At 45.9% G+C, this 230,686-nt stretch carries 200 protein-coding genes, 10 tRNA genes and 1 pseudogene (1 of these 211 cut by a window edge); 81 read left to right on the plus strand and 130 right to left on the minus strand.

Features of this window, described 5'->3' with window-relative positions; all coding sequences use genetic code 11:
* Window positions 1–260 precede the first annotated feature (260 nt).
* Window positions 261–2,468 (minus strand): GTP diphosphokinase, encoded by a 2,208-nt coding sequence (gene relA / locus ACHA99_RS13585; RefSeq protein WP_393943275.1) that lies wholly within the window; start codon window positions 2,466–2,468, stop codon window positions 261–263.
* A gap of 152 nt (window positions 2,469–2,620) precedes the next feature.
* Window positions 2,621–3,973, minus strand: a complete 1,353-nt coding sequence (rlmD, locus tag ACHA99_RS13590; protein ID WP_393943277.1) for a 23S rRNA (uracil(1939)-C(5))-methyltransferase RlmD — start codon at window positions 3,971–3,973, stop codon at window positions 2,621–2,623.
* 100 nt (window positions 3,974–4,073) lie between these two features.
* Between rlmD and barA the strand changes: the two genes are divergently transcribed.
* The 3 genes from barA (at window position 4,074) to ACHA99_RS13605 (ending at window position 7,826) form a co-directional block, all read left to right on the plus strand.
* Window positions 4,074–6,875, plus strand: coding sequence for a two-component sensor histidine kinase BarA (gene barA, locus ACHA99_RS13595; RefSeq protein ID WP_105251754.1), 2,802 nt, complete (start codon window positions 4,074–4,076; stop codon window positions 6,873–6,875).
* A complete protein-coding gene (locus ACHA99_RS13600) occupies window positions 6,850–7,449 on the plus strand; it encodes a YjaG family protein (protein WP_028761381.1) in 600 nt (199 codons plus the stop codon). Before barA ends, ACHA99_RS13600 begins: the two co-directional genes overlap by 26 nt.
* A gap of 143 nt (window positions 7,450–7,592) precedes the next feature.
* Entirely contained in the window at window positions 7,593–7,826 is a 234-nt protein-coding gene (locus tag ACHA99_RS13605) for a DUF3319 domain-containing protein (RefSeq protein WP_393943279.1), read from the plus strand.
* Window positions 7,827–7,848: 22 nt separating this feature from the next.
* Here the strand turns inward: ACHA99_RS13605 and ACHA99_RS13610 are convergent, their stop codons facing one another.
* Window positions 7,849–8,748 (minus strand): LysR family transcriptional regulator, encoded by a 900-nt coding sequence (locus tag ACHA99_RS13610; protein ID WP_071938345.1) that lies wholly within the window; start codon window positions 8,746–8,748, stop codon window positions 7,849–7,851.
* Window positions 8,749–9,038: 290 nt separating this feature from the next.
* On the opposite strand from ACHA99_RS13610, the gene ACHA99_RS13615 reads away from it, so the two are divergent.
* Window positions 9,039–10,001, plus strand: coding sequence for an AEC family transporter (locus ACHA99_RS13615; protein ID WP_212599289.1), 963 nt, complete (start codon window positions 9,039–9,041; stop codon window positions 9,999–10,001).
* A gap of 128 nt (window positions 10,002–10,129) precedes the next feature.
* On the plus strand, window positions 10,130–11,788 hold the full coding sequence (gene recN, locus ACHA99_RS13620) for a DNA repair protein RecN (protein WP_393943282.1): 1,659 nt from the start codon (window positions 10,130–10,132) through the stop codon (window positions 11,786–11,788).
* A gap of 153 nt (window positions 11,789–11,941) precedes the next feature.
* On the opposite strand, the gene ACHA99_RS13625 is transcribed toward recN, so the two are convergent.
* From ACHA99_RS13625 to glyA, 9 genes are all read right to left on the minus strand, one after another.
* A complete protein-coding gene (locus ACHA99_RS13625) occupies window positions 11,942–12,436 on the minus strand; it encodes a phosphatidylglycerophosphatase A (RefSeq protein WP_393943284.1) in 495 nt (164 codons plus the stop codon).
* Between the two features lie 15 nt (window positions 12,437–12,451).
* Window positions 12,452–13,408, minus strand: a complete 957-nt coding sequence (gene thiL / locus ACHA99_RS13630) for a thiamine-phosphate kinase (RefSeq protein WP_037392620.1) — start codon at window positions 13,406–13,408, stop codon at window positions 12,452–12,454.
* Between the two features lie 78 nt (window positions 13,409–13,486).
* Complete coding sequence (gene nusB, locus ACHA99_RS13635; RefSeq protein ID WP_006082638.1) at window positions 13,487–13,891, minus strand: transcription antitermination factor NusB; 405 nt, start codon at window positions 13,889–13,891, stop codon at window positions 13,487–13,489.
* 11 nt (window positions 13,892–13,902) lie between these two features.
* Complete coding sequence (ribE, locus tag ACHA99_RS13640; RefSeq protein ID WP_006082639.1) at window positions 13,903–14,382, minus strand: 6,7-dimethyl-8-ribityllumazine synthase; 480 nt, start codon at window positions 14,380–14,382, stop codon at window positions 13,903–13,905.
* A gap of 130 nt (window positions 14,383–14,512) precedes the next feature.
* Window positions 14,513–15,616 (minus strand): bifunctional 3,4-dihydroxy-2-butanone-4-phosphate synthase/GTP cyclohydrolase II, encoded by a 1,104-nt coding sequence (gene ribBA, locus ACHA99_RS13645; RefSeq protein WP_028761388.1) that lies wholly within the window; start codon window positions 15,614–15,616, stop codon window positions 14,513–14,515.
* Window positions 15,617–15,711: 95 nt separating this feature from the next.
* Window positions 15,712–16,368: a riboflavin synthase gene (locus ACHA99_RS13650; protein ID WP_393943287.1), complete on the minus strand. Its 657-nt coding sequence runs from the start codon at window positions 16,366–16,368 to the stop codon at window positions 15,712–15,714.
* Between the two features lie 50 nt (window positions 16,369–16,418).
* Window positions 16,419–17,597 carry a bifunctional diaminohydroxyphosphoribosylaminopyrimidine deaminase/5-amino-6-(5-phosphoribosylamino)uracil reductase RibD gene (gene ribD, locus ACHA99_RS13655; RefSeq protein ID WP_393943289.1) on the minus strand — a complete coding sequence of 393 codons (1,179 nt, stop codon included), beginning with the start codon at window positions 17,595–17,597 and terminating at the stop codon, window positions 16,419–16,421.
* A 119-nt stretch (window positions 17,598–17,716) separates the two neighbouring features.
* Window positions 17,717–18,166 carry a transcriptional regulator NrdR gene (gene nrdR / locus ACHA99_RS13660; protein WP_006082643.1) on the minus strand — a complete coding sequence of 150 codons (450 nt, stop codon included), beginning with the start codon at window positions 18,164–18,166 and terminating at the stop codon, window positions 17,717–17,719.
* 288 nt (window positions 18,167–18,454) lie between these two features.
* Complete coding sequence (gene glyA, locus ACHA99_RS13665; RefSeq protein WP_105251747.1) at window positions 18,455–19,708, minus strand: serine hydroxymethyltransferase; 1,254 nt, start codon at window positions 19,706–19,708, stop codon at window positions 18,455–18,457.
* Between the two features lie 189 nt (window positions 19,709–19,897).
* Between glyA and ettA the strand changes: the two genes are divergently transcribed.
* A complete protein-coding gene (gene ettA / locus ACHA99_RS13670; protein ID WP_259561090.1) occupies window positions 19,898–21,565 on the plus strand; it encodes an energy-dependent translational throttle protein EttA in 1,668 nt (555 codons plus the stop codon).
* A gap of 138 nt (window positions 21,566–21,703) precedes the next feature.
* On the opposite strand, the gene ACHA99_RS13675 is transcribed toward ettA, so the two are convergent.
* Window positions 21,704–22,645, minus strand: coding sequence for a LysR family transcriptional regulator (locus tag ACHA99_RS13675; RefSeq protein ID WP_393943293.1), 942 nt, complete (start codon window positions 22,643–22,645; stop codon window positions 21,704–21,706).
* 274 nt (window positions 22,646–22,919) lie between these two features.
* Between ACHA99_RS13675 and ACHA99_RS13680 the strand changes: the two genes are divergently transcribed.
* The 7 genes from ACHA99_RS13680 to ACHA99_RS13710 all read left to right on the plus strand — a co-directional run bounded on the left by ACHA99_RS13680 (window position 22,920) and on the right by ACHA99_RS13710 (window position 32,233).
* A complete protein-coding gene (locus ACHA99_RS13680) occupies window positions 22,920–23,843 on the plus strand; it encodes an MBL fold metallo-hydrolase (RefSeq protein ID WP_168822909.1) in 924 nt (307 codons plus the stop codon).
* A gap of 220 nt (window positions 23,844–24,063) precedes the next feature.
* Complete coding sequence (locus tag ACHA99_RS13685) at window positions 24,064–24,756, plus strand: DsbA family protein (protein WP_393943295.1); 693 nt, start codon at window positions 24,064–24,066, stop codon at window positions 24,754–24,756.
* 2 nt (window positions 24,757–24,758) lie between these two features.
* Window positions 24,759–25,229 carry a nuclear transport factor 2 family protein gene (locus ACHA99_RS13690; RefSeq protein ID WP_393943297.1) on the plus strand — a complete coding sequence of 157 codons (471 nt, stop codon included), beginning with the start codon at window positions 24,759–24,761 and terminating at the stop codon, window positions 25,227–25,229.
* A gap of 295 nt (window positions 25,230–25,524) precedes the next feature.
* On the plus strand, window positions 25,525–26,727 hold the full coding sequence (locus ACHA99_RS13695; RefSeq protein WP_168822905.1) for a metallophosphoesterase: 1,203 nt from the start codon (window positions 25,525–25,527) through the stop codon (window positions 26,725–26,727).
* A gap of 247 nt (window positions 26,728–26,974) precedes the next feature.
* Window positions 26,975–27,769 carry a substrate-binding periplasmic protein gene (locus tag ACHA99_RS13700; protein WP_393943299.1) on the plus strand — a complete coding sequence of 265 codons (795 nt, stop codon included), beginning with the start codon at window positions 26,975–26,977 and terminating at the stop codon, window positions 27,767–27,769.
* A gap of 211 nt (window positions 27,770–27,980) precedes the next feature.
* Entirely contained in the window at window positions 27,981–29,090 is a 1,110-nt protein-coding gene (locus ACHA99_RS13705) for an efflux RND transporter periplasmic adaptor subunit (RefSeq protein WP_393943301.1), read from the plus strand.
* On the plus strand, window positions 29,090–32,233 hold the full coding sequence (locus tag ACHA99_RS13710; RefSeq protein WP_393943303.1) for a multidrug efflux RND transporter permease subunit: 3,144 nt from the start codon (window positions 29,090–29,092) through the stop codon (window positions 32,231–32,233). The genes ACHA99_RS13705 and ACHA99_RS13710 overlap by 1 nt, the downstream gene beginning before the upstream one ends.
* Before the next feature lie 77 nt (window positions 32,234–32,310).
* Here ACHA99_RS13710 and ACHA99_RS13715 read toward each other — a convergent pair whose 3' ends face one another.
* The gene (locus ACHA99_RS13715; RefSeq protein ID WP_393943305.1) at window positions 32,311–33,234 is read right to left on the minus strand and encodes a DMT family transporter; all 924 of its coding nucleotides are present in this window, start codon (window positions 33,232–33,234) and stop codon (window positions 32,311–32,313) included.
* Between the two features lie 193 nt (window positions 33,235–33,427).
* Here ACHA99_RS13715 and ACHA99_RS13720 point away from each other — a divergent pair.
* Together ACHA99_RS13720 and ACHA99_RS13725 are read left to right on the plus strand one after the other, a co-directional pair.
* A pseudogene (locus tag ACHA99_RS13720) lies at window positions 33,428–34,288 on the plus strand (helix-turn-helix transcriptional regulator).
* Window positions 34,289–34,403: 115 nt separating this feature from the next.
* Entirely contained in the window at window positions 34,404–34,877 is a 474-nt protein-coding gene (locus tag ACHA99_RS13725; RefSeq protein ID WP_006082658.1) for an NYN domain-containing protein, read from the plus strand.
* 113 nt (window positions 34,878–34,990) lie between these two features.
* Here ACHA99_RS13725 and ACHA99_RS13730 read toward each other — a convergent pair whose 3' ends face one another.
* From ACHA99_RS13730 to ACHA99_RS13755, 6 genes are all read right to left on the minus strand, one after another.
* Window positions 34,991–35,467, minus strand: coding sequence for a group 1 truncated hemoglobin (locus ACHA99_RS13730; protein WP_393943308.1), 477 nt, complete (start codon window positions 35,465–35,467; stop codon window positions 34,991–34,993).
* On the minus strand, window positions 35,464–36,345 hold the full coding sequence (locus ACHA99_RS13735) for a DUF3034 family protein (protein ID WP_393943310.1): 882 nt from the start codon (window positions 36,343–36,345) through the stop codon (window positions 35,464–35,466). Before ACHA99_RS13735 ends, ACHA99_RS13730 begins: the two co-directional genes overlap by 4 nt.
* A 76-nt stretch (window positions 36,346–36,421) precedes the next feature.
* The gene (locus tag ACHA99_RS13740) at window positions 36,422–38,728 is read right to left on the minus strand and encodes a GGDEF domain-containing phosphodiesterase (RefSeq protein WP_287481225.1); all 2,307 of its coding nucleotides are present in this window, start codon (window positions 38,726–38,728) and stop codon (window positions 36,422–36,424) included.
* Window positions 38,718–39,395 carry a methylamine utilization protein gene (locus tag ACHA99_RS13745; protein ID WP_393943312.1) on the minus strand — a complete coding sequence of 226 codons (678 nt, stop codon included), beginning with the start codon at window positions 39,393–39,395 and terminating at the stop codon, window positions 38,718–38,720. The genes ACHA99_RS13740 and ACHA99_RS13745 overlap by 11 nt, the downstream gene beginning before the upstream one ends.
* Window positions 39,396–39,837: 442 nt before the next feature.
* Window positions 39,838–42,996 (minus strand): efflux RND transporter permease subunit, encoded by a 3,159-nt coding sequence (locus tag ACHA99_RS13750; RefSeq protein ID WP_393943314.1) that lies wholly within the window; start codon window positions 42,994–42,996, stop codon window positions 39,838–39,840.
* Window positions 42,997–43,009: 13 nt separating this feature from the next.
* Window positions 43,010–44,248, minus strand: a complete 1,239-nt coding sequence (locus ACHA99_RS13755) for an efflux RND transporter periplasmic adaptor subunit (protein WP_393943316.1) — start codon at window positions 44,246–44,248, stop codon at window positions 43,010–43,012.
* Window positions 44,249–44,661: 413 nt separating this feature from the next.
* Here ACHA99_RS13755 and ACHA99_RS13760 point away from each other — a divergent pair, with 413 nt between their 5' ends.
* Entirely contained in the window at window positions 44,662–45,279 is a 618-nt protein-coding gene (locus tag ACHA99_RS13760; protein WP_198572928.1) for a TetR/AcrR family transcriptional regulator, read from the plus strand.
* Between the two features lie 99 nt (window positions 45,280–45,378).
* On the opposite strand, the gene ACHA99_RS13765 is transcribed toward ACHA99_RS13760, so the two are convergent.
* Window positions 45,379–46,266: a LysR family transcriptional regulator gene (locus ACHA99_RS13765; RefSeq protein WP_393943318.1), complete on the minus strand. Its 888-nt coding sequence runs from the start codon at window positions 46,264–46,266 to the stop codon at window positions 45,379–45,381.
* A 90-nt stretch (window positions 46,267–46,356) separates the two neighbouring features.
* Here ACHA99_RS13765 and ACHA99_RS13770 point away from each other — a divergent pair, with 90 nt between their 5' ends.
* Together ACHA99_RS13770 and ACHA99_RS13775 are read left to right on the plus strand one after the other, a co-directional pair.
* The gene (locus ACHA99_RS13770) at window positions 46,357–46,791 is read left to right on the plus strand and encodes a PACE efflux transporter (RefSeq protein ID WP_393943320.1); all 435 of its coding nucleotides are present in this window, start codon (window positions 46,357–46,359) and stop codon (window positions 46,789–46,791) included.
* A gap of 593 nt (window positions 46,792–47,384) precedes the next feature.
* The gene (locus tag ACHA99_RS13775; protein WP_393943322.1) at window positions 47,385–48,209 is read left to right on the plus strand and encodes a substrate-binding periplasmic protein; all 825 of its coding nucleotides are present in this window, start codon (window positions 47,385–47,387) and stop codon (window positions 48,207–48,209) included.
* Between the two features lie 28 nt (window positions 48,210–48,237).
* Here ACHA99_RS13775 and ACHA99_RS13780 read toward each other — a convergent pair whose 3' ends face one another.
* Entirely contained in the window at window positions 48,238–49,128 is an 891-nt protein-coding gene (locus tag ACHA99_RS13780) for a LysR family transcriptional regulator (RefSeq protein WP_028761417.1), read from the minus strand.
* Window positions 49,129–49,268: 140 nt separating this feature from the next.
* Here ACHA99_RS13780 and ACHA99_RS13785 point away from each other — a divergent pair, with 140 nt between their 5' ends.
* Entirely contained in the window at window positions 49,269–50,525 is a 1,257-nt protein-coding gene (locus ACHA99_RS13785; RefSeq protein WP_173497522.1) for an adenylosuccinate synthase, read from the plus strand.
* Window positions 50,526–50,677: 152 nt separating this feature from the next.
* Here ACHA99_RS13785 and ACHA99_RS13790 read toward each other — a convergent pair whose 3' ends face one another.
* Window positions 50,678–51,658: a chemotaxis protein gene (locus ACHA99_RS13790; protein WP_105251730.1), complete on the minus strand. Its 981-nt coding sequence runs from the start codon at window positions 51,656–51,658 to the stop codon at window positions 50,678–50,680.
* Between the two features lie 352 nt (window positions 51,659–52,010).
* Here ACHA99_RS13790 and ACHA99_RS13795 point away from each other — a divergent pair, with 352 nt between their 5' ends.
* Complete coding sequence (locus ACHA99_RS13795; RefSeq protein ID WP_105251729.1) at window positions 52,011–52,442, plus strand: thioesterase family protein; 432 nt, start codon at window positions 52,011–52,013, stop codon at window positions 52,440–52,442.
* Between the two features lie 208 nt (window positions 52,443–52,650).
* Here the strand turns inward: ACHA99_RS13795 and ACHA99_RS13800 are convergent, their stop codons facing one another.
* Window positions 52,651–54,144, minus strand: a complete 1,494-nt coding sequence (locus ACHA99_RS13800; protein ID WP_393943497.1) for a putative bifunctional diguanylate cyclase/phosphodiesterase — start codon at window positions 54,142–54,144, stop codon at window positions 52,651–52,653.
* 90 nt (window positions 54,145–54,234) lie between these two features.
* Window positions 54,235–55,077 (minus strand): HDOD domain-containing protein, encoded by an 843-nt coding sequence (locus ACHA99_RS13805; protein WP_028761421.1) that lies wholly within the window; start codon window positions 55,075–55,077, stop codon window positions 54,235–54,237.
* Between the two features lie 328 nt (window positions 55,078–55,405).
* Here ACHA99_RS13805 and yegQ point away from each other — a divergent pair, with 328 nt between their 5' ends.
* The 3 genes from yegQ (at window position 55,406) to ACHA99_RS13820 (ending at window position 59,440) form a co-directional block, all read left to right on the plus strand.
* Window positions 55,406–56,773 (plus strand): tRNA 5-hydroxyuridine modification protein YegQ, encoded by a 1,368-nt coding sequence (gene yegQ, locus ACHA99_RS13810; RefSeq protein ID WP_105251727.1) that lies wholly within the window; start codon window positions 55,406–55,408, stop codon window positions 56,771–56,773.
* Between the two features lie 4 nt (window positions 56,774–56,777).
* Window positions 56,778–57,029, plus strand: coding sequence for a YfhL family 4Fe-4S dicluster ferredoxin (locus tag ACHA99_RS13815; protein WP_006082676.1), 252 nt, complete (start codon window positions 56,778–56,780; stop codon window positions 57,027–57,029).
* Between the two features lie 521 nt (window positions 57,030–57,550).
* On the plus strand, window positions 57,551–59,440 hold the full coding sequence (locus ACHA99_RS13820; protein WP_393943326.1) for a S8 family peptidase: 1,890 nt from the start codon (window positions 57,551–57,553) through the stop codon (window positions 59,438–59,440).
* A gap of 109 nt (window positions 59,441–59,549) precedes the next feature.
* Here the strand turns inward: ACHA99_RS13820 and ACHA99_RS13825 are convergent, their stop codons facing one another.
* A complete protein-coding gene (locus tag ACHA99_RS13825; protein WP_393943328.1) occupies window positions 59,550–60,083 on the minus strand; it encodes an SCP2 domain-containing protein in 534 nt (177 codons plus the stop codon).
* 138 nt (window positions 60,084–60,221) lie between these two features.
* On the opposite strand from ACHA99_RS13825, the gene ACHA99_RS13830 reads away from it, so the two are divergent.
* Window positions 60,222–61,232 (plus strand): peptidase U32 family protein, encoded by a 1,011-nt coding sequence (locus ACHA99_RS13830; RefSeq protein ID WP_393943330.1) that lies wholly within the window; start codon window positions 60,222–60,224, stop codon window positions 61,230–61,232.
* A gap of 37 nt (window positions 61,233–61,269) precedes the next feature.
* Entirely contained in the window at window positions 61,270–62,157 is an 888-nt protein-coding gene (locus ACHA99_RS13835) for a U32 family peptidase (RefSeq protein WP_259523928.1), read from the plus strand.
* A 36-nt stretch (window positions 62,158–62,193) separates the two neighbouring features.
* Here the strand turns inward: ACHA99_RS13835 and ACHA99_RS13840 are convergent, their stop codons facing one another.
* Window positions 62,194–62,907 (minus strand): hypothetical protein, encoded by a 714-nt coding sequence (locus ACHA99_RS13840; protein ID WP_028761881.1) that lies wholly within the window; start codon window positions 62,905–62,907, stop codon window positions 62,194–62,196.
* A gap of 706 nt (window positions 62,908–63,613) precedes the next feature.
* Here ACHA99_RS13840 and ACHA99_RS13845 point away from each other — a divergent pair.
* The gene (locus ACHA99_RS13845) at window positions 63,614–64,972 is read left to right on the plus strand and encodes a YjiH family protein (protein ID WP_173243401.1); all 1,359 of its coding nucleotides are present in this window, start codon (window positions 63,614–63,616) and stop codon (window positions 64,970–64,972) included.
* 540 nt (window positions 64,973–65,512) lie between these two features.
* On the opposite strand, the gene ACHA99_RS13850 is transcribed toward ACHA99_RS13845, so the two are convergent.
* Window positions 65,513–66,106, minus strand: coding sequence for a YkgJ family cysteine cluster protein (locus ACHA99_RS13850; RefSeq protein WP_393943331.1), 594 nt, complete (start codon window positions 66,104–66,106; stop codon window positions 65,513–65,515).
* A gap of 106 nt (window positions 66,107–66,212) precedes the next feature.
* Complete coding sequence (locus ACHA99_RS13855; protein WP_393943333.1) at window positions 66,213–66,845, minus strand: hypothetical protein; 633 nt, start codon at window positions 66,843–66,845, stop codon at window positions 66,213–66,215.
* Between the two features lie 737 nt (window positions 66,846–67,582).
* Between ACHA99_RS13855 and ACHA99_RS13860 the strand changes: the two genes are divergently transcribed.
* The 3 genes from ACHA99_RS13860 (at window position 67,583) to ACHA99_RS13870 (ending at window position 71,097) form a co-directional block, all read left to right on the plus strand.
* Window positions 67,583–68,674: a UDP-2,3-diacylglucosamine diphosphatase gene (locus ACHA99_RS13860; RefSeq protein WP_263266727.1), complete on the plus strand. Its 1,092-nt coding sequence runs from the start codon at window positions 67,583–67,585 to the stop codon at window positions 68,672–68,674.
* On the plus strand, window positions 68,664–70,550 hold the full coding sequence (locus tag ACHA99_RS13865; protein WP_393943336.1) for a GNAT family N-acyltransferase: 1,887 nt from the start codon (window positions 68,664–68,666) through the stop codon (window positions 70,548–70,550). The genes ACHA99_RS13860 and ACHA99_RS13865 overlap by 11 nt, the downstream gene beginning before the upstream one ends.
* A gap of 115 nt (window positions 70,551–70,665) precedes the next feature.
* Window positions 70,666–71,097: a CBS domain-containing protein gene (locus ACHA99_RS13870; RefSeq protein ID WP_393943338.1), complete on the plus strand. Its 432-nt coding sequence runs from the start codon at window positions 70,666–70,668 to the stop codon at window positions 71,095–71,097.
* A gap of 62 nt (window positions 71,098–71,159) precedes the next feature.
* Here the strand turns inward: ACHA99_RS13870 and ACHA99_RS13875 are convergent, their stop codons facing one another.
* Entirely contained in the window at window positions 71,160–72,512 is a 1,353-nt protein-coding gene (locus tag ACHA99_RS13875) for an NCS2 family permease (protein WP_105251716.1), read from the minus strand.
* 680 nt (window positions 72,513–73,192) lie between these two features.
* On the opposite strand from ACHA99_RS13875, the gene ACHA99_RS13880 reads away from it, so the two are divergent.
* A complete protein-coding gene (locus tag ACHA99_RS13880; RefSeq protein WP_173243387.1) occupies window positions 73,193–73,564 on the plus strand; it encodes a PilZ domain-containing protein in 372 nt (123 codons plus the stop codon).
* A gap of 81 nt (window positions 73,565–73,645) precedes the next feature.
* Here the strand turns inward: ACHA99_RS13880 and radA are convergent, their stop codons facing one another.
* Window positions 73,646–75,010: a DNA repair protein RadA gene (gene radA, locus ACHA99_RS13885; RefSeq protein ID WP_006082696.1), complete on the minus strand. Its 1,365-nt coding sequence runs from the start codon at window positions 75,008–75,010 to the stop codon at window positions 73,646–73,648.
* A gap of 100 nt (window positions 75,011–75,110) precedes the next feature.
* Here radA and ACHA99_RS13890 point away from each other — a divergent pair, with 100 nt between their 5' ends.
* Window positions 75,111–77,492: a PilZ domain-containing protein gene (locus ACHA99_RS13890; RefSeq protein WP_393943341.1), complete on the plus strand. Its 2,382-nt coding sequence runs from the start codon at window positions 75,111–75,113 to the stop codon at window positions 77,490–77,492.
* Here ACHA99_RS13890 and ACHA99_RS13895 read toward each other — a convergent pair.
* Window positions 77,489–78,475, minus strand: a complete 987-nt coding sequence (locus ACHA99_RS13895; RefSeq protein ID WP_263176279.1) for an alpha/beta fold hydrolase — start codon at window positions 78,473–78,475, stop codon at window positions 77,489–77,491. The genes ACHA99_RS13890 and ACHA99_RS13895 overlap by 4 nt on opposite strands.
* A gap of 115 nt (window positions 78,476–78,590) precedes the next feature.
* Window positions 78,591–79,571 carry a phosphoserine phosphatase SerB gene (gene serB, locus ACHA99_RS13900; RefSeq protein ID WP_393943343.1) on the minus strand — a complete coding sequence of 327 codons (981 nt, stop codon included), beginning with the start codon at window positions 79,569–79,571 and terminating at the stop codon, window positions 78,591–78,593.
* A 79-nt stretch (window positions 79,572–79,650) separates the two neighbouring features.
* Between serB and ACHA99_RS13905 the strand changes: the two genes are divergently transcribed.
* Window positions 79,651–80,685 (plus strand): YtjB family periplasmic protein, encoded by a 1,035-nt coding sequence (locus ACHA99_RS13905; RefSeq protein WP_393943499.1) that lies wholly within the window; start codon window positions 79,651–79,653, stop codon window positions 80,683–80,685.
* Between the two features lie 190 nt (window positions 80,686–80,875).
* Here the strand turns inward: ACHA99_RS13905 and deoD are convergent, their stop codons facing one another.
* The 11 genes from deoD to pnp all read right to left on the minus strand — a co-directional run bounded on the left by deoD (window position 80,876) and on the right by pnp (window position 94,285).
* On the minus strand, window positions 80,876–81,586 hold the full coding sequence (deoD, locus tag ACHA99_RS13910) for a purine-nucleoside phosphorylase (protein WP_006086929.1): 711 nt from the start codon (window positions 81,584–81,586) through the stop codon (window positions 80,876–80,878).
* 91 nt (window positions 81,587–81,677) lie between these two features.
* Window positions 81,678–82,892, minus strand: coding sequence for a phosphopentomutase (locus tag ACHA99_RS13915; RefSeq protein WP_105251710.1), 1,215 nt, complete (start codon window positions 82,890–82,892; stop codon window positions 81,678–81,680).
* Window positions 82,893–82,901: 9 nt separating this feature from the next.
* Window positions 82,902–84,233 carry a thymidine phosphorylase gene (deoA, locus tag ACHA99_RS13920; protein ID WP_393943346.1) on the minus strand — a complete coding sequence of 444 codons (1,332 nt, stop codon included), beginning with the start codon at window positions 84,231–84,233 and terminating at the stop codon, window positions 82,902–82,904.
* 184 nt (window positions 84,234–84,417) lie between these two features.
* Window positions 84,418–85,188: a deoxyribose-phosphate aldolase gene (gene deoC / locus ACHA99_RS13925; protein ID WP_219234627.1), complete on the minus strand. Its 771-nt coding sequence runs from the start codon at window positions 85,186–85,188 to the stop codon at window positions 84,418–84,420.
* A 424-nt stretch (window positions 85,189–85,612) separates the two neighbouring features.
* A complete protein-coding gene (locus ACHA99_RS13930; protein ID WP_106651300.1) occupies window positions 85,613–86,521 on the minus strand; it encodes an outer membrane protein OmpK in 909 nt (302 codons plus the stop codon).
* A gap of 347 nt (window positions 86,522–86,868) precedes the next feature.
* Window positions 86,869–88,164: a NupC/NupG family nucleoside CNT transporter gene (locus ACHA99_RS13935; RefSeq protein WP_113939306.1), complete on the minus strand. Its 1,296-nt coding sequence runs from the start codon at window positions 88,162–88,164 to the stop codon at window positions 86,869–86,871.
* A gap of 176 nt (window positions 88,165–88,340) precedes the next feature.
* Window positions 88,341–89,105, minus strand: coding sequence for a TatD family hydrolase (locus ACHA99_RS13940; protein ID WP_393943349.1), 765 nt, complete (start codon window positions 89,103–89,105; stop codon window positions 88,341–88,343).
* Between the two features lie 10 nt (window positions 89,106–89,115).
* Complete coding sequence (locus tag ACHA99_RS13945; protein WP_105251705.1) at window positions 89,116–89,319, minus strand: hypothetical protein; 204 nt, start codon at window positions 89,317–89,319, stop codon at window positions 89,116–89,118.
* Between the two features lie 91 nt (window positions 89,320–89,410).
* Entirely contained in the window at window positions 89,411–90,991 is a 1,581-nt protein-coding gene (gene prfC, locus ACHA99_RS13950; protein WP_393943351.1) for a peptide chain release factor 3, read from the minus strand.
* Between the two features lie 99 nt (window positions 90,992–91,090).
* The gene (gene nlpI, locus ACHA99_RS13955; RefSeq protein ID WP_168822816.1) at window positions 91,091–91,993 is read right to left on the minus strand and encodes a lipoprotein NlpI; all 903 of its coding nucleotides are present in this window, start codon (window positions 91,991–91,993) and stop codon (window positions 91,091–91,093) included.
* A gap of 192 nt (window positions 91,994–92,185) precedes the next feature.
* The gene (gene pnp / locus ACHA99_RS13960; RefSeq protein ID WP_105251702.1) at window positions 92,186–94,285 is read right to left on the minus strand and encodes a polyribonucleotide nucleotidyltransferase; all 2,100 of its coding nucleotides are present in this window, start codon (window positions 94,283–94,285) and stop codon (window positions 92,186–92,188) included.
* Window positions 94,286–94,480: 195 nt separating this feature from the next.
* Between pnp and ACHA99_RS13965 the strand changes: the two genes are divergently transcribed.
* Window positions 94,481–96,535 carry a bifunctional diguanylate cyclase/phosphodiesterase gene (locus ACHA99_RS13965; RefSeq protein WP_168822815.1) on the plus strand — a complete coding sequence of 685 codons (2,055 nt, stop codon included), beginning with the start codon at window positions 94,481–94,483 and terminating at the stop codon, window positions 96,533–96,535.
* A gap of 191 nt (window positions 96,536–96,726) precedes the next feature.
* Here the strand turns inward: ACHA99_RS13965 and rpsO are convergent, their stop codons facing one another.
* From rpsO to rlmE, 14 genes are all read right to left on the minus strand, one after another.
* The gene (rpsO, locus tag ACHA99_RS13970; RefSeq protein WP_028761447.1) at window positions 96,727–96,996 is read right to left on the minus strand and encodes a 30S ribosomal protein S15; all 270 of its coding nucleotides are present in this window, start codon (window positions 96,994–96,996) and stop codon (window positions 96,727–96,729) included.
* A gap of 148 nt (window positions 96,997–97,144) precedes the next feature.
* A complete protein-coding gene (gene truB / locus ACHA99_RS13975; protein WP_263178963.1) occupies window positions 97,145–98,110 on the minus strand; it encodes a tRNA pseudouridine(55) synthase TruB in 966 nt (321 codons plus the stop codon).
* Entirely contained in the window at window positions 98,110–98,568 is a 459-nt protein-coding gene (rbfA, locus tag ACHA99_RS13980) for a 30S ribosome-binding factor RbfA (RefSeq protein ID WP_105251700.1), read from the minus strand. The genes truB and rbfA overlap by 1 nt, the downstream gene beginning before the upstream one ends.
* A 57-nt stretch (window positions 98,569–98,625) precedes the next feature.
* Window positions 98,626–101,268: a translation initiation factor IF-2 gene (gene infB / locus ACHA99_RS13985; protein ID WP_105251699.1), complete on the minus strand. Its 2,643-nt coding sequence runs from the start codon at window positions 101,266–101,268 to the stop codon at window positions 98,626–98,628.
* A gap of 25 nt (window positions 101,269–101,293) precedes the next feature.
* The gene (gene nusA / locus ACHA99_RS13990) at window positions 101,294–102,793 is read right to left on the minus strand and encodes a transcription termination factor NusA (protein ID WP_028761452.1); all 1,500 of its coding nucleotides are present in this window, start codon (window positions 102,791–102,793) and stop codon (window positions 101,294–101,296) included.
* 29 nt (window positions 102,794–102,822) lie between these two features.
* Window positions 102,823–103,278: a ribosome maturation factor RimP gene (rimP, locus tag ACHA99_RS13995; protein WP_006082718.1), complete on the minus strand. Its 456-nt coding sequence runs from the start codon at window positions 103,276–103,278 to the stop codon at window positions 102,823–102,825.
* Window positions 103,279–103,451: 173 nt separating this feature from the next.
* Window positions 103,452–103,528: transfer RNA gene (locus ACHA99_RS14000), tRNA-Met, on the minus strand.
* Window positions 103,529–103,610: 82 nt separating this feature from the next.
* Window positions 103,611–103,697, minus strand: a tRNA-Leu gene (locus ACHA99_RS14005).
* 11 nt (window positions 103,698–103,708) lie between these two features.
* Entirely contained in the window at window positions 103,709–104,044 is a 336-nt protein-coding gene (gene secG / locus ACHA99_RS14010) for a preprotein translocase subunit SecG (protein WP_028761453.1), read from the minus strand.
* Between the two features lies 1 nt (window position 104,045).
* A complete protein-coding gene (gene tpiA / locus ACHA99_RS14015; protein WP_393943357.1) occupies window positions 104,046–104,828 on the minus strand; it encodes a triose-phosphate isomerase in 783 nt (260 codons plus the stop codon).
* Window positions 104,829–105,022: 194 nt separating this feature from the next.
* The gene (glmM, locus tag ACHA99_RS14020; protein ID WP_393943359.1) at window positions 105,023–106,360 is read right to left on the minus strand and encodes a phosphoglucosamine mutase; all 1,338 of its coding nucleotides are present in this window, start codon (window positions 106,358–106,360) and stop codon (window positions 105,023–105,025) included.
* 80 nt (window positions 106,361–106,440) lie between these two features.
* Window positions 106,441–107,274, minus strand: a complete 834-nt coding sequence (gene folP, locus ACHA99_RS14025; protein ID WP_393943360.1) for a dihydropteroate synthase — start codon at window positions 107,272–107,274, stop codon at window positions 106,441–106,443.
* A gap of 211 nt (window positions 107,275–107,485) precedes the next feature.
* Window positions 107,486–109,456: an ATP-dependent zinc metalloprotease FtsH gene (gene ftsH, locus ACHA99_RS14030; protein WP_173913187.1), complete on the minus strand. Its 1,971-nt coding sequence runs from the start codon at window positions 109,454–109,456 to the stop codon at window positions 107,486–107,488.
* 29 nt (window positions 109,457–109,485) lie between these two features.
* Complete coding sequence (gene rlmE / locus ACHA99_RS14035; RefSeq protein WP_006082724.1) at window positions 109,486–110,115, minus strand: 23S rRNA (uridine(2552)-2'-O)-methyltransferase RlmE; 630 nt, start codon at window positions 110,113–110,115, stop codon at window positions 109,486–109,488.
* Between the two features lie 90 nt (window positions 110,116–110,205).
* Here rlmE and yhbY point away from each other — a divergent pair, with 90 nt between their 5' ends.
* Window positions 110,206–110,505 (plus strand): ribosome assembly RNA-binding protein YhbY, encoded by a 300-nt coding sequence (gene yhbY / locus ACHA99_RS14040; RefSeq protein WP_006082725.1) that lies wholly within the window; start codon window positions 110,206–110,208, stop codon window positions 110,503–110,505.
* Between the two features lie 89 nt (window positions 110,506–110,594).
* Here the strand turns inward: yhbY and secF are convergent, their stop codons facing one another.
* The 7 genes from secF to ACHA99_RS14075 all read right to left on the minus strand — a co-directional run bounded on the left by secF (window position 110,595) and on the right by ACHA99_RS14075 (window position 117,307).
* Window positions 110,595–111,497 carry a protein translocase subunit SecF gene (gene secF, locus ACHA99_RS14045; protein ID WP_028761458.1) on the minus strand — a complete coding sequence of 301 codons (903 nt, stop codon included), beginning with the start codon at window positions 111,495–111,497 and terminating at the stop codon, window positions 110,595–110,597.
* A 2-nt stretch (window positions 111,498–111,499) separates the two neighbouring features.
* Window positions 111,500–113,314, minus strand: a complete 1,815-nt coding sequence (gene secD / locus ACHA99_RS14050; protein ID WP_105251696.1) for a protein translocase subunit SecD — start codon at window positions 113,312–113,314, stop codon at window positions 111,500–111,502.
* A 226-nt stretch (window positions 113,315–113,540) separates the two neighbouring features.
* Window positions 113,541–114,134: a hypothetical protein gene (locus tag ACHA99_RS14055; protein WP_393943501.1), complete on the minus strand. Its 594-nt coding sequence runs from the start codon at window positions 114,132–114,134 to the stop codon at window positions 113,541–113,543.
* Window positions 114,135–114,532: 398 nt separating this feature from the next.
* The gene (gene greA / locus ACHA99_RS14060; protein WP_028761461.1) at window positions 114,533–115,009 is read right to left on the minus strand and encodes a transcription elongation factor GreA; all 477 of its coding nucleotides are present in this window, start codon (window positions 115,007–115,009) and stop codon (window positions 114,533–114,535) included.
* Window positions 115,010–115,307: 298 nt separating this feature from the next.
* Window positions 115,308–116,126, minus strand: a complete 819-nt coding sequence (locus tag ACHA99_RS14065; protein ID WP_212599330.1) for a DUF4198 domain-containing protein — start codon at window positions 116,124–116,126, stop codon at window positions 115,308–115,310.
* A gap of 55 nt (window positions 116,127–116,181) precedes the next feature.
* Window positions 116,182–116,694 carry a DUF2271 domain-containing protein gene (locus ACHA99_RS14070; RefSeq protein ID WP_105251693.1) on the minus strand — a complete coding sequence of 171 codons (513 nt, stop codon included), beginning with the start codon at window positions 116,692–116,694 and terminating at the stop codon, window positions 116,182–116,184.
* 16 nt (window positions 116,695–116,710) lie between these two features.
* Window positions 116,711–117,307 carry a PepSY-associated TM helix domain-containing protein gene (locus ACHA99_RS14075; RefSeq protein ID WP_263172665.1) on the minus strand — a complete coding sequence of 199 codons (597 nt, stop codon included), beginning with the start codon at window positions 117,305–117,307 and terminating at the stop codon, window positions 116,711–116,713.
* A gap of 446 nt (window positions 117,308–117,753) precedes the next feature.
* On the opposite strand from ACHA99_RS14075, the gene ACHA99_RS14080 reads away from it, so the two are divergent.
* Complete coding sequence (locus ACHA99_RS14080) at window positions 117,754–118,530, plus strand: hypothetical protein (RefSeq protein WP_263172667.1); 777 nt, start codon at window positions 117,754–117,756, stop codon at window positions 118,528–118,530.
* Between the two features lie 206 nt (window positions 118,531–118,736).
* On the opposite strand, the gene ACHA99_RS14085 is transcribed toward ACHA99_RS14080, so the two are convergent.
* The 10 genes from ACHA99_RS14085 to ACHA99_RS14130 all read right to left on the minus strand — a co-directional run bounded on the left by ACHA99_RS14085 (window position 118,737) and on the right by ACHA99_RS14130 (window position 123,033).
* Window positions 118,737–118,811, minus strand: a tRNA-Gln gene (locus ACHA99_RS14085).
* Between the two features lie 39 nt (window positions 118,812–118,850).
* A tRNA-Leu gene (locus ACHA99_RS14090) sits at window positions 118,851–118,935 on the minus strand.
* Window positions 118,936–119,010: 75 nt separating this feature from the next.
* Window positions 119,011–119,087, minus strand: a tRNA-Met gene (locus ACHA99_RS14095).
* 2 nt (window positions 119,088–119,089) lie between these two features.
* A tRNA-Gln gene (locus ACHA99_RS14100) sits at window positions 119,090–119,164 on the minus strand.
* 24 nt (window positions 119,165–119,188) lie between these two features.
* A tRNA-Gln gene (locus tag ACHA99_RS14105) sits at window positions 119,189–119,263 on the minus strand.
* A gap of 59 nt (window positions 119,264–119,322) precedes the next feature.
* Window positions 119,323–119,407 (minus strand) — tRNA-Leu (locus tag ACHA99_RS14110).
* A gap of 94 nt (window positions 119,408–119,501) precedes the next feature.
* Window positions 119,502–119,578, minus strand: a tRNA-Met gene (locus ACHA99_RS14115).
* A gap of 208 nt (window positions 119,579–119,786) precedes the next feature.
* On the minus strand, window positions 119,787–120,878 hold the full coding sequence (ychF, locus tag ACHA99_RS14120; RefSeq protein ID WP_219251197.1) for a redox-regulated ATPase YchF: 1,092 nt from the start codon (window positions 120,876–120,878) through the stop codon (window positions 119,787–119,789).
* 139 nt (window positions 120,879–121,017) lie between these two features.
* Window positions 121,018–121,605: an aminoacyl-tRNA hydrolase gene (gene pth / locus ACHA99_RS14125; RefSeq protein WP_028761467.1), complete on the minus strand. Its 588-nt coding sequence runs from the start codon at window positions 121,603–121,605 to the stop codon at window positions 121,018–121,020.
* A gap of 165 nt (window positions 121,606–121,770) precedes the next feature.
* Window positions 121,771–123,033, minus strand: a complete 1,263-nt coding sequence (locus ACHA99_RS14130; RefSeq protein WP_393943366.1) for an FAD-dependent monooxygenase — start codon at window positions 123,031–123,033, stop codon at window positions 121,771–121,773.
* A 376-nt stretch (window positions 123,034–123,409) separates the two neighbouring features.
* Between ACHA99_RS14130 and miaB the strand changes: the two genes are divergently transcribed.
* The 7 genes from miaB (at window position 123,410) to ACHA99_RS14165 (ending at window position 130,400) form a co-directional block, all read left to right on the plus strand.
* A complete protein-coding gene (gene miaB, locus ACHA99_RS14135) occupies window positions 123,410–124,834 on the plus strand; it encodes a tRNA (N6-isopentenyl adenosine(37)-C2)-methylthiotransferase MiaB (protein WP_006082739.1) in 1,425 nt (474 codons plus the stop codon).
* 207 nt (window positions 124,835–125,041) lie between these two features.
* A complete protein-coding gene (locus ACHA99_RS14140) occupies window positions 125,042–126,091 on the plus strand; it encodes a PhoH family protein (RefSeq protein ID WP_028761469.1) in 1,050 nt (349 codons plus the stop codon).
* A complete protein-coding gene (gene ybeY / locus ACHA99_RS14145) occupies window positions 126,081–126,542 on the plus strand; it encodes an rRNA maturation RNase YbeY (RefSeq protein ID WP_105251690.1) in 462 nt (153 codons plus the stop codon). The genes ACHA99_RS14140 and ybeY overlap by 11 nt, the downstream gene beginning before the upstream one ends.
* Before the next feature lie 40 nt (window positions 126,543–126,582).
* Window positions 126,583–127,458 carry a CNNM family magnesium/cobalt transport protein CorC gene (corC, locus tag ACHA99_RS14150; protein WP_006082742.1) on the plus strand — a complete coding sequence of 292 codons (876 nt, stop codon included), beginning with the start codon at window positions 126,583–126,585 and terminating at the stop codon, window positions 127,456–127,458.
* A gap of 6 nt (window positions 127,459–127,464) precedes the next feature.
* A complete protein-coding gene (gene lnt, locus ACHA99_RS14155; RefSeq protein ID WP_263256238.1) occupies window positions 127,465–129,039 on the plus strand; it encodes an apolipoprotein N-acyltransferase in 1,575 nt (524 codons plus the stop codon).
* A gap of 10 nt (window positions 129,040–129,049) precedes the next feature.
* Window positions 129,050–129,553 carry a Tfp pilus assembly protein FimT/FimU gene (locus ACHA99_RS14160; protein WP_393943370.1) on the plus strand — a complete coding sequence of 168 codons (504 nt, stop codon included), beginning with the start codon at window positions 129,050–129,052 and terminating at the stop codon, window positions 129,551–129,553.
* Between the two features lie 187 nt (window positions 129,554–129,740).
* Window positions 129,741–130,400 carry a class I SAM-dependent methyltransferase gene (locus tag ACHA99_RS14165; RefSeq protein WP_393943372.1) on the plus strand — a complete coding sequence of 220 codons (660 nt, stop codon included), beginning with the start codon at window positions 129,741–129,743 and terminating at the stop codon, window positions 130,398–130,400.
* 100 nt (window positions 130,401–130,500) lie between these two features.
* On the opposite strand, the gene ACHA99_RS14170 is transcribed toward ACHA99_RS14165, so the two are convergent.
* Entirely contained in the window at window positions 130,501–131,001 is a 501-nt protein-coding gene (locus ACHA99_RS14170) for a zinc ribbon-containing protein (protein WP_028761474.1), read from the minus strand.
* 121 nt (window positions 131,002–131,122) lie between these two features.
* On the opposite strand from ACHA99_RS14170, the gene leuS reads away from it, so the two are divergent.
* From leuS to lipA, 14 genes are all read left to right on the plus strand, one after another.
* A complete protein-coding gene (gene leuS, locus ACHA99_RS14175) occupies window positions 131,123–133,702 on the plus strand; it encodes a leucine--tRNA ligase (RefSeq protein WP_393943374.1) in 2,580 nt (859 codons plus the stop codon).
* Between the two features lie 100 nt (window positions 133,703–133,802).
* Window positions 133,803–134,297, plus strand: coding sequence for an LPS assembly lipoprotein LptE (gene lptE / locus ACHA99_RS14180; protein WP_012089938.1), 495 nt, complete (start codon window positions 133,803–133,805; stop codon window positions 134,295–134,297).
* A gap of 17 nt (window positions 134,298–134,314) precedes the next feature.
* Complete coding sequence (holA, locus tag ACHA99_RS14185; protein ID WP_028761477.1) at window positions 134,315–135,346, plus strand: DNA polymerase III subunit delta; 1,032 nt, start codon at window positions 134,315–134,317, stop codon at window positions 135,344–135,346.
* Between the two features lie 24 nt (window positions 135,347–135,370).
* Window positions 135,371–136,033 carry a nicotinate-nucleotide adenylyltransferase gene (gene nadD, locus ACHA99_RS14190; protein WP_393943377.1) on the plus strand — a complete coding sequence of 221 codons (663 nt, stop codon included), beginning with the start codon at window positions 135,371–135,373 and terminating at the stop codon, window positions 136,031–136,033.
* Window positions 136,034–136,128: 95 nt separating this feature from the next.
* Window positions 136,129–136,458, plus strand: a complete 330-nt coding sequence (gene rsfS, locus ACHA99_RS14195; RefSeq protein ID WP_006082751.1) for a ribosome silencing factor — start codon at window positions 136,129–136,131, stop codon at window positions 136,456–136,458.
* On the plus strand, window positions 136,458–136,928 hold the full coding sequence (gene rlmH / locus ACHA99_RS14200; protein WP_006082752.1) for a 23S rRNA (pseudouridine(1915)-N(3))-methyltransferase RlmH: 471 nt from the start codon (window positions 136,458–136,460) through the stop codon (window positions 136,926–136,928). Before rsfS ends, rlmH begins: the two co-directional genes overlap by 1 nt.
* 61 nt (window positions 136,929–136,989) lie before the next feature.
* The gene (gene mrdA / locus ACHA99_RS14205) at window positions 136,990–138,846 is read left to right on the plus strand and encodes a penicillin-binding protein 2 (protein ID WP_168822786.1); all 1,857 of its coding nucleotides are present in this window, start codon (window positions 136,990–136,992) and stop codon (window positions 138,844–138,846) included.
* The gene (rodA, locus tag ACHA99_RS14210; RefSeq protein WP_028761480.1) at window positions 138,843–139,949 is read left to right on the plus strand and encodes a rod shape-determining protein RodA; all 1,107 of its coding nucleotides are present in this window, start codon (window positions 138,843–138,845) and stop codon (window positions 139,947–139,949) included. The genes mrdA and rodA overlap by 4 nt, the downstream gene beginning before the upstream one ends.
* 16 nt (window positions 139,950–139,965) lie before the next feature.
* Window positions 139,966–141,042: a lytic murein transglycosylase B gene (gene mltB, locus ACHA99_RS14215; RefSeq protein WP_219234621.1), complete on the plus strand. Its 1,077-nt coding sequence runs from the start codon at window positions 139,966–139,968 to the stop codon at window positions 141,040–141,042.
* Window positions 141,026–141,871, plus strand: a complete 846-nt coding sequence (locus ACHA99_RS14220; protein ID WP_393943380.1) for a septal ring lytic transglycosylase RlpA family protein — start codon at window positions 141,026–141,028, stop codon at window positions 141,869–141,871. Before mltB ends, ACHA99_RS14220 begins: the two co-directional genes overlap by 17 nt.
* A gap of 141 nt (window positions 141,872–142,012) precedes the next feature.
* Window positions 142,013–143,188, plus strand: a complete 1,176-nt coding sequence (locus tag ACHA99_RS14225; RefSeq protein ID WP_028761483.1) for a serine hydrolase — start codon at window positions 142,013–142,015, stop codon at window positions 143,186–143,188.
* Window positions 143,189–143,309: 121 nt separating this feature from the next.
* Window positions 143,310–143,576, plus strand: a complete 267-nt coding sequence (gene ybeD / locus ACHA99_RS14230) for a DUF493 family protein YbeD (RefSeq protein ID WP_006082758.1) — start codon at window positions 143,310–143,312, stop codon at window positions 143,574–143,576.
* A 93-nt stretch (window positions 143,577–143,669) separates the two neighbouring features.
* Window positions 143,670–144,323 carry a lipoyl(octanoyl) transferase LipB gene (gene lipB, locus ACHA99_RS14235; protein ID WP_028761484.1) on the plus strand — a complete coding sequence of 218 codons (654 nt, stop codon included), beginning with the start codon at window positions 143,670–143,672 and terminating at the stop codon, window positions 144,321–144,323.
* Window positions 144,320–145,285, plus strand: a complete 966-nt coding sequence (lipA, locus tag ACHA99_RS14240) for a lipoyl synthase (RefSeq protein ID WP_028761485.1) — start codon at window positions 144,320–144,322, stop codon at window positions 145,283–145,285. Before lipB ends, lipA begins: the two co-directional genes overlap by 4 nt.
* 194 nt (window positions 145,286–145,479) lie before the next feature.
* Here the strand turns inward: lipA and ACHA99_RS14245 are convergent, their stop codons facing one another.
* Both ACHA99_RS14245 and ACHA99_RS14250 read right to left on the minus strand, forming a co-directional pair.
* Entirely contained in the window at window positions 145,480–146,067 is a 588-nt protein-coding gene (locus ACHA99_RS14245) for a GNAT family N-acetyltransferase (protein ID WP_393943384.1), read from the minus strand.
* Window positions 146,068–146,114: 47 nt separating this feature from the next.
* The gene (locus ACHA99_RS14250; RefSeq protein WP_028761487.1) at window positions 146,115–146,480 is read right to left on the minus strand and encodes a hypothetical protein; all 366 of its coding nucleotides are present in this window, start codon (window positions 146,478–146,480) and stop codon (window positions 146,115–146,117) included.
* 243 nt (window positions 146,481–146,723) lie between these two features.
* Between ACHA99_RS14250 and dpsA the strand changes: the two genes are divergently transcribed.
* Entirely contained in the window at window positions 146,724–147,191 is a 468-nt protein-coding gene (gene dpsA / locus ACHA99_RS14255) for a DNA starvation/stationary phase protection protein DpsA (protein WP_028761488.1), read from the plus strand.
* Window positions 147,192–147,285: 94 nt separating this feature from the next.
* Here the strand turns inward: dpsA and ACHA99_RS14260 are convergent, their stop codons facing one another.
* The 9 genes from ACHA99_RS14260 to ACHA99_RS14300 form a co-directional block, all read right to left on the minus strand.
* Window positions 147,286–148,542, minus strand: coding sequence for a DUF1624 domain-containing protein (locus ACHA99_RS14260; protein WP_393943387.1), 1,257 nt, complete (start codon window positions 148,540–148,542; stop codon window positions 147,286–147,288).
* On the minus strand, window positions 148,532–150,703 hold the full coding sequence (locus ACHA99_RS14265; RefSeq protein ID WP_393943389.1) for a TonB-dependent siderophore receptor: 2,172 nt from the start codon (window positions 150,701–150,703) through the stop codon (window positions 148,532–148,534). The genes ACHA99_RS14260 and ACHA99_RS14265 overlap by 11 nt, the downstream gene beginning before the upstream one ends.
* Before the next feature lie 85 nt (window positions 150,704–150,788).
* Window positions 150,789–151,079: a DUF2607 family protein gene (locus ACHA99_RS14270; RefSeq protein ID WP_028761491.1), complete on the minus strand. Its 291-nt coding sequence runs from the start codon at window positions 151,077–151,079 to the stop codon at window positions 150,789–150,791.
* Between the two features lie 154 nt (window positions 151,080–151,233).
* Window positions 151,234–152,235 (minus strand): siderophore ABC transporter substrate-binding protein, encoded by a 1,002-nt coding sequence (locus ACHA99_RS14275; RefSeq protein WP_393943391.1) that lies wholly within the window; start codon window positions 152,233–152,235, stop codon window positions 151,234–151,236.
* Entirely contained in the window at window positions 152,232–153,014 is a 783-nt protein-coding gene (locus tag ACHA99_RS14280) for an ABC transporter ATP-binding protein (RefSeq protein ID WP_011791040.1), read from the minus strand. Before ACHA99_RS14280 ends, ACHA99_RS14275 begins: the two co-directional genes overlap by 4 nt.
* Window positions 153,011–153,961, minus strand: coding sequence for an iron chelate uptake ABC transporter family permease subunit (locus ACHA99_RS14285; RefSeq protein ID WP_393943393.1), 951 nt, complete (start codon window positions 153,959–153,961; stop codon window positions 153,011–153,013). The genes ACHA99_RS14280 and ACHA99_RS14285 overlap by 4 nt, the downstream gene beginning before the upstream one ends.
* Window positions 153,958–154,899: an iron chelate uptake ABC transporter family permease subunit gene (locus tag ACHA99_RS14290; RefSeq protein ID WP_315942860.1), complete on the minus strand. Its 942-nt coding sequence runs from the start codon at window positions 154,897–154,899 to the stop codon at window positions 153,958–153,960. Before ACHA99_RS14290 ends, ACHA99_RS14285 begins: the two co-directional genes overlap by 4 nt.
* Window positions 154,900–154,971: 72 nt before the next feature.
* Window positions 154,972–155,682, minus strand: a complete 711-nt coding sequence (locus ACHA99_RS14295) for a TetR/AcrR family transcriptional regulator (RefSeq protein WP_115016893.1) — start codon at window positions 155,680–155,682, stop codon at window positions 154,972–154,974.
* Window positions 155,683–155,774: 92 nt separating this feature from the next.
* Window positions 155,775–157,892 carry a TonB-dependent receptor gene (locus ACHA99_RS14300; RefSeq protein ID WP_393943396.1) on the minus strand — a complete coding sequence of 706 codons (2,118 nt, stop codon included), beginning with the start codon at window positions 157,890–157,892 and terminating at the stop codon, window positions 155,775–155,777.
* A gap of 319 nt (window positions 157,893–158,211) precedes the next feature.
* On the opposite strand from ACHA99_RS14300, the gene ACHA99_RS14305 reads away from it, so the two are divergent.
* Window positions 158,212–159,813, plus strand: coding sequence for an ATP-binding cassette domain-containing protein (locus ACHA99_RS14305; RefSeq protein ID WP_393943398.1), 1,602 nt, complete (start codon window positions 158,212–158,214; stop codon window positions 159,811–159,813).
* A complete protein-coding gene (locus ACHA99_RS14310; RefSeq protein WP_393943400.1) occupies window positions 159,810–161,387 on the plus strand; it encodes an ATP-binding cassette domain-containing protein in 1,578 nt (525 codons plus the stop codon). Before ACHA99_RS14305 ends, ACHA99_RS14310 begins: the two co-directional genes overlap by 4 nt.
* A gap of 284 nt (window positions 161,388–161,671) precedes the next feature.
* Here ACHA99_RS14310 and ACHA99_RS14315 read toward each other — a convergent pair whose 3' ends face one another.
* The 3 genes from ACHA99_RS14315 to ACHA99_RS14325 form a co-directional block, all read right to left on the minus strand.
* A complete protein-coding gene (locus ACHA99_RS14315) occupies window positions 161,672–163,081 on the minus strand; it encodes an ammonia-forming cytochrome c nitrite reductase subunit c552 (RefSeq protein ID WP_393943402.1) in 1,410 nt (469 codons plus the stop codon).
* On the minus strand, window positions 163,065–164,276 hold the full coding sequence (locus tag ACHA99_RS14320; protein WP_393943404.1) for an NnrS family protein: 1,212 nt from the start codon (window positions 164,274–164,276) through the stop codon (window positions 163,065–163,067). The genes ACHA99_RS14315 and ACHA99_RS14320 overlap by 17 nt, the downstream gene beginning before the upstream one ends.
* Window positions 164,277–164,947: 671 nt before the next feature.
* A tRNA-Trp gene (locus tag ACHA99_RS14325) sits at window positions 164,948–165,024 on the minus strand.
* A 381-nt stretch (window positions 165,025–165,405) separates the two neighbouring features.
* Between ACHA99_RS14325 and ACHA99_RS14330 the strand changes: the two genes are divergently transcribed.
* The gene (locus tag ACHA99_RS14330) at window positions 165,406–165,744 is read left to right on the plus strand and encodes a PBPRA1643 family SWIM/SEC-C metal-binding motif protein (RefSeq protein WP_263197305.1); all 339 of its coding nucleotides are present in this window, start codon (window positions 165,406–165,408) and stop codon (window positions 165,742–165,744) included.
* 96 nt (window positions 165,745–165,840) lie between these two features.
* On the opposite strand, the gene ACHA99_RS14335 is transcribed toward ACHA99_RS14330, so the two are convergent.
* The 4 genes from ACHA99_RS14335 to ACHA99_RS14350 are packed head-to-tail and all read right to left on the minus strand — an operon-like array spanning window position 165,841 to window position 168,881.
* Window positions 165,841–166,785, minus strand: coding sequence for a hypothetical protein (locus ACHA99_RS14335; RefSeq protein ID WP_393943406.1), 945 nt, complete (start codon window positions 166,783–166,785; stop codon window positions 165,841–165,843).
* Between the two features lie 40 nt (window positions 166,786–166,825).
* Window positions 166,826–166,984, minus strand: a complete 159-nt coding sequence (locus ACHA99_RS14340; protein WP_168822757.1) for a hypothetical protein — start codon at window positions 166,982–166,984, stop codon at window positions 166,826–166,828.
* Window positions 166,981–167,913 (minus strand): 3'-5' exonuclease, encoded by a 933-nt coding sequence (locus ACHA99_RS14345; RefSeq protein ID WP_393943408.1) that lies wholly within the window; start codon window positions 167,911–167,913, stop codon window positions 166,981–166,983. The genes ACHA99_RS14340 and ACHA99_RS14345 overlap by 4 nt, the downstream gene beginning before the upstream one ends.
* Before the next feature lie 35 nt (window positions 167,914–167,948).
* Window positions 167,949–168,881 carry a DUF808 domain-containing protein gene (locus tag ACHA99_RS14350; protein WP_105251669.1) on the minus strand — a complete coding sequence of 311 codons (933 nt, stop codon included), beginning with the start codon at window positions 168,879–168,881 and terminating at the stop codon, window positions 167,949–167,951.
* Window positions 168,882–169,132: 251 nt separating this feature from the next.
* On the opposite strand from ACHA99_RS14350, the gene rpiA reads away from it, so the two are divergent.
* Window positions 169,133–169,795: a ribose-5-phosphate isomerase RpiA gene (rpiA, locus tag ACHA99_RS14355; protein WP_028761507.1), complete on the plus strand. Its 663-nt coding sequence runs from the start codon at window positions 169,133–169,135 to the stop codon at window positions 169,793–169,795.
* 182 nt (window positions 169,796–169,977) lie between these two features.
* On the opposite strand, the gene ACHA99_RS14360 is transcribed toward rpiA, so the two are convergent.
* Both ACHA99_RS14360 and ACHA99_RS14365 read right to left on the minus strand, forming a co-directional pair.
* Window positions 169,978–171,168, minus strand: coding sequence for a class I SAM-dependent rRNA methyltransferase (locus tag ACHA99_RS14360; RefSeq protein WP_012090004.1), 1,191 nt, complete (start codon window positions 171,166–171,168; stop codon window positions 169,978–169,980).
* 301 nt (window positions 171,169–171,469) lie between these two features.
* Complete coding sequence (locus ACHA99_RS14365; RefSeq protein WP_393943411.1) at window positions 171,470–172,660, minus strand: endonuclease/exonuclease/phosphatase family protein; 1,191 nt, start codon at window positions 172,658–172,660, stop codon at window positions 171,470–171,472.
* Between the two features lie 804 nt (window positions 172,661–173,464).
* Between ACHA99_RS14365 and ACHA99_RS14370 the strand changes: the two genes are divergently transcribed.
* The 4 genes from ACHA99_RS14370 to ACHA99_RS14385 all read left to right on the plus strand — a co-directional run bounded on the left by ACHA99_RS14370 (window position 173,465) and on the right by ACHA99_RS14385 (window position 177,909).
* The gene (locus ACHA99_RS14370; protein ID WP_330148164.1) at window positions 173,465–174,172 is read left to right on the plus strand and encodes a hypothetical protein; all 708 of its coding nucleotides are present in this window, start codon (window positions 173,465–173,467) and stop codon (window positions 174,170–174,172) included.
* A 19-nt stretch (window positions 174,173–174,191) separates the two neighbouring features.
* The gene (mgtE, locus tag ACHA99_RS14375) at window positions 174,192–175,565 is read left to right on the plus strand and encodes a magnesium transporter (protein WP_105251666.1); all 1,374 of its coding nucleotides are present in this window, start codon (window positions 174,192–174,194) and stop codon (window positions 175,563–175,565) included.
* A 265-nt stretch (window positions 175,566–175,830) separates the two neighbouring features.
* Window positions 175,831–176,919: a methyl-accepting chemotaxis protein gene (locus ACHA99_RS14380; protein ID WP_263140021.1), complete on the plus strand. Its 1,089-nt coding sequence runs from the start codon at window positions 175,831–175,833 to the stop codon at window positions 176,917–176,919.
* A 216-nt stretch (window positions 176,920–177,135) separates the two neighbouring features.
* Window positions 177,136–177,909: a substrate-binding periplasmic protein gene (locus ACHA99_RS14385; RefSeq protein WP_393943414.1), complete on the plus strand. Its 774-nt coding sequence runs from the start codon at window positions 177,136–177,138 to the stop codon at window positions 177,907–177,909.
* Window positions 177,910–177,982: 73 nt separating this feature from the next.
* On the opposite strand, the gene ACHA99_RS14390 is transcribed toward ACHA99_RS14385, so the two are convergent.
* The 8 genes from ACHA99_RS14390 to ACHA99_RS14425 all read right to left on the minus strand — a co-directional run bounded on the left by ACHA99_RS14390 (window position 177,983) and on the right by ACHA99_RS14425 (window position 188,149).
* On the minus strand, window positions 177,983–178,714 hold the full coding sequence (locus ACHA99_RS14390; RefSeq protein WP_393943416.1) for an RluA family pseudouridine synthase: 732 nt from the start codon (window positions 178,712–178,714) through the stop codon (window positions 177,983–177,985).
* Window positions 178,715–178,834: 120 nt separating this feature from the next.
* Complete coding sequence (gene carB, locus ACHA99_RS14395) at window positions 178,835–182,059, minus strand: carbamoyl-phosphate synthase large subunit (protein ID WP_105251663.1); 3,225 nt, start codon at window positions 182,057–182,059, stop codon at window positions 178,835–178,837.
* 27 nt (window positions 182,060–182,086) lie between these two features.
* Window positions 182,087–183,247, minus strand: a complete 1,161-nt coding sequence (gene carA / locus ACHA99_RS14400) for a glutamine-hydrolyzing carbamoyl-phosphate synthase small subunit (protein ID WP_263186845.1) — start codon at window positions 183,245–183,247, stop codon at window positions 182,087–182,089.
* A 168-nt stretch (window positions 183,248–183,415) separates the two neighbouring features.
* Entirely contained in the window at window positions 183,416–184,228 is an 813-nt protein-coding gene (gene dapB, locus ACHA99_RS14405) for a 4-hydroxy-tetrahydrodipicolinate reductase (protein WP_105251661.1), read from the minus strand.
* Window positions 184,229–184,299: 71 nt separating this feature from the next.
* On the minus strand, window positions 184,300–184,917 hold the full coding sequence (locus tag ACHA99_RS14410) for an FKBP-type peptidyl-prolyl cis-trans isomerase (RefSeq protein WP_006083907.1): 618 nt from the start codon (window positions 184,915–184,917) through the stop codon (window positions 184,300–184,302).
* Between the two features lie 219 nt (window positions 184,918–185,136).
* Window positions 185,137–185,946, minus strand: coding sequence for a M48 family metallopeptidase (locus ACHA99_RS14415; protein WP_028759303.1), 810 nt, complete (start codon window positions 185,944–185,946; stop codon window positions 185,137–185,139).
* Window positions 185,947–186,095: 149 nt separating this feature from the next.
* A complete protein-coding gene (locus tag ACHA99_RS14420) occupies window positions 186,096–186,680 on the minus strand; it encodes a GNAT family N-acetyltransferase (protein ID WP_393943419.1) in 585 nt (194 codons plus the stop codon).
* A 137-nt stretch (window positions 186,681–186,817) separates the two neighbouring features.
* Window positions 186,818–188,149, minus strand: a complete 1,332-nt coding sequence (locus ACHA99_RS14425; RefSeq protein ID WP_393943421.1) for a DEAD/DEAH box helicase — start codon at window positions 188,147–188,149, stop codon at window positions 186,818–186,820.
* A 544-nt stretch (window positions 188,150–188,693) separates the two neighbouring features.
* Here ACHA99_RS14425 and ACHA99_RS14430 point away from each other — a divergent pair.
* The gene (locus tag ACHA99_RS14430; protein WP_006082790.1) at window positions 188,694–188,972 is read left to right on the plus strand and encodes a hypothetical protein; all 279 of its coding nucleotides are present in this window, start codon (window positions 188,694–188,696) and stop codon (window positions 188,970–188,972) included.
* 377 nt (window positions 188,973–189,349) lie between these two features.
* On the opposite strand, the gene ACHA99_RS14435 is transcribed toward ACHA99_RS14430, so the two are convergent.
* From ACHA99_RS14435 to ACHA99_RS14445, 3 genes are read right to left on the minus strand one after another with little or no spacing between them, the layout of a single operon-like run.
* Window positions 189,350–189,799 carry a hypothetical protein gene (locus ACHA99_RS14435; protein ID WP_393943423.1) on the minus strand — a complete coding sequence of 150 codons (450 nt, stop codon included), beginning with the start codon at window positions 189,797–189,799 and terminating at the stop codon, window positions 189,350–189,352.
* 4 nt (window positions 189,800–189,803) lie between these two features.
* On the minus strand, window positions 189,804–190,157 hold the full coding sequence (locus ACHA99_RS14440) for an STAS-like domain-containing protein (protein ID WP_393943425.1): 354 nt from the start codon (window positions 190,155–190,157) through the stop codon (window positions 189,804–189,806).
* Window positions 190,154–191,098: a hypothetical protein gene (locus ACHA99_RS14445; protein ID WP_393943427.1), complete on the minus strand. Its 945-nt coding sequence runs from the start codon at window positions 191,096–191,098 to the stop codon at window positions 190,154–190,156. Before ACHA99_RS14445 ends, ACHA99_RS14440 begins: the two co-directional genes overlap by 4 nt.
* Window positions 191,099–191,318: 220 nt before the next feature.
* Here ACHA99_RS14445 and ACHA99_RS14450 point away from each other — a divergent pair, with 220 nt between their 5' ends.
* Window positions 191,319–191,468, plus strand: a complete 150-nt coding sequence (locus ACHA99_RS14450; RefSeq protein WP_393943429.1) for a hypothetical protein — start codon at window positions 191,319–191,321, stop codon at window positions 191,466–191,468.
* A gap of 64 nt (window positions 191,469–191,532) precedes the next feature.
* Here ACHA99_RS14450 and dnaJ read toward each other — a convergent pair whose 3' ends face one another.
* Window positions 191,533–192,669, minus strand: a complete 1,137-nt coding sequence (dnaJ, locus tag ACHA99_RS14455; protein ID WP_393943430.1) for a molecular chaperone DnaJ — start codon at window positions 192,667–192,669, stop codon at window positions 191,533–191,535.
* A gap of 110 nt (window positions 192,670–192,779) precedes the next feature.
* A complete protein-coding gene (dnaK, locus tag ACHA99_RS14460) occupies window positions 192,780–194,699 on the minus strand; it encodes a molecular chaperone DnaK (protein ID WP_105251655.1) in 1,920 nt (639 codons plus the stop codon).
* Window positions 194,700–194,987: 288 nt separating this feature from the next.
* Between dnaK and ACHA99_RS14465 the strand changes: the two genes are divergently transcribed.
* From ACHA99_RS14465 to ACHA99_RS14475, 3 genes are all read left to right on the plus strand, one after another.
* The gene (locus ACHA99_RS14465; protein ID WP_173243168.1) at window positions 194,988–195,908 is read left to right on the plus strand and encodes a DMT family transporter; all 921 of its coding nucleotides are present in this window, start codon (window positions 194,988–194,990) and stop codon (window positions 195,906–195,908) included.
* A gap of 119 nt (window positions 195,909–196,027) precedes the next feature.
* Complete coding sequence (gene ybaK / locus ACHA99_RS14470) at window positions 196,028–196,504, plus strand: Cys-tRNA(Pro) deacylase (RefSeq protein ID WP_028759489.1); 477 nt, start codon at window positions 196,028–196,030, stop codon at window positions 196,502–196,504.
* Window positions 196,505–196,726: 222 nt separating this feature from the next.
* Window positions 196,727–197,035 carry a hypothetical protein gene (locus ACHA99_RS14475; RefSeq protein WP_105251653.1) on the plus strand — a complete coding sequence of 103 codons (309 nt, stop codon included), beginning with the start codon at window positions 196,727–196,729 and terminating at the stop codon, window positions 197,033–197,035.
* A 104-nt stretch (window positions 197,036–197,139) separates the two neighbouring features.
* On the opposite strand, the gene ACHA99_RS14480 is transcribed toward ACHA99_RS14475, so the two are convergent.
* The 5 genes from ACHA99_RS14480 to ACHA99_RS14500 form a co-directional block, all read right to left on the minus strand.
* Window positions 197,140–198,417 (minus strand): glutamate-5-semialdehyde dehydrogenase, encoded by a 1,278-nt coding sequence (locus ACHA99_RS14480; protein WP_173497472.1) that lies wholly within the window; start codon window positions 198,415–198,417, stop codon window positions 197,140–197,142.
* A 12-nt stretch (window positions 198,418–198,429) separates the two neighbouring features.
* The gene (gene proB, locus ACHA99_RS14485; RefSeq protein ID WP_105251651.1) at window positions 198,430–199,548 is read right to left on the minus strand and encodes a glutamate 5-kinase; all 1,119 of its coding nucleotides are present in this window, start codon (window positions 199,546–199,548) and stop codon (window positions 198,430–198,432) included.
* A gap of 202 nt (window positions 199,549–199,750) precedes the next feature.
* Window positions 199,751–201,037: an NCS2 family permease gene (locus tag ACHA99_RS14490; protein ID WP_393943435.1), complete on the minus strand. Its 1,287-nt coding sequence runs from the start codon at window positions 201,035–201,037 to the stop codon at window positions 199,751–199,753.
* A 241-nt stretch (window positions 201,038–201,278) separates the two neighbouring features.
* Window positions 201,279–201,617: a carbon starvation protein CstA gene (locus ACHA99_RS14495; RefSeq protein WP_173497471.1), complete on the minus strand. Its 339-nt coding sequence runs from the start codon at window positions 201,615–201,617 to the stop codon at window positions 201,279–201,281.
* A 25-nt stretch (window positions 201,618–201,642) separates the two neighbouring features.
* A complete protein-coding gene (locus tag ACHA99_RS14500; protein WP_028761704.1) occupies window positions 201,643–201,969 on the minus strand; it encodes a winged helix-turn-helix domain-containing protein in 327 nt (108 codons plus the stop codon).
* Window positions 201,970–202,176: 207 nt separating this feature from the next.
* On the opposite strand from ACHA99_RS14500, the gene ACHA99_RS14505 reads away from it, so the two are divergent.
* A complete protein-coding gene (locus ACHA99_RS14505; RefSeq protein WP_173243159.1) occupies window positions 202,177–202,728 on the plus strand; it encodes a DUF924 family protein in 552 nt (183 codons plus the stop codon).
* A gap of 151 nt (window positions 202,729–202,879) precedes the next feature.
* Window positions 202,880–203,737, plus strand: a complete 858-nt coding sequence (locus tag ACHA99_RS14510; RefSeq protein ID WP_173497470.1) for an ABC transporter substrate-binding protein — start codon at window positions 202,880–202,882, stop codon at window positions 203,735–203,737.
* Between the two features lie 15 nt (window positions 203,738–203,752).
* Here ACHA99_RS14510 and ACHA99_RS14515 read toward each other — a convergent pair whose 3' ends face one another.
* From ACHA99_RS14515 to ACHA99_RS14525, 3 genes are all read right to left on the minus strand, one after another.
* On the minus strand, window positions 203,753–204,190 hold the full coding sequence (locus tag ACHA99_RS14515) for a universal stress protein (RefSeq protein WP_028761701.1): 438 nt from the start codon (window positions 204,188–204,190) through the stop codon (window positions 203,753–203,755).
* Window positions 204,191–204,361: 171 nt separating this feature from the next.
* Complete coding sequence (locus tag ACHA99_RS14520) at window positions 204,362–204,793, minus strand: universal stress protein (RefSeq protein WP_028761700.1); 432 nt, start codon at window positions 204,791–204,793, stop codon at window positions 204,362–204,364.
* Between the two features lie 108 nt (window positions 204,794–204,901).
* Entirely contained in the window at window positions 204,902–205,285 is a 384-nt protein-coding gene (locus tag ACHA99_RS14525) for an STAS/SEC14 domain-containing protein (RefSeq protein ID WP_028761699.1), read from the minus strand.
* Window positions 205,286–205,512: 227 nt separating this feature from the next.
* Here ACHA99_RS14525 and ACHA99_RS14530 point away from each other — a divergent pair, with 227 nt between their 5' ends.
* The gene (locus ACHA99_RS14530; RefSeq protein WP_393943439.1) at window positions 205,513–206,937 is read left to right on the plus strand and encodes a coniferyl aldehyde dehydrogenase; all 1,425 of its coding nucleotides are present in this window, start codon (window positions 205,513–205,515) and stop codon (window positions 206,935–206,937) included.
* 17 nt (window positions 206,938–206,954) lie between these two features.
* Complete coding sequence (locus ACHA99_RS14535) at window positions 206,955–207,560, plus strand: TetR/AcrR family transcriptional regulator (protein WP_393943441.1); 606 nt, start codon at window positions 206,955–206,957, stop codon at window positions 207,558–207,560.
* Between the two features lie 147 nt (window positions 207,561–207,707).
* Here the strand turns inward: ACHA99_RS14535 and ACHA99_RS14540 are convergent, their stop codons facing one another.
* The 10 genes from ACHA99_RS14540 to ACHA99_RS14585 form a co-directional block, all read right to left on the minus strand.
* The gene (locus ACHA99_RS14540; RefSeq protein ID WP_393943443.1) at window positions 207,708–208,514 is read right to left on the minus strand and encodes a CsgG/HfaB family protein; all 807 of its coding nucleotides are present in this window, start codon (window positions 208,512–208,514) and stop codon (window positions 207,708–207,710) included.
* A complete protein-coding gene (locus ACHA99_RS14545; protein ID WP_393943446.1) occupies window positions 208,514–208,909 on the minus strand; it encodes a curli assembly protein CsgF in 396 nt (131 codons plus the stop codon). The genes ACHA99_RS14540 and ACHA99_RS14545 overlap by 1 nt, the downstream gene beginning before the upstream one ends.
* Before the next feature lie 10 nt (window positions 208,910–208,919).
* Window positions 208,920–209,330, minus strand: coding sequence for a curli production assembly/transport protein CsgE (locus ACHA99_RS14550; RefSeq protein ID WP_131523186.1), 411 nt, complete (start codon window positions 209,328–209,330; stop codon window positions 208,920–208,922).
* Between the two features lie 298 nt (window positions 209,331–209,628).
* Complete coding sequence (locus ACHA99_RS14555; protein ID WP_393943448.1) at window positions 209,629–211,317, minus strand: ATP-binding protein; 1,689 nt, start codon at window positions 211,315–211,317, stop codon at window positions 209,629–209,631.
* A 46-nt stretch (window positions 211,318–211,363) separates the two neighbouring features.
* Complete coding sequence (locus ACHA99_RS14560) at window positions 211,364–212,842, minus strand: sigma-54-dependent transcriptional regulator (protein WP_393943450.1); 1,479 nt, start codon at window positions 212,840–212,842, stop codon at window positions 211,364–211,366.
* A gap of 123 nt (window positions 212,843–212,965) precedes the next feature.
* Window positions 212,966–214,165: an FtsX-like permease family protein gene (locus ACHA99_RS14565; protein ID WP_286991573.1), complete on the minus strand. Its 1,200-nt coding sequence runs from the start codon at window positions 214,163–214,165 to the stop codon at window positions 212,966–212,968.
* A gap of 10 nt (window positions 214,166–214,175) precedes the next feature.
* A complete protein-coding gene (locus tag ACHA99_RS14570) occupies window positions 214,176–215,486 on the minus strand; it encodes an ABC transporter permease (protein WP_393943452.1) in 1,311 nt (436 codons plus the stop codon).
* Between the two features lie 11 nt (window positions 215,487–215,497).
* The gene (locus ACHA99_RS14575) at window positions 215,498–216,247 is read right to left on the minus strand and encodes an ABC transporter ATP-binding protein (protein WP_028761691.1); all 750 of its coding nucleotides are present in this window, start codon (window positions 216,245–216,247) and stop codon (window positions 215,498–215,500) included.
* 98 nt (window positions 216,248–216,345) lie between these two features.
* Complete coding sequence (locus tag ACHA99_RS14580) at window positions 216,346–216,609, minus strand: hypothetical protein (protein WP_105251637.1); 264 nt, start codon at window positions 216,607–216,609, stop codon at window positions 216,346–216,348.
* Window positions 216,610–216,718: 109 nt separating this feature from the next.
* Complete coding sequence (locus ACHA99_RS14585; protein ID WP_113941198.1) at window positions 216,719–217,981, minus strand: efflux RND transporter periplasmic adaptor subunit; 1,263 nt, start codon at window positions 217,979–217,981, stop codon at window positions 216,719–216,721.
* Window positions 217,982–218,358: 377 nt separating this feature from the next.
* Here ACHA99_RS14585 and pyrC point away from each other — a divergent pair, with 377 nt between their 5' ends.
* The 5 genes from pyrC (at window position 218,359) to ACHA99_RS14610 (ending at window position 225,708) form a co-directional block, all read left to right on the plus strand.
* Window positions 218,359–219,390 (plus strand): dihydroorotase, encoded by a 1,032-nt coding sequence (gene pyrC / locus ACHA99_RS14590; RefSeq protein WP_263172748.1) that lies wholly within the window; start codon window positions 218,359–218,361, stop codon window positions 219,388–219,390.
* A 131-nt stretch (window positions 219,391–219,521) separates the two neighbouring features.
* Window positions 219,522–220,568 carry a hypothetical protein gene (locus ACHA99_RS14595; protein WP_393943456.1) on the plus strand — a complete coding sequence of 349 codons (1,047 nt, stop codon included), beginning with the start codon at window positions 219,522–219,524 and terminating at the stop codon, window positions 220,566–220,568.
* 300 nt (window positions 220,569–220,868) lie between these two features.
* Window positions 220,869–221,711, plus strand: a complete 843-nt coding sequence (locus ACHA99_RS14600) for a toxin-antitoxin system YwqK family antitoxin (protein ID WP_393943458.1) — start codon at window positions 220,869–220,871, stop codon at window positions 221,709–221,711.
* Window positions 221,712–222,600: 889 nt separating this feature from the next.
* The gene (gene murI / locus ACHA99_RS14605; RefSeq protein ID WP_393943460.1) at window positions 222,601–223,413 is read left to right on the plus strand and encodes a glutamate racemase; all 813 of its coding nucleotides are present in this window, start codon (window positions 222,601–222,603) and stop codon (window positions 223,411–223,413) included.
* Window positions 223,414–223,653: 240 nt separating this feature from the next.
* Complete coding sequence (locus ACHA99_RS14610) at window positions 223,654–225,708, plus strand: hypothetical protein (RefSeq protein ID WP_393943462.1); 2,055 nt, start codon at window positions 223,654–223,656, stop codon at window positions 225,706–225,708.
* Between the two features lie 203 nt (window positions 225,709–225,911).
* Here ACHA99_RS14610 and ACHA99_RS14615 read toward each other — a convergent pair whose 3' ends face one another.
* Both ACHA99_RS14615 and ACHA99_RS14620 read right to left on the minus strand, forming a co-directional pair.
* A complete protein-coding gene (locus tag ACHA99_RS14615; protein WP_393943464.1) occupies window positions 225,912–227,054 on the minus strand; it encodes a glucosaminidase domain-containing protein in 1,143 nt (380 codons plus the stop codon).
* A gap of 263 nt (window positions 227,055–227,317) precedes the next feature.
* Window positions 227,318–228,232: a LysR substrate-binding domain-containing protein gene (locus tag ACHA99_RS14620; protein ID WP_393943466.1), complete on the minus strand. Its 915-nt coding sequence runs from the start codon at window positions 228,230–228,232 to the stop codon at window positions 227,318–227,320.
* A gap of 96 nt (window positions 228,233–228,328) precedes the next feature.
* Here ACHA99_RS14620 and ACHA99_RS14625 point away from each other — a divergent pair, with 96 nt between their 5' ends.
* Window positions 228,329–229,396, plus strand: a complete 1,068-nt coding sequence (locus ACHA99_RS14625; RefSeq protein ID WP_393943468.1) for a tartrate dehydrogenase — start codon at window positions 228,329–228,331, stop codon at window positions 229,394–229,396.
* Between the two features lie 128 nt (window positions 229,397–229,524).
* Here ACHA99_RS14625 and ACHA99_RS14630 read toward each other — a convergent pair whose 3' ends face one another.
* Window positions 229,525–229,983, minus strand: a complete 459-nt coding sequence (locus ACHA99_RS14630) for a GNAT family N-acetyltransferase (protein ID WP_393943470.1) — start codon at window positions 229,981–229,983, stop codon at window positions 229,525–229,527.
* A gap of 117 nt (window positions 229,984–230,100) precedes the next feature.
* On the opposite strand from ACHA99_RS14630, the gene ACHA99_RS14635 reads away from it, so the two are divergent.
* Window positions 230,101–230,686: the 5' portion of a PLP-dependent aminotransferase family protein gene (locus ACHA99_RS14635; protein WP_393943472.1), read on the plus strand. It continues 878 nt past the right edge of the window; 586 of the gene's 1,464 nt are visible here — the first part of the coding sequence; it begins with the start codon at window positions 230,101–230,103; its stop codon lies beyond the right edge, outside the window.

The raw sequence follows: 230,686 nt of genomic DNA on the forward strand, positions 1-230,686 counted from the left end.
GGACTTGCTGCGCGTCGGGGAGCAAATGCCATGGCAAGCCATTATGAATGGCTTGCAGCAACAGCTAAGCATACAAAGACTAAATTAACTGCTCATCCCACTCAATTTTCATAAAAAAAATAAATAAAAAAGGCGGCAGGTGAAATTCACCCTGCCGCCCTAATCCTTGATTACTTTTTTCTAGCTTCTAGATGGCTTCTCAAAGTCTTCTATATTGCTAGAGATTTCAAGGCTATTCACTTCGAAAGGCATAACTAAACTTAAAGTCGTCTTGCCTCAATCACGCTATCGACTTGGGTCAGTTTAGATAACACCCGCGATAAACCATCGAGGTTATAAAGCTCCAGTTCCAACTCAATCGCGGCGGTCTGGTTTTTAGTATCCGATGACGAGCTCATGGCTAATACATTGGATTTTTCGGCAGCCAACACTGAGGTTAAGTCACGCAATAAACCGCTGCGATCGTGGGCTAATACCCGCAGACGCATGCGATAACCGCCGGAGTAATTTTCGCCCCAGACCACATCGACACCGCGCTCTGGGTGAACCCGCATTAACTCTTTAACTTGTTCACAATCAGCGCGATGTACAGAAATGCCACGGCCCTTAGTGATAAAACCTAAGATCTCATCACCGGGAACTGGCTGACAACAACGGGCAATATGGTTAAGCAAGTTACCCACACCGTTGACTTCAACCTGACCACGGCCACTGGATGTCGGTTTGTGTTGGCCTTTCTTAACTAATTCTTCGACCGCATCTTCTTCTGACACTTCGTCGAGTCGCAGACGGCTTTGAATATGGTTAACCACTTGATGCAGACGCACATCACCGCCGCCAATGGCCGCCAGTAAGTCATCCATGCTCGCCATATTAAAGCGCTCGACTGCAATGGCCGCGTCTTTAATTTTAAGGCTCACCCGCGCCAATTCGGATTCAAGCATTTCTTTGCCAGCGACAATATTCTTGTCTCTGTCCTGCTGCTTAAACCAATGCTGGATTTTCGAACGCGCACGCGAGGTGCGGATATAACCTAAGTTAGGGTTAAGCCAGTCGCGCTTAGGATTAGGCTGTTTCGAGGTGATGATCTCGATACGCTCGCCCGTTTCAACCTGATAGGTAAACGGTACAATACGGCCATCGACCTTAGCACCAATACATTTATGCCCTACTTGGGAGTGAATGTAATAGGCAAAGTCGAGCACGGTTGAGCCCAGTGGCAAGTCGACGACTTCACCGCTTGGGGTGAACACATAAACTCTATCTTCAAACACTTGGCTGCGCACTTCTTCAACCAAGTTGCCACTTTCGACCACGTCTTCCTGCCATTGCAGAATTTTACGCAGCCAGTTAATTTTTTCTTCGTAGCCGCTTTGCTTACCGGAATGATTGCCTTCTTTGTATTTCCAGTGCGCGGCCACACCCAGCTCTGCATCTTCATGCATGTCTTGGGTACGAATTTGAATTTCAACGGTTTTGCCCTCAGGCCCCACCACCACGGTATGAATCGATTGATATCCGTTAGGCTTAGGGTTAGCGACATAGTCGTCAAATTCCCGTGGAATATGGTGCCAAAGCGTATGCACCACACCTAATGCACCATAACAATCCTGCAAACGCTCAGTCACGATACGCACGGCGCGCACGTCAAACAACTCATCAAATTTAAGGTGCTTGCCCTTCATCTTGCGCCAAATACTGTAGATATGTTTCGGCCGGCCGTAGACCTTAGCGCGAATTTGATCTTCATCTAATCTTTGTTGCAACTGGCTGACAAACTTATCGATAAAGACTTCACGATCCAGTCGTTTGCCATCTAATTGCTTAGCAATGTCTTTATAGGTATCAGGATGCAGATAGCGAAAAGAAATATCTTCCAGCTCCCACTTTAATTGACCAATACCCAAACGGTTAGCCAGCGGCGCGTAAATATCGGCAATTTCACGGGCCAGCAGCACGCGAGTTTCTTCGTCGGAATTTTTCACCGCCCGTAGCAAACACACACGCTCAGCAAGCTTGATCACCACGGCGCGCACATCTTCAACCATAGCCAATAACATGCGGCGGATATTGTCGATTTGCGGCTCGGTTGAACGACTATTAGGATTGATTTTCAAGGCGCCGATGGCGTTCATGGTCACGACACTCGCGACTAAACGCGCCAGCGGTTCACCAAATTTTTCTTGGATGGCTTCTTCGGTCAGTAACCCTGCATCGAGCACCACAAACAAAATTGCCGCCTGCAGGGTTTCAATATCCATGTTTAGCGGTGCGAGGATTTCAATCATCTCTCGAGCACGTTCGAGCAGTTCTCTCTTCGCCGCAGGACTCTTGGCGGGTAAGGCGTCAATCTGCCCTATCAAAGAGAGCAGCATCTGCGCTTCATCGGCATGACCAACATAGCGAGCTACCCAATCTTCTAAGTGAAAATCGGGATCATTAAAGTGCGCTTCGCGAACAGAGACCATCTAATTTATTTCCTTATCCGTGCTCAGAGAGAAAGTGGGCACCACTTCAGCTCTCCTATCTTCAGCATTGGCGCGAACTTGTCAAACCCAACCGACGTAATAATCACATTTTTTACGTTATTCAAACGCTTTGCTTACTTTGCCAGCGCAAATTACTTGGTTAATTCAAACAGTGCCATGGCTTCGATATGGTGTGTTTGTGGGAACATGTCGATAAGTCCCAATTGCTGTAATCGGTAACCGCGCTCTAACAGTACAGCGCTATCGCGAGCCAAGCTCGCAGGATTACAAGAAACATACACGACTTTGCGCGGCTTCATTTTCTTCAGCCATTGCAAGCTTTCAAATGCCCCCGCACGAGCGGGATCGAGCAGTAATTTATCAATCTTGCCCATCCAAGGCTCAAGGGATAAATCCGCACTTAAATCGCCGTGGTAAAAGGTCAGTTTATCCAGATTGTTAGCTTTCGCGTTCACCCGTGCCTGAGTCACCATTTCGGCAACCCCTTCGACGCCAATCACATCCGCGCCCATTTTCGCTAAGGGCAAACTGAAATTACCCATGCCGCAGAACAAATCCAAAATGCGCTCATCTGGCGCTGGCGCTAACCAATCCATCGCTTGAGCGACCATGGCCTTGTTAATCTGTCCGTTCACTTGCACAAAGTTACCTGGGGTGAAACTTAAGCTCACCGCATCCGACTGCGCATTTTCATCTAACAGTTGATAAACAGGTAACACTAACTCGGCGCCGACGCCTTGGAATTGGCCTTCGTTATCCTGCAGACAAATATGGATCTGATGCAGCTCAGCAAAGACTGACAACTTAGCGAGATCTTTATCGTTTAGCGCCTTAGTGATACGCAGCACGGCAAAGTGACCATTATCGGCGGCAATCAACTCAAGATGACCTAAGCTGGCTTTAGCCGACAATTGGTTCAGCAACTTAGCAAAGGGGACAATCAAATCCGATAACGGCTTAGCTAACACCTGACACTGGCTGATAGGCACCACATTGCTGCTACTGGCGGCGCGAAAGCCTAAACTTAAGTGCTTGGTATTTTTATCAAATAAAGTTGCAAGACGGGCACGGCGACGATAATGCCAACCTTCCCCCGTGAGTGCGGGCGATAAAGCACCGCCTTCAGTGCCAGCAAACTTAGCCATAATATCCAGCAACGCGGCTTCTTTATGCTCACGCTGACCCGATAATGACATATGCTGTAAGTCGCAGCCGCCGCAGGTGTGGTAGTGTGGACACTCGGGCTCGACGCGCTCAGGACTTGATGAATCGACTTTAATCAACTTGGCACGGGCATAATTTTTCTTTTGCTCGGTGAGCTGTACCGTCACGGTTTCATCGGGCAAAGCGCCAGGGATAAACACGACTTTACCTTGATGTTGTGCTATACCAGCACCTAAGTGATCGAGCTGTTCTACGCTCAGCGATAACTTAGCCGACAACTGTTTGAAACTATTTGGTTTTGCTTTAAAAAATTGCGCCATTTCGGCCTCTAAATCAATAAAATACTGGCAAAGACCGCCCTCTTTCTGGCAGTCTTATAAAATTATCTTAGTCTCTGTCACAGGAAACACCGCCGCTGCTATGAACCCTGTCAACAACATGACCAAATACAGCCTACGTTCTTGGGTTCTTGTGCTGGCGCTCGCGCCAACAATCTTGGTCGGTATCCTTCTGGGCAGCTACTTTACCATAAACCGTTTTTATGAGCTCGAAGATACGCTCGTCGAACAGGGCAGCAATATTATAGAGCCCCTGTCGATTGCCAGTGAAATCGGCTTAGTGGCGAATGATCGCGAGGCGACCAAACGCTTACTCGCGGCGGCACAGCTCAACAAATCCACCTTAGTAAAATCCATCGCGATTTTCGATGCCAATAATCAACTCTTTGTGACCTCCCACTATCACAAAGACTTTGAGATTATGCGCTACAAAGAAGCCCTCAACACGCTGCATAAAACCGAAATTGAACATGTGGACGACAGCCTTATTTTACGGACGCCCATTTTTGCCACAGGCCCCATTGCTGCTCCCGCTAATTACGATATCCAGACAGACGATGGTCATCTTTTAGGTTATATCTCGATAATAATCAATAAAGAACGCGCCTTGTTAGAGCAACATAGAGCCGCAGTCGCCGCCTTTATTATCGTGTTGATCGGCGTGCAGTTAAACCTGCTATTTACTTTCCGGCTGGTGAAAAACGTCACTCAGCCCATTACTGAAATGGTGCGCGTCGTCGCAAAAATCCGTGAAGGTAAATTGGACGCCCGCTTAGATGGCAACTTGATTGGTGAGCTGGACTTACTCAAACGCGGCATCAATGCCATGGCAGGTTCGTTGTCGGAATATCATGATGAGATGCAGCAAAATATCGACCAAGCCACGTCGGATCTGCGGGAAACCTTAGAGCAGATTGAAATCCAAAACGTCGAGCTGGATTTAGCTAAAAAACGCGCCCTAGAAGCCAGCCGAATTAAATCTGAATTCTTAGCGAATATGTCCCACGAGTTACGTACGCCACTCAATGGTGTTATCGGTTTTGCTCGGCAATTAGTCAAAACACCATTGCATTCGAGCCAAGTCGATTACATCAAGACCATAGAACGCAGCGCCACTAACCTGCTGGGTATCATCAACGACATTCTCGACTTTTCTAAACTCGAAGCCGGTAAAATGGTGTTAGAAAACATGCCCTTCGGCCTTAGGGAAACCATAAGCGATACGATTACCTTGATCTCCGGCAGCGCCCAGGCCAAAGGCCTAGAACTCGTCGTCGATATCGCCCCCAACGTGCCCGACAATGTCAATGGCGATGCTATGCGCGTATGCCAAATCATCAATAACTTGGTTGGTAACGCGATTAAATTCACTGACTCTGGCAGCGTGATGGTCAAAATCGAACTGCAGAGCCAATCGGATGAACAAGTGGTACTGCGCTGTGATGTGGTCGACACAGGTATCGGCATCGATGAAAGCCAGCAGGACTTTTTATTCCAAGCCTTTGGCCAAGCAGACTCGTCGATTTCGCGTCGCTTTGGTGGCACCGGCTTAGGTTTAGTGATCACTAAGCGTTTAGTGAATCAAATGGGCGGCCAAATCGGCTTTACTTCATCCCCAGAAAAAGGCTCAAACTTCTGGTTCAGTTTGCCGCTCGGCTTAGGTCAATTCCAAATCGGTGACTCACTGCCGCTCGAAAAACTCAAAGACAAAACTATACTGTTTTACGAACCGCGAGTGCTGACTCATGCTGTCTTGAGCCGCCAATTGAATCAATGGGATACAAAAGTCACCCATCATCAGCATATCCCAAGCTTGTTGACTACGCTCACCACGGCTGAAGCGCCATACGACTATGTTCTCTTGAGTTGCCATGGGTTTAGCGATTCAGCACAACTGGTAAGTACACTAAACTTAGCGAAGACCAAAACAGATTGCCTTATAGTGCTATACGATTGCCAAGAACAGGATGCCTTAACCCAATTTATTCGCCCGAATGCCGATGTGGTGTTGTCTCTGCCAGTCAGTGAGCATCAGCTTGCGCGCAACTTACTCTATCCACCGATGGAGTACGACATCATAGCCCCTGCGACAATATCCACACCGGTAGCTCGCCAATCCTTAACCGTGCTCGCGGTAGATGATAACTTTGCCAACTTAAAACTGATTGATACTTTACTCAGCGAATTAGTGACGACTGTGGTTGCCGTCAACAGTGGTGATGAGGCAGTTAAACAGGCGAAGACTCGCACCTTCGACTTGATCTTTATGGATATTCAAATGCCTGGAACAGATGGCATTAGCGCCACGAAGCAAATTCGCCAAGGCTCGATGAACCGCAACACGCCGATAATTGCCGTGACAGCCCATGCCATTGCCGAAGAACGCGAACTGATTTTAGGCAGTGGTATGGACGGATATTTGCCTAAACCTATTGATGAAGCGGCGCTCAAAGATATTATTCATCGCTGGATCACTCGACCTAAGTTCACCCATTTTGACCTGCATACGCTGAACTGGGATTTATGCTTAACCCAAGCCAATCACAAGGCCGATCTCGCCTTAGATATGCTCAGAATGTTACTCGACTCATTGCCGCAAACCGTGGCGACGATTCAAACGGCGCTAAGTCAAAACGATCACCCAGTCATGCTCAGTACTATCCATAAGCTGCATGGTGCGAGCTGCTACTGCGGCGTGCCAACAACCCAAAGATTATGCCAAGAAATTGAATCGGCACTAAAACGTGAAACATCGGTTGAAGATCTCGAACCCGAAATACTAGAGTTACTTGATGAGTTAACTAAGGTAGAATCTGCGGCAAATCAAGTGATATCACAGCTATCAGCGGAAATAACAGATGACCAAAAAAACGGGCTTCTTTAAACGTCTCAAGGCGTTAACACTGCCACAAAAACAACTCTTTGCCACTGCACTTTGCCAACGTATGTTGCCCAACTATCAACTGTTTTCCGAAGTCTGTGAGTTTGGCGATCCTACTGTGTTGAGTACCGCATTAGAACTATTGTGGCAATCCCAGTACGACTCCAAGCTCAAATTCAATGTCGATGTGCATCTGCAACGCTTGGAAGATAACACCCCAGATCCTGCTGATTTTGAAGCCTATGGCGTCTATCCTGCCATGGATGCTGTGGTCGCCATATCGACCTTACTGGGTGCGATTCAAGGCAAAATTGAAGAAGACATAGTCAATATCAGCAAATTATCATCCAGCACAGTGGCTAACTACATCGAAGCGATCAGCGATGTCGATTTGGTGGATGAAGCATTAGATGATTTCGTTTTCGCCCATGAAGTCATGGAAGAAGAGAAAGAATTACAAAATTCTCTGCTGGAAATTATTGAAGAAAATCCGAAGATCACCGCAGAACTGGTCAAAGGTTTACGCAAAGACATTATCGAAGCTGGCGTATCAAATATCGGTATCAGCGTCGCTTAATTGATGGGGGTGCTTGGGGTTACTCAAGCACCTATTATCCATGCAGAATAAGGAAGGGATCATCGTTTTACACCCTCACCAACGAATCCCGTCAAAGATATCCAGTTGCTATAAATAGCATCAATAAAGATTGAGTTATTCCAATGAGAAAGATTGTTTATCAAGGATTTATCTTAACCAATAGCGAAGGACGAACCGACAGTTGGAAACTAATCATCAAAGATCAACAGCGTATCGGTTCTTTATTTGAACTGCGGCGTTTAGTGGGATACTTCTTAGAACTCGGCATACTGCCCGCGACACGCTCCAGCCTGCAAGACGCAAAACAAACGCAAAACACCATGAGCAAAAACACTGTAAAACCTAAAAGACATTAAAAATCAGTTCCCCCTCGTTAAATCAACGCATAGAGAATAACTCTGGCGCCTTTGACTGCATAAACTCAATAAAGACTCTTACCTTTAACGGCTGCTGGCTGCGCTGATGATATAAAATCGAAATCCGCCTCTGCTCGCCAATCCATTCTGGTAATAATACTTTAAGTTTCCCTTCTTTAATCTGCTGTTTTACAAATAGTTCGGGACCATACAAGATCCCGCCATGGCCTAAGGTCGCCTGAATCGCACCGTGTAAATCCGTGAGGGTCAACTTAGTTGGGCCATTAAAATAGAAAGACTCACCGCTCGGATGCTTTAAATGCCAATTAAACAGCGGCCAGACTTTTATCAGTTGATGGGCTTCGAGATCATCGGGATGCTCAAGTTTAGGTGCCTGAGCCAAGTATTCTGGCGTGGCAAACAGGCAATAATCCAGCTCGCCTAAGGTACTCGACACCCAAGAAGAATCAGGCTGAGCTCCGCCAACAATCGCCACATCTATGCCTTTGTCGATCAAATCCACTAACTCATTGCTCTGGGAAATGTGTAAACGGATATCGGGATACAGGCGGCCAAATTCATTCAATGCTTGAATAAACACGATGGAAATAATCGAAATCGGCGCGGCGATGCGCAAGGTGCCCTCGGGTTTATCGCTGCCCGCACCACTCAGTTCATCAAATTGGGCAACCACACTCTGGTAGCGTTGAAAGAGCGCCAGTCCTTCCTCCGTCAGTCGCAACTTGCGGGTGCTGCGCATAAAGAGCTGTTTATCGAGCTTGTCTTCCAACTTCGCTAACTTGCGGCTCACTGTGGCAATGGGCATATCAAGCTCCTTCGCCGCCTGTGAAAAACTGCCCGCATTGACTAAATGCACAAAAAGATAGACAAGTTGTAGTTCAGCGCCTAAATCATCACTCATTGCATATCCTAATTTCACATATTGGGTATTGACGTTAAAACGCTAAATTCACTAAGTGATTGTGTTTTAAACATTGAATTATTCACTTATACGACCATAGCGCAATAGCCTTAGATTGAAATGGTATGTTATTTTGTGGCGAGTTTTACTGCGCTGGCGCTAAATCTGGCTCTAAAGTGACATAAAAAGAATCAAATGCTGTAACTCTGCCCACCAAAAATCATAGCGACAGTAAAATGACGAGGGTGGGCGAGTTTATTCAAATTTAATCGTAAGGATGAGTGAGGGAAATGACCATTTTAACCCCTCTGTTTGCCGTCTTCGGGATCATGTTGCTCGGTACACTAGTGCAAAAACTAAAACTCTTGCCCGTCGATACGGATCAAGTGCTAAACCAATATGTCTACTATATTGCGTTCCCTGCAATCATGCTTATCGCCCTCGCCCAGCAGCCGATTGACGAGATTTTGCAATGGGGATTTATGGCGGGCTACAGCACAGCTATGGTAATCACTTATCTTGTCTGCCTTGGGCTATCGCTGATCGCTAACCCTAAACAGCATGCGGTTGCCGCTATTCGAGCCCTCAATGCCACCTTTGGTAATACAGCATTTATTGGTATTCCACTGCTTATCATCTTATTCCCGCAGCAGCAAAGTGCCTTAGTTGCCGCCGCGATTGCCAGCTTATTATCCGTGCTGATGTTTGCCGTCGCCTTAGTCTCGATGGAACTGGCCACTAACACCCAAAGACAACACCACGCCTTAATCATAATGGCGATGGCGGTCGGTAAAAACCCTATCGTTATTGGTAGCTTAATTGGTGTCGGCATTTCGGCGCTAGAGATAAAACTGCCGTCAGGGCTGGCGCTAATGATCCAGCAAATAGGCAATACATCAAGCCCCTGCGCCCTATTTGCTATCGGCATGGTACTCGCCAAAGCGATGCGCTACCAGAAAGATAGCAGCGTATTTAGCCCCAAGAATTTTATCGAACTGAGCCTTATCAACCTCTTCAAGCTGGCTATCCAACCGGCACTCGTCTACTTTATGCTTAACCGTTTTGGAGTCAGTGGCGACTACCTGATCATGGGCGTGATCTTGAGCGCACTGCCCACCGCGGCTAGCGTGTACTTACTCGCCCAGCGTTATAACACTCAGGCTTCAACCAGTGCTCAGGGCATTCTATTTGGCACCTTAGTCACTTTCTTCAGTTTACCTATCTTAGAAAGCTTAGTAAGAACCCATGCATAATCAGTTAATTAAAAATATTTACTGTCGATAATGCTGATTATTTACCCAAGCCACTTTACTGTATATAAAATCAGTATATACTGTTTATCAATACAGTGGTTTGGTATGTTTTTCGACAGGAATTCACTATGCTTTGCCAACTCAGCATTAATAACTTCGCTATCGTCCGTTTTTTAGAACTGGATTTTCGCCCCGGTATGACCAGCATAACAGGTGAAACCGGTGCGGGTAAATCGATTGCCATCGATGCGCTAGGCCTATGCCTAGGCAATCGCGCCGATGCCAGCAGTGTTCGTCCCGGAGCCAATAAAACCGAGGTCAGCGCCCGCTTTTCCTTGGATGATATTCCACTGGCAAAACGTTGGTTAGAAGATAACGATCTTGAACTCGATGATGAGTGCATTCTACGTCGGACTATTGGTAGCGATGGCCGTTCACGCGCCTACATCAATGGTAATCCAGTGCCGCTGACGCAGCTAAAATTACTGGGTCAGTTACTTATCGGTATTCACGGTCAACATGCGCACCATGCAATGTTAAAAAGTGAACATCAACTCACCCTGCTCGACAGTTATGCCAACCACAGATTACTTATCGATACGGTTGCCGCCAGTTTTCAACGCTGCAAGCAAATTGAGGCTGACCTAAAACAACTCGAAGCCTCACAGCATGAACGTATTGCCCGTAAGCAATTAGTGCAATATCAAGTAGAAGAACTTGATGAGTTTGATCTTAAAGTCGATGAGTTCGATGAAATTGAGCAAGAGCACAAACGTCTTGCCAATGGCACTGAGTTGATTGATACCTGTCAGGCGAGCTTAGATATACTCACTGAAGGCGAAGAGAACAATATAGAATCGCTGCTTAATCGAGTCGTTTACCTCGCCGAAGATCTGCAAAGCTACGATCCTGCATTAAGCAATGTCAGCACTATGTTGAATGATGCCTTAATCCAAGTACAAGAAAGTGCAGGCGAATTACAGCACTATTTGAGTAAGCTTGAACTCGATCCGACCCATTTCGCCTATTTAGAAGAACGGCTATCAAAAGCCATGCAACTAGCGCGTAAGCATCATGTTAGCCCGAATAAACTGGCCGAGCATCATTTGGCATTAAAGGCAGAGCTGAGCACCTTAGACAGTGACGAAAGCAAGCTCGAAGAAATTCAACTACAGGTCGATGCCAGTAGAGCCGCTTACCTTAGCAATGCGCAAAAGCTCAGCCAAAGCCGTGCCCGCTATGCTAAAGAACTCGACAAACTGGTGACTCAGTCAATCCACGAACTGAATATGCCTAAGGGTAAATTTACGATCGAAGTCAATTTCCACCCCGAGCAAATGTCAGCCAATGGCAGTGACAATATCGAATTTATGGTAACCACTAACCCTGGCCAACCTTTACAACCGATTTCGAAAGTCGCGTCTGGCGGTGAGCTCTCACGGATAGGGCTAGGGATCCAAGTGATTACCGCGAAGAAAGTTGCCACACCGACATTAATTTTCGATGAGGTGGATGTCGGGATTTCCGGCCCCACCGCCGCAGTGGTTGGCCGCATGTTACGCAGCTTAGGGGAATCGACCCAAGTACTGTGCGTGACTCACTTGCCGCAAGTTGCGGGCAATGGTCATCAACACATGTTCGTCGATAAATTTAATAAGGCAGGCAGTACTGAGACCACAATGAAATCGCTCGATCGTGAGCAGCGTATCCAAGAGCTTGCAAGACTGTTAGGTGGCGATACTATCACCAGCAATACCCTCGCGAACGCAAGGGAACTGCTGCAATAGTAGCATGGATCAGATAACGAATAAGGTCGCTAAACGCTTGAATCTACACACTCTATATCACAAGCTAAGGGGCTATATCAAAAACTAAGGGTTAGTTGTTGGTCATGCTAACTAACATGTCAGGTTAACTATCATGTTAGGCTAGCGATAATGTTAGCTAACACACCAGACTAGCCCTTGCAGACAAATAAACGAAAACACGCCCGCTAAGACATCGTCAATCATAATGCCAAAGCCACCATGAACTTTGGCATCGAGCCATCGAATAGGCCAAGGTTTGATGATGTCGAAAAAGCGAAATAGACCAAAGCCGACTAACAACCAACCCCAACCTGCTGGTGCCGCTATCATAGTGATCAGTAGCCCAACCACTTCATCCCACACAATCGCACCGTGATCGTGTACCCCCATATCTTGAGCGGCTTTACCGCAGATATAAAATCCCGCAAATGCGCTCAATAAGGTTAAGCCGATATACCAAGTGAGCGGTAATGGCGCCATCAATAAATAGAGGGGAATGGCTGCTAAGGTACCGAAAGTACCAGGTGCTTTAGCGGCGAGTCCGCTACCAAAACCGAGTGCCAAAAAGTGGACAGGATTTCTTAATGACAGGTGCGTTAGCACCTGATCCTTTGACAACCATTTCATTAACATGCTCTTCGCTTAAAAGTGCTCGAAACCGTGATACGGCGGTGTAAACGGCTCACCATTGAGTTGCAACTTGAGCTTACTGCCTGCACAAATTTGTCCAACGCGAACAAACTTTGCTCCTGCATGGCTTAATGCCGTCTCAAGCGCGCCTTTTTGCGCCTCAGGAACAGTGAACAGCAATTCGTAATCTTCGCCGCCCGTCAGTGCATAACCTAAGGCATGCTCCTCGCTGACGGTATCTTGCATCGCACGCGAAAGCGGGATGCAATTAACATCTACAACCGCACCAACTGCCGAAGCCTTAAGGACATGACCGATATCCGAGATAAACCCGTCGGAAAGGTCGATAGCACTGGAGGCTAGCGAACGCAAAGCTTGGCCCGCTAAGACTCTTGGTGTTGGACGATAATGGCGATTAATCAGGAATTCTTTGTGCTCAGCTCTGGCCTGTTGCGCGCCGCGAATGATATCCAGACCTAAGGCCGAATCTCCGAGCGTGCCCGTGACATAAATCCAATCACCAGCTTTAGCACCATGACGCGTGAGTGCCTTACCCTGTGGGACTTGGCCGTGCACTGTGATATTAATCGCCCGTGGGCCACGAGTCGTATCGCCGCCAATTAAGGCGATGCCATAGTAATCGGCCGCTTCAAATAAACCTTCGCTAAAACCACTGAGCCAAGTTTCATCGACTTCGGGTAGCGTCAAGGCAAGCGTCATCCACGCGGGCTCAGCGCCCATGGCAGCCAGATCAGATAAATTTACCGCTAAGGCTTTGTAACCTAAGGCAGCAGGAGGCATATCGGGGAAGAAATGGACATTTTCGACTAAGGTGTCGCAGGAGATAGCAATCGACTTGTTTTCTGCGGGTTGCACTAAAGCGCAATCGTCACCGATGCCAAGCTTCACATCACGGCGAGTGGGGCCGCGGTTGCTAAAATAACATTCAATTAATTGGAATTCTTTCACTGTACAGTTTGGCACGACTTACATCGGCCACCTTTGTTAGCAATGAAAAACGGTATCCTAAGATACCGTTTGTCTTTATTACTTGCGTGCAACCAGTTTGTCGAGCAGTCCGTTCACAAACTTATGACTCTCGTCCGCACCAAAAGCTTTTGCCAACTCAATCGCTTCGTTAATCGCGACCTTGTATGGCACATCTTTACGGAAAGTCAGCTCATAGGTCGCTAAACGAACTATGGCTTTCTCTACTGGAGACACTTCATCAATCGGGCGTTCCAGATGCGGGATGATCAACTCATCCAATTGGGTTTTCTTCGTTGCAACGCCTGAAAATAGCTCACGAAAATAAGCTACATCAACACCGTCGAGACTTTGTTCAGTTAAAAACTCATGCTCGACATCGGCAATATTATTCCCGCTTAGTTGCCATGAATAGATGGCTTGAACGGCTAAACGGCGGGCCTTGCGGCGCTCAGAAGGCTTCATTATTTTTCCTACTATAACAACTGTTGTTCAAGTTCTTGCAGAACATTGACCATTTCAAGCAGGCTTAGAGCAGCTTCGCCGCCTTTGTTACCCGCTTTGGTACCTGAACGTTCAATCGCTTGTTCAATGGTATCAGTGGTCAAAACACCGAAAGCAACAGGCAGATCAAATTCTAAAGCAACTTGAGCTAGACCTTTATTACATTCGCCTGCAACAAAATCAAAATGAGGAGTACCACCACGGATCACCGCACCTAATGCGATAATACCGTCGAATTTACCACTGGCAGCTACGCGACGCGCAGCTAGTGGCAACTCAACCGCACCTGGTACACGGACAACAGTGATATTGTCGTCGCTGACTTGGCCAAAACGTTTCAGCGTGTCAAGTGCACCTTCAAGCAAGCTCTCAACTAAAAAGCTGTTGAAACGCGAAATTACAATCGCAACTTTGGCATTTTTCGCTTCGATATTACCTTGAACTACGTTCATTATCTTACCTAATTTAGCTAAAGCACCCAGCTCGGGGCGAAAAGTGGCGACATGATATCACAGCCAATTGCCCAGAGCCCTATGCAAATTATCAGAAATTGTTAATTTTACTTCAGTGTAACTTTGGGTTTCAGTCCGCCACATACTCAGTCACTTCAAGGCCAAAGCCTGAAAGTGAGTGGTAGCGTTTAGGCGAGCTGAGCAGGCGCATCTTAGTCACACCAAGGCTGGCGAGAATTTGCGAGCCAACACCCACACGGCGCGACGTCCCTTGCCATTTTGCAGAAGCAGGCGCTTGGCCTTGATCTTCGGCTTCAAAGGCTTTCACCTTAGAGAGGATTTCACAGGGATGTTCTTGATTCCCGAGTAAAACCAATACACCACCTTCTGCAGAAATACGCTCCATCGCCTTTTCGAGTGGCCAACTGCGTTGCTGATCGCGCTCTGAGTGGAGTAAATCGTTGAAGGTATTTTGCAAATGCACGCGCACCAAACAATCTTCTTTCACCTCACCTTTGACTAAGGCAAAGTGCAGTTGATTGTCGATAGTGTCTCTGAAGGTCACCATGTCGAACTCACCAAAACGGGTCGGTAATTTGCATTTAGCTTCACGCACAACCGTGGTTTCTTTGGTATTGCGATACTCGATTAAAGCCGCGATAGTGCCGATTTTGATGCCATGCAACTCGGAGAAAATCTCCAAATCTGGGCGACGTGCCATAGTGCCGTCTTCGTTCAAAATCTCAACGATAACGCCCGATGGCTCAAGTCCCGCAAGACGGGCTAAATCACAGCCAGCTTCAGTGTGGCCTGCGCGGGTTAATACGCCGCCGTCCTGTGCCATTAGCGGGAAGATGTGCCCTGGTTGCACTAAATCAGACGCTTTAGCCTCTTTAGCCACAGCCGCTTTCACCGTTACAGCGCGATCGTGGGCCGAAATACCGGTAGTCACACCCTCCGCCGCTTCAATAGAAACCGTAAAGTTAGTCGAGAACTGGGCGTTATTATTCGTCACCATTAAAGGCAGGTTTAACTGCTGGCAACGGGCTTTAGTCATGGTCTGGCAAATGAGCCCACGGCCATATTTCGCCATAAAGTTAATCGCTTCTGGCGTGACCATTTCGGCCGCCATGATCAAATCACCTTCGTTTTCTCTGTCTTCGTCATCCATCAAAATAACCATTTTGCCTTGACGAATATCTTCGATGATCTCTTCTATACTGTGCAGCGCCATTGTAGGACCTTATGATTTTGCTGTTATTATGAAATTCTATACCTAAATAACCTAAGCTGCCGATAAGCTTAAGTTAAATAATCTGCTCCTGTGCACTAACGCACAAAGCCGGCACGGGCTAACATTTCCATGGTGACGCCACCGCTCTTGCTGTCTTTGCCATCATAATTCATCAAGCGTTCAAGATAACGGGCGATTAAATCCACTTCGATATTCACCTTATCGCCCGCTTGCAGGTCGATTAACGTGGTTTCACCTGCGGTATGCGGCACTATGGTCAAGCGGAATCGACTGCCGTCCACTTCGTTAACCGTCAAACTCACGCCATCAATGGTGATGGAACCTTTATGGGCAATGTAACGCCCAAGCTCTACGGGTGCGGCTAACCAAAATTCAATGGCTTGACCACGCACTAAGCGTTGCTCAACCGTTGCAATACCGTCAACATGGCCGCTAACCATATGGCCGCCTAGGCGTGTGGTTGGGGTAACGGCCTTTTCAAGATTCACCTTAGTGCCCACTTTATAGTTGGCAAACCCGGTTAGACTCACTGTTTCGGCTGAAACATCAGCCACATAACCGTCTGCTAATTGCTGCACAACCGTTAAGCACACACCGTTGGTAGCAATACTGTCGCCTAAACGCACATCGTTTAAATCCAGTTTGCCGCTCGCCACGGTAAGACGAATATCATCGCCTTTACGCTCCAGTTTGCGCAGGGTGCCAACGGCTTCAATAATCCCAGTAAACATGGTTAACTCACTTAATTAAATAAAGAAGTAATAAGGCATAAGACTCAAGGTTAAACGGTTATCTTGCTCCAATTCGATTTAAATAAAGAGGTATCAAGCTTAACGCTCAAGGTTAAACGGGTATCTGGCCCTAATTTGCGCTCATCGACCAAAGTGAGTGCAGGAATGTGTGCCATGGTTTGATAATCGGGCAATTGCAGCAAATTACGCCCATGCCCACCGAGGATTTTCATCGCTTGGTATAGCACTAACTCATCGGCCAGCCCCTGCGCTAAAAATGCGCCCGCTAAGGTTGCACCCGCTTCCACCAGCACGTGATTACAGCTTTGGCCTAAATAGCTTAATAGTTCAGGCAATGAGACGCGACCTGCAATTGCAGGTAACACGAGGCAACTCACATGGGAGGGCAATTGTGCTTGAAACTCTGTGGGATAAGCCACGGTCGAGACCAAGAGTATGGGCGATACGATAGCCAAGCAGGCGGCCGATAACGGCAAACGGGCGCGACTGTCGAGTATCACTCTTAATGGCTGCAGTAATTGCGCCTCGGTTACACTGTCTTTTAAGCTGCCAAGTTCCTGATAACGCACATTAAGTAAAGGAGCGTCTGCCAGTATGGTTTCGATCCCCGTAACTAGCGCGCAGGAACGTAAGCGTAATCGCTGCACGTCGCGGCGAGATTCTGGACCAGTTATCCATTTAGACACACCGTTAGACAGCGCAGTTTTACCATCGAGACTCGCAGCCAATTTGACTGTAACTCTGGGTAAACCCGATTCCATGCGCTTCATAAAGCCTAAATTCAAGGCATAGGCTTCATCGCGATGTAATCCCACATCCACTTCAATACCGGCATCGCGCAGCATTTGAATGCCACGACCACCTACTTGCGGATTAGGATCTTCAACCGCCACCACCACGCGTTTAACGCCAATATTGATCAGCGCCAAGGCACAGGGTGGCGTGCGGCCATAATGACTGCAGGGCTCTAGGGTGACATAGGCTGTTGCGCCGCGGGCGCGTTCGCCAGCCATACGTAGCGCATGCACTTCGGCGTGGGGTTCACCCGCTTTTTGATGATAACCTTCACCAATGATTTGGTTATCTTTAACGATAACGCAGCCCACACTGGGATTGGGTCTTGTGGTGTAAAAGCCTTTGCGCGCCAATTGAATCGCGCGGCTCATCATTTGGGTATCGAGTACGGACCAACTTATGTTCAAGCTCATGTTCAGCCCTGTTGTTAAAGGTTTCGGCATTCACCAGTCTTACAAACCTGTCTTTTAAATTTGTGCTTTCACGCCAATCGCTCGTACACGTCTGCCTTGTCGGCGACAAAACTCGATGACTACTTTTGCAGTTTGGCGATGGCTTCGCCAAATTCAGACACGTCTTCGAAGGCGCGGTACACAGAAGCGAAACGTATGTAGGCGACTTTATCTAGGCTCATCAATTGCTCCATCATTAAGTTACCCACCATTTCTGACGGCACTTCCCGCTCGCCAGTGGCGCGCAGAGTAGACTTGATTTTGCTGAGTGCTTGCTCGATTTCATCCATAGATACGGGGCGTTTTTCAACGGCGCGTAACATGCCACCTTGGAGTTTTTCTTCATCGAAGGGTTGGCGTGAACCATCGCGCTTAATCACCCTAGGCATGACTAATTCGGCGCCTTCGAAGGTGGTAAATCTTTCATGACATTCGGTGCATTCTCGGCGACGGCGCACTTGGTGGCCTTCTGCCACTAATCGGGAATCGATGACTTTAGTATCTGTCGCGCTACAAAATGGACAATGCATTGAGCCTCCTGCCAGTGAATGGTCGTAAAGCGTTAATGGGTTTACCTGTTAAATCTCAGTCAAACGCAATGGATTTAAGCCTAAGATTTTACCAATAAAAATGGCCGCAAGATGCGGCCATGGGATTTTATCCTATTTATGGGCTGAGGTTAACTACCTGAGCTTAACAACCTAATGTTAACTACTTGATGTTAAGTGCCTGATGCTAAATACCTGATGTGATAAGTATCAAGTCAGTCGGCGGTCAATCTCGGCCATTCATCTACTAAACGTAGATGCATAGGCAAATTAGCCGTAAACAGGGAAACGTGCGCAAAGTGCCAATACTTGGCCTTTAACACGCTCAATCACAGCAGGATTGCTTGCATCATCAAGGATGTCACAAATCCAGCCAGTCAGCTCTTTCGATTCCGCTTCTTTAAAGCCGCGGCGCGTAATGGCTGGCGTACCGATACGCACACCTGAGGTCACAAAGGGTGAACGTGGGTCGTTTGGCACTGAGTTTTTGTTCACAGTAATGTTAGCGCTACCTAAGGCGGCATCGGCTTCTTTACCCGTTAAGTCACGACCAATCAGGTCAACTAGCATTAAGTGGTTGCTGGTTCCGCCAGAGACGATTTTGTAACCGCGCTCAAGGAACACTTCAACCATAGCTTTAGCGTTGTTAACCACTTGCTGTTGGTAAACTTTAAATTCTGGCTCTAGGGCTTCTTTGAACGCCACCGCTTTACCGGCGATAACGTGCATCAATGGACCACCTTGACCACCAGGGAATACCGCAGAGTTCAACTTCTTATACAAGTCTTCATCGTCAGCAGCTGACAGGATCACGCCACCACGAGGACCCGCTAAGGTTTTGTGGGTCGTAGATGTCACAACATGTGCGTGTGGAACTGGGTTTGGATAAACGCCCGCAGCAATAAGACCGGCAACGTGTGCCATATCGACAAATAAATAAGCACCGATTTTGTCTGCGATTTCACGCATTTTTGCCCAATCAACGATACCTGAGTAGGCAGAGAAACCGCCGATCATCATCTTAGGCTTGTGTTCTAAGGCAATACGTTCCATCTCGTCGTAGTCAATTTTGCCAGACTCGTCGATACCATAAGGAATGATGTTGTACAGTTTGCCAGAGAAGTTAACCGGTGAACCGTGGGTCAAGTGACCACCATGAGCTAAGTTCATGCCCAGTACGGTATCGCCAGGCTTTAACAATGCCATGTAAACCGCGCTGTTTGCCTGTGAACCTGAATGAGGTTGTACGTTAGCGTAAGTTGCGCCAAACAGTTGTTTAGCACGTTCAATCGCTAAGGTTTCAACTACGTCCACATACTCACAACCACCGTAGTAACGCTTGCCTGGATAGCCTTCAGCGTACTTATTGGTTAACTGTGAACCTTGCGCTTCCATCACGCGTGGACTGGTGTAGTTTTCAGAAGCAATCAGCTCAATATGCTCTTCTTGACGCAGAGTTTCATTCTGAATTGCGTTAAACAGTTCCGGATCATAATCTGCGATATTCATATCTTTTTTCAGCATTGCTTACTCCAGCTGCCAATTCTTATAGGTAGGGTTGCGCGGTATTCTACTCGGAACGCGGTCACAATCCCAGTATTTGAAACATGAAATTCCTGCAGAGAGTGCTTGAACTTGGCTCATTGTCGAGTTGAGTTCGGCGCGCAATCGAGTAGAATTAGCCGCATCATTAGTCACTTAAGATAGAGAAAAATGGCTCAGTTTGTTTACAGCATGCTGCGGGTGGGTAAAATTGTTCCGCCTAAGAAGCAGATCCTTAAAGATATTTCTTTAAGCTTTTTCCCCGGCGCCAAAATTGGCGTACTCGGCCTCAACGGTTCAGGTAAGTCGACACTACTGCGCATTATGGCGGGTATCGACACCGAAATTGAAGGTGAAGCGCGCCCAATGCCGGGATTGAAAATCGGTTACCTGCCGCAGGAACCTAAACTCGATCCGAATCAAACCGTGCGTGAAGCGATTGAAGAAGCGGTAGCAGAGGCAAAAAATGCCCTGACTCGCCTCGATGCCGTTTACGCAGCCTACGCCGAGCCGGATGCCGATTTCGACGCCCTTGCAAAAGAGCAAGGCGAACTCGAAGCCATTATTCAAGCCCAAGATGCCCATAACTTAGAGTACGTCCTTGAGCGCGCCGCCAACGCACTGCGTCTGCCAGATTGGGATGAAAAAATCGAAGTGTTATCGGGTGGTGAACGTCGCCGCGTAGCGATTTGTCGCTTGCTGCTTGAAAAACCAGAAATGCTGTTACTGGACGAACCCACTAACCACTTGGATGCTGAATCTGTGGCGTGGCTTGAGCACTTCTTGCAGGAATATGCCGGTACTGTGGTCGCGATTACCCATGACAGATACTTCCTCGACAATGCCGCTGGCTGGATTTTAGAACTCGACCGCGGTGAAGGTATTCCGTGGGAAGGTAACTATTCTTCATGGCTTGAGCAGAAAGATGCCCGTCTGAAGCAAGAATCGGCCACCGAAAGCGCCCGTCAAAAAACCATTGCAAAGGAATTGGAATGGGTACGCCAAGGTGCGAAAGGCCGTCAGTCTAAGGGCAAAGCCCGTATGGCGCGCTTTGAAGAGCTGAACACTAACGATTACCAAAAACGTAACGAAACCAACGAGCTGTTTATTCCGCCCGGACCACGTTTAGGCGACAAGGTTATTGAAGTGAATAACCTGACCAAATCTTACGGTGACCGCGTTTTGATCGACAACCTGTCGTTCTCTGTGCCTAAGGGCGCGATCGTCGGCATTATCGGTGCCAACGGCGCGGGTAAATCGACCCTGTTCCGCATGTTATCCGGCGCAGAAAAGCCAGACAGCGGCAGCATTGAGCTGGGTGATACTGTGCAACTGGCCTCGGTTGAGCAGTTCCGCGATTCGATGAATGATAAGAACACCATTTGGGAAGAAATCTCCGGTGGTCAAGACATCATGCGTATCAACAACATGGAAATCCCGAGCCGCGCCTATGTAGGCCGCTTCAACTTCCGTGGTGGCGATCAGCAAAAAATCATCGGCACTCTGTCGGGTGGTGAACGTAACCGCGTGCATTTAGCCAAACTGCTGCAAGCGGGCGGTAACGTATTACTCCTCGACGAACCCACCAACGACTTAGACGTTGAAACCCTGCGCGCACTGGAAGAAGCGATTCTGGAATTCCCAGGTTGCGCTATGGTGATTTCGCATGACCGTTGGTTCCTCGACCGTATCGCGACCCACATTCTGGATTACCGTGACGAGGGTCAAGTGAACTTCTACGAAGGTAACTACACAGAATACTCGGCATGGTTGAAGAACACCTATGGCGCCGATGTGGTTGAGCCACACCGCTTGAAATACAAGCGGATGATTAAGTAAATCTAGAATCTAGACAAGTGTAAATCTGAGGAGTTTAGCTCGAAAGGGTTAAGCTCCTTTTTTATGGCATCCAGTTACGCTATGAGTGCCGTAGACTTTGGTGCTATTTCAAAGGTGCTATTTCAAACTAACACTATTTCAATTCAAGCTGGCAAAGTAGACCACCAGCATGTCCATCATCACCCTAAGTGCAGGCTGCATGTGTTTGCGGGATTGATACACGCCATACACACCGAGGGACTGAGGCTTAAACTCAGTTAATAAAGGCACTAGCTGACCCGAATCTAAATAGGGTTTCGCCGCCCAAACGGGCTGCATGGCAATCCCCTCACCTGCCAGCGTGGCATTGAGCACCACCATTGAATCATTGGCGCTGAAATTCCCATTCACAGGCACATTAAAAGCTTGACCTTGGTTTGACTTAGGATCAGCGTTCAGCGCCTGAGCCTGTTTCGCAACCACATCGGTTTGATAAAACCGCCACATCACATCGCCAAAATAGGAATAGGTTAAACAGTTATGCTGAGTTAAATCCTCGGGATGCAGCACGGCGGCGCGCGCGGCAAGATAACTCGGTGCGGCGCATACCACAGACTCACACTCCCCTAAGCGTCTCGCGATAAGATTGGGATCGAGTTCATTGGTGATGCGAATAGCCAGATCAATCCGCTCGGCGACTAAATCAACGGTTTGGCTGCTCACGTGGAAATTCACGCTCGCCTGCGGATAAATGGCTAAATATTGCTGTACCACGGGCGCTAAAATCTGATGCGCCAAAAACTGGGAGCAACTAATACGTAGTAATCCCCGCGGAATCGCCACAGCGGCATGGCTTACCGCCGGCACTTCATTAGCCAATTCGAGCAGTCGATGGCAATAGTCCAGCACTTGCTCACCCGCGGGCGTTAAGCTGAGGCTACGCGTCGAGCGATGCAACAACCTAGCACCAGACCATTCTTCCATTTCGCTCAAGTAACGGGTCACCATAGAACGCGACATATCTAAGGCATTGGCGGCGCTTACCATGCTGCCGCGCTCAACAATAGTCACAAACACCTTAGCCGCTTCGAGTCTATCCATGATTTATCTCCACTCGCGTTAAATCAATAACGTTTAATCACTCACTTTCAAATCACTCGAAGGTTCACTCACATACTCACGTCACCACATGAATAATAACTAAGAGTACATACGGCTATTCGTCCGATTAATGCAACAAATATGGGCAGATACTCGCATTTATCTATTGATTATTGCAACCTATACTTAACTCACTTTTTGCAGCAGCTACAAATCAATGAATGCTAAATCGAACCTTTTACTCTTTCACCCTGTGACTATAAGTGAGCCCCAAATGAACACATCGACCTATGCAATACGTAACACAGTTAACGCCACATTGAAGGCCTCGTCTAAAATCAGCCTAGCTGCCACCTTGTTGCTGGCAGGGCTTAGCGCGGTCAATGCTGCGCCATTACAAGTGAGCCATTTTAATCCGGGCGAAAACAGCATCTTTGCCGTGTCATCGAGCTTTATCAGCGGCGAACACGAAATAATGCTAGTCGATGCACAATTTCAAAATAACGATGCCCAAAAATTGGTCGACACCATCAAAGCCAGCGGTAAAAAGCTGACTCAGGTGTATATCAGCCATAGCGATCCTGATTTCTATTTCGGCTTAGCCGTGATTAAAAAGAATTTCCCCGATGCACAAATCGTCGCGACTCAAACCACAGTCGATGCGATTAAAGCCTCAATGGAAGGCAAACTCGCCTACTGGGGGCCGATTTTAAAAGATAATGCGCCAAGCGAATTAGTGTTACCTAAAGCGATTCACAGTGACACTTTTACTATCGACGGTGAGCAAGTGATTATCAAAGGTTTTAATGATAAACACCCTAAACACACTTTCCTGTGGGTACCATCGGCAAAAACCATTACAGGTGGCGTAGAAGTATTTGATAACACGCATGTTTGGATGGCTGACACTCAAACTGCCTCTGAGCGTCAGGAATGGTTAACCCATTTAGATGCAATGGAAAAACTGCTGCCGACCACAGTGATCCCAGGGCACTATTTAGGCGAAGCGCGATTTAATACCCACGCCATCGGTTTTACCCGTGAATATGTAAAAGCCTTTGAAATCGCGGCAAAAGCCTCGAAAGATTCAGCCGAATTAATCCAAAAGATGCTGGCGCTATACCCACAAATGCCAGCCGATGCAGGGCTTGAGATCAGCGCCAAAGTTTACATGGGCGAAATGACCTGGCCTATGTAAGCCCAGCCATATCTATCTAGGCGATTAGGTACAGCTAGTTAGGTGTAAAAGATAGTTAAGTGCAAACAGTTAAAGACAGGCACGTATTCGATTGCGTGCCACTTTTTTAGCTTAATGACTTCACCTAAATAACTGTACCAAACTAACGATTTTAATCGATGATTTCAAAGGGCTTAAGTCGCTAATGTAACGACGAACTTAAGCCAAAAGGTTTAATACTATGACTCACCCAACAACTCATTCTGCTAGCACGGCCAACAGCACACCAGCGGCCAAAGTGCGCACTCTGCACGCCATTATCGACCCTTTATGTGGTTGGTGTTATGCCGCAGCGCCATTACTCGATGCTGCAGCCAAAGCTGGCTTTAGCATTAAGCTCCACGGCGGCGGTATGCTCACAGGCCCAAGACGCAAACAAATCGATGCCAACTGGCGCGACTATGTTATGCCCCACGATCTGCGCATTGCCGAGTTAACCGGACAGCCTTTTGGTGAAAACTACTTTGATGGTCTGCTGCGCGATACCACAGTCGTACTCGACTCAGCGCCCCCCATTAAAGCCATGCTCGCAGTCGATGCGATGGGCGGCGATAGTTTGGCCTATCTACACTCAGTACAACTGGCCCATTACCGCGATGGTCACAGCGCCAGTGATGGAGGTAATCTCGCAAGATTAGCCGCTGAACTTGGGCTCGACCCTATGAGCTTTGCGCAGCATTATGCCCAAGGTGAAGACAAGCTGTATGAGCATATCGTTGAGTCCAGAGCATTATTGAATCTGATAGGTGCCCAAGGTTTCCCTTCAATGGCTATAGAGGATGATGACGGCAACATCACCGCCATTAATATCAACCGCTTCTACGGCCAACCCGCCCAGTGGTTAAGCCATCTTGAAGCGCAATTTGAGTCATAATCATGCCAATGCTTAATGGTGTTTCAACAGGCTCATTAGTGAGTGAGCCTGCTCAGTTAAATCTTATCGAAACAGCAAGGCAAACTGATGCGAATCTTGCACTTGTCAAAAGTACTTACGCAGGACACAGCTCTGCCGAAAATGCCAAAAATCTTGAGCATGCACTGGCAAATGACGCACGCTGGACAGAGGCGGTAGGGTTTCCCTATGCGGGCACTTACATAGGTTTTAGCGCGATAGCCGCCAATGTGTTCGCCCGCCTCGAAAAAGAATGGAATAACTATCGTGTCGATATCGAAGACTATGTGGCGCAGGGTGATAAGGTTTTTGCCTTCGGCACTTATTCAGGAACCTATGTCAAAACGGGCAAGTATTTTAGCGCCCGAGTCGCCCATTTATGGAAAATACACAGCGGAAAAATCGTCAGTTTCGAGCAGTTTGTTGATAGTTATACCGTCGTCAATGCCATGTAACTGCCAATACTATGTAAAGACAGTCATGCACAATAGAAATGCAATGATGGAATAACTGAATAATGAGGCGGGCAAGTTTAATTTAGCCCGCCTCACGACTTGCCGATGATAAGCCTTATCCGTATGATTTAGTATTTTCAATAGGTTGAGCACTTGACATTAAGTACTTAAGATTAAGCACTTGCGATTAAGCGCTTGAAATTGAATTCGTCAAGCTGCACGTTCGAAGACTCATCAACTCAAGTGTCTAAAATGACAAAATGAATAACTAAAACAAGAACAAGGATGCGGTCTAATGCAAATCAATTCGATGCCAGTCGGGGCTCACCCAATCACGCTATCTATGACGCGACTTAGCCGAGCCAGCCAATGGATACTCAAGCAACAGAGAAAATTCACGCCCCTGTTATGGCTTGTCACCGCACTCCCCTTTACCTCACTGGCGTTGACCTCATTAGCGGCCAATGCAAGTGAAGCCGAGCCAGAACTAAACATTCAAGAAAGCAGCGTCACCGATGGCCCTTATGTGTTTTTAGATGACACTCAAAAGGACACTGCCTATTGGATTTGCCAAAGCGAGCTAAAACAAACAAGGATTGCGAAGGCGCAGTTAACTCGCCCTACCAATTGCGGTGAATTACCCCAACCGCACCTTCATACACAAGCTGTCACGGTTGAGCCAGATACCTTCACCCAGGTCAGAAAAATTGTCGCCCTTAGCGATGTACACGGCCAGTTTGATGTAATGATTAACTTGCTAAAAGCCCATCAGATTATCAACAAAGATAACCACTGGGCCTTTGGTGACGGCCATATGGTGATGACGGGCGACATGTTTGACCGTGGTCATCAAGTCAATGAAGTATTGTGGTTTTTATATTCCTTAGACCAAGAAGCCCAAGCTGCGGGCGGACGCTTACATCTACTCATGGGCAATCACGAGCAAATGGTGTTTCGCGGCGACTTACGCTACGTCAACGAACGCTACCAAGTCGCGGCCGATTTACTCAAACGCAGCTACGATGCGCTCTACAACAAAGACACCGAAATCGGCCAATGGCTTCGCAGCAAACATACCTTAGTCAAAATCAATAATATCTTGTTTATGCACGGCGGCATCAGCCCTGAATGGGTCGAGCGTAAATTACATATCAGCGATGCTAACCAATTATTTCGTCAGCATTTAGATGATAAAAAAGCCGATTTGAAGCAAGACGATTTACTCAACTTTTTGTTTTTTACCAATGGTCCAACTTGGTATCGTGGCTACTTTAAAGATGAACTGAAAGAGTCGGATATCGATAGCATACTGAGCTATTTCAAGGTCGATCATATCGTCGTAGGGCACACATCGCAGGAACAAGTACTTGGGCTTTATCATAATAAAATCATTGCGATAGATAGCAGTATTAAGAATGGTAAATCCGGTGAGCTGTTACTTATCGACGCCGGCAAACTCCGCCGAGGTTTGTATCAGGGTGAGCAGGTTTCGCTATAACCTGCCTCACTAATATCTTTTGCCCCAATACGTGCATGAGCTAGCGCCTTAATCCACGAATGCGCTGGGGCAATAAGGCATGAATAAGCAAGGGTAAAACGGGCGCCCGCCATGGTACTCAATCGGCATAACACTCAATCGTATGGCTCTCAACATTCACCCATCTTAATATCCATAAGTTCGCCTGTTCTAATTAACTCTGACTATACTCAAGCCAAGTGCGACTCACCTAAGTGCTGGAGTAGAAATGGGGAAGAAATTACTCACATTATCTAGCTTTTGCTTGTTTCTATTCAGCTTCTATCCCCCAGCATTTGCGGGGCGAGAACTCCATTTAGTCGCCACTAACTATCCTCCTTTTTATGCCGATGCTTTACCTGAACAGGGCGGCGTTGCGCAAGTCGTCAAAGAAGCTTTTAAACGCAAAGGTTACACTGCCAGCCTCAAGTTTTATCCCTTCGCCCGCGCGGCTTTACTCGTTAAAACTGGCCAAGCTGATGGCATCATTGGGCTCTGGTATCGTAAAGAGCGCGAGCAATGGGCCCAATATTCTGCGCCTATCCAACCCGTACAAATTGTGTTTTATAAACGTAAAGATTCACCGCTGAGTTTCAGTCAACTTTCAGATCTTAAACCTTTCACTATCGGTATAGGTCGCGGTTACGCTAATCCACCAGAAATCTTCGCCGCGGGGCTCACCACAGAGGAAGGAAATTCGGATGAGATGAATCTCAAAAAGCTGTTTTTAAAGCGTATTGACTTAGTCTTGATTGGCCATAACTTAGCGAGGTATTTAATTAAAAAAGGACCAAGTGAATATGAGGGTGCCTTTGAGCAAGTCGGCCCACCCATAGCGACTGAGGTATTTCATTTAGGGATCTCTTTGGCTGTAGCGGATCATCCGCAGTTAGTGACGGATTTTAATCAAGGTTTAGAGAGTATGCGCCGCGATGGACGATTAGCGGCAATTTTAAGCCAATATCCTCAGATTGAAACGACTCAAGCGCCGATTAAAAAAACGCGAACTGAAATCCATCCCTAAAGTCCGTCCAGCTTTTAAAAAGCAATAACAGCACAAAAAAACAGCAAAACCCTCGTTGATATTGTGCTCAATGCTCAAAAAACACAATTTCTTTCATTTTCGTTCGCTTACCTTTACAAACTTTTACCCAACTGGCGTACGTTATTCACTAGAATAGCGCCATTAGAGCGATTACCTTTTTAAACTGCCTTTGCGCGAGATAATAATTACAATGAAAAAAACCATTATTGCCATTGCCCTGCTTGCGATTATCGCCACAGCGGTGAGTTTTAGTGATGTCCTTCAAGCGGCTAAACCCGAGAACGCGCCACATCTTATGCGTACCGTTCCTGTGGTCACGGGTGAAGTGATTGAATATCCATTAGCGCAATCTATCTCTCTTATCGGCAAACTCGCGGCTGAACGTGCAGTGATCATTGCACCGCAAGTCACAGGTAAGATTAAACAAGTCGCAGTGACCTCAAACCAAGCGGTGAAAAAAGGCCAGTTACTGATCGAACTCGATGATATGAAAGCCCAAGCCGCCGTCGCCGAGGCCAATGCTTTCCTCAATGATGAAAAACGTAAACTCAAAGAATTTGAAAAACTGATCAGCCGTAACGCCATTACCCAAACCGAGATTGACGCACAAAAAGCCAGTGTTGATATCGCCCAAGCACGCTTATCTTCCGCCCAAGCAGATTTACATTACCACTCGCTGATAGCGCCTTTTGCGGGTAATACTGGCCTGATTAATTTCAGCGAAGGCAAGATGGTCAGCATGGGCACTGAGTTGATGTCGCTAGATGATTTGTCCAGCATGCGCCTCGACTTACAAGTGCCTGAGCATTTCCTATCGCAACTGAGTATTGGCATGCAAGTATCAGCCACCAGTCGCGCTTGGCCGAATGAAATCTTTACTGGCAAAATGGTAGCTATCGATCCCCGCGTCAATGAGGAAACCTTAAACCTAAAAGTACGAGTGCTATTCGATAATCCGAAGAAACGCTTAAAACCGGGCATGATGATGTCGTCAACCATCACCTTCCCAGCGATTTCAGCACCTATGGTGCCAGTACAAGCTCTTGAGTATTCAGGAACTAAACGTTACGTATACGTAGTTAACGCCGACCACATTGCCCACCGCACAGAAGTGACACTCGGGGCACGTATCGATAACCAAGTCTTAATCGAAAGCGGTTTAAACATAGGTGACAAAGTCGTGGTACAGGGCTTAGTCAATATGCGCGATGGCCTGCAAATCAATGAAGTCACGCTCGATGATAAAGCCTCAGCCCGTGCGACAGAGCTTTCAGGTCCTAAAGCAACGGAGACGAAATAATGTGGTTATCCGATGTTTCGGTTAAACGCCCTGTCGTTGCCATCGTTTTAAGCTTACTGCTGTGTGTATTCGGCATAGTGTCATTCACTAAACTGTCGATACGGGAAATGCCCGACGTCGAAAGCCCTGTGGTCACCATCAGCACCAGTTACTCGGGTGCATCGGCGGCGATTATGGAAAGCCAGATCACTAAGACTTTAGAAGATGAGCTAACAGGGATCAGTGGTATTGACGAAATCACCTCGACCACACGTAACGGTAGCTCGCGTATCACAGTTAAATTCCTCCTCGGTTGGAACTTAACCGAAGGGGTCAGCGATGTGCGTGATGCTGTGGCCCGCGCCCAACGCAGGCTCCCAGAAGATGCAAAAGACCCCGTCGTCTCAAAAGACAACGGCTCCGGCGAACCCTCAGTCTATGTGAACTTAAGCTCGAGTGTGATGGACCGTACTCAATTAACGGACTACGCCCAGCGAGTACTCGAGGACAAATTCAGCTTAATCAGCGGCGTGAGTTCTATCAGCATTTCCGGCGGCTTGTATAAGGTCATGTACGTCAAGCTCAGACCCGAACAAATGGCAGGACGTAATGTTACCGCAACGGATATTATCAACGCCCTGCGTAAAGAGAACATCGAAACGCCCGGCGGCCAAGTGCGCAACGACACCACAGTGATGTCGGTACGTACCAAACGCTTGTACTACACGCCGAAGGATTTCGACTATCTTGTGGTGCGTACCGCCAGCGATGGCACGGCTATCTACTTAAAAGATGTCGCCGATGTGGCTGTTGGAGCACAAAACGAAAACTCGACCTTCAAAAGCGACGGCATAGTTAACATCAGTTTAGGCATTATTGCCCAGTCCGATGCCAACCCTCTGCTCGTTGCCAAAGAAGTACATAAAGAAGTTGATCGCGTACAAGACTTCCTGCCCGAAGGCACTAGCCTAGTGGTCGACTTCGACTCGACCGTATTTATCGACCGCTCAATTAACGAAGTGTATAGCACACTTTATGTCACGGGCGCCTTGGTCGTACTCGTGCTGTATATCTTCATTGGACAAGCGCGAGCAACGTTAATCCCAGCGGTGACGGTTCCAGTATCTTTGATCTCGGCATTTATCGCCGCCAACATGCTAGGTTATTCGATTAATCTACTGACATTGATGGCATTAATCCTCTCCATCGGTCTAGTGGTCGATGATGCGATTGTGGTGGTCGAGAACATTTTCCACCATATCGAAAAAGGTGAAGAGCCCTTACTCGCCGCCTATAAAGGTACTCGCGAAGTGGGCTTTGCCGTTATCGCCACTACGGCGGTACTGGTGATGGTATTCCTCCCAATTTCATTTATGGAGGGCATGGTCGGGCTACTATTTACCGAGTTCTCCGTGATGCTGGCGGTGTCAGTGCTGTTCTCCTCCTTAGTGGCACTCACACTTACGCCTGTACTGAGCAGTAAATTACTTAAAGCCAACGTCAAACCGAATCGCTTTAATCGTTGGGTCGACAGCGGCTTTGCTCGCATGGAAAGCGTTTATCGCGTCGCCGTGACTCGAGCGATTAAACTCCGTTTACTCGCGCCCTTAGTTATCCTCGCTTGTATCGGCGGCAGCGCTTGGTTAATGCAACAAGTACCGTCACAGCTTGCGCCGCAGGAAGACCGCGGCGTGTTGTTCGCCTTTATTAAAGGCGCCGAAGGCACCAGTTATAACCGTATGACAGCCAACATGGACATAGTCGAAGACAGACTCATGCCCTTGCTCGGTAAAGGTGTGCTGCGATCCTTCAGCGTACAAGCTCCCGCCTTTGGTGGCCGTGCTGGCGATCAAACTGGCTTTGTCATCATGCAGCTAGAAGATTGGGAACACCGAGATGTGACTGCGCAACAAGCCCTTGGAATTATTAGCAATGCCTTAAAGGATATCCCAGATGTAATGGTTCGCCCTATGATGCCAGGCTTTAGGGGGCAATCGAGCGAGCCCGTGCAATTTGTACTTGGTGGTTCGGACTATGCCGAACTGTTTAAGTGGGCGCAGATATTGAAAGAAGAGGCTAACGCTAGCCCTATGATGGAAGGGGCTGACTTAGACTACGCAGAAACAACGCCAGAACTCATTGTTACTGTCGATAAAGAGCGCGCCGCAGAACTGGGGATCAGTGTCGACCAAGTATCGGAAACCTTAGAAGTCATGCTGGGTGGCCGCACCGAAACGACCTTTGTTGATCGAGGCGAAGAATACGATGTGTATTTACGCGGTGATGAAAACAGTTTCAACAATGTCGGTGACCTGAGCCAAATCTACATGCGGTCAGCTAAGGGCGAATTGGTCACTCTCGATACTGTCACCCATATAGAAGAAATTGCCTCGGCACAAAGATTAAGCCACACCAATAAGCAAAAATCGATCACCCTCAAGGCTAACGTCAGTGAAGGTTACACCTTAGGTGAAGGCTTAAAGTTCCTTGACGCTAAAGCCATTGAATTATTACCTAAGGATATTTCGATTGGTTACACGGGCGAATCCAAAGACTTTAAAGAAAACCAAAGCAGTATCTTTATCGTATTTGGTTTAGCTTTACTGGTTGCCTACTTAGTATTAGCCGCACAGTTTGAGAGCTTTATCAACCCATTAGTGGTGATGTTTACTGTGCCTATGGGCGTATTCGGTGGTTTCTTAGGACTACTGATCACCAGCCAAGGGATCAACATCTACAGCCAGATAGGCATGATCATGTTAATTGGTATGGTGACTAAAAACGGTATCCTCATCGTCGAATTTGCCAACCAATTGCGCGACCGCGGCTTTGAACTCGATAAAGCCATTATCGATGCGTCATCCCGTCGTTTACGGCCAATCCTAATGACAGCCTTCACCACCTTAGTGGGCGCTGTACCGCTAATTTTCTCGACGGGTGCAGGCTCAGAAAGCCGTATCGCTGTAGGTACTGTAGTGTTCTTCGGAATGGCGTTTGCTACCTTTGTGACCTTACTGGTGATCCCCGCCATGTATCGATTAATCTCGGCAGCGACCCATTCTCCGGGTTATGTTGAAGCTAAGCTCAAAGCAGCGATTAAAGCACAAGAGTTAGCGGCACAAGAGTTAGCGGCAAAACAGCAGGAACTCGCACCTAAAGCCTAGCGCTAATAATAACTGCAGAAGATCACATAACAAAAAGCCAAGATACTCAGTGTCTTGGCTTTTCTCTCATTAACGTTTTAAACGTTTTTTGCTTTATTGGCTAAGCCTAAAAGTAAACCGAGACCAGCACCAAGCTGTTTTTGACGGCGGGTTAACATGTTACCGAGCGCGACTAGCAAGAGTCCCACGCTTGAATACCAAGTCCACTGATAATCCTCAAACACACTCGATACACTTAACGCCACCACAGGGGTAATCACCAACAGATACGCAGCGGCATTAGCGCCAATTCGCTCAACCAAGATCAAATAAGCGGTAAAGCCAATCACAGAGGCGATAACGGCTAAGTAGAACAAGCTACCAAGATAGCTGGTTGTCAGCGGTAAACTAAAGCTTAAATCTTTAAACCAAATGATGAGCAACAACGCCGCACTGCCATAGCACATGGCATACGCTGTAGAGGTAAAGGGCGACACATTATCGCGCGAGTTGCGCATACTGATCATGTTACCAATCGAGAAAAACCACGTACCTAACAGCGAAAACAATAAGCCCCACACTAAATTTTGTGACCACTGAGTCGCGAGCAAATCGGCACCAAAGAGTAAGCTAATGCCACCCAGACCGACACACACTCCTAACCAAAAATTGCGACTGGTGGGAGTACCGTAAAAAATGCGGCCATGTATCGCATTAAAAATGGGGGCAGTGGCCATAATTACTGCCGTTAAACCGCTGGCGATATAATGTGTTGCGGTATAAAACGCGATAAAGTTCAAACAAAATAGACACACGCCTTGTAACGCAAACCAAGGATGCTGCCTAAGCTTTACCGCTTGCAGCTTGTTAAAGGCAAAGCCAATGGCGAACATCAAGAGACTCGCAATCGCAAACCGATAGAAAATCGAGACTTCCGTCGCCACCTCACCGTGCTGCCACTTAATGGCAATCCACGAAAAACCCCACACAAAAATCATCAGCAAATACATCACAGCAGCCATAATGAGCCCCCTACACCTTCATAAAATGCTTAATGAGGCAAACTATACAGCGATGGCTTTCGTCCTTATGTCACCATCTTGTTGGCCATAACACGATATTGCGGTTTTAATCGCGAGCGGACGTTGAGCCACGCCCATAAGTGCGATAATTTGGAAAGACAAAATGCTTAGCCAGTGAGATCACTAGGAACCCATGGAGCCCAAATACATCAGTTTTGATAAATCCGCCAAAACCTGTATGCGTAAGCAAGCGATTACGGAGGATTTATCTTGGGCCCATTATCAAAATGCGGGCGAGCGTCTGTATTACCAAAACGATGCACAACATACGCTGAGCATGTATCTGGATGGCGGCTACGAAACCCACAGAACCGATATCAAGGCCGACTATGGAGCGCCCAGTAAATTTTGCCTTATGCCCCAAGGCTGCCAAAGCCATTGGCAACTGGGACAACCGCAGCAGTTTATGCATTTGTATTTTAGCGATGAACATCTTAAAAAATTGGCGGTGCGAGTCTTTGATAAAGATCCACGCCAAGTGCGTTTACCTGAGTTGACCTTTGTCGATAATCCGAGATAAGAGGCGCTGTTTCGGCACCAAGTTGCCGAGCTCGATTGGCAGACGAGGGATCACCATCTGATGATGGAACAAGTAACCGACACTGTGCTGGTGACTTTGCTGCAAAGCTCAGGCTTTAATTTGTCGGTGGGGCCAATTAAGGGTGGGCTCGCACCTAAAGTGGCTAAAGCGATCAAAGAGTTTATTCATTGCCATTCCCATCGACAAATTTACTTGTCTGAGTTGGCCGAGCTTGCCCAACTGAGCGAGTACCATTTTTGTCGCATGTTTAAATCCCAATTTGCGATGACGCCGCAGGAGTATTTGCTGCAAGTGCGCATTGAAAAGGTCAAACAAAGCTTGAGTCATTCAACGCAATCATTGACCGATATCGCCCTCAGTAATGGCTTTGCCAATCAAAGTCATATGGGGCGTTACTTTAAAAAACTCAGTGGCATGTCACCGGGCGAATATCAAAAATACCATAGAAGCTAACATACGCTTTGGGTTCACAATCTCGACGGCTGAACCCAACACTCTAACATCCTTGAAAACCCTATTGCCTCGATATGCTATAGTGCCCTTACTCCCCTAGCCGCTGGAAAACGCCTTGAAAAAAATCGCTTTATTTGTCGATGTACAAAACATCTATTACACCTGCCGCGAAGCCTATGGCCGCCAATTTAATTATCGTAAACTGTGGCAGCACTTAGGCTACGAGGGAGACATAGCGTTGGCCGTGGCTTATGCCATCCATAAAGGCGACGATGGGCAATTGAAATTCCAAGACGCACTAAAGCACATAGGTTTTGAGGTGAAGTTAAAACCGTTTATTCAGCGCAGCGATGGCTCAGCCAAAGGCGATTGGGACGTGGGGATCACCATAGATATTATGGAAGCGGCGAGTGAAGTGGATACAGTGATCTTATTGTCTGGTGATGGCGATTTCGATTTATTGCTGCAAAAAATCCATCAAAAATATGGCGTTGAAACCCAAGTGTATGGCGTCCCTACCCTGACGGCTAAATCCTTAAGGGATGCAGCCTCTCAATTTCATCCCATAGATGAGGCGTTATTGCTCTAGTCACTAGACAAAAAATGCGCCTATCCATCACGCTACCGTATCTGACTCATTCACTCTTTCGCCCCTCAATGTAGAGACGCTATGTTGAGCTTCTACTTTAAAGATGAAGCAAATCACTGATAGGTAATGTCCGTATACATAGGGGCGAGACGTTTTAGAAAGGCATTACGGGTCGATAGCGGAATATGTTGCTCTTTCATCGATTCAATCAAATGACCGACTAAGGCATCAAAATCCGCTTGAGTAATATTCAATCCTCTATGACTGTGCTGCATACTTTCACCGTGATACACGCAGCCGCCATCGGCAACCAGACAAAAATGTTCAATGGCACGCTCACGAAATAACGCAATATCTGTCTCTTGAAAGTGATGCACTATGCGTGGATCTGTGGCAATACGTGCCAGCAAACCATCGACTATCGCCGATACGCCTGCGTTACCTCCTAAATCTTGGTATAAGGTTTGATGGCTTGCGGTTTGATGACTAGAGTGAGTTTGTGATGCAGAGGTTTCGGTCGTTTGCACCCCACAGCCAGTGAAAAAAAACACTACGACGAAAGGTATTAACTTCACCCGTAAACGCCTCATAACGCCCCCTCCACCGATAGGTACCAACCCCGCTGCTCTTCAAACCCTGCAATACTGCCCAAATTCGCATAGGCCGTCACCACGGAAAGATGCTTATTGATAAACCACGCTAAAAACACATCTTGCCAATCATCCTCACGGGCAAAAGCTAACTCATTGGGTTTCTGGCGATATTCGATACCCAGTGCCACATTATCCGTCAGCAATACCGCGGCAGAGGCTTCGAGCACAAACTGGTAATCATGATTGGCTTGAGTACCAAAACCCAATAAACCCGTTTGATTCGCCTTGGTCGCGCGCACGGTCCCATTGAGTAATACATTTCGTCCCGCTATCGCATCAAAAAATACTTTGCTGGCAGCAACATACACATCTAAACCCCAATCATCCCGCGCCCCAACCGCCTGAGGAATCGTAAAGTCATCGACTCTTTTATACTGGGCACCTAAGGTAATTTGCGGCATAGCCGTATAAAGCAGCTCTCCGGCAAGCTTGTATTTTACGCCGAATATATCTTGGCCTAACTCGCCGCCCATAGTATCTAAATCAAAAGTTTGCCGCGCAACGCTCAGCTCGAATCGATTATCAAAACTCAAAGAAGCACCGATCACTTTCAGCGTAAAATCATCGACATAGACACCCGTCGCCATCGCCGTTGCCGACCATTCACCGCTACTACCATAACCGTTGATCACAGCCCATGGCACTATGCCACCGCCAGCACTGCCTTCAATCATCGTCCCGCCGCCAGTCGCAACCACACGGCTACCTTCAGCAAACGTAGGAACAGTGCCCAATAGTAAAAATAGGCAAAACAAAGCCTTAACATAATTCCAAGTTAATGAATTCAACTTCAATGCATTTATGGAAATGTTCACTTGATGCTCCGCTCTAATTCTGTCGACGATGAATCGTTAGTCTAGCGTCTTTGCATATTGACTTGAGTAAACGCGCTTATGCATCAGCGGTATTTGGATGGTTAAACGCCTCGAACCACAGATCAAATTCAGCCGTTTTTAAGGGTTTCGAAAACACATAACCTTGAATGATATCGCAATCAAGATTACGCAATATCTCAACACCTTCTTGTTCTTCAACGCCTTCGGCTACTACGGTAAAACCTAAGCCGTGGATCAATTTAATACTCGTATCGACTATCATCACATCTTGGCTATCCGTGAGCATGTCTTTGATAAAGCTGCGATCAATTTTCACCTCATTAACGGGTAAAATTTTCAAATAGGCTAATGATGAATGACCTGTGCCAAAATCATCAATGGCAACAGACACACCCATGTCACGGAATCGCTGTAATACACTCACCACAGTCTGTGCATCTTTCATCACGGCGCCTTCAGTGACTTCGATACAGAGTGCACCGCTTGGCAGATTATTATCTTTCAGTAAAATGGCGATTTGATTCGGTAAGCGAGTATCGACTAAATCATGGGCCGACAGGTTAATAGCCAGTTTTAGCACTATACCCCGCCGCTGCCATGTCACTAATTGCTGAATTGCCTGCTTCAATACCCACTGGCTAACAATATCAATGTTGCCTGAATTTTCAGCCAGTTGGATAAATTCATCGGGAGGAATAAACCCTAGCGTAGGATGTTGCCAGCGGATCAATGCCTCGGCGCCAGTGCACTGGTTTAGGCGTAAATCCACTTTAGGTTGGAACACTAAATACAATTGGTTTTGCGCCAAACCTATAGGCAAATCACGGATAATCGTCAGCTCACGCTGATACTTTTCATCGGCGCCTTGACGATAACTGACAATACGTTGCTCTTCGAGACAGGCTTGATTGAGGGCAATTTCGGCGCGGCGCACTAACACATCGATATCAGCACCATTACCATCGATTTCGAGTAATCCCGCCCGCACGGTAAGAGAAATATTTGAGCCTTGGATTGGAAAGGGTGACTCCAACATATCCAATGATTTCAGCAAGTGCTCGGGGCGAATCCCTTGACTGTAAAGGAGTAAAAATGAGTCACCATCTAAACGCGCCAGTAAATCCGGTGTCGGTGCTAATTGCTCTAGGCGACGAGCAAAAAGCAGTAACAAAGTATCGGCGTTGGCAAAACCAATAATATCGTTGATATGGCGGAAATGTTTAATATCTAACAACACCATAGCACCGGATAATTTATCGTTAAGATCCGCCAAATGCTGTTTTGCGGCAAAACGATTGAGTAAACCTGTCAAGCTATCGTGGCGAGATTGGTAGACTAAATCCTTTTCCCGCGCTTCAATATCATCGCGCATTAAGGATAAACTCTTAGCCAACACCCTCAGCTCTGCTGGCGCACCTTGAATATTGGCAGGCTGCTTACCTTGACCGATTTTACGGGCATAATTCACAAGTTGATGCACGGGTTCAGTCAAACTGCCCGACAACCAAATCGCAATCGCAATCGCCAGTGCTAAGGTCAAAGCAAAAATCAGCAGCATATTATTGCGTAGTTGCTGATAACTTTGCTGCCACTTAAGGTTTGATTGATGTAGTAGCGCTAATTGGCTGCCGTTGTGATCATAAAGTTTGATGCCCATAGACAGATGATCTACGGGAATACTTTCACTAGGCATTTTCAGCAAGCTAGGCAATAAGCTCGCCTGCTCAATTACGCTTAACTTTTCATTATCTGATAAGGTTGAAGCGATTTCAGTGCGGCCCGTTGCCTGATTGACAAAACTCACATCGATGCCCGTAATGGCTTTAGCTTGTTGGGCGACCTTCTCATCTAATAGAAACCCCATGCCAACCCAAGCGATTAAGGTCGGCGCCTTCACCGGCTGCAGCACAAACTGATAGCTAGCATGATCAAAATTAAGGATAGCTAAAGCATTATGATTGCTGGTGGTCATATTAAATAAGGATTGAATATCATCCTGAGTGAGTCCGGGCAAACTCGAGGTCAAGAGCTCCCCTTTAGGTGATAGCAATACAGCGGCGTCGGCACCAATACGAGAGCCGTGATTAGATAACACTGACTCAATGGTTTCTTGCTCACCAGTTGCAATCGCGCGCTTAAAACCAAAATCAGCACTGAGTACGGACAAACTTTGACTGAGCTGAATACCGCGATTCGATAACACTTCGAGAAACACATTCGCGCCAATATCGAGGCTTTTCTGTTGCTGTAAAAAGTTATCTTTTTCGGTCGCTGTCAACACGGAAAATGCCGTGGCAAATTGCACTAACGTCAGCACAATAAAGAAAACTAAAATCAGCCGAGCGCGAAAACTATTTAGCATGTAATGGCTTACCTTCAGAATCGTAGTGACCAAATCCCGACGGCGGCGACGACGGTTTAGCTTGACGCTCAATGTCTAAGGACAGACTGAGTTGATTAGGACCATTAACTATCAGTAAATCCGTTGGCTCTGATGCCGCCTTCTGCCATGGATGCCAGCGCTTAACTTTATATTGACCGGCGATAAGTCCCTTAAACTGGATCTCACCTTTTTCGTCCGTCACCGCGACAATAGGGCTATCCGCCACATAGATAAATGCTTGCATATAATCGTGAATATTACAGCCAAGCGCGACCAAACCGGGTTTATCGAACTGAATCGGCGCTTCGGCTTGACCCACATACAATTTAAGTTCGAAAGGTTTAGCTTCTGAAAAAGAATACACATGGTGGCGAGTACGATCTAAGTTGGGGAAATCCACCTTTGCACCTTTAGGCACCGCCAGCACAAAGGGAATAAAGGTTCGATTTTTTTGCGACATTTCATAATGCTCGACAGGTATCGCATTATCGGGCATCACTACAGGGATCAGCTCCACAACAGTATCGGCAATGGCCTGTTGTTGCAGATCTACTACATTAATATTGAGTTCAGCAGCCATGACTTGAGGCGTGAAATAGATCAAAACGCAAAGTACTAACGCATATAAAACGCGATATAGGATCATCCGTTACCTCGGGCATAGTGATGCAAGGTCAACAAGTACCTTAGCTGAGTTCTGCGTAAAAAAACGATCTAGATTCATCTAGCATTGTACATTACTAATGTATTGAATAATCATCAAATTATATAGAAAAGTCGTAAAACAGTAACCATTCTAATCATACTGTGATAATGACGCGCTCAAGTGGCAATAAGTTATAAGCTAACAGAATGGTCTGGTAATAGTTATTCATTGTTTCTTATTGATGATCCAGAAAATACCAACGATATTCCTCATTTCTGGTTTTAGTTTTAATCTGGCGAGCAATACCATCACTAAACATCAATTGACCTAATGTTAATTAACCCCAGCTAAAGATAGTCAAATCTAATCGCTCTCGCCGTGAATAAACAAAAAAGGCCTACTCAAAGTAGACCTTTCATGTGTTTTCAACTAGAAAACAAGCTTAACCGACGGTTATCTCTTTATGCTCATCGGCTTTTTTACCGCCTCTCTTTGCTAAGGCATAGTAAAACAGCGGCGTTAGGATAAGACCAAATACAGTCACCCCTATCATACCGGCGAATACTGCCCCCCCCATGGCTTGGCGCATCTCAGCGCCCGCGCCAGTGGAGAACACCATAGGCACCACTCCCATGATAAAGGCGATAGATGTCATCAAGATAGGACGTAAACGTAATCTTGCTGCCTCTAATATCGCCTCCATAGGTGCCATACCATGGTCTTGTTTCTCTTTGGCAAACTCAACAATCAAGATAGCGTTCTTAGTCGCCAGCCCCACCAGCACTATCAGGCCAATTTGGGTAAAGATATTATTATCGCCACCGTAAATCAGCACACCACTAAGCGCCGAGAGTAAGGTCATTGGAATGATTAAGATAATCGCCAATGGCAAGCTTAAGCTCTCGTACTGGGCGGCTAGCACCATAAACACTAAGATGATCACCAGCGGGAAAACCAAAAGACCCGTATTGCCCGCGAGAATTTGCTGATAGGTCAGCTCGGTCCACTCATAAGTCATACCATTAGGTAAGGTTTCAGCCAAAATTTTCTCAATCGCCGCCTGCGCTTGGCCTGTACTCACACCTGCAGCTGGACCACCGTTGATTTCAGCGGTCGTGAAACCGTTATAGTGCATCACTCTGTCTGGGCCTGAACTTTGGCTGACGTTGATGAACGAACCTAGCGGGATCATGTCACCATTCAGATTCGGCACCTTTAGCTGACTAATCTGCTGCGGACTTTGACGGAACGCCTCGTCGGCTTGCATATTCACCTGATAGGTTCGACCGAAACGATTGAAGTCGTTGACATAGGTCGAGCCCATATAGGTTTGTAATGTCTGGAAGATTTGATCGAGCGACACTGCCTGCTGTTTCGCTTTAGTCCGATCGATATCCAGTTCAAGTTGCGGTACGTTCACCTGATAGCTAGAGAAAATCCCGGCTAACTGAGGATCGGCCCACGCCTTGTACATCACTTGTTGGGTCACCTGATACAAGGCCTCATAACCAAGGTTGGCTCTGTCTTGAATTTGCAGACGGAACCCTCCTATAGTGCCGAGGCCTTGCACAGGTGGCGGCGGGAAGATGGCAATAAACGCGTCTTGAATAGCAGCAAATTGCTGATTCAATTGTCCGGCAATGGCATTCGCCGACAGTTCAGGACTGGTACGCGAGTCAAAATCATCGAGCGCAACAAACACCACGCCTGAGTTAGGACTATTGGTAAAACCGTTGATGCTAAGGCCTGGGAAGGCAATCGAGTGCGCGACTCCGGGGTGATTTAGCGCAATCTCGGACATCTTCTTGATCACACTATCCGTACGTTCAAGGGATGCCGCATCGGGCAACTGAGCAAAGGCCACTAAATACTGTTTATCTTGGCCGGGCACATAACCCGTTGGTGTATTGGCAAATTGCACACCCGTTAACGCCACCATGCCTAAATACACTAGACCGATAATGCCGCCAAAACGGATAACCTTACGCACTAACCAGCCATAACCATCGGATGCACGGTTAAATAAGCGATTAAAAGGCACAAATAACCAAGCACCAAACAACTTATCCATTAGACGCGTTAAGCCGTCCTTAGGTGCATCATGGCTCTTGAGTAACAACGCCGATAATGCCGGACTCAAAGTGAGTGAGTTAATCGCCGAGATAAAGGTCGAGATAGTAATAGTCAAGGCAAACTGTTTATAGAACTGCCCGGTTAAACCGCTCATAAAGGCCGTTGGAATAAACACCGCCGCCAGCACTAAGGTAGTTGCCACAATCGGGCCAGTCACTTCCTTCATCGCCTTTTGTGTTGCCGCAACTGGGCTTAATCCTGCGGCAATATTACGCTCGACGTTTTCGACCACGACGATGGCATCGTCAACCACGATACCGATGGCGAGCACCAGCCCGAATAGCGACAGGGCGTTTAACGAGAACCCGAGCAGATGCATAAAGGCAAAGGTACCGACCAAAGACACAGGCACGGCCACCAGCGGAATAATCGATGCGCGCCAAGTTTGCAGGAATAGCACCACCACTAACACCACCAGCAACACGGCTTCGAGCAAGGTTTTTACCACAGCTTCAATCGAGCCACGCACGAACACTGTTGGGTCGTAAACGATTTCGTACTCGAGTCCTTCTGGGAAGGATTTCGATAACTCCGCCATTTTGGCGCGCACATCGTCGGAAATCTGAATCGCATTCGAGCCCGATGCTTGGAATACAGGAATCGCCACCGCATCCTTATTATCCAGCAGTGAGCGCAGCGCATAACTCGTTGCCCCGAGTTCCACCCGCGCGACATCCTTAAGGCGGATCACCTCAGCATTCTGACCAACTTTGATGATGATATCTTCAAATTCAGACAGTTCAGTTAAACGGCCTTTCACGTTGATCAAGAGTTGAAAGTCGGCATTGCCACTGGGCTGGGCACCTAAACTGCCCGCTGCGGCTTGCTGATTTTGCTCTCGCACGGCGGCAATAATGTCCGCGGGTGATAAACCCAGCGCCGAGACTTTATTGGGGTCGAGCCAAATCCGCAGGCTATATTCGCCGGCGCCAAACAAGCGTACCGCGCCCACACCGTTAATCCGCGCTAACTCGTCTTTGACGTTCAGCGCCGCATAGTTAGACAAATACAGCATGTCGTAACGGTTATCCGGGGAGAGTAAATGCACCACCATGGTGAGATCCGGCGATGATTTTTCGGTGACTATCCCTAGGCGTTGTACTTCCTGCGGCAGACGCGGCATAGCCCTATCCACTCGGCTCTGCACTTGGGTTTGTGCCCTGTCCACATCCGTGCCAATGGCAAAGGTGATGGTCAAGGTCATGCGTCCATCGGACGTCGCCTGGGATGACATATACAACATGTCTTCAACGCCGTTGATTTCCTGCTCCAGCGGCGAAGCCACGGTTTCGGCAATCACTTTTGGGTTCGCGCCTGGGTAGTTAGCGGTCACGACCACAGTCGGCGGTACAACTTCAGGATATTCGGTAATAGGCAACTGCCAAACGGCAATCGCCCCAGTGATGAAAAACAGCAGTGACAATACGGCTGCAAATATCGGTCTTTTAATGAAAAACTGCGACAACATAATGTGTTATTCCTTAACCGCGGCTCGCCGTTTCAACCGCTTGCGCCGTCAAATGATCTTGGTTTTTATCGAGCATTAACTGAGCTTGGCGCAATGCTTCTAGCTTGTCGCTGTCGACCATGTCCACTATGTTTGGCTCAATTTGCATCTTAGGGCGTACGCGCTGCATACCGTTGACCACGATCTTATCTTCGGCTTCTAAACCTTGGGTCACTATGCGAAGTCCTTGCACTTTCTCACCTAAGGTCACGCCGCGATATTCGACCGTGCCATCATGAGCGACGACCAGCACAAACTTATTATTCAGATCTGTGCCAACGGCTTTATCGTCTATCAAGATACTTTCATAGGCGCCGCTACCTGCGGTGCGAAGCCTGGCAAACAATCCTGGCAATAAGCTATTGTCTTCATTGTCAAAAGTGGCCCTCACTCGAATAGTACCCGTCTGCTTATCCATGGCATTATCGACAAAGTCGACCATACCAACACGTTGATAATCACGCTCATTGGCTAAGGCCATATACACAGGATTATCGCCAGCGCGGGGATCATTACGTTTTTTCTCTGCGGTTAACTTCACGTATTTAAGGTAGGTTTGCTCATCCACATCGAAATAGGCATACATGCTAGCGGTAGAGACTAAGCTGGTCAGCACACTCTGCCCTGCCGTCACATAGTTACCCGCGGTGACATTGGCGTAGGACACGCGGCCATCAATCGGCGCCCGCACTTGGGTATAATCCAAATCGAGTTCGGCCCGTAGCAATGCCGCTTTAACCGAAGCCACAGCCGCAGTCGTTTGGCGTTTATTCGACTCACGGGTGTCGAGTAATTCTGCCGAGACGGCTTTTTGGGCAAATAACTTACGGGCACGTTCTAGGTCGTTAGTGGCCAGTTGCTCGGCAGAGAGTGCGCTAGCAAGATCTGCTTTTAACCGGGCCACTTCCGCTGCAAACACGCTGGGATCAATACGGAATAACACCTCGCCTTTTTTCACTAAGGCGCCTTCTTTAAAATTTACTGAGTCGATATAACCCGACACCCGCGGGATAAGGGTGACACTTTCTGGCGCCTGTAAACGACCGGTAAACTCATCCCATTCGGTGACTCGCTCATGTAATACCTGAGCGACATCCACCTTAGGCGCACTCGGTGCAGGTCCCTGCTGCGCTGTTTGCTCACCACAAGCTGAAAGGACGAAAGCAGCCACAGCCGTTAACATCATTATTCGTAAAGGTTTGTTACTCATCATATTACTATCCTCAAAGTGGCGGGCATTTCACGCTGTTCGAACCACACACATGCAGTTGTGTTACAAACCAATTAAATACCGACTGGTAAAAAATATTCTGTACTGGACGGTAATATATAGCGTAAAATGATGCTGTCAACAAATTTATGTACCGAACGGTATTTAATTAGAAGTGTGCACTTACCCTAGGCATACAATGCGTCCAGAGGCAAAAGGCTACGAGTTTGAACTGCAAAGCATTTTGATGAATATTGAAGCAGACACTGACTAACGCAGATACCATGCTGAACTTAGGTGACACCTTGAATGACTAAGTAGACATATCCCCCTAAGTCCGTCATAGGTGGCAAGTGTGGCTGGACAGGGACTAAACCCATGTCTATCCTAGGGGCAATTGAGAATTGAGGAGCCTAATGATGTCAACCGTCACCCAGACGCCCTGTGTTGGTCGCCCACGAGCTTTTGACACTGACGATGCATTAGCAAAAGCCTTAGAAGTCTTCTGGCTCAAAGGTTTTGAAGGTACATCGTTAACCGATCTCACCCAAGCTATGGGCATTAATAAACCTAGCCTTTATGCCGCTTTCGGTAATAAAGAACAGTTATTTCTCAAAGCGATAGAATTATATGAACAGCGCCCCTGTGCGTTTTTCTACCCGGCACTGGAACAAAAAACCGCCTATCAGGTTATCGAGTCAATGCTACTCGGTGCGGCAAGCTCTTTGGTGGATAAAAGCCATCCACAGGGATGTTTGATTGTTCAAGGGGCACTAACCTGCAGTGAAGCAGGGCAAGCGATTAAAGACACTTTGATTAATCGTCGCCGCGACGGTGAAATAGCCCTGTGCGAACGACTGCAACGCGCCAAAGATGAAGGTGATTTGCCCGCTGACGCCGATCCCCTGCTGCTTGCCCGTTATATAGGCACTGTATTGCAAGGTATGGCCGTACAAGCGACCAGTGGAATTTGCCCGAATGAACTGCGCAAAGTGGCCGAACTAGTGCTGGCTAACTTTCCGCGTAATAATTAATCCTGATTCACTAATCCTGATCCACAAAAACTAAACCCCAGTAGAGTACTCACTTAACTGGGGTTTTATTTATGCTTTGCTTTATTTCTGTCCAACCATTTACTTCTGTCCAACCAAGAGTTCTCTAAACAGTTGTCTGAGTCGTTTCAATAATGGCAGGCTGCTTTTATCTTGATGCTGGATCACATCGACGTTTGCATGCCAGCCTATCTGCTCAAATTCTATGGGGACGCGAGTTAAGTTACCCGATGAAACTAAATTGGACGCCATATGCTCGGGCAATAGACACCAACCATGGCCCTGTAATGCGAGCTCCAATAACACGTAATAGTTATCGGCATACCAAACATCAGGACTGAACACCTGCTGAAAACTACTGGTTTTAGTATTCCGTGAGCGGATAAGTAATTGTCGATACAGTCGCAATGAGTCCATGTTCGGTGCAACTGATTTTGCTAAGGGATGCGAACTCGCCACATAAAGATCGAATTGAATCACCCCAATACTCTCAAAATCTATACTACTTGGCATAGATAATTCACTAAAAATCAATCCTGTAGATGCTCTTCCCGAATGCACCATGTCGATAATATCTATGCTTGAGGCACTGAGAAACTCGAGTTCGATATTAGGGAAATCACCTTCTAACAACCGAATAATTTCAGATATTCTCTGTATCGGAATGCCTTCATCCATCGCAAGGCACACTTCTGAAGATTGACTACTGAAGAGCGATAAGGCGGTATGTTTGAGCCTACGATGTTGAAGAATCGTCGCTCTTGCGTAGGGCAGTAATTTACTACCTTCGGCCGTTAATACCGGATAACGACCCGAACGGTCAAATAACTCAACCCCACAGTCAATTTCAAGATTCATCACATGCTGGCTAATCACGGATTGTGCTTTCTTAAGTTGTCTTGCAGCATTCGAAAATGAACCCGATTCTACGGTTTCCATAAAGGCTTCGAGTTGTTCGAGACTAAACATATCGCTTTTACCGATACTATCTAACTATAACTTATCCCTATAATAGATAAAATTATGGCCATAGTCACATTAAATGAATGGGAAATAGCCATGAAAACGACAGAACGTATCTTTAACGCCTTACTCTTTGAAGCGATTGCACTCGCTATTATTATCCCCGTTTCTGCCCTTATATCAGGCAAGGGAACCAGTGAACTTGTCATAGTTGGTATCGCTTTGAGTCTTTATACCGTGGTATGGAACTACTTCTACAACCTAGGATTCGACAGGGTATTTGGGGCAAATCGAGAGCAACGCACTTTGAAAACCAGAATACTGCATACCTTTGGATTTGAAGGGGGACTTATTTTCATTAGCATACCGACCATCGCCTGGTTTCTACAGATAGGTTGGTTGGCAGCCATGGGCTTAGAGGCGGTTTTTTTGATCTTTTTCTTCTTCTACAGCACCCTATTCCATTGGTGCTATGACAAGTATCAGCCCTATAAGACTTGGTTTACGATGCTAGCCACTAAGGTCAAATAGCGCAGCTAAGATCAACACACATCACCATCAAACGAACCTCACTAAACAATTTAGTGATTCGTTTGATGGCAGCATTGAAACTTATCCATTTCAATTTCTTCTACTTATACCAATCACATTAAATATCTAATCAGTTCAGAGCCTCACAGGCATCTCAATCCAAGGCGCATTGACGCAGAAATGGTTATTCCCTTTTAAGTCAATGCAACACGGGAGTGGGATGCCTGTGAGGCTCCCGAAGAGCGGGTTTTAACGCGCTTTATACTGCGTTCAAGGCTTTCGACAGAGCACCACTATGCCTTCAAGCCTTCGCCTTGTCTAAAGCGCGTTGAACTCCCGCTGAATGAACAGATATTTAGTACGATTGGTATTAGCAAGAAAGCTAAGCCAGTTCATGTGTTGCCCAGCGTAAAATTCCCCTTAAACACAGTACATAAAAATAATAAACCCGCACACGGTAAACTGAGGTTGTTGAAATATCCTATAAACATCACAAAAGGACTAACTATCAGTAATTAATATTCAAATCATTAGTCTAGATATAATTCTTTATGCTATAAAAGCCATATATTAAGCGGGGAGATGGAAGCAAAATGCGTGCAGGGAACAGAATGAGGCTCAGGATGCAGCAGGCATTAAATTTGCCGTCAGCATTGATACTTAGCATCGTTTTATTGCTCGTATCCATTATTTGTAACATGGCACTCGCTAAAGAAAGCAATGCAATACCAGCAGAATCGCAACCTCAAGCCATAACCTTAGCTGCAGAAGACAGTTGGCCACCTTTCGCCAATCAGTTTGGTCAAGGTATTTCCCATCGTTTAATCCAAGCCGCATTTAAACAGTCGCATATTGAAGTAAATAGCTTAGTTGTACCCTACTCCCGTGCCTTAATGATGGCGGAAAAAGGTGCAGTTGATGGGGTGTTTAACGTCACCCGCGAGAACAGTACTGAGCAACGCTTCATCTTTGGAAGCACCCCATTATTTATCGCCACGGCATCTTTTTATCAAAAGAAACAAAAACCTATTCTGGCAGACAATAAATGGGCGCTACCTAAAGGCACCGTTATCGGCGTGATTAAAAGCTATGAATATGGCGATGAGTTTCCCACATTAGTTAAACAGCAACAGCTCAATATCGTCACCGTCGCCAACCAACAACAGCTGATCAATTTATTGTTGATTGGTCGCATAGATGCCGCCTTGATGTTCGACTTAGTCGCCAAGGAAAACCTGAAAAAAATGGGGGTAGATGATGAGATTATTCCTGCATTTGCTAACCACAGCAGCGATATTTTTTTGGCCTTCTCGAAAGGAAATCCGCAAGCACAAACCTTAGCGACCCAACTCGACGCTGGCTTATCACAGCTAAAAGCCACAGGCCAATACGACAAACTGCTCTTAGTCGCTGACTAATCGCCTATTACTACGAGCGAATGATAGATTACCGCTGCGAGCGAATGATCTCTTGATTCACCCAATATAACAGCTGCTTAATAGCCTTCGATAGGATCTGATTCTGGCGCACAATATAACCTAAACTCGTAGTAGGGAATTGCGGTAGAGGAGTGACTTTAGTGGTGAGATTCGCCTTAGTGTAAACCGAAAACTCCGGTACGATCGCCACACCAAATCCCGCCTCAGCCCAATCGATTTGCGCGTCAACACTGCCGACTTCCATTATTCTGTAATTCGATAAGTTCAGCGACGGCAATGCGGGATCTAACAATTCGCGGGTTCGCGTATCGTGTCCTAATAAAATCAACGTCGGTTGCTCGGCTAAGGGCGTATCCACAGAGGGTTTTGCCTGCTGCCATTGCTGTAAGTTATCTCCGATTGCACACCATTTAATCTGTTGTAGCTCAGTAAAATGCAGTGGCTGACTTTCCTTCTGCGCAATAACAAACCCTAAATCGGCCTCGGCATTTTTTACCAATTCAGAGGCTTGTGATGAGGTTGTGTTGAGCAGCGAGAAATCTATTCCCGGAAACTCCGCCTTAAAGAGCTGAAACGGCTGGATTAACAATAACCGCGAGATAATATCGCTGGCGGCAATGGTCAAGGTGCCTTGGCTAAGGTCATTAATCGCATTGAGATCCGCCTGACAAATTTGTAGCTCCATTAACGTCTTCTGACTGCTCTCTAACAGGCGAAATCCCGCTTGTGTTAATCGAAAGGGATTACGGTCAATCAACTTGACTCGAGTGCTTTGCTCTAACTGCTTAATATGCAAGCTAACATTGGGCTGCGTCATGTGCAGCGCTGTGGCCGCTTTCCCAAAATGCTTGTATTCAGCCAAAGTCACGAAGGTCTTTAACCAATGGATATCGAGCATCACGTCACCTTTTGCAAAGTATTAGAGTTAATGATAGCCAATGATATATGAAATTCTTATTGGGATGATAACCATAATTAATTTCTCTTATTCAAATGACGGGTCTAGCATAGCGTCTTAATCAATGAGGAGATGTTGTTATGCCGTCGATCGTGGTTGTGGGTGCAAATTGGGGTGATGAAGGCAAAGGCCGCATCGTAGATTATTTAGCCGCGGATGCCGCTGCCAGTATTCGCTTTCAAGGTGGTAACAACGCTGGCCATACCGTCGTCAACGACTATGGCACCTTTAAATTACACCAATTACCAAGTGGCATTTTCAACCCTAACTGCGTTGCAGTTTTAGGCCCTGGCATGGTGATCAGCCCTGAAAAACTCAGTGTAGAAATTGCTGAAGTGCAAGCGGCTGGCATTGAAGTCAAATTATGCATTTCTGACCGTGCTACCTTGTGCTTACCTCTACATGCATTAGAAGATACCTTAGAAGAACAACGTCTTGGCGACCTCGCCTATGGTTCAACCCGTCAAGGGATTGCACCAGCCTATGGCGATCGCGTGATGAAAAAAGGCATTTTAGTCGGCTGGTTAAACCAACCTGAAGTGCTGCAAGAGCGTATTCAATTTATGCTCGACTGGAAATTGCCACAGTTAAAAGCACTTTATCCAAGTTGCGATTTTAATCAAACCGCCGCCGAAATGACCGCATGGTTATTAGAAGTGACGGCACCTTGGCGTCCGTTTATTTGTAACGTGACAGAGCCATTAAAAGCATTACAAAAACAAGATGCGAGCTTACTGTTTGAAGCGCAATTAGGTGCTGGCCGCGACTTAGTCTACGGCGAATATCCTTATACCACATCTTCAAACGTGACTGCGGCTTACGCGGGTATCGGCAGCGGTTTACCAGCTCTGCGTCCAGAGCGCGTAATTGCTGTCGCGAAAGCCTTTAGCTCATCAGTCGGCACAGGTACGTTAGTGACCGCAATGGAAGAGCAAGACGCCTTCCGCGAAAATGCCAACGAGTTTGGTGCAACGACAGGCCGTCCACGTGACATGGGTTACTTCGACGCTGTTGCCACCCGTAATGGTGTTGAGCTACAAGCAGCAACCGAAATTGCCCTGACTAAGATTGATTGTCTTTCTGGCATGAAAGATCTGAAAATCTGTGTTGCCTATGCTGGTGAACACACTGAGAACCCAATTTGGCCACAAACTGCTGCGTTAAGCCCAGTGTATGAGCAAATGCCAAGCTGGAGCGAAGATATTACTGGTTGTCGCACCTTCGAAAGCCTGCCTGTCGCCGCACAACAATATGTTGAACGTATTGAAGCCCTAATGGGTGTACGCGTTAGCATGGTTTCTGTTGGACCAGAGCGCGATCAAATGATCATTCGCTAGTAAACAACGTTTACCCTACAAAAAAGCCATATTCGCCTCGGTGAATATGGCTTTTTACTTTGATATGGTTTGTCATTGAAGAATCACTCAAGACGTTGATAGCAATGACTCGAATACCCCATATTCAAATATCGCCGCTAAGTGAAATAGCATTACTCTTCGAATACGTATTTATCTATCATACCGACCATACGACCAATTTCTGGTTTAGTAATGGTATCGTTAGCACCTAATGCCATCGCCTTTGTGCGGTTATCTTCACTCATTAAAGAGGAAAACATCACAATTGGCATTTGTCGATACGCCTTGGATTCTCTTAAGCGTTTCACCAAATGCATGCCATCCATGCGAGGCATCTCAACATCCGTAATAATGGCGCTGACAAAATCAGAAATAGAAGCATTATCTTGGTCAGCAAGATTCTCAAATTCCATCAGCATTTCAAGGGCATCACCACCATCTTTGGCTGTTATAATGTTGTAACCTGCGCTGCGAAGGGTATTTTCGATCATCTTACGAATAAAAGCGGAATCATCGACAATTAAAATCGTTTTCGCTTCACGTTTCGCCAGCATTTTATCATTGATCAGTACACTTCTATCGAGCGTGACATCGTACTTATCCATACTCAGTTCAGGATTGATATCGGCAATAATCTTCTCAAAATCCAATATCATAATGAGCATGCCATCACGGCGCACTACGGCAACGACACAATCATTTTCACCCGCTTCTAAAAATTGACTCGGCGATTCAACTTGCTCCCAAGACACTCTATGAATGCTACGAACACTATCGATTAAAAACCCATTAATCATCTTATTAAAATCAGTCACTATGACCACTTTGTGGGTTAAATCCTCTGGTGTCGATATTCCGAGCCAACCAGCAAGATCGACCAAAGGGATCAACTTTTCTCGCAGCGAGAACACCCCAACCATGTGCCGCTGGGCATTGGGATAATCTGACGTTTCTGGCACCCTAATGACTTCTCTCACTTTGGCGACATTAATACCGTAATGGCACACTTTATGGCCACCATTGGGAAGTGTCTTATGTAGATGAAACTCAATAATTTCGAGTTCATTTGTGCCACTCTCTGTCAATATTTCTGATTTTTTAATTTCGCTCATATAAAGCTCTCAGCCTAGCAAATCAACGTAAGAAAGGGATTGCAGTTATCAGTATAGGAAGGGATTAATGAATTAGGCACGATAGTGTGATTTTACTGCCTGATTAGCGTGATATTTTTTTGGTAACAAGCATTTTATCTATAAGCAGAAAAACTTCACATAATTGAATCTAATGACGATTTCAGTCGTCACATTGTCAATCATGTCCAGATTAAGCATCGCCGTTGCCGACCTAAAGTAGTCTGCACATTTCCCTTAACAGCGCTTTTGCCTCTCCGCATTAGAGGTTTTGTTTTAAGAGATAAGCCGCTAAACTAGCGCGCAATAAAACTATCTAGCATAGCCGTAGCCCATGCCGCAATTTAGCCCGACCTTTTCTTTCCCAGTGCAAATCTACTATGAAGATACTGATTTTTCTGGCGTGGTGTATCACCCCAACTTTTTGAAATACTTCGAGCGAGCCCGTGAGCATGTGATTGGTGCTGAGCGTTTAAGTGCATTATGGCAACAAAACCAACTGGGTTTTGCTGTGTATCGTAGCGATATGCTATGTCATGAGGGGGTGGAATTTGCCGATATTATCGATGTACGGACTAAATTTTACTTTGAGAGCAAGTATCGCACTGTGTGGCAGCAGGAGATTTGGCGCCCGCAGGGCAAAAAGCCTGCTGTCACTGCAACCATTGAAATGGTGTGTATGAATCAAGCCCGTCAATTAGCGCCTATGCCGGCAGAGTTAATCGCCATATTAAGTCTTGGTTTCACATCAAGCGAACAAAGCTAATACTCTTACATACAAGTACGCGCGCGATTTCCTGAGCTTATTTCGACATAAGCAAGGGCAACAAAAATCACTCAAAGAAGTACAACTCAAATAGCGATAACTGGACAGTATTAAGGCTCGGTTGCAAGCCTTAATACTCTTGATTTGACGAGAATTTGATTTAACGAGCATTTCATTTAACGAGCGCTTACTTTAATGAGCACAAGGTTTAGATTGTATTATGTAGTTGGGCCCAGTTCATTTCGAGTTCGGCGGCACTCATGGGCTTCGCGTAATACATACCTTGTATAGTATCAACCCCCATAGCCACTAACCTATCTCTAATCTCAAGCGTTTCAATTCCTTCAACAGTTACCTCATAACCGAGTTTTTTGGCAATATTAATACTGGCTTCGAGGATGTATTCCGATGGTTTATCCTGCTCCAGATCCTTTAAAAAGGCTTTATCAATTTTGACTTCATTAACGGGTAAATGCTTTAAATAAGCTAAGGAAGAATGACCCGTACCAAAATCATCAATTGCAAGTCTAACCCCTAAGGCACGTATCTTTCCTAACGTCTCAACCGCCTTAGTTAAATCCGCCATTAAAGTGCTTTCAGTAATTTCGATCATCAAAGATTCGGGTGGGAGCTGGTAATAGGCTAATCTTGCAGCAATTTCTTGGGGTAAGGTTTCACTGTCAAGGTCCCGTGTCGACAGGTTAACTGCAACACACAATTGTATCCCCGCCGCGCGCCATTTTGCCTGCTGTGCTAAAACCTGATCGAGTGCCCATTGGCTGACTAAATCAATCATGCCAGCATATTCAGCTAAGGGAATAAATTCTCCCGGAGAAATAATCCCGAGTTCGTCATGCTCCCAACGCATCAAGGCTTCAACCTGAAAACATCGACCCGTAGTAATATCCTGTTTAGCTTGATACACCATATATACTTGATTACGTTGCAAACCTTTAGGCAAACTATCGATAATTTTCAGTTCCCTTAACTGACGAATATCATCATTTTGGGCATAGTAAGCAATCGCGCTACGAGAATGGCGGGCTTTCTTCAGCGCCAAATCGACTCGACGTAGCATCTGACTCGTGTCGGCGTGGTGTTCTTGTAAATGCAGACAACCGATTTGAAGCTTAACGCTGACGGGTGTGTTCTTAATGCTAAAAGGCACTTGCAACCGCCCTCTTAAGTGGACTAATTGCTCCTCAGTCAACGCTTGCTCGTAATACAAACAAAATTCATCACCATTGAGCCGTGCGATTAATCTCGGGGATAAACTTAAGCTGTTTAGGCGTTCGGCAAATTGCTTCAGCAGGATATCGCCAAACACAAAACCAAAGAGATCATTCACATAACGAAATCGATAAATATCAATTAGCACTAATGTCCCTTGAGTCAGCGGCATCATGCCGGTAAGAGTACGTTTCAAGCCGACACGATTAACAAGTCCTGTTAGCTTATCCTTACCCACACTTGCCGGTAACGCCTTTAATAATTCATTTAAAGTATGGTAGAGAGGAACAAACGCTTGGGGGACGATGCCAATGTCTAAAGCTTGGCGTTCAACCTTTTGCAGCTCTAGCTGGGTACAAAGCTGTGCTAAGAATTTTTGCTGCGACCGTAAAGATCTGTACTTTGACTGCAGGATATACAATGAAAATATCAATAAAGCGAGAGAAGCGACAACTAACCCGATTACGAACATACCTTGGCCTCTGCCATACCACGTAAGCTTATTCTCAAATGACACGATAAAAGATATCAGCGCCATTTGAATTCCATTTAGGCCTAACGATTATTGGTAACTTTCTCTAATTGAATGGAATTTTTCCATAAACTCATCACTGGCTAAATCATCGGTCGTCACAGGTAATCCACGGGCGACAAATACACCGAGACGTTGCTCTAGTTCAGTGCCCGCTCGCAATTCACCGGTATAAAAGGCCGCTGCACGAATAAAGTCGAGATAGGTGACATGATCGGGTAGATAAGGTAAATCAGCCCAACGCTCAACCACTTCCATCACTTCGGTAGAGAAATCCCAACTTTTCAAAACAGCACGACCCAAAGGCCCTTGCATTTTACGTACGAGCGCGCGTAATTGATCAATGCTAGTGAATAAATGGGGATGCGCCTCCGCTTCTGTTAATACAGGTAAGGCGCCAATGTTATGCACGAGTCCAGCTAAGGTTAAGGTATCAAAATTTAACCGACTGGTTGAATGGCGCTTATTGTACATCTGCAGCATGGCACAAGACGCAGCGGTTACATCGATTGAGGTACGCCACACTTCGTCCATGACTTCCCACACCATTTCATTGGTGGAAATGAACAATTGCTCCATCGCCACCGAAGTGGCGATGCTTTTAATCTGGATTAAACCAATACGAGAAACCGCACTATTAATGCTTTCAGCGGGGACGCCTCGGCTATATAGCGCGCTGTTGGCGACCTTAATAATACGCGCAGAAATCGCTGCATCTTGGCCGATCACTTCTGCCACTTGTTTAAGGCTCGCATCGGAGCGTCCAACCACTTCTTGCACCCGCATCGCCACTTCAGGCAAGGTCGGTAGTACTAAGGCATCGTCTTTTAGTTTTTTTAATAAACTGACTAACAGTAGATGTTCGGTAGACATCTTAACTCCCATCAATCTGTAAACATCAACATTGGATTGTTGGAGTATATCAGTTGGCTGTCATTAGATGCGTAGAAAAAACTGCAGACGTTAATAATTTGTATGATTGCGTTATCAATTTTGCCTTACTTATCTGTCTGGATCATCGACCTCAATCATCACTCAAGTTGAAATATTCCGCTCCAGTTGATCTAAGCCAAACTCACTATATTCGTAAAATGTGAAGTACTGCTAAAGTTAACTAAGGCAATTTGCATACCCCTACTTTCATTGTGTAAAATGCCGCCCCCGCGCACCGCGTCATTTATTAACCCATTTGAGAGTGATTATGTTTAAACCTGAGCTGCTGTCTCCAGCTGGAACCTTAAAGAACATGCGCTACGCCTTTGCCTATGGCGCAGATGCAGTGTATGCCGGTCAGCCAAGATATAGTCTAAGGGTACGTAACAATGACTTTAAAATGGAAAACCTTGCTACTGGGATTGAAGAAGCCCATGCACTCGGTAAAAAGCTGTATGTGGTGAGCAATATCGCGCCCCACAATGCTAAGCTAAAAACCTATATCAAGGACATGGAACCCGTAGTGGCGATGAAACCTGACGCACTGATCATGTCCGATCCAGGTTTAATCATGATGGTGCGTGAAGCGTTTCCTGATCAAGTGGTGCATTTATCCGTGCAAGCGAATGCCATCAACTGGGCCTCGGTAAAGTTTTGGCAAACCCAAGGCATCAAACGCGTGATCCTGTCACGCGAATTGTCTTTAGATGAAATCGAAGAAATTCGTCAGCGCTGCCCCGATATTGAGCTTGAAGTGTTTGTGCATGGCGCCCTGTGTATGGCGTATTCAGGCCGTTGTTTACTCTCGGGTTATATCAACAAACGCGATCCTAACCAAGGCACCTGCACTAATGCTTGTCGCTGGAAATACGATGTACACGAAGCGCAGCAAAATGACAGCGGTGACATCATTGCCATGCCAAATGCGGTGCAAATTGAAACGCCAACGACCTTAGGCGCAGGCGCCCCCACAGATCAAATTTACCTACTACAGGAAGCCAATCGCCCCGGCGAATACATGCCCGCCTTCGAAGATGAGCACGGCACTTATATCATGAACTCTAAAGACTTACGGGCCATTCAGCATGTTGAGCGCCTGACTAAAATGGGCATAGACTCGCTCAAAATTGAAGGCCGCACTAAGTCCTTCTATTACGTTGCCCGTACCGCACAACTGTATCGCCGCGCGATTGAAGATGCTTCATCGGGTAAAGATTTCGACCGCAGTCTAATGAATCAATTAGAAGGCCTAGCCCACCGTGGTTATACCGAAGGCTTTTTACGTCGCCATGTGCATGATGAATATCAAAATTATGACTATGGCTACTCAGTTAGTGACACCCAACAATTTGTAGGTGAACTGACGGGCAAACGTAATCTTGCAGGATTGGCCGAAATTGAAGTAAAAAACAAGTTCTCCGTTGGCGACAGTGTTGAACTGATGACGCCGCAAGGCAATATCAGTTTGACGATTGAACAACTCGAAAATCGCAAAGCTGAAGCGGTTGAAGCCGGTTTAGGTTCGGGGCACACTGTATATCTGCCCGTGCCGAAAGAAGTCGATTTGAGCCACGGTATTTTGCTGCGTAACTTGCCCCAAGGTCAGGATACTCGCAACCCACATGAACTAGGTTAAGATCATGGCACTACTGATCGACGATAGCTGCATCAATTGCGACATGTGTGAACCTGAATGTCCTAATCAGGCCATCACTATGGGCGAAGAGATCTATGAAATCGATCCAGACCGTTGCACCGAATGTGTGGGTCACTACGACAAACCGACTTGCGTGTCTGTCTGCCCCATTGATTGCATCGACCCAGATCCAAACCGTGTCGAATCTAACGACGAATTGTTAGTGAAATTTGCCGTGTTAACGCAAAAAGCTTAATCACGTCACCTGACCGAGTGGCTATAATGCCTCTCGGTCAAATCTGCTCTAATACCTGCCATAACCTGCGCAAAACAATCCGCATAAAAAATCACAATAAAGATGCATTTAACGGTATGGAAAGCCTTTAAATCGCTTAAATCCAAGCCTTTATTTCAGTATTAGTCAAAACACTACTTTAGACTGACTTCTTTTCAGCGGTGAATGTCAAAAAAGTAGCAGACGGAATTTATCGCTGCTTCACAGTTTGTGATTCGGACAAAATGTCGCTTGATAAATCACCACTTTTATAGACTAGGTTGTTTTAATAGACTAATAGTTATTATTTTGACGCTTATTTGTACACCTCACTCTTTAGCTAAGTAAAAAGTCACTTGCGGTCAAATTGTAAATCAAGTGTTACATTTTAACCTTGTAAATTAGATATACCTTAAGCATCGAACTGGGCAGGTTGAAAATACCTTCTACATTGAATTATGTCTCGAAGTCCGTGGAGACATAAAAAGAAAATGGAGTTCAACATGCATAAGAAACATTTAATTGCAGTCGCGGTCGCAACTGGACTTGCTTACTTCCCTGTTAACGCTAATGAATACCAAGCGAGTATGGTAAGTGTCCCACAATCTAAAGCCATCAAAGATACTTACATTGTTGTATTCAATACCCCAAGCGTTCTTAATCTAAGTAATAACAACACCATAGCTGAATTCGCGACGAAACAAGCCGAGAGTTTAGTCAACCAATATGATGTCACTGTGATGAAAAACTTTGGCAATGTGCTCAATGGTGTACTCATCAAGGCCAGCGCCCAACAGATTAAAGCACTGCGTAAAGATCCAAATGTGAAATACATAGAACAAGATCAAATCATGTCAGTAACGCCTATGGTTGAAGCCAATGCCAATCAACCGAGTCCGACTTGGGGCATAGACAGAATCGATCAACGAAACTTGCCATTGGATAGTAACTATCACACGGATTTCGACGGCTCTGGTGTAACCGCCTTTGTGATCGATACTGGCGTGCTTAATACTCACAATGAGTTTGGTGGTCGCGCCAGCAGTGGCTATGATTTTGTGGATAATGATTACGATGCGACTGACTGTAACGGCCATGGTACCCATGTGGCAGGAACTGTTGGTGGCGCTACCTACGGTGTGGCTAAAAATGTCAATCTTGTGGGAGTCAGAGTACTCAACTGTTCAGGTTCAGGTAGTAACTCTGGCGTGATTGCAGGGATAAACTGGGTGAAAAACAATGCTTCCGGCCCCGCCGTCGCAAACATGAGTTTAGGAGGAGGAGCCTCCCAAGCAACTGATGATGCAGTCAATGCCGCAGTTGCCGCAGGGGTCACTTTCGTAGTGGCGGCGGGTAACGACAACAGCAGCGCTTGTAACTACTCACCCGCACGGGCGGTAAATGCCATCACGGTTGGTTCAACCACCAGTAACGATTCCCGCTCGAGTTTTTCTAACTTCGGGACTTGCCTTGATATCTATGCGCCTGGTTCGAGCATTACGTCCGCTTGGTATAACTCGAATTCAGCGACTAATACCATAAGTGGTACCTCAATGGCTGCCCCACATGTGGCAGGCGTTGCCGCATTATACTTAGATGAAAATCCAAATCTCTCTCCCGCACAGGTGACAAACTTACTCACGACGCGCGCCACGTCAAATAAAGTTACAGACGCGAAAACAGGTTCACCCAATAAATTACTCTTTTCACTCGCAGGCGATGATGGTGGCTGTGGCAATAATTGCCCCGTCGATGAAACACCGCTGCAAAATAATGTGGGTGTCGCAATCAGTGGTGCCACAGGTTCTGCGACGTATTACTACATCGATGTCCCAGTCAATGCGGCAAGTTTAGGGATCAATCTAGCGGGTGGTTCTGGTGATGCGGATATTTATGTCAGCCAAGGGCAAAAACCGACGACAACAAGCTACCAATGCCGCCCCTATCAAAATGGCAACAACGAGAGCTGTAACTTCACCACACCTACGGCAGGTCGGTGGTATGTAATGGTGCAAGGCTATAATAATTACGCCAATGCCCAACTGACAGCCAGCTATAACCTGAATGGCGGCGGAAGCTGCACCGATGCAAACTGCTTAACCAATGGCGTACCTGTCACGAATTTAAGCGGGGCAACGGCAACAGAGAAACTGTATAAGATAGTGGTTCCTGCCAATAGCCAACTCAACATTGCCACCAGTGGCGGAACTGGAGATGTAGACCTGTATGTTAAAGCAGGCACTACCCCAACGATCACCAGCTATGATTGCCGTCCCTATAAAAATGGGAACAATGAAAGCTGTTCGATTACCGTGACTCAAGCGGGAACTTACCATGTGATGTTACGCGCTTATTCGAGCTACTCGGGACTACAACTGAGTGCAAGCTACTAACTCATTGACCAAACCATACAATAAAGTTTAAATAAAAATAAGCCCACTAAGATAACAACTTAGCGGGCTTCTTTAAGGAATTAGCAGTGTGTAGTCTCACTAAATAACGTTAAAAGTTTGGGGATTTGGCGAGAATAATTGTCGGTTTCGCTTCAATTTGCAGACGCTCAATCACAGCGGCAAGCTTTTCAACACTAAGACGAATTGGGGCTGGCATACTGGCAAATTCGATACTTAGCAGCAGGTTTTTCACTTCGAGTCCTAATTCAGTATCACCTTGAATACTCAGCTTACGCTGGAAGAATAGCGTGTCGGGATCTTCCTTCGCCGCCGCCACTAACACTAGCTCAGCAGAGTTGGCACTGAAGGTCACCTGCGCATCGGTGAGCTCTCTGACTTGCCACTTGCCATTAAAACTGACTTCGAAGGCTAAGTTTATATCTTCCACTCGAATCGCGACCCATTTATCCATCAAAAATCCAAGCTCATCGTCAGCAGCTTGCTCGGCAAGTAAGAGTTCAAGCAATTGGCTGATGGCTTTTGCTTTGAGGCTAAACGGCATCTTAGCAAGGGGAAAGCCGATGGCTTTTGGGGTGAACTCTAAAAGTTGCTGAGCAAATTTTGCGAAAAAAACAGCGGACATAGCGGGAACCCTACAAGAATAAAACATGATATATCCCAGTTTATCGGGATTTTATGATCTTAAACCTGTTTTAAATCAATTCATCGCCATTCAATCTTACCTACACTCAGCGGCTATCATTTTATCGGGAGCATCACTATGGAGCTGTTGTGTCCAGCAGGAAATCTGGCCTCGCTAAAGTCGGCATTACATGCCGGAGCCGACGCTGTGTATCTAGGGTTAAAAGACGACACCAACGCGCGCTCGTTTGCAGGATTAAACTTCACCCCCGCAAAATTGCATGAAGCCACTGAGCTGACGCAAAAGCACGGCAAAAAAATCTTTTTGACCTTAAATACTTTTCCAAAGCCCGGTGAAGAGCATCGTTGGTATCAGGCTATCGATTTAGCGGCAAAACTGGGTATGGATGCATTAATTGTCGCCGATCTTTCTTTACTCGATTATGCCCATAGGCACTATCCAAACCTGCCACTGCATTTATCGGTGCAGGCCAGTGCAACCAATCTGGGGGCGCTGAGCTTTTATAAGGAAGCCTTTAATATCACCCGAGTAGTATTGCCACGGGTGTTATCCATGAAACAAGTACGGGATCTTGCTAAAGTCAGCCCAGTGGATTTGGAAGTATTCGCCTTTGGTAGTCTGTGCATTATGGCCGAAGGGCGTTGCCAGCTGTCATCCTATGTAACGGGCCAATCGCCCAACACAGGTGGATCTTGTTCACCAGCAAAACACGTACGCTGGCAAGAAGAAGGACAGAACAGATTAACCCGGCTCAACGATGTGTTAATTGATAAATCGGCCCTCGACGAACAAATGGGTTATCCCGTGGTATGCAAAGGCCGTTACATCACAGCAGATCAAGATTCGCCGCAATATTTACTCGAATCACCAACCAGTTTGAATACCTTAAGCTTACTTCCTGAGCTAGCCAAGGCGGGCATAGTGTCGCTGAAAATCGAAGGACGTCAACGCAGCCCCGCCTATGTTGAACAAGTCACTCGAGTATGGCGTCAAGCCATAGACACCTATCTAAATAATCCAGCGCTGTACTCACAAAGCCAAAATAAACCCCATTGGGAACAAGCCCTAGCGAAAGTATCCGAGGGTCAGATCACTACGCTTGGCGCCTACGAGCGCGATTGGCAATAAAAGGTAAATAGAGAGCAAGATTGACAAAGGACACCTTATGAAGATTTCCCTAGGACCACTGTTGTATTGCTGGCAGAAACAGCAAGTCGCTGACTTTTACCAGCAAGTCGCCGCCAGTCAAATTCCCTTAGTGTATTTAGGTGAGGCGGTTTGTAGCCGCAGACGCGAACTCAAGTGGGGCGATTATCTAGAGCTGGCGCAAATGCTCAAGCAGGCGGGTAAAGAAGTCGTGCTTTCAACGCTGGCCTTAATCGAAGCGCCATCTGAATATACTGAGCTCAAACGCCAGGTCGATAACGGTGAATTTATCGTCGAAGCAAACGATATGGCGGCAGTGTATCTTGCTAAAGAGCGTAAGTTACCCTTTGTCTGCGGCGCGAGTATCAATAACTACAATCGTGCTAGTTTAGACATCTTGCAGCGGTTTGGAATGCAAAGATTTGTGATGCCAGTGGAGCTATCTAAGGCTTGGTTACAACAAGTGATTCAAGAGCAGCCATCATTTGAGGTGGAAGTGCTCGGCCACGGCTATTTACCACTCGCCCATTCAGCGCGCTGCTTTACCGCTAGACACAAACAGCTCACGAAAGATCATTGCGAAACGGTATGCCGTGAATACAGTAAAGGACTACTCGCGCAAACCCAAGAGCAGCAACCTTTACTCAGGCTCAATGGAATTCAAACCCAATCCGCTAGCTGTTTAGATTTACGCAGTGAAATAGCGGCAATGACACAAATGGGGGTCGATGTGTTTCGAGTATCACCCAGTAGTCTTGACTGCATCACTAAAGCCAATGCTTTGGTTGATACGATTCAAGCGACTAAAAATACTCAGGATTTCTCAATGAATAGCAACCTTGATATAACCCAGTGCAACGGTTATTGGTTTGGTGAAGCGGGCCTTGCTGTGCATGTGAATCCATAGCCTAAAGCTGAAGATAAGCCTAAATTTAAAGATAACTCAGCCAATGATTTTGGGATCTTGGCTGAAGCTTAACTGGCTAAAAAGCAGCACACTTGTCCAACACAATAAACTTCCCAGTCCAATCCATTCTAGTAGGGCTGGCCACCACAAAGTAGGACGCGGCAGTTGCAATACCATCTCCTGATAAAACGGTCTATCGCCTTCGGTCAAACCTAAATTGAGCTGTGGTGCATACAGAAACGTCAACATGCTACATAAGACTATTAACGCCAACAACCCAGTCCAACGGCCAAAGTTAGACTTGCCGAAACAGACCAAGGCTAAGTAGAAGATCGCACTCAAACTCCCCAGATAGAAAAACCATTTCAGCCCAAGAACATGCAAGTGATACACGTTCACCGGAAATAATCCCACGCTCGCTAAAGCCAGAAAAGTGAGAGCCAAACTGATAAAGAAAGGGTATCCCCAGCAAGAAGTCACCTGCTGCAAAGAAGACAAACAATAGAAAACGAGGCTTAAACTGCCAAAAAACAACCCACCGTTAAGAATGACAGCGAAAGACGAATGACCATAAGTCCCTAATTCACTTAGGGTGTGATTCAAAAAATTGAAGCGATGGAATTCAGAATCATCGAACCCCAAAACAGTAATAACAATGCCAATTAAAAGCCCAAAGATCCCCAAAAAACCAAACTTAATGGCCAGTGTTGAGCCGCCTTTAATCGTAACCTTCTGTACTTTTGCGATCATGAATACTAGAGCTGGATGGGAGTAATACTAACTTACATGGAAATGAGAAGATTTAAAGCGGCGGGTATCCGCTTTATGAATAATATTTTTACTTTCATCGTTATTTGCGACTTTTTAGTCAATCACAAAAGCATCAAGATAATGGAGAAGGTCACTTTTAGAGATAAGTCGATTTAAAGGCTTATCGCATAAAAATGTGTCCTAGTGCCCAAGGCTCCTTAACATTACCGCGATATGCACAACAGGTTCTCGCCAATGCTATATAGCCAGAGTTATCTCTATTGCACTTTCAAATCGAACAGAAAACCAGCCAACATGGCGGTAGCGCTAAAGTTACTGATGTTTTTTTGTGCAGAAATAACATCTAGATAGTTTCACACACATCAGTAAACAAGTAATTAACCAGTCGTTAACCCACCTAAGGTAAGTGATGGTAAAACTATGTTTAATAATGCTTTTACAGTAATATAAGCCAATATAGCCACTCTTAATTTATCGACAACTGAAGTAAAATAACTATGCTGTTTTGCTGCTTATATCAAACTAACTAGCGAATCGTTTTACATAGAGAAGCTAAGCGAGTAATCTTCCCCATTCTCGTTTTTGAGTTGAATTTAAATGCACCTTAATTAGCGTCGACAGCTTGTTACGTGCGGCTATTTATTCAAATTTACCATGTACGACTCGTACTTTAAGGTGTACAATATTGGCTACTGAAAATAAAAACCGAAACATTAAGACGATACTCACCTTTATCGTCCCTTCGCTGATTGGTCTGTTGTTATTTATGACCCCTATCAGCTACAACGATGCGATCACAATTCCTATCGCTATCATATCTAAAGCACTGCAAGGCGCATTGAGCGGTGTGCTAACCCTCATAGTGACTATTATTGTTGTGACTACGGCGCTGGCCTCTTTGCTGTCAAAAGTGTTTAAGCCCACATTCGTTACGCAAAATCACTTCCTTAATGGTTTATTGAATGTCAGCCCTATGTGGTTGACGACTCGGATCTTAGGTGCAGTGTTTATCGTACTGACTTACTTAGGTTTAGGTCCAGAGATCATCAACTCCTCGAGCACTGGCGCATTAGTCTTAAACGACTTATTACCTGTGTTGTTCTCGGTATTTATCTTTGCAGGTATGTTACTGCCGCTGCTGCTGAACTTCGGCCTACTCGAGCTCTTTGGCACACTCTTAACGAAAGTCATGCGTCCCGTGTTCAATCTACCGGGTCGTAGTGCTATCGATTGTATGGCCTCATGGTTAGGTGATGGCAGTGTCGGCATTTTGCTGACCAGCAAACAATACGAAGCCCGTTTTTATACCCAGAGAGAAGCCGCAGTTATTGGTACAACCTTCTCGGCGGTATCTATTACCTTCAGCTTAGTGGTGATCTCACAAGTTAAGTTAGAGCATATGTTTGTGCCCTTCTATTTGACTGTGTGTCTCGCCGGTTTTGCCGCCGCTGTGATTGTGCCTAAATTGCCACCATTATCGTGGAAGAAAGACAACTACATAGATGACACACCACGCATGCCAGATGATGAGCTGATCCCAGCAGGACATGGCGCCTTATCTTGGGGCTTTGATAAAGCCTTAGAAAAAGCCGCCAGTGCTGGTGGCATAAAAGCGGTCTTAAATGAAGGTATTAAAAACGTTGTCGATATGGTGTTTGGTATTATCCCTGTGGTAATGGCCATTGGTACGCTGGCACTGATTATTGCCGAGCACACGCCCATCTTTAACTATCTGGGGATGCCGTTTATTCCATTACTCGAATTACTGCATATTCCAGAAGCCACTGAAGCCTCTAAAACAATCGTGGTCGGTTTTGCGGATATGTTTATTCCGTCAATCCTTGCCAGCTCAATTGAATCAGATATGACCCGCTTTGTAATTGCAGCCTTATCTGTGACTCAGTTGATCTATATGAGTGAAGTCGGTGCACTGCTTATCGGCAGTAAAATTCCCGTCAACTTCGTTGAGCTTTTCGTGGTGTTTATTCTACGCACCTTAGTGACACTGCCTGTTATCGCAGGTGTAGCGCATTTATTGTTCTAACATTACGCTAGTTTGGGCCTAACGTAGATTTTAATGTAAGTCCAACAAGCGTTCTAAAAAAGGGGAGTCAGATTAACTGACTCCCCTTTTTGCACTAACTCATACACGAACTGGCTGTTTTGATTATATCGCGTGACTTAATCGTACAATCTCCACTCGACACCACACAACTCACTTTGGGACAGAAATGCGTTGGAAAGTAGTGTTTGGGATCAGTAATTTCAGTTGTTAGAAGTTTAGCGTTTACGAATATCCACTCGTACAGGCTTACCATGGCATTCGCTCGTCGACTCGCAGCCAGTCCGTCCCTGGATGCTCGACCGCCCCGTCCATGGGGCGGACGGTCGTCTCGCTAATCACCATGGCGCACCTTTCGAGCATTCGCGTAATCTGTAGATTTACAAGACATACGCAACATACTTTTGGACATTTCTAAGTTAGACTTTTAGCTCGAATTAGTGAGTTTCGAATTAAAATTTCTATAAGTAACGCCCCTATTTAACGGCGAGGAGCTTTTTCCGAGTTCGTTGCAATGGTTTGTTAACTGAAAAAGTCTCGAATATCAGCAACAGGCCTATTTTCATTAAGTCTTTCCGTATACCTCCTAAACTGGAATACTATTGGTATACCTTTTCCGCCTTGCAAACCGTAAAGCTGATGTTGTTCATGGGTGCTACAGTATTTTGGGTCATCTAAAGTATGAAGAGTGCGACAGTTAAATGGCCTAGCTTGGTAAATTGAACATGAATTGTCCTTTAAGAAAGGACAGTCACTATTATGGCTAGTGCTAGGAAGCCTTACGTTTTTAGCCTTTTTCCCAGATACTTTTTCTATATATTTGGCTTCCAAAGTGGTAATTTGAACATCGTTTTTGCAGCACGCGCTACAATGATTGCTACAAACACTGAATGATTTTGCGAATAGACTGAATTTGTTTAAAAACTCGTATACATGCTTCAGCTTTTCAAACGGACTACCTTCATGCGAGTCAAGAATCCGCTGTGTATTCTTGCAGTCAGCTACAAGCCAATCAGGAATTTCAGGTAGAGCTCGATGCTCGTTCTTATCCAACAACTTTACTTCTATTAATGAAGCTTGCTTGCTTTTTTGAAAGAAATTCCTTAGCCAATTCAAACTTTGTCCCTCATTTCAGTTAACTATAAGCGCACGCGTGCGAACCTTGGTGAGCGTCGCTGCGGCCGCAGGCCGCAGGCCGCAAAGTGGCGCGCCTTGTTAGAGTTCATTGAGCAAGCCCTCGAATGAGGGGCTTTCGGTATTCAGGATCCTTCTCATTCCAAAACACGAAGCCCTCTTTCAAATCAAGATTGAAGAACGACTCGTAATAAGCATGTTCATCAAAGGGTTCGCCATCGCGACCAAAAATCTTAATCTTGACTGGCTCTTGCTCCATTTCAAGCGGTCCTTGATGCAGCGCTATTGCAGTGAAAATCTCCTCAAGCCTCATTTGACGCTTTGTATCTTTCTCGCCATATAGCTTGGCAAGAGCATTGATCAATCTGTCGCTTTCTGGTCCAGTTCGGATGAATACCACGCCTTGTCGATAGACATTTTCTTTCTTGAGTTTCATTTCTGAATCAAATCCGCTCTGGATGTTTTTGACAACTTCAACATCCATACCAACGACTTCACCAGAATATGTTGCCCGTAACCGGAGCCTGAAGCTATTGGCGCTCTCTGACCGTTCAACAATTCTTAGAACGCAGTCAACAAATCCCTCTTCGCTGTACTGATCAAGGATCGGATTTCCGTATGTATCTGTTTTCATTGGTGTAGAGGACCATGCTAAATTGGATAAAAGTAAAAGTGACAGCAGTAACTTCTTCATAAACTCTAACATTTTATTAGTGCGCATGCGCGTTTACCTCATTAGACCAGTAAAAACGCGCACAGTTAACTATATGTATTAAAGAGAATTTATCAGCCTTTCATCCAATACACCATCTGGAAAAACGCGCATGCGCGTTTTCCAAACCTATTAACTAATTTTGTAAAAGTATATGCAAATGATTTTAAAGGGTTTTGTTAGTTTTAGGCTGGATAAGCGCACAAACTAATGAGTGTAAAAACACTCAAAAGCATCTAAATTTAAATACGACTGTATACCCATACATTGTTAGTCGCTTTACGGTAGGGCCAAAAATTATCTAAATAGATAAGATTTTGTAGGGCAACTCATTCGTCAGTTTTCAATTCACTAAATGAATGCTAGCCAGCTTTGGGGCAATAGCTTTTTAGCTAAACGAACAGCAGAAGTGTTAATTAAGATTGGCATTGTTGCAACTGTGACCGTTGGCGGCATGGATGCCGTCGTCGAGCCCTCAGGGACGCTTCTTGTTAAATGCAAGGGCGGCGAGTCACAGGGGAAACAATGACAATTCATGCTGCAAACTGACAACAAAGTTATCTTGCTTTGGGGCAGAAGTAAGTTAAACCAACCTATCGGATCTAATTGCATCCTGATGTGAATCTTGCAGGTTCAGTCCAGGCTAATCCACCTTTTGTCATCTGCATGTCATCTAAACTTCATCATTCGGTCAAAGCCCCCCACTAAGCTCATATTCGTTAACAGCCTAATGGGGTGAATACGAGATGACAGGATTTAATTTCAGGAAACTTGAGAGGTCTACGCGGGAAGAGATAAATGACCCCAGCCTTTCCCCTCCCACCTTTAATCGCTCAACGCCAACATTAGCACCAACATCCTCAAATCAATCCAATTGTGCCGCTATTACCCCATCCGCATTAACTTCAACCCATACAGCAAGCATCACAGTTAACGCCCTCTGGTTGTCAGATATCCATTTAGGCTGTAAGGATTGCAAGGCTGACTACCTGCTCAGCTTGCTTGAAACCGTGCGTTGTCAGCACTTGTATCTGGTCGGTGACATAGTCGATTTATGGGCGTTGAAACGTAAGCTGCACTGGCCAGATAGCCACAATAAGGTGCTGCAAAAATTCATTGAACTGGCACAAAACGGCACCCAAGTGATTTATCTGCCGGGCAACCACGACGAACTGATTAAACCCTACGCCGAGCTAAGCCTGTGGAATATTAAAATTGCCCGCCAACATATTCACCACGGAATTGGCGGCCATAAACTCTTGATGCTCCACGGGGATCAGTTTGATGCCGATGTGTGTGTCGGCCGTTTCTACGCCATATTGGGCGACCATTTATATGACCTATTGTTGTTCCTCAATCGCAATCTCCATAGCTTGCGGGAACGCTTAGGTTACCCCTATTGGTCACTGGCAAGTTATATCAAGTCCAAAGTGGGCAAGGCTCAAGCCGCTATTGGACATTACCGTCAAGCGGTACTCAACTATGCCCAGCACTTTGATGTTGACGGTGTGATCTGCGGTCATATCCATCAGCCCGAACTCTCGACTCACCCCAGAGCCGCCCAATATTACTCACCACTCAGTCCCCCAGAAAAGAGGCAGATCATCTACGCCAACGACGGTGACTGGGTCGAAAACTGCAGTTTAATCACAGAAACCTTAAGCGGCGAATTACAACTTTGCCGCTGGAACGAGCAAACGCTCAAGCTCGATATTCTCAACAGTATAGCGCTGGTACAACAGCCGCCTGAGATGCACAAAGACAAGCAACAAAAAACGGCAGCGCAGCAAATGCCAAACATAAATACCGGCGAAACTCGCCCAAGGGATGTTGCCTAACACTATGAATCAATTACATAACGCTATGGAATACAATGAAAAAACGCTAAACAGCAACCTTAGCCATAACAAGCATACTGTGCCGTTTAAGGCGAATAACATGATTTTTACCGTTGATAATGTGGTTGAACAAAATCTACCAGCGATCAATGACAAACCTTGGCTCGCTAAACCTGCCAAGGCCATGCTGCGTTACCTGCTCAATGAAAAACAGTGCAACGATATCGCCAATCAATATACCTATTTACAGGGCGTAGACTTTGTCGAACAAATGCTGGCGAGTTTTGACTTTAGTTTTACCGTGCCTGCCAACGAAATAGAAAATATTCCCTGTGAAGGCCGAGTGGTCATATTCGCGAACCATCCTATAGGTTCACTCGATGCATTAGCGCTCATCAAACTCATCAGTGAAGTTCGCCCTGATATTAAAGTCGTCGCGAATGAACTCTTGATGGCGCTGGAACCGCTGCACTCAATCCTACTGCCAGTGCGCAATATGACCGGCGGCACACCGAAACAGCATTTAGAAAAAATCCACCAGCATCTGCGTAATGAAGGCGCAGTGCTGATTTTTCCGTCGGGCGAAGTCTCGCGTCTGCGCCCTAACGGCGTGCGTGATACCCAATGGCACTCAGGCTTTTTAAAGATGGCGATTTCCTGCAATGCGCCCCTACTGCCAATATTTTTAGATGCCAAAAACTCTGCCACTTTCTACGGCGCATCTATGATTTACAAGCCACTTGCGACACTGCTGCTAGTGAAGGAAATGTTCAAGCAGGCTAAACGTAATATGCCGATCCGCATTGGCGAGCTCATTCCCAATGAAGCCGTACGCTCAATGGACTTTCCACTCAAGACAAAGATAAAACTGCTTAAAAATCACTTGTATCGTATTGGCAAAGATAAAGATCCACTGTTTATCACCCAGAGCGCTATCGCCCACCCCGAATCGCGCCGTGAACTGCAAACGGCACTGCAACAATGTGAACTTCTAGGGGAAACGCAAGATAACAAGTTGATTTATCTCTACCAACACCACGACAGTAATCCCATCATGCGGGAAATTGGCCGCCTGAGGGAAATCGCCTTTCGCGCCGTAGGCGAAGGTTCGGGCAAGCGCCGCGATATCGATAAATACGATTCCTATTACCAACACTTAGTGTTGTGGGATAAAGAGCAGTTTGAAATTATCGGCGCCTATCGTTTTGCCAGTGGTGAGCAAGTCTTAGCAAAATATGGCGACAACGCACTCTACAGCCAATCCCTATTCCAATACGCCGACAGCTTTATGCCCTTTGTGAAGCAAGGGTTAGAACTCGGTCGCAGCTTTGTGCAGCCTAAATATTGGGGTAAACGCAGTTTAGACTATCTGTGGTTTGGCATTGGGGCTTATCTCGCCAAGCATCCTGAATATCGTTATCTATTTGGCCCTGTGTCCATCAGCAATCAACTGCCTGGAAGTGCTAGGGAAATGCTAGTGCACTTCTATGCGCGGGAATTTGCACCTGCACAGCAGATGGCAGTTTCCATGTCGCCCTTTGGCTTATCTAAATCCCAAAAAGCTAAGTTAGATGACTTGTATTTCTCCGAGGATTATCAGAGTAACTTTAAGCAACTCAAACAAGTGCTCGCGAGTATGGGGGCGGCCGTACCTACGCTCTACAAACAATATGGTGAACTGTGTAAAGCCGATGGGGTTAAGTTTCTCGCCTTTGGTATCGACGCCGACTTTGGCGATTGTATCGATGGCTTAGTGCTGGTGGACACCCACAAACTGAAAGGCAAAAAGTATCAACGCTACATAGGCGCACACTTGCCCGAATCGGAGCGGATGCCAATCACAGCGGATGATGAGCCAGAGGTCCAAGATCTTTGAGTTAAAACTTTGTAATGGGTGTTGGCTAAACTTGCACCACTCTGTTATAAGTAACTGTAATGCAGCGCATTAACAGAGCGCATCCTAGGATGCGCAAGCTTAACAGGGGATCATCATGCCGATCATTATCGCCGATATTATGAGTACCCGAGTCGTCACGGTTGAAATGGACGATCGATTAACTGTGGCGAAGGAAATCTTCGACCAAGCGAGCTTTCATCACTTGTTGGTCGTCGATGAGTATCAACTTGAAGGCGTGTTATCGGAGCGGGATCTATTGCGCGCGATTAGCCCGAACTTGGGCAGTAGCGCGGAAACCGCAAGAGACTTAGAAACCCTACAAAAACGTGTCCATCAAGTGATGACGCGTAATCCGGTTACCGTCGCACCTCACATCAATTTAGACACGGCCACCCGCATGTTATTAGATAACAATATAGGCTGCTTACCCGTGTTAGAGGACGGTAAATTGGTTGGGATTGTTACTTGGAAAGACTTATTACGTACCTATTGTGAGTACAGAGCACAAAATCAAAGCGAGTGCTAATCCTAAGACTGCACTCGCTTCTGTTCTCAATAACTCAGTTCAAATCACTCAGTTTGCCTAACTTAAATCGCCCAGCCACCCATATAAAACACCACTAAACCTAAGGTGATGGCAAGCACGCCTAACTTCAGTTTGCGCCATTCGCCACTGCAAATACGGCCTACCACCAGTGTCACAAAACCCAGCATAATACCGGTAACGATATTACAGCTTAAGATGATAAACACAGCGCAGGTTAAGCCCGACATGGCATCAACTTTATCGTCAAAATCGAGTTTCGCCACATTACTCAGCATCAACAAACCCACATACATCAAAGCAGGCGCTGTCGCATAGGCAGGCACTAAGTAGCTTAATGGCGCTAAAAACATCATCAATAAAAACAGTACGCCAACGATAGTCGCGGTTAAACCTGTCTTACCGCCCGCTGCAGTCCCCGCCGCCGACTCGATATACACAGCCGCTGGTGCACCGCCGACTAAACCTGCCACCATACTGCTGACTGAGTCTGAAGTTAAGGCTTTACCGCCGCCGACAATATTGTCGTCTTTATCGAGTAAATTAGCTTGGCCAGCCACAGCACGAATAGTGCCGGTCGCATCGAAAATCGCCGTCATCACTAACGCTAATACGATAGGCAAGACCACAGGATTAAAGGCACCCATAATATCGAGCTGACCAATCAGTGAATGCTCTGAGGTAAAATCAGGCAAGGCGAACAAACCTTGGTATTTAACGCTCGGATCGAACACTAAACCAAATACCGATAGCGCGATAATCACCAACAAAATACCGCCTGGTACACCGCGGCGCTCTAAACCAATTGTCGCCGCTAAACCTATAACGGTAGCGATAACAGGTAAACTGTTAATGTCGCCTAACTTCACAGGTAAGCCTGCGCTATTTGCCACAATCAACTGCACACTGTTAGTCGCAATCAAAAGTAAAAACAAGCCGATACCTATGCCTGTACCGTGGGCTATGCCCTTTGGTAAATTCGCCAGCACCCACTGGCGAATACCTGTCACACTCACAAGCGTGAAGGTCACACCCATTAGGAAAATAGCGCCTAAAGTGACTGGAATCGACATTCCCTGACCTAGGACTAAGCTGAACGCAGTAAAGGCAGTAAGCGAAATCGCGCAGCCAATCGCCATAGGTAAGTTAGCCCATAAACCCATGAGCAAAGAACCAAATGAAGCAATTAAACAGGTGGCGATAAACACGGCGCCGGGATCAAACCCCGCTTGGCCTAACATGTTTGGCACCACAATCACTGAGTAGACCATAGCGAGGAAGGTTGTGAATCCCGCAATCACTTCTTGGCGAACTGTGCTACCACGTTGTTGAATAGAAAAATAACGGTCTAGAAACGAACCAGAGGATACGGCTGTTGAACTCAATTGCTCAGACATAATATTGTTATACCTTGTGATCTCTTAAAATGGGGTCGGTACCAATTACCCTAAAACGCAATTGGCGACGCTGGCTGCGGCAGATTAGAGCCCCAAATCCATCAGACTTGGGTGAGAGATCCACATCATTTTCCTACTGTGGGAAAAATCCATGATCTGCAAGCAGTGATGCCTCGCGATGATTAAAAAGCCATTAACCATGTAGACGCAGCCGTTGTTGGCCGCGGATGATACTGGAATCTCCCAAAGATAGCTAAGACATCGCCTACACTTCGATAAAAAATTAGCGGCAAAAACTGAAATCTGTTGTTTAAAAAAACGCCTAAACCTATGTAATAACTGCTACTTAATATCACATTAATCACGATAAGAGTCTGCCAGTGCCGCGTAAACGTACGCTAACTTCACCCCCTCCTTCATCTCCCAATATTAGAATATGGCAAGTCAACCAAACCTTGATACTTAGTGTATTAATGTTACAGGGGTTGTAGTACAAGGAGCCACACTTACGCTTTATGTAACGAACACCTCGTCATTCACACCGCCTGCGTGAATATGCGATCTTGGTAGCTTTATTGAACAAAAAATTACTCTGCTTTTACAGCCACATCAATATGACTTATGCTTAGAGGCACTGATGGGACTACACTTAGCTGACTATGAAAGAAAAAGGATTGGGTATGGACGAAAGGCGTAAGTTTTCGCGGATTCTATTTGCCACGAGCGCACATCTACAGCAAGGTGGTGCACAGTGGGAGACGACCATTCTCGATTTGAGTCTAAATGGCGCCTTGGTTGAAGAACCGCAAAATTTTATTAATTCGGGTGATGCTATTACCCTCAGTTTTGCCTTACCAGAATCTGACATTGAGATCCGTATGGAAACTGAGTTGGTCCATCAAAAAAATGCCCAATTAGGTTTGAAGTGTAACTTTATCGATGTTGATAGTATCAGCCACCTAAAACGTATGGTGGAACTGAACCTAGGTGATGCTTCTTTGCTAAATCGTGAACTCATGTTGTTTATCGAAAAACACAATATCACAGATTAAGACACTCGCTCACAAACACAAACAGCGCCTAATGGCGCTGTTTTGCTTGCTGGTGTTAATCTCATTCGCGAGCATTTGATGCTAAATCGCTTCTAGCGCTTCGGATAACTTAGAAACACCCACCACTTCCATCCCAGCTGGAGGCTTTTTCGGCACATTGGCCTTGGGCACGATTGCTCGCTTAAAACCATGCTTAGCGGCTTCGATTAATCGCTCTTGCCCATTGGGCACAGGACGAATTTCGCCGGACAGCCCGACCTCACCAAAGGCAACTAAATCGCTAGGCAAAATATCACCGCGAAAACTCGATACCATTGCAAGCAGCAAGGTTAAGTCGGCACTGGTTTCCGTTACTTTCACGCCGCCCACCACGTTAACAAACACATCCTGATCCGACATCTGCAAACCACCATGGCGGTGCATTACGGCAAGCAACATGGCCAAACGGTTTGCATCCATACCCACAGCCACGCGGCGCGGGTTAGACATAGCTGAGTTATCCACCAGCACTTGCAGCTCCACCAACAAGGGCCGGGTGCCTTCCCAAACCACCATGACAAGCGAGCCAGATGATTCTTCTTCACCACGAGAGAGGAAGATTGCCGAAGGATTGGCGACTTCCTTTAAGCCGCGCTCGGTCATGGCAAATACACCTAATTCATTGATCGCGCCAAAACGATTTTTATGGGAGCGCAAGGTGCGGTAACGACTATCGCTATCCCCTTCGAACATCACAGAGCAGTCGATACAATGTTCCAATACCTTGGGCCCAGCCAAACTGCCATCTTTGGTTACATGGCCGACCATAATCACGGCAATGCCATTTTCTTTCGCAAAACGGGTTAAGTAAGAAGCGGATTCACGCACCTGCGACACACTGCCAGGGCTCGATGCCACATCACTCATATGCATCACTTGAATCGAGTCAACAACGATGACTTTAGGCAATTCTTTAAGGGCAACTTCGCAAATTTGCTCGACGCTGGTTTCAGACAACATCCGCAATTTATTGGTTGGTAAACCAAGGCGATGGGCGCGCATCGCTACCTGCTGCAACGATTCTTCACCCGTGACATACAGTGCAGGCATTTGCTCGGCCAAATGACACAGAGTTTGCAATAAAAGCGTACTCTTACCTGCGCCTGGATGTCCGCCAATCAAAATGGCAGAACCAGGTACAATCCCACCACCGAGCACTCGATCTAATTCGCCAAAATGACTCAAGATCCGCGGTAAGGCATTAAGATCGATTTGATCTAATGTCTTCACTTCATTGCTGCTTGCTCCGGCATAACCGACAAACTTAGTGCTGCGCCCAGGCGACGCTGCACCGAGCCTCACCTCAGTGATCGTATTCCATTCCTGACAAGCGCTACACTGCCCTTGCCAACGGGGAAAGTCTTGTCCACACTCATTACATACGTACGCCGTTTTATTCTTTGCCATAACTCATTAAAATCTGTATAAAATCAATTTAAGTAACTGCGAATACTGCCGACATAAGACTAACAGCCCAATACAAAATAAGCATTAAAAAGAACCCTACATGAGTCTAGATAACCATAGTGCACTCATCGAACAGCTCAAGCCATTGCTCATGGAACCTAACTTCCATGAGATTTTCCAGCAGCTGACGATAGATGAAACCAATTCGACCCGTTTTCTAGTGAAAATGGAACTCAGTCGTTTGGCTTCACCATGCACGCGAATTATCGATCTCAGGGATAAATCTGAGCTTCCTTGTGTTGAAGTGATGTTAGGTCAACAGCGACATTTTTTAGATGAACCCGCCAAAAACAGTATGCATGAGGCCATGTCACTGTTTCGCAACCAATATACCTTGGGAGTATACGAGTATGTGCTCAATGCTCACCAACAACGTCGGTTAAAGTTGCGCCAAAGTGTCACGCAGGTAGAGGCCGCAGAATCAGAGCCTTTTATGGTGCCCGGCGTGGTATTAGGCAGTTATTTCAACCGCACAGAAGAGCGGATGAATTACAGTATTCGCATCGCAGCATCGCAAACCGGTCGTGGTGAAGTACAAGGAATAACTGCAGATTTATCCGTAGGTGGTGCCCGTATTCGTCTTGCAGCCAACCATCCCTTCGATCTCGACCATCCCCTAAAAATAAAGTTACTGGAACTCAGTGAGGAATTTTACTATCCCGATCTCCAGCTCGGTGTTGACTATGAGGTTGTCGATAGCCAAACCAATGGCGAATATATTTGGTTAAGACTCAAGCGTATTGGGGGCAGCGAAGCCTTAAGTGAAATGCTTGGCAATTTAATCCGCGGCTACAAACTGCGTTACAAAGTAGATGTGAATGATGTGATAGTCACAGCAACAGGGCTTGGATTTGAGCGTCATTATTTACCCCACTTACCGCACTTACCTTTATATTTCAATACTCAAACGCAAGGTTTGAGCCACATGCTACTCAGCCGAGACAACCAGCAGATAGTACATTATTTTCAAGATGAAAATGATGTGAGCCAGTTACCAGCTATGCTGACACCAAGCCGTTTATCTGAGCTACTTAATCACCCTGAAAATCCCGACCATGGGCTATTTTTTAGCTTTACCTATAATGCCCAAGGTTGCTTATATTTTTACTCTGCCACCTTAGCAGAGCTTAAAGCTAAGGGCATGATGCCTTTATTTTTAGGCTTTGCATCGACCAAGCCCAGCTGGCGGATCTTCAAAGTCACCCAAGATAAAATTTATCATGATAAGGGTTATCGACGTGCGACCCTCCCAGGAGATGAAGCAAAATTTAGCCCATTGGTCGAACAACAATTATCACAATTTAGTCATTTGCTTCAGCTCATCGAAATCAGCAACGAAGATACCAGAGGCCATTACAAAGCTTGGCAAGACGATAGCAATGCCAACGCCCTAAAAACCTTTGGTCAACAAAGACTGACCACCAATCAAATTAAGTTAGTTTCCATGCAGTTTAGCGAGCGACGCCAAGAAGCGCGTTTCGCCTTTAAAACCTTAGTCAATGTGACTCAAGACAAGCACAAAGCCACGGGCATTACTTTAGATATTTCTAGCCGAGGCATGCAATTAACCTTGGATAATCCTGCAGATTTTTCATCAAATAAACCACTACTGTTAAGCTTCCCAAAGCTCCAAACCATTGCAGGCAAAACACAGCTAGATAACCTCCCCTACCGCTTAGTGCGTACCCGCAAGAATGGTGTAACCCTACATTTAACCGCCGTTATGGGTCATACGCCCCATGTTGGGGTCGAATTTTTAAATAAACTTATCGCCCATAACAAAGAAAAATTAGAGCAACTCACCGAAAACAATAGTGAAATCAAAGAACTTGCAGATGGTTTAAAAAATATTTTGATGCATGATTTACATTCTGTGCCCTATTTTGTTGAAAAAACGACAAAATCTGCCCAAGTCGCTTGTTTAGGCGTTGGTACACAACAGGATGAGATCAGCGATATTTTTGCCGCGGGCACCTCAGATACTCTGCAATATAATTTAGCGCCGCTGCTAAAAGACGGTTTTTTTAAGCGAGATATTCTCGAACCTATCCGTCAAATGAAACCTCAACAGGACATGGATTTTATTGAAGTGTTTATTCAGTTAATTCGTCAATCTCGCGGAAAAATCTTTTTAAAGTGCACTCTTGCAACTGAAATCGGTGGTGTCGAAGCACAGATAACCTTTATCAATCAGAGCAAAGCATTAGGCAGATTCCTCGCCCTACGGATTTATCGCGGCGCGACAGAGAAGCCTGACATGAACTACCTACGCCGTGAATTGGAATACATTAATATTCATGCAAACCATAAAGCTAAACAGTTAGAAGAACAGTTATGGCGTGTGATTGGTGTCGGCGAACTGTTAGATATTACCCAAGAAGTCGAATTAAGATACCCAGTACTTCATAAAAAGCAGTCTTAATTGTTCAATACCGCCAGATCAAAACTTAAATACCAATCCCTTATCTTAGGAAAATGATCACTGGTGGCATCTAAATGCGTCAGCATATCTGCATGGCCATAGTCATGCTTAAAGCCATTCTCCTTAGCGAGAAGCGTCGATTTAACCCGTTTAAAGCCACACTCTACGACCATATCCGCCACATCTTCTGGATGCCCCAACACAGTATCGTTTTGCCCTGAGATAAACCAAGCCGGTGGCCAATGAGCGCGCTTTGCCGCTTTCGCATAATCAAACCCATCATCGTGATCGATCCAATCGCCCCGCACCCAATCGATACTTTGAACTAATGAGGCACGGCTCTCATTGTCCATACCAATGCGCAGCTTATCGGCGGCGAGGTAACCTTGGCCCATCGCTAAACCTGGCGCTAAACGATTCCAAAAAACATCAACCATTAACCACTTTTTGAAGGACTTAACCCGAATTGTCCGTTTGCTACCGAAAGTAAGCAGTGAACGAACGCTTTGCTGCAAATCAGGATATCGGGCCAAACTACTCGCCATCAACACGCCGCCCCATGAATGGGCACACCAATGCACCTGCGAAGGCGCCACGGCTTTACGAGTCGTCTGCTCTTGGCAGACTTTTTGATGTAAATCGAGAATCGCCTGCTGCACTAAAGGTAACTGCTCGCGGATCACTTCCCCCTGCCCTAAGGTAAAATCACGATCGATTTTAGGCAAGCTGAGCCCTCTTCCTGCAGTATCCAGCACATACACCACAAATCCCGCCTTCACTAAATAACAACCAAGACCACGGCCACTCAGGCTATAAAACACCCGACCGTTAGACATAGCGCCATGGAGCATGAGGATAGGCGTTTTAGAAAAATCAGGCGCAGCCGGTAATAACTGGCGTAGATGCAGTTGACCATCGCGGTACGGCAGGTAGATTGAAGACTGTGAAATGGTCGAAATTGAGCCTTGGGCGAGCTGAGTCAAAATAAGTCACTGGTAGTTTATCAATATCCCTAAACTACCAGCTCATCAATAAAAGACAAGAGTCATTGCTCTAACTCAGTCTCTATCCAGACTTATATTTAAATAAATGAATAACCTAGATTTGTAGCAGATAAGGTAGAACCCGCAGGTCGAGATGGCGAATATTGGCATCCGCCGCCGCTGCCAGCTTAGGTTTGGCATGGAAAGCGATACCAAAATCCGCTGCCATCACCATAGGAATATCATTCGCGCCATCGCCGATCGCGACTCTTTGGCCTTTTGGAATTTGCCACTGCTCACTACAACGCTCAACCACATCTGCTTTAAACTGCGCATCCACAACTTTACCTGTTACTTCCCCCGCAAGTTTACCGTCAGTGATCACTAACTCATTAGCAAAGGCCGCATCTAAGTTTAGAAGCTGCCTTAAATGGCCAACAAAAGGCGTAAAGCCGCCAGATGCAACCACTAAACGCCAGCCATGGGATTTAAGTTCTAAAAGCATGGGCTCAAGCCCTGGCATCAAAGGCAAGTTGTCGCACAAGGTCGTGATAATACTGGCATCGGCGCCCTTAAGCTGTGCAACGCGCTGACGCAAACTCTGCTCAAAATCTAGCTCACCTTGCATAGCACGTTCAGTAATCGCCGCCACGCGCTCACCCACGCCTGCCATGACCGCTAATTCATCAATACATTCAATCTGAATCGCTGTGGAATCCATATCCATCACTAATAAGCCGGGATGATTCAAGCAAGGCAAATCAGCATGAATGACATGCAGTTCAGCTAAAGACTGCGGGAATGCCGCTAACTGCGCCTGAGAAGGCAAATTTACCAGTGCCAACTCGATACAATGTAAACCAACTTGTCGTTCGATATGGGCGATACCGATAACGTTAGACTGAGGTAATTGCGCTATCCATGCCGATATTGTCGCCTCTACCACGGCATCTTGATAAATAATTCGCACACGTGAAACACCAGCGGGGTTTGCTGACTCTTGATAACGTTCAAACACTTGCCCTTGGCGTTCAAACCTTGGGGAATGGTCAGAGACTAACCACAAAAAAAGCGCATCTTGGTTCAAGCTTTCCATCGGACTTAAATTCTCCAACTATCGGGCTCACTCAGAATCAATTATGATTAGGCAAGCGCTCTACATTTTAAGGGTCAAAGTGTTATATCTTAAAGGGCTAAAGAAAAGCCATAAAATCAGTAGACTGATCCAAATTGCCGCCGCATTCGCCTTAATATTCGGCTTAGTGCAATTGTGGCAAACAAGCCTACTACAAGGTCAGCTGCTTCTAAAGTCCCAAACTCAAAAGATGGCCAGATTACTGGTACAGCAAACCGCTTATGGTGCCGCACCCGCGCTACAACTGCAAAATGATGAGCAGTTGCAATGGCTCGCCAGCGCTTTAGTGGAAGATCCTAAGGTGATGTCCGCCGCCATCTTCAGTGACCAAGGCATGCGGCTATCCTTCGCTCAAAGCATCACTAAGGATGTAGTTGATCCTGACTCGGAAGAAATGAATTTGCTGCTAAGCAAATATCCTCCCTATGTAGAGCCCGTGATCCAAGAAGGGAAAAATCTAGGTTATGTCGAAGTCAGACTTGATACCAAGTTATTTTTCAACGAAATCAAAGAAGCCCATAATTTAAACATGGAGCAACAACAAATCATGCTGCTGGTTGCAGGCTTGATTGGTATGTTGCTTTCACGCTCTTTGTCTTTCAAACGTGCCGACTTCGACCGCCGTCGCTTTCGGGTTAAGTTGCGTCAAGCGCCGAAAAAACCTAAGAAACGATCCATAGCTGAAGAGCCATCAGAAAGTGTTAATGATGGTTTGGCGCAAGTGCTAACCGAAGATCAAACAGTGTCGACCACTGATAATCCACAAGAAAAAGTGGCTAAACCCACTAAGGCGCAAAAAGCAGTGACAGAGGCAAATACCGATAAGCTCACTCAGACCAGTGTGCAAACTAAGGCCGAAAAAACGTCAGAAAAATCATTGGAATTACAGGATAATACAGCAGTTGAAAACGCGGCAAACGATGCGGAACAAGCGGTACCTGTTAAGGTTAAACCTAAAGTAAAAAGTGTCCGTCGGGTAAAACACGCGACTAAAGCAACAGCCGCTGCGGCCGAAACCTCGACGCCAAAAACACCCAGTGAACCAAGTGATCTCGACACAGATTCAACAGGTTAATATCTATTTCGATAGATAAGGTAAATCACTAATCTATTGATAGCTAAGCTCTAGATAAGCCATAAACAAGCAATTTCTAATAACCAAACCATTAATAACAAAGTCGAATAGAACAGCCGCTAAAAATTGGCATAAAAAAGGGTTCGCATTGCGAACCCTTTTTCAGTAGCACACTCTTACAGCGTAACAGTTACAGTGTAATCGCCGCTTCTAATGTCATGATGATCATGTCATTGAATGTGGTTTGACGTTCTTCTGCAGAAGTCTTTTCACCGGTGCGGATATGATCAGATACAGTCACAACGCACAGGGCACGCGCACCAAACTCATGGGCAACGCCGTACAAACCAGCCGCTTCCATTTCTACGCCTAATACGCCCATCTTCTCCATCACGTCAAACATTTGTGGATCAGGAGTGTAGAACAGGTCCGCAGAGAAAATGTTACCTACGCGAACTTTAGTGCCACGAACTTTCGCAGATTCGATAACCGCATTCATCAGCTCATAGTTAGCGATAGCGGCAAAATCTTGGCCTTTAAAACGTAAACGGTTAACCGCTGAGTCAGTACATGCACCCATACCGATGATCACGTCACGTACTTTAACGTCAGTGCTGATCGCACCACAAGTACCCACACGGATCAGGTTCTTAACGCCGTAATCACGAATTAATTCAGTTGCATAGATAGAGCATGAAGGAATACCCATGCCAGAACCCATTACTGAAATACGCTTACCTTTGTAAGTACCAGTAAAACCTAGCATGTTTCGAACATCAGTCACTTGCTCAACATTTTCTAAGAATGTTTCAGCAATATATTTTGCACGTAATGGATCGCCTGGAAACAGCATTGTCTCAGCGAATGCGCCCTCTACAGCATTAATGTGTGGTGTTGCCATCGAAATAACCCCTGTTTATTTTATTAAGACTTAAGTCTTTGTTTACTGGCGGCAAATGTCAGCCGCCAAATCGAAATAAATGCTAATTTGCCTAAAGGAACGATTCGCCATAGGCCATAGGTTCAAGCTTAAAGTGGCTCGCAATAGATTGGCCGATATCGGCAAAGCTATTACGACGACCCAGCGATCCCGCTTTCAATCCAGCGCCAAAGGCTAATACTGGCACATATTCACGGGTATGATCCGTGCCTTGCCATGTTGGATCGCAACCGTGATCCGCCGTTAAAATCAGCAGATCGTCTTCACCTAATAATGCGAGCATTTCAGGCAAACGGGCATCAAAATATTCCAGCCCTTTGGCGTAGCCAGCAACATCACGGCGATGACCGTAGTGAGAGTCGAAATCAACGAAGTTAGTAAACACTATAGTGTTATCACCCGCAGATTTCACTTCGGCTAAAGTCGCATCGAAAAGTGCTTCTAAGCCGTTCGCCTTCACTTTTTTAGTGATACCACAGTAAGCATAAATGTCGGCAATCTTGCCTACACTCACCACTTCACCGCCAGCCTCTTTCAGCTTATCGAGTACAGTTTTTGCAGGTGGCGCGAGCGAATAATCCTTACGATTGCCGGTACGGGCAAAATCACTTGGACCAGTACCATCAAATGGACGGGCAATGACGCGACCTATGTTGTAAGGCTCTAACTCTTCACGGGTTATTTCGCAAAGACGATAGAGATTGTCTAAACCGAAGGTTTCTTCATGACAAGCGATTTGGAATACTGAATCAGCAGAGGTGTAGAAAATAGGCTTGCCAGAGCGCATGTGCTCTTCGCCTAACTCTTCTAAAATGGTTGTACCTGAGGCATGGCAATTACCTAAGAATCCATCCAGACCTGCACGGGCTAAGATCTTATCCGTCAGTTCTTTAGGGAAAGAATTTTGATGCTCGCTAAAATAACCCCACTCGAATAGTACGGGCACGCCCGCCATCTCCCAGTGACCGCTCGGCGTATCTTTACCCGAACTTAACTCTTGTGCATGACCATAAGCACCAATCAGCTCAACATTATCGCCAAAACCGGGTGCAAAGGCGCCAGTACTTTCCATCGCTGCATGGCCTAAACCTAAGCGCGCTAAGTTAGGTAATTTCAGCGGGCCTTCACGGCCAATATCGGCTTTGCCTTCGGCGCATGCTTTAGCAATATGACCAAAGGTATCGGAACCGACATCACCAAAGCTTGCTGCATCAGCAGAAGCACCGACTCCAAAGGAGTCCAACATCATAATAATGGTACGTTTCATAATTCTTCCTTAAAGATCCGATGCACGAATATAGGCATAGATCTCAGGTGTTTTTTCTGGAGCGGTTTCACCAATGTGAATCGCTTTTTTCACCGCAAGTTCAGCTTCCGCGAAGGCGGCTTCAGACTGTGCATGGATAACGGCAATCGGAGTCGATGAATCTACTTTATCGCCTAAAGCACACACTTGAGTTAAGCCAACACTATAGTCTAGTGCATCACCGGGCTTACGGCGGCCGCCACCTAAGGTCACAACCGCTAAACCTAATTCACGGGTATCCATGCTATAGGCATAACCTTGCATATCGGCAAAAACTGGGCGAATAATTTGTGATTGCGGTAGGTATTTATTGTAGTTTTCAACAAAATCGACTGGACCACCAAGACCCGACACCATCTTGCCAAAGAGTTCTGCAGCGCGACCATTATCGAGCACACGATTCAGTTTAGCGCGAGCGTCGGCTTCATTGCTTGCAAGACCGCCCAGAAGCAACATCTCAGCGCAAAGACCCATAGTGACTTCATATAAACGCGGGTTACGGTAAGCACCCGTTAAAAAGTCGATGGCTTCTTTCACTTCAACCGCGTTACCGGCACAAGATGCAAGCACTTGATTCATATCGGTAAGCAAAGCTGTCGTTTTAGTGCCCGCGCCATTAGCAACAGCTGCAATACTGCGAGCTAATTCTTCCGATGCTTCATAGGTTGGCATGAAAGCACCACTACCGACTTTCACATCCATCGCTAGCGCATCTAAATTACAGGCTAATTTCTTAGACAGAATCGACGCTGTGATGAGGGAAATAGATTCAACGGTGGCGGTATTATCGCGGATAGAATAGAAACGTTTGTCGGCAGGAACGAGATCACCTGTTTGACCAATAATCGCCACACCGGCTTCTTTAACCACTTTGCGGAATAATTCACTTGATGGCTCAGTTTGATAACCCGGAATGGCATCAAACTTATCGAGCGTGCCGCCCGTATGACCTAGGCCACGCCCAGAAATCATAGGTACATAACCACCACAAGCCGCAGCCATAGGGCCAAGCATAAGGCTAATCACATCGCCCACACCGCCAGTGCTGTGTTTGTCGATAACAGGGCCATTGAGTCCCAATGATTGCCAATTAAGTACAGTGCCAGAATCACGCATCGCTGTCGTTAAAGCGATTCTTTCATCCATATTCATGTCATTAAAGTACACAGCCATGCCTAATGCGGCAATCTGACCTTCTGAGACTGCGTTAGTAGTGATACCTTGAACAAAAAACTGTATTTCTGCGGAACTTAGCGCTAAACCATTACGTTTTTTACGAATAATCTCTTGAGCTAGAAACATGATACTGCCTCCAAGATAGACACTAACAACTCTGTCGCTAGTGCTTATCTTTGCAATGAAACATCAAAACTGTAGCAATATTACAAGTTCATACTATCGAAGTTTTGAGTTTGCCAAATAGATTTAGGTCACACTTAATTAGGCTCGCTATACGCTGATAGTATTAATCAGCGATAGTTTGCAATTAATAGCCTTGAGTTGGCTTAGGCGCATCAGCCAGTTCTAGTGTGTGCAGCAAGCTGTTTAGTAAACTTGAAGCACCAAATCTAAAGGTACGTGGTGAAACCCACTCAGCACCTAAAATACGCTCAGCAACACCAAGGAATTCAGCCGCTTGTGCAGCATCACGCACACCACCGGCAGGCTTGAAGCCTACTTGTGTATTCTTCTCGCTAATCACAGTTAACATGATTTCAGCGGCTTCAAGTGTGGCGTTTACAGGCACTTTACCAGTAGAGGTTTTAATAAAGTCAGCACCTGCATCGATTGAAAGCTCTGATGCACGGCGGATAAGTGCAGGATCAGCTAACACGCCAGATTCGATGATGACTTTTAACAAGACTTCACCACAGGCTTCTTTACAGGCTTTAACTAATTCAAAACCAATTGTTTCATTGCCTTCCATCAGTGCGCGGTATGGGAATACCACGTCAACTTCGTCGGCACCATAAGCAACAGCGGCGCGAGTTTCTAGCACAGCAATGGCAATGTCATCATTGCCATGGGGGAAGTTAGTCACAGTGGCAATTTGGATATCTTCAGCACCGATCTCATCTAACGTCTTGCGTGCAATCGGGATGAAACGTGGATAAATGCAGATAGCGGCAGTATTGCCCGCAGCCGTTTTCGCTTTGTGGCACAGGTCGATCACTTTTTGATCTGTGTCGTCATCATTCAAAGTCGTTAAGTCCATTAACTCAATGGCGCGTTGTGCTGCTTTTTTTAAATCAGTCATAATAGCTCTCCAAAATAAAAATTAAATGAATAGAAATCAGTCGCATAAAAGCAACGCTTGAGAGGTGGCATTATTTTGATTATTTTTATATGGCCGGGCCTTCAGGCGGTGCCGAGTAATTTGCTTGTACAAACTACCTTGTTGTAGGTATTCAATCTTGCCTAAGTCATAAAGAACAATAGGCATCCTGACACTTAAAATAACTTATAAGTGACCACGACTTGAATCCTTGAAGACCGGAAGAGAGGATACGAATAAAATCTTGCTCCTACTTTTCCGCGAAAAATCCATTTTAGCGCGAGAAAAACACAAACCTTTATATAAACCCACTTGTTAGCCTAATAGGCTTAGATAAAGACTCATGGTAAAACTAAAGATGGAGCCGCATAATGCGGCTCCAACAAGCAACTAGTATTACAAGAAATTAGAACTTGTAAGTAGCTGTGAAGTAATGTGCCCAACCAGTCGTATCTAGACCAAAAGTGCCACCGTCTTTAAGCAGGTAGACATCTTTAAAGCCTTTCAGACCATAACCCAGAGCGTAGTTATCTGAATGCCAATATAGGCCAAAGAACACGTTACCACCGTTAGAGGTAAAAGTCGTATTCTGATAAACACCATTTGTGTCATAGGCATTTACTTCATCAGCGCCAAATTGATAATCAACATAGCCTTGGAATGACAGGAAGCTCTTGTTATCAAAGAAGTAGAAAGGTTTGAACCAGTTAGCAGAAAACTGGTAACCATTCCAATCCTTAGCATTGATATCGTAAGTAGCATATAAGTTCATGCCAGTTTTACCTAACCAAGGCACCATAACGTCAGCACCAATACCCCAGAACGACATGTTTACATCGCCTGCGTTATTGATTTTTTGTGGGCCAGGATGATCCTCGACATCAAAAGAAATGCTTTGACCTTTAATTGCACCACCACCCCAGTTAAATAGAGTAGAGAAGTACACTTCTTGAATTGGACCCACTGAAAGATCTAATCCTGTGATTGCATCCAGTGAAAAACGTGGAGCAAATTTCATGAACATTTTGCTTGCACCAGCAACTTTGTCGCCAGAACCGCTGTTTGCTAAGTTGAATACATCAACATAACCATATAGGTCAACAACACCTTTACGGCCACCAAACTCCATTTCAAGGTAGTTATGTTCTGCATCGGCACCTGGAGCAATTGGGTGTTCATCAATTGCATACATAGCGTTGAACTGCATCCATTTGTAATCTGTTGCGTAGATATCAGAACGGTCAGCGGCAAATGCGTTGCCAGAGATTGCTGCTACTGCAGTAGCGGCTAAAGCTAAAGTTTTAACGTTTTTCATCATCAACCCCATTTATCTTGTTTGCTACCATCGAGGGTAGCGTTCTTTTTGTGGCGTTCGCATTCTACCTAGATTAAAAAAAATCTCAATAATCTAGCGTAAAATCACAAACACAAAATTCTTAATTGTGAACAAAGTCGCGACTTCTGCATTACGATTAATTAACGTAACCGTAGACTCACGACATTTAAGACAGAATAACAGCTACACTTCAGTTGCATTCTGTGTTTTTCAATTGGAGAAACTATTCACTACAGGAATCACTACTGGAAAATGGTTGAATTAACTTAGGCCCTGCCCTGCATGGTCAGGACCCAGTTAGTGGGGTTTCCCCCTACTGTTGCTACTTAGATAGCTAAGAACAAACCAGCAAGTGTTGCGCTCATTAAGTTAGCTAAAGAGCCGGCGATAACCGCACGAATACCCATTGTAGCTAAATCATGACGACGGTTAGGAGCCATAGCACCTAAGCCACCAAGCAGAATCGCGATTGAAGACAAGTTAGCGAAACCACACAGAGCAAACGAAATAATCGCTTGTGTTCTATGAGTCATCACAGCTTGAGTTTCAGCAACACATAACGGCAGACCTTTAACAACTTCAGCAGCTACTGCTGTACAAGCCGTGGCAGCATCAGAGATATATGGAGCAAAGTTTAAGTAAGCAACGAATTCGTTAACAATGATCTTTTGACCGATGAAAGAACCTGCTACTAATGCTTCATTCCAAGGCACACCGATAAGGAATGCTAAAGGCATAAACACATAGCCAAGGATCAGTTCAAGTGTTAAACCTTCAACGCCAAACCAACCGCCCACACCACCAATAATGCCGTTGACCATAGCGATCAAACCAACGAAGGCTAACAACATAGCGCCTACGTTTAAGGCTAAATGCATACCTGATGAAGCACCTGCAGCAGCGGCGTCTAATACGTTAGCTGGTTTGTCAGGATCTTCTGGTAAATCGCTCATGTCATTTTTAGCAGCTTCAGTTTCAGGGTGCATCAGTTTAGCCATTAATAGACCACCTGGTGCTGCCATAAATGAAGCGGCAACTAAGTATTCGATAGGTACACCCATCTGCGCGTAACCAGCCAATACTGAACCCGCGATTGATGCCAAACCACCCACCATGATCGCAAACAGTTCAGACTGCGTCATAGTTGGAATGAATGGACGAACCACTAATGGGGCTTCAGTCTGACCAACGAAGATGTTAGCTGTTGCTGACATAGATTCAGTACGGCTTGTGCCCAATGCTTTTTGTAAACCACCACCGATGATACGGATGATCCACTGCATAACGCCTAAGTAATATAGAACCGCAATCAGAGAAGAGAAGAACACAATAACGGGTAACACGTTAACTGCGAAGATAAAGCCAAGTTTGAAGTTAGCTAAATCACCAAACAGGAAACCGATACCGTTTTGTGCGTAACCAATAACGCTAGAAACCGCATCAGACATCCCTTTCAGAATGTCTTTACCAACTGGAACATACAGTACAAAACCACCGAAGGCAGCTTGGATAGCTAACGCGCCACCCACTGTACGTAAATTAATTGCTTTTTTGTTATTCGATAGGAGGAAACCTATCGCAAGTAGGGTGACCACCCCTACTAAACTCATTAATATATCCATTAACCATCACCCTATTGTTAACACTTTTTAATTATGTTGTTAATCAACCTATTTCCGAGTCAGATTATACCCGAGGCAAAGTCGAAAATCGTCGTTTTGATCATATTTTTGGAGTTTAATTTCAATCGCTTAGTGCAGAATGCTAGTGCGACCTACACCTGTTTATTTAAAAATAGCTAAAGGTCAAACAGTTGCATTGCATTCGACACCAAGTGTTCTGATATTAGAACACTTGATTTTTTTTGCAAATTGGCAATTTTGTCTATAAAAAGAACAAGGTTAGCAGGCTGGTTACGTTTTTCAGTAACATTTATCGGTGTCATTGCAGGAGAGTCAGTCTCAAGTATGAAGTGCTGAAGTGGTAATTCGCTGACAGTTTTGAGCAATTTTTTGGCATTAGGGTTCATAATCAAACCACCAATTCCCAGCTTAAAACCTAATTTGATATATTCCAGTGCAATTTCAGTACTGCCAGAAAAAGCATGTATCACACCGCCTCTAGGCAATTGATACTTTTTCAAACACCCTAAAACCTCTAAATGTGCTTTTACGCTATGAATAATAACTGGCAGATTAACAGACTTAGCTAAAGCTAATTGTGCCTCAAAAAATGCGAGCTGCTGAGGCCACGTTGAGGAATAGAGCTTATCTAAGCCACATTCACCAATAGCAACAAAGCGAGGACATTCTAGTAACGCCGAAACTTGAGATGTTAATGCTAAGATCCCAGCATCAACATCCTCTGGACAAAACCAAGGATGAATACCAAGGGCAAAATAAGTTTGGTATTGTTCGGCAACGGCGAGCTGTTTGTGCCAGTGCTGCGGTGACACACCGGGAATAATCAGATTATCTACGCCAACACTGTGCATTCGCAACACCACATCGTCGCGGTCAACATCAAACTCGGCAAAATCCAAATGGGCGTGGGTATCTATCACAGTAAATGCCTCACTCTGCGGTCGATTTACCAATTGAATGAGGTTCAGGTGGTGATACGGTTTCGTCAACCACCAAAGCTTTGGCGCATTTTACCGCTAATGGAGGATCTTCAAGGCGTGGCATGCAACAGCGACGATTTTCAGGTGTCAGCCCCATTCGGTCACACCAATGAATATAAGCCTGCCATGTTTTTGTGATCCAATTCGCCATCATTCACATCCAGAACCGATTTTTAATTTTCATTAGATACAAAAATGGCGGTGAATTCACCGCCATTTCAACCACTATTCTAGACCGAACCCTATTAATGTTCGCGGGTTTTCGCAAACTCAATATCAGGATATCTTTCCATCGAAAGATTAAGGTTAACCATAGTTGGCGCAATATAGGTTAAGTTATCGCCACCATCGAGAGCCAAGTTTTGGCTACACTTACGGCGGAACTCTTCAAGCTTACGCTCATCCTTACAATAAACCCAGCGAGCTGTCGACACACTAATACCTTCGTAAATAGCTTCGACGTTATATTCACTCTTCAGACGACCAACAACTACTTCAAACTGCAGTACACCCACAGCGCCAACAATCAAATCGTTAGTATCAATTGGGCGGAATACCTGCACAGCGCCTTCTTCAGACAACTGTACTAAACCTTTTAAGAGTTGCTTCTGTTTAAGCGGATCGCGCAAACGAATACGGCGGAACATTTCAGGGGCGAAGTTAGGTACGCCAGTAAAACGGAATTTTTCACCTTGGGTAAAAGTATCGCCAATACGGATAGTGCCATGGTTATGTAAACCGATGATATCGCCAGGGTAAGCTTCTTCAGCACGCTCACGATCGCCCGCCATAAAGGTCAATGCATCGCTAACGTTAACATCTTTACCAATACGCACATGGTGCATTTTCATGCCTTGCTCGTAACGGCCTGAACAAACACGCATAAAGGCGACACGGTCACGGTGTTTAGGATCCATGTTTGCTTGGATCTTGAACACGAAACCGGTGAATTTTTCTTCATCAGGCATGATAACGCGTGTATCGCTTTCGCGCGGTAATGGCTTAGGTGCCCACTCGACGATGCCGTCAAGAATATGGTCCACACCAAAGTTACCTAGCGCAGTACCGAAGAACACTGGCGTCAACTCGCCTTTCAAGAAAGCTGCATGGTCAAATTCATGCGACGCGCCACGTACTAATTCCATCTCATCACGCAAATCAGCGGCATAACTGCCAATCGCTTTCTCAAGATCAGGATTATTAATGCCTTTAATTACACGACGCTCTTGGATCGTGTGTCCCATACCGCCTTGATACAAGACCACTTCATCACGTAGTATGTGGTAAATACCTTTGAACTCTTTACCGCTGCCAATAGGCCAAGTAATAGGTGCACAGGCAATATTCAGCACGCTTTCGACTTCATCCATCAGATCAATAGGATCACGGATATCGCGGTCGAGTTTGTTCATAAAGGTCACAATCGGCGTATCACGCAGACGTGTCACTTCCATCAACTTGATCGTACGGTCTTCAACACCCTTAGCAGAGTCGATCACCATCAAACAGGAATCAACGGCCGTCAGAGTACGATAAGTATCTTCAGAGAAGTCTTCGTGACCAGGCGTATCTAGTAGGTTAACAAGGGCGCCACCATAGGGGAATTGCATCACAGACGTAGTAATAGAAATACCACGGTCTTTTTCCATTTCCATCCAGTCAGACTTAGCATGCTGACCCGATTTTTTGCCTTTAACCGTTCCCGCTTTTTGCAAAGCGTTTCCGAATAACAGCACTTTTTCGGTAATGGTTGTTTTACCCGCGTCGGGGTGCGATATGATCGCGAAGGTGCGACGTTTATCGACCTCTACTTTATTGCCTGACATGTTAACCTATGCACTTGTATCGCTAAAAAGGCGCAAATTATAGCGCCTCAGTTCGAGCTTGGCTAGGCAAAGCCCGAGATGAACTCGGGCTGAGAGAGGTTATTTTGTGGCTTCGAGCAAACCTTTGACTTTGGCGAGTTCAATACGCGCATATCTATGTTCGACAAAATCATAGATATTGGTTGCCAATGCTAAGCGAAAATAGTTTGCAGCATCTTGATATTGCTTAGTTTCTATCGCCATTTTTGCAAGGTAAAAATAAGCTTCACATAAACGTTCAGCATATTCTTTCGGATATGTTAAGCCTACTTTAGCGGCAGAAAACACCTCATCACGGCTTTTTTTACCTAAATAATAATCGACGATAACGGTCGCCCAAGCATCATTTTCTAAATTCTGACGATGCTGCGCTAACTGTTTTTTAGCTTCAACAGAGTCAGCTTTCAAATCAATCAAATACAGCCATAATGCCCGATAACCGTCTTTATTATCGCCTGCATAAAACGCCTGCATATCTTTAGTCGCTAAATCAATACGGTCGCCATAGTACAAAGCAATACCGCGATTCAAATAGGCATAATCATAATTAGGTGCTAACTCTAATACGCCATCGAAGGCTTCATAGGCGCTGTCGTATTCACCTTCTTGGGTGTAATAAATTCCAAGGAAATTATAGGCATCAGCAAGATCAGGCTGAAGTTTTAACGCTTGCATAAAATCAATCCGTGCGAGCAGTCTTAAGCCCACACTGTCGTAAATCACACCACGATCGTAATGAAATCTGGCTCTCTGTTCATTCGTCAGTTCGACCGTAGCCAAAATCTCGTTGAGTTTTGCCAGTGTCACTTCGACTTTATAATCAGGCATAACTGGCGCGACAACCAATTTACCTTCAACATCATTATGGTTATCTAAAGGAGACTGGGTGGTTGCGCATCCGGCTAACAACAGACTGGCACTCGCCAGCACAGCAACGACAGCGGTTCTAATTTTAAGACTCATCCATTTCTACCTTTTTAGATTCCCAACATACGCAGAAGAATCTTCATGATAGCAATCCCACCACAGGACCGCTATTAGGGAATTAAGATTAATACTGACTTTCTTAATGCTAAAACAAAAAAGGAGATCATTTGATCTCCTTTTGATGCAATCACTTAAAAAGTGTGTGCCTATAAATAAGTCAAAGACTCATTATTCAGCAGCAGCTTCTTTCGTTTGTGCTTCTTTAATTGACAGACGTACGCGGCCTTGACGATCCACTTCCATCACCTTAACGGCAACTTCTTGGTTCAGCTCAAGGTGATCAGACACGTTAGCAACACGTTCATCACTGATTTGTGAAATGTGTACTAAACCGTCTTTGCCCGGCAGAATGTTCACGAACGCGCCGAAATCAACGATACGGATAACCTTACCATTGTAGATACGACCCACTTCAACTTCTGATGTGATTTCTTCGATACGACGGATAGCTTCTTTAGTTGCTTCGCCGTTTGAAGAAGCGATTTTCACAGTACCATCATCTTCCAGTTCAATCGTAGTGCCCGTTTCTTCGGTCAGAGCACGGATAACTGCGCCACCTTTACCGATAACGTCACGGATTTTTTCTGGGTTGATCTTGATAACAGTGATACGTGGAGCGTGATCAGAAATATCATCACGGTGTGAACCAATCGCTTGATCCATCACGTTTAGAATATGTACACGTGCACCATAGGCTTGTTGCAGTGCGATATCCATGATTTCTTTAGTGATACCTTCGATCTTGATATCCATCTGCAGTGCAGTAATACCATCACGCGTACCCGCAACTTTAAAGTCCATGTCACCTAAATGATCTTCATCACCTAAGATGTCAGAAAGAACAACGAAATCATCGCCTTCTTTCACTAGACCCATAGCGATACCCGCTACAGAAGTCTTGATAGGTACACCGGCATCCATCAGCGCGAGAGAAGTACCACATACTGACGCCATAGAGCTTGAACCGTTAGATTCAGTGATTTCAGATACAACGCGTACGCTGTATGGGAATTCAGCCGCTGAAGGCATAACAGCGTTAATACCGCGCCAAGCTAACTTACCATGACCGATTTCGCGGCGCTTAGGTGATCCCACCATGCCTGTTTCACCAACAGAGTATGGAGGGAAGTTATAGTGCAGCATGAAACGGTTAGTGCGCTCGCCCATGATGCTGTCGATCTTCTGTGCATCACGTTCAGTACCTAAAGTACAAGTTACCAACGCTTGAGTTTCGCCACGAGTGAACAATGCGCTACCGTGAGTACGTGGCAATACGCCCGCTAACACACTTAAGGCACGGATCATGTCTGGTTCACGACCATCAATACGTGGCTCGCCACGGATGATGCGACCACGAACCACTTTCTTCTCTAAGCTACCCAGTAAGTTGTCAACTTCACGTAAATCAACGCTTGGATTGCTCGCTAACAAGGCTTCTTTTGCTGCTGCTTTAACAACAGAAACTTGAGCATAACGATCTTGTTTAACTTGGATTTTATACGCATCACCTAAACCAGCTTCAGCAAGCTCTTTGATTTGGGCAACTAAATCGGCATCTTGCGTTGGTGCAGTCCAATCCCAAGTTGGTTTACCGGCTTCTGCTTTAAATTCAGCAATCGCCTTGATAACCACTTGTTGTTGATCGTGACCGTAAACTACAGAACCTAACATCACTTCTTCTGGTAATGCTTGGGCTTCTGATTCCACCATTAATACTGCACCAGCAGTACCAGCAACCACTAAGTTCAGTTGACTGGTTGCAAGTTGTGCAACACTTGGGTTCAACACGTATTCGCCATCAATGTAACCCACACGTGCAGCACCTAAAGGACCGCTGAATGGAATACCAGAAATAGCCAGTGCCGCAGAAGTACCGATCATGGAGATGATATCTGGCTCGATTTGTGGATCGACAGATACTACGGTAATGATAACTTGAACTTCGTTTTTGAAACCATTAGGGAAAAGAGGGCGAATTGGACGGTCGATCAGACGAGCGATTAATGTCTCATCTTCTGAAGGACGGCCTTCACGCTTAAAGAAACCACCAGGAATTTTACCCGCTGCGTAGGTTTTTTCTTGATAGTTAACAGTCAGAGGGAAAAAGTCACGGCCTGCATCTGCATCTTTTTTACCGACAACAGTGACTAACACTGTCGTGTCACCCATACTCGCTAAAACGGCTGCATCAGCTTGACGCGCTATAACACCTGTTTCCAGGGTGACTGTATGTTGACCATACTCAAAACTCTTTACAATAGGATTCACGTGACCCATTCCTTAATTAATGACCTTGAATTACGCGCGTAAGTATACTGCAATTCGGATCAATAGATAAAGAGCAGATAATGATGACAAATACGTAACTTTTCACTAAAGTGGTTAAATCAACAAAGAGTTGCGGTTTATATTGATACGGAAAATCTCGCCGATGGTGAATAATTATCATGAAGGATGCGCCCGATGACAGGCCGTTTTAAGTCACTGACGTGGAAACAAACTAACCTAGTCGTATTTACTGCCCTATTTTTTGCCATTGCCATTTTTATTGTTGAAATCGCTTTAGTCGTCGTATCAACCAAACAACAACTCACGACCACTCAGCAAGAACTCCTTGATTCAGTTGAACAACCTGCAGCAAATGCCGTATGGGCATTAGATGATAATTTAGCCCGTCAAACTTTAGAGGGTGCCATCAAAGTCGAACATGTTGGCTCGGCGGTGATTGAGCTGGACGATGGCTCAATGTTTGTTTCTGTCAGTAATAATAAGCAGAATAACTCACAGACTTTTATCAGTTTAAGTAATAAATTATTTGATGATCTCAAAGAAATTTCTCGCCCTTTGTATAGGCCTTTTTATTTTGAAGGTACCCAACAACAGCAACTCATTGGTACATTAACAGTTTTCTACGATACCCAAGAACTAACAAACACCCTCTTCTCGCAGTTAAGATTTAGTTTTTTTGCTACTCTCGCTCGTGCACTCTTACTCACCTTAGTGCTGTCCGTGGTATTCCATCGCTTCCTGACTCAGCCTATCGCACGCATCAGTGAGGCCATCGATAAGATCGAACCCGACTCACCGGACGAAAATCTCTTACCTATGTCCAACGCGCATAAGGATGATGAACTCGGCCTAGTGACCTCGAAATTCAACCAAATTCTTATCCAATTTAGCCAAACGCAATCCAAACTGCGCAAAATGGCGACCCGAGATCCGCTAACTGGCTTACCGAACCGCACACTATTGCTTGAAACCATTGCAGTCACTATCCAACGCTCGCGAGTACACAAACGCAGCTTTGCATTGATGTTTATCGACTTAGACCGTTTTAAGAATATCAACGATTCCCTTGGCCACGCATTAGGCGATCAATTCCTCGCTCGTATCGCCCGCATTCTCGAACGCTTCGTTGGTGATAAAGGCACAGTTTCCCGCTTAGGTGGCGATGAATTTGTTATTCTGGCCGATACAGTTCACACCCCAGACCAAGCAGCAGATTTTGTAGATAAGCTACTGCTCCAGCTCAATGTCCCGATTCAATTAAATGAACATGCAATTCATCCTGCGGCATCGATTGGGATTTCTATTTATCCCGAAGACGGTAACAGCGCTGAAGATTTGATCCGTCACGCTGACATTGCCATGTACAGCGCGAAAGCTGCAGGCTCGAATCAATGGGCCTTCTTCAAACAACAGATGACTGAGCGAGCAGCAGTTCGTTTACGCACTGAAGCATCTTTACATGATGCATTAAAAAACAATGAATTTTTACTGTATTTCCAACCGAAACTTGATCTGCAAACAGGCAAAGTCATCGCCTGTGAAGCCTTGATCCGTTGGCAAAAAGACGGACGACTCATCAGCCCCATTTCCTTTATTCCCGTGGCGGAAGAGACAGGTATCATCATTCCTATAGGTCGTTGGGTGATAGAGCAAAGCTGTAAAGTACTTAGGGAATGGCAGAAAAAATATAACTATGCCATCCCAATTGCAATTAATGTTGCCTCACAGCAATTTGCCGATGCTAGTTTAGTTCCCGATATCAAACAGATGGCATTACGCTATCAAATCCAACCCGAATTACTGGAAATTGAAATCACTGAAACCTCGTTGATGAACGACATTGAACTCGCTATCGCTAAGCTTGAACAATTGAAATCAGCCGGATTTGGTATTGCAGTCGATGACTTTGGCACAGGGTATTCTTCACTCTCTTACCTGCGCCATTTGCCTATCACTACCATGAAAATCGATCGTTGTTTCGTTTCCGATCTACCAGGGGATAGCGCAATTGCATCGACCATTTTAATGTTGGGAAAGCAGCTTAATTTGACCATTGTGGCCGAAGGCATTGAAAATGAGCAGCAATTGGATTGGTTGAAAGAAAATCAGTGCCAAGTCGGCCAAGGTTTCTATTTTAGTCAGCCTCTACCCCAAGCAGAATTTGAAGCGCTGTATATAGCAACACAAACAGCAACAATAAGCAGTCTTGATGGTTTACGTGGGGCTTAGGATATTTACATTGGCACTTAAGTTTCGATTCGATGCTTAATCACATCAAGCTAAGCATAACGGACCTAAACATTAGACTGATTTTGACTGTAAATTCTTTATATCTCTCGTTTACACAATAAATATTCTGTTGAATTTTAGACAATAAAAAAGGAGGCTAAGCCTCCTTTTTCACGTTAGTCGACGCGAAATTAACGACGTAGACCTAACTTTTGGATCAGAGCAGTGTAACGTGCTAAATCAGTACGTTTCAGGTAAGCAGTTAACTTACGACGTGAGCTAACCATACGTAACAGACCACGACGTGAGTGGTGATCATGAATGTGCTCTTTGAAGTGATCTTGCAAATGGTTGATTTGCGCAGTTAACAAAGCAACTTGAACTTCAGTTGAACCAGTGTCGTTTTCACAACGGCCAAAATCAGCCAAAATTTTTGCTTTTGCTTCAGGACTTAGTGACATGTATATCTCCAAATAAATAATATGAATCTCTAGCCGATCACTAACTCAGCCAGAGGGCGCGCTATTTTACCCATAAACCCACCCTAGCGCAATAAAAGGCAGGGACTAATGCATCAACTAATTTAATCATTTGTCGATGGATAGCGGGCTAATGCGTTTCTGCAGGTTCGTCATGGATAACAATGAGTCGTTTCGGCGCTAATAAGCCATCTTCGTTCATTGTGCCAATCCCCACAAATCGGCGAATGTCACCTAAAGTGATACGTACCAACTCATCGGTTTTCAATTCTGCATTAACCGGTACCCGAACCACTTGACCTTGCATTAAGTAAGGAGCTATCGCATCCGGCACATTCACCTCTGGGAAATCGGCCACGGCCGTGTCCATAGGCAATAACAGAGGGTCGAGTAATACGCTCGGATCTATCTGTTGTTCATGTGCTTGAGCAACTAGCGCTTCAAGTTGTTCTAAAGTGACCATTCTGGCATAGGGATACTGCGCAACTTGGGTGCGGCGCAGCATAATCACATGGGCGCCACAACCGAGCATCTCACCGAGATCGTCTATGATAGTGCGAATATAAGTGCCCTTAGAACAATGAATGTCTAAGGTCAGCTCATCGCCTTCAAGACCGATGAAATTTAGCTCAAATACCGTAATAGGGCGAGATTCACGCGGCACTTCTATGCCTTCACGGGCATATTTATACAGGGGCTGACCCTGATATTTCAGCGCGGAATACATAGAAGGCACTTGCTGAGTTTCACCACGGAAGAAATCAAGCGCGGTTAATAACTGCGCCTCGGTAAAATCAATGGCGCGGGTTTGCACCACTTCACCATCGGAATCACTGGTATCTGTCCGTTCGCCAAGCTTTGCAGTGACTAAATAGCGTTTATCGGCATCCAATAGATGCTGAGAAAACTTAGTCCCTTCGCCTAAGCATACAGGTAACATACCTGTCGCTAACGGATCGAGTGCGCCCGTATGCCCAGCTTTATTCGCATTAAAAAAGCGCTTTACCCTTTGCAATGCAAAGTTAGAACTCATGCCAGTGGATTTATCCAGCAGCACTATCCCATCGATAAAACGACCTTTTGGACGACGAGCCATTAATCTTTACCTTCCGTTTCATCTGCGTCATCAGCAATATCATCACCTAAGACTTCATCTTCAACCGATGCGTCTTCGCTGCCAAATTGCTGTTGCTTCGCTTTGTCTTGGTTGATCACTTGGCTAACTAAGTTAGACATGCGCATACCTTCAACTAGCGAGCTATCGTAGATAAAACGCAGTTCAGGCATGACACGCAGCTTCATACGACCCGCCACTAAAGTGCGGATATAAGGAGCTGCGCTGATCAAAGCGTTTAGCTTTTCTTGAACGACAGCTTTGTCTTCTTCGAAAAAAGTCACAAACACTTTGGCATAGCTGAGATCGCGAGAGACGTCGACGTCATTCACAGTCACAAAGCCAATACGAGGATCTTTCATGTCGCGCTGTAGCACTTGAGCAAGTTCTTGCTGAAGCTGCTGAGCGATTCGACGAGTACGACTGAATTCTTTTGCCATAATATTTCTTACCATAGCTTAAATTGATAAGGGCGGCTAAAGCCGCCCTTAATATCGTTACAGAGTACGAGCAATCTCGACGGTTTCGAATACTTCGATTTGGTCGCCTACGCGAACATCGTTGTAGTTCTTAACGCCAATACCACATTCCATACCATTGCGAACTTCAGCAACGTCGTCTTTAAAGCGACGTAGCGATTCGAGTTCACCTTCGTAGATAACAACGTTATCACGTAGTACGCGAATTGGCGCGCTACGCTTGATGGTACCTTCGGTCACCATACAGCCAGCAATTGCACCCAGCTTAGGTGACTTGAACACATCACGAACTTCAGCCAGACCGATAATTTGTTGTTTGAACACAGGAGACAGCATACCTGTCATCGCTGCACGCACTTCATCAATCAAATTATAGATAACGCTGTAGTAACGTAAATCAACACTTTCACTTTCGATAGTCTTACGGGCTTGTGCATCGGCACGTACGTTAAAGCCAACCATGATAGCGTTAGAGGCTGCCGCTAAGGTTGCATCCGTTTCAGTCAGTGCACCCACACCGCGAGCGATGATGTTCACTTTCACTTCGTCGGTAGACAAACCTGTTAACGAATCAGTAATCGCTTCGAGTGAACCTTGTACGTCTGCTTTAAGAACGATGTTCAGTTCTTTCACTTCGCCGTCTGTCATGTTCGCAAACATGTTTTCTAGCTTAGATTTTTGCTGACGTGCCAGTTTCACATCACGGAACTTACCTTGACGATACAGGGCAACTTCGCGAGCTTTACGTTCGTCACGAACGACTGTTGCTTCATCACCTGCAGACGGAACGCCTGACAGACCTAGAATTTCAACAGGAATAGATGGACCCGCTTCAGTGATTGAACGACCGTTTTCGTCTTTCATTGCACGAATTTTACCGTACTCAAGACCACACAGAACGATATCACCTTGGCGCAGCGTACCTTCTTGAACCAGAATCGTAGCCACAGGGCCGCGACCTTTGTCCAATTGTGATTCAATGACCACACCGGCAGCCATACCATCACGTACCGCTTTCAGTTCGAGAACTTCAGCTTGCAGTAAGATACCTTCTAACAGTTCGTCAACACCTTCACCTGTCTTAGCTGAAACGAAGGCAAACATGTTGTCTCCACCCCAATCTTCAGACATAACACCGTGTTGTGACAATTCGCTCTTAACGCGATCGATATCCGCTTCCGGTTTATCCATCTTGTTCACAGCCACGATTAATGGCACGTTACCAGCTTTAGCATGTTGAATAGCTTCGATTGTTTGCGGCATTACACCGTCATCGGCAGCAACAACTAGCACAACAATATCCGTTGCCTTGGCACCACGGGCACGCATTGCGGTAAACGCGGCGTGACCAGGAGTATCAAGGAAAGTGATCATGCCATTTTCAGTTTCAACATGGTATGCACCGATATGCTGAGTAATACCACCGGCTTCGCCAGCAGCCACTTTAGCGCGGCGAATGTAGTCGAGTAACGAAGTCTTACCGTGGTCAACGTGACCCATGATAGTCACAACTGGTGCACGAGATTCTAGCTTGATGCCATCTTCATCATCACGGTCTTGTAGCACTTGGTGCTCAAGTTCGTTTTCACGGATAAGCACAACTTTGTGACCCATTTCTTCAGCAACTAGCTGGGCAGTCTCTTGATCTAACACTTGGTTGATCGTGACCATAGAACCCATTTTCATCATCTGTTTGATGATTTCAGTCGCTTTCACTGCCATTAAATGCGCAAGTTCAGAAACAGTAACAGTTTCACCGATACGCACATCACGGCTCACTGCTGCCACTGGCTTATTGAAGCCATGCGCCATAGACTCAGGTGCAGTACTGCGGTTACGCATGTGCTTTTCACGGCCGTCACGGGCATCTTTGCCGCCACGTTTTTTCGCGTTGCTCTTGTTACGAGCACGACGTCCGCGTTTTTCTTCATCCAGATCAGAAGTATCTTCAGCAGCACGAGCTACTTTAGATGTCGTGATGTGATGATCACCGTTTTTCTCGGCTTCTAAACGTTGGCGCTCTTCTTCGGCCCAGCGCTTAGAATGTTCTTCAGCGAGTAAGCGAGCAGTTTCTGCCGCTTTAGCCGCTTCTTCGTCTTGCTTACGTTTGGTTGCCGCTTCTTGCGCCGCTTTCAAACGTTCAGCTTCTAGACGAGCCGCTTCTGCTTCTGGTGACATATCTTTAACCACTTTCACTTCGGCTGCTGCTTTAGCTTTCGCCTTAGCTTCTGCTTCCACTTTTGCCTTAGCATCTGCTTCAGCTTTCACTTTTGCTGCCGCAGCAGCTTCTGCTTCGGCCTTTGCTTTTGCCAAAGCTTCTGCTTCGGCTTTCGCTTCTTCTTCAGCCTTCAGAGTAGCCTCATTAGCATCACGCTTAACGAAAGTTCGTGTTTTACGAACTTCAACTTTAACATCTTTAGATTGACCACCATTACCGGCCACACTTAGGGTCGATACGGTTTTACGCTGCAGCGTCATTTTCGTTGGCGCATTTTCGCCACCGTGCTGCTTTTTCAGATAATCCAGTAACTGCTGCTTTTCAGCTTCAGTCACTTTATCAGCTTGGCCTTTCTTAATTCCAGCCTGAGAGAATTGCTCAATCAGACGTTCAACACTTTTACCCACTTCCGTGGCCAATTTCTCTACGGTAGTATCTGCCATCAGTTAAATCCCCCTGTTGATCGACTTATGCTTCTTCGCCAAACCAACAGATATTGCGGGCTGCCATGATGAGCTCACCTGCTTTTTCTTCTGTCAATTCTTCAATTTCGATCAAATCATCAATGCCTTGTTCAGCCAAGTCTTCTAGAGTCACAATACCTTTGCTAGCGAAAACATAGGCTAAGTGTCTTTCAACACCTTCAAGTGCTAGCAACTCTTCACTTGGCTCCACACCATCCAGTGCTTCTTCAGTAGCGAGAGCTCGAGTTGAGATCGCCGCTTTTGCACGTTCACGTAAAGCTTCGACGAGATCTTCGTCAAAACCGTCAATCGCCAATAGTTCAGACACAGGCACATAGGCAACTTCTTCGAGCGACGTAAAGCCCTCATCTGCCAGTACTTGTGCAAAATCTTCATCGACATCCAGTGAGTTAACAAATAAATCAACCACCTTGGCACTTTCTGCCTGATGTTTCTTATTCATATCTTCCACTGTCATAACGTTCAGAACCCAACCAGTCAGTTGTGTTGCTAAACGTACGTTCTGGCCATTACGTCCAATGGCTTGTGCCAAACTATCGGCTTCAACAGCGATATCCATAGAATGGTTATCTTCGTCGACTATGATAGAGGCAACATCGGCTGGCGCCATGGCATTGATCACGTATTGTGCTGGATTATCATCCCACAACACGATATCAACACGCTCGCCACCCAGTTCATTCGAAACGGCTTGTACACGCGCACCACGCATACCCACACACGCACCGATAGGATCGATACGGCGATCATTCGACTTAACGGCGATCTTAGCGCGAGCGCCTGGATCACGAGCAGCGCCCATGATTTCAATCAGTTCGTCAGCGATTTCAGGCACTTCAACACGGAAAAGCTCGATCAGCATTTCAGGCTTAGTACGGCTTAAGAATAACTGTGCACCACGAGCTTCTGGACGTACTGAGTACAATAATGCACGCACACGGTCACCAGGGCGGAAAGATTCGCGTGAAATTAAGTCTTCACGGAACAATACGCCGTCAGCGTTATTACCTAAGTCAACCACTACGCTCTCGCGAGTCGCTTTTTTGACCACACCAGTGATTAACTCACCTTCTTGATCTTGGAACTGCTCAACCACTTGCGCACGTTCAGCTTCACGTACTTTCTGTACGATCACTTGCTTAGCGGTTTGAGTGGTAATACGGTCAAACACCACTGACTCGATATCGTCTTCGATAAACTCGCCAGGCTGGATGTCCGGATTTTCGTAACGTGCCGCTTCTAACGTGATTTCACGATAAGGGTTTTCTAACGCTTCACCGTGATCATCAACTACCATCCAACGACGGAAAGTATCATAACCACCGGTTTTACGGTCGATAGCAACACGAACGTCAATATCACCTTCGTACTTTTTCTTGGTTGCTGTGGCCAGAGCAATCTCTAGCGCTTCAAAAATTTTCTCGCGTGGAACGGCCTTTTCATTTGAAACCGCCTCAGCGACTAGCAGAATCTCTTTATTCATCTCGTCTTGCCTCGTTCACCTTGAAACCATCAAAACTTAGCGATTAAGTTGCCTTTGCGGATATTATCCAATGCGACAACTAACTCTTTACCATTCACTTTCAGCGAGAGCATTTGCCCGTCGACCGCAGTGATGGCGCCTTTTAAATTACGACTGCCGTCAACCGGCATAGTCAATTGAAGCTTTACATCCTCGCCTACATAGCCCGCGTACTGCTCAGCAGTAAATAAGGGTCTATCTACGCCTGGCGAAGAAACCTCTAGGGTATATTCTGTAGAAATAGGATCTTCAACATCGAGTACAGCACTGACTTGGCGACTTGCATTGGCACAATCTTCAATATTGATACCATTCTCACCATCAATGAACACTCGCAGTGTGGAATGCTTACCCGCTTGAACATATTCAATGCCCCACAGCTGAAAGCCTAATGCTTCCACAGGTACTTTGAGCATTTCTGCCAGTCTGAATTCTAACGTTGCCAAGATTGACCCCCGAAAAAACAAAAAAGGGCTTAATAGCCCTAGTACAACGCCACATACGAAGCATGCGACAAATTTAAAAGTCCCAGATAACAAAAAACCCCGTAATCACGAGGTCATTAATTTCAAGAACCTGTAAACCATAACGAATTCAAACACTATTCGTTACTAGGAGCTGGTTGCGGGGGCCGGATTTGAACCGACGACCTTCGGGTTATGAGCCCGACGAGCTACCATGCTGCTCCACCCCGCGTCAACTGTGTGCAAGTATATTGACTATCGTCATTTCTTGCAATAACTAAGAGAGAACTTATCTCGTCTATCTTAGTTATATTTGGTGCCGAGAGCGGGACTTGAACCCGCACGACCGTTAGGTCACAGCCACCTCAAGGCTGCGCGTCTACCAATTTCGCCACCTCGGCGACACCTTTTACTAGTCAGGAATTTTCGTTTCTGACTTTTGGGTTCCTTGCTCAACAGGTTGGGTAACCTGTTCAGTGTCTGAACCTAAATCTTTCCATGAATCTTCATTTTTTGCGTGGTTTGCACTTAAGTTACCAATAAGTAGACTTAAAGTGAAAAACGCAATGGCAAGAATTGCCGTACTGCGTGTCAGGAAATTACCTGAACCGCTTGAACCAAAAAGAGTACCTGATGCACCGGCGCCAAAAGAGGCCCCCATGTCAGCTCCCTTACCTTGCTGAATTAATACTAAGCCTATTAGACCTAATGCAACCAACAAGTAAATAACTACTAGAACTTCATACATATTATGCGCTCATCGCTATGGTACACAGACTTAAAAACTCGCTAGAGTTTAAGCTAGCACCGCCAATCAGTCCACCATCAACATCAGGTTGGGCAAATAAATCTGCAGCATTACTCGGTGTCACACTACCACCGTAGAGAATCCTGATATTTTCTCCGATAAACGGAGACACTTCAGAGAGGCGTTTGCGAATAAACGCATGAACTTCTTGTGCCTGCTCTGGTGTAGCACTTTTACCTGTTCCTACAGCCCAAAGCGGCTCGTAGGCGATAATAGCGTTATCAAAAGCCATAGTGCCATTTTTCTGGATCACTATATCCAATTCTTCAGCAATCACCTCAAAGGTGCGTCTTGCTTCACGTGCTGGACCTGACTCACCCACACATAAAATTGGAGTTAAGCCATGCTTTTGTGCAGCGGCGAATTTCTCCGCTGCGATATTACTCGTCTCTCCGTACATACGGCGACGTTCTGAATGCCCGATAATTACATATCGACATCCTGAATCTTTGAGCATCTGACCTGAAACTTCTCCGGTATAAGCGCCAAAGTCATGTTGACTTAGGTTTTGTGCGCCCATCCTAACAAGTGAACCGTCTAACGCTTCCTTGTTTGCTTCTAGCAGTTGCCTAACGCTCTCTAGATAGATAGAAGGCGGGCATAAAACCACTTCAGCTGAATCATTTTGGAGCTTAGAGGCAAATTTTTTGAACAACTCTTGTGCTAATGCCGCACTGCCGTTCATCTTCCAATTGCCAGCTACCATAGGACGTCTGAGTGCCATCACTGTCTCCTCTGAAAGCGGCGTGAATAATAGCGAACCACTTATTAAGTTACAATAGCTAAATTCGAATTTTTTCAGATATCAGGTTGGAATGCTTATTTTTTACACGCCAAAGCTGTTTTCTGTTCATTTGTGCAGCTAACACCTTAATTTTAAATTGGTATCAGCCGCACTCATTACAAAATTAGCAAATATTAGCTTGCCGATTTTACCGCATCCGCAATCAAATTTGCGTGCGCCAATACTGCACTATGATCGTCACCTTCAACCATGACACGGATCAAAGGTTCAGTACCTGACTTACGTAATAATACTCGGCCACGCACGCCCAGTTGAGATTCAACCTGTGCCTGCACCGCTTTAACTTTATCTGACTTAAGAGGGTCGTGCTCGCCTTCAAAGCGCACATTGACTAACACCTGCGGCAACATTTCCATCGCAGAAGTCAGTTCTTCTAGCGTGGCATTCTGACGACGCATAGCCGCTAACACTAAAATCCCCGCAACTATGCCATCACCTGTTGTGCCGTGATCAAGATTGAGGATATGCCCTGAGTTTTCACCGCCGATGCGCCAATCGAGTTCTTTAAGTAGTTCCATCACATAACGGTCGCCCACTTTCGAACGCGCAAAGGGGATGTCTAATGCTTGCAAGGCGAGATCAAGCCCAAGGTTTGACATTAACGTACCAACTACACCACCGCGTAATACGCCACGGGATTTCGCATCACAGGCCAGAATATATAAAATTTGATCGCCGTCGATCACTTCGCCTTTGCTGTTGACCATCATAATACGGTCACCGTCACCGTCGAGTGCAATACCTAAATCGGCACTTTCGGCTAGAACGGTTTCACAAATTTTGCCCATGGACGTCGCGCCCACTTTATCATTGATGTTCATCCCGTTGGGTTTATCACCAATGGCAATCACCTCGGCGCCTAACTCACGAAACACAGCTGGCGCTATGTGATAAGTTGCGCCATGGGCACAATCAACCACAATTTTTAGCCCAGTTAACGTGTGTTCTGCAGGAAAATTACCTTTGCAATACTCAATATAACGGCCACGGGCATCTTCAATACGCGATACCTTCCCCAATAGATGCGACTCAACACAAACGAGGGGCTTTTCAAGCTCGGCTTCAATTTCTAGCTCTAGGTTATCGTCTAACTTACTGCCGTCGGTGGAGAAAAACTTAATACCGTTATCGTAATACGGATTGTGTGACGCGCTGATCACCACCCCAGCTTCGGCGCGAAACGTGCGCGTCAAATAGGCTACAGCTGGCGTTGGCATAGGTCCCATTAACATCACATTAAGGCCTGCAGCAGAAAGGCCAGCTTCTAATGCTGACTCAAACATATAGCCCGAAATACGGGTATCTTTACCTATAATCACCTTTTTGGTACCACTGCGGGATAACACGCGCCCCGCCGCCCAACCTAACTTAAGCGCGAGCTCAGGCGTCATTTGACCTGAACCGACTTTTCCCCGAATACCGTCAGTTCCAAAAAATTTACGTTCTTTCATATCGCTCCACAAACTCAAATGTGTCCCAATGATTTGGGATCATAATATTAATTAAATGCTTAACGAGAGCATAACGATGCTTAAAAATACGCTTGTGTCGCTTGTAACACCTTGAGCATATCCACAGTTTCAGTAACATCATGCACACGAATGATATGAGCGCCCTTTTGGGCCGCTATCATAGCGCCAGCAAGGCTCCCAGCAAGACGTTCTGAGGTCGGTTTTGCTAAGAGGTTTCCTATCATGCTCTTACGAGACAATCCTATCAATATCGGTAAATCAAACTGGGCAAAACAGTCGAGCTTCGCCAGTAATTCATAGTTATGTTCTAAGCTTTTACCAAAACCAAATCCCGGATCGAGTATTAATAATTCACGGGGGATTCCTGCTCGCAAGCAAGCTTCAATCCGCTCAGTTAAAAAGACAGAAACTTCTTCAATAACATTATGGTAAGTCGGTGCAAATTGCATGCTTTTGGGTTCACCTTGCATATGCATTAAGCATATGGGGACTTGCAACTCTGCAGCAGCTTCAAGCGCACCAGGCTCCTTCAGGGCGCGCACATCGTTAATCAAATGCGCGCCCGCAGCAACAGCTTGACGCATGACTTCAGGTTTACTGGTATCGACCGAAATCCACACATCATGGTGCGCCGCAACATATTTCACTAACGGGATCACCCGAGCAAGTTCATCGGCTAAGCTCACCTCGGCGGCGCCGGGTCTTGTCGACTCACCGCCAATGTCTATCATTCCCGCGCCTTGAGCCACCATGTCATCGACATGCTGACAGGCAAGCTCATAGGAAGAATATTGACCACCGTCGGAAAAAGAATCGGGAGTGACATTAAGAATACCCATCACAATGGGCGAAGATAACGCGAGGCGTTTAGTGCCAGCTATCAGTTCAAACACGCATTTACTCCTGTAATACGAACACTTACGATTTTACTCACTGGCATAACTTGCGTCATTAATTTCAAGCCTTCATTTTCTATCCGAAAAGACCAATGTCAGAAGATAAATATCAATGGTGGCAGAGAGTATTAATGACAGCGCAGTCAAATTGCTAACAAGGTAAAACAAGAAAACCCCTTTACGGGGTTTTCTTTGGTTTCACAACACATTACTTAGCTGGAGATTCATCAGGATCTTTCAGTTCTGGCTCAGCAGGTGCAGTCACACTGTCTTCAGCTTTCGCTGCTGGTTCACCATGACCATTGCCTTTATCGTTAGAACCACTGTCATCCACTTGCCAATCAGCAGGCTGACGCACTTCACGACGTTTCATTAAATCGTCAATTTGAAGTGAATCAATGGTTTCATACTTCATTAAAGCTTCTTTCATTGAGTGCAGAATATCGAGGTTATCCGTCAATATCTGTCTCGCTCTAGCGTAGTTTTTGTCGATAAAGACTTTTACTTCAGCATCGATAATAGTTGCAGTTTCATCGGACATGGCTTTAGCTTTACCCATGCTGCGACCTAAGAAGACTTCACCATCTTCTTCTGCATACAGCAATGGACCTAACTTGTCCGAGAAGCCCCACTGAGTCACCATGTTACGTGCAATAGATGTCGCGTATTTGATGTCCTGTGATGCGCCAGTCGACACTTTCTCAGTACCGTAGATAAGCTCTTCTGCTAAACGACCACCGTAGGCGACCGAAATTTGGCTTTCTAACTTACGACGGCTCTGGCTCACTGAGTCAGCTTCAGGTAAGAAGAAAGTAACACCCAGCGCACGGCCGCGAGGAATGATAGTCACCTTATGCACAGGATCGTGCTCTGGCACTAAACAACCCACAATCGCATGGCCCGCTTCATGGTAAGCAGTCATTTCTTTTTCAGCTTCAGACATCACCATAGAGCGGCGCTCAGCACCCATCATGATTTTATCTTTTGCACGCTCAAATTCTTCCATGCCTACAACTCGGCGATTTCCGCGAGCCGCAAACAAGGCAGCTTCGTTCACTAAGTTAGCTAAATCAGCACCCGAGAAACCTGGCGTACCACGAGCAATCACACTCGCCTTCACATCTTCAGAAAGCGGCACTTTACGCATATGCACTTTCAAAATCTGCTCACGACCACGAACGTCTGGTAAACCAACGACCACTTGACGGTCAAAACGACCCGGACGTAATAACGCAGAATCGAGTACGTCTGGACGGTTAGTTGCCGCGATAACAATAACGCCTTCATTACCTTCGAAGCCATCCATCTCAACCAGCATTTGGTTCAGTGTTTGCTCACGTTCATCATGACCACCACCTAAACCCGCGCCACGTTGACGACCGACAGCATCGATTTCATCGATGAAGATAATACAAGGTGCCGACTTTTTCGCTTGTTCAAACATGTCACGCACACGGGATGCACCGACACCAACAAACATTTCCACGAAATCAGAACCTGAAATAGTGAAGAAAGGGACTTTAGATTCACCCGCAATGGCTTTCGCCAGCAAGGTTTTACCTGTACCTGGAGGACCCACCATAAGCACGCCCGTTGGAATTCGGCCGCCCAATTTTTGGAATTTAGTTGGGTCACGCAGGTAATCAACCAGCTCTTTCACTTCTTCTTTTGCTTCGTCACAACCAGCAACATCGGCAAAAGTAGTTTTAATCTGATCTTCGCTCATCAGCTTGGCTTTGCTCTTACCAAAGGACATAGCGCCTTTGCCACCGCCGCCTTGCATCTGGCGCATGAAGAAAATCCATACCCCGATAAGCAATAACATTGGGAACCAAGAGATGAAGATTTGGGTAAGGAACCCTGACTCTTCGGCTTCTTGGCCCTTCATAGTGATGCCTTTACGATCAAGATCATTAATTAAATCTTGGTCATATAACGGCATGATAGTAGTGAATTTTTCACCAGTTCGTTTAGCACCTTCAATAGTACGTTGGTCGCTCTTAACTTCAACAGTTGCGACCTGTCCATCACGGACATTATCTAAGAAGGTAGAATAATCCATCTTCTGCGATGACGAAGAAGAGGGGGAGTAACCCTGAAACACTGACATCAGCACAACGGCGATGACAACCCAGAGTATTAGATTTTTTGCCATGTCACTCAAATTACTAGACCTCATTAAGTCTTGCGATTATTAACGCTAGGTTACTACAACTTGTACCCAGTCGCCACAAGATAGACTTCGCGGGAACGAGCCCGTGAAGAGTCTGGTTTACGTGTTTTAACGACTTTAAACACTGCTTTTACCGCTTTCATGTATTCGTCAAAGCCCTCCCCCTGAAAGACTTTTACCGCAAAACAGCCATTAGGAGCCAATACTTGATGGCACATATCTAACGCCAATTCCACTAAATACATGGCACGGGGTTGATCAACACTATCTGAACCACTCATGTTGGGTGCCATATCAGACAACACAACGTCAACTTTAGCATCACCGACGCGAGTAAGTAATGCTTGAAGGACTTTATCTTCACGAAAATCCCCTTGCAAAAAATCGACGCCGACGATGGGATCCATAGGCAAAATGTCACAGGCGATGACTTTACCTCTATCTCCCGCTAATTTAACTGCCACTTGAGACCAACCTCCCGGAGCAGCACCGAGATCAACTACAGTCATGCCTGGGCGAATCAGTTGATCCTTTTGCTGGATCTCCTCAAGCTTAAACGCAGCGCGAGATCGCAAGCCCATTTTTTGGGCGAGTTTGACATAGTGATCATCAAAGTGTTCTAGCATCCAGCGATTAGAACTGGCCGTACGTTTTATACCTGACATTTAAAATCCGCAACAATTGAGAGTTACACAAAGGCTATATAAGGGTAGAATAGCCGTTTTTCAACAGTAACTCAGCAAAAGTTGGTAGAAATGAACTTAACAACCAAACAAAAACAGCATTTAAAAGGTCTAGCGCATCCGCTAAAGCCAGTGGTGCTGCTTGGTGCCAATGGATTGACTGAAGGTGTACTCGCTGAAATTGAAAGCGCACTCGCTTATCATGAACTGATTAAAGTGAAAGTAGCCTCTGCCGACAGAGAGCTAAAAAATGCCATCGTTGATGCCATAGTACGTGAAACTCAATCCGCAAAAGTGCAACTTATTGGTCATATTCTGGTGATTTATCGTCAATCACCAGAAATGAAAATTGCTTTGCCAAAGGCAAAGTAATTTTTCTTGATTTTATCGTGTTAACAAAAAGGCCATTCAATCGAGTGGCCTTTTTGTTTTCGCTGTTAATTTAAGCGATTAGCATAGCCCTAAGGTGTTTCAGAAATCACTTGTTCCTTATAATGCTCAGGCGTTAAGCCTAATAACTCAGGCAATGAGGTACCAACCGAAATCGAAGAGAATGTGCCGGTTAATATACCGATAAACATTGCAATCGAAAATCCTTCCAGCGGCCCACCGCCCATGATCCACAGCGCACCGACCGTCATTAAGGTTGTCCCTGATGTCACCATAGTACGAGAAAACGTCGCCACAATTGCTTGGTTGTTAATGTCTTGAATCGCAAGCTTTGGCTTAGCAATCAATAATTCACGAATGCGGTCAGCGATAATGATCGAATCATTTAAGGAATAACCTAAAATCGCCAGTACAGCCGCAAGTATCGTTAAATTAAACTCCATCTGAGTCAAGGCGAAAAATGCCAGCACGAACACTACGTCATGCACTAAGGCGAATAGGGCACCCGATGCGAGTCGCCATTCGAAGCGGTAACTTAAATAACCTAATATCGCCAGCATAGCGACTAACAGTGCCAAACCGCCCTGCTCTGCCAATTCTTGACCAATCTGCGGCCCGACAACACTGCTGTTAAGCACTTGCACTTCAGAGTTAAGCGGCGCTAATACCTGCTGAATATCGATATTACCTTGCTCTGTATCGGCACTCTTTATATCGGAATAGCGCAACACCCAACGTCCCGGCTCACTGGCGGAGACTACACTCACTTCTTGCTGATAAGCGGCATTGAGTAAAGGTTGCAATTCACTGCTGGTAATTTTTCTATCGATCTGCACTTCGGTGACGACACCGCCAGTAAAATCTAAGCCCCAGTTAAAACCTTTCACGCCGATGATGGTTAATGACACTAGCATCAACAAAATAGAGATAGCACTCGAAACATAACGCCATTTAGTTAGATTAATATTTTTCATGATTATACCTTCACATGACGGCTAGCATCACGTCCATAAACTAAGTTGATCAAGGCCCTTGAAGCAAAGATACCGGTAAACATGCTGGTCAATAGACCTAGACCTAAGGTCAAGGCAAAACCTTGGATTGGACCATTACCTATGGAGTAAAGCACCACAGCAGTAATCATAGTGGTGAAGTTGGCGTCGAAAATGGTAGAAAACGCGCTATCAAACCCCGTATCAATTGCCAGCGCAAAACTGCGACCTTCCTTTAACTTATCTTTTATTCGCTCGAAAATCAGCACGTTGGTATCGACAGCCATACCGACTGTTAACACCAAACCCGCAATACCAGGTAAGGTCAACACAGCGCCAGGGATAAGCGCCAGTAAACCAAACAGGATCACCATATTGGAGATCAGCGCTATATTCGCCACCCAGCCGAGACGGCGATACCAAAGCGCCATAAACAGCAAGGTAATCCCCATCCCTAAACCAAGGGCCGCAAAACCGTTTTCAATGTTTTCAGCACCCAGCGTCGGGCCAATAGTGCGCTCTTCAACAATAGTCACTGGCGCCGTCATAGAGCCCGCTCGCAGTAACAGAGCTAATTGTTGTGCTTCTTGATAGGAGCCTGCACCCGTAATGCGAAAACGATCTCCAAGTTGGGATTGAATCGTCGCGACACTGATAATCTCTTGTGTTTGCTTTGCCTTACCTTGCTCATCACGGCTGTATTCGCTGTAAGACGTCGCCATAGGTTTGCCGATATTGGTACGGGAAAACTCAGACATTTTCTGCCCGCCCACACGGTCAAGGTTAATGTTCACCTCCGCCATGCCCATCTCGCCTAAACTCGCCCTCGCATCGACAATATGATCGCCACCCAGCACTGGTGTGCGGCTCACATAAATAGGCTTACCAGACTTATCATTGAGTACCATAGCATTAACGGAGCCAGACTCTTTAACCTCGAAGAAAGCCAGACTCGCCGTAGCACCGATAACGTTTTTGGCGGCGGCAGGATCTTGTACTCCAGGCAATTCAATCCGAATTCGATGCTCCCCTTGACGCTGAACTAAAGCTTCAGTGATACCGAGCTCTTCAATACGGCTGCGCATCACTTGTAAGTTTTGCTGCACTGTCAAATTACGCAGTTTCGTTTGCTCTTCTTGGCTCAACTTAATCAGTAAACCCGCGCCATCAGCATTGGATAGCTGCCAATTAGGATAGGACTCTTTCATCATTTGACGCACGGCAGCACGGGCGTCATTATCGGGCAACGTCATGTTTAACTGATGACTTTGGTCCAAATGCACGCTAGCACCACGAATTTTCTGTTCACGGATGAATTGACGTAGCGAATCAACAAGCGTCTCGGCCTGAGTTTGATAAACAGGATCAATATCAACATCGAGTAAGAACTGTACGCCACCGCGCAAATCGAGCCCGAGTTTAATCGGCTGAAAGCCTAAGTTTTGTAACCAACTTGGCGCCGCACTGGCAAGGGATAAAGTCAATTCTTTTGGCTCTGCAACCATAGAAGAGACTAAAGTTTTGACTAAGGTTTGTTGGTTATCCGCATCGAGGACAATTAAGGTTTCACCATTTTTTTGGTCGATACGTTTGACCGTCACGCCTTCAGCTTGCAGCTTATCTCGAAGGGCAATAGGTGTGAGCGTTAAACCCGCCTTCGCGCCCACCTGCACCGCCGCATCCTCACCGTAAAATGTCGGCAAGGCACTGAATAGCATCACGATAATAGTGACGATAAGCACTAAGTATTTCCAAGCTGAATAGTGATTTAGCAGCCGTTGATTGGGTTTTCTTTCCATGGGATTAACTCGCTATTTAACGCTCAGCATTTGAATCAAATCGCTAAGCGAACATATTGATATCAGTCCGAAACACATGATTGAGTACCAGCGGCTAAGCTCGTAAGGCTCAAATCATCACTGCTTACTTAAGCAGCTATAAAAAGTTTCGGTGAGTACAAAAAGGCAACAGCATGAAAAATCGATAAGAGTAGGCTCCTATCAACGTCATGCCTAAATAGGCGAGCTAAGCGGCTTGTTGGCTAAATCGATATTGAAGATTTGAGACTTTCCAACCCGAAATTCGGGCGGGGGAAGAAACAGCAGAAAGCGTCCAATCTGATGTGATATCAAGATCGGTGGGTTCAACGACATTGGATGTCGGTTCGGCAGTAAAGTCTACAGCGAGTACATATACTGGCTTGACCTCACGCACATCGTGCTGGGCAAGACTGATAAAACGCGGCGAATTTATCGGGGCAAAATCTAAGTCATCTGAATGACTCACATAGCCAGAACTCGGACAAGGTGCTGGCTGTGATTCTGAGTCTGCACTGACTAGATCGGTATCATGACTATTCGGTGAGCCGCAGCTCTCAACGGTTTGCGCATCAGACTGTGCATTAAATTGGGCATTGAGCTGTGCATTGTCTTGGGCGATAACATCGGCATCGGGCAAACTTTGAGACTCAGCGCTTAGCTTTGCATGGGGGGTAGAGCTATCAAGACTCACAGTATGCATCTGAGCATAATGGCGAGTTGCATCACTGCGCTGTACTGAGGGTTTTGGCGCATAGCTAGCCGAGTGCGCAATCAACATGATCGCCACGCAAACTAACATCAATCCTGTACGCCAATGTTTGACCAAAGCGTGCCCTCTTATAGAACGTTATCAAACTAAAGATGAACCTATTCACTGTTCGCTTTTGATGCTTAACTGTGGGTCCATAAAGTGAAACTCGCGCAAAAAAACAACATACACATTTCGCCAATGTTGATTTTGCTAGGATGGCAGCTTAGGTAAAAACCTACAAAGAGACAAATTAAACTTTGTCCATCTTAACCCGAATTCAACGCTGAAGCGCGATCGATATCCTTGGCTAAAGCCCTAAATTCGAGCCCTAAACTCAAGCCGTAAACAAACTTAATTCGCAGATAACAAAAAACCGCCCTAGGACGGTTTTAGCGATATCGCATGAGTCACGCTCACAACACTACAAGCAAAGTATTATAAGCAGATTATAAATACTGTACTGAGATGATTTCGTAATCTGTCATACCACCTGGCGTAGTAATAGACACTTCATCACCTTCATTTTTGCCGACTAAACCGCGGGCTATTGGTGAATTCACTGAAATCAGGTTTTCTTTAATATTCGCTTCGTCATCGCCGACTATGCGATAAGTCACTTCAACATCGGTATCGAGATTTAAAATAGTCACAGTGGCGCCAAAAATGATACGACCGTTATTCACCATCTTAGTGACGTCGATAATTTGCGCGTTAGATAACTTACCCTCAATATCACGGATACGTGCTTCACAAATACCTTGTTCCTCACGAGCCGCATGGTATTCCGCGTTTTCTTTCAAGTCGCCTAACTCTCTCGCTGAAGCAATTGCTTCAGTGATTTTAGGGCGACGGTCAAACTTGAGAATATCTAACTCTTTACGCAGCTGCTCTGCACCGACAACTGTCATAGGAACCTTAGTCATAACTTCTTTCGTCTCCTTTAAAACAAAAGCAACCCGTGCCAACGCTAAGGTCAACACAGTCAAATGAGGGTGGAATTGCGCTATTCTAATCGTTATGCGCTTTTGATGCACCAAGAACAATACATTGACGCAGCTTACCCAACCTTAAGCAGAGTTACCAGTAATCAAATTCAAATCTGTATACCTAAGGAAATTTCGCACACGTTTTAGTACGAAATGAATACAAAAATGCCCACTCGCCATTTAGACCGTGGGCATTAAGACTCAAAGCAAAAACCTCAAATAAAGGTTAACTCATTTATTCAAGCCCAGCCTCAAAGGTCAAAAAGATTTCACTAACCGTTTTATCAGCAAGGGATTTATCTGCATTAGGGCGCTCAATTGCCGCATGTAAGAGATAACGTCCTGCTGAAGGTAAGATCATTGAAACTTTACCGTCTTTATCTGAGGTAAATTCGATTTCCTCTGGTTTGTTACGATATAAGCTACCGTCTTTCATAATGGCGACTTTAACGCCTTCAACGGGCTTACCATCGAAAACAAATTGCAGGGTAGCAGCTTCGTTCTCAACAATATCTGCAGGATGAGTCACAGGCACTAGTTCTAAATATTCCCCCTTAGGCTTTAACACTTCCTCAGTTGGCTTATTACGTGTGACATAGGTTTCAACCCGCGACACATTTAAAGAACTTTCAAGTTCATAGGCTCCCTTTGGCATAGCAGCAGTTGTGGCTTTTTTATCCATACGGCTGCGTACAACCCCTTCTTTTCCTTTAACTTTATACTGAGAAAAATAACGAGGTGAAACTTCTTTTTCAAACTTATAAGTGCCATCTTGCATCAGTTGCACATCAAACACCGACTTACGTCCGCCCGTGTAACTTGAGCTTGGAGACGTTGGTTTTCCATTTGGCTGTAACACACGCACATCACTGGCACTAAAAGGTTTATCCATCATAAACACTTGATTGCTGGCAGACACATCTGAAGTAATCCACACAATTTCTTCACTTTCAGCCGAAACGTTGAAGTGGCTAGGTAAAATCCATCTGTCGTGGCTACTTGCCAATGGGCTAATACAAAGTGTGCCAAGTAATGTAATAAGACGTAATTTCATGCCTTTTCCTTAAGTTTAACGATTAATATACGGGCTAAATATTTAATGGATTGACTCAACGAGCCATGCCGCTTAAGCGTATGTCGATAACGCCAGTTTCTGTCGTGGCGGGCAACTGCACAGAGAAATCTCCTGCAGCTAAATCGATATTTTGTCGTACAAGATCGCGACCACCGTGTTCACGCACCACTTCAATAAATACAGTGTAAGTGGCAGGTTCAAGCACTTTTCCCGCCTCATCTTTTAAATCCCAATCGATTTTGTAATGACCCGCGGGACGTGTCGCAGATGCAATACCGTCAACAAAGCTCATATCTTCGCGTCCGGCTTTACGCCACCAACGACGGATATCTTTCAACCATTTATGGCCTTCATCCCATACCCAAAGGCTTAAGGTTTTAACCGTTTGCCCCTTGGCATCCTCAACCCATACGGCCACATAAGGTCTGTGATATTGCCCTTCGGTAATTTCAGGCAAGGTTAAATCGACTGTCATTTTAGGCGTCGCAAACGCCACAGAACTGACAAACAAAGCACTCACCGCAATGGTGCGAATAAGATGACGCATACTCGGCCTACACTCCTTATGGAACAAAATAAACATACACAAGCCCGCAACTGCTGCTGACGAGTACCATGTATAACAATGACTTTTTGAGGCGCTTGGTTTGAGGCAGCAACAAATAAGCCCCAGTGAGCGAAAATAAAATGATAAGCACAGCGCTGAGATCGAGTATCCAAGCCCAAGCTGTGCCTGTGTTACGGCCCTTATGTAAATCATTCACTACGGCAACGACACCGTAATCTAAGGTTTCGACATAGGCTTGGCCGTCGAGTAAGTCCAATGTCAGACTCCGATAAGTACCAGGTCCTTTGCTGACTAAACTAATTTCATCTTCATCGATATCGGCACTCGCCATATCCATAGCCCATTCACTTTTCAACCAATGACCCGCAGCCAGACGCCATTGTGAGTCTTGGGCATTAACGGGTAACAAATAGGCAGGGATTGGCACTTGTTCCCGCTTAGGTTCCTGATCAGTTTGAGAAAACCAATTAGGATGATTTAACGTTATACCTGTCACCGCAAAAAACAGCATCAGCAACAATAAAGCCATAGACACATAAACATGAATAATGCGGGCAAAGGACAAAGACGACTTACTGACTCTTAATTTCAATGATGCACTCTCAAAAACAAACCGAAGAGAAATACCTCCAGAGTCTGCTTTCCCTATGCAGCTAAAGATAGAAATGAGCTGCATTAAACTAATTTAATGCGCCGAGATTAAATGAGATCGATTATCAAACAGAACAAAGTTTACAAACTTTACATATTCAATACTGAAAAAGAAGTTAAAAAGTAAGAAGAAAAATAAGTGCTAAAAATAAAGCACTTAGGGGTAAATCTGTTTTTAGCACTCAAAAACCATTACCTTCGATTAAATTAGCAGCAAATAATTTATTGTATCACCTGTAAATACCTTTAAAATTCAGAAGGATAAAATCCAACATGTGGGCTAATTTTTTTGCTTAAAATTTACTTTACCACCCTCTCGTTTACCTTACGCCAATCAGCTACAATCCGCCGCCGGCGACTTGCTGGTACTTCCAAGGAAATATCATCTTGAGTACATCTCTGCTCAAAAAAATGCGCTGCCTGCATATTGTGTGGCTCGCATTAATGCTCAACGCCTGTGTTGCACCACTATTATTAATGTCACCTCAAGGCCAGCTCATGTGGGCCCTGCTTAAACCCCTTGTCGGTTTAGATCCGAACGATGTCGGATTATTTGAACAACCGCTCATCAAAAACCGTATGCAGGAATTGCTGGGTAAAAATTACGATACGACCCTGTCCCTGCTCAAAACGGCCGACAAGATCCAACAGGAAGGTCCACTCATCTACTTAGTGTCAACTTACACCCCGGTCCCCGAAATGGCCGAAAAAGCGGGTCTTGTTTGGAACTCAGACACCAACCAAATGGCAGTCATGCTGATGAAAGGCGGTGCACCCTTAGTGATTTCTGAACAATTCAGTAATCAGGCAGAAAAACGGGTCCCAAGTTGGCCGAAGGAATTAGCCGACTATACCGATCCACAGAAGTTACAACAAAAAGCCTTAGAAGCGGGGGCAAATCAAGTACAGCAACAGTTAGCAATACCTGATGCAGTCAAAGCCGTTGCAACAGGTGATGTTAAAGCGGCTCAAGGTGCCGTTATTGATAGTGCGGTCACAGAGAATGCCGTCATTAAGAATGCTGCAATGCCAATCAATATCACTGAAGCAGCTGCAAAAGTCGCCGTTCCAGTGGTTCCAGCAGCTCCAGCAGCTCCAGCAGCTCCAGCAGCTCCAGCAGAAATAAAATCGCCACCCGTTGCTCCTGAAATCAAAAAGCAATAAAACGGATCACCACAGTGTCAGCTCAAATGGCACTGTGGATTAACTTTGAAAATAGCTGAATTGCCACAACCAACGGGAATTATAGAGACAAGGGAAAGGCTGGACGGGCTAATTGAAGGGAAACTGAAAGCAAAATAACGCTAAGCTGAAAATAGTTAAAAGTCAGAAAGCAAAAAGCCTGTCCGAAGACAGGCTTTTTAACTTTTTGGCTGGGGTACAAGGATTCGAACCTTGGGATGCCGAGATCAAAACCCGGTGCCTTACCACTTGGCGATACCCCAATAAACTTGTTTAATCTTCTATAGAAGATTGCATTTTGATGGTACGGGAAGAGAGACTTGAACTCTCACACCTCGCGGCACCAGAACCTAAATCTGGCGTGTCTACCAATTTCACCATTCCCGCATCAAAATGTACCAAAATTGTCTATTCAACAGTTTTGGATTTTTCTCTGAAAAATCACTTTAACAGAGTTAAATATGGTAGCAATGGCGGGACTTGAACCTGCGACCCCAGCATTATGAGTGCTGTGCTCTAACCAGCTGAGCTACATTGCCAATGGCTGGGGTACAAGGATTCGAACCTTGGAATGCCGAGATCAAAACCCGGTGCCTTACCACTTGGCGATACCCCAATCAACTTGGAAACTGAGAAAAAATGGCTGGGGTACAAGGATTCGAACCTTGGAATGCCGAGATCAAAACCCGGTGCCTTACCACTTGGCGATACCCCAACTAACTCTGTTTCAAACATCCGCTATCGCCGATGTTTCTAAATTCATATATCTAAAAATGGTACGGGAAGAGAGACTTGAACTCTCACACCTTGCGGCACCAGAACCTAAATCTGGCGTGTCTACCAATTTCACCATTCCCGCACAGTTTCATGTTTACATCGTGAAGAGATGCTAGCAATCAATGCTAGAGTAAAATCGTGATTCATTTTATATAAGAAATTTATCTTAAATAAAATGGTAGCAATGGCGGGACTTGAACCTGCGACCCCAGCATTATGAGTGCTGTGCTCTAACCAGCTGAGCTACATTGCCACATCGATATTACGCGCCCCTCTCAGCGAGGAACGGGGCGTATTATGCTTATTCGAGGTATCTAGGTCAACAGCTTTTTTTCGCTATTTCCCTTAGGTTAAGCTGTTCGGCTATTACTTCACCAAACTGAGCAACAGATGTGCTAAATAACACCTTGTTGCTCATACTTAGCTTAATTTATCGAGACTTACAGCGTGAATAAGCTTTGTTATACGTTAAACAGGAAATGCATCACATCGCCATCTTTAACAATATAGGTTTTACCTTCCACGCGTAACTTACCGGCTTCTTTCGCGCCAGCTTCACCTTTGTGGGCAATAAAGTCGTCAAATGCCATCACTTGGGCACGGATAAAACCGCGTTCAAAATCGGTATGGATAACGCCTGCCGCTTGCGGAGCACTCGCCCCCACTGGCACAGTCCAAGCACGCACTTCTTTCACGCCTGCGGTGAAATAGGTTTGCAGATTCAGTAATTCATAACCTGCGCGGATCACACGATCTAAACCTGGTTCTTCGATACCCAGATCCGCCATAAACTCATCGCGCTCCTCGATTTCCATCTCGGCCAGTTCAGATTCAATCGCCGCACATACGGCAACAACGATAGCGTTTTCAGTGGCAGCAATGGTGCGAACGGCATCTAAGTGCGGGTTATTTTCAAAACCATCTTCCGCAACGTTAGCAATATACATGGTCGGCTTTAAGGTTAAGAAGTTCAGGTAAGCCACCGCTTCCAGCTCTTCTTTCGATAAATCCATAGAACGCAACATTTTAGCTTCGTCTAAAATGGGGCGCATTTTTTCTAATACTTCCACTTCAAACTTAGCGTCTTTATCGCCACCTTTAGCACGTTTCTGCTGACGCTGAACCGCACGCTCTAAACTGTCTAAGTCAGCTAACGCTAATTCAGTGTTGATGACTTCGATATCGCCAGCAGGGTCAACCTTGTTAGCAACGTGAACAATGTTGTCATCATCAAAACAACGTACTACGTGACCAATGGCATCGGTTTCACGGATGTTAGCTAAGAACTTGTTACCTAAGCCTTCGCCTTTAGATGCGCCGGCTACGAGACCTGCGATATCCACGAATTCCATGGTAGTAGGTAACACACGTTGTGGATTCACAATCGCAGCTAACGCATCCAGACGTGGATCCGGCACAGGTACAACACCAGTGTTAGGTTCAATGGTACAAAACGGGAAGTTAGCCGCTTCGATGCCAGCCTTAGTTAACGCATTAAAAAGCGTTGATTTACCTACGTTAGGAAGACCAACAATGCCGCATTTAAAACCCATATGCTTACCTTTCTCTCAATTATTGGCTGACAAGTCACACTCATCAGCGAGGTTTAGTCGTCCTGCCCTATGGCAGCACATTACTGAATAATTAAATCACTTGAATCACTTAACACTTGAGTCTCGCCAAAGGCAAAACCTACTCCGCTTTAAAGGAGTGTAATCTGTTCATGGCTTTCACCATGTCTTGTTTAAACAAAATTTCGGTAGAACGCACGGCTTCATCTATCGCCGCCTCGATAAGTTCTTGCTCTTTAGCAGGTGCTTTTCCCAGTACGTAACCACTCACTTGATTTTTATCACCGGGATGACCGATACCTAAGCGTAAACGGTAGAAGTTTTTATCGTTAGCCAGTTTAGCAATAATATCTTTCAGACCATTGTGGCCGCCATGACCGCCACCGAGCTTAAACTTAGCCACACCGGGCGGCAGATCGAGTTCATCGTGAGCGACCAGAATCTCTTCCGGCGTGATACGAAAAAAATTCGCCAAAGCGCCAACCGCTTTACCGCTTAAATTCATATAAGTCGTTGGGATCAATAAGCGGACATCTTTACCGTGCAATACGGCTCTGGCAGTCAAGCCAAAATACTTACTGTCGGCCACTAAAGTCACGCCGCAAATTCTCGCTAACTCAAGAACGTACCAAGCCCCCGCATTATGGCGAGTGTGTGCATATTCAGCACCTGGATTAGCCAGACCAACTATTAATTTTATTTCGCTCATGACACTCAATATCGTTATTTCGTCGATGACAGCCGCGCAAAGCGCCGACTGAACTGACCATACCAGCTAAAAACGCGGCATTTTAGCACTCAAACCCCAAGTCAACAAATGCCACGTCATCGGACAGGAGCAGAACATAAGGTCAGAACACAGAACAACAAAGCGTTAATTAAGCCCCATAGCATATTTAAGGACAGTCTTTTTGAGCGGAGAATTGATGTTTGCCAACTTTAACGCGCCATTACGCAGCAGCTTTAGCGGCAGAAAATCGTTGCTAAAACCGGCGTAAAACAAATCCATCGCCGTCATCATCAATTGATTATCGCGATAACGTTTGCGCTGATATTGGGCAAGCACCTCATTCGACCACCAGATATTATCTTGGGCTAATGCATCCTTGATGACCGCCAAAAACGCTTCGACATCCTTAAACCCAAGGTTCACCCCTTGGCCAGCGAGGGGATTAATGGTGTGGGCGGCATCGCCTAAAATCACCACGTTCTGACTATAGTAGCGCTGGGCATGCCGACGAGTGAGGCCAAAACTGCCTTTATTCTCAACGGTAAAATCAGCGTCCAAACGCGCTGGGAAATGCACTCTTATCTGATCTGCAAGCTGTTTATTATTAAGCTGCATTAACTGCTTAATTCGATTGGCATCGTCGTACCACACCAGCGAAGCGTTATTGCCAGGTAAAGGTAATAATGAACGCGGTCCTTTGGGCGTAAACTGCTGCCAAGTCACATCCTGTTGCCCCTGTGCGGTGTTGATATTAATCAACATGGCCGATTGAGCGTAATCCCAACCCGAAATGCCAATTCCCGCCCATTGACGTACCTGCGAGTGAGCACCATCGGCGCCAACCAACAACTTAGCGGTCAGTTTACTATTTGACTGTAAGTGCACGCTCACACTGTCGCTATCGCGGGCAAATGCCACCACTTTATCGGGACAATATAAGGTGATGCCAGCTAATTGTGTCATCTGTTGCCACAGGGCAAGTTGGATTAAACGGTTTTCGACTATATGACCTAAATGGCTGGCACCAATTTGCGAACTGTGGAATTGGGTGATGCAGCCATCGAGCTCCCAAGTTTCTAAGCCCAAATAAGGCACATTACGCATCTTAAGCAATGAGTCCAAGGCGCCAAGACGTTCAAGCAGCGTTTCAGAAGCAACACTGATGGCCGAGACTCGCACATCTAATGGCTGTTCGGCTTGATAAGCCTCTGGCGCAAAGGATTCAATCACCGCCACTTGCAAACCCTGTTGAGCTAATCCAATTGCCGTCGCCGCACCAACCATGCCGCCGCCGACAAGAATGACATCGAACTCAGTGCCTTCAGCATGAGTGACGTCAGAATGAGTCACATTAGAATCTGTGGTGTCGGATATCATCTGTGCATGTGTCTCTTCAATCTGGCTCATCCTACTTACCACCTTAGTTACGACCTTAGTTAGCACCTTTAAGCCCTTCTGTATTTCTGCCTAAGCGACTTTTCACAAACCCGCTTGATTATGCCTTATATCAAGATACCACGGAAATGTTGAGCGCATTTCGATTCGAAATCCGTGAAGACATAGGCATTCAAGCCCGAATAGTTTGCTGGAAATAACGAAAGCTCAGCCTGTTAACAATATTAATCTTGCCCAAATGCAGCCGAACAATAAAACCTAGCATTTGTGAGGGTATCGCCCTTGGCAAAAGCCAACAGCTAAAAGTGTGGACAAAGCTGGTCAGCAGCCGTAACAGCAGGTAAAATGTCGCGCTATTTTTATTGGTCATCTTAGGGCGACACAACTGATGAGTAAGAAACTCCATATCAAGACTTGGGGCTGTCAAATGAATGAGTATGACTCATCCAAGATGGCTGATCTGTTAGGCGAATACCAAGGTTATACCTTGACTGAAGAAGCGTCTGAGGCAGACATTCTCCTGCTCAACACTTGTTCTATCCGCGAAAAAGCGCAAGAAAAAGTGTTCCATCAGCTAGGACGCTGGAAGACGCTTAAAGATAAAAATCCTAATTTGATTATTGGCGTGGGCGGCTGCGTTGCCTCACAAGAAGGCAAAGCCATTAAAGACAGAGCCCAATGTGTCGACATTATTTTCGGACCACAAACCTTGCACCGTCTGCCCGAGATGATCGAGCAAGTGCGCCGTGGCGACAAAGCGGTTATCGATATCAGCTTCCCTGAAATCGAAAAATTCGACCGTCTGCCAGAGCCACGCGCCGAAGGCCCAACCGCGTTTGTGTCTATCATGGAAGGTTGCAGCAAATACTGCTCGTTCTGCGTTGTACCTTATACTCGCGGCGAAGAAGTCAGCCGTCCATCGGACGATATAATCCTTGAAATCGCCCAATTGGCGGAGCAAGGTGTGCGCGAAGTAAACTTGCTCGGCCAAAACGTGAATGCCTATCGCGGCGCAACTCACGATGGCGCTATCTGTACCTTTGCGGAATTACTGCGTTTCGTGGCAGCCATCGACGGTATTGACCGCATCCGCTTCACGACCAGTCATCCGATTGAATTTACACAAGATATCATCGACGTTTACGAAGATACCCCTGAGCTTGTAAGCTTCTTGCACTTGCCAGTGCAATCGGGTTCTGACCGTATTCTCACGGCGATGAAACGCGGCCATATGGCGATTGAATATAAGTCAATCATCCGCCGCCTGCGTAAAGCCCGTGAAGGGATTCAAATCAGCTCGGACTTTATCATTGGCTTCCCTGGCGAAACCAAAGAAGACTTTGCCGATACCATGAAGTTGATTGAAGACATAGGTTTCGACCACAGCTTCAGCTTTATCTATAGCGCACGTCCGGGCACGCCAGCGGCAGATTTACCCGATAACGTCGATATGGAAGAGAAAAAACAACGTCTGGCGATTCTGCAAGACCGCATCACCCAGCAAGCCATGCGCTACAGCCGCCACATGATGGGCACAGTGCAACGTATTCTGGTTGAAGGACCATCGGTGAAAAATCCTATGGAACTGCGCGGCCGTACTGAGAACAACCGAGTGGTGAACTTCGAAGGTCAACCAAAACACATTGGTACTTTCGTGGATGTAGAAATTGTCGACGTTTACACTAACTCACTGCGCGGTGTCTTTATCCGCGGCGAAGATGAAATGGATCTACGTCGTAGCCTGCGTCCGGCTGAAATTCTGGCCAAGCGCAAGCAAGATGATGAACTGGGTGTGACTCAATTTAAGCCATAAGCGCTAAATCGGCTTAACTTAAAAAATACCTATATAAAGAAGGGCGACTTAGTCGCCCTTTTGCTTTCACCCACTTTTGTTTAAGTCTACCGAGGCAATTGTTATTTTCCGTTAGCAATTATCGGCTATGGCTCGTAAACTAAAATTATCTTGCGATGGTTAACCAACCTCGTACCTTGCTTTCTTATTCGCTATTGGGAGTGCTATTTGTCCAGTAAATTAACTACCATGAATCTGTATCTCGAACCCGCAGAAACACGCCGTTTGGCTTCACTGTGCGGTCCATTCGATGACAATATCAAGCAGATAGAACGTCGCGTTGGCGTTGAAATCGTCCGTAAGAACAATCATTTCCAGATCACCGGACTGCCACGCAATTGTTTAAGCGCCAACAACTTACTAAAAGAACTCTACATCGAGACCCAAACGGTTAAAGGCAGCACGCCCGATCTTGAGCCTGAGCAAGTCCATATCGCTATTCAAGCGGCCATTGCCCTAGAGCAAGCAGACGCTAACGACGACAGCGGTATTAATATCAAAACCCGCCGCGGTGTCATTAAGCCACGCAATCCGAATCAAAGCTTGTATGTGGCCAATATTACGCGTCACGATATTACCTTCGGTATTGGTCCAGCAGGAACGGGCAAAACCTACCTTGCCGTAGCCGCGGCAGTAGATGCGTTAGAGCGCCAAGAAGTGCGCCGCATTCTGCTGACTCGCCCTGCAGTGGAAGCGGGTGAAAAACTCGGTTTCTTACCCGGTGACTTAAGTCAAAAGGTCGACCCCTATCTACGCCCCCTCTACGATGCGTTATTCGAAATGCTTGGCTTTGAAAAAGTGGAACGCTTAATCGAGAAAAACGTGATTGAAGTGGCGCCGCTTGCCTATATGCGCGGTCGTACCTTGAACGATGCCTTTATTATTCTCGATGAAAGCCAAAACACCACAATCGAGCAGATGAAGATGTTCCTTACCCGTATCGGTTTCAATTCCCGTGCGGTGATCACAGGCGACATCACTCAAACCGACTTACCTAAACATCAAAAGTCAGGACTACGTCACGCGATTGAAGTGTTAAGCCAAGTCGAAGAAATCAGCTTTAACTTTTTTGTCTCCCAAGATGTAGTGCGCCATCCTGTGGTTGCCCGTATCGTTGAAGCCTATGAAGCCTTCGAGTTAAAAGAGCAAACCTTAAAAGCCAAAAAAGAAAGCCAGTACCAAAAGCAACAGCAGGAAGCCGCAACACATGAGTCTTGAGTTAGCCTTAGATATTCAACATGCCAGCACCAGTGAGTGGCTACCAACGGACGAACAATTCGCCCTTTGGGTCACTACCGCAATTGGCAATAGCATGGATGAAGCTGAATTAACCATACGTATCGTCGATAGCCGCGAGAGCCAAATGCTCAACAATACCTATCGCGGTAAAGACAAACCGACCAATGTACTGTCATTTCCCTTTGAAGCACCACCAGAAATTGAACTTCCTTTACTCGGAGATCTTGTCATTTGCGCGGCAGTCGTTGAAAATGAAGCCCGTGAACAACAAAAACCACTAGAAGCGCACTGGGCACACATGGTTGTACATGGTTGCTTGCATCTGCTAGGGTATGATCACATCGACGATGAAGAAGCCGAAGAGATGGAGTCATTAGAGACTCAACTCATTGAAAGCTTAGGTTTTACTGACCCATATAAGGAACAATAATTAGCTAAGATAATCCCTATCAAAAGCTAATGAGAAAACTATGAGTGACGATATCCCCCCTAGTACGAACGCCCACAAGAAAGGTTGGTTTGATAGAGTAAGTCAGCTATTTCAGGGCGAACCTCAAAATCGCGAAGATCTAGTTGATGTGATTGATGGTGCCGAGCAGCGCGATTTGATCACCCAAGACACCCGCGAGATGATAAAAGGTGTATTAGACGTTTCTGATATGCGTGTTCGGGATATCATGATCCCAAGAGCTCAAATTGTCGCCCTCCAGATAGACAACTCGGTCGAAGAGTTACTTGCGACTGTGATTGGTTCAGGTCACTCGCGCTTCCCCGTCGTTAACGAAGATAAAGACCATATCGAAGGCATATTGCTTGCCAAAGATTTGATCCCTTACGGTTTCTCCAACAGTGATGAGCCCTTCTCACTGGATCGCGTGATCCGTCCCGCCGTGGTTGTGCCCGAAAGCAAACGCGTCGATGTTCTGCTAAAAGAATTCCGCTCTCAACGCTACCATATGGCGATTGTGGTTGATGAGTACGGCGGCGTATCGGGTCTTGTGACTATCGAAGATATTCTTGAAGAAATTGTCGGCGAGATTGAAGACGAATTCGACCACGATAGCACTGAAGAAACCGAGATCCGCAAAGTCGGTAACACGGTTTATATGGTTAAAGCTTTGACGCCAATCGAAGATTTCAACGAAGAATTCAACACTGAATTCAGCGATGAAGAGTTTGATACCGTCGGTGGCTTAGTCTCACACGCCTTTGGCCATCTGCCAGAACGTAACGAGAGCATCATCATTGAAGGCATAGAATTTAAAGTCATCAATGCTGACACTAGGCGTTTAATCCAACTCAGAGTTAAACTCCCCGATCCTAATACTGGCGAAGACGTAGAATAATCACTCGTGCTAAAAAAAATTCGGGCTTTTGCCCAACAACAGTCCCAACCTAGTGCTGTGAGACTCGTACTGGCATTTGCCCTTGGCGCCAGTACGGCGCTTTCATTTGCGCCTTATTCCATTTGGATAATCTATCCGTTTGCCATGGCTATTGCCCTCTGGCACAGCCGAACGCTGAGCGCTAAGGCAAGCTTTTACTATTGGTTAAGCTTTGGATTTGGCTGTTTTTCCGTAGGGATCAGCTGGGTTCACGTGAGCATGGATACCTTTGGTGGTATGCCGCTCATTGCCTCCGTTGGGTTAATGGCCTTGTTAGCCTTGTATTTAGCCTTGTATCCAGCGCTAACTGGTTTAGCGCTGGTTTGGTTAACTAAAACGCTGAGCCATAATGGTGAAAATCGATTTGGTCTTTGGCGTAATCTCGCCCTATTCCCCGCGTTATGGACCTTGACCGAATGGGCTCGTGGCTGGGTAATGACAGGCTTCCCTTGGTTATGGGCGGGTTACTCGCAAACTCAAGGGCCGCTAAAACCCCTTGCCAGCATCATAGGCACACTGGGAATAAGTTTTGTATTGGCCATGCTCGCTGGTGCATTAGCGCTTTGTTTTACTAAGCGTTATAAGAGTTTACTGCTTTTAGTGCCGCTCAGTATCCTGGCCGTTTGGGCTGCGCCTAAACTTTGGGAGATTCATCCTACGGGTGAAAATGTTAAAGTGGCACTGGTACAAGGCAATATTCCCCAAAGCATGAAGTGGGAACCCGATGCCCTGTGGCCGACGCTGTTAAAATACATGGATTTATCCCGCGAACATCTGGATGCCGATATCATTATTTGGCCAGAAGCAGCAATTCCAGCGCCAGAATCTATGGTGCAGGACTTTTTAGATAACGCCAATAAAGTCGCCAATCTAAACCATACCTCAATTATCACAGGCATTATTAGCCATCAAAACAATGAGTTCTATAATTCATTGATTGTGCTTGGTAATCATAATCAGAAACAACAAGCAGGCCCAGACTATGAGGGCGATGGTAGCAATCAATTTAAGAAACACCATCTGTTGCCAATTGGCGAGTTTGTCCCCTTTGAAGCGCTGCTGCGCCCGATAGCACCTTTCTTTAATTTGCCCATGTCGTCCTTTACGCGAGGCGAATATCAACAGCCTAATCTCAGCGCACTAGGCCATAAAATCGCGCCAGCAATTTGTTATGAAATAGCCTTTCCCGAACAGTTGCGCGACAACGTTAATCAAGGGACAGATATACTATTAACTGTCTCTAACGATGCATGGTTTGGTAGCTCAAATGGGCCATTACAGCATATGGAGATCGCTCAAATGCGCGCGGTTGAATTGGGTCGACCTCTATTACGCGCAACCAACAATGGCGTGACAGCCATAGTCGATGAGCATGGCAATATCACAGCGTCATTGCCACAGTTTGAAATAGGTGTGCTAAGTGCAACCATTCCATTAGTCACAGGGCAAACTTGGTTTGCAAAATTAGGCCAAATGCCCCTACTGATACTCTGTGGTTTAATCGTTCTGCTTGGTCTTGCCCGACGTTTTAAAGCGCAATAGGATTTAGGCTATGCATTACCAAGTCAATAAACAAGATGTGGCAGGTTTTACCTTAATTGAACTTGTCGTTGTGATTATTGTGCTTGGGATCTTGGCTGTGATCGCCGCGCCTAAATTTATCGGTTTAAGTAAAGAAGCGCGGGTACAAACCTTAAGCCAAGTACAGGCCAGCGTTAAAACAGCCAATATGCTAGCTTACTCAAAAAACCAAATGCCTAGCCTACTGAGCCAAGCGGTAGCTGGGCGCGATGATATTATTGATATCGACCTCAATGGTGATGGCACTCCAGATACACGATTAAAATGGGGTTACCTCGATAATACTGATGTGGAAAAATGGATCACCTCAGATGATAAACTTATCATTCAATATCAAGGCATTGATATCACTTATATAGGCTACGATCTTAACAACAATTCCTTAGTGAATGATGACCAATGCTATTTCCGCTACACCCAAGCCAGCGATGCCAACACTGCGCCGCAATATGATATCAACACCCAAGGTTGTTAGGCTGACACTCAGTTAACCTGTGTTATCCCGCAATTGTCTGCGAATACATTAGGCTGATTGCGCGTTCCACGTTAAGGTGAACGATTAGACGTGGCCTTATACCAATCACAGTACTGTGTCTGCATAGCCAATATGATTGGTACCATTACCTCGTTCCTTAACCAAGGTACACAGTCAAGGCAACTCTATGGCACAGCTTCGCGTGCGCTACCAAACCCACGAATTTGGGGATCTCGACATTCATGTCAGAACCCTAAGAAATAACCAAGAATTTGAAGACATAGATGGCGAAGCTGAAAAGCTCGGTATTTCCTCCGCAACTTGGCCATTATTTGGCATAGTTTGGCCGTCTAGCCAAGTGCTGTCCCATCATATGGCCGATTATCAAATTGATAATAAACGCATTCTTGAAGTTGGCTGCGGTATAGGGCTGGCAAGTCTAGTGCTAAACCACAGACATGCCGACATCACAGCAACCGACTATCATCCCGAGTCAGAGAATTTCCTTAAGCAGAATGTCGATTTAAATCATGGTCGTGCGATTCCGTTTGTTCGAACTGGGTGGGCAGATGCACAAACTAATTTAGGTTTATTTGATCTCATTATCGGCAGCGATCTCTTGTACGAACAAGAACATGCCGATCTCTTATCACAATTTATTGAGCAGCATGCTAAACCAATTTGTGATGTAGTCTTAGTCGATCCAGGCCGTGGTAATCATGCAAAATTCAGTAAACGTATGGTGACCTTAGGTTACGAACATACACAACATAAACCCATTCACACTGAATTTTTATTAGCGCCCTTTGGCGGTCAAATCCTCAACTACTCTCGTACCAACAGTTGATACAGCCTAATTAATGCAAATATGAGCAATTTAGGTCTAATAGAACTCAAAAAAAACGACGCTGAGGCGTCGTTTTAGCTGCATAACATCATCACCTTGATTAAGGCGTTAGCGGCTCGCGGGTAAATTCTTCATGGTCACATTCAGGACAATCTGGGATGGGACTTGGAAATTCAATACTCATTTCATTGCCACAGTTAGTGCACACCATGATGCCCTGATTCACTATGTCACCACTTTTGTAGTAGCCTTGGTGCTTAAAATCTTGCGTTAACTCATGCCATTCTACTTGGCTGCGGTCGGTGATTTCACTGAGCCAATGCCAAAGCGTATTCTCTAAAGTAATCACGGTTGGGCTATGACTCAAACTATCCGCGTTCTGCTCACGGAGAAAACTCGTAATATCACGCTTTAAGAATTGTTCGACTAAAGCGAGTTCATCTTCCCCTGCCTGTTCTTTAAGACGTAAATACTCCTTACCTTGAGTGACAGAATTAAATAAGTTCTTTACAGTCATAGTGTTATCTTCTGCAAATTGAGATTTCACTTCGGTAATTAAGGCTTGATATAGTCCTAGTAACGCGTTACTTCTATCATTCATAACCAATACTCCTTCATACGAACCTTTTTAATGCATCGCTTCTAGTTTATTCTATGCAGATCTTACTCGCGCTGATATGGCGTTAGATCCAATAATAGGCGGCACTGCCGGAAATAGAGTGATGCAAGAGCAATATAATCCCTCAGAAATTGAAGCCTTAGTGCAAAAGCACTGGCATGACAACAAAACCTTCGAAGTCACTGAAGACGCAAACAAAGAAAAGTTTTATTGCCTTTCGATGTTTCCGTACCCTTCTGGCAGACTCCACATGGGACACGTACGCAACTATACCATAGGTGACGTAGTTGCACGCTTTCAACGTCTTCAAGGCAAAAACGTGCTCCAGCCTATTGGTTGGGACTCATTTGGCCTGCCCGCAGAAAATGCCGCAATTAACAACAAGACTGCGCCTGCACCATGGACCTATGAAAACATAGAATACATGAAGAACCAGCTGAAATTGCTGGGTTTTGGTTACGATTGGAGCCGTGAAATCGCCACTTGTACCCCTGAATATTATCGCTGGGAACAATGGTTCTTCACTAAGTTGTACGAGAAAGGCCTAGTCTATAAAAAGACAGCTTCAGTCAACTGGTGTCCAAACGATGAAACCGTACTGGCGAACGAGCAAGTTCAAGACGGTTGCTGCTGGCGCTGTGATACCCCTGTGGAACAAAAAGAAATTCCACAGTGGTTTATTAAGATCACTGCCTATGCAGAAGAATTATTAAACGATATCGATACCTTAGATGGCTGGCCTGAACAGGTTAAGACCATGCAGCGCAACTGGATTGGTCGCAGCGAAGGTGTAGAAATGACCTTCGGCGTTGCAGGTCACGATAAAAGCTTCGATATCTATACCACACGTCCAGATACCTTAATGGGCGTGACCTATGTGGCGATTGCCGCAGGTCATCCATTAGCTGAAATCGCCGCGCAAACCAATCCTGAGCTTGCCGCCTTTATCGATGAGTGCAAAAACAGCACAACATCTGAAGCCGAACTCGCGACCATGGAAAAACGCGGTGTCGCTACAGGGCTTTTCGCCATTCATCCTATCACTGGTAAGCAAGTGCCGATTTGGGCAGCTAACTTTGTGTTGATGAACTATGGCACAGGTGCCGTAATGTCAGTTCCAGGGCACGACCAACGTGACTTTGAATTTGCAAAAAAATACGGTCTAGCAATTGAGGCTGTGATCAAGCCTGTTGATGGCGAAGTGGACATTAGCGAAGCCGCTTATACCGAAAAAGGCGTACTGTTTAACTCGGGAGAGTTCGACGGTTTAGACTTTGAAGCAGGCTTTAATGCCATCGCTAACAAGTTAGTTGCCGAAGGTAAAGGCAAGCGCCAAGTCAACTATCGTCTACGTGATTGGGGTGTTTCACGTCAGCGTTACTGGGGCGCACCTATTCCTATGGTGACCTTAGCCGACGGCACTGTGATCCCAACGCCAGCAGATCAACTGCCAGTATTACTGCCAGAAGATGTCGTGATGGACGGTATTCAAAGCCCAATCAAGGCCGATAAAGAATGGGCGAAAACCCAAGTTAATGGCCAAGATGCGCTGCGCGAAACCGATACCTTCGATACCTTTATGGAATCCTCTTGGTATTACGCCCGTTACTGCAGCCCGCATGCGGACGAAATGTTAGATCCTGCTAAAGCCAACTACTGGCTACCTGTGGATCAATACATTGGCGGTATCGAACACGCTTGTATGCATTTGTTATATTTCCGCTTCTTCCACAAGTTGCTGCGGGATGCGGGTTTGGTTAACTCTAACGAGCCAGCCAAACAACTGCTGACCCAAGGCATGGTGTTGGCCGATGCTTTCTACTACATCAACGAAAAAGGCGCCCGTGTATGGGTTTCTCCTTTAGATGTAGCGAGCACAGAAAAAGACGACAAGGGCCGCATTACTAAGGCTATCGACAAAGACGGCAACGAGCTTGTTTATACCGGCATGTGCAAGATGTCTAAGTCGAAAAACAATGGTATTGATCCTCAAGTCATGGTCGAAAAATACGGCGCAGATACGGTTCGCCTATTTATGATGTTCGCCTCACCACCAGAATTAACTCTGGAATGGCAAGAGTCTGGCGTTGAAGGCGCACACCGCTTCATTAAACGTCTGTGGAAGCTTGCAAACGAGCATGTGAACCAAGATAACAGCGAAGCCTTAGATGTCAGCAAGTTAACAAGCGACCAAAAAGCGCTGCGCCGTGAAGTCCACAAGACGATCGCGAAAGTGACCGACGATATCGGCCGCCGTCAGATGTTCAACACTGCGGTTGCCGCCGTGATGGAACTGATGAACCATCTGCAAAAAGCGCCACAAACGACAGGCCAAGACAACGCCATTATCGGCGAAGCCTTATCCGCCATCGTACGTTTGCTGTACCCTATCATTCCACATGTGAGCTTTAACCTGTGGAACGAGCTAGGTAATGCAAGCAACATCGAAGATAGCCAATGGCCAGTCGTTGATGAAGCTGCGCTAGTTGAAGACAACAAGCTCATCGTTGTGCAAGTTAACGGTAAAGTTCGCGCAAAAATCACAGTAGCCGCCGACGCTGATAAAGAATCAGTAGAAGCCTTAGGCATGAGTGATGAACACGTGATCAAATACCTAGACGGTCTGACAGTACGTAAAGTGATCTATGTGCCGGGCAAACTGCTCAGCATAGTGGCCAATTAACGGCTGCTAATAACTCGCTATACTCAAAGCCAATGAAGTTGCAGCATAGCTGCAACTTCAAGTCAGCAGGGTATACCACGAATAGGAAACCGCGAAATCTATGCTAATCAAACGCATATGCTTCGCAATCATGGCACTAGTCATTATGACCAGCGCTGGTTGCGGTTTTAAGCTTCAACGCAGTTATCAGATCCCTGATGCCCTCAATCATTTGAGTTTGAGCAGTGTGGATGAATACAGTGAACTCACTCGTTTGGTGCGTGAACGCCTGCGCTTGAACAATATCCAAGTTGTCGACGCCGCAGATAATGTTCCAGTATTAAGATTAATCACCGACTCCCTTGAACGCTCGACCTTATCTTTGTATCCCACAGGTAACGTCGCCGAGTATGAGCTGATTTATTTAGTCGAATTTGCTGTGGCACTGCCAGGTAAAGAAGCGCAGCCTTTCAAGGTTGAAATTCGCCGCGACTACTTAGACGATCCACGTACCGCATTGGCAAAGAGCCGTGAAATGGAATTGCTGACGAAGGAAATGCGTATCCAAGCTGCCGATCGTATTCTGCAAGCAATGGCCAGTACTGAGGTGAATTAATGCGGGGCTATCATTAAATGAGAGTCTATCCAGACCAACTCTCCCGCCACCTTAACCAGTTATTTCCTTGTTATCTGATTTTTGGGGATGATCCTTGGTTGATTGAAACCACCAAAGATCAGATCCGCCAATTCGCCAAGCGTCAGGGATTCGATGAAAAAGTCCAACTCATTCAAGAGACGGGCTTTAATTGGAACGATCTGACTCAGGAATGGCAGGCCATGAGTCTGTTTTCCAGTAAACGCTTGATTGAGCTAACCCTTCCCCAAGCTAAGCCCGGTGCCGAAGGCTCAAGCACACTGCAAGCCCTATTGCAGACGCCCAATCCCGATATGCTGTTGATTATCGAAGGGCCAAAGCTCGCCACAGAGCAAACCAACAGTAAATGGTTTAAGACCTTAGATGCCCATGGCATGTATCTGCCCTGCGCCACGCCAGAGGGCGAGCAGTTTATGCGCTGGCTCGATGGCCGCATCAAGCACTTTAAGCTCAATCTGCAGCCTGATGCCCGTGCTATGCTGCATTCTCTGTATGAAGGGAATTTACTGGCTGCCGATCAAGCCATGCAGTTGCTGCAACTCCTGAGCCCAGCAAAACCCGTCAGTGCCGACGAACTGGGCCACTATTTTGAAGATCAGTCGCGCTTCACCGTATTCCAACTCACGGATGCATTGCTGAATAATAAACAGGATAGCGCGCAGCACATGCTAGCCCAGCTCAATGGCGAAGGCACTGCCTTACCTATCCTGCTGTGGGCCTTGTTTAAAGAACTCGGTTTGTTATTCAATTTGAAATGCGAGCAAGCCCAAGGCGTTGCGCTCAGTGCACTCTGGGGTAAACATCGAATTTGGGATAAACGTAAACCACTGTATCAAGCGGCGCTGCAACGACTCAGCCTTGAACAACTCGAACATATGCTCGCCCTCGCCTCGAAACTTGAGCTCAACTTAAAGCAACAGGGGAAAGAGGATTGGACTGGTCTGAGCCACCTGTGTCTGTTATTTGATCCTAGAGCCCATCGGCATCTGGCACATATAGCCATAGACTAATCATAGGTTAACCAAAGGCTTGATATGCGTATTGGTATTTTAGGCGGCACTTTCGACCCGATACACTATGGTCATATCCGTCCCGTGATTGAAGTGAAGCAAGCATTAGCCTTGGATAAAATCCTGCTGATGCCGAACCATATTCCGCCCCATAAACAACAGCCGAACTTAACCACAACACAGCGCCTCAAAATGGTAGCCGATGTCTGTCAGCAACTCGACGGATTTGCACTGTGCGACATCGAAGCCAAACGCGACACGCCTTCCTACACAGTTGTCACACTTGAGCAACTGAAAAGCTTACATCCTGAAGATGAGCTGTTTTTTATCATGGGGATGGACTCTTTCCTCCAATTAAAAAGCTGGTATAAGTGGCAACGCCTATTCGACTTTGCCCATCTCGTTGTCTGTCAGCGCCCGGGTTGGCAGCTCGATGCAGAGCATCCTATGCAGCAGATATTGACGGCCCGCAGTCAAGCGCCCCAAGGGACAGTGGAAGGTCGTGCTAGCAGTGTCCATAAAAACTGTGGGCAGATTTTCCCTGTGACAATTACGCCACAGGATATTTCCTCAACTCAAATCCGCGAACAACTGGCAAAAGGCGAAATTCCCACCGATTTACTCATGCCAGTCACGCTAGATTACATCAAAAATCAACGACTTTACTTACCTTCGCTCGAACCGTAAGCAGATATCGCCAACTCAACTGCCAATGACAATGTATTCCCAGCAGCAACACTGGTATACTACCGCGCTATTTAAAATTAATGAGGTACGCCAGCGTGCAGAGCGCGGAATTAAAACAGTTTGTCGTCGACAAGATCGACGACTTGAAAGCCAGAGACGTTGTTGTTCTGGATGTCAGCAAGCAATCTAACATCACTGACTACATGGTCATATGTTCAGGTACATCAAAGACTCACGTTAAAGCTATCGCCGAAAACCTTGTGGTTGAAGCGAAAAAAGCCGGTATTCCACCTTTAGGTGTTGAAGGCCGCGAAAGCAGCGAATGGGTTCTTGTGGACATGGGCGATGTGATCCTGCACGTTATGCAAGATCAAACCCGTGATTTCTACCAGCTTGAAAAGCTCTGGTCAGAAAAGCAAGACTGATGAAGTTACAGCTCATCGCAGTAGGAACACGGATGCCCGATTGGGTTACCCGTGGTTTCGAAGAATACCAGCGCCGTTTTCCCCGTGATATGGCGCTGGAGCTTATCGAAATACCCGCTGGAAAGCGGGGGAAAAATGCCGACATTGTCCGGATACTTCAAAAAGAAGGCGAACAAATGTTGGCGGCCATTCCCAAAGGCAATCATATTGTTAGCTTAGATCTCCCCGGCAAAAACTGGACGACCCCCGAGCTAGCAACCGCACTGACTAAATGGCAACTCGATGGTCGCGACGTCAGTTTACTGATTGGTGGACCTGAAGGATTAGCGCCAGCTTGCAAAGAAGCGGCAAACCAAAGTTGGTGTCTTTCGGCATTAACCTTACCTCACCCACTCGTACGGGTGGTGGTTGCCGAAAGTTTGTACCGCGCGTGGAGCGTGAACACGAATCACCCCTACCATAGAGAATAGCGGGATCTTGATGTTAACGAGTGTCAACCACCCGTCATGGGATCAGCCGGAGATAGCATAAGTGTCGCCAAAAAAGCGGATAACAATGCATGATCACGCCGCCGAGGCGTCTCTTTTTAAGCGCAGGGCGCTTTTCACTTTTTTTTGCGTTTTCGCTCTATTTAGCGTACTAGTCACCAACCTTTATCATTTACAGGTTGAATCCTATAAAGATTATGCAACTCGCTCAAATGATAATCGCATCCGTGTTGTTCCAATTGCCCCTAGTCGTGGTCTCATTTACGATCGCAACGGCATACTTTTAGCTGAAAATTTACCCTTTTATTCCCTCGATCTCGTGCCCGAAAAAATCAGTAACATGTCAGAGACCTTAGATGAACTCGGCAAGTTAATTGAGATCAGCGATGACGAGCGTGAAACCTTTACTGACGCCCTGAAATTTCATCGCCGTTTCAAACCGCTAACACTCAAAAACCAGCTCACCGAAGAACAAGTGGCCATTTTCAGTGTTAACCAACACAGATTTCCGGGTATTTCGGTCGAAGCGGGTCTTAAACGTAACTATCCCTACGGCGCGCAAATCACTCATGTGCTGGGCTATGTAGGCAAAATTAACACCCGAGATCGCGCCCAACTTGAACGCAGCGATCTGTGGAAAAACTATGCGGCAACCAAAGACATTGGTAAGCAAGGCATTGAAAAATTTTATGAATCTTTGCTGCATGGTAAACCCGGACACTTAGAAGAAGAAGTGAACAACCGCGGCCGCGCCATTCGCACCTTAAAAATTGTTCCGCCAGAGCCGGGGCAAGATATTTACCTCACCTTAGATCTCAAGCTGCAACAAAAAGCGGTGGAACTACTCACAGGTCTGCGCGGTTCTATTGTTGCCATCGATCCCCGTGACGGTGGAGTATTAGCTATGGTATCGAGCCCAAGCTATGATCCAAACCAGTTTGTACAAGGCATTAATAGCAAAGATTACAGTGCGTTACTCAATGATAAATCCCGCCCTTTGATCAACCGTGCGACTCAAGGTCAATATGCACCTGCGTCTACCATCAAGCCTCACCTCGCACTGTTAGGCCTTGATGAGAAAGCCATTAGCGAGAGTACCCGAGTGTGGGATCCCGGTTTTTGGCAAATACCTGGTGTTGAACGTAAATACCGCGACTGGAAACGCTGGGGGCATGGCTGGGTCAACGTTTATAGCGCGATTGTAGAATCCTGCGATACCTTTTTCTATGAGTTAGCCTATAAGGTCGGTGTCGATCATATCGCCCGCTTTATGGAACAATTTGGCTTTGGCCAAAATACAGGGATTGATATCTTTGAAGAATCGGCTGGCAATATGCCATCCAAAGAATGGAAACGCTTAAAGTACAATCAAGCTTGGTATATAGGCGACACCATTTCCGTAGGTATTGGCCAAGGTTATTGGACGGCAACGCCATTACAACTCGCTAATGCCGTTGGGATTATGGCCAACAAAGGCCGCCGTCTCCCGCCACATCTGCTGAGATCCATTAAAGACAATACTGCCAAAATTGACTCACCGATTAATGAGTTACCGCCAATTGAACTTAAAAATCCCCGTAACTGGAACATCATCAACGAAGCTATGCGCCAAACTGCAAATAAGTCACGCTTTACCGATGCCACTTACACTGCCGCAATGAAAACCGGTACTGCACAGGTCATCGGCGTGGCGGAAAATACTAAATACGATGCCAGTAAAATTGCCGAACATTTCCGCGATAATGCCTTAGTTGTGGCCTATGCGCCCTTCGAGGATCCTAAAATAGTCCTCGCCGTCGTGATGGAAAACGCAGGTTGGGGCGGCGCAAATGCTGGCCCAGTCGCTCGAGCTATGCTCGATGAATATATGCTTAGAGATACTTGGAAACCCATACCATGAGTACCCATAGCCAATATCAAAACATCTGGCAACGCTTGCACATAGACTTGCCATTATTGCTCGGACTATTAGCTGTGATGGGCTTTGGCCTGTTTGTCATCTATTCTGCCAGCGGTGCAGATTTAGAGATGATGGAACGACAACTATTCCGTATGGTGTTGTCGCTAGGCATCATGTTTACCATGGCACAAATCAATCCTGAAGCGCTTAAACGTTGGGCATTACCCATTTATCTTGCGGGGGTTGTCTTGCTGCTTGGGGTACACTTTTTCGGTGAAATCAATAAAGGCGCGCAGCGCTGGTTGAACTTAGGCTTTATGGAGTTCCAACCCTCAGAGCTTATTAAACTCGCCTTCCCCATCACAATGGCTTGGTATATCAGTAAGTTCCCTCTTCCCCCCAAGAAACGTTACCTCGCTGGCGCAGGAGTGATTTTACTCGTACCAACCCTATTGATCGCTAAACAACCCGACTTAGGCACCTCAATTTTGGTGGCCGCATCGGGGATTTTTGTGCTGTTTTTATCGGGTATGAGCTGGATCATTGTTGGCAGTTTTATCGCGGCAGTACTCGCCTTCCTGCCTATCCTTTGGTATTTCTTGATGCACGATTACCAAAGAACGCGGGTATTAACCCTGCTCGATCCTGAACAAGATCCCCTCGGCGCGGGTTATCACATTATCCAGTCGAAAATCGCTATCGGCTCAGGTGGACTTTGGGGCAAAGGTTGGCTCGAAGGCACTCAATCACAGCTTGAGTTTATTCCCGAGCGCCATACCGATTTTATCTTTGCGGTGATCGGTGAAGAATTTGGTTTAATTGGCAGTATCTTACTGTTAATTATGTACCTTTACATCATAGGGCGTGGGTTAGTCATCGCCTCCCGCGCACAAACCAGTTTCGCTCGTCTACTGGCTGGCAGTATCACGCTGACGTTTTTCGTTTATGTTTTTGTGAATATTGGCATGGTTTCAGGTATCCTGCCCGTGGTAGGTGTACCACTGCCCCTTGTCAGTTATGGTGGAACCTCCATGCTGACATTGATGACAGGGTTTGGCATTCTTATGAGCATTCATACCCATAGACGTTTCGTAGATAGATAATTTTAGGGACTTTTTTATGCCTACTCTCCGAGCTTATTTGGCTCCACTCGGTTTACTGTGTTTAAGTTCATGCTTAGTCGCATGCACCACGGCAAATGAACCGACACCCGCGCAGGCACCCGCTTCAAGCACCCCAGTGGCTCCCGCAGTGGATAAAGTACTAGTACCCGCAACTCCCGCTGAGCTCAAAGAAGAGTTTATCCAAGCTCAAGTAAAACAAGGTTTTACTCGGACAGAAGTGCTCGCTTTTCTAGACAAAGCAAAATACAACCAAGGGGTTATCGATGCGATGACCCGTCCATGGGAAGCAAAACCTTGGCATGTGTATTACCCGATTTTTTTAACAGAAAAACGTCTTGATGCTGGGCTCGCTTTTTGGAAAAAACACGAGAAAACCATTGCTAAAGCGGCGGCTAAGTACCATGTCGACCCACAGATTATCGTTGCCATTATTGGGATTGAAACCTTCTACGGCCAGTTCACAGGTAATTACCCTGTAATTGATTCCCTCTATACCTTAGGTTTTCACTATCCGCCTCGCGCCACCTTTTTCCGCAAGGAATTTGGTGAGTTGATGAAATTAGTCAAAGAAGAGCACTTAGATATCAATACCCTCAAAGGCTCCTATGCGGGTGCCATGGGTTATGGGCAGTTTATTCCCTCAAGTTACCGCCATTACGCCGTCGATTTCGATAACAGTGGTAACCGCGATTTATTGCAAAGCCCAGAGGATGCGATTGGCAGTGTTGCCAATTATTTCCATGAACACGGTTGGCAAGCCAATGCTCCTGTTGCTTTACCGCTGGTCAATAGCAGCCAAACAGCGCCAAAAGCGAAAGTATGGGCAGGCGAAAAGCTCAATTATAAAGTCGCCAATATTCTAACGCCAACCTTGTCCTTGGCTGATGCGAGGGACTTGGATGTCTCGCAAAAAGCCTTACTCATTAAACTGGAACAAGCCGATCACGATGATTATTGGCTTGGCTTAAACAATTTTTATGTAATCACTCGCTATAATCGCAGTCCTTTGTATTCAATGGCCGTTTATCAATTTAGCCAACAATTAAAGGAACAGCATGCCGCTAAAAAATAATCTTTTACAGCTTGTCGCTTTGGTTGCGTGCTTCACACTTGTTGCGTGTTCTTCGAGCCCAAACCAAGCTAGCTCCAGCACAAACAAAAAAAATATGGACCCCAACAAGGGGCGCTATTCGCTAAAGAATGACAAGTTGCCACTCAATCCACCCAATGTGGACCATGTGCCAAATGCCACGCCTAAATACGAACCCTATAGTCGCCGCGGTAACAAGCCCTATACGGTTTACGGCGAGTCTTACACTGTGATGAACACAGGCCAAGGTTTTAGTGAAACGGGCCGTGCCTCATGGTACGGTGAAAAATTTCATGGCTATGAGACATCCAATGGCGAACCCTATGACATGTATTCCATGTCAGGTGCCCATAAAACGCTGCCACTGCCAAGTTATGCTCGGATCACTAACTTAGATAACAATAAGCAAGTGATCATTCGTATCAACGATCGCGGGCCATTCCACTCAGACCGTATTCTCGACGTCTCCTACGCCGCCGCCTATAAACTCGGCATGCTCGGCAAAGGAACCGCGCGGATCAAACTCGATGTGGTGTATGTCGGCAGTGTCGCGGCCACTAATTCGGCTATTGCCAGCGCGCAAGATACAGGTAATCATTACATTCAGTTAGTCGCATCGAAAGATAAAGCCAAACTCAATACCATGGCGAAAAATCTGGAGCGAAAATATCAGGTAAAGACCCGTGTACAAGCCGTAAACAATATGTTTAGACTACAGCTCGGCCCCATAGGCCAACCAGAGTTAGCAGACAAACTGCTCAATAACGTCCAGCAAAATGGGTTTCCTGAGGGCTATATAGTCCATGAGTAATGACTGTTTGCTCGGACCAGAATTGATTTAAAAATAGAGATGAAGGAACCTTCACTAAAACCCACAGTCAGAAAGTGGTACACTGTTGGAGATCTTCTCGAATCCTTTCCATTTAATACAACCAAAAGACGTGCCAAGTTAATGATGAATTTTGTAAAAAGTCCCATTAAAACATTGCTGCTAATTTCCAGTGTGTCTCTCCCCGTTTATGCTGCGCAGCCTATTATTACACCTGATGCACCAGCAGTGGCCGCCAAGGCTTTCGTCTTGATGGATTATAATTCGGGCCAGATTATCGCTGAGAGTAACGCTTATGAAAGCCTTAACCCAGCCAGCCTAACTAAAATGATGACCAGCTATGTCATAGGTCAAGAAATCAAAGCGGGCAATGTCTCGGTCGATGATGATGTGACTATCAGTAAAAATGCCTGGTCTAAAAACTTCTCTGACTCCTCGAAGATGTTCATTGAAGTCGGAACTACCGTTAAAGTCGGGGATTTAAACCGCGGTATCATCATCCAATCGGGTAACGATGCGTGTGTGGCTATGGCAGAGCATATCGCTGGCACCGAAGGCGCCTTCGTTGACATGATGAACTCATGGACAAAACAGCTGGGTATGCGTGATAGCTACTTCGAAAACTCCCATGGCTTAGACTCAGAAAACCACAAAACAACTGCCTATGATATGGCATTGTTAGGTGCAGCCTTAATCCGCGACGTTCCAGAAGAATACCGCATCTATAGCGAAAAATTTTATACCTTCAACGGTATCAAACAATATAACCGTAATGGTTTGTTGTGGGATAACAGCATGAGCGTGGACGGTATCAAGACAGGCCACACCTCAGGTGCAGGTTACAACTTAGTGGCATCTGCAACCAAAGACGGCATGCGTTTGATTTCTGTGGTTCTGGGTACTCAAAGTGAATCTGCCCGTAAAGCTGAAAGTAAAAAGTTACTGACCTATGGCTTCCGTTTCTTTGAAACTGTCACGCCTTACAAAGCGGGTGATAGTTTCACAACCCAACAAATATGGTACGGTGACAAGAGCACTGTTGATTTAGGCGTCGCAACTGATACACCTATTACGATCAGCCGTGGCCGCGGTAAAGACTTGAAAGCAAACTTCGAATTGACTAAGCCATTAGATGCACCGTTGAAAAAAGGTGAAACTGTAGGCCGTCTATTCTTCCAACTTGATGGTAAAGACATTGCCCAGTTCCCACTGGTGACGTTGCAAGAAGTCAACGAAGGTAGCTGGTTTAGTAAATTAGTCGATTACTTTAAGCAGATGTTTTCTGGATGGTTTAGCTAAGCTAAGTCCCATAAATAAAGCCACCTTCGGGTGGCTTTATTTTTTTGGGGAGTGCATCGCCCTTGAATCGGGTATAATCGCCACCATATATATCCCAATATAGCCGCTAAGAGTACTGAGTATGTTAGACACTAAATTTGATGAACTGATGGATTTCCCTTGCGCATTTCCTTTTAAGGTCGTCGGTGAAGCCCACGAAACGCTAACTGACAAAGTCGTGGCTGTGGTACAAAAACATGCACCGGGTGATTATTCACCTTCGACAAAAACGTCGAGCAAAGGTAGCTATCACTCCATTACTATCCGCGTGACAGTGACCAGCAAAGACCATATCGAAATTTTGTACACTGAACTTGCCGCCATCGAAGGCGTACGCCGCGTACTATAAATATTCCTCAAGGCCATGAAATGTGATCTGTCTTACATTTATGGTCAAGAGGCGTATAATAGCGCCACTCAATTCTAAGGGGAGAGGTTGCCCTTGCAAGACACGACTTTGCATATTCGGCATCTTGGAAAACAAGATTACGAATCAGTGTGGCATGCTATGCAGCACTACACTGACACGCGTAATAGTGAGAGCCCAGATGAGCTGTGGATAGTAGAACACCCACCCGTGTTTACCCAAGGCCAAGCTGGTAAAAGCGAGCATATTTTGAATGCTGGCGATATTCCTGTGATCCAAGTGGACCGTGGTGGCCAAGTCACTTACCACGGCCCTGGACAACTAGTGGTATATCCTCTTCTCGACATAAAACGTAGTAAAGTCGGCGTGCGTCAACTCGTTACTCATATAGAGCAAAGCATTGTCGATATGCTCGCCAAGTACGACATTAACGCTTATGCCAAAGCCGATGCGCCGGGCGTATATGTGGACGAACGTAAAATTGCCTCCCTCGGATTACGCATCCGTAAAGGCTGTTCATTCCATGGATTAGCCCTTAATGTCGATATGGATTTAGCACCATTTCGCCGCATCAACCCTTGTGGTTATGCCGGTCTTGAAATGGTGCAATGCAAAGCACTTGGCGGACCACAAACCGTGATTGAAGCGGGCGAGCAACTTACTATTACTTTTAGCCAATTACTGGGCTATCAACACCTAGTTCATCATCAAGGATTAGCAGCGTCATGAATAGGCCTGAACGTTTACAACCCGGAGTAAAACTAAGAGATGCCGATAAAGTGTCTCGTATTCCGGTCAAAATCGTCCCATCAGAGCGCGACACTATGTTGCGTAAACCCGATTGGTTACGGGTTAAACTGCCGGCATCGAATCAACGCATTTTAGACATCAAGCAAGCGCTGCGTAAAAATGGCCTGCACTCTGTCTGTGAAGAAGCCTCTTGCCCTAACCTTGCGGAATGCTTCAACCACGGCACAGCAACCTTTATGATTTTGGGTGCGATTTGTACTCGTCGTTGCCCATTCTGCGACGTGGCCCATGGTCGTCCGCTTAAGCCTGATGCTGAAGAGCCAGTTAAATTGGCGCAAACAATCCGCGATATGAAGCTGAAATACGTGGTAATTACCTCTGTAGATCGTGACGATTTACGTGATGGTGGCGCCCAGCATTTTGCCGATTGTATTCGTGAGATCCGCAAACTAAATCCTGACATCAAGATCGAAACCTTAGTGCCTGATTTCCGTGGTCGTATCGATGCTGCCTTAGATATTTTATCGACTGAGCCGCCTGATGTGTTTAACCACAACTTAGAAACGGCGCCCATGCATTATCGTAAAGCGCGCCCAGGTGCGAATTACCAATGGTCGCTCGATCTGCTAAAACGCTTTAAAGAACGTCATCCAAATGTGCCAACTAAATCAGGCCTGATGATGGGACTGGGTGAAACCAACGAAGAGATCGCTCAAGTGCTGCGTGATCTGCGAGAACATAAGGTTGAAATGCTGACCTTAGGCCAATACCTACAGCCATCTAAGTTCCATTTGCCGGTTGAACGTTATGTGCCACCAGCCGAGTTTGATGAGCTTAAAGCCTTAGCCGATGAGTTAGGTTTTACCCATGCAGCCTGTGGCCCATTAGTGCGCTCAAGCTACCATGCGGACCTGCAAGCCCAAGGTAAAGAAGTGAAATAACCTTCTTGCTTAGATGCGGATAACCTTGATGCAAACTTCAGATGATGCTGAGTTTTAGTGATATAGAGTTCAGGGTTATTAAAATAGAAAAACAGCGCTTAGGCGCTGTTTTTTATTGCCTGTTTTTATGACAGTTGTTTATGAAGAGTGATTCGTATAGCTGTCGTTATACGACATGAACGCTAATGCTCTGCTTATTCTTGGTTTATCGCTAAATCCATCAAGATAGCATCTTCTTTACCGCCCTCTATCGGGTAGTAACCTTTGCGACGTCCCGATTCAATAAAGCCAGCCTGTTGATATAAAGCACGGGCGCCGAGATTAGACTCTCGCACTTCTAACATAAGCACCACAGCGCCCGATACCTTGGCCGATGCCATCACAGCCTTAAGTAATAACTTACCGTAACCTTTGCCCTGCTGACTCGGTAATAGGCAAATATCCAATAAAGTCACTTCATCGATAATTTGCTGAACTATCGCAAACCCTAAGAGTCCTTCGACGTGATCAGTATCTGAATCCGAAACGACGTCAATATTTGCCTCAGTATTTGCATCTCCATCTAAGTGAGCACTCAGCTTTAAACCTAGGACACGATACAAGTGACCAAAACAATCGGCAAGATTCCCCTCGCTCATGGGATGGCTATGGGCCAAGGATTCAAGCTGCGCCATTTGGGGAACATCTTCAAGCGTGAGAGCCACAAGCTCAACAGGCAAACCTGCTGTCAATTGTGCTGCGAATGGTGTTGTGAATAGACTATCTACTGGTGGGATGTTCAACGCCGGTATTCCAAAGTATTGGTTATTAATGTATTTACGAGTAAAGCTTAAGACTTGCTTGGAGCTTGGCCGCTAACTTGGTCGCGCCATTGGTAAATCTGCTGCCAGAGCGCGCTTTTAGCCTGCCAACCCACCAATAAATCAGCCAACGGCTCAGACACTAACCATGCGGTACGTGGCCTGACTTTGTGACGTCGCAGATCCCAAACGATCTGTTTACCCGTATGAGGCTCACAGTCAAAATCACATTCATCACGCTTTATGTCGATAAGCGTTAGCACTGCGTCAATAAGCGGCTCTGCTTCTGGTAACTCACCGTTTTCATCCCAAATCACTAAATAAGGTTTCACCTTAGTGTCGCGCACTCGCCAAGTTGTCACATTCATGGCGGTTAAATAGGCTGATTTATTCATTAGGGTCAGTTTTATTCAATTAAAGTATCGACTCACAATATGCCGCTAGAATAGCAGTTCTGCCATGGCATTGTTACTGCAGCACGGCGAAAGGAGATGATATCTGGCTTTATCGCTTACGAGATTTAACACTCGAAAGTTCAATCGAATTTATAGATTTACAAAATCTAATTTACTCATTTTACATTTAATATCAGAAGATTAGACTAAACACACTCAGTAAGACAATAGAAGGAAAACGCCATGATTAACATAGGTATCAATCAAGCTCACAGAGAAGAAATCGCCGCAGGGCTAAACCAACTATTGGCTGACAGCTACAGTCTTTACCTTAAGACCCATAGCTTTCACTGGAACGTTACTGGCCCAATGTTCACTAGCTTACACTTGCTATTTGAACAGCAGTATACCGAACTTGCCCTTGCAGTCGACCTTATCGCAGAGCGTGTACGTGCATTAGGCGCCAGAGCACTCGGCTCATATTCAGCCTATGCCGCACTGACCGAGATAAAAGAAGATCAAGGTGTCACTCAAGCCGAAACCATGATCCGCGAACTATTAAGCGATCAGGAGCTAGTAATCCGCAATGCCAGAGCCTTGTATCCGCTGGTGAATCAAGCGAATGATGAAGCGACTGCGGACTTGCTCACCCAGCGCATCCAACTGCATGAAAAAAATGCCTGGATGCTACGCAGCTTACTCGCAGAATAATCGCTAAATAGATTATTTCTCTGACCAAAGCAAAAAAGTCGCCAAGTAAACACTTGGCGACTTTTGCCTTTAAAGCTTGATCAAACAGAATAGATTAGAGGTACTTAATCCAAGCCTGAGTGCTGTGCTTTTTATATTCGCTAAATCGCTTAACGGGATAATACAATGCGATGGCTAACACGCCCGCGATAAACCAAACCCATCCTATATTGCTCACGCCAAAGTACTCACCATGGTTTACGCCAAAGATGAATTTCGCTAAAGTATAAAGCAGTAACAGCACGTACAAATGTAAGATATAGAAGAACATAGGGACTGAGCCAAACACAGACAACCCATGGCCCACTCGCGCTAATCCCCCACCCACTTTCCCACTTGATGCAAAATACCGCTCAAAGGCCACTAAGCAAAAAAACATGCCGCCTAAGGTCACCAGTAAAAAGCTTAGTGATGGCGGGTATTTCGTTAAGTTAAATACCGACATCAAGGTTTCACCCAAATGTGCCCCCGACTGCCAAGGCAGGGTTTCGCCATAAAGGTTAAACCCACGTAGCACCGCAAAAAGTACCCAACAGCTGATCCCTAAAAACAACAGCTTTTGCTGGCGAGCCGATGCATCAAGATGGCTTCCGTTCGGCTTATTACTAAAAAGTGGCCCTGCAACATAACCCAGTAAGATCACCCCAATCCAAGGCAGCACGGGATAACTCACCTTAACCCTAAGCGCACCTTCGCTGACGAGATAACCGCGGTCGTGCAATATGGTCCACAGACCGTAAACCCACTCATTGGGCTGAAAACCAATTGGCGTCAACAGATTATGGCCAAAAACAATCGCAAATCCTAAAAGGGCCATCCAAGGTCTAGGCAGGTTTATCAGCGCAGCGAGTGCTAACATACTCAGACCAATCACCCAAATCACCTGCAACCAAAGGGTGTAATAGCTGACCATCCAAGAGAGGTTAGAGAAGTTAATCACTAAAATTTCCAGCGCGATTAAAAACAGCCCGCGTTTAATCAAAAACATACGTGCTGAACGTGGCTCGCCATGGCTACGATTGGCATAAAGCCATGCAGAAACCCCGGTTAAGAACACAAAGACCGGCGCACAAAAATGGGCGGCAAAGCGACTCACAAAAAGCCCCCAAGAGGTCGAACTCAAATCCATAGGATCGCTCACCTGCATGTGAAAGAAAAACCGCTCCCGCACATGGTCGAGTAACATGATAAGCATCACCATGCCGCGCATCATATCGATACTATTAATCCGGGTGCGGCCAATAGAACGACCCAGTTCTTGCTCAGCAAAACCTGAAGATAACGCTGGGTTAGCGCTGATATTAGAATTCATAGCTAACACTCACTTTAATGCTACGTGGCTCACCCGGCACGGCCCAAAGAGCGGAATAGCTACTCGCGATGTAATGTTCATCCAGTAAGTTATCCAGATTCACTCCAAGGCTTAAGTTGTCGCTTAAGTGGGTGTTCATAAACAACCCAACTAACTGATAAGAAGGCAATTGAAAACTCGGATCGGCAGAATCGCCGAGACGCGAATCCACATAACGCCAGCTAAGCCCTAGATGACCATCAATAGAAAGCCTATTCAAATCCTGTTTCAGAATCACACTCGCGGTATGCTTTGGCACATTCACCAGTGAACTGCCTGCAGGAATGAGCACGCCCCAATCAGGATTCAAGCTGTCATTGGCGGTACGGGTATTAAGATAGGCATAGGATAATTTTGCTTGTAAATCCTCCGTCAGTTCGGCGGCTAAATCGAGTTCAACCCCGCTACTTTTAGCTTTACCTAAGGTGGCAGAAAAACCAACATTGATAGGATCTGAGGTCAAGATATTGCTCTTTTGGGCATCGAACACGGCTAAACTACCGTTTATAGGAAGATCGTTTAACCAAGTACCATTAAACTTCATCCCCAGTTCAACCGACTGACTCTCTTCCGCTTCGAAGGGCTTACCCGCAAAGTCAGTTCCAGAAAGCGGTAAAAAGCCTTCAGAATAAGAGCTATAGAAACTTAAGGCATCGGACCATAAATACACCAGACCCACCTTGGGGCTGACTCGACTATCGGTTTGCTCTGACAGAGTATCTTTCGCGACTTCACTGATATCTTGCTGATAACTATCGAACCTTAGCCCAAGGTGCAACTTCCACTTTTCAGTTAAATCCATTTGATCTTGCAGATAGGTCCCCCACGCCTTTTGAGTCTCGTTATTCTCATACAACAAACTCACCTCTGGCTGAAGCCCACCGTATTGAGGGGCATAGATATCGATGGCGTATTCACCTTTTTTGCCCCGATAACGATACAGTCCTGTCTTCAAATTGTAGTGATAGGCATCGGCACCGAGCAGTAAATTATGACGAATAAAACCCGTATCCACATGACCACTTAACTCTAGACGCAGCGAATTATCCTCAGAGGCGTAGTCACGATATCTGTGCTGCCTAGTCAGCGTGCGATCATCATCAAATAGCGATTGCCGCCCCTTTGCTAACTCGGCATCAGACGAATACCCCTTCAAGCTAGAGTCTCGATAGTTATAGCCAGCAGTTAATGACCAATCATCATTTAATTCATAGTCATAGGTCAGCTGATGCCCTGTGGCATTCACCTCCGTTGCGCCATCATTAGGTTCACCTAAATAACGCGAGCGTGGTACGGTATTAATATCGTTATTGAGCACAATAATGCCGCGATCGAATAGCTGTTCCTGCTTGAGGTATTCCATTTCATACAGCAAGGAAGCTTTTTCGGAAATCTGCCAACGCATAGACGGCGTAACGATTTTTTTATCGCTAAACACATAATCACGAAAACTATCGTGTTCCTGCCAAGCGCCATTAATCCGAAATGCCAAGTTATCGGTTAAACCTGAGGTCACATCACCTTCTAACCGATATTGGTCGAAACTCCCAGCCGATGCTTTTAAATAACCACTGGTTTGATACTGAGGTTTCTTAGTCACAATATTGACTGTGCCACCGGGTTCCGAGCGGCCATAAAGTGCCGAACCTGGGCCTTTTAAAATCTCGACATAGGCAACGTTTGATAAATCTCTATGACCACTAAAACCTCGGCCACCATTAAAGCCATTGATTAAATACCCCGATGGCATGTTTTCGTTGCCCGGAAAGCCTCGTAGGGAAAAACTATCCCATAAGCCGCCGCCATTATTTTGCCGCGCCACACTGGCAGAATAGTCCAGTACATCTTGAAACCGCGTCAGCCCCGCATCTTTTATCAATTGCTCGTCTAACACACTGATCGCTTGGGGAAGTTCAGTTGAGGACACATTGCCACGATAGGCTTGGCGATAGTGGATACTTAAACGTTCAATATCAGTGTCAAGCACTGCGTCACTCACAGTATCAATAGCTTGTGAACTCGATTGGCTGCTTTCTGCGGCCAACAACATTGAAATAGGATTGAGCACAAACAAAGCGCCCAGCAACAGCGCAGTGCGCTTAGGGGCATAAAAAGAAGTCATTTTCACTCCGAAAATAAACAGCATGGGCGCCTTAGCTAAGCCAAGGCGCTCAAAGTTAATTAAGATAAATTGAATAAACAGTAACTTATGCTGTTATGGGCGGAGCACGACTATTGAAGAAACGACTAAAAGGTCGCTTAAAGGAAACGGCCTGAAACTCAACCGAGATATAACCCTGCTGAGCGAGTTGAAAATGAAAGGGTGTACTGGTTAGCGCATGTTGCAACTGGTGCTGATGTAAGCACAGCGAACAATTGGCCTTGGAGTCTTCACTAGCATGGGAAACACTGTGAACAGCAATGGCAACAGACAATAGCACCAATATGGCTGCAAGCCATATTGCTAGGGTGCGTCTTGTTTGTATCACACTATTCAAACCCTACTTCCTCAGATAATTTGGCAGGCGATTGTATGTTAAGCACTACTAAAGTTGCAAACCGATTTACCTAAGCCGTAGGGCTTAAATGTTACAAGAGGTAACTTATCTCATGAGTCATTAGCTATGCCGTCCATAGACTATTTGCAGCCTGCTACTTTACATAACCCTTTAACACATCATCAATCATGATATTAAGGGATGTTATGCCCGCACCTGTGATATACCAAGCCTCTGGATCCACAAAAATAACATTCCCCGTCTTCCAAGCATTGGTCTCACGCAAGAGAGGGTTATCTATGGACTGTTTATCCAATACTGGGCTTCGCTCCATCACTGCGGTTCTGTCAACCACGTAAATGATGTCGGGATTGTTTTCAAGAATAAACTCGCTTGATACAGGTTGACCGTGCAATCCCATCTGCTCTGATAAGCTAGCGGGTTTAACCCCTAGCGCACTGTAAATGAACCCATAGCGTGAACGAATACCTAAAAATCGAAAAGCGCCATTATTATGTAGCACCACCAATGCTTTTTCTGGCCTGTCCTTAATGACCATTCTGGCGGCTTGGATCTTAGTTTCCAGTTCATCCACTTTATGTTTTGCCAAGGTTTGCTTATCGAATAATTTACCCAGCATCAATAAGTGTTTTGTGACTATATCAAAGTAATCGCTGTTGCTGTCTTGGTAATCAATATCCAAATGAATGGTCGGAGCCAAATTGGAAAGCGCTTGATAATGACTAGCTTGAACGGATGACATCAGCACCAAATCGGGTTTAAGTGCATAAATACGTTCCATATTGGGTTGAACGATAGCACCTAAATCAACAATATCACTATTGTTGCTGTAGTCTTTCAGGTAGTAAGGAACAAAATCCTTTGGCATGCCGACAATGGGAACACCCAACTGTTCGAGATAGTCGACTTCATTCATATCTAGGGCCGCAACACGTACTGGCCGTTTTGTAATAACAGTAGTGCCCAGCTTATGCTCTACCTCTATCGGGGCAAACTCCAACTCAGCCGTTGAAGCACTCGTATCCGATGATGCAAGCTGTACTGATTCGGTTTTATTGTCGCAGGCCAGCAAAAAAGCCGAGCTAAATAACAGAATCGCTATCACTTTAGTCCCACTTATACATTTCGACGTCACTTGTATTCTCCTTGTAAGTTGAAGTTGAAATAGTTACATACTGTTCCTTGACTCGTTTTCAGCACCTCAAGATCCAGTTCGTACAGTGCTTTTAGCCTTTGTGCTGTGACGACCTCTTCAACGGGTCCAGCGCAGTGCACAACGCCTTGCTTCATGCCGACAATATAGTCGGAGTAGTTCGCCGCAAAATTGATATCGTGAACCACTAACACGACCGTTCGTTTGTAATCATCACACAGATGGCGAAGTGCCCGCATTATGCTAACGGCATGTTTCATATCCAGATTGTTGAGCGGTTCATCTAACAATAAATAATCCGTTTGCTGCGCAATCGCCATTGCCAGAAAAGCCATTTGGCGTTGTCCGCCGCTAAGTTCATCAATAAATACATTGGCTAATGACTCTAAAGCTAAAAACGACAGCGCTTCATCAATGGCGCGATGATCTTCCTTTGTGAGTGCCCCTTGGCTATAGGGAAAACGACCAAATGCCACTAACTCCCTGACCGTCAGGCGTAAATTAAGGCTGTTAAACTGACGCATGGTTGCCACTTGCTTGGCATAATCCTTCAAGGGAATATTGTGGATAGCAGTACCTTTGAGTAATACCTCGCCCTGCTGGATATTCAGTAACCGACCAATCGACATCAGTAAGGTACTTTTGCCAGCACCGTTAGGGCCGATGAGAGAAGTCATCTGATGTTCGGGAAATTGTGCAGTGACATTTTTTAGCACAGGTTTCGCGCCATAAGACTGATATAAGTTATTGACGGTTATCACACTGCGCTCCGAGGTTTAAGAATTAAGACAAAGAAATAGGCGCCACAAAATAGATTAATTAACAGCCCAACACTGGTTTGATAATTAAACAGATGCTCAACGAGCATTTGCGCGATCAGAAAAACCGAGATAGCAACGGCGCATCCTGTTATCAAAGTAAATGAGTGCGACGGATGCCTTGCCAGTGCATAGGCCATGTTCGCGACAAATATCCCCATAAAAGCAGTCGGCCCCACTAAACTGGTTGATATTGCGACCAATACCGCGATAAGACCCAATAGCAGGCGCACCACTTTTTGATAATCAATACCAAGAGAGATAGCTTGCTCCCGCCCCATCAGTAATACATCAAGTACAGCACGCACTCTCCAAGCGGCGATACACACAGCACTGACAAGCACTAAAGAGATAAGCAATTGCTCTGGTTGAGCGCGGTTGAACGACGCTAGGCTATAGCTCTGGAAAATAGAAAACTCACCGGGACTGATAGAATATTGGATTAACTGAGTAAAACTGCCTAACACCACAGTGAGTACTAAGCCCACAAGCAGTAGGAAAAACACATCATGTCGATCTCCACTAAATAGCCAGCGGTGAATCGCCATTGAGTAAAGCAACATCACCACAACTGAGACAAAGAAATTGCTGTTAGCGGTGATCAGAATACTGCTGCCCGTCCCTAAGATAAGGATCAACAATGCCTGCAAAATCAAGTACACCCCTTCATACCCCATGATAGATGGCGTTAAAATGCGATTTCCGGCTAAGGTCTGAAACAGTATCGAAGAAAACGCAATACAGATACCACCAAGGCAAATAGTGCCCAAACGCACCAATCGATTCGGTATGACATAGTCAAAATCAAAGCCTGAGCCCATCAATAAAAATGTGACTGCCAACATAATAGGCAGCCCCCAGCTCAAAAAACGCCATGCACTGTCTTTCATTTGATTTTCCAAACGATAACTAAAAATATGAGTCCACCTAAACAGCTTGCCGTTAGACCTATAGGAATTTCAAAGGGATACAAAACAAGCCGACCAAGCAAGTCACAGATAATCAGTAGTGTTGCGCCAGCAAAGGCGATAATAGGCAAGGTACGTTTTAAATTATCGCCGTAACGCATAGCGACAAGATTAGGAATAATCAAACCAATAAATGGAATACTCCCGACTGTGATCACTGTGGTCGCTATGGTCAGGGAAACCAGCACTAACCCTAAGATAACTAGGTTGAAATAACTCAGGCCTAGTGTGGTAGCTAAGCCTTCGCCCATTCCTACAATGGTAAAGCGCTGTGCATAAAGGTAGGTCAGTATGACTACGGGAAGGATCAGATAGATGATTTCGTAGTTACCCTGCACGATTTTTGAAAAATCACCCAGCATCCATCCCTGCATACTCTGCATCATATTGTTTTGATAAGCATAAAGTTCCGCTATCGCACTGAGTACACTGCCAAACATAATCCCAATAATTGGAATGAGCACCGGACTCTTATACCGAATACCACGAATAATCAGAATAAAAGCTAAGCTCGCAAGCAAGCAAAAAACCAAAGCCCCCAACATTCTGGCGGTGACCCCCATACTCGGGGCATGAATGATTGAAATTAATATGCCTAGTTTGGCGGCATCAAGCCCGCCACAAGTAGCAGGTTCAACAAACTTGTTTTGCACAATCTGCTGCAATATCACGCCACAGACTGCAAGCCCTACACCTGAGCAAATCAAGGCAAAGAGCCGCGGCAGACGACTCGCAGATAACACCAACCAGACATCATCCGAGAATGTCAGCATCTGCGTCACAGAGGCATACTTTGCGCCTAGCAGCAATGAGGCAAAACAAAGCACAAAAAAGCACGTCAGTGCATAAACCACCTTCACAAACTGATACTTCCTATACGCAATAAATCTTGTACTAATCTGCAGCCGCTATGAGGTTTTCATATCGACGCGCTATGTTTGAGCCTTATCGGATCCCCCTGCCTTTTGGGCATGGGTAACGGCAATACCCGCTAACACTAAGTCACGTTTTCGCTCCCACCATCTGCGTGCGCCCACCTTCATGATGTCTACCATCGCATTTATCTGCTCAGCTTTATCAGGGAGCTTGGTGGCTTCATCTTCCCAAATTGCGATAATTCGCTCTTTACGTGTCCGACCATCGGCTTCTGGTTTAGTGGTTGACCACCATCCCAAAAAGCACTCCCCCACCATGTCAACTAAGATATCAACGGCAAGCACTGCCTCATCGAGGGAGAAGCCTTTGCGTTGCAGCTTTTCGACCGATTCAGCAAAAGAACGTATACCCGATGACGGCGTAACACTGGCCTGATGAATAGATTCAGCGAGGCCAGGATGACGCTCATACAGTGCCCAAATGGCATCGGTCAATATGATCAATTCGCTCCGCCAATCGGTGGCTGCTGGCGCTCGCCAGTCCAGCTCATTAATTGCAAGCTCAGCAGCAATGGAGATAACATCATTCCGACCTGCTACGTGATGGTAAAGAGAAGAATGATCGACCTTTAAATGCGCGGCTATAGCAGGGATAGTCGCTTGATCAACCCCAATCTCCAACGCAGCTCTGGCGATAGCCTCACGGGAAATACGGCTAGGTCTGCCACGCTGGCGTTTTTGAGTGGGTTGATCCGGTACTTGTGTCATATCGATAAGGTTTCCAAGGCAAAAATGCCATTCTAACCGCTCTTGCTACCCGCTGCATGGCAATACCCAATACAGCGGGTAGAAGCTAGCCGCTAAAACTTCGCCCTAACGCCTACACCTATTTCTCGAGGTTCAAGTAAATATGCATCCACGCCTCCGGTACTTCTGTCAGCCATTTTTGCCACGGGTGCACGTTCATCCAGCAAATTGCGTGCATAAACAAAGGCTTCAAAATATTGGTTGATTTGATAGGAAGAATTCAGGTTTACCGTAGTGTAAGATCCCACTCTTAACTCAGGCTCATTGGTATCCGTTGAAAAGTATCCATCCGTATGGCGCACATCACCGCTCACTTTAATGGCGTCTGTGATTGAATAGTCAAACCCTATATTGAACATATATCCCGGCGCTTTACTAAACTCGTTGCCGACAAACTCCTCACCACGGTAGTCATTAAATTCACTTATCTCAGTTTCAAGTAAACCCAGCCCACCATATAGGCTAAAACTATCGGCTACTTTAAAGTTCCAATCTAATTCAATCCCATAGCTTTGCGCTTCATCGGCATTAATAATGACAGAACCAAAGGGACGTCCATCGAGGTAGTCAGTAACTGAACGTTGTGAATCCTTAAAGCGGGTGTAGAAGAGATTGCTATTTATGATTAAGCGTTGTTCAAGCAGATCGATACGGGTAAAAAGTTCATAGTTCCATGCCGACTCGGCATCAAAGGTATAATATTCGCCGCCGCGGAAGTTAATACCTGTGCCCCCAGGAATATTGCCTTCACTGATCATCGCGCCGATTAAGACGTTATCTGTCAGATCATAGGACAGGGCAACTTTAGGTAATAAAGCCGTAAACGTCTCTTCATATTGATGGCGCACACCTGGAATGTAGCTGGCAATACCATCGTGGCTAATTTCATCAGACTGATAACGAAGAGCGCTGGTGAATGCCCACTTGGGTGAGAAGCGCCATATGACTTCACCGTAGGGGGCAAAACTGGTATGTCTCAGGTCGGCGTCGGCATTACCAAATACGTTATTCAGCTTGTTATTCGTTTTATCATCCCAGTAGAATACACCGGCAACCCCACTAAACTCTGAACTCTTGTCACCAAAGTTCAGCCTTATATCATTCGAAAAGTTTTCATTATCTCGTTTTGCGATCCCTTGATAAGGTGCTGCGAACCGATAATCAAACTGCCCTTCTGAATACTGCAGTTGGTTATGCAACTTCATCCCATTGTCGAGCACATATTCAAGATCAAAAATTCCAACATGATTGCTGACTTCTTGATTATCCTGAAAAATTGAACGATTTTCTAAGTCATCATAGGGTTCTGATACCACCTCGTTTCTGGGACGTTTAGCCTCAGTGGAGGAATAAGTCAGCATGGCGGAAAAGTTGCTGTATTTTTCGGGTTCCCATAACAACTTCGCCCGTAGATTTTGGTTTTTAAACTCAAAATCTAAATCATGGGCAGTAAAATCGGGGTTAACGTAATCAACAAAGGTATCTCTAGCGCTGTAATCTGCGCTAATTCTTGCGGCAAAGTCATTACTTAGCGCACCGGACGCCATGACCGAAAAGCGCTGCTTATTCCGACTGCCATAAAGTGCTTGCGCTGCAAATTCTGGCGTATAAGTGGGGTTATGGGTATGGATAACTACAGCGCCAGCAATACTGTTGGCTCCTTGACTGGTCGTTTGCGGACCACGGTAGACTTCAATAGACGACACATCCCACACGCCTGCGGCGCCTAAATCCAGTTCTGCGGGGCTCAGATATTTACCATCCACACTGATAGTTGCACCCGGCACAGGCTTAGATAAGTAGGCATTACCCGCTGCAACAGGCCCTTTAGTATCCGTACCGCGGATAATGGGCGCATCGGTATTTCCGGCATAAATTAAGTTTGGCGTACCGCCGAGGATTTCAGAAATCGTTGATTGGTCGGCATTTTTCCTCAACTGTTCTTCAGTGATGACCGTCACTGAACTCGCCGTTTCCTTCAGCGTGCGCTCGATTTTCTGACCGTAAACTGTGATGACTTCAATATTTCCCGCTGCATCTTGTTGCTTGGATTGCTTATCTGGAGCAGTTCCACTGTCAGCAATAGTTGAGCCAGAAATAGCGCTAAGCCCCAGCGCAAGAGAACCGATAACCCACTTTGATTGTGGGTAAAACTTACCAAATCGGGGCATGTTTAATAACTCCTTATACGAAAGATTTGTTGCCAATGAGAATAGTTATCAATTATATTATCGCCGTTCAAAAAATTTATCAACACTGTGTTGATAAATAAAAATGACCGCTTAATATGGTCGCCATCTCATGGCGGTTCAATTTTTATGAAACAAGGAATTTGGCTCGTGGATGTTCATTTGCCCATAAAATCTGGCACTCAGACTATTTTTTACTCTGCAATATCAAGACTTCATCGCTTCATTGGCCTTGTGTTAATCACACTTTCCAGACCGAAGCCCAGCCTGTTCCACTTCTATTTTTTAGGTGAACATTAAAATGCAGCGACTTTTCAGTCCCACTTCAACATTAGCCTTCACCCTACGTCCGGCGATTCCCGCACTCACTTTCGGAATGCTGCTAGCGGCAGGTGCTGGCGTGACGACACTAGGTGCACTCTGGTGCATGATTCAACTTATTGCAGGCCATCATTCGCTATGGTTAGCGGGGGCGCTCATATTTGGGGTCGTGTCAGCGCTACTATCAGCTGGCGCATCTTGGGTTAACCACAATGCTGAGGCGCAATTTTCTGGAAGATTAAGGCGTCATGTTGCAGCGCATCTTGTCAGGTTGCCACCAAGTACCTTGGCAAAATATAAGGGCGAAAAGTTAAAGCGATTAATGGTCGATGACATAGCGTCATTGCATCATATGATCGCGCATTTACCCTCTGAGCTAGCGACCTTTATCATTGTCCCTGCCATCACTATCGGTTTGCTGATCTTAAGCGCGGGCTTAGTGGCATTACTTGCCCTTATCCCAGGCCTAGTCGCCGCACTTTTCTATTTGGTGGTGATCCCAAGGCTTGCTGCAAAACAGGGTGAAGCACGAGTCAATGTGATGGGAAATATCACTGCAGCAGTAGATGACTACGCCCGTGGTGCGCCTGTATTTCGCATTTATGGCGCACAAACTGGTGCTATGGCCGATTACCAAAAGGCAACGACACATTTTATTGGGGATATTCTTGAGCGGGTAAGCAAGGTATCAACTTCAGTCGCCGTGGCCACATCACTACTGCAGGCTGTCTGTACTTTTGCCATTGTCTATGCCATCGGGTATGAATGGCCCCCAGAAAACCTTGCTGCCGCCTTGTTCTTCAGTCTGGCCATAGTCACGCCAGCCCTAAAGCTCGGGCATGGGCTTGATTATCTCGCAACGGGCCGCGCTGCCGCTCAGCGGCTAACGGATTTTCTTGAGCAATCGAGAGTTCCTGTTGGTAACGGCAATATTGAGCTTAATGCAAATATGCCGCTCACCCTCACAAATGTTATGCCTTCACTGTCTACAAGCAATCAATCTGTGCCCATTAACTATCAATTTAGATCTGACAGAGTGACGGCAGTTACAGGGTTCAGTGGTGTTGGCAAGTCCACATTACTGCGCTTATTAGCTGGCATGGAGCAGCTAAATGCCGGAGATATTCGACTCGCTGGTATGGAACTCAAAGAGATGGATGAAGCCTCTATTAATCGCGCGATCATGCTATTACCGCAAAGTGCGGGACTACTGGCAACCTCCATCGCCGACAATCTCGCGCTCACCGCACCTTGTGCCACGGATGACGATTACTTAGCGGCATTATACTGCGCACAATTGGATAAACCCTTAAATACTCATGCAAGCACACTGTCTGGCGGTGAAATACAACGCGTTAATCTTGCCCGTGTTTTCCTTTCACCCGCTAGGGTGATATTGCTTGATGAACCCACATCGGCCCTAGACAGCGAAACGGCGTTTAACGTGTTTACAGCACTACGCCATCACGCAAAAACAAACCACAAAACGATTGTGATGGTCACCCATGACTTAACGCTTGCCGAGCTGGCGGATGACAAGCTCACACTCAAGCATCATCACAGGGAAGGAGAAGGCCAATGATAAATCGTCCCCAAGATTACGCAGCCATAAAGCACTTAATACCTGTTGCCTACGGTTGGGCTGTGGCGGCCATATTGGAAGCGGCATGCTACATTCAACTGGCTTTAGCCATTATTGAGCAGCAATCACCGCAAAAACTGCTATCGATTGCCGCAATAACCATACTCACCACAATACTGGTTTCGCGTTCAGGTTTTTGGGCTGGCGCAAGGCTGGCCAATGCGCTCTACAGTGCATTAGGCACGACCATGCAACAAGCTAAACTCTCTTGGTTTACACCGAGTGTCAGGACACTACTCATAGAAACTGTCTCTCGAAGTATTCCTGGCTTTATGAGTATTCCGGCACATCAATTTCAGGTATTTATTCATGCACCGCTTATTCCGCTCTGCATTACCTTTGGCATAGGATTGATCGGTGGCATACCACTGGTACTGATGTTGGCTAGCTTGTTACTCGTGTCATTTGTGATTCAGAGTATGGCGCAACGAGCCCTTGCCCGCGCAGATATGGACCGAAACAACACTGAATTGGCAGCAGAGCAGTCAACCCTTGAACTTATCGACCACTTAGAGTTACTGCGCACAGCAGCAGGATATAGCGGCGCAACAACACGGTTGGAGCAAAACTGGCAAACACAAGAAATCGCACTGGAACGAACTAATCGCGCCGCAGCTATAGCAACATTACTGTCGGCTATCGCCAGCTTTTTACCTATTGCAGGCATGGCACTCTATCTGGTGCTATCCGGTATAAACAATACGACAATGCTGCTCGCTGTTTTGATGTTGACCATGCGCGCGGCGGCGCCACTTGAGACTCTCGCCGTGGCGGCAATAAGCATTAATGATCAGCTAGCGGCTATTAAACACTATCGACAAGCGACTCATGCGCCAACGCTCAAAGAGCCAAGCCAAGCGCAGCAAAAGACACCGAACAATCATACAATCGAATTGAATAACGTAACATTTCCCCCTGCGGTGCAAAATATCAATGCCACTATCGAGCCAGGTGAACGCGTACTGATTTGTGGCCCGAGCGGTTCAGGTAAAACCAGCTTACTTAAGCTATTGATGCGCTTTGATGATCCCACCCTAGGCCTGATCACTTTGGGCAAGGTGCCGCTCACGTCAGTTCCCGCAACTGAACTTGCCCGCTTTTTCGCCTATGTGCCGCAGGATCCACTCATCTTTACAGGCACCATTGCCAGTAACATTCGTATTGGTAACCCTGATGCCGACGATCAAGCCGTAGATAAAGCGGCACGCCAAGTGGCGCTGGATGAAGTATTAGACAGATCAAAACTGGGCATTTATCAAGAAGTCGGCTTGCAAGGCGCAGGGTTATCGGGAGGGGAACGCCAAAGGCTTGCCTTAGCACGCGCGCTTATCAAAAATGCGCCGATTCTGATAATGGATGAGGCCACCTCGGCATTGGATGAAGAGACAGAAAAGCGTGTAGCCAAGGCTATTTGCGAACAGAGTTGTACATTGGTTTTAGTTTCGCACCGAAACCAATCATTTTGGCAGCCAACCAAGATAATAGAATTTCATCAATCAGTTGCCTCAAAGTAGGATCGGCTTTCTACGCATTAGAAAACTGAATTACAGATGTCAGACACAGATTACAGTGATTAATTTGTCGTTATTGACCACATCTCAATGAGTTATGTACTGCAGCCGAAATGACATGAATCATTTCGACTGCAGTTATTGCTCGTGCAAATAAGATGAGCATCGCTGTAGAACCGACCAAGCCTTGTTGGCATAACGCTCACTGAATCAAAGCATAAATACTCGAACTTCCTCTCGCTTTTGAGCTTTAAAATCCCTCAAATTATCAGCCACCCGTTAATAAACTAATAACCATATTTTGCGACAGGGTGCCAGTTTTTATTAACATCATCTTCAATAAACTTTTGTTTTTCTTTGATTAAATCCGATTCAACTAACCCTATCGCTTGATGGGCCTTTTCCTTAGTACTGATATCTGGATAACTAACTTGAGTCACGTTAAGTTGCTTCAATATTCCAGCGAGCAGATGACGTGCTTCGTTCGCTTGTTCGATGGCTTTATCTAAAAGCTGCTTACCTTCTTGTGGATTATGTGCATACAAACCATGTGAAGACATGGCAAAGTCCCAGCGCCACTGACTGTGTCGTATCGCCATAATTGGCTCATTCATATTCTCCCATTTAGCACCTGCATCCCATGCCGCTTTGGCTTCATAGTGGGCTTTGACGAGCAGAGCTTCAACTTCGCGAGCTTTGGTCTCAATCGTTAATTTATTGGCCGCGATCTTGGTTTCAATTTTGGTTTTACTGCTATGGCAGCCACTGCAACTGTTATCAAAATGCGGTAAGGCTTTATCAACTTTATGGCTAGTAAATTCAACACCTTTTGCATCCTGCTGGGTTGGCATATGGCAGGTAATGCAAGTGACACCGACTTCGGCATGTTTACTGCGACTCCAGTGTTCAAACTCAGGATGACGTGCTTTGAGTATGGGCGTTTTCGAAAGAGGATGGATCCATTCGAAGAAGCGGCGAGTGTCATAATATTTTTCAATATCGTCGGCTGTGCTGCCAAAAATCCAGGGAATATTAACAACATTACTTTTTTCCGGACGGAAATAGTAAGTGACATGACATTGACCACATACCTGCGCACCTTGCATATTGGTATCTTGTTTATCGAATGGCAGGTGAATTTTAGCCATAGCCTCTTGGGCATGGGGACGAGGTAAAGTTAACTTATTAGTGCCAGATTCATGGCAATCACTGCAATACACTACGCTTTGGATCTCTTTGCCCAGATCGGTAAAGTTTTTAGCGGAGTATCCTTCAAATCCCAGTTGTTCAATCAATCTAGGGGCATCCGGTGTCTTGCAGGTCCAACAACTGGCGGATAATCCTTTCTCTCCTGCTTTAGGGGGGATACCTGTACGTAAAGTATGCGTCACATCAGCAACGGCAAAATGGTGTCCACGTGGGCTATGGTACTCTTTGGCATAGGAAGATCCTGCCCAGAGTATGATGCTGGCGGGATAATTGGCGAGCATATCTTCGCGTTCAACTTGTTCAGAGGTGGCTTGCCAAGATTGATATTGGTTAGGATATTTTTGTTGATTGCTAGTATCGGAAGCCGCTACAGATGTACATGTAGTTATGGCGAGTAAGCAAATCATTTTTAGCAATGTGACTGTTTTAAAATAAATTTTCACTTTGTATCCTTTTGTCCTAACATCAATATTAACCTGGGCGCCCATCGATACGGGGGCGAGAGAGTATCGGCAAGTAGTGCCATACAAACAGTGCAAATGCGATAAACCAGCAACTGCCAGCCAACCATAACCAAACTTGGGTGTGGGCCGGAAACCAGATGGGCATTAGCGCCCTGAGCAGTGCCGCTAACGGTAGGCAAATAAATGCCAAGATCATCTTAGGGCCCTCATAAATATTTCGACTTGTGTGCCCGAGTGACACTCTGGATATCATCGAAAGACACAGGGTAGCCATACAACCAATAGCAAATAGGTGAAGCAAACTGCGATAGGCATATTCATTATCGAGATACCAACTCATGGCTAACAGGCTGAGTGGCAACATTAAATAGGCAAGATGCAAGGACCACAACATAGGTTCCTTCAGTGTTTTATGGGGTAACCAGCGTGCAAATCGGACCAGCTGCAAGAACCCTGCAATGAGCAGTAAGCCTCGCTCGACTTCCAGAGGTATAAGGTGGATGAGTGATTGAATGACGAGCAAGATCATCGTCAGGATCAGCGGGTATTCAATCCAAGTTAAGGGTTCTGCTTTGGTGGCCTTAATGCGCATCGCGGTAAAGAATGGAATGACACGCCCACCGACTATGGTGATAAGTAAGGCTAACCACCATAACATCGCCTGCCAGATCTGGTTGGCAAGAATAAAGTCGCGCTCAAAAAGGGCGTAATAGCTGACATTGTTAATCACGAGTGCAGCAAACAACATGATCGGAAAACCAATATTGCGCCATTGCTTCACCTTATAAATACAGCGCCATAGGGTAAGGCTTGCCATACCAAGGAACAATGAATCAAACACGGCGGGCAAAATGAGCGGAACTTGCATTGGGAGTAAGAGTAATAATCGTGCCAATAGCCAGCAGCTAAAGGTCAATGCGAGTGGCCATCCCTTTAATGTGGGTTGGTTCGTCCAATTTTGAACGGCAGTCAGCAAAAATCCACACACAATTGCCATAGCAAAACCGAACAGCATTTCATGTGGATGCCACCATAGCGGCAATATCTTGCTCCAAAAGGATGAAGGGAAAAAGCTATATTGGGGAGTAAACCAAGTTAATAGCCACAAAGGGATATATAGCGCAGCTAATATGGCTCCCCCAAGGAAAAAAGGTCTAAAGCCTAAGCGCCATAACGCGTGAGTACGTTCGGTTTGTGTAGGATCATCAATATTTAGCATAGTTGTTAGCCGAGTAGCAGAACGATGATGAACACACTTAAGATGCATTCAATATAGCCCTTATATTGTACTGTTATGACCTTCAATTCAAACTAAATCTTAGATTTTGGAACTAAGATCCCAAAGATGAACAAAAAATAAAGTGTCGTGGAATACTCATTTCTGACAGCTAATAGGCTTGATCAATGTACTGCGGGTTCATGACGGACAAAGGTTCGATGCAAACTTTTACACAGGTAACGGCACAAACAGTCACACATTGGTAAATTTTAGATGGGAGAAATACCGTTTTGATTTAAATAACCGTGGCTTTATTGGCCTATCTTATTTCGAACACAGCCAAGACTTTGATAGCACAGGCTGCTCGATTTATAACGGCGATGACAGTTGCAGAGGATTATGCGGTAACTCGCTTTAGCGTCGATTATCAGGCTAAAAACTGACGGATTAGTGGCTTCGCCAACAACCTATTTGATGAACAAGCATTGACAGTAAATAGCCTACAAGCCGCAGTTATGTTGGAGGGTTACGACAGAAAAATGGAAATAGTACCGGCAATGGGTAGCGTTAAAAAATGGCGAGTTATTCAATCCAAGCAAAATCATTTTTTACGCTTTATTCAACACAAAATAAAACGGCTCGCATATTTCTATGCAAGCCGTTATTTTATTTGGCAGGGGTGGCAGGACTCGAACCCGCAACCATCGGTTTTGGAGACCGCTGTTCTACCAATTGGAACTACACCCCTGTTGACGTGGGGCATTATGCTAAAAGCACTTCCAAAGGTAAAGTACTTTTTATGGCAAAACTCATTAACTGAAGATTTTTCAAACAAGTTAGGCTATTGCTGTTGATTTAACTGCCACTGAGATTAAAAAGCCATCGCATATTAGCTTAATGACGCAGTAGATACTTAGTTTAGAGCCCATAGGTTAATAGTAACTCGACTAAATGATCCCACAACAAATCAGTTTGATGACGTCGAATAAGTGTGCCGTTTCGGCTATTTTGAGGTGTTTAAGGGTTAAAGACGCGCATTTATTGAAAAAAGATCTGAGTTCGATTTATAAAATCGGCGTTTTATAGTATAAGCATCGTCAATTTCATACACAGCTCGACGGAACCACTCATGTCTGACAAATTTTTCTTCAAGGGTCGTAAAACCCCTAAGCCGAAGCACGAAAGCTATGGCTACAACACTAAGCGTGCCGCTAAACCGGGTACAGAAGCATTACCATTACAATTAATTGTTGCCGACGAAGCGCGTAAACTCGAAGTTACCGCGATTGTTGCCGAACACCAACTGTTCGCCAATATCGAAGTCAATGCCGACGTCGCTGAAGATATTGTTGAATTAGAAGGTTTATTAAATAAGCCTAAGACCACGACTTTCGAGAAAAAACCGAATCGTAACGAGCCTTGCGTGTGTGGTAGCGGTCAAAAATTCAAGAAGTGCTGCGGCAAGTAAGCGCTTTCATCAGCGATAGATAGGGACTTTTGCTGTAACGCTTTTGTGCGTCGGGAATCGCCCCTTTTCTCCCCTCTTTTTAGTTTCTGCCCGAAGCTAATCTTCCAACTTTGAGATAAAAATCCGCTGCAAATCGTTATTCCATAGCTGAATAATTTTGCGGGTCTTTTCTTTATTCCAAAAACATTTACCAAATAAAATCAAACCCACACCTTCAAAGCAGCGTTTATCTTCTATTTCAAATTGCGCTAATAATGGTTGCTTTATCCCATCGATAGGAATGCCGATATCTTTGCTGTCGGCGGGGTTAAGCCAGCTCATCGTCGGGTCAGTGTGGGATATCGTGCCCCAATACATGTGGGGTTTATTGTCGCTTGGGTCCGCATCGGCAAAATTGACAAACAGGTTCTTCGCCCGCCAACGGTATTTTCGCTCAGCGTCTGTGTATACCCAGAGATCCGATTTCGCCAAATCTGTACCGCGCAATAAACTGTGGAGTAACTTTTCGAGCCCTTGGCTGGGCACTCGTTTTTCAGTGGTATGTTCAGCGGTGTTAACTTGGTAGCTTGTTTTCGACTCTTGTATCCGATCATCCACTGACGATGCAACAGACGCTTTCGATGACTCAGGCATAGAGGACAATTTAGGCGTTGGCTCAGTCTTGCTGCTTAATGCCTGTGCAGTCGAAACTTTGTTTGCAGGCGTATGGCGACGAGGTTTACGGCTAAAGTCGATCATTAAGGCATCGGCGTCCACCAGCTGTTGCTGCACTTCAATGGCATCTTGCTCCTCACGGGACTTTTGTGCCGAAGGTTTAAATTCAATACAATCGGCTTGGTGATATCGCGAGCCAAAACAAGCGGCTTTACCGTCTTTTGAGGCTTTACGGAAATATGCTTTACCACCGCAGGCGGGGCAAATTAACCATTGCCGCAAACGCTCGATATCCTCATCGGGTAATTGTTGAAACTTAAAAACACTATAAGTCGTTCTCGCAATTAAATGATCCTCTGTTTCGAGTTCACAAATAGCATCTAACATAGTGTTGTCCTTTATTTTCGACTGCTGGCAATACCGCTATCTATGCCCAAGCATTAATCCCAAAAGTTATGACACTTAACAGAAGCAAGATGCCAAGTACGCGGTAAATCAAACCTAAAGTACTGGTGCCTTGCGAGCTCGCATCCGAATGTAATGACATGATTTTAACTTTTGCGGCATCTTGGGTTTTGTGTTTCATTCTGCATCCTTAAAATATTTCGCCAATGGCACTATCAAACTTGAAGGAATTAATAATGCGGCTTTTGCGGCACTTGATGCATGATAAAAGGGTGTCAGTTGAGTGATTAGCGCGTTGAAGCATTTGAGTGCGGCCAAGGCATCGGCGGCGGCATAATGAATTTGCGCACTGGATAACGGCACGTGCTGCCAATTCGATAAGGTGACTTTTTTAGGTTTGTCGATACGAACACCCAAAAGCGCCGCAACTAACTGGCGCGTCCCCATTTCCTTCTCCGCTCCAAGTTGCGCCAGTGCCCAATTTAAATCTAAAGTTGAGGCGACATTAATGCCCCATTGCCGCCTGAGGGCTTGTGTATCACTGCGTAAACCAACCCCGACTTTGAGTATGGTTTCATCTTCTAATAAGGCTTTTAACTGGGTGAATTGCTCACCCCAAATGGCATGCTGAAATAAATAACAGGTATCCACTGTCGCGATTTGAATAAGACTCAAGGGATGTTGCACACCGCGCTCAAAGCTTGCACGGGTTTCAGTATCAAAACCTAAGACTTGCTCAGCCTGTAATAGTGCTAATACTGTATTAAACTCCGACGGCTCAACTACCTCGATGCGGACATGTTGAAATTCAAAAGCAGCTAACGCTGCAAGTTCAATATCATCAATACGTGTAGTCAAAGCGATACGTTGCTGCAGCCACAAATATGCCCACTGACGCTGCGCTTGAAGCTGAGTTTTAGCTTTAATCGCATTTTCAGCCTTGGCCGATACCCGCTCACTTTTCAGCGGCTCAGTCGAGGCATTGAGGTTATCAAGATAAGCCGTGCCAGCAGCATCCATTGCCGCCATTAACCCATCGGCATCTTTGCCAAACTCTTTACGTAACCAAGCCAGCTTACTCGGGGAGACACAGTACTTCATTAACTTCATCGTGCTCATCCTTGATGGTTGATGCGCGCAGCTAGTTAACTACGCAATTTCTGTATTCCTGTCATCGCAATAAGTGCAACAGCGCCAGCAACGACACCAAATAAGCCATTAAGAATACTTGGCGTCAGCACAGCAAACACAGGTCCAACAACACCAATGGCAGCAACCGCTTGTTCAGCATGGTGGATTTGCTCGCCGACTAGGTGTAGGCCATGAGTTAAAATCCCACCGCCCACCATAAACATGGCTGCCGTGCCAATAATCGTTAAACTTTTCATTAATACGGGAGCTGCACTCAATAAACCAAAACCTAATTTACGGTTCATTTGAGTTAATACAGAGGCGCCTTCACGTTGGCTCAAGTACAAACCCGCATCATCCATTTTCACAATTGCCGCCACTAAGCCATACACGCCTATGGTCATGACTATCCCTATGACAGCTAACGTAAAAAACTGTGTCGATAGGGATTTGTCCGCCACGATACCAAGGGTAATGGCAATAATTTCCGCCGATAACACAAAGTCGGTACGAATCGCCCCTTTGACTTTTTCGGCCTCGTAGGCGGCGAAATCTTTAATCTCAGGTAACTCATTCTCTACTTGGGTTTCGTGTTGTTGCTGGCCTTTTCTATGGCTATAGCTGTGATGCAGTTTTTCAAACCCTTCGTAGCATAAAAACAGTCCACCAAACATTAATAAAGGGGTGACAGCCCAGGGAATAAAAGCGCTGATAAGCATTGCTGCTGGCACTAAAATCAACTTATTACGGAATGATCCCTTGGCCACCGCCCACACGACGGGTAATTCACGATCGGCGCTTACGCCCGTCACTTGCTGGGCATTGAGGGCTAAATCATCCCCCAGTACACCCGCGGTTTTCTTTGCCGCTACTTTACTCATTACCGCTACGTCATCCAAAATCGATGCGATATCGTCGAGTAAGGTTAATAAACTCGCGCCTGCCATGCTAAATCCCTCTACAAATCATCTATAAACCATTCTGCTTTTGCCATAGTAGCTTAGTTAGATTAGTTGCGTATAGCGAAATGCTTTCCAACTTAACTGCTTAAGTTACTTACGTTATTGGGACTGGTTGCTAATGTGAAAATGCCAGCAATCTAGATCACACCCACGGTGGAATTGCGCCACATTATTTATCGGAAAAGAGTATACTAAGCCCAGAATTTTTTACTCATTTGCCGTTACAGGATGTCAACATGACTCAAGATGAAATGAAAAAAGCTGCCGGTTGGGCCGCACTTAAGTACGTTGAAAAAGACAGCATTGTTGGTGTTGGTACGGGTTCGACTGTGAATCACTTTATCGATGCACTGGCGACCATGAAAGCCGATATCGAAGGCGCGGTCTCTAGCTCTGAGGCATCAACTCAGAAAATGAAAGCGCTGGGTATTCCCGTTTATGACTTAAACAGCGTCGATCGTTTATCTGTCTATGTGGACGGTGCCGATGAAATCAACGACCGCATGGATATGATTAAAGGTGGCGGCGCGGCATTAACTCGCGAGAAAATTGTCGCGGCTGTGGCTGAGAAGTTTATCTGTATCGTGGATAACACTAAGCAAGTCGACATACTAGGCGAATTTCCACTACCCGTAGAAGTCATTCCGATGGCACGCTCTTATGTGGCGCGTCAACTCGTTAAACTTGGCGGCGATCCTGTGTACCGTGAAGGCGTTGTGACCGATAACGGCAACGTGATCCTCGATGTGTACAATCTTAAGATCCTTAATCCAAAAGAATTAGAAAGTCAGATCAATGAGATAGTCGGTGTAGTGACTAACGGTCTGTTTGCCAAACGCGGGGCGGATGTGTTACTCGTTGGCACCCCTGATGGCGTAAAAACCTTTACCGCCAAATAAGTTCTGCGTTTAAAGAATCCATCGCAGTCACAAGGCTGCTGATTGTAAAAATACGCTGTAAAAATGCCAGCCACTTTTTCAAAGGGCTGGCATTTTTTATGGTTCTTTTTATAGCTCTTTTTTATAGTTCAATGTTATCTGACTCAGCTGCCCATCGCAGACAGCTTATATCAAACGCTGGCTTACCAAGCTCTAGCAACTAGACCTTTTAAGTAGAATCCTTCTGGGAAGGCGCTACCGATAGGGTGATCGCTCGCTTGGCTTAAGCGTTCAATAAACTGGATTTCACGTTTCGCATCGAGCGCGGCATCGGCCACGATTTTTTGGAACAGATCCGCAGGCATTAATCCTGAGCAAGAGAAGGTCAATAACACGCCGCCCGGATTCAATAACTGCAATGCAATCATGTTGATGTCTTTATAACCACGGCAAGCCCCGTTTAACTGTGCCTTGTTATCGGCAAACTTAGGCGGGTCGAGCACAATCACATCAAAGGTTTTGCCTTCATCACGGTACTGGCGCAACAACTTGAACACATCGGCTTCGTTGTAATGCACATTGTCATCACTCAAACCGTTCACTTGCATATTGAGGCGCGCTGTCGCCAAGGCTAGAGAAGACACATCGACGTTTTCAATACTGGCAGCACCTGCTTTCGCAGCGTACAGACCAAAAGTCCCTGTGTAGCAAAAACAGTTCAATACCGATTTATCTTTGACAAAACGGGCGGCAATGGCGCGGTTATCACGTTGATCGAGATAGAAACCTGTCTTATGGCCTTTAATCACATCGACGGCGATCTTGATGCCGTTTTCTTCGATAATCACTGGCATTTCTGGCAGAGTGCCGTGCAGTAAACCCGTAACAGGCAGCAGGCCTTCTTTCTTACGGGAATCCACATCGGAACGCTCATAGATAGCACAATCTGGATATTGCTCAGCCAATAGCTCGACTAAGGTATCGCGCCATAAATCAGCACCTGTGCTCAGTAACTGGCACACCAACACATTGGCATATCTGTCGATGGTGATCCCAGGTAAACCATCGGACTCAGCAGCCACTAAACGGTAACCCGTTAAGCCTTGCTCGCGGATTAAATCGTTACGGCCGATTTGCGCCCGCTGTAAACGTCTGGCAAAAAACTCGCGATCAATTTCTTCTTCGCGATCAAAAGTCCAAATCCGCACTTGAATTTGCGACTCAGGCGACCAAGCACCACGACCTAACCAATGACCATCATGCGCGACCACATCGACTGTCTCACCCGCTTCAGGTTTTCCCTTAATGTTATGAATAGCATTGGAAAATACCCAAGGATGGCGACGCTCGAGTGACTTCTCGCGGCCGGGTTTAAGTTTGATTCTGATAGCCATAGTTGCCTTTAAAAATAGGGCCGCCACTAAAAAAGGGCTGCTGTCTAAAAATGGGAAACGGATGATATACCCAATGCCACCTAAGTGCGAGTACCGAACACGCCGCAGCGCTTATTTTCCATCATCCACGGGTGGCCGATCATACCTTATTTTAACGGTTAATTCTGTATGATATTCATGCGAAATGATGTTGGAATGGTTAATGAAACAACGATAACAAAACCGTAGCGAGAAGATGCCTGCGCGATAAAGACAACTGACATGATTGAAATAAAACGAATTAATCAGTAAACACGAGAACTTAGCTACGTAGCGCTAACTCAACAATGACGGGCGCATGGTCAGTACTGTAGGCGTCGCGTTCATATTCAGGTCTGACTAAGTGTCTATCGCAGGTCTGATAATCCACCACTTGCGCTAAACTGCGGCCATGGCTCGCATCAAACTCACTCGAAAGCAAAATATAATCCAGCACTGAACCTTTAGGGCCATAGTAATGGGTCGCCGCTCTGTGTTCCCTATGGTAAGCGGTATTGCCCGTCAAGCTGTCCCTCAAGTTCGCTTCAATAAATAACTCATAGGCATCCTTAAGTTGATACTGAGCAAACACCGCCGCTAACGCCGCATCGGATAAATGCCCAAGGCCAGCGGCTTTAATGTCATTACTGTGGATACTCTCGCCCTGTATCGTTAACGCATCTAAGGCGCCCATTGTCAGACTGTCATTAAAGTCCCCCATCACGATAACGGGATGTTTAGATTCTTGCCTACGTACTAATATGCCATTGAATAATAATGCTGCTTCTGCGCCGCGCTGCATGGTGGATGCCCAGCGGCCTAAGGCTTGCTCTGTGAGTAATTGGGTTTCTGAATGCAGTTTCATGCTCGCTGCGGGCGCTAAATTATCTAAACTAAGTGGCTGATGTCCGAGAGGTTGATGTTCAAATAGCTTAGGTTCAAGTGCTAATCCGGCGCGTTTTGACTTAAAGTGCACCACATAATAGTCACACTTGCCGATGTGTGGCACTTCAACGGTTGCGCGCAGCACCTTACGGCTAAAGGCAAATTCACACGATAATCCCATGGCTGCCACTAAACGCGCATCAGGTTCGACACTGCTGATTTCCACTATGGGATAACGGGAGGCAAGCGCGACCACAGGGCTACGATAAATGTAATCACTGATAAGAGTTGGCTCATCAACGATCGCAAAATACCCTAGACCTTGCTCACTGGCGATTTGTTTGAGCGGTTCAGGGCTAAACACTTCTTGAAATCCCACAATATCGGGCTGGCGATGTGCGAGAAACTCACTCAACCACTGACACTTTTTCTGCCATTGCCCATGACTATAGATATTTTCAAAATCATAGTAAGCCAAAGGCGGCTCAATAAAGTTAAACAGATTGATACTGGCGATCTTGATATTCGCGGTGCGCTTATGATCGATAGGTGCAGTAATTGATTCCAACTCATCGATATTGTGTGCCACAGCTTAATCCCCCAAAATCTGAATACAGCAAACTCTCTTAATCTGACTTAATCTGACTTAATCTGACTTAATCTGACTTAATCTGACTTAATCTGAGTGAGCACAATGACTCACCGCAGGCACGACAAGGGTATACCCGAAGTGCGCTAATGCCAAATTCCCCATTATGGATAAAGTGTTAACTCATCTCTGGCGACTCAAATACAGCTTACTGAGATAAGTCATACCGTTAAAAACCACAATTCAATATCACAGTTAAATCCGACAACAAAAATCAACCGCTACCCGCAAAAAACAAACAATCACACAACAATGATTAGTACACAAAACCATCAGCACTCCCAACAAAATCACGCACGCCCAAGAATGATCATAAAATTAACTTTTACTTAAAGTGTAAATTCAAACAAAAACATATGTAATAACATGTGCGGTTGACTTTACATTTCAGTCCCTTAGAATGTGGCGACTTTAATCATTGCGGAGACCCACTGTGGGCACACACATAAGCGACAGTAGATGCCCTGTCCAAAAGACAGGATTTAACGCCTAGCACTAGCCCGCAATATTTGCTGCTACCTGCTAAGCAGGGTAGTAGTGTGAAACATTCTTCACTCAGCCTCCCCCCAAAATATCAATCACAGACAATAAGCCTGAGCCTATGGCTGCGCTTTAGCAATTCCAGCATTTTGCTGGGATTCAGTTATGTGTATTTATTGCATCTCAAAGCAAGTTTTTTGCCTCAGTGGACTTCGTTTTCCCTATGGATTTACACCTATGGGCTTACATCTGAGGAGCCTAAATATGGCTTACATAAACAACACATCAATTTTGCGATCTTTATCCTGTGCAAGTATCAGCTTGTACTACAGCATGAGTGCGGCGGCATCCCATCTCGAAGTAGATGATCCCGCCCTCGCGGAGCGCTGTGAATTAGAAATGGGCTGGCAACAACCTAGGTCGGATCATGCTCGTCCACAATTAAACGCGGCCACGACTTGCAGCCGCAATCAATGGGAATGGCATTTAGGATTAGCGTCCAATGCCAATGACGATATTCGTGAGGAGCAAGCAGAAGTCGGCATTAAGCTACCGCTCAACGTAAACTCCCACTCAGATCCAGAGCAGCAACAGGATGATTGGCACAGCGCACTGGTAATCAACTTGCAGAAAAACCTCGATGCCAGTAACGAATTAGCCACCGAAGTCTTCGGCATTTTTGGCAAAACCTTAGGCGATTCTGATGTCAGTCTGTATGCCAACTTAGGTTTTACCCATGAATTTAATCAATCAACCCAATTACTTGTGGGTATCGCGGCGGCGTATGAACTCAGTAGTCACCATCGCGTGATAGCCGAGATTTATCAAAAAGAATTGAGCGAGACTACCTATCAGTTCGCTTATCAACACACGCCACAACAACAGCTACAGCTCGAATTGAGCTTAGGCAATGCCCTTCGTGGCAACGCGCTGCAACTTGGCGCAGACATCACCTTTTACTTTGGTCACTAGATCGTTGAGAGAATGAACTATGAACATGAATAACAGCACAAACAACACTAAAAAGATCATCCATAACCTGCAAATGATTATCGAGCAACGCAGTGCCAGCGCCATGGCTGAATTAGCCGAAAAACGCCACCCTGCCGATATTGCAGCCGTATTTAACGTCTTTAATCAAGCTCAACAAGTCCTATTATTGCAACTGGCCTCACCTAAGGTTTGCGCCAATTTGTTTCGCTATCTGACCGATGAATTGCAAGCCAGCTTAGTACAGCAATTAGATAAAACCACGCTTTCTGCACTGCTGGTTCACATGGCAGCAGATGAACGTGCCGACCTCTATAATCTGCTCGATGAAACCCAGCAAGCGGCCATTTTACCTGCGCTAGCATTGGCCAAACGGGAAGATATGCGCACCCTCGCCGCCTATGATAAAGCTAAAGTCGGCGCGGTCATGACCTCGGATTACACATTACTGAATAGCCGCCATACTGCGGCAGAAGCAATTGATACTCTACGTACTGAAGCGGCAGATAAAGAAACGATTTATCAAACCTATGTGGTGGATATGTTAGGCCGCTTAATAGGAACTGTATCTTTAAGGCAGTTATTGCTGGCGCAACCGCACGAGCGAGTGGTCGACTTTATGAAACCCGATCCTGTCGCGCTCGATGCCAATGCCTTTCGCGAAGAAGCGGTGCAGATGATCGCCCATTACGACTTAATGGCGCTGCCAGTAGTCAATGGCAAAGGTCAGCTCGTCGGTATCGTCACCTATGATGATGCTATGGATATCGCCAGCTCACAGGCGGATCTTGAGTTCACAAAAACCGCGGCCATCGGCAATATTGACCATAACCTCAAGACTGCCAGCATAGGCTTACTTTACCGTAAGCGCGTGGTTTGGCTGGTAATCTTGGTTTTTGGTAATATTTTCTCGGGAGCGGGGATCGCCTTCTTCGAAGACACCATTGCCAGTTATGTCTCTTTAGTCTTCTTCCTGCCGCTGCTGATCGATAGCGGCGGTAATGCGGGATCACAATCGGCGACCTTAATGGTACGTGGCTTAGCCACAGGGGAAGTGGTTCTCAAGGATTGGTTATCTATGCTAGGGCGCGAGTTATTTGTCGCCGGATTATTAGGAGCCAGCATGGCGGCGGCAGTGTCCTTGCTCGGATTTTGGCGCGGCGGACCTGAAATCGCGCTGGTTGTGGCACTCACAATGCAAATTGTGGTGATTATTGGCAGCTTGATTGGTATGTCTCTGCCTTTCTTACTGAGCAAGTTAAAGATGGACCCTGCAGCCGCTAGTGCGCCACTCATCACCTCCATCGCCGATATCATAGGTGTACTCGTGTATTTCAGCATAGCCACTGTGGTGCTCGACTTACCTATGCCATAGGCCTAAGGCCTAAGACCTCAAAGTGAACCAAGCTAAGTTAACCTTAGCGTGGTTCACTTATCATTCGATAGTACTAACCCATTTATGACAACGCATAAAAGCTTCAATAACCTTAAAAAAATTAAGAATAAAGCTTAAAGATCAGTTAATATTTCCATACCTAAATCGTTTTACTTTTTATTAACATTGCAGTATTTACCGCTGAGCCCAGTCACAGTAAGTCGATAAGCAATAGTGATAGTCCTAGCGACTTGAGAGGTTTTATATGTGGTTTAATTCCCAGCTCAAAGCTGAAAACCAGGCGCTTAAAGAGCGACTCATCCAACTAGAACGCCAACACCAAAATGAAATAGATGAACTGCGTGGCATGATCCGTGAAAATGAGACTATGCAGCAACAGTCGCGCCAAAATGCAGACCACTACACTGAAGTGATCGCCTGCCAAAACCTAGGCGGAGATATGCTTAATGCCGTGCGCGAAGGCTTAGCCAGCAGTGCCGAATTACTCTCTGCGGAACAAGAATCACTGTCTGAACTCAATCACGTTTTTGATCAAACCCGTGTGGCCATTGCCAATTTAGGCACTAGAGCGACTTATATTAATGATCAAGCATCGAACAGCATGAAAGCTGTCACAGAACTCGATGCTACGACCTCTTCAATCAATCAATTTGTCGCGGCAATTCAAGGAATTTCAGAACAAACAAACTTGCTGGCATTGAATGCCGCCATTGAAGCCGCCCGTGCAGGCGAAGCGGGACGGGGGTTTGCCGTGGTGGCCGATGAAGTGCGCCAGCTTGCAAGCAAAGCCCATGAAGCCAGTAGCCATATTGAAAAACTCGTGAAACAAATCGTCGCGCAAGCGGCTGAGATTAAAGAAATTGTTCATAATAATCAAAGTAGTGCCGTTGATGTAGCCACCTCCTCAACCCAAATTGGTCAAGTCGTTGAAGATGTCCTGCAACGCTCAAAACAAATGCAGCACGTTATCCATAACGCAGCCACAGCGTCATTCTTGAATACCACTAAGCTCGATCACGCAGTCTGGAAAAGTAGTGTTTATCAATTAATTGAAAAACCACAGCATAACCACAATGTGAACTCACACACTGAGTGCCGCCTAGGGCAATGGTATTTCAAAGGATTTGGTGCCGAGAATTATCAGCATTTAAGTAATTTCAAAGCATTAGATGCACCACATAAAGCGGTACACGAGGCAGGAAAAGCGGCGCTCAATGCGAGACAAAAAGGTAATTTGCCTGAGATGGTCAAACAACTGCACTCAATGGAAGACGCCAGTATGCGTGTTGTGCATTGCATTGATAACCTTATGCGAGATGTATATCGAGCGTGATATATAGGCACAGAAAGATAAGCTATCACCCATAAATAAGCCTACCTAAGAGCGCCATACTCGCGCTCTTTTTTTATCGTTCAAAACGGTATAGTAAATTTAATCTTAGAAAATGAACCCCTAGCTATACTTGATTTAAGCACAGCCTTCATCTTTAATCGTTTCAAGAGCAAGCAGTGAGACTCAATTATAACATTCTAATTTTTAGGGTTATTAATGAAATTAGTCACAAGTTTATTGTTATCACTCACCCTTAGCAGCGCAGTTTCTCTTCGCGCGCAGCCGCTCAACATCTATACCGAAGAATGGTCACCAATCAGCTTTTCTGTCAATGGCAAACCCGATGGTTTAGCTGTACAGGTAGTACAAGAAATTCAAAAGCGCATAAAGAACCCAGACCCAATCAAGGTCGTACCTTGGGCCCGCGGCTGGAAAATGCTGACCGAGCAACCTAATACTGTGTTGTTTACTATGACGCGCACAGCAGAAAGGGAGCAAATGTTTACTATGATTGGGCCTGTTGCTGTCGGCACGACTAATTTTTATGCCTTAAAAAATAGCGGTATAAAAATAACCACTATAGATGATGCAAAGACAGCTAAGGCAATTGGTGTCTATCGTGCCTCGGTGGAAGAACGCCTATTGCTCGAACTGGGATTTACGAATGTTGCGGCCTCATCCGAGCCCTTATTGAGTGCCAAACAATTGATGAAGCAACGTGTCGATCTTTGGTGTAATGCCAATCTCACCGCGCCGAGTATTCTGTCGGATGCAGGCGCGAGCATTGATGATGTAGAGTCACTCTTCACGATTAGTGCTAATCATCTTTACATTGCCTTCTCACAAGGCACGCCCAATGATGTGATCGAACAGTGGAAAAACAGCCTAGAAGCGATAAAAGCAGATGGCACCTTCGCAACGATTTACCGTACTTGGCTCCCCAACGATGCGCCGCCCATGCAAACCGAACGTATCGGGTTTAGCAACTAAACCCATTGATCTAAATTCTACGTGCTAAGTGATGAGTGCTGAATGCTGAGTTTTATGACTCTTAAGAAAGCACTTAGAAAGGACACTCACAAACCCAGTCAATACGCTCACCCGTGATAGGATGATTAAACGCTAAGCAGGTCGCATGCAGCATTAATCTGCTGCTCGTCGTATTAGTGATATCAGCTTCATCTGCATCAGTCTTATCAGTCACGCACTCACCCACGCCGCCGTAGAGATCGCACCCTAAAATTGAGTGGCCCAATTGCTGACTGTGGATCCGCAGCTGATGAGTACGACCAGAAACAGGGATAAATTCGACCCGCGTGGCGAAAGGATCGGTTAATCGTTCCAGCACCTGATATTCACTGATCGCAACTTTGCCTGTGCTATGGCAAATCTTTTGTAGTGGAAAATGGTCACTATCTTTAGCGATCGGCAGATTAATCACTCCGCTGTCAGCGGCTAAATGCCCGTGGAGCAAGGCGGTATAACGCTTTTCAACCGTGCGCGCCTGAAACTGCTTTGTCAGCAAACCATTCACGCTTTTATTCAGCGCCACCAGCATGATGCCCGAAGTGCCAAAATCGAGTCTGTGCAGCAAAGTGGCCGTCGGGAAATCCTGCACTAAACGATAATGCACTGAGTCGAGATTCAGCGGATTCTTCCCCGACAGACTCAATAATCCGCTCGGCTTATCAATCAGTAGAATATCGTTATCTTGATAGAGTACGCGTATTTGCCCGAGGCAAGGCGGCGCAATAAAAGTATCAGCTTTGGCAAGGCTATTGACTGGCGCAGGCATAGTTTTCTCAGGCAATCTAAGTAGAAGATAAAATGAACGAAGCGCTCAAAATGGACGAAATAATAAGGCCGCATAACCTAAGTTATGCGGCCCTCTAATTAACGGCATTAACGCTGTGGCTTATTTAGCCAGTACGCGCAGATGCAGTTCTTGTACTGAAGTCACGTTAGTACGATCATCGGCGGCATGGGCCATACAAGTGGCGAATGCAGCATTCATGGTCGTCGTGTAGTTAACTTTGTAACGCAGTGCACCGCGGCGCAATTGACGAGAATCTTCAATCGCTTGGCGACCTTCGGTAGTGTTCACGATATAAGTGTATTCACCATTCTTGATGCGATCGAGAATGTGTGGACGCCCTTCGTGTACCTTGTTCACTAAACGTGGGTTGATACCCGCTTCGCCTAGGATAACCGCAGTACCATGAGTCGCATCGATTTGATAACCGAGCTCAATTAACTTAGCCGCTAAATCGGCAACGCGTTTCTTATCGCTGTTACGCACAGACAATAATGCACGGCCCGACTTAGGCACCTCAGAAGTGGCCCCTAACTGCGCCTTAGCATAGGCTTCGGCGAACGTATCGCCCACGCCCATGACTTCACCGGTAGAGCGCATTTCTGGGCCTAACAGTGGGTCAACACCTGGGAACTTATTAAAGGGCAACACCACTTCTTTCACTGAGTAGAAAGGTGGGATCACTTCTTTAGTGAAGTTTTGCGACGTTAAGCTTTGACCTGCCATCACACGCGCGGCAATCTTAGCTAAAGGCACACCGGTCGCTTTGGACACGAATGGCACAGTACGGGCAGCACGTGGGTTAACTTCAATCATATAGATTTCGTTATCTTTCACGGCGAACTGTACGTTCATCAGACCGACAACACCGAGTTCCATCGCCAACTTGCCGACTTGAACGCGCATGCGATCTTGGATTTCTTGGCTTAGCGTGTATGGCGGCAGCGAACAACCTGAGTCACCAGAGTGAACACCCGCTTGTTCGATATGCTCCATAATCGCGCCAATCACCACGATTTCGCCGTCACATACTGCATCAATATCCACTTCAATCGCATCATCTAAGAAGCGATCGAGCAGTACTGGCGACGCGTTCGATACGCTCACGGCTTCGTTGAAGTAACGCAGCAAATCTTGCTTATCATAGACGATTTCCATCGCGCGGCCGCCCAGTACATAGGATGGGCGCACAACTAACGGATAACCGATACGCTCAGCGGCAATCACAGCACCTTCAACCGTAGTCACGGTATCGTTTTCAGGCTGCTTCATCTCTAAGCGTTGAATCGCTTGCTGGAAACGCTCACGGTCTTCAGCGCGGTCGATGGCATCTGGGCTAGTACCAATCACAGGTACGCCAGCGGCTTCTAAGGCACGGGCCAATTTCAATGGCGTTTGACCACCGTACTGCACGATAACGCCCTTTGGCTTCTCGATACGGACAATTTCTAATACGTCTTCCAGTGTGACTGGTTCGAAGTACAAACGGTCTGAAGTGTCGTAGTCAGTTGAAACGGTTTCAGGGTTACAGTTCACCATGATGGTTTCATAACCGTCTTCACGTAGCGCTAACGCCGCGTGCACACAGCAATAATCGAACTCAATACCTTGACCAATACGGTTTGGCCCGCCACCTAACACCATGATTTTGTCACGGGTCGATGGGTTAGCTTCACATTCTTCTTCATACGTTGAGTACATGTAAGCTGTGTCTGTCGCAAACTCTGCCGCACAGGTATCCACACGCTTATAGACTGGGTGCAGGTCGAACTTATCACGCAGCTTACGCACTTCGGCTTCGTTCACGCCTAATACATCGGCCAGACGCGCATCGGCAAAGCCTTTACGTTTCAGCTTACGCAGTAAGTCGATATCCAGACCCGCCAGACCCGCTTCAGCGACAACACCTTCGAGCTGAACCAGCTCTTCGATTTGCACGAGGAACCAAGGGTCGATATTGGTCAGTTTAAAGATTTCATCTAAGCTCAGCCCCGCACGCATCGCATCAGCTATGTACCAAATACGGTCGCAACCAGGCTCTTTCAGCTCGTGGCGAATACGCGACATCGCCTCAGGTTTAGACATGTCTGTGACAGGATCGAGACCGTTACGGCTAACTTCTAAACCACGTAAGGCTTTTTGCAGTGACTCTTGGAAAGTACGGCCAATCGCCATCACTTCACCCACAGACTTCATCTGTGTAGTTAAGCGGTCATTCGCGCCGGCAAACTTTTCAAAGTTAAAGCGTGGCACTTTAGTCACAACGTAATCGATAGCAGGCTCGAATGATGCTGGCGTGCGACCGCCAGTGATGTCGTTCATCAGCTCATCAAGGGTGAAACCAACCGCTAACTTAGCGGCGATTTTCGCAATCGGGAAACCCGTTGCCTTTGATGCTAATGCTGAAGAGCGCGATACCCGTGGGTTCATCTCGATGATAACCATACGGCCATCTTTCGGGTTGATGCCAAACTGTACGTTCGAACCGCCTGTCTCAACACCAATCTCACGCAGTACGGCCATAGAGGCGTTACGCATGATTTGGTATTCTTTATCAGTCAGGGTTTGCGCGGGTGCAACTGTAATAGAGTCGCCCGTGTGCACGCCCATAGGATCGAAGTTTTCGATGGCGCAGACGATAATGCAGTTATCGTTGCGGTCACGGACCACTTCCATCTCGTATTCTTTCCAACCGATCAGTGATTCGTCGATCAGCAGTTCACTCGTTGGCGATAACTCTAAGCCCTGTGAACAGATCTCTTCGAACTCTTCCCTGTTGTAAGCGATACCGCCACCCGAGCCACCCATAGTAAAGGATGGGCGGATAATACAAGGGAAACCCACTTGATCAAGTACGCCATAAGCTTCGTCCATATTGTGGGCAATGCCCGCGCGCGGACAATCAAGACCAATACTTTTCATCGCTTTATCAAAGCGGCTACGGTCTTCAGCTTTATCGATAGCATCGGCAGTCGCGCCAATCATCTCGACGTTAAATTCTTTCAGTACGCCTTTGGCTTCAAGTTCTAATGCGCAGTTCAGTGCGGTTTGGCCGCCCATGGTTGGCAGAATCGCATCTGGGCGTTCTTTAGCAATAATGTTACGGACCACTTCCCAGTGAATCGGCTCGATATAAGTGGCATCGGCCATTTCTGGATCAGTCATAATGGTGGCAGGGTTAGAGTTCACCAGAATGACACGGTAGCCTTCTTCACGCAGCGCTTTACACGCTTGTGCGCCAGAATAGTCAAATTCACATGCCTGACCAATCACGATTGGGCCGGCGCCTAGGATAAGAATACTCTTTATATCTGTACGTTTTGGCATTGCTTCTCTCTTCTCCTAGCTAGCGTACTACTTGGCGTTCTGACGGTATATGTCGATTAGCTCGATAAAGTGATCGAACAGCGGGGCGGCATCGTTCGGGCCAGGGCTCGCTTCAGGGTGACCTTGGAAGCTGAACGCGGGCTTGTCCGTGAGATGGATACCTTGGAGTGAACCATCAAACAGCGACTTATGCGTCACCTTAATGTTGGCGGGTAAGGTCGTTTCATCGGCAGCAAAACCGTGGTTTTGGCTGGTGATCATCACGTTACCTTTCTCGATATTGCTCACTGGGTGGTTTGCACCGTGGTGACCAAACTTCATCTTCAAGGTTTTTGCACCTGAGGCCAGCGCGAGTAGCTGATGACCTAAACAGATACCGAAAATCGGCGTGTCGGTTTTCAGAATTTGTTGAATCGCTTCAATCGCGTAATCGCATGGCTCTGGATCGCCAGGGCCGTTCGAAAGGAACACACCATCGGGATTCATCGCTAACACGTCGGCAGCTGAAGTTTTAGCAGGCACTACGGTGACGTCACAACCGCGGTCCACTAACATGCGCAGAATGTTTTGCTTAACGCCGTAGTCGTAGGCTACTACTTTGTATTTAAGCTCATTTGCTGGCGTATCTTCTGGTAAGCCGCCCACTAAACGCCAGCTACCTTTACGCCATGGATAGGCAGTTTTAGTCGTGACTTCTTTAGCGAGATCCATGCCTTTTAAACCGGGGAAAGCTTTGGCAGCGGCGAGCGCTTTTGCTTCGTCTAAGTCTGCACCTGCCATAATACAACCGGCTTGAGCACCTTTTTCACGGAGAATACGAGTTAACTTGCGGGTATCGATATCTGCTATGCCAACGACATTGTTCGCTTTGAGATAATCACTTAAGCTTTGTTGATTACGGAAACTACTTGCGATGAGCGGAAGATCACGAATGATAAGACCACAAGCGTGAACCCCATCGGATTCAATATCTTCATCATTGGTACCAGTGTTGCCTATGTGTGGGTAGGTTAATGTTACAATCTGGCGTGAGTAGGATGGATCAGTTAAAATTTCTTGGTATCCTGTCATGGAAGTGTTAAAAACAACTTCACCAACAGAGAGACCATCGGCACCAATTGCTGTGCCAGAGAATACAGTTCCATCTTCGAGTACGAGTAAGGCAGACTTTGTCAACGCGACCTCCATAAAGAGCCAAGCCACTGAAATATAATGTTTTTATGTTATGTTAAGATACCAATTTCCGCTAATTTACGAAATTTTGACAAATTCCAGCGAGTTTACAGTAAAAACGCGAAACCGTCCACCCACTGGTAACTGGGTGCAAAAAAAAACGCCATATCGGCGTTTTTAATATTAATGCAAACCTAAAACCTGCTGCATATCATACAAGCCCGGCTTTTGCTCCACGAGCCAGTGAGCGGCACGCATAGCACCATTAGCAAAGGTCATACGACTCGAAGCTTTATGGGTGATCTCTAAACGCTCACCGATATCGGCAAACATAGCCGTATGTTCACCAACGAGATCACCGGCACGAATAGTCGCAAAACCGATAGTTTCACGGTCACGTTCACCCGTGATCCCTTCGCGGCCATATACGGCACATTTCTCAAGATCGCGACCTAAAGTCTTAGCAATCACTTCACCCATTTTCAGGGCTGTGCCCGACGGCGCATCTTTTTTGTGTCTGTGGTGACCTTCGATAATTTCGATATCCGTGTAATCACCCATGACTTCGGCAGCCAGTTCGAGTAATTTCCACATCAAATTGACACCCACAGACATATTTGGCGCCATCACGACCGGCGTTTGCTCGGCAAAGGCATTGATCTGTTCTTTTTGAGCATGATTGAAACCGGTTGTGCCGATCACCATGGCTTTCTTATGGCGCACACACCAATCTAAATGGACAATACTGGCGTCTGGCGCAGTGAAATCGATCAACACATCAAAATCATCGGTCGCATAATCGAGCGAATCCATGATCATGACGTTTAATTTACCCACACCAGCTAACTCACCCGCATCCACACCCACTAAACTTGAGCCTGCACGCTCAATGGCGGCACCCAGTAAAATATGGTCGTGATTGTAGGCCGCTTCAATAAGAGTGCGTCCCATACGACCACCGGCACCGACAATTGCCACTCTCACTTGTCCACTCATTTCAATCTCCTCAATCTTTCTTTGTATTCCATAAGAAAACGCCTAAGACAGGCTTAGGCGTTTTTTCAATATTAGATGATATCTAATAATTCAACTTCGAATACCAAAGTTGAATAAGGAGGAATCGATGCCCCCGCGCCGCGCTCACCGTAAGCTAAGTGATGTGGCACAAATAATTTCAACTTAGTGCCTACTGGCATCAGTTGCAGTGCTTCAGTCCAGCCAGCGATAACGCCAGAAACTGGGAACTCAGCAGGTTGACCACGAACTACAGAGCTGTCGAACACATCACCATTGATGAAAGAACCATGGTAGTGAGTACGAACAGTATCTTCGTAAGTTGGAGTAGCACCGTCACCTTGGACTAATACTTCGAACTGCAGACCAGAGTCAGTCACAGTCACGCCATCACGCTTAGCATTTTCAGCTAAGAAGGCATCGCCTTCAGCAGACGCAGCAGCAGCAGCTTGCTCTTGAGCAGCTTGAATACGACCGCTAATTTCAGTGAAAGCAACTTGCAGATCTTGCATAGACACAGCACTTTCTAAACCGGCAAACGCATCGGCTAAACCCGCTTGAACGGCTGGAATATCCACACCATCAAAAGAATTGGCAGCCAGTTGCTCACCCATTTGACGGCCTACACCGTAGCTTGCTTGCTGTTCAACAGTACTGAATTTATCAGACATAATTAACGACTCTCAATTATCAGTGGAATTTTGCGCGCCAGTTTACCATAGTTCAGCGAGCTATGCTGATAAACTGACTGCTTATTTAACTAAGGAGGCTTTTTTACACACTTATTGCGTATTTATCCAAAAGCATAAATAGGTTAAGGACACGTATCTCTCCACAAACGACAGCGAACACTCACCAAACGGGCACTTAGATCTTAAATAGACTTCAGCTTATTTCGGCGCCACACATTGATTCTTCACCTGCGCTTTAGCACTGGCATAAAGTGGCTGCATCTGTGCCTGCAATTGTTGTAGCTGAGCGATACGATTACTGTTCGATGGATGGGTCGATAATAATTCCGGCCCTTGGCTACCGCCCACCTTCGACATATTCTGCCATAACTCAACACTCTGAGCCGGATTGAAACCCGCTCGAGCCATTAGCTCTACGCCCATGATATCGGCTTCGCTCTCTTGGGCGCGGCCAAAGGGCAGAATAACCCCTACCTGAGCACCGAGTCCCAATGCCGACATATATAAGTCGCGATTCGACACACCACTCGCCCCTAGCGCTGCATCGGCAATCTGCATTCCAACGCCCGTTAACTGTCCACGGGAAACCTGCTCGTTACCATGTTGCGCCAACACATGCGCGACTTCGTGACCGAGCACAGTAGCAAGCTGATCTGGCCCCTTAGCGACCTTAAGCAATCCGGTATAAACCCCAATATGCCCACCCGGCAGAGCAAAAGCGTTAACTTGTTCAGAGTCAAACAAAACCACATCCCAGCGCTGGGTTTGGTCCGGCAGCACTGCGGTAATACGATTAGCGACACAATTGACGTATTGTGTCAGCTTTTTATCACTACTCACTTTTTGCTGTTTTTTCATTTCCTCGAAGGAGGAATCGCCCATCTGCTGCATTTGCGCCGCTGAATACAACAAGGTCTGCCCTCGCCCCGTTGGCGATTGCGTGGTCGCACAGGCCGATAATCCGAGCGCGACCGCCATACCCACTAAGCCTAAACGCATTGATTTCATGTGGCACTCCTTAAATCCCATGACGGGCGTGAAGATCTTTGAGCCAACAGGGGCTCAACTAATAGAAAGATTTTACTGAGATAGACAAGATAAGCCAAATAGAGAAACACTGGCGGCGCGCGTTAGCGATACGTTGCACCTAAAAGGAATTAATACTCCTCCTTTAACAAGGCATAGACGAACTCATCGCCCCACGCGCCTTTAAAGAAGATGTTTTTCACATAATGGGCTTCGCGCCTAAAGCGGAGTTTTTCGAGTAAGCGACAGCAGGCAAGATTTTGTGCATCGGTGATGGCAATAACTCTATGCTGATGCAATTCAATAAAGAGGTAATCCAGCAATGCGCTGACGGCCTCAAAAGCAACACGTTTACCTTGATGTTCAGGCGCAATCGTAAAGCCAATTTCCACCTGCTGCTCATCAATAAAGTGCAGCGCCAGATCGCCAACTAATTGGGTCGGTCTTGTTCCTAACGTGACAGTGACAATTGCAAGCTGAAACCAAGTATCAACCGCACCAAATTGTGCATAATCCATCTTCTCGAACAACGCGAGTGCATCGCTATAGCTGTAATCCGTCCAGCTTTGATATTTGGCGACCTTAGGGTCGGCTCGATAGGCGGTAAAAGCCTCAAGATCCGCTCGCTGGAATGGCCTAAGTACAAAGTGCTCGGTCGTCAAACCGTTATTCACCACTTTATGAAGTGCTTTGCTTAACGCCAATGTCGATCCCATGACTTAGCTCCTTAATGTAAATAAGTCACTAAGTTACACCCAGAGCGAAAGTGATAACAGCGGCCAATGCGCTTTATTCTGTTATCTGTTTAGTGATTGTGGCACGCCAAACTTGAACGCTATGAATAGCTTCAAGCTCAGCGCTTACCTTTAAACTCTTTGGCGCTGTGCTTATTGATGCTACGGCGATTCGCCTGTTTATCCCGTGGTGGTCGCTTACGCTCAACTTTTCCCTCAGTGGCGCCATCAGTGATTTTTTCACTCGGCTTATCCGTTACCGGAAAGTCAGCCAATAATGCCAGCGGTAACTCCCGCGCAGTTAAACTGCGGATCGCCGTTAAAGTTGCCATTTCACCGTGGCACACGAGGGAAATCGCCAGCCCTTTTTCGCCAGCGCGCGCGGTGCGGCCAATGCGGTGCACGTACACAGGCGCACTCATGGGCAAATCCAAATTGATGACCACAGGCAAGGCATCAACATGAATGCCGCGCGCCATCAAATCTGTCGCCACTAATATTTGGATCCGATTGGCTTTAAAGTCGGCCAAGGTTTGGCTGCGAACGGTTTGCTCTTTTTCACCGTGCAGCGCGGCGACTTTCATCCCCGCTTTGGCGAGTCGTTTAGCGACGGCATCGGCATCATCACGGGCGCTGATAAACACCAACACCTGCGGCCATTGATATTGTTTTAACAGCGCAATCAATGCCTGTGCTTTGCTACCCTTGTTGACTAAATAGAGTTGTTCTTCGATTTCACCAGCCACTGAATTCACCTTGTGAGCTTCGACCCGTAGCGGCTTATTCACCAGCAGTTTGCCCGCCAATGTATCCAAAGTCTCGGGCAGCGTAGCGGAAAACAACAAGGTTTGCTTAAGCTTAGGCATAAATGCCATCAGCTTTTGCACATCAGGCCAAAACCCCATTTCCAACAAGCGGTCAGCCTCATCCAGTACAAGATGTTTTATCGAATCGAGGCTGATGTGGGACTGTTTGCATAAGTCCAGTAAACGTCCTGGGGTTGCCACTAAAACCTGCGGCTTGGCTGCAAGTTCGGCTAATTGGTCTTCCAGCGCGACCCCGCCACACAGAAGCTGAATGTTCAACGAAGTCGATAACTGACTTGCCACTGTTTGCAGCGCCTCAGTCACTTGCAGCGCTAATTCCCGTGTAGGCACCAGCACTAACGCCAGTGCATTTGGGGGCTGTACAGACTTAGTGCCCTGCAACTGTGTTTGCTGTTGCAACAAAATTTGTTGTAGGAGTGGCAAACCAAAGGCTAAGGTTTTTCCGCTACCGGTTTGTGCTAAGGCTAACAAATCCCGTCCTGCAAGAATGGCCGGAATCGCCAATTGCTGCACCTTTGTCGGATGTTTAAGACTTGCAGGCAAGGCCTTAAGTAACGCCGAATTTAAGCCAAGCTCAGCAAAAGTTAACGACTCAGGGGAAGAAGAAAGCTCGGGAAAGGACATCACAGCACCGGATCAAAACATGGGAGCGAAAGTTTACTGAGAGTTGCCTTTGAATACCAATGTTGTTTCGGCTTTTACCCAAGCCTTGGTACAGTTTGCAACGGTACTCATTACAACGGTACGGTTTGCAACGATACAGTTACGGCATTTGCGTTACGCTGCTAAGAAAGTCTAAATTTTAAACTTCGTTTGAATTTCTAAACCAAAGGTCAAATCAATAGCCGACCTAAAGAGAATCAACTGCAATCTCCTCTTGGATCTCCCCTGCCGACAAGGTTCATGTCTAACGGCCAGTTCGCAGCAATAGGTGAATTACTGTCGCTTCGGTGTTCGTGGTTTATCTAAAAAGAGACTCCAGCTGCATCTTTCTTATGTGCGCAAAGTTAACGCAGGTGATGGGATGGTAGATTTTAATCCCACAGCTTTCGTGAGCGCTTATGGTAGAATCCCGCCCAATCAGCTTTATGAATGTGCAACACAACTCATTTGTTTAACTGAACGTAGTGGAACACTACCGTGATTAATTAAATGAGGAGAACAGATTATGAGTAAGTTAAATGCCGAAGAACGTAAAGCCCGCGATAACGCCCGTTTTTCACAACGTGTCGATGAACGCCGCACAAAAGGTGAAGACGTGGTCGCCTACGTACTGGGCAACAAGCTCGCGTTTAAGTTTCTGACTAAACCAGAGAGACACGAATTTAAACAAAGAGAAGCCGCACTTGAAGAAGAAGCCAAGCTTAAAAAGCAACAAGCGTTTCAACTGAAAACCGAGCAAGAGTTAGAGAAAGCCGAAGCCGCATTTACTGTTCCAGAAGAGTAAAAACTCTTAGGTTTCCAAACTTCGTTTGGATTTTCAAATCAAAATCCACATCAACGTCGTGGGGCTTCACCCCACACCCGACCAAGGAGGACTGCTCGTCCTATCCTCCTTGGATGCTCCCTTAACGAACAACCTCCATGTCTAACTGCCAGTTCGCCATCCCTGGCTCTCGTTCGAAACGCTGCTACGCAGCACTCACCCTAGCGAAGTTACATGCATGAGTTACCTGTCTCATACTCCAACAAAAATCGCCTAACGGCTCAGATGACACATCCATGTGCCCCGAGCCTGCGCCATCATCCATGATGTCGCCACGGCATTTTTATCTCCGTACGTTGAAAGAGCTCAACCGATTCAAAATGTTGCTTTATATACTCTTATGCTGGATAAACCATATGAAAGGACTTATAAAGCTCATATCTTATATCACTAGTTAAGTTCAAAAGTCGTTGATACTCTTGAATTGTTGAAAAGTCCGACATTGTTAAACTATCACGTAGTTCTATATGTTTAGCTTCTGTTAAAGTAATTCCACGCTTTTCAAGATATTCCACTTTTGATCTAAAAAATTTTGCTTTTGCTAAGATTTGTGCGCTAAAGACCTGTCTAATAAGCAAATATTCTTCTGCATCGAGCTTTTTGTTTATGTTTTTCAAGTGTTCTTCTGAAAGTTTTTCTAATTGTTCTAAGACACCAAATGCGGACGACAGCATTGAAAATGTTTCACTTCGTTTTGATGTTCTATTTGTTCTCCAATGAAGAATAAACCAACCAATACAAGCAATTGAAAATGGAACGAAAGTACTCCCAATATTTTCGATTATCATGTAATTACTCTGGTTCTTTTGCTTCTAATATATATTTCTTTATAGCAGGTTCGTGTAACTCATCGTCACTCACTACAACTAGAGCACTTAGTAAACGAGATTGACTTATATAGCCTTTTTCTATTGCACCACCAAAAGCTTCTGACAAGAATGATGAACCTATTCCAACTAGCACACCACTTAAGTCGATGATTAACTTATCGTCTTCACCTAGCTTATCTAATTCTGGTTTTAATATTTCATCTCTAAATTTTTCTCCAGTAAAGTCGCCATCTCTTGGACTGATACGACCAAAAGGAAAAGGAGAAAACCTAGTCGCTACGTCAATTTTTAGTTCCATCACATTGATACTCATCATAGATTAATCTGCCATTCGACTATAGTGCCAAAGAATGGGAGGAGTCCCTGTTCGACCTTTATTCTCCCATCTTTCAATTTAATGTACGATACATCATTTGATCCAACAAGTAGGATTGATCCTTCTCTTATTTGTGCAGCATCCTCGATATCTTTAGTGCCTTTTCCTCTCTTGGGGTCACCTGTACGAGTGACTCCATATCGCATTGCACGAAAAATATGTTCTGTCGGAGTTTCCTCATTTTCTCTTTCTAGCGAAGATAAGATACCTTGACCTAAGTCATAAATGATAAATACCATTTTTTTTGCATCAGCAGACTCTTTTACAAAGCAAGCTTGCCACCACCGCCTGCCAATACCTTCTAAGGGAAACTCCTCATGATCATATGCGTGATTTATTACATTTAGCATCGCTTCACTGACCCCTTTTGTAAATATCTTTACTTCGGGGGTGTCCAGATTTATGCCATGTGAAGTCAATAATCTATATACTGCTTCGGTTGCTTCATTAGGGTTACTGTTTGACTGAAAGAGTTGGTTTTCACGGACAAGATTTTGAAGTTTGGAATGCTCAATCAGCAAAGCACTTTCCCAACCTGATCTCTGGAATAAAGAGCGTATAGGAGAATCCAAAGGCGGAAGAAATACTTTTACAATACTGTCAACGCCAGTGACTAGCTTGGCTCTAGTCACCTCAGCAAATAGCATAACCATTGCTGCCGCTGTTACGCCTGGGCAATTCCTTAAATCAATGTGAACAGGAATCCTCTCCCCTACAGCAAAACCGCTAATATTTTTCATAACATTCAGCGTGTAATCTCTGTCTCTACTTTGATAGATACATAGTTTAGAATTAATCCTTAAACTAATGTAATCTTCGTTCTTGCGAATTTTAAGCTCTTTATCAAGCCGTCTACGGAATTTGGATAACCTATCAGCCATTGTAGATTAGTCTCACTAGAGTATTACTCTTACTTAATCCATATCATACTAACTCGAAAAAACAGTTATAACAATAACTTATAAATTAATTAATTTTTTAGAACAAAATCCAAGACAACTAAAATTTACGATCACATCGAAGTTACGTACGGCGAATGAAAATCTGCAATCTTACGGATTATCAAATATACGAAGGACTTAATAGGAATTAAGCACTGTCATGGAAGTGACCGTTGGCGGCATGGATGCCGTCGTCGAGCCCTCAGGGACGAGTTCATGGCGAGTCACTGGAATGACAGTGCTTAATCAGTTACTGCACACTACTCCTCAAAATCTGAGCATTCAATCGAACATAAAAAAGCCCCGCTAGTGCTAAACACTGCGGGGCTTTATTCATCTATCGCGCTACTAATATCATTAGCAGCGAAACCAAGTTAGCTATTCAGATCTTGAAAGAACTTTTTCACGCCATCGAAAAAGCCCTCAGCCTTTGGGCTGTGTTTTTTCGACTCACCAGTTAAGGTGGCTTCAAATTCGCGTAACAGTTCTTTTTGACGATCGTTTAAGTTAACTGGGGTTTCCATAACCACTTTGCAGAGCAAGTCGCCTACCGCATGGCTGCGAACCGACTTGACGCCTTTGCCACGTAAACGGAACATACGGCCCGTTTGCGTTTCGGCTGGGATCTTCAGGCTGACTTTACCATCCAGTGTTGGCACTTCAATCTCACCGCCTAGGGCCGCTTTACTGAAGGATATCGGCACTTCGCAGTAAAGGTTATTGCCATCACGGACGAAAATCGCATGCTCACGCACACTGACCTGAACGTATAAATCCCCTGGAGGCGCGCCAAACTCACCCGCTTCGCCTTCACCCGCTAAACGAATACGGTCGCCCGTATCAACGCCGGCGGGGATTTTAACCGATAAGGTTTTGCTCTTTTCAACACGGCCATCGCCATGACACTTAGTGCAAGGATCTTTGATGATCTTGCCGCGGCCATGACAGGTTGGACAAGGCTGTTGCACCGCAAAGAAACCTTGGCGCATTTGGACTTGGCCTTGACCATGACAGGTGCCACAAGTGGTTGCAGAGGTGCCTTTTTTAGCGCCGCTGCCTTCACATAGATCGCAAGTCGCCAGTGTTGGGATACGCAGTTCTTTGGTTAAGCCTTTAACGGCTTCTTCCAGTGATAACTCTAGGTTGTAACGTAAATCTGAGCCGCGGGCCGCTTTGCGTTGACCGCCACCACGACGTCCACCGCCGAAAATATCGCCAAAGACATCACCGAAAATATCACCGAAATCGCCTTGACCACCACCGTAACCACCGCCACCGCGATTAGGATCCACACCCGCATGACCAAATTGGTCGTAGGCCGCTTTTTTGTCGGCGTCGGTTAGGATCTCGTAGGCTTCTTTAATTTCTTTAAAGTTAGCTTCTGCGGTTTTGTCGCCTGGGTTGCGATCTGGGTGAAATTTCATGGCCAGACGTTTGTAGGCCTTTTTAATTTCACGTTCGCTGGTGTCACGACTGACACCTAATACTTCGTAATAATCTCGCTTTGACATAATCTCATGCTTCTCAGCTGGTGTTGAACAAACGGGCGTTAGGGTTGCCCCGTAACGCCCGCCTAGAAATTAACGCTTTGAAATCAATCTATTTGATTGAAAACAAGTCATTATTTCTTGTCGTCTTTCACTTCTTCGAATTCAGCATCGACAACGTCATCGGCAGCAGCGTTAGCCTGTTTGCCCGCGTCGGCATTGTCGCCGCCTTGAGCTTGAGACTTAGCTTGAGCGATTTCCATCAGCTTAGCAGATGCTTCGATCAAGTTTTGAGTTGCCTTTTCAATGGCTTCTTTGTCATTGCCTTTGCTGGCAGTGTCAACAGCGGCCATAGCAGCTTGGATTTTCTCTTTGTCTTCGCTTGGCAATGCATCACCCGCTTCTTCCACTTGTTTCTTAGTCGCGTGGACTAAGCCGTCAGCTTGGTTGCGTGCTTGCACTAACTCTTCAAACTTCTTGTCTTCATCTGCGTGAGCTTCGGCATCACGTACCATTTGCGCCACTTCTTCTTCGCTTAAGCCAGAAGAAGCTTTGATGGTGATGTTTTGTTTCTTGCCGGTTTTCTTGTCTGTCGCAGACACATGCAGAATACCGTCGGCATCGATGTCGAACATCACTTCAATTTGTGGCTGGCCACGTGGAGCTGGCTCAATACCGTCTAAGTTGAACTGGCCTAATGACTTGTTCGCGCTCGCTTGCTTACGCTCACCTTGCAGTACGTGAATCGTCACTGCGTTTTGGTTGTCATCGGCTGTTGAGAACACTTGCTGCGCCTTAGTAGGAATAGTAGTGTTCTTTTCAATCAACTTAGTCATCACGCTGCCCATGGTTTCGATACCCAGAGACAGTGGTGTTACGTCTAACAGTAATACGTCTTTCACGTCGCCTGACAGTACGCCCGCTTGAATTGCAGCACCTACGGCTACCGCTTCGTCTGGGTTCACGTCTTTACGAGGTTCTTTGCCGAAGAAGTTTGTCACTGCTTCTTGAACCTTAGGCATACGTGTTTGACCACCCACTAGAATCACTTCGTTGATGTCTGTTACAGATAAATCTGCATCAGCCAGGGCAACTTTTAGTGGCTCTAATGTACGGATAATCAAGTCTTCAACCAGTGATTCCAATTTAGCACGAGTGATTTTAATCACTAAATGCTTAGGACCTGTTGCGTCTGCCGTGATGTATGGCAGGTTCACTTCAGTGTGGTTGGTGCTTGAAAGTTCAATTTTCGCTTTTTCTGCTGCTTCTTTCAGACGTTGCATTGCTAATGGATCTTTACGCAGATCTAAGCCTTGCTCTTTCTTGAATTCGTCAGCTAAGTAGTTGATCAAACGGTTGTCAAAGTCTTCACCACCTAAGTGGGTGTCACCGTTGGTTGCCAACACTTCAAATGTTTGGTCGCCATCGTTGCTGTCGATTTCGATGATAGAGATATCGAATGTACCACCACCTAAATCGTATACTGCAACAATGTTGTCGCCTTGTTTCTTATCGATACCGTAGGCTAATGCTGCAGCCGTTGGTTCGTTGATAATACGTTTAACATCAAGACCTGCGATACGACCCGCATCTTTAGTCGCTTGACGTTGTGAATCGTTAAAGTAAGCAGGAACAGTAATAACCGCTTCTGTTACTTCTTCACCTAAAAAGTCTTCTGCGGTTTTCTTCATCTTTTTCAAGATTTCTGCAGAAACTTGTGGTGGAGCCATCTTGTTGCCACGCGATTCAACCCATGCATCACCGTTGTCGGCTGCAATGATTTTGAATGGCATGATGTTCACGTCACGTTGGACTTCGTCATCTTTAAAGCGACGACCAATCAAACGCTTAATCGCGAAGAATGTGTTAGTCGGGTTAGTCACAGCTTGACGTTTTGCTGGCGAACCGACAATGGTTTCATCATCTGTATAAGCGATGATTGACGGGGTTGTGCGATCGCCTTCAGCGTTTTCTAACACACGTGCTTTGCCACCATCGAGGACAGCTACACAAGAGTTTGTTGTGCCTAAGTCGATACCAATAATTTTACCCATGAGGTCCTCCGAAAAATTTCATTCAATCTAAATTTGTTTAGTTGGTTTTGATATGGGGCTAGACGGTTTAAATATCAAGTCCATCGTTGGCCACCTTCTCTGCCTTGATACCTATATTGGGACAGGGAATTTAATTACAAGGGCGAACAAAAAAATTTTCTGATTTATCTTTCTCGCATCTACAGCGGGATAAAATATCCAATCACATAAAATAGTCTTGCTTATCAACCAAAGCTGTTATTCAATCTGCCCACATTTGGCGGATGTTTATCCTCGTAAGGTAGCAGAGTGAAGTCTTCGAATTTAGCGTACGTGTATGGCATGGCGGCGATCTTTCTCTGGTCGACAGTGGCCACGGCCTTTAAGATTGCCTTGAGTTACTACACACCGCTGCAACTGGTGTTTGTTGCCGTACTCACTTCGATTATTGCCCTTGCCGGAATCCTTGCTTGGCAAAAAAAGCTTTCCTTACTCAAGCAACAGTTTTTACGCCGCCCCATGTTTTATCTGGTGACTGGACTCATCAATCCCTTCCTTTACTATGTCGTGCTATTTAAAGCGTATTCCTTACTGCCAGCGCAGCAAGCGTTGTCACTTAATTACACTTGGGCGGTATTACTGCCGTTACTTGCCGCGCCTTTGTTAAAGCAACATTTGCGTAAGAGCGATATAGCTGCGGCGCTGATTGCCTATACAGGCGTGTTTATCATTGCTACCGGCGGCGATATCAGCGGCTTTAGTTTTGATAGCCCACTCGGTATCGGTCTTGCTCTCACCAGCACTTTACTCTGGTGCCTATATTGGATCGTCAACACTAAAGATCAAGGCGATCCTGTGGTCAGTTTATTATTGAGTTTTCTTATCGGCTTACCTTTTATTGCCGTCACCTTAGTGCTGACAGATACCCTGCCCAGTTTTAGTATTAAGGCGATATTTGCAGGTATGTATGTGGGCTTATTTGAGATGGGCATTACCTTCGTGCTCTGGTTAATGGCGCTGAAAACAGCCACTCGCACCGCGAACATCAGCACTATGGTGTTTTTATCCCCAGTGATGTCGATTGGTTTTATCGCGTGGATTTTGCAGGAAACGATTGCGATGGCAACCTATCTCGGCCTAGCCTTTATTTTATCGGGGATGATGTTGCAGCAACTTCTGCCCCGTTATTTAGAGCGTAAAAACAAGATAAGCACAAAGCTAGCGGAATAATCGTTGAGTAACAGCCTTAAATAATGTTAGCTCACGGCAATGAACCAATTAAAAGAGCTGGCTAACATTTTAAGCCAAGATTAAGCGCTAATATCCTCCATTTTGTGAAGGAGTATAAAATGACCCCGGCCGTCAGATTGGCGAAAAAAGCCAAGATTGCGTTTGATATCTTAGAGTACAGCCACGATCCACACTGCGCCGCCTACGGCGAAGAAGCCGCTAACACCCTAGGGCTTGAACCCGCGCAAGTATTTAAAACCCTTTTAGTTGCCATCGACAAAGCCCATGCGCCGATTGCCGTTGCGCTCGTGCCCGTCGATCATCAGCTTAATCTAAAAGCCGTAGCTAAATGCTTAAGACAAAAGAAACTACAAATGGCCGATGCCGACCTAGCACAAAAATCCTCAGGCTATCTGGTTGGCGGTATTAGTCCCTTAGCGCAAAAGAAACAATTGCCAACCTTGATTGATGCCAGCGCTCAAGGTTTCGATAGAATCTATGTCAGCGCGGGCAGACGCGGTTTAGAGATAAGCTTAGCGGCCACAGACTTAGCCCTGCTTTGCAAAGGCGAATTTGCCGATATCAAGACACTTTAAGCTAGATGCTTTAAGCTATCCAGGCCACATTAAGCACAAGTCATTCGACGTTAAGTAAGCAATTCACTTTAAGTTGTACGCGCTCATATTGGATAAATGGTAAACAAGGCTCAAACGACAACAAACTGCCAGCGTACTGAGTCTAAAGTGGAAAGCGTTTGATAAAGCCGAGATATCCGTCTATAAATTGTACTGAGGTACAAATCGACTAAGGATAGTCAGATGGAAAAATCAACCCAATGGAATCCAGAAAATAGCATCAGCCCTATCAGTTGGTGCGCCATGCTACTCTGCATCGCCTTATTTATTTATGAGCATTTCTGGGGAAACAGTTTTACCACTATGGTAGTCATGCTCTATTGCAGTTTTATGCTGCCTTCGGTTTTACTCACTCGCAGAGTACAAGAAAAGTACTTTATTTATACCTTGGAATACATCAAGGCCTTTCGTAAATTCACCGTTGTTATGTCGACGATATTTTTCTGTATCTGGTTACTTGCTACTTATACCCCGCTCACCATAAGCAGCTAAACTCGTTAGCCAAACACATTGATGTCGCTATTCAGTTGGATACCGTAAACAAAAAAGCCGTCAACGCAGTAAGTTAACGGCTTTGGGTTTATCGGTATTTACCGCTAAACACGACTGGTGTAATCACCCCAAGCTAACCACTTATATGTGGTTAATGCCTCAAGCCCCATTGGACCGCGGGCGTGCAGTTTTTGCGTGCTCACCGCCACTTCAGCGCCAAGACCAAACTGACCGCCATCGGTAAAACGCGTACTGGCATTGACATACACGGCGGCTGAGTTCACTTCATTCATAAAGTGCGCCGCTGCATGAATATCATCGGTCAAAATGGCCTCCGAATGGCCGCTAGAATACTGGCGAATATGACTAACGGCGGCATCGATATCGCTCACGACTTTGATACCTAAGGTTAACGACAGCCATTCAATACCAAAATCCTCAGACTTAGCAAGCGTCACATCGAACCCTAAACCATCCAGCAGACTAAAACTTGTGTCACAAACTGAAAAACGCACGCCTAGACGATGCAGATACTCGGCAATTTGCGGTACAAAGGTACTCGCCACGCGCTCATCCACCAGCAAGGTATCAAGAGCATTGCACACCGTTGGACGCTGCACTTTCGCATTAGCGATTACGCCTAAGGCACGCTTAAGGTCGGCATTTTTATCGACATACAAGTGGCAAATACCAATGCCGCCTAAAATCACTGGAATCGTCGCTTGCTCGGCACATAAGCGCTGCAATGCTTGACCGCCGCGCGGCACTATCATGTCGACATATTGATCGAGCTTAAGTAAACCTGTCACTAGGGCTCTGTCTGAAGAATCAATAAATTGCACCGCATCTATGGGTAAACCTTGGGCGACAATCGCGCCGCGGATCACTTCGCTGATAAGCTTATTCGATTCAAGGGTTTCTTTACCGCCACGGAGGATCACCGCATTACCCGTTTTAAGGGCAAGTACCGCGATATCGACAGTCACATTCGGGCGCGCCTCGTAGATAACCCCAATCACGCCCAGCGGTACGCGGCGACGAGTCAACCTTAAACCGTTATCTAATAACTTGCTGCCAAACTCTTCGCCCACGGGATCAGCAAGGCGGATCACATCGCTGATATCACCGATAATGCCCGCTAAACGCGCATCATCGAGCAACAGTCTGTCGATCATCGCCTCCGTTAATCCATCGTTCTTAGCGGCGGCAACGTCTTTAGCATTAGCCGCTAAAATGGCGGCGGAGTTTGCCGTCAGCGCATCGGCAATAGCTTCGAGTAAGTCAGCCTTTTGGCTCGCCGTTAAATTGGCTAAAGCATAACTGGCCTGTTTGGCATTTTGGCCAAGTTGCTGTAAATACTGATCTTGATTCATTTGACTCAAAACAGACCTCGCTTATAAGACAACCATGTCGTTGCGGTGCACTATTGCGTCACCATAATCGTAACCGAGTACAGACTCGATCTCGTCGGAATGCTTACCCGCAATCAAACTCAGGGCTTGGCCACAGTATCGTGTCATCCCTTTAGCAATCACTTTACCTTGTTGATCAACTAATTGTAGCGTCGCACCACGTTCAAACTGACCTTTAACGCCTACGATACCTTTAGACAATAGACTGCGGCCTTTGTCAGTCACGGCTTTGACCGCACCCGCATCAAGCACTAAAGAACCTTGAGTCGCAGGTCCCGCTAGAATCCACTGTTTGCGGCTTTCGAGCGGGTTTTCGATGGCACTAAAGTGAGTACCGACGGACTCTTTGGCGACCACTTTTTTGATCACATCAGGGTGATGGCCAGAGGCGATAACCACTTCGATGCCAGCACGGCGAGCAATATCCGCCGCTTCCAATTTAGTCGACATACCACCCGTGCCTAAACCCGATACAGAACCGCCCGCCAGCATACGCAAACTATCGTCAATCTTCACCACCTGTGAAATTAACTTAGCGTTCGGGTTAGTGCGTGGATCCGCATCGAATAAGCCCTTTTGATCCGTCAGTAAAATCAATAAGTCAGCATCGCATAAGAGTGCTGCGCGCGCCGATAAATTGTCGTTATCGCCCACTTTGATCTCATTGGTGGCAACGGCATCGTTTTCATTGATGATCGGCACAATATTATTCGCCAACAAGGCATTGAGCGTGTCGCGGGCGTTAAGGTAACGCTCCCTATCCTGCAAATCGGCACGGGTCAGCAGCAATTGGCCCACATGCAGCCCATAAATACTAAAGAGTTGTGCCCAAGCGAGGATCAACTGACTTTGCCCGACAGCGGCTAACAATTGCTTATTGGCCATAGTGTCGGGCAGCGTCGGGTATTGGAGATGTTCACGCCCAGCGGCAATTGCCCCTGAGGTGCATAATACGACTTCGACCCCTGACTTCATCAGTGCGGCCATTTGACGAGCAAGCTCAACCATGTGGGCTTTATCTAGCTGTTTACTGCCAGAGGTCAGCACACTCGTCCCTAACTTCACTACCACGCGGCGATACGCAATCTCACTTAAGTTCATTATTCATTTGTAACAAAATAACCGAACAATCCTTATACCTAATCCGCTGAGTAATTGGTAGCAAGGAGTTATTAACTCGAGATAAATTTTCGTTTTTGCTTAGAATCGCGCATTAAAAAGGGCCATCGATTAGATGGCCCTCAAAAAATGTAAACAATCTACGCTGCGAGTTTTTACTGTGCAGGTGAATTAATCGACAGCATCAACCATAGACAAACTTAGCTACAAACAATGCGGCTAATACTAAAATGCCCACATTAAGATCGCTAAAGCGACCTGTGAGTAATTTGATTGCTGCATATGAGATTATCCCAAAGGCAATGCCCGTCGCGATAGAAAACGTTAGCGGCATTAATATACACACAACCACCACAGGCGCGGCTTCAGTCAAATCTTCCCATTCGACATGCACCAGTCCCGACATCATCAAAATCGCTACATAAAACAGTGTACCCGCAGTCGCATAAGCCGGGATCATCCCCGCCAATGGCGATAAAAATAACGCAGCAATAAAGAGTAATCCCACCACAACGGCCGTTAAACCAGTACGACCACCCGCGCTCACACCCGCGGTGCTTTCGATATAACTTGTCGTGGTGGAAGTGCCAAAAGCCGCCCCCGCAATCGTTGCTAAACTGTCAGCGGTCAAGGCACGATTCAGACGTGGTAAACGGCCTTTATCATCGAGAAAACCACCGCGCTGTGCAACCGCTACTAAGGTGCCAGAGGTATCGAAGAGATCCACAAATAAGAAAGCAAAAACGACTGATAGCATAGTTACTTCAAATACTTGGGATAAATCCATCTTCATAAATGTAGGTGCGATTGAAGGGGGCATTGATACAATGCCCTGATACTGCACATCACCAAACACTAATCCTAGGCCAGTGATAATCAGAATGCTGGCAATCACCGCTGACTTCATTCCCCGCTGCACCATAGCAATAATGAGGAAAAAGCCCAGCACAGCCATAACCGCCGGAAATGCCGTGATATCGCCCAGCGTCACTAGCGTAGCAGGACTTGCCACCACAATACCGGCGCTCTTAAGGCCAATCAGTGCAAGGAACAAACCAATACCTGCAGCAATACCGATACGTAACGACATGGGAATACTATTTACAATCCATTCTCGAATACGCACTAACGATAAGATTAAAAAGCAAATTCCCGACAGGAACACTGCGCCTAACGCAGTCTCCCAGCTGTAACCCATTTCACCCACGACTGTGTAGGTAAAAAAGGCATTAAGTCCCATACCTGGAGCAAGCGCAATTGGATAATTCGCCATCAACCCCATAACCAAACAGCCGACAGCCGCCAAACAGGTCGCCACAAATACAGCACCATGGTCCATGCCCGCATCGGCTAACATCATTGGGTTCACAAAAATGATGTAGGCCATCGTCATAAATGTTGTCAAACCTGCGACCGCTTCCTGCTTGAGGCTCGTTTGATTTTGTTTCAGTTTGAACAGTTTTTCTAACATGGAACAAGGTTCCTTTTTATTTTAAGTATGTAGGGTATTTAGATGTGAACACTATGTAACGTGATGACATTTGCAGCCGATTATAGGGAGTTTAGGCTGGTCAGGCCAGAAAATTGGCAAAGGAGTAACGAAGAGAAAATGCTCAAATATCTATGCAAACGAATGCAATATCCTCGGGTGAGACTCGCGTTGAAGGTTAAGCATAAAAAATGAACACATGATGAACAAGATGATTCACTCGTTAGCGACCAATGCTGATTTGTAGCCATAAACAGCCCACATAAAGAGTAACAAGGATATATACAGCAGAAAGAACTAAATTCAATTTCCACAGACTCAACCAAAAACTCCCTTTAAAATATGTACGTAGCCTGACTTCTGATTTGCATAATGTTAAAGAAGAAGGTACCAACATTAACGCAGAACAGCCAAAGGTTGGTAATACCATAAAAATCATGCCTAAACCCGCAGCCCCAGCAGAAGCTTCAGATGTTTGACCGTCAATAGATGCTAGCGTTATATATCCCAAAATGACGCCTGCGATGGCAAGAATAAAACCTAACAGTTGAAGAGTTCTCAAATTCGTCCTTGGTAACAAACAGCGTTTAAATTGACTTCTCGTAAAACCCTATCAGCTCAGCGATTTCGCTTAGATGGGTATCGACCCAAGCGCTGCTGATCGGCCCCCAGGTGACTATGCGGTAATAACCTGAATTGTTACGGCTGCCTTCCTGCACAAACTCGACTCGAATACCTATATCCTCAAAAGCTGCGATAGCATCCTGTAAAGTTCTGCGAGGCATTCCGGTTAACTTATTGAGTGATAAAAGATTATGGCGGTCATCATCCATTAAATGCGCCAAATATAACTTACGCAGAAACGCTTTATTTTGCTTTGAAACCTGTTGGGATGCTGGCATTGAAAGTGACATAGGATGACCTGTCTGGAAACAAAAGTAATTATCATCAAAACTACTTTATATTCAGTCAATAAGGCAATAGCCAATACTAAATACTTACGGTTCGCGACAATATCATCAGATAACAAATCTGCACTTAAATCAAACGAAACGACTTGTCATCCTCCCCCAACAACTGTTATTTCTAATATCACTCAACACCTATGAAGAAAGGCTAAAATGAGCCAGACAATCACAGCAGACCAAATACTGACATTTTGGTTTGAAGACATTGACCCAAAGCTCTGGTGGATTAAAGATGTTGAATTTGATACCCAGATCAAACAGCGCTTCGAAGGTGTACTACTTCAAGCTAAACGGGGAGAACTTTCACATTGGCGAATCACGCCTCAAGGTCGATTGGCTGAGATAATAGTGCTCGATCAATTTTCCCGTAATATTTACCGCGATACGCCTGCCGCTTTCGAAGCTGATACCATCGCCTTAGTGCTCGCCCAAGAAGCCGTTGCCCAACGGGTCGATACCGCACTAAAATCCAAACAAGTCCCTTTTCTATTTATGCCCTATATGCACAGCGAATCGGCAACCATTCACCAAGTAGCAGTAAAACTGTTTAATCGCGAAGCTGCGATAACAAACCTAACGTTTGAACTGCGCCATAAAGTGATTATCGACAGGTTTGGCCGCTATCCACATAGAAATATTATCTTAGGCAGGGAGTCTACTGCGGAGGAAATTGCTTTTCTAACTGAACCGGGCTCATCCTTTTGAGCCTGTAATAGGTTAAAGCGTTAATGTGTATTTGATAAATAAAGCCGTGCTGAGTTCACAGACACACTACACTTACTCAAGAAAGTCATGGAATGACTTGGCGAGTATCAAACACAGTTACAAGTGTATACCGCGGAGGTGTTGGTAACTTATGGCGCATAAACTAAATAAGCCAAGTAGCTCAGTGGCTCGTCGTAACCGCTACAAATTGATGGGGTTACTCATCCTATGCGGCGCTCAGCTCGGCCAAGCAGCTGAAATTAAGATAGGCGTCAGCCTGTCTATCCCGCCCTATGTCATCCAAGCAACAAATAGCGGGATCGAACTCGAATTACTTAACCAAGCCCTCGCCGTTAAAGGCCATACAGCTTCTATCCACTACTTACCACTGGCGCGCACTTTCCATGAACTCAGGGAGGGTAAACTCGATGGCATCATCAACATCAAAGAAGGAATGATTAACAACGTTTTTTATTCAAACGTTGCGATAACCTACCAAAACTGCGCCATTAGCCTAGAAAGCAATCAATTTAACATCAATAGCATAAACGATTTAAACAACAAACAAGTCGTCGCCTTTCAACGTGCATCATCGTTACTGGGGGAAGAGTTTGCCAACATGGTTAAGACCAATAGCGGCTACCAAGAACAAGCGAGGCAAGTGCAGCAGGTTTATATGCTGATGAAGCGCAGGGCCGATGTCGTTGTGATGGATAAAAATATTTTCAAATACTACTTAAAGCAGGCCTATCTTGAGGGCAAACTGACTGAGAAAGACTTAAAACAACAGGCGATTTGCCACCAAATATTCCCACCTACAGAATACAAGTTCGCGTTTCTCAGTGAACAAATTCGGGATGATTTTAATGCGGGACTCAAACAAATTACCCAAGATGGCAGCTTAGTGGCTCTGCAGGAAAAGTATCGACGCCTGATGTCATTTGACAATGAAGCAGAGGCGTCGACTAAGTTAACAGAACCTAAAATGATCAAAAATGATTCCTACTAAACTTATCCCATAGTGTTATTTCACCACCAACACCGGGCACTTAGCATACTTAACAATATCCTGTGTAACGTGGGGTTTTAAAAAGTCAGCTAAACCGCTGCTACCATGACTAGCGATAACCACCATGCCCACATCAACGGCTTCCGCTAAAATCTCATCAATAGCATCACCATGGCGCACGACTAACTTAATATTGAGCCCTTCGGTAAGGTTCTGCTGCATTTCCTGCTGCAAACTTTGCATTTTTGCATCAACGAAAGCTTTGAGTTCATTTTCCAATGTAGCGGGAATATCGACCGCAATACCATAACAATGGGCGCCACGGGCAGGGCTAGTCACATGCAACAACCGAATATCGACTTGATAAACATTTGCCATTTCAACCGCATATTTTAACGCATGGGCCGCAGTGGATGAAAAATCCGTAGGGCATAACACTTCTTGAGTACGCATAAGCTTATCCATCATTTGAGTTTTTAATTAAGCTAATTATTAAGGCCAAAATACCACTATTTTATAGCAGTTTGCTATGCTTCTTGCGTACCCATTTCAATTAATTATTCTTTATCAATCAAAAAGAAAGGACGCTATAAGCGCCCTTTGGATTTATAGAGTCAAAGCCAGTTACTTAACCACAAGCACAGGACAAGCTGCACCATTCGCCACCGCTTCTGAGACATTGGTGTGTAAAAAATGCGAAATCCCAGTTCGGCCATGGCTAGCAATTACTACCATGCCAATGTCTTTACTGTTGGCCTCTTCTAAAATTTGATAGACAGGATCGCCACGGCGGATCAAGGTAGTGATAGGAAGCTCAGTATTCAATCCATCCAATAGTGCTCGCATTTTAGTTGCCGCCGCTTCCTCCATGCTTTTAGCAAGCTCTTCAGGGGTAATAGATAGAATCATAAAGTTTTCATCACCGATCGGCTGTTCAACCACATGTAAGATTTTTAGCCCTACATGGTATAGATTAGCCATTTCAATGGCATAACTCAGTGCATGGGCCGCAGTTTCCGAAAAATCTGTGGGCCAGAGTATTTGACCTGTACGCATAATTTGTACTCCTTCTATGGCGCGAATGGATTGCTGGGTGAATCTTTACTGTGCTGCTATAACGCCCGATTTAGCGCATTGGCAGACCACAAACTTCATCTCACAACCTTAGTCTCTTAGCCAAGCAACAGCATCGCCATTATCAACAAAAAACCTTACCTCAGCAGGCGTAAACCAGTTTGCCAATTTAGCCAACACTTCCTGCAAAGTCGTCTTACCGACGATAGCTATTTTCTCGAAATGACGAATATGCTTCACCCCAAGTTTGAGATCGTCCCAAGCGGCCTGTAGTTCCAAGCCTTCCAACTCGGTGACATCTACCAAGGCAAAGATATCAGGATCTTTCACCCCAGCTAATGCAGACTCCAACACAGGCACCATCATTTCGTAGTCTTGATGAGTTAAGGTACCGATAGCTTTAAAGGTAACGAAAAAATCATCATCACCATAACGCTCAATACCAATCGAAATTCCGTGCTTTAACAATGCCATACATACTCCTTATGTAACAACCCTTGATTTAGTGTAAAAGCTAACGCCACAACAAGCCGTGATCTTGCTCAAAAATACACCAGATACCTTGCACCATCTCACTAAGCAAGTTAGGATAAACCGACTAATCAGTCGGTATTGATTTAATAAACGACTCAATCGAGACGATTACTTAAATAAAGTACCGAAATAAGACTCAGCCTACCATTTCCCTTGGAGCAACCACTATGAATATGGCCACCGAACACCTTAATACTTCGCCACTGACTCAGTTGCTCCAACGCCAACGCAGCAGTTATTTAGCGGCGCCGAATCCTAATTACGCTACGCGAGTGGAGCAATTAACTCGACTTAAGGCGGCCATACTGCAATTTCAAACACCCTTAGTCGAAGCCTTAAGCCAAGACTACGGCCATAGATCGATTGATGACAGCCTGATCTCAGACATTATGCCTGTCATCAACAACATCAATTACAGCTTGAAAAACCTCAAAAAATGGCTCAAGCCCAGCGCTCGCCATGCGGGCATCTTACTCGCACCCGCCAAAGTCACAGTGCATTATCAACCTTTGGGGGTGATCGGTATTATCGTGCCGTGGAATTTCCCCGTCATGCTGTCAATTGGCCCGCTAGTGACTGCTATTGCCGCGGGTAATCATGCCATGCTCAAAATGTCAGAATTTACCCCAGCGACCAACCAAGTGATCAAACAGTTATTGGCACAAGTCTTCGATGAATCCCACGTGGCGGTTGTTGAAGGTGAGGCGGACATTGCTGCCCAATTTTCTGCCCTGCCATTCGATCATTTACTCTTTACAGGCTCGACCACAGTCGGCCGCCATGTGATGCGCGCCGCAGCGAATAACCTCACCCCTGTAACACTCGAATTGGGTGGTAAATCGCCTGTGATTATCGCCCCCGATATGCCGCTTGAGATAGCAGTAGAACGAATGATTTACGGTAAGTGTTTGAATGCCGGACAAATCTGCGTCGCCCCTGATTATGTGCTTTGCCCTAAAACCAAGGTGGATGACTTTATCGCCGCCTACCAAGCTAAGTTTAAGGCCATGTACGGCACCATTAACCACAATAAGGACTATGGCAGCATCATTAATACACGTCAGTTTGACCGCTTGATGACAGTGCTCGAAGACGCCAAAGCAAAAGGTGCCCGTGTTATTTCAGCAACTGACGAAGCCATAGATAGCCAACATCGTAAACTCGCAACTCAGTTGATAACTCACACCAGTGAAGAGATGCTATTGATGCAGGAGGAAATTTTTGGCCCATTGTTACCGATTATTAGCTACGACACCTTAGATGAAGCGATTCAGTACATCAACCACAGAGCCAGACCCTTAGCGCTTTATGTGATGAGTTTCGATGAGCCAACTCAGCAAAAGATCCTCCAGCAGACCCATTCTGGCGGTGTGTGCATTAACGAAACCGTGTTTCATGTCGCCGCCGACGATGCGCCCTTTGGCGGAATAGGCCCGTCGGGCATGGGGCATTACCATGGCAAGGAAGGCTTTCTGACCTTCAGCCACGCTAAAACGGTACTCAGCCGTGGCCGATTCAACACAGGCAAATTTGTGCACCCGCCCTATGGCACTTTTATCCAGCGCATCTTAATGAAGCTATTTTTGCGCTAGTCATTGGGGGATAAATCTTGAATAAACCATCAACAACACAACCCATTAAAACCATGACAGATAAACGCCAAGCTATTCTCGATACTGCCTTAGCGCTCTTTGTCAGCCAAGGATTTCATGGCACGTCTACCGCCTCGATTGCGAAACAAGCAGGTGTAGCAACGGGCACCTTGTTCCATCACTTCCCTTCTAAGGAAGCCTTGATGGAATCTTTGTTTCTTAACATAAAACAAGAATTTGCCGATGCCTTACTGTTAAACACCCATAAGGGCAGCGATCTTAAGCACAATGCCCTACAACTATGGCAAAGTGCGATAGATTGGTCGCTGGATAACCCTGTCAAACAACTGTTTTTTCAGCAATATTCAATGTCACCCATGATTGCAGCTAAGGTGCGCGATCAAGCGATGAATAGCATCTTAGGCTTTATTAGCGAACTCATTAAGCAGGGACAAATGATGGGGCTAATCGCCCATTATCCAGTGGAATTGATGCTAGAAAACTGCCACGGCCAATATCTAGCAGCAACTCGATTCTTTATCGATAACCCGCACTTGGGGACAGATAAAACATACCGTGATGCCAGTTTTGAACTGTTTTGGAAGGCCATGCAAGCGGACTAAAATAGCCTAATATCAACTGACTGCTGCAATAACCGCAATAAAAAACCGAGTCAGCTTAACTGGCTCGGTTTTCTTTTTCGCTATCGCGACTAAGTGCTAAAGCAGAAGCCTGCTTTGCTCTAGCATCTAATACCGACTTTCAGGCACCTAGCCCTGACTCAACTCCTGGGCTTTTTCTGCTGGTTGCGCCACTTGAGTTGGGCTCCAGTAGCCTTGTTTGATACCCTTATCAATCAGCTCAGCGACTGCCAATTCAATGGCTTGTAACACGCAAAATTGCACTGGCTCATTGGTAGTAAAACCGACTTCAGCCTCAGCGAGTCGATTTAAACTCGTGTAACGGAACAAACCCGCACGCATTTCTTGGGACAAGACTCGTTTGCTGGTTGAGACCGACATCATGACCTTACCTGTGTGTACATCCACGGCGCGTAGATAAATGGTCACCAGATCTTCACGGTACATTTCAGAGGCACCAATACCATAGTATTCGACACCGCTACCACCTGTGCTAGTGTTGGTCTCATAACTAATCACCCCGCCTTCGAGTAACAATCTGGCGGTGGATAATACGGGCACTTCATCGCCCTTAGTACCGCTCTGCTTGTTGCTGATCTTACGCTCGGTAAGCAAATTTTGTAGCCCTTCACGCTCAACGGGTGTAAACCATTTAGAGTCGAGCAAAGTCTGCATCAACATCGATGTTGCGCCCTGAGTCACCGCGGTCGAAAACGAACTCACGTTAGCCTGCGGCTTATATTGGCCAGTTTGATCGCGAAAGGAATACACGGCCACAGGGATAGGAAACTTAGGTCCAGGTTGAGTTTGCAGCCCATGCATCACCTCACTCAAGGGGTTAACCTCTGCAGCCGTGATATTTAAATCGGGTTTGGAGATCAGGCTACAAGCCGACACACTTAACAGTAATAAACTCACTAACACTAGACGGGCCATTAGTTGCCACCTCCAAATGCTGACATTTCAATTATTGTCACTTCATTCGTGGCAATATTAGTGATAGTCAGTATAACTTTATCCCCTATAGAGTTAATTTCTATACGAAAATCGCCAGTATTATAGTCACCGTCGGTGATTTCACCATCAGCAATCCCTCGGGTAATAGAATTGATAAGATTACGCTCTAGGGATTCTTTAAAACGGGTGACAAAGTCCTTCTCGGTCGAGGTAGATTTATTGTCATTCTGGGCTTGGGCTTTATTTAATAGAAAAGCCCCATTTTGTGGATTGCCGCCAAAGCTGGGATTCACTGGCGTATAAATCAACTCAGTGGCTTGGCCACTGCTTGCCACACATAGCGTGACAAGAGCAAGTAACGTCCTGTATGTCATTATTATTATCCTAAAAGTCGTCCGATGTTCCTGAAAAATCACCTGTTATTGCATTGGCTCTGACTTGCGCTAAATAATCAATCGTAAGCAAAATCGCCTGCTCTGCGCTCTCTTTAATCGGATTTGCACGACGACCAAAATGGGTGGTGTAAATCCGAGTCCCGTTTACCTCTAAGGTTAAAACGGTTCCAGCCTGTGGAAACACTGTCTCATATAGAGTGACGTTAAAGCCTTGGGTAAAGGGCAATTCGCGCCAATAGCTTGAGTAGTAAAAGCCAAAGTCCTTACCAAACCGAGTCAAGGTTCTATCTATTACTAAGCCACTAATTTCAATGTCGTTATCGGCAATAGTGATAGGGGAAGCCAGCAGCAGGAATGGACATAAAACGTAAGTAAGCAGACGCTGTTTTAACTGTTTCACTTATCCCTCCTTAACCTTTTTAATCGAACCTTAAAAACCGCGCTAACCTCTGTTAGAACAAGGTGAGTTTTAACGCAAATTTTCGATAAAACAGGTTAACAGGGTTAAAGATCTCCCGTCATTACGCTGGGGGGCAAATTAGCCCGAAGAGCTAAGGTAAAAAGGCAAAAATAGCCCATTTGGCTAATACGCCAAGAGGCAGTTGAGGATAGGAGTTATGCTTTAAACAAGCGGATAAGATAAGCAATAAAAATGCGACTTAAGAGTCGCATTACGGTGTTAATTCAAAACGCTAGCATTATTGTGGTAACCATAGTCGAACCAACAGGCCACCGTCACTGCGATTATGCATGCTAATACTGCCATCGTGGGCTTCGATAATTTCACGGCACAAAGGTAAACCTAAGCCTGTACCCGATTGTTTTGTTGAGTAAAACGGCAGTAGCGCCTGCTCTAATACTTCACCAGACATACCTGCGCCGCGATCCTCAATCACAATACTAAAACCTCCACCATCCACTAAGGTTTGATACCGAATCGATAGAGTGACATCCTCGGGGTTTGAGCCAGATTCATGGGCGTTTTTAAGTAAATTGAGGAGCACTTGCTCCATCTGTCCTTGGTCGAAATAGCCATCGACCTCAGGTAACTCATAAGTAAGTTTAAAGGGATAATGCTGAGTTAACTGGGCAGTAAATTGCGTCCAATTCACCTGACGCCGTTGCGGGAGCGGCAACTTAGCAAAACGGGCATAGTTGAAGATAAACTGGCTTAGATGACTGGTGCGATTCTCGATAGTATCGAAAATCAAAGTTAACTTCGGATTATCGATATCTTTGGTGAGCAGTCGGCCGGAGTTCACCATAGAGGCGATGGGCGCGACTGAGTTATTGAGTTCATGGCTAATAATGCGGATGACTTTTTTCCATACTGCCACCTCTTGACGATTGAGCTCGCGGGTCATCTGCTTGAGCAAAATCAAGTTATGCTGTTGGTTATTCAATAAAAATTGGCCGCGACTTAAATACCAAGTTTCCACATCATCTTCACCCATGGCGAAGAGTCCGTTCTTTTCATGTTTAAGCGCTAAGGCCAATACTTCGGGCAAATCCACCAGTAATTCATCTAGGCTTAAGCCTTCCATTCTGCCCTTTTTATGGAATAGGTGACGCGCCGCATCATTGGCGTAAATGAGCCGCTGATGATCGTCCAGTAACAACATCACATTGGGAGAACTTTGAATCACCTTATCCAGTAATAACTCCCGCTGGTAAATGTACTGCCTTTCTTGGCGCAATTTTGCCGCCGAATGGTTAAATAACTGCGCTAAGGTTTTGAGCTGACCTTCGCCATGTTCAGGAATACTCACACTAAAGTCATTATCACTAAAATTTAGCAAGCCGACTTCAAGGGAATCTAAACTGCGGCCGAGATGTCGAGTCAACCAAGCAATACCTAAACCACAGACAGCACAAGCGAGAAGCAACACGATCAAACCTTCACCTAAGGTCAAACTAGAGACACGCTCTCCCTTAGCTATCTCTGCGGATATCGCAGGAGATACAGGTGCTTTGGGCGGTAAAATGGATAGCGGTTCTACACGTAAAGGCTCAACCACATGAGGAATAGAATTAAACAGCCCTTCTTTAAGTTGTTCTAACTTGAAGAGTTTTATTTGTAACTGCTCTTGTTTAAGTTGTTCAAGCTTTTGCAGCTCGGCCTTAATCTGCTCGGCCCTCTGGTGCGCTTGCATCGCCGCAGCCTCCTGCAATTGCTCACTATTGTTAAGGGCGAGTTCGATGGAGGCGACCGTTTTCTCAAGCTCTGCAAAATCCAGTTGCACATTCACATCAGGGATTTCAATCGTGTTAGACGTGGCAACAGACGAAGCATCGGGTGAGATATACTTGACCAAGGCAAAACTCAGCAAGACGCCAAAGGCGCAGCAAGCCATTGAAAAAATAATAAGTTTAGTTCGAATTAACACTCAGATTCCTTAATCGATAGCCTTTACCCTAGCATCTGCACTTAGCCTATGACTTATCTAAACCAAACTTGTCCATCCGCCGATACAACGCTTGGCGACTGAGTCCAAGCGCTTTTGCTACACGAGCAATTACGCCATGATACTGTTTTAGCGCCGCTTCAATTTCTTCTCGGCTCACGTCTATCGCCTCATTAGCATCTGACACTTGGGCACGAACAGACTCATGATAAAATGCGGTATTTACGGGGATGGAAGCGGGCGAATAAACAGGCAGAGGATCAGAGTGTCTCAAGCCAGATAGCCGCGACTCAGATACAGCTGAAACACTGGAAGCCGATTTTATAACACTCGCAACAGTCGCCAAACCAAAGTCAGCTTCCGTCAACACATGGCTTTGCGCCAACAATACGGCTCGCTTACAGGCGTTTTCAAGCTCGCGCACATTTCCCGGCCAGCGGTGCTGTAATAACGCCTGCAACGCAGGTTTACTCAAGCTAAAATCGCTGCCAATAAAATGCTGCACTAAAGGTAAAATGTCATCGGTGCGTTGATTCAGCGGTGGCAATGCCAGTTCAATCACGTTTAAGCGGTAAAACAAATCCTCACGGAATCGCCCTTCGGCGATATCTTGGGCCAGATCAGCATTGGTCGCACTGATCACCCGCACTTTTACTTTCTGGGTTTTATGGCTTCCTAAGCGTTCAAATTCGCCGGTTTGTAACACCCGCAATAATTTCACTTGACCAGACAAAGGTAAATTGCCAATTTCATCTAAAAACAGCGTGCCGCCGTCGGCCGCTTCAAAACGGCCAATACGTGCTTTAGTTGCGCCCGTAAAAGCGCCCGCCTCGGCACCAAACAGCTCGGCCTCTAATAAGTCCATCGGCAAGGCGCCGACATTGACCTTAATAAAAGGTTTGATTTTTAAGGGTGAATTGGCGTGGAGAATATCGGCAAGCTTGTCTTTACCCGCGCCATTGGGGCCAGTGATCAAGACCGACACATCGGAGCGCGCCAGTTGCAAGGCTAAATCAATGCAACGCTGCATAGCACCGCTGCCAAAGACAATACCGCAGAGATCCGCATCGGCGATCGCCACTTGGCGTTGATGATTCACTCGCTCCAAGCGGTGGTTAGCACGGGAGAGTTTATAAAGCGCAATCAGATTAGTGATGCTATTGAGTAGCTTAGCGTCATCCCAAGGTTTGCCCATATAATCGGCAGCGCCCGCTTTGACTAATTCAACTGCCGTTTCGAGTTGCGTCCACGCCGTCATCAAAATAATCGGCAAATCCCCTTGGCGTTCGCGCAGGGCGTAAAACAGCTGCCGACCTTCCTCACCCGAGGTGGTATCTCGGGTAAAGTTCATATCTTGGATCACTAAATCCACATCTTGCGTCGTCAATAACCCAAGGGCGTCCTCTGGGCTATGGCAAATCAGCACCCGATAATCATTGAGTTCTAGCATCAAACCTAGGGCTTGGCAGATGGCATGATTGTCATCGACGATAAGGATAGTATCCATAAGTGTGAGTGTTGTCCTAAGTAAAACTGTTAACCGTAAAGTAACAAAAAGTGCAATAACATCCTATTGTTATCGCACTTTTGTCGAGCTTTTATCGTACCTTGAGTAACATCAAATATTCCGCTATACGCTGCGAGTTGCGGTTGCTGGCGAAATATTTGCCGCCTTACGCGCCGGTAAGTAAACCGCTAACGTGGTGACAATAAATAAACCTGCCACAGTAATTAGTGGGTAGCTTAAGTCCAACATAGGCAAGCTATAGATTTTCATTAACTGTTGGCCTAACTGTATCGCTAACAAGCCGCCCAACACGCCTCCCGCTAAGCAAATCAAATAGTTTTCCACCAGGAAGTAACTGATAATATCGCGTTTTTTAGCCCCCAATGCACGGCGGGTACCTATCTGCTTAGTGCGGCGCTGGATATTAAACATCACCATGCCCGTTAAACCGAGCGAGGTGATAAGCAATAACAACACCACCATCATAGTTAACACAGTAATCATCAATTTATGATCGCGATATGAACTATCTTTTAAGGCCTCGATTGACTTAAAGCCATCGAGCACTCGGTTTGGATTCTCGGCCAGCAGCGCTTTTTTTATCGTGTCTTTAAGCTCGGCGTGAAACTCAGGTTTGGCCCGTACCATGTAAGAACTGCTGCCATAATCCACATTTTGAATCACGCTATTTTCAAGGCTAGAACTGTCAATCCACGCGCCTTGCAGTTTTTCGACTACGCCAATCACAGTGATCTGCGCATCCTTGCCCTCGTACAACACTTTACCAAGTGCGGATTCATCAGGCCAAATGGCTTTGGCTAACACACTGGAGATGATCGCTAATCGGCTAGGGCTATCGAGGTTATCCTTAAGTTCATGGGGGTAAAAGTTACGTCCCTCAATCAGCTTAATGCCTAAGGTCTCAATGGTGTGATCTGTCCCTAAATACATGGCAAATTGCGGTGTCGATTTAGCGCTATCTGGGTCGGGGCCCAGATTTAACGTGCTCGACCAGCCGCCACCGCTTAACGGCAACATATTGGTTGAGGTCGCATCAATCACATTGGCTAGCCCCCGCAAAATTTGCTGATCAATTTTGTTTTGCGCGGTTTTATCAATCAATGGATCGAAGTTGAACAAGCTAAAGGTCAAGACTTCTGACTCTTTAATCCCCGAATCACGCTGCATCAGGGCTAAACGCTCTTGAATAATAAAGCTCGCATTCGCCACAATCGCCACAGACAGGATAATCTGAATAAGCAGTAAGACTGGACCGCTTTTACTGCGCAATAAACTGCTGAGAATAGGTTTAATATGCAACATAATGAGTCCCTTACTGGCTTTTAAGATAAACGCTAGGTTTAGTGCGACACACCACCCATGCGGGATACAAGCCAGCCAACAAGGCTGTGCCTACCGCAATACTTGGGGTGATAATCCACATACTCGCCGATAAATGGGTTAAGCCCTTCGCGACCTCAAACTGGGCCGATAACCCATAAAGCGAAGCGTAGGCCCAAGCCAGTCCAAGCAAACCACCGAATAAGCCAATCATGCCCACTTCCACCATATATTGAGCGAAGATTTGACCACGGCTAGCACCAATAGCGCGGCGTACACCCACCTCGGGCGCGCGCTTGAGGAACTTTGTCAGCATTAAACCTAATATATTGACTAAACAAACACTTAAAAACAGCGCACTCAAGCCAACCAAGATTTTATTGTCTTCGGGCACCACATGATTGTATTCAAGCCAAGTTGCCACATCGGATACTTTGACTGAGTCAGCGGCAGATTTATTATCCGTAAAACGGCCTAGGGCTTTTTGCTCCGCCACATAATTGCTGAGCCAAGAACGGTAACTGGCGACTGCGTCTTTATTTGGTAACTCAACCCAATACAGCAGCCACACTTTTTCAGAGTTAAGGCGATCACTGTAACTATTCATCGTCTCAAACTTCCAACCCGACGTGTTACCCCATACATCAAACTCTTCGATAGGTGTCAGCGAAAACGGTACAAAAATTTGTTCCGTGTCGTTAAAGGCACCGTTAGTGGGATCATAATATTTAGGCTTAGGATCCCAAGCATCAATCACCCCAACCACTTGATAAGGTTTACGATTAAGATAGATAACTTTGCCAACACTGTTTTGACCCGCAAACAACTTTTGATTGAGTTTAACGTTAATCACCACTTGATAAGCAGGTTCAGTGTCGACGGATTTATCCCACGCATTACCGTACAAAAATGGCACGTCAAACAGCTTAAAAAAGTCACTGTCCGTCACCCGAATGCTTTCTAAAATAGGCGCAAAATTGGCATCCTCCGTTTGCACTGCCATCCCAGTGCGAAACATCGCAGCTTGGCGTTTAGGTAAAGTATTGTTGCGCAGATTCATCGCGTCTTGGTAAGTCACTAACGAGTTTAACTCATCCCAAGAATCAGGGCCTTGGCTCCAAAGCTGTACCGCATTTAACTCATCAGAGCGTTCACCCGCGGGATTAAATGACATCATCTTGTACACGTTTAACGTAGTAATCGTGATACCAATACCAATCGAAATCGCCAACACCATCAACAGCGACAGCACTGGGGTTTTCTTAATGCTGCGCCAAGCTAAATCAACATAATAAAAGAACATAATGCATATCCTTAACGGTCGGCGTTGGCGACAAGTTTGTCGATGTCAGTCGCAGCAGTGATGTCACTGACATGGCGATGACCTTGATGATACATAGTAAAGTCACACACTTGACCATCAACAATTTGAATGTTGCGTTGGGCGCGGCGAGCGAGTTCAGGATCGTGCGTCACCATAATAATGGTCGTGCCCGCTTGATTGATATTTTCGAGTAATTCCATCACTTGACGTGCCATTAGGCTGTCGAGGTTTCCCGTAGGTTCGTCGGCGAGTAGGAAACGTGGCTCCCCCGCCAAAGCACGAGCAATCGCCACCCTTTGTTGTTGTCCACCCGACAACTGAGTAGGTAAATGTTTAAGCCGTGAAGCTAAGCCCACTTGCTCTAATGCCTCTTGTACACGACGTTGACGCTCCTTGGCATTAAAACCACGATAGCGCAGCGGCACTTCAATATTCTCAGCTAAGTTAAGATCGGGAATTAAGTTAAAACCTTGGAAAATAAAGCCAATTTTTTCATTCCGGATAGTGGCGCTCTTGTTATCGCTCAAGTTAGACACGTTAATCCCATCGAGAAAATAGTCGCCGTGGGTAAAACCTTCGAGTAAACCTGCAATATTTAAAAAGGTGGTTTTACCCGAGCCAGAAGGACCTGTGACTGCGACAAATTCGCCTTCGTTCACCTCTAGGTTAAAATCGCGCAGGGCGTGGGTTTCTACTAAATCCGTTTTAAAAACCTTGCTCACATTCTTCATTGATAACATGTTCATTTCCTTTAAATAATCAAATCTATTTTGCGCCTAGACTCTGCGTCTACACCTTAGGCATCGACTCATGTACGACCGTAATCAGCACACCTTTATCAGCCAAAGAATGGCTCAACGACACACTCTAAAAACCACATAAAAGCGCCCAGCATAAGGTTGGCAGTTTCGGTTGAAACCTCACCCACTTGGCGAAACTCATCCAAAGGATTACTCCATTCCAACAAATTGAGTCCGAGGAAAAACCAGCTATTGGCCTCACCGATACTTAGTTCCACCGCAACCACCAGTAATAATAAGGCTAGTACTCCAAACACTTTGGATGACATCAACATGCTGATATCAAATTGTTTATCACGCATATCCGGCTCCTATTCTTATCCATGTCGCAGCAGGTTTCGTCATTCACCTTGATCACTGCGCTGTTAAATTCATCAGATTGGTTGTTTAATAATTTACGAATATCGGTCATCAATGAATTCTGACCTGTTCGGCGTGATTAAAGGGGTCGACACTTGAAATAACCCACTCATCTCCGGCTTTGCCACCATCAAGCACTTCGACTTGGCTCAGGCTAGTACTGCCGAGCTTAACCTCACGACGACTGGCTAAATCGCCCTCGATTTGATAAGCCACATTACCCCCACCGCTGGTCATAAAGGCGCCGCGTTTTACCATAAGAACATTGGGTCTGTGCTCTAATAACACTCGGGCCGAGATACGTTGATTCTGGCGCAGTGTTAGGCTGTCGCTTTGGTCAAATTGCACCCTAGCGGTCACTTCACGGTTACGCACTTCAGGGGAAATCGACGATAACTTGCCCATTAACTTAATACTGCCAAAACTCAACTCGACTTCCATGCCTAAACCCAGATCATCCGCATAGGACTCAGGCACGGCTAACTCAGCCTCATAGGCGCTTAAATCCACGACGGTTAAAATCGGTTGGTTAGCGCTAAGACGGGTTTTCTGCTCGGTAATCCAGTTACCGATAATACCGTTAACAGGTGCAACAATATTCAAGGCATCGACTTGACGTTCTAATTCACGCACCGCGAGAGTTTGACGCTCAACTTCTAGGGCTTTATTTTTAATTTCAAAGGTTAACGTATCTTTCGTTAACGCAACTTCTTGCTCTGCATGCTTAAACTTCAGCTTGGCTTTGTGTAAATCATCTTTGCCCTTTTCATAATCAATCTGGCCAATAAGCTGACTTTGAATCAGCTCCTCTCCGCGTCGACTTTCCCTATCCGCCGCTTCAAGATCGACCGTTGCGATATCTAAGGTTTGATAAGCTTGTAATTGATCGCGTCTTGCATCCAACTTAGCGCGCTCTAATGCACTCTCCATACCCGCTAATAGGGACTTGGCTTGCTCTAGCTGATTAGTGAGTCTTGGACTATCGAGTTTGGCGACCACATCGCCCTTATTAACAGTATCGCCAGGATTGCTGAGCAGGGTCACAGTACCTTCCTCTGTGCTATACAAAATAGGCGCATTGGCCGCCACGATTTTACCTGTGGTCGCCACATCGCGGGTTAACGTTCCAACGAAGAGTTTTGCGGTAGTGATGTCGCTGCGGCTTAAAGATTTGCTCACGCTATCAGTGCCTAAGCTCGCCCAAACTAAGGCGCTGACTAATAAGGCGCAACCGCCAATGATCAGCGGTAACTTAAGACGTTTAGAGGTAGATGGCACAAGTACTGTATCTTGGCCGCTAGTATCTTTAATCATGGCTTTACTCGCTTCCCTGTTGGAATCATCAGTGCCGGAGCGCAATCAACGGACACTATTTGGACATCTATATCACAGAGAAAGCAAAGCCTATGCCAAATCAGTAAAAACATTATTATTCAAAACGTTAAATTAAGTTTGTTGATAGAAGTGTCCGCGGACACTGGGGTTTAAATCGAAAAGTGTCCGCAGCAGATTAATCAAAAGTGTCCGATGCTAAAAACAGTGACATAGTACGGGCCATGCGGCTAAGCGCTTCAATTACATGTCCTAACAGATTTATTGGCCGAAACAGCCGAGTTTCCCTTTACAGTAAAATCCTTGCCACATAAGATCCCGCCACCCTCGCAGCAAAAACGATCAAAAGACCAAACCCTATGACTACAATAACAATCACTCGCCCAGACGACTGGCATATTCACTTAAGAGACGGCGCCCAGCTTAAAGATACAGTACGCGATATCAGCCGCTATATGGGCCGCGCCATCGTGATGCCAAACTTAGTGCCCCCCGCTATCGATACCGAAACCGCACTGGCCTATTACGATCGCATTAAAGCGCAGGTGCCCGCGGGCTCACAATTCGAACCTTTGATGGTGTTGTATTTAACCGACAAAACCAGCCCAGATGAAATCCGCAAGGCTAAAGCTTCGGGTAAAATTGTTGCCGCTAAACTCTACCCAGCGGGCGCGACGACTAACTCAGATTCCGGCGTAACCGATGTTAAAAACATCTATCCCGTACTCCAAACCATGCAAGAAGTCGGCATGCTGTTTTTAGTCCACGGTGAAGTTACAGATTCAGCCATTGATATTTTCGACCGCGAGCGTGTCTTTATTGAAAATATCCTCAGTAAAATTGTCGCCGATTTCCCCGCGCTTAAAATCGTGCTTGAGCATATCACCACCAAAGATGCGGTCGATTTTGTCACTCAAGCCTCAGACAATGTGGCCGCGACTATCACAGCCCACCATTTGCTGTATAACCGCAACCACATGCTGGCTGGCGGTATTCGTCCGCATTTTTACTGCCTGCCGATTTTAAAACGCAACACCCACCAGCAGGCGTTGTTAGGTGCAGCGGCAAGCGGCAGCAAGAAGTTTTTCCTCGGTACAGATTCAGCGCCACACGCCAAGGATAAGAAAGAAGCGGCCTGTGGCTGCGCGGGCTCCTACACTGCTCATGCCGCCATTGAGCTGTATGCCGAAGCATTTGAGTCGGTCAATGCGCTGGATAAACTCGAAGCGTTCGCAAGCTTTAACGGCCCTGACTTTTACCATCTACCACGCAATACCGATACCATCACGCTGGTCAAAAAGTCATGGGATGTTCCTGCAACTTACCCGCTTGGCGATACTAACGTCGTGCCTATTCGTGCTGGAGAAGCCATTGATTGGCAAGTTGAGTAAGCCTTAAGTCTTTAACATCAAGTCGCCTACGGGCGACTTTTTTATCAGATTTTGATTTTTAATCCACAATCGGTCAGTATCCTGCGCTTAGAATACGGCCCTTACTTATCACCTTTTAAGAGAAAATCAGTATGCCCACAAGGATGTTATTCTCCGTTTTATCTTCAAGCCTGTTGCTGACCGCCACGATCTCTTTACCGACCTTTGCGGCCAATGAACTCACAGGGATCTGGCAGGGACAGTTAGGTAAAAGCAAGGTCAGAATTTGTTTTAATCAATATGGAACAGGCAGTTATTACTATCAACGCTACTTAACGCCGATAAGACTCGAGCAGCAAGATGAACTGTGGAAAGAAGAAAGCAATACCGGAAATTGGCAGTTTGATAGTGTCACGTCACAAAAACTGAGCGGCCATTGGTTTAAAGATACCGCGAGTAAATCGTTACCAGTGCAACTTGAGCGAGAAATCAGCCCAGATAAGGTCGAGGATTGTAGTGCCGATGCTTACAATCTACCGCTAGAAACCACGCCAAAACTCAGCCGAGGTAAATGGCAAAGCTACGAAAATATTGAGTATCGCCCGCTGACGTTTGGCACAGATGTAGGTATCGAATTTAAAGGCCCACAAACGGGTATATTGGCAATTAATCAATGGCTTGAACATAAGCTCACCGATGAAGTCCAACTAGCACAAACCTTTGACACTCGCCGCAGAATGCTGGCACAAATGGGCAGTTTTGTAACTGACGAAACCTTTGCCGAACCGATTTTTATTAATCAGCATTGGCTCAGTGTGCGCCTATATCGCTGGGCTGCAGGTTATGGCGCCAATGGTATCAGCCAAGAATTTGTGAGTTTCTCCCTTACCGACGGCAAACCTTTCCACCCGTGGCAGTGGTTTCTCGCCGATACGCAACCACGAAGTATGCTCGTGGGTATGAGTCATCCTTTACCCCCAGCATTAAGAGACAAATTGTTTACTGGCAAAGCACCGGACGCAGAATGCCCCACATCAGACGGCTCGGGATATTACCAGCTCACCCTTGAGCCAAAGGGGATCAAATTCTGGGAAACGCCCCGCGGCGATGGCTGTGAAAATGAGTTTATCCTCAGCCCGCAAGAAGCCATGCCCTATGCCACCCAATGGGGAAAAATACAGCTTAAGCTATTGGAATAGTGTACTTAACTGAGAAAATATTAGAGGGAAAGAAAGCAGTCATGGCGATGATAATGAGCGCGATGAGAGTAGCGCGACGACAAGCGCTCTTTCCCTCCCGACACAGCAATCCATTTCGAGCTAATTCATTTCAGTAAGGAATCATCTTTGAGCAATTTAACCGCAAAAATAGCGACACCCGAGGCCTTAGTGCAAGCTCAGCTTGAAGCATAATATTTGAGCAAGGAGTGCCTACTACCTTGAAAAACACCGATGGTAAGTGTGAGAGCATTGAGAATTATAGATAAAAAGGAGTTATCGATGAAGGAAATAGATTTTAATCAATTGCAAAATATAAATGGGATCTATTATGAAATAGATACACAAATACCTTTTACTGGGAAAAGTAAAAGGTATTATGAAAGTGATGATTGTGACGGATATAGGGAAATAACTTATAGAAATGGTCTAGAAGACGGTCCTTTTAAAACATATGATGAAGATGGTTTGCTATTGTTCGAAGGATCTTATAAAAATGGGTTGGAAGAAGGCCCTTACAAAAAATATTATGAAAATGGCGGAGTGGAGAAGGAAGGAAGTTATAGAAATGGATTAGAAGAAGGCCCTTACAAGATATTTTATAAAAATGGCGCTGTAAGGCTTGTAGGGAATTATAATAATGGATTAGAAGATGGTCCTTATAATAGATATTATGAAAGTGGGAGGATATTGAGAAAAGGAACTAAGAAAAATGGACTTCCAGAAGGAATTTGTGAATCATATTATGAAAATGGTCAATTGTGGGGAGTGGTTTTCTGTAAGGATGGTAAGCAGGAAGGCCTTTCTAGATATTATTATGAAAGTGGTCAGTTGTGGTGGGAGATGACGTATAAAAGTGGTTTGGAAAATGGCCACTCTATACATTATTATGAAAATGGAAAGGTCAATTGTGATGCAACTATTGAAAATAATCTAAAAGAAGGTCCATATAAGCGATATTATGAAAGTGGTCAATTGATGGAGGAAGGGACTTATAAAAATGACTTATTAGAAGGAGTCCTTAAAAGCTATTGTGACGATGGGCAATTAGCATCTGAAGAGATTTATAAAGATGGTCAATTAATCATGGTAAAAAAAATAAAATTTAAATCTGCAATTCACTGAACCAGACTTATCTCGTCTGGTTCCCAGGGTAATCGCGTGAATGTTCATATTTTGTCCGCCTTGGCAAGCCCAGCCATTAATATCTTTTCAAGAAATGCGGTTTTCATCCAAGCTCGATTTCTTTTGGTCACTAAACTCGACTTGCTCGGCTAGGCATTGAGCATATAAGCGAAAGTCAGGACTCCCATAACTCTTTTTCTGCTTTATTATCAATATTATCAAGACATCCATTGTTCATAGCCTGTACCTTAAGCATCTAAATGTGCCCATATCACCTCTAAGCTATTGTCGTGCTTTGTTTTTGACTGCTTGCTGCGGGTAATAAATTCTATTGCCCAACTCAGATCGGCCTTGAACTACGTATTACCACGCATGGCAGTAAAAAAAAGCGGACAGCCATGAATTTTTTAAGAATCAACCATCTGACATACACAGGGATTAACCCAAATTAAGCACCATCATGGAAGTGACCATCCGTGGCATGGGCGCTTATTCACATCCATGTGATCGCGACATTATTATGTCCTAATACAGCAGATTCCATGCTCGAGCATCAAGGGACGGACTTGCTGCGTGTCACTGGAATGATAGTGCTGAATGGATATGCGGAATTAAAGCTCCAGCAATATTTACAAACACACGAAGGATTAAGTTGGCATCCCAACTAAACTGCTGACAAAACTGAGTATTCATGATCTCACCCTGCGGTAAATTGCATTAACTCACCAAAAGATTTTTTGTTTACGAAAAAGTCTTAACCAAACATATCCTCATTGATCAAAATAGGCTGAAAGAGCAAAATGCGCCTCTTGAAGCCGTATGCCAATTCGACTAACACTCCTGTGTCTATGGCAAAATTAAATGTGTTGATTATGTGAAGGTAGGTGCAATGGATAGCTCAATATTAGTTTTTGATTCAGGTTCAGGTGGACTAACTGTCGCGGCCGAAATAAAAAAGAGAATCCCCAACATACGGCTGAGTTACGTCTCTGACGCTGGCTTTTTCCCGTACGGAAAAAAGCCGCACGATATACTAAAAAAGCGAATTTTAGACGTTATATCCAAAGCAAGCTCACTGACTCAACCCGATATCATCGTTATCGCCTGCAATACAGCGAGTACCATTGCGCTAGACTTACTTCGTACTGAACTCAATATACCTATTGTCGGCGTTGTCCCTGCGATAAAACCTGCCGCTTCGTTATCAAAATCAAAGGTAGTGATGGTACTTGGCACTCACACCACGGTGAACTCAGCTTATGTGAAGATGCTGATCACGAATTTCGCCACAGAATGTAAGGTTTTAGTAGAAGACTCTGAAGTGCTGGTTCTCGCCTCAGAGCAAAAACTTCTCGGCAATGGGTTTGATCCCGACATTGTAACTCAGGAAATTCAGCGTATTTTTAGCAAACCCGATGCGTTTAATACCGATGTATTAGTGCTGGCTTGTACTCACTTTCCACTTATCAATGCAGAAATCAAAAATGCCCTTCCCCACCACGTTACCGTCATTGATTCTGGATTAGCCATTGCTAATCGAACGCACTCATTGTTGAAAATCGAACACCAAGCGTGTAGCCCGATACTCGATCCAGAAATAACGTTTTACACCACTGGGAATGTAGATTCAGAACAAGCGAAACAAAGCAAAATTGAAGCACTGCTTCAGTGCTCAATTAAATTTAAGCCGCTGTTATTGTAATATTTTTAGCTCATTTTCTTTTAAAAACCGTTTTCAAAGAAATCTAAATGATTACCCTAAAAAACACCACGAAACAAATGCTATATACCATCGCTGATTGTTAAATGTTGGGTCTTAACAGGCCGCTATTGCGGCCTTTTTTGTATCAGCTACTTCCTGAAGTGCTTGTCTTCGCATAAAATTCGGCCCGTTTACTGGTGCGCATGAAGCGCAAGTTATCGGTATAAAAGGTGTAGTTAAATGGAACTTTCGATTCGCAGTTTATTCACTGCAGCGGGCATGGTGTTGTTATCCTCTTTAACGGTTATTCCTGCGGCAAGCGCTGCGGGCAAAGCCGTCCATCCCACTGTCGATTTACCGAATGGCCAATGGCTTAATTTTCACCAAAAAGACAATCAAGTGTGGAGCGAAATGTCCGACGGCGATGCGCCCGGCGTACATCTTGATGATTATGGTGCGGCTGAAATTGTGGCCGTTTTTTACTATGACTTTGATAAGGGTGGCGACAAAGAAGTCGTGGTCATGCTTAAAGATGCTGATGGCCAGCATTTACGGGGTTATGGTTTTGAGGATTCAAAACTCACTAAGCTGCCACGCCTTCAAGTTGTGCTGGATGAAGTCGCCCCGACGTTATCATCATTTACCGTCAGCGACACCCGCAAAGTGTTAAACCAAATTCCGCCGCAGCAATATCGCATGACCTATGATGTTGAGGCGATTGAAGATCCTGCCATTAAAGCGATTATCGATGGATCAACCAAGCTCAAACCAACCTTAATCGGCTATCGCAATGCTAAAGGTTTACCCGCCGATGTGAAAACCGCGGACGAATATAAATTACGTTATCCCCTCACCCGCAAAGATAAAGATGCCCAAGGCCGCGAGCATCAATACAGTTTAGTGACCCACTTTTATCGCAATGATTATCGCGAACAACAGGGCAGTTTTGTGTTGGTGAGCGTTGTCTTTGAAGCCGATGATGTGGACTGGCTAAACAGCGGTGAGGGTGAGATCCCAAAAACGGGCCCAGCTTATGATTATATGAATCTCGGTGGATCTTGGGCTGGACTTGCGCTTGAAAGTCATTATGCCCAAGGTGTGCTCGATGGCCCCTATATCGCCTACGATAACCGTAATGCCAATATCATGTTGAATGGTCAGTACAAACAAGGCAAAAAAGTCGGTAAATGGATGGAGGCTGACGGCCAAGCAAGCTATTGGGAAGGTGAATATCTTGACGGTAAAAAGCAAGGTAAATGGATTGCACAGTCCATGTTCGATGAGGCAGATAACTACGGTTTTGCCCATTACAATCAAGGAGTACTCGATGGCCCCTATGAAATCTATGAGCCCGAATATGGCGCAGACACAGGTGATAAGCGATTGTCTGAAAAAGGCATTTATCGCAATGGTGTCAAAGACGGTGAATGGCTTGAGAGCAATGGCAATAAAGGTCACTATCAAAACGGCATTAAACATGGCCCTTGGGTAGATAAAGTCTCGCTTGGCGAATACCGCAACTATGTGGGTAACGGGGCTTACCTTGATGGCAAGCGCACTGGCCCTTGGGTATTTAAAACTGACAAGAAATCACGGATCGAAGTGACTTATCTCAATGGATTACGCGAAGGTGGAGAAAAACTAATCAGCGATGAAAATGTGCTCTTTGCCAATAAGCATTATAAGCAGGGCCTGCTCGATGGTCAGAGTATTTGGTACTCAGCACAGGATGTTGCCAGTGGCATTAGGCACTATCGCAAAGGTGAGTACCATGGCATGCAGGCGATTTTTGATCCTAACCACAATCATAGGCTTATGGAGTTAAGTCATTATGAATATGACGAAACCTTGCCCGTCAAGCCCTCTCAGGACGAGTGCATAATGCGAGAAAATCCCTATAGCAATGACTGTAAGGACATACTGAATCCCCCCTTTAGAAATACGCCGTCAATTAAGCATGGGGAACAATATTATTATGATAGTAAAGGAAAATTATACAAATTTTCTGACTACCATCATGGCAACCTCATCAAAGAATATGAATTCGATGAAGAGGGACATGTCCAAAAGCTGCAAAATAATGAACAGGGGCAAAACAGTCAAATCAGCATCCGCTACAAGAAGGATGGCGGTTATTCACTGTCCAATTACAGCGACAATGAGCAACGTGGCTGGACATATGAAATCGATAACAAGGATCGATTACTGTCCCTGAAGTATTACCACGATGGTGAGAAAAAGGGGTTTATCATCCGCTATAACACAGATGGCAGTTATGCGATTACAGAAAGGTAAACATTAATATCGAACATCAGGCACTGCTTATCCTTTTATCCTAATGGTTAACTCAAGGCCTTGAAGACAATTACCAGCAAAAAGGCAAAGTTTAAAATTGGGATATAGGGTAATGCGGATGCCCTTGATTAAATTGACCTATACCAGCCTAATTAAAGTGCGCTTTATTCAGGCTAAGTAAAAATGGTTATTTTACCAATCACTTAGTTTGTTCTTGTTAATAGATGTAATGGTGCGTCATCACTTAAATAAATATCATCCACCAGATATAGCTTATTAGTACGGATCATCTGACGAATCGCCTCAACATAGGCGTGCCCACGCTCCGAATATCGGTCTAACGTCCCTGCAAGTGCAGAGCCTGTCACAGCTTGATTAGATTGTCTTGATTGGGCACGAAAATCTCGCATCTTCTGATAAGCATTATGGGTATTCAAATTCAACAAATACCCTTCCACCGAAGCAAATGGTGTATCGAATCGTGCTAAACCATAATTGCCTAAACCTTGGCGCTTCTGCCTAGGTTCCATACCATTACCCTTGAAATCCCACTGCCCAAATAATGCATTACCTTCACGGGCAAATCGCGATGTGCCCCAACCGCTTTCTTTTGCCGCTTGAGCTAACACTAACGATGGCGGCAGGATATCCACCCTTTCAAGTAGCATTTGTCTTTGGGCTTCTAACAGCGGTTTATCTTCACTGCTTATTACTTTGTACTTTACCCCTAAGGCTAATAACGCAATATCATCGAGGGGGGCAGACATAATGACCTGTCTTTCTTGCAAAATTTTCTCATTCGCCAATAAGACTAAAGGGGCAATCATTCTAAGAAACACCATTTTCTTTTGCTTCACCGGGAGTTGGCTTGACACTGAACTCCAGCCCTCTCCCACGGCATCAAAGGTCAATCTAGGGACCGATTTATTACCATCACGAAAGCTTTCTGGCGTGTAATCAAGCGAGTCAAACAAGCCCATGAGTTCATCGAGAGAACTGATATTCAGGCTCAGTTGTTTAATCTCTGGATTATCTAAGGATGACTGCTCAAGTATTTTGGGGGATGAGAAATGTTCAGCAACCGTTGAATTTGCAACAGCACCTTGATTCGCTTGCACCAGGGAAGTCGTCATCAGTTTTGGCAAGCTCTGCATATGATGCTGAGCACTCTGACTGGCAACTAAAGGATTGGAAGCCATCTGTGACTGAAAACCAAGAGCATCAACTGGCAGCCTATTTGAAATCAGCTTAGTCGCTAGCGTTTCTTGCACATACACCGAAGAGCATAAAACAGACAAAGCAATGAGTGCGAGCATAGCAACGGGAAGCTTAAACTTTATAAACATGGTATCTCTTTAACTGAGGTAAAACGGTAGCAATGGGATTAGCCAATACATCGGGGGCGTAAGGTAACAGTAAAAACCTGACTGTTTGCTTAATAGATATACAAAATGACCTATTACGATCATTTTTTAAGGAGAATAGGACGAGCGCCTTCTTGGCCGCCTCTTGATCCAATGTCAGCAATTAAATCCAACACCTTGATTTATTTAAACTCAATATGAAAATAGCGAGCGTTCACTCGCCAATAGAGATTGGCGAAATAAAATCAACTTATTCCAGTGCCAGCAAAACGAGGTAATGCCTCTTCAAGATAGGCGACGCAGGTGCGAAGTTTGGCAGACGTTTCTAATCGTGAGGCATAAATTACATGAATTTCAGCGGATTGATGATACTCGGGGAGTACTCTGACTAATCTGCCACTTAAGAAATCTTGCTGTAAATCCCAGATGGAGCGCAACATAATACCGTGGCCTTTAAGGCACCACTGCTTAGCGACTGTGCCATTATTGGTCATCAAGGAAGCCGCTAAATCAACCGAGGCTATGCCAGCCGCACTTTCCAATCGCCACACTCTATGGTTTTGATCGCGCTCGCGGATCCCTATGCACTTATGCTCGGCTAATGCCGCGAGATTGTTTGGCATGCCATGCGTGTCGATATAGGTCGGCGATGCCGCCAATACCCGATAATTACTCGCAAGACGCTTAGCAATCATTTGCGGTGGCAATTCGCCACCGACACGGACCTCTAGATCAAAACCTTCAGAGACCAGATCGACCGGGCGGTCGAGCAACTCTAAATCAACTTCTAATTCGGGATAGTGGAACACAAGGTCTGAAATAATCGGCGCAATACAGTGGCTGCCAAATCCTGTGCTAGTTGCGATACGTAATCGCCCCCGTGGCACTTGCTGCTCTAAGCTAATTTCAAGGCTCATTTGCTCCATGGTATCGAGCAAACGTTCGGACCATTCCAAGGCAATCTTGCCCTCTAAGGTCAGGCTGACACTTCTGGCAGAGCGCAGAAACAAGCGCACTCCGAGCGCTTTTTCTAATAGACCAATGCGTTTACTCACATACGCTGGAGAAAAAGATAATTGCTCCGCAGCGGCTGTAAATCCCCCGCTTGTTGCGGCGAGAACAAAGACCCGTAAATCTTCAAGTGGCGGCAGTTGACTCACGATTCGTAATCCTTAACAAAACATTTAGCCTATTCATACACGATACGAATATGGAATAACATACAAAAAATGCAGAATCCCCTATTGGAGTCGAAGATGTCTAAGGTAAAAATCGCCGTAATTGCCGGAGATGGCATAGGTACAGAAGTGATCCCCGAAGGGATACGCACACTCGAAGCCACAGGAAAAATCTTAGGTGTGACGTTTGAGTGGACCTATTTCGACTGGTCCTGTGAAACCTACCATAAAACCGGTCGCATGATGCCAGAGGATGGACTTGAGCAACTAAAATCCTTTGATGCCATCTACTTAGGCGCTGTTGGATTTCCAGGAGTTCCCGACCATATTTCACTCTGGGGATTGCTACTACCGATCCGCAGAGCCTTTGAGCAATACGTGAACCTTAGGCCTATTCGGTTATTTGAAGGCGTGCCCTGCCCACTCGCGGGTAAAAAGCCCGGCGATATCGATTTTTATGTAGTACGTGAAAACGTGGAAGGCGAATATTCCGCCGTCGGCGGCATTCAATATGAAGGCACTGAACATGAGATTGTCTCCCAGCAGAGCATTTTTACCCGTCGTGGCACAGATCGCATCTTAAAATATGCCTTCGATTTAGCCCAAAGCCGCAAAGCAAAGCACTTAACCTCGGCGACCAAATCCAATGGCATATTTCACTCTATGCCCTATTGGGATAGTCGCGTCGTGGAAATGGCAAAACAGTATCCCAATGTTAAGGTCGACCAATATCATATCGATATTCTGACGGCAAATTTCGTGCTGAAACCCGAGCATTTTGACGTGGTTGTTGGCTCAAATTTGTTTGGCGATATCCTGTCTGATCTTGGCCCTGCGTGCACTGGCACTATCGCCATTGCCCCTTCGGCGAACATCAATCCAAGTAAGGAATTTCCGTCAATGTTTGAGCCGGTACATGGTTCGGCGCCGGATATTGCAGGCCAAGGTATTGCCAATCCTTTAGGCACAATTTGGGCTGGCGCTATGATGATGCAACATTTAGGTTATAGCGCAATGCACGACCTGATACTCAGCGCGATAGAAAACGTATTGAAAGATAAGCAGTCTTTAACCCGCGATATGGGCGGAACGGCGAATACTCGGGAGCTGACCGATGCAGTGATCGCTGCGATTAGTCGCAATTAAAACGTGCATTAAAACCTAATGCTAAAAGCCCTTTAGCATTAGGATTGAAAGGATTTTAGACTATCAAGCCGCTGATAATAAACGCATCAATAAGCTAACCAGTTAATGCGTTAATTAAAGGCCCTTCCTTACAGTGGCATTCTGTACTCAATGACTCCCGGTTTTTCACCAATCCAGTTATAGAGTTTTTGCGCGGTTAAATTTGTTTCCTGTGTATGCCAATACAGGCGCGCACAGTTGTGTTCAATGGCCGCTTGCTTTACAAACTCAATCAATTGTTTTCCAACATGTTGACCCCTTGCCGTTGGGGCAACAAACAAGTCTTCAAGATAACAATAATCCGTTTCGGCCCAAGTAGAACGATGAAAAACATAGTGCACAAAACCGAGTAAGTTTTGGCCCTCTCTTGCAACTGCGCAATAAATGGGTTCTTGGTCATCGAAGAATCGGCGCCACGTGGCTTGGGTGGTCGCTTCTGATAACGCCACTTTGTAAAAAGTCTGATAATCACGCCAATGTGGTAACCAGAGTAAATAGTCCGTTTCTTTAACCATATCAATGATCACTGTTAGTGATTGGCTGGACATTAGCGCACTCCTTGAAATTAAGTAAATGGTCTCAGTTTTACTGAAGCAAGATTCTAGATTCAATTGTGGTACCGCATAAGGTACACTTTTTGTATTTTTTACAGTACCAGTTAGCAAATGAAAAAACCTCAATCCAATTTCCCTCACTTGCAACTCAAAGATGGCATCCTCAAAGATCAGCTTTATCATGCGTTTAGAGAGGCCATTCTTGATGGACGTTTACACCCACGAATGAAGCTCCCATCCAGCAGAGCCTTGTCGGAAACCATGCAGATTTCACGTAACTCAGTACTGCAAGGGTTTGAGCGCCTGATTGATGAAGGCTATCTGCTGACTAAACCGGGATCGGGCACTTATGTATCGGATACCATTCCCGATGAACTGATCGATATTCCAAACCGTGCCAGAGAAAGCGCTCAAGCCTTTGATTCCGATTTAGAAATTAATCCACAGTTAATAGAAATGGCGCGACTGAAAGCGAAGGGGAATACGGACCACAGCCATAGTATGTTTAATATTGGCGTCGGATGCGTCGATCTTTTCCCGCACCAACTTTGGGGGCGGCTGTTAGGCCGAGTTTGGCGGCAATCGCGTAAAACCTTAGGTAAATCAAACTATAGCGCGGGGTATTGGCCACTGCGTGAGGCGATAAGTGACTATGCGCGTTCGACCCGCGGCCTCAATTGCACACCTGAGCAGATCA

The organism is Shewanella sp. S23-S33, assembly GCF_043359565.1.
GTDB classification, from domain to species: Bacteria; Pseudomonadota; Gammaproteobacteria; order Enterobacterales; family Shewanellaceae; genus Shewanella; species Shewanella oncorhynchi.

Coding starts and splice junctions, on each gene's coding strand:
- ACHA99_RS13865 (WP_393943336.1), top strand. CDS start 68,664: ATGTTGCCTAACACTATGAATCAATTACATAACGCTATGGAATACAAT.
- ACHA99_RS14220 (WP_393943380.1), top strand. CDS start 141,026: ATGCCGCTAAAAAATAATCTTTTACAGCTTGTCGCTTTGGTTGCGTGC.
- ACHA99_RS13600 (WP_028761381.1), top strand. CDS start 6,850: ATGACCAAAAAAACGGGCTTCTTTAAACGTCTCAAGGCGTTAACACTG.
- truB (WP_263178963.1), bottom strand. CDS start 98,110: ATGGCTCGTCGTCCAAAAGGTCGTTTTATCGATGGGATAGTGCTGCTG.
- ACHA99_RS13750 (WP_393943314.1), bottom strand. CDS start 42,996: ATGTTGTCGCAGTTTTTCATTAAAAGACCGATATTTGCAGCCGTATTG.
- ACHA99_RS14330 (WP_263197305.1), top strand. CDS start 165,406: ATGTCTGACAAATTTTTCTTCAAGGGTCGTAAAACCCCTAAGCCGAAG.
- pyrC (WP_263172748.1), top strand. CDS start 218,359: ATGACTACAATAACAATCACTCGCCCAGACGACTGGCATATTCACTTA.
- lipA (WP_028761485.1), top strand. CDS start 144,320: ATGAATAGGCCTGAACGTTTACAACCCGGAGTAAAACTAAGAGATGCC.
- ybeY (WP_105251690.1), top strand. CDS start 126,081: ATGAGTCTTGAGTTAGCCTTAGATATTCAACATGCCAGCACCAGTGAG.
- ettA (WP_259561090.1), top strand. CDS start 19,898: ATGGCTCAGTTTGTTTACAGCATGCTGCGGGTGGGTAAAATTGTTCCG.
- ACHA99_RS13855 (WP_393943333.1), bottom strand. CDS start 66,845: ATGCGCACTAATAAAATGTTAGAGTTTATGAAGAAGTTACTGCTGTCA.
- ACHA99_RS14525 (WP_028761699.1), bottom strand. CDS start 205,285: ATGGCATTGTTAAAGCACGGAATTTCGATTGGTATTGAGCGTTATGGT.
- ACHA99_RS14450 (WP_393943429.1), top strand. CDS start 191,319: ATGGAAGTGACCGTTGGCGGCATGGATGCCGTCGTCGAGCCCTCAGGG.
- ACHA99_RS13880 (WP_173243387.1), top strand. CDS start 73,193: ATGGACGAAAGGCGTAAGTTTTCGCGGATTCTATTTGCCACGAGCGCA.
- rbfA (WP_105251700.1), bottom strand. CDS start 98,568: ATGGCAAAAGAATTCAGTCGTACTCGTCGAATCGCTCAGCAGCTTCAG.
- ACHA99_RS13785 (WP_173497522.1), top strand. CDS start 49,269: ATGCCGTCGATCGTGGTTGTGGGTGCAAATTGGGGTGATGAAGGCAAA.
- ACHA99_RS13730 (WP_393943308.1), bottom strand. CDS start 35,467: ATGAGGCGTTTACGGGTGAAGTTAATACCTTTCGTCGTAGTGTTTTTT.
- ACHA99_RS14585 (WP_113941198.1), bottom strand. CDS start 217,981: ATGATTAAAGATACTAGCGGCCAAGATACAGTACTTGTGCCATCTACC.
- proB (WP_105251651.1), bottom strand. CDS start 199,548: ATGAACTTAAGTGAGATTGCGTATCGCCGCGTGGTAGTGAAGTTAGGG.
- secG (WP_028761453.1), bottom strand. CDS start 104,044: ATGTATGAAGTTCTAGTAGTTATTTACTTGTTGGTTGCATTAGGTCTA.
- ACHA99_RS14630 (WP_393943470.1), bottom strand. CDS start 229,983: ATGTCCAGCCAATCACTAACAGTGATCATTGATATGGTTAAAGAAACG.
- nlpI (WP_168822816.1), bottom strand. CDS start 91,993: ATGAGTCTTAAAATTAGAACCGCTGTCGTTGCTGTGCTGGCGAGTGCC.
- ACHA99_RS13930 (WP_106651300.1), bottom strand. CDS start 86,521: ATGAAAAACGTTAAAACTTTAGCTTTAGCCGCTACTGCAGTAGCAGCA.
- ACHA99_RS14380 (WP_263140021.1), top strand. CDS start 175,831: ATGTGGTTTAATTCCCAGCTCAAAGCTGAAAACCAGGCGCTTAAAGAG.
- ribBA (WP_028761388.1), bottom strand. CDS start 15,616: ATGGCGCTGCACAGTATAGAAGAGATCATCGAAGATATTCGTCAAGGC.
- deoC (WP_219234627.1), bottom strand. CDS start 85,188: ATGACTGATTTAAAAAAAGCAGCACAACGCGCCATTGAGTTAATGGAC.
- ACHA99_RS13825 (WP_393943328.1), bottom strand. CDS start 60,083: ATGTCCGCTGTTTTTTTCGCAAAATTTGCTCAGCAACTTTTAGAGTTC.
- dnaJ (WP_393943430.1), bottom strand. CDS start 192,669: ATGTCAAAGCGAGATTATTACGAAGTATTAGGTGTCAGTCGTGACACC.
- ACHA99_RS14350 (WP_105251669.1), bottom strand. CDS start 168,881: ATGGCAGGCGCGAGTTTATTAACCTTACTCGACGATATCGCATCGATT.
- ACHA99_RS14070 (WP_105251693.1), bottom strand. CDS start 116,694: ATGCGTCATCTTATTCGCACCATTGCGGTGAGTGCTTTGTTTGTCAGT.
- ACHA99_RS14130 (WP_393943366.1), bottom strand. CDS start 123,033: ATGAGCCAGATTGAAGAGACACATGCACAGATGATATCCGACACCACA.
- secF (WP_028761458.1), bottom strand. CDS start 111,497: ATGAAAAATATTAATCTAACTAAATGGCGTTATGTTTCGAGTGCTATC.
- ACHA99_RS13625 (WP_393943284.1), bottom strand. CDS start 12,436: ATGAAATGGTTGTCAAAGGATCAGGTGCTAACGCACCTGTCATTAAGA.
- ACHA99_RS14440 (WP_393943425.1), bottom strand. CDS start 190,157: ATGATGAGTATCAATGTGATGGAACTAAAAATTGACGTAGCGACTAGG.
- mgtE (WP_105251666.1), top strand. CDS start 174,192: ATGAACATGAATAACAGCACAAACAACACTAAAAAGATCATCCATAAC.
- ACHA99_RS14260 (WP_393943387.1), bottom strand. CDS start 148,542: ATGAATTCTAATATCAGCGCTAACCCAGCGTTATCTTCAGGTTTTGCT.
- lptE (WP_012089938.1), top strand. CDS start 133,803: ATGCTAATCAAACGCATATGCTTCGCAATCATGGCACTAGTCATTATG.
- ACHA99_RS14430 (WP_006082790.1), top strand. CDS start 188,694: ATGAGTAAGTTAAATGCCGAAGAACGTAAAGCCCGCGATAACGCCCGT.
- prfC (WP_393943351.1), bottom strand. CDS start 90,991: ATGTCAGGCAATAAAGTAGAGGTCGATAAACGTCGCACCTTCGCGATC.
- greA (WP_028761461.1), bottom strand. CDS start 115,009: ATGACTAAGGTTCCTATGACAGTTGTCGGTGCAGAGCAGCTGCGTAAA.
- carA (WP_263186845.1), bottom strand. CDS start 183,247: ATGGAGGTCGCGTTGACAAAGTCTGCCTTACTCGTACTCGAAGATGGA.
- barA (WP_105251754.1), top strand. CDS start 4,074: ATGAACCCTGTCAACAACATGACCAAATACAGCCTACGTTCTTGGGTT.
- ACHA99_RS13805 (WP_028761421.1), bottom strand. CDS start 55,077: ATGTCTACCGAACATCTACTGTTAGTCAGTTTATTAAAAAAACTAAAA.
- carB (WP_105251663.1), bottom strand. CDS start 182,059: ATGCCAAAACGTACAGATATAAAGAGTATTCTTATCCTAGGCGCCGGC.
- ACHA99_RS14390 (WP_393943416.1), bottom strand. CDS start 178,714: ATGCCTGCGCCAGTCAATAGCCTTGCCAAAGCTGATACTTTTATTGCG.
- nrdR (WP_006082643.1), bottom strand. CDS start 18,166: ATGCATTGTCCATTTTGTAGCGCGACAGATACTAAAGTCATCGATTCC.
- infB (WP_105251699.1), bottom strand. CDS start 101,268: ATGGCAGATACTACCGTAGAGAAATTGGCCACGGAAGTGGGTAAAAGT.
- ACHA99_RS13700 (WP_393943299.1), top strand. CDS start 26,975: ATGGGGAAGAAATTACTCACATTATCTAGCTTTTGCTTGTTTCTATTC.
- ACHA99_RS14530 (WP_393943439.1), top strand. CDS start 205,513: ATGAATATGGCCACCGAACACCTTAATACTTCGCCACTGACTCAGTTG.
- mltB (WP_219234621.1), top strand. CDS start 139,966: ATGCCTACTCTCCGAGCTTATTTGGCTCCACTCGGTTTACTGTGTTTA.
- ACHA99_RS14540 (WP_393943443.1), bottom strand. CDS start 208,514: ATGGCCCGTCTAGTGTTAGTGAGTTTATTACTGTTAAGTGTGTCGGCT.
- ACHA99_RS14340 (WP_168822757.1), bottom strand. CDS start 166,984: ATGAAACACAAAACCCAAGATGCCGCAAAAGTTAAAATCATGTCATTA.
- ACHA99_RS13745 (WP_393943312.1), bottom strand. CDS start 39,395: ATGATCCTATATCGCGTTTTATATGCGTTAGTACTTTGCGTTTTGATC.
- ACHA99_RS14170 (WP_028761474.1), bottom strand. CDS start 131,001: ATGAATGATAGAAGTAACGCGTTACTAGGACTATATCAAGCCTTAATT.
- ACHA99_RS14510 (WP_173497470.1), top strand. CDS start 202,880: ATGGCGCATAAACTAAATAAGCCAAGTAGCTCAGTGGCTCGTCGTAAC.
- ACHA99_RS13815 (WP_006082676.1), top strand. CDS start 56,778: ATGGCACTACTGATCGACGATAGCTGCATCAATTGCGACATGTGTGAA.
- ACHA99_RS13835 (WP_259523928.1), top strand. CDS start 61,270: ATGAAGATTTCCCTAGGACCACTGTTGTATTGCTGGCAGAAACAGCAA.
- ACHA99_RS13755 (WP_393943316.1), bottom strand. CDS start 44,248: ATGATGAGTAACAAACCTTTACGAATAATGATGTTAACGGCTGTGGCT.
- ACHA99_RS14445 (WP_393943427.1), bottom strand. CDS start 191,098: ATGGCTGATAGGTTATCCAAATTCCGTAGACGGCTTGATAAAGAGCTT.
- ACHA99_RS13770 (WP_393943320.1), top strand. CDS start 46,357: ATGAAAACGACAGAACGTATCTTTAACGCCTTACTCTTTGAAGCGATT.
- ACHA99_RS14320 (WP_393943404.1), bottom strand. CDS start 164,276: ATGCTAAATATTGATGATCCTACACAAACCGAACGTACTCACGCGTTA.
- dpsA (WP_028761488.1), top strand. CDS start 146,724: ATGATTAACATAGGTATCAATCAAGCTCACAGAGAAGAAATCGCCGCA.
- ACHA99_RS13945 (WP_105251705.1), bottom strand. CDS start 89,319: ATGATGGCGAATTGGATCACAAAAACATGGCAGGCTTATATTCATTGG.
- ACHA99_RS13715 (WP_393943305.1), bottom strand. CDS start 33,234: ATGGCTGCTGTGATGTATTTGCTGATGATTTTTGTGTGGGGTTTTTCG.
- ftsH (WP_173913187.1), bottom strand. CDS start 109,456: ATGAGGTCTAGTAATTTGAGTGACATGGCAAAAAATCTAATACTCTGG.
- ACHA99_RS14615 (WP_393943464.1), bottom strand. CDS start 227,054: ATGTTTATAAAGTTTAAGCTTCCCGTTGCTATGCTCGCACTCATTGCT.
- ACHA99_RS13675 (WP_393943293.1), bottom strand. CDS start 22,645: ATGGATAGACTCGAAGCGGCTAAGGTGTTTGTGACTATTGTTGAGCGC.
- ACHA99_RS14545 (WP_393943446.1), bottom strand. CDS start 208,909: ATGACATACAGGACGTTACTTGCTCTTGTCACGCTATGTGTGGCAAGC.
- ACHA99_RS14295 (WP_115016893.1), bottom strand. CDS start 155,682: ATGACACAAGTACCGGATCAACCCACTCAAAAACGCCAGCGTGGCAGA.
- rlmD (WP_393943277.1), bottom strand. CDS start 3,973: ATGGCGCAATTTTTTAAAGCAAAACCAAATAGTTTCAAACAGTTGTCG.
- rpsO (WP_028761447.1), bottom strand. CDS start 96,996: ATGTCACTAAGTCCTGAAGCAAAAGCAAAAATTTTGGCTGATTTTGGC.
- ACHA99_RS14625 (WP_393943468.1), top strand. CDS start 228,329: ATGTCTAAGGTAAAAATCGCCGTAATTGCCGGAGATGGCATAGGTACA.
- ACHA99_RS13870 (WP_393943338.1), top strand. CDS start 70,666: ATGCCGATCATTATCGCCGATATTATGAGTACCCGAGTCGTCACGGTT.
- ACHA99_RS14570 (WP_393943452.1), bottom strand. CDS start 215,486: ATGTTCTTTTATTATGTTGATTTAGCTTGGCGCAGCATTAAGAAAACC.
- ACHA99_RS14565 (WP_286991573.1), bottom strand. CDS start 214,165: ATGTTGCATATTAAACCTATTCTCAGCAGTTTATTGCGCAGTAAAAGC.
- ACHA99_RS14435 (WP_393943423.1), bottom strand. CDS start 189,799: ATGATAATCGAAAATATTGGGAGTACTTTCGTTCCATTTTCAATTGCT.
- pth (WP_028761467.1), bottom strand. CDS start 121,605: ATGAGCGAAATAAAATTAATAGTTGGTCTGGCTAATCCAGGTGCTGAA.
- ACHA99_RS13840 (WP_028761881.1), bottom strand. CDS start 62,907: ATGATCGCAAAAGTACAGAAGGTTACGATTAAAGGCGGCTCAACACTG.
- ACHA99_RS14265 (WP_393943389.1), bottom strand. CDS start 150,703: ATGACTTCTTTTTATGCCCCTAAGCGCACTGCGCTGTTGCTGGGCGCT.
- murI (WP_393943460.1), top strand. CDS start 222,601: ATGGATAGCTCAATATTAGTTTTTGATTCAGGTTCAGGTGGACTAACT.
- secD (WP_105251696.1), bottom strand. CDS start 113,314: ATGGAAAGAAAACCCAATCAACGGCTGCTAAATCACTATTCAGCTTGG.
- ACHA99_RS13740 (WP_287481225.1), bottom strand. CDS start 38,728: ATGCTAAATAGTTTTCGCGCTCGGCTGATTTTAGTTTTCTTTATTGTG.
- relA (WP_393943275.1), bottom strand. CDS start 2,468: ATGGTCTCTGTTCGCGAAGCGCACTTTAATGATCCCGATTTTCACTTA.
- dnaK (WP_105251655.1), bottom strand. CDS start 194,699: ATGGGTAAAATTATTGGTATCGACTTAGGCACAACAAACTCTTGTGTA.
- ACHA99_RS14305 (WP_393943398.1), top strand. CDS start 158,212: ATGCAGCGACTTTTCAGTCCCACTTCAACATTAGCCTTCACCCTACGT.
- nusA (WP_028761452.1), bottom strand. CDS start 102,793: ATGAATAAAGAGATTCTGCTAGTCGCTGAGGCGGTTTCAAATGAAAAG.
- dapB (WP_105251661.1), bottom strand. CDS start 184,228: ATGAGTGGACAAGTGAGAGTGGCAATTGTCGGTGCCGGTGGTCGTATG.
- recN (WP_393943282.1), top strand. CDS start 10,130: ATGCTTTGCCAACTCAGCATTAATAACTTCGCTATCGTCCGTTTTTTA.
- ACHA99_RS14515 (WP_028761701.1), bottom strand. CDS start 204,190: ATGCGTACTCAAGAAGTGTTATGCCCTACGGATTTTTCATCCACTGCG.
- ACHA99_RS13650 (WP_393943287.1), bottom strand. CDS start 16,368: ATGTTTACTGGGATTATTGAAGCCGTTGGCACCCTGCGCAAACTGGAG.
- ACHA99_RS13615 (WP_212599289.1), top strand. CDS start 9,039: ATGACCATTTTAACCCCTCTGTTTGCCGTCTTCGGGATCATGTTGCTC.
- ACHA99_RS13820 (WP_393943326.1), top strand. CDS start 57,551: ATGCATAAGAAACATTTAATTGCAGTCGCGGTCGCAACTGGACTTGCT.
- ribE (WP_006082639.1), bottom strand. CDS start 14,382: ATGAACGTAGTTCAAGGTAATATCGAAGCGAAAAATGCCAAAGTTGCG.
- holA (WP_028761477.1), top strand. CDS start 134,315: ATGAGAGTCTATCCAGACCAACTCTCCCGCCACCTTAACCAGTTATTT.
- ACHA99_RS13760 (WP_198572928.1), top strand. CDS start 44,662: ATGATGTCAACCGTCACCCAGACGCCCTGTGTTGGTCGCCCACGAGCT.
- ACHA99_RS14410 (WP_006083907.1), bottom strand. CDS start 184,917: ATGTCTGATAAATTCAGTACTGTTGAACAGCAAGCAAGCTACGGTGTA.
- miaB (WP_006082739.1), top strand. CDS start 123,410: ATGAGTAAGAAACTCCATATCAAGACTTGGGGCTGTCAAATGAATGAG.
- ACHA99_RS13705 (WP_393943301.1), top strand. CDS start 27,981: ATGAAAAAAACCATTATTGCCATTGCCCTGCTTGCGATTATCGCCACA.
- ACHA99_RS14490 (WP_393943435.1), bottom strand. CDS start 201,037: ATGTTAGAAAAACTGTTCAAACTGAAACAAAATCAAACGAGCCTCAAG.
- ybaK (WP_028759489.1), top strand. CDS start 196,028: ATGACCCCGGCCGTCAGATTGGCGAAAAAAGCCAAGATTGCGTTTGAT.
- ACHA99_RS13605 (WP_393943279.1), top strand. CDS start 7,593: ATGAGAAAGATTGTTTATCAAGGATTTATCTTAACCAATAGCGAAGGA.
- ACHA99_RS13795 (WP_105251729.1), top strand. CDS start 52,011: ATGCCGCAATTTAGCCCGACCTTTTCTTTCCCAGTGCAAATCTACTAT.
- tpiA (WP_393943357.1), bottom strand. CDS start 104,828: ATGGCACTCAGACGTCCTATGGTAGCTGGCAATTGGAAGATGAACGGC.
- yhbY (WP_006082725.1), top strand. CDS start 110,206: ATGAACTTAACAACCAAACAAAAACAGCATTTAAAAGGTCTAGCGCAT.
- glmM (WP_393943359.1), bottom strand. CDS start 106,360: ATGAAAGAACGTAAATTTTTTGGAACTGACGGTATTCGGGGAAAAGTC.
- ACHA99_RS13935 (WP_113939306.1), bottom strand. CDS start 88,164: ATGGATATATTAATGAGTTTAGTAGGGGTGGTCACCCTACTTGCGATA.
- ACHA99_RS13695 (WP_168822905.1), top strand. CDS start 25,525: ATGCAAATCAATTCGATGCCAGTCGGGGCTCACCCAATCACGCTATCT.
- ACHA99_RS13790 (WP_105251730.1), bottom strand. CDS start 51,658: ATGAGCGAAATTAAAAAATCAGAAATATTGACAGAGAGTGGCACAAAT.
- ACHA99_RS13685 (WP_393943295.1), top strand. CDS start 24,064: ATGACTCACCCAACAACTCATTCTGCTAGCACGGCCAACAGCACACCA.
- ACHA99_RS14520 (WP_028761700.1), bottom strand. CDS start 204,793: ATGCGTACAGGTCAAATACTCTGGCCCACAGATTTTTCGGAAACTGCG.
- ACHA99_RS14370 (WP_330148164.1), top strand. CDS start 173,465: ATGGCTTACATAAACAACACATCAATTTTGCGATCTTTATCCTGTGCA.
- ACHA99_RS13830 (WP_393943330.1), top strand. CDS start 60,222: ATGGAGCTGTTGTGTCCAGCAGGAAATCTGGCCTCGCTAAAGTCGGCA.
- glyA (WP_105251747.1), bottom strand. CDS start 19,708: ATGCTGAAAAAAGATATGAATATCGCAGATTATGATCCGGAACTGTTT.
- ACHA99_RS14250 (WP_028761487.1), bottom strand. CDS start 146,480: ATGAATAAATCAGCCTATTTAACCGCCATGAATGTGACAACTTGGCGA.
- ACHA99_RS14575 (WP_028761691.1), bottom strand. CDS start 216,247: ATGTTATCAATGAAGAATGTGAGCAAGGTTTTTAAAACGGATTTAGTA.
- ACHA99_RS14285 (WP_393943393.1), bottom strand. CDS start 153,961: ATGAAAGACAGTGCATGGCGTTTTTTGAGCTGGGGGCTGCCTATTATG.
- ACHA99_RS14580 (WP_105251637.1), bottom strand. CDS start 216,609: ATGCGTGATAAACAATTTGATATCAGCATGTTGATGTCATCCAAAGTG.
- ybeD (WP_006082758.1), top strand. CDS start 143,310: ATGTTAGACACTAAATTTGATGAACTGATGGATTTCCCTTGCGCATTT.
- ACHA99_RS14360 (WP_012090004.1), bottom strand. CDS start 171,168: ATGGCTATCAGAATCAAACTTAAACCCGGCCGCGAGAAGTCACTCGAG.
- ribD (WP_393943289.1), bottom strand. CDS start 17,597: ATGAGCTTGAACATAAGTTGGTCCGTACTCGATACCCAAATGATGAGC.
- ACHA99_RS14505 (WP_173243159.1), top strand. CDS start 202,177: ATGAGCCAGACAATCACAGCAGACCAAATACTGACATTTTGGTTTGAA.
- ACHA99_RS14560 (WP_393943450.1), bottom strand. CDS start 212,842: ATGGATACTATCCTTATCGTCGATGACAATCATGCCATCTGCCAAGCC.
- ACHA99_RS14610 (WP_393943462.1), top strand. CDS start 223,654: ATGGAACTTTCGATTCGCAGTTTATTCACTGCAGCGGGCATGGTGTTG.
- deoA (WP_393943346.1), bottom strand. CDS start 84,233: ATGTTTCTAGCTCAAGAGATTATTCGTAAAAAACGTAATGGTTTAGCG.
- ACHA99_RS13860 (WP_263266727.1), top strand. CDS start 67,583: ATGACAGGATTTAATTTCAGGAAACTTGAGAGGTCTACGCGGGAAGAG.
- nusB (WP_006082638.1), bottom strand. CDS start 13,891: ATGAAGCCTTCTGAGCGCCGCAAGGCCCGCCGTTTAGCCGTTCAAGCC.
- ACHA99_RS14425 (WP_393943421.1), bottom strand. CDS start 188,149: ATGTCCTTTCCCGAGCTTTCTTCTTCCCCTGAGTCGTTAACTTTTGCT.
- radA (WP_006082696.1), bottom strand. CDS start 75,010: ATGGCAAAGAATAAAACGGCGTACGTATGTAATGAGTGTGGACAAGAC.
- deoD (WP_006086929.1), bottom strand. CDS start 81,586: ATGGCAACACCACACATTAATGCTGTAGAGGGCGCATTCGCTGAGACA.
- ACHA99_RS14055 (WP_393943501.1), bottom strand. CDS start 114,134: ATGTTAGTTTGCGTGGCGATCATGTTGATTGCGCACTCGGCTAGCTAT.
- rlmH (WP_006082752.1), top strand. CDS start 136,458: ATGAAGTTACAGCTCATCGCAGTAGGAACACGGATGCCCGATTGGGTT.
- ACHA99_RS13780 (WP_028761417.1), bottom strand. CDS start 49,128: ATGCTCGATATCCATTGGTTAAAGACCTTCGTGACTTTGGCTGAATAC.
- ACHA99_RS14415 (WP_028759303.1), bottom strand. CDS start 185,946: ATGAAATCAATGCGTTTAGGCTTAGTGGGTATGGCGGTCGCGCTCGGA.
- rpiA (WP_028761507.1), top strand. CDS start 169,133: ATGACTCAAGATGAAATGAAAAAAGCTGCCGGTTGGGCCGCACTTAAG.
- ACHA99_RS14065 (WP_212599330.1), bottom strand. CDS start 116,126: ATGAAATTACGTCTTATTACATTACTTGGCACACTTTGTATTAGCCCA.
- ychF (WP_219251197.1), bottom strand. CDS start 120,878: ATGGGTTTTAAATGCGGCATTGTTGGTCTTCCTAACGTAGGTAAATCA.
- ACHA99_RS14600 (WP_393943458.1), top strand. CDS start 220,869: ATGAAGGAAATAGATTTTAATCAATTGCAAAATATAAATGGGATCTAT.
- ACHA99_RS14225 (WP_028761483.1), top strand. CDS start 142,013: ATGATGAATTTTGTAAAAAGTCCCATTAAAACATTGCTGCTAATTTCC.
- ACHA99_RS14385 (WP_393943414.1), top strand. CDS start 177,136: ATGAAATTAGTCACAAGTTTATTGTTATCACTCACCCTTAGCAGCGCA.
- ACHA99_RS14310 (WP_393943400.1), top strand. CDS start 159,810: ATGATAAATCGTCCCCAAGATTACGCAGCCATAAAGCACTTAATACCT.
- ACHA99_RS13690 (WP_393943297.1), top strand. CDS start 24,759: ATGCCAATGCTTAATGGTGTTTCAACAGGCTCATTAGTGAGTGAGCCT.
- ACHA99_RS14160 (WP_393943370.1), top strand. CDS start 129,050: ATGCATTACCAAGTCAATAAACAAGATGTGGCAGGTTTTACCTTAATT.
- ACHA99_RS13710 (WP_393943303.1), top strand. CDS start 29,090: ATGTGGTTATCCGATGTTTCGGTTAAACGCCCTGTCGTTGCCATCGTT.
- rodA (WP_028761480.1), top strand. CDS start 138,843: ATGAGTACCCATAGCCAATATCAAAACATCTGGCAACGCTTGCACATA.
- ACHA99_RS13800 (WP_393943497.1), bottom strand. CDS start 54,144: ATGTTCGTAATCGGGTTAGTTGTCGCTTCTCTCGCTTTATTGATATTT.
- ACHA99_RS13915 (WP_105251710.1), bottom strand. CDS start 82,892: ATGAAACGTACCATTATTATGATGTTGGACTCCTTTGGAGTCGGTGCT.
- ACHA99_RS14420 (WP_393943419.1), bottom strand. CDS start 186,680: ATGGGATCGACATTGGCGTTAAGCAAAGCACTTCATAAAGTGGTGAAT.
- ACHA99_RS13965 (WP_168822815.1), top strand. CDS start 94,481: ATGACAGGCCGTTTTAAGTCACTGACGTGGAAACAAACTAACCTAGTC.
- ACHA99_RS14345 (WP_393943408.1), bottom strand. CDS start 167,913: ATGAAGTTAATGAAGTACTGTGTCTCCCCGAGTAAGCTGGCTTGGTTA.
- nadD (WP_393943377.1), top strand. CDS start 135,371: ATGCGTATTGGTATTTTAGGCGGCACTTTCGACCCGATACACTATGGT.
- rlmE (WP_006082724.1), bottom strand. CDS start 110,115: ATGTCAGGTATAAAACGTACGGCCAGTTCTAATCGCTGGATGCTAGAA.
- yegQ (WP_105251727.1), top strand. CDS start 55,406: ATGTTTAAACCTGAGCTGCTGTCTCCAGCTGGAACCTTAAAGAACATG.
- ACHA99_RS13875 (WP_105251716.1), bottom strand. CDS start 72,512: ATGTCTGAGCAATTGAGTTCAACAGCCGTATCCTCTGGTTCGTTTCTA.
- ACHA99_RS13765 (WP_393943318.1), bottom strand. CDS start 46,266: ATGTTTAGTCTCGAACAACTCGAAGCCTTTATGGAAACCGTAGAATCG.
- ACHA99_RS14315 (WP_393943402.1), bottom strand. CDS start 163,081: ATGGGCGCCCAGGTTAATATTGATGTTAGGACAAAAGGATACAAAGTG.
- ACHA99_RS14165 (WP_393943372.1), top strand. CDS start 129,741: ATGGCACAGCTTCGCGTGCGCTACCAAACCCACGAATTTGGGGATCTC.
- ACHA99_RS13610 (WP_071938345.1), bottom strand. CDS start 8,748: ATGAGTGATGATTTAGGCGCTGAACTACAACTTGTCTATCTTTTTGTG.
- ACHA99_RS14300 (WP_393943396.1), bottom strand. CDS start 157,892: ATGCCCCGATTTGGTAAGTTTTACCCACAATCAAAGTGGGTTATCGGT.
- ACHA99_RS13680 (WP_168822909.1), top strand. CDS start 22,920: ATGAACACATCGACCTATGCAATACGTAACACAGTTAACGCCACATTG.
- ACHA99_RS14335 (WP_393943406.1), bottom strand. CDS start 166,785: ATGTTAGATGCTATTTGTGAACTCGAAACAGAGGATCATTTAATTGCG.
- ACHA99_RS13775 (WP_393943322.1), top strand. CDS start 47,385: ATGCGTGCAGGGAACAGAATGAGGCTCAGGATGCAGCAGGCATTAAAT.
- ACHA99_RS13890 (WP_393943341.1), top strand. CDS start 75,111: ATGAGTCTAGATAACCATAGTGCACTCATCGAACAGCTCAAGCCATTG.
- corC (WP_006082742.1), top strand. CDS start 126,583: ATGAGTGACGATATCCCCCCTAGTACGAACGCCCACAAGAAAGGTTGG.
- leuS (WP_393943374.1), top strand. CDS start 131,123: ATGCAAGAGCAATATAATCCCTCAGAAATTGAAGCCTTAGTGCAAAAG.
- ACHA99_RS14475 (WP_105251653.1), top strand. CDS start 196,727: ATGGAAAAATCAACCCAATGGAATCCAGAAAATAGCATCAGCCCTATC.
- serB (WP_393943343.1), bottom strand. CDS start 79,571: ATGGAAAGCTTGAACCAAGATGCGCTTTTTTTGTGGTTAGTCTCTGAC.
- ACHA99_RS14595 (WP_393943456.1), top strand. CDS start 219,522: ATGCCCACAAGGATGTTATTCTCCGTTTTATCTTCAAGCCTGTTGCTG.
- ACHA99_RS14500 (WP_028761704.1), bottom strand. CDS start 201,969: ATGTCACTTTCAATGCCAGCATCCCAACAGGTTTCAAAGCAAAATAAA.